The organism is Meiothermus ruber DSM 1279 (assembly GCF_000024425.1).
Lineage (GTDB): Bacteria > Deinococcota > Deinococci > Deinococcales > Thermaceae > Meiothermus > Meiothermus ruber.
Map to the genome: position 1 here is coordinate 658315 of NC_013946.1, position 221671 is coordinate 879985.

The 221671-nt window shown below is 64.0% G+C and carries 214 protein-coding genes, 6 tRNA genes, 4 pseudogenes and 1 riboswitch (2 of these 225 running past the window's edge); of the genes and pseudogenes, 102 read left to right on the top strand and 122 right to left on the bottom strand.

Annotation, left to right across the window (positions count from 1 at the left end):
- Both MRUB_RS03435 and MRUB_RS03440 read left to right on the top strand, forming a co-directional pair.
- Nucleotides 1-296: the 3' portion of a GNAT family N-acetyltransferase gene (locus MRUB_RS03435; RefSeq protein WP_013012964.1), read on the top strand. The gene continues 178 nt to the left of window position 1, outside the view; the window shows 296 of its 474 coding nt (coding positions 179-474); its start codon lies off the left edge, out of view; the stop codon is at nucleotides 294-296.
- 16 nt (nucleotides 297-312) lie between these two features.
- Nucleotides 313-1098: an SDR family oxidoreductase gene (locus MRUB_RS03440; RefSeq protein ID WP_036199196.1), complete on the top strand. Its 786-nt coding sequence runs from the start codon at nucleotides 313-315 to the stop codon at nucleotides 1096-1098.
- A 71-nt stretch (nucleotides 1099-1169) separates the two neighbouring features.
- Here MRUB_RS03440 and ccmA read toward each other — a convergent pair whose 3' ends face one another.
- A complete protein-coding gene (gene ccmA, locus MRUB_RS03445; RefSeq protein ID WP_015586408.1) occupies nucleotides 1170-1745 on the bottom strand; it encodes a heme ABC exporter ATP-binding protein CcmA in 576 nt (191 codons plus the stop codon).
- A 21-nt stretch (nucleotides 1746-1766) separates the two neighbouring features.
- A complete protein-coding gene (locus tag MRUB_RS03450; RefSeq protein WP_013012967.1) occupies nucleotides 1767-2456 on the bottom strand; it encodes a cytochrome c biogenesis CcdA family protein in 690 nt (229 codons plus the stop codon).
- A gap of 64 nt (nucleotides 2457-2520) precedes the next feature.
- On the opposite strand from MRUB_RS03450, the gene MRUB_RS03455 reads away from it, so the two are divergent.
- Nucleotides 2521-3534: an ABC transporter ATP-binding protein gene (locus MRUB_RS03455; RefSeq protein WP_013012968.1), complete on the top strand. Its 1014-nt coding sequence runs from the start codon at nucleotides 2521-2523 to the stop codon at nucleotides 3532-3534.
- Nucleotides 3535-3547: 13 nt separating this feature from the next.
- On the top strand, nucleotides 3548-4186 hold the full coding sequence (locus tag MRUB_RS03460) for a thiamine diphosphokinase (protein ID WP_013012969.1): 639 nt from the start codon (nucleotides 3548-3550) through the stop codon (nucleotides 4184-4186).
- Here MRUB_RS03460 and MRUB_RS03465 read toward each other — a convergent pair.
- Nucleotides 4162-4659 carry a hypothetical protein gene (locus tag MRUB_RS03465; protein WP_013012970.1) on the bottom strand — a complete coding sequence of 166 codons (498 nt, stop codon included), beginning with the start codon at nucleotides 4657-4659 and terminating at the stop codon, nucleotides 4162-4164. The genes MRUB_RS03460 and MRUB_RS03465 overlap by 25 nt on opposite strands.
- Nucleotides 4660-4773: 114 nt before the next feature.
- Between MRUB_RS03465 and MRUB_RS03470 the strand changes: the two genes are divergently transcribed.
- Both MRUB_RS03470 and MRUB_RS03475 read left to right on the top strand, forming a co-directional pair.
- On the top strand, nucleotides 4774-5004 hold the full coding sequence (locus MRUB_RS03470; protein ID WP_015586410.1) for a hypothetical protein: 231 nt from the start codon (nucleotides 4774-4776) through the stop codon (nucleotides 5002-5004).
- Nucleotides 5005-5051: 47 nt separating this feature from the next.
- Nucleotides 5052-6227 carry a M28 family metallopeptidase gene (locus MRUB_RS03475; protein WP_013012972.1) on the top strand — a complete coding sequence of 392 codons (1176 nt, stop codon included), beginning with the start codon at nucleotides 5052-5054 and terminating at the stop codon, nucleotides 6225-6227.
- Between the two features lie 6 nt (nucleotides 6228-6233).
- On the opposite strand, the gene MRUB_RS03480 is transcribed toward MRUB_RS03475, so the two are convergent.
- Nucleotides 6234-7148, bottom strand: a complete 915-nt coding sequence (locus MRUB_RS03480; RefSeq protein WP_013012973.1) for a threonine/serine dehydratase family protein — start codon at nucleotides 7146-7148, stop codon at nucleotides 6234-6236.
- A 94-nt stretch (nucleotides 7149-7242) separates the two neighbouring features.
- On the opposite strand from MRUB_RS03480, the gene MRUB_RS03485 reads away from it, so the two are divergent.
- Nucleotides 7243-7722 carry a hypothetical protein gene (locus MRUB_RS03485; protein ID WP_013012974.1) on the top strand — a complete coding sequence of 160 codons (480 nt, stop codon included), beginning with the start codon at nucleotides 7243-7245 and terminating at the stop codon, nucleotides 7720-7722.
- A gap of 41 nt (nucleotides 7723-7763) precedes the next feature.
- On the top strand, nucleotides 7764-9068 hold the full coding sequence (locus tag MRUB_RS03490) for a MiaB/RimO family radical SAM methylthiotransferase (protein WP_036198359.1): 1305 nt from the start codon (nucleotides 7764-7766) through the stop codon (nucleotides 9066-9068).
- A gap of 3 nt (nucleotides 9069-9071) precedes the next feature.
- Here MRUB_RS03490 and MRUB_RS03495 read toward each other — a convergent pair whose 3' ends face one another.
- Nucleotides 9072-9437, bottom strand: a complete 366-nt coding sequence (locus MRUB_RS03495) for a hypothetical protein (protein WP_013012976.1) — start codon at nucleotides 9435-9437, stop codon at nucleotides 9072-9074.
- Between the two features lie 60 nt (nucleotides 9438-9497).
- On the opposite strand from MRUB_RS03495, the gene MRUB_RS03500 reads away from it, so the two are divergent.
- Nucleotides 9498-9824, top strand: a complete 327-nt coding sequence (locus MRUB_RS03500) for an HIT domain-containing protein (protein WP_013012977.1) — start codon at nucleotides 9498-9500, stop codon at nucleotides 9822-9824.
- A 14-nt stretch (nucleotides 9825-9838) separates the two neighbouring features.
- On the opposite strand, the gene MRUB_RS03505 is transcribed toward MRUB_RS03500, so the two are convergent.
- Complete coding sequence (locus MRUB_RS03505) at nucleotides 9839-10606, bottom strand: metallophosphoesterase family protein (protein WP_013012978.1); 768 nt, start codon at nucleotides 10604-10606, stop codon at nucleotides 9839-9841.
- Nucleotides 10603-11034, bottom strand: coding sequence for a bifunctional nuclease family protein (locus tag MRUB_RS03510; protein WP_013012979.1), 432 nt, complete (start codon nucleotides 11032-11034; stop codon nucleotides 10603-10605). The genes MRUB_RS03505 and MRUB_RS03510 overlap by 4 nt, the downstream gene beginning before the upstream one ends.
- A gap of 85 nt (nucleotides 11035-11119) precedes the next feature.
- Here MRUB_RS03510 and MRUB_RS03515 point away from each other — a divergent pair, with 85 nt between their 5' ends.
- Nucleotides 11120-11662, top strand: a complete 543-nt coding sequence (locus tag MRUB_RS03515) for a phosphoribosyltransferase family protein (protein ID WP_013012980.1) — start codon at nucleotides 11120-11122, stop codon at nucleotides 11660-11662.
- A gap of 145 nt (nucleotides 11663-11807) precedes the next feature.
- A complete protein-coding gene (locus MRUB_RS03520; RefSeq protein ID WP_013012981.1) occupies nucleotides 11808-12344 on the top strand; it encodes a phosphoribosyltransferase family protein in 537 nt (178 codons plus the stop codon).
- A 67-nt stretch (nucleotides 12345-12411) separates the two neighbouring features.
- On the opposite strand, the gene MRUB_RS03525 is transcribed toward MRUB_RS03520, so the two are convergent.
- Genes MRUB_RS03525 through MRUB_RS03535 form a run of 3 tightly spaced genes read right to left on the bottom strand, consistent with a single transcriptional unit; the run spans nucleotide 12412 to nucleotide 15157 of the window.
- Complete coding sequence (locus MRUB_RS03525) at nucleotides 12412-13068, bottom strand: carboxylesterase family protein (RefSeq protein ID WP_013012982.1); 657 nt, start codon at nucleotides 13066-13068, stop codon at nucleotides 12412-12414.
- Nucleotides 13069-13091: 23 nt separating this feature from the next.
- Nucleotides 13092-13496 carry a PaaI family thioesterase gene (locus tag MRUB_RS03530; RefSeq protein WP_013012983.1) on the bottom strand — a complete coding sequence of 135 codons (405 nt, stop codon included), beginning with the start codon at nucleotides 13494-13496 and terminating at the stop codon, nucleotides 13092-13094.
- A gap of 5 nt (nucleotides 13497-13501) precedes the next feature.
- Complete coding sequence (locus MRUB_RS03535; protein WP_013012984.1) at nucleotides 13502-15157, bottom strand: acyl-CoA mutase large subunit family protein; 1656 nt, start codon at nucleotides 15155-15157, stop codon at nucleotides 13502-13504.
- A gap of 212 nt (nucleotides 15158-15369) precedes the next feature.
- On the opposite strand from MRUB_RS03535, the gene MRUB_RS03540 reads away from it, so the two are divergent.
- A complete protein-coding gene (locus tag MRUB_RS03540; protein WP_013012985.1) occupies nucleotides 15370-15933 on the top strand; it encodes a TQO small subunit DoxD in 564 nt (187 codons plus the stop codon).
- 43 nt (nucleotides 15934-15976) lie between these two features.
- On the opposite strand, the gene MRUB_RS03545 is transcribed toward MRUB_RS03540, so the two are convergent.
- Nucleotides 15977-17488, bottom strand: coding sequence for a SpoIID/LytB domain-containing protein (locus tag MRUB_RS03545; protein ID WP_013012986.1), 1512 nt, complete (start codon nucleotides 17486-17488; stop codon nucleotides 15977-15979).
- Nucleotides 17485-18189 carry a DNA repair protein RecO gene (recO, locus tag MRUB_RS03550; protein ID WP_013012987.1) on the bottom strand — a complete coding sequence of 235 codons (705 nt, stop codon included), beginning with the start codon at nucleotides 18187-18189 and terminating at the stop codon, nucleotides 17485-17487. The genes MRUB_RS03545 and recO overlap by 4 nt, the downstream gene beginning before the upstream one ends.
- Before the next feature lie 109 nt (nucleotides 18190-18298).
- Here recO and MRUB_RS03555 point away from each other — a divergent pair, with 109 nt between their 5' ends.
- On the top strand, nucleotides 18299-18535 hold the full coding sequence (locus tag MRUB_RS03555) for a hypothetical protein (RefSeq protein ID WP_013012988.1): 237 nt from the start codon (nucleotides 18299-18301) through the stop codon (nucleotides 18533-18535).
- Between the two features lie 201 nt (nucleotides 18536-18736).
- On the opposite strand, the gene xylB is transcribed toward MRUB_RS03555, so the two are convergent.
- From xylB to MRUB_RS03570, 3 genes are read right to left on the bottom strand one after another with little or no spacing between them, the layout of a single operon-like run.
- On the bottom strand, nucleotides 18737-20200 hold the full coding sequence (gene xylB, locus MRUB_RS03560) for a xylulokinase (RefSeq protein WP_013012989.1): 1464 nt from the start codon (nucleotides 20198-20200) through the stop codon (nucleotides 18737-18739).
- Entirely contained in the window at nucleotides 20197-21357 is a 1161-nt protein-coding gene (gene xylA / locus MRUB_RS03565; protein WP_013012990.1) for a xylose isomerase, read from the bottom strand. The genes xylB and xylA overlap by 4 nt, the downstream gene beginning before the upstream one ends.
- Nucleotides 21357-22481: an ROK family transcriptional regulator gene (locus MRUB_RS03570; RefSeq protein WP_013012991.1), complete on the bottom strand. Its 1125-nt coding sequence runs from the start codon at nucleotides 22479-22481 to the stop codon at nucleotides 21357-21359. Before MRUB_RS03570 ends, xylA begins: the two co-directional genes overlap by 1 nt.
- A gap of 150 nt (nucleotides 22482-22631) precedes the next feature.
- Here MRUB_RS03570 and MRUB_RS03575 point away from each other — a divergent pair, with 150 nt between their 5' ends.
- From MRUB_RS03575 to MRUB_RS15505, 6 genes and pseudogenes are all read left to right on the top strand, one after another.
- Nucleotides 22632-23243 (top strand): DUF305 domain-containing protein, encoded by a 612-nt coding sequence (locus MRUB_RS03575; protein ID WP_013012992.1) that lies wholly within the window; start codon nucleotides 22632-22634, stop codon nucleotides 23241-23243.
- Between the two features lie 144 nt (nucleotides 23244-23387).
- Nucleotides 23388-25238: pseudogene (locus tag MRUB_RS16070) on the top strand (heme o synthase).
- Nucleotides 25239-25347: 109 nt separating this feature from the next.
- Nucleotides 25348-26415 (top strand): cytochrome c oxidase subunit II, encoded by a 1068-nt coding sequence (gene coxB, locus MRUB_RS03590; protein ID WP_013012995.1) that lies wholly within the window; start codon nucleotides 25348-25350, stop codon nucleotides 26413-26415.
- A gap of 52 nt (nucleotides 26416-26467) precedes the next feature.
- Nucleotides 26468-28888, top strand: a complete 2421-nt coding sequence (locus tag MRUB_RS03595) for a cbb3-type cytochrome c oxidase subunit I (protein WP_013012996.1) — start codon at nucleotides 26468-26470, stop codon at nucleotides 28886-28888.
- A gap of 138 nt (nucleotides 28889-29026) precedes the next feature.
- A tRNA-Lys gene (locus MRUB_RS03600) sits at nucleotides 29027-29102 on the top strand.
- A 180-nt stretch (nucleotides 29103-29282) separates the two neighbouring features.
- Nucleotides 29283-29968: pseudogene (locus tag MRUB_RS15505) on the top strand (transposase).
- A gap of 40 nt (nucleotides 29969-30008) precedes the next feature.
- On the opposite strand, the gene MRUB_RS03610 reads toward MRUB_RS15505, so the two are convergent.
- The 4 genes from MRUB_RS03610 to MRUB_RS03625 all read right to left on the bottom strand — a co-directional run bounded on the left by MRUB_RS03610 (nucleotide 30009) and on the right by MRUB_RS03625 (nucleotide 32834).
- On the bottom strand, nucleotides 30009-30836 hold the full coding sequence (locus MRUB_RS03610) for an IS982 family transposase (RefSeq protein WP_013012997.1): 828 nt from the start codon (nucleotides 30834-30836) through the stop codon (nucleotides 30009-30011).
- A gap of 866 nt (nucleotides 30837-31702) precedes the next feature.
- Nucleotides 31703-32089, bottom strand: a complete 387-nt coding sequence (locus MRUB_RS03620; protein ID WP_013012999.1) for a hypothetical protein — start codon at nucleotides 32087-32089, stop codon at nucleotides 31703-31705.
- Nucleotides 32090-32126: 37 nt separating this feature from the next.
- Nucleotides 32127-32261, bottom strand: coding sequence for a hypothetical protein (locus tag MRUB_RS16175; RefSeq protein WP_013013000.1), 135 nt, complete (start codon nucleotides 32259-32261; stop codon nucleotides 32127-32129).
- A gap of 3 nt (nucleotides 32262-32264) precedes the next feature.
- Nucleotides 32265-32834: a hypothetical protein gene (locus tag MRUB_RS03625; RefSeq protein WP_015586418.1), complete on the bottom strand. Its 570-nt coding sequence runs from the start codon at nucleotides 32832-32834 to the stop codon at nucleotides 32265-32267.
- A gap of 142 nt (nucleotides 32835-32976) precedes the next feature.
- On the opposite strand from MRUB_RS03625, the gene MRUB_RS03630 reads away from it, so the two are divergent.
- From MRUB_RS03630 to MRUB_RS03675, 11 genes are all read left to right on the top strand, one after another.
- Nucleotides 32977-33225, top strand: a complete 249-nt coding sequence (locus MRUB_RS03630) for a hypothetical protein (RefSeq protein ID WP_013013002.1) — start codon at nucleotides 32977-32979, stop codon at nucleotides 33223-33225.
- A gap of 121 nt (nucleotides 33226-33346) precedes the next feature.
- Nucleotides 33347-33757, top strand: a complete 411-nt coding sequence (locus MRUB_RS03635; RefSeq protein WP_013013003.1) for a hypothetical protein — start codon at nucleotides 33347-33349, stop codon at nucleotides 33755-33757.
- Nucleotides 33754-33918, top strand: a complete 165-nt coding sequence (locus MRUB_RS15765) for a hypothetical protein (protein WP_013013004.1) — start codon at nucleotides 33754-33756, stop codon at nucleotides 33916-33918. Before MRUB_RS03635 ends, MRUB_RS15765 begins: the two co-directional genes overlap by 4 nt.
- 114 nt (nucleotides 33919-34032) lie before the next feature.
- Nucleotides 34033-34108: transfer RNA gene (locus tag MRUB_RS03640), tRNA-Glu, on the top strand.
- 3 nt (nucleotides 34109-34111) lie between these two features.
- Nucleotides 34112-34187 (top strand) — tRNA-Val (locus MRUB_RS03645).
- 176 nt (nucleotides 34188-34363) lie between these two features.
- Nucleotides 34364-35227: a DUF4384 domain-containing protein gene (locus MRUB_RS03650; protein ID WP_013013005.1), complete on the top strand. Its 864-nt coding sequence runs from the start codon at nucleotides 34364-34366 to the stop codon at nucleotides 35225-35227.
- Nucleotides 35228-35449: 222 nt separating this feature from the next.
- On the top strand, nucleotides 35450-36538 hold the full coding sequence (locus MRUB_RS03655; protein ID WP_013013006.1) for an aromatic ring-hydroxylating oxygenase subunit alpha: 1089 nt from the start codon (nucleotides 35450-35452) through the stop codon (nucleotides 36536-36538).
- A 43-nt stretch (nucleotides 36539-36581) separates the two neighbouring features.
- Nucleotides 36582-37097: a hypothetical protein gene (locus MRUB_RS03660; protein WP_013013007.1), complete on the top strand. Its 516-nt coding sequence runs from the start codon at nucleotides 36582-36584 to the stop codon at nucleotides 37095-37097.
- A 68-nt stretch (nucleotides 37098-37165) separates the two neighbouring features.
- Entirely contained in the window at nucleotides 37166-38692 is a 1527-nt protein-coding gene (locus MRUB_RS03665; RefSeq protein ID WP_013013008.1) for a carboxylesterase/lipase family protein, read from the top strand.
- A gap of 29 nt (nucleotides 38693-38721) precedes the next feature.
- On the top strand, nucleotides 38722-39366 hold the full coding sequence (locus tag MRUB_RS03670; protein WP_013013009.1) for a DUF5639 domain-containing protein: 645 nt from the start codon (nucleotides 38722-38724) through the stop codon (nucleotides 39364-39366).
- Nucleotides 39367-39372: 6 nt separating this feature from the next.
- Nucleotides 39373-40233, top strand: a complete 861-nt coding sequence (locus tag MRUB_RS03675) for an alpha/beta fold hydrolase (protein WP_013013010.1) — start codon at nucleotides 39373-39375, stop codon at nucleotides 40231-40233.
- Here the strand turns inward: MRUB_RS03675 and perR are convergent.
- The 8 genes from perR to MRUB_RS03715 all read right to left on the bottom strand — a co-directional run bounded on the left by perR (nucleotide 40220) and on the right by MRUB_RS03715 (nucleotide 46763).
- Nucleotides 40220-40618: a manganese-dependent transcriptional regulator PerR gene (gene perR, locus MRUB_RS03680; RefSeq protein ID WP_024049921.1), complete on the bottom strand. Its 399-nt coding sequence runs from the start codon at nucleotides 40616-40618 to the stop codon at nucleotides 40220-40222. The two genes, MRUB_RS03675 and perR, sit on opposite strands and share 14 nt — an antisense overlap.
- Before the next feature lie 103 nt (nucleotides 40619-40721).
- Nucleotides 40722-41621: a hydroxymethylbilane synthase gene (gene hemC / locus MRUB_RS03685; protein WP_013013012.1), complete on the bottom strand. Its 900-nt coding sequence runs from the start codon at nucleotides 41619-41621 to the stop codon at nucleotides 40722-40724.
- 53 nt (nucleotides 41622-41674) lie between these two features.
- Entirely contained in the window at nucleotides 41675-41917 is a 243-nt protein-coding gene (locus MRUB_RS03690; protein WP_013013013.1) for a hypothetical protein, read from the bottom strand.
- Between the two features lie 33 nt (nucleotides 41918-41950).
- Nucleotides 41951-42379: a hypothetical protein gene (locus tag MRUB_RS03695; RefSeq protein WP_013013014.1), complete on the bottom strand. Its 429-nt coding sequence runs from the start codon at nucleotides 42377-42379 to the stop codon at nucleotides 41951-41953.
- Nucleotides 42380-42424: 45 nt separating this feature from the next.
- Entirely contained in the window at nucleotides 42425-44245 is a 1821-nt protein-coding gene (locus tag MRUB_RS03700) for a menaquinone biosynthesis decarboxylase (protein WP_013013015.1), read from the bottom strand.
- A 10-nt stretch (nucleotides 44246-44255) separates the two neighbouring features.
- Complete coding sequence (locus MRUB_RS03705; protein ID WP_013013016.1) at nucleotides 44256-44633, bottom strand: hypothetical protein; 378 nt, start codon at nucleotides 44631-44633, stop codon at nucleotides 44256-44258.
- Nucleotides 44634-44817: 184 nt separating this feature from the next.
- Entirely contained in the window at nucleotides 44818-45144 is a 327-nt protein-coding gene (locus MRUB_RS03710) for a YraN family protein (protein ID WP_013013017.1), read from the bottom strand.
- The gene (locus tag MRUB_RS03715) at nucleotides 45141-46763 is read right to left on the bottom strand and encodes a PASTA domain-containing protein (RefSeq protein ID WP_024049923.1); all 1623 of its coding nucleotides are present in this window, start codon (nucleotides 46761-46763) and stop codon (nucleotides 45141-45143) included. The genes MRUB_RS03710 and MRUB_RS03715 overlap by 4 nt, the downstream gene beginning before the upstream one ends.
- A gap of 174 nt (nucleotides 46764-46937) precedes the next feature.
- On the opposite strand from MRUB_RS03715, the gene MRUB_RS03720 reads away from it, so the two are divergent.
- Nucleotides 46938-47732, top strand: a complete 795-nt coding sequence (locus MRUB_RS03720; RefSeq protein ID WP_013013019.1) for a class I SAM-dependent methyltransferase — start codon at nucleotides 46938-46940, stop codon at nucleotides 47730-47732.
- Nucleotides 47733-47778: 46 nt separating this feature from the next.
- Here MRUB_RS03720 and MRUB_RS03725 read toward each other — a convergent pair whose 3' ends face one another.
- Nucleotides 47779-48732 carry a carbohydrate kinase family protein gene (locus MRUB_RS03725; protein WP_013013020.1) on the bottom strand — a complete coding sequence of 318 codons (954 nt, stop codon included), beginning with the start codon at nucleotides 48730-48732 and terminating at the stop codon, nucleotides 47779-47781.
- Between the two features lie 73 nt (nucleotides 48733-48805).
- Here MRUB_RS03725 and MRUB_RS03730 point away from each other — a divergent pair.
- Nucleotides 48806-48882: transfer RNA gene (locus MRUB_RS03730), tRNA-Trp, on the top strand.
- Between the two features lie 253 nt (nucleotides 48883-49135).
- On the opposite strand, the gene MRUB_RS03735 is transcribed toward MRUB_RS03730, so the two are convergent.
- Nucleotides 49136-50395, bottom strand: coding sequence for a replication-associated recombination protein A (locus MRUB_RS03735; RefSeq protein ID WP_235438245.1), 1260 nt, complete (start codon nucleotides 50393-50395; stop codon nucleotides 49136-49138).
- A 98-nt stretch (nucleotides 50396-50493) separates the two neighbouring features.
- Between MRUB_RS03735 and MRUB_RS03740 the strand changes: the two genes are divergently transcribed.
- The gene (locus MRUB_RS03740; protein WP_015586423.1) at nucleotides 50494-51225 is read left to right on the top strand and encodes a nucleotidyl cyclase domain-containing protein; all 732 of its coding nucleotides are present in this window, start codon (nucleotides 50494-50496) and stop codon (nucleotides 51223-51225) included.
- Here MRUB_RS03740 and MRUB_RS03745 read toward each other — a convergent pair.
- Nucleotides 51222-52337, bottom strand: a complete 1116-nt coding sequence (locus MRUB_RS03745; protein WP_013013023.1) for a pyridoxal-phosphate-dependent aminotransferase family protein — start codon at nucleotides 52335-52337, stop codon at nucleotides 51222-51224. The two genes, MRUB_RS03740 and MRUB_RS03745, sit on opposite strands and share 4 nt — an antisense overlap.
- A 208-nt stretch (nucleotides 52338-52545) precedes the next feature.
- Between MRUB_RS03745 and MRUB_RS03750 the strand changes: the two genes are divergently transcribed.
- Both MRUB_RS03750 and MRUB_RS15510 read left to right on the top strand, forming a co-directional pair.
- Nucleotides 52546-53613, top strand: a complete 1068-nt coding sequence (locus tag MRUB_RS03750) for a J domain-containing protein (protein WP_013013024.1) — start codon at nucleotides 52546-52548, stop codon at nucleotides 53611-53613.
- Nucleotides 53614-53658: 45 nt separating this feature from the next.
- Complete coding sequence (locus tag MRUB_RS15510; RefSeq protein WP_081439942.1) at nucleotides 53659-54636, top strand: AlbA family DNA-binding domain-containing protein; 978 nt, start codon at nucleotides 53659-53661, stop codon at nucleotides 54634-54636.
- A gap of 31 nt (nucleotides 54637-54667) precedes the next feature.
- Here MRUB_RS15510 and MRUB_RS03760 read toward each other — a convergent pair whose 3' ends face one another.
- From MRUB_RS03760 to MRUB_RS03845, 18 genes are all read right to left on the bottom strand, one after another.
- The gene (locus MRUB_RS03760) at nucleotides 54668-56188 is read right to left on the bottom strand and encodes a CoA-acylating methylmalonate-semialdehyde dehydrogenase (RefSeq protein WP_013013026.1); all 1521 of its coding nucleotides are present in this window, start codon (nucleotides 56186-56188) and stop codon (nucleotides 54668-54670) included.
- A gap of 172 nt (nucleotides 56189-56360) precedes the next feature.
- Nucleotides 56361-56555: a type II toxin-antitoxin system HicA family toxin gene (locus MRUB_RS03765; protein WP_013013027.1), complete on the bottom strand. Its 195-nt coding sequence runs from the start codon at nucleotides 56553-56555 to the stop codon at nucleotides 56361-56363.
- A complete protein-coding gene (locus MRUB_RS03770) occupies nucleotides 56555-56773 on the bottom strand; it encodes a DUF1902 domain-containing protein (RefSeq protein ID WP_013013028.1) in 219 nt (72 codons plus the stop codon). Before MRUB_RS03770 ends, MRUB_RS03765 begins: the two co-directional genes overlap by 1 nt.
- A gap of 47 nt (nucleotides 56774-56820) precedes the next feature.
- Nucleotides 56821-58596: a ribonuclease Y gene (rny, locus tag MRUB_RS03775; protein ID WP_013013029.1), complete on the bottom strand. Its 1776-nt coding sequence runs from the start codon at nucleotides 58594-58596 to the stop codon at nucleotides 56821-56823.
- A gap of 336 nt (nucleotides 58597-58932) precedes the next feature.
- Entirely contained in the window at nucleotides 58933-59982 is a 1050-nt protein-coding gene (gene recA, locus MRUB_RS03780; protein WP_013013030.1) for a recombinase RecA, read from the bottom strand.
- A 25-nt stretch (nucleotides 59983-60007) separates the two neighbouring features.
- The gene (gene thpR / locus MRUB_RS03785) at nucleotides 60008-60520 is read right to left on the bottom strand and encodes an RNA 2',3'-cyclic phosphodiesterase (RefSeq protein ID WP_013013031.1); all 513 of its coding nucleotides are present in this window, start codon (nucleotides 60518-60520) and stop codon (nucleotides 60008-60010) included.
- The gene (locus tag MRUB_RS03790) at nucleotides 60517-61719 is read right to left on the bottom strand and encodes a CinA family nicotinamide mononucleotide deamidase-related protein (protein ID WP_013013032.1); all 1203 of its coding nucleotides are present in this window, start codon (nucleotides 61717-61719) and stop codon (nucleotides 60517-60519) included. The genes thpR and MRUB_RS03790 overlap by 4 nt, the downstream gene beginning before the upstream one ends.
- 89 nt (nucleotides 61720-61808) lie before the next feature.
- Entirely contained in the window at nucleotides 61809-62786 is a 978-nt protein-coding gene (gene ygfZ, locus MRUB_RS03795; RefSeq protein ID WP_013013033.1) for a CAF17-like 4Fe-4S cluster assembly/insertion protein YgfZ, read from the bottom strand.
- A gap of 130 nt (nucleotides 62787-62916) precedes the next feature.
- The gene (locus MRUB_RS03800; protein ID WP_013013034.1) at nucleotides 62917-66306 is read right to left on the bottom strand and encodes a DUF11 domain-containing protein; all 3390 of its coding nucleotides are present in this window, start codon (nucleotides 66304-66306) and stop codon (nucleotides 62917-62919) included.
- A complete protein-coding gene (locus MRUB_RS03805; RefSeq protein ID WP_013013035.1) occupies nucleotides 66303-71888 on the bottom strand; it encodes a VPLPA-CTERM sorting domain-containing protein in 5586 nt (1861 codons plus the stop codon). The genes MRUB_RS03800 and MRUB_RS03805 overlap by 4 nt, the downstream gene beginning before the upstream one ends.
- A complete protein-coding gene (locus MRUB_RS03810; RefSeq protein WP_024049928.1) occupies nucleotides 71888-74527 on the bottom strand; it encodes a DUF11 domain-containing protein in 2640 nt (879 codons plus the stop codon). Before MRUB_RS03810 ends, MRUB_RS03805 begins: the two co-directional genes overlap by 1 nt.
- A gap of 161 nt (nucleotides 74528-74688) precedes the next feature.
- Nucleotides 74689-77382 (bottom strand): beta strand repeat-containing protein, encoded by a 2694-nt coding sequence (locus MRUB_RS03815; RefSeq protein WP_013013037.1) that lies wholly within the window; start codon nucleotides 77380-77382, stop codon nucleotides 74689-74691.
- Nucleotides 77383-77398: 16 nt separating this feature from the next.
- Nucleotides 77399-77917, bottom strand: a complete 519-nt coding sequence (locus tag MRUB_RS15515) for a hypothetical protein (protein ID WP_013013038.1) — start codon at nucleotides 77915-77917, stop codon at nucleotides 77399-77401.
- Nucleotides 77918-78238: 321 nt separating this feature from the next.
- Nucleotides 78239-78721, bottom strand: coding sequence for a hypothetical protein (locus tag MRUB_RS03825; RefSeq protein WP_013013039.1), 483 nt, complete (start codon nucleotides 78719-78721; stop codon nucleotides 78239-78241).
- A 53-nt stretch (nucleotides 78722-78774) separates the two neighbouring features.
- Nucleotides 78775-80094 carry a dihydroorotase gene (locus MRUB_RS03830; protein ID WP_013013040.1) on the bottom strand — a complete coding sequence of 440 codons (1320 nt, stop codon included), beginning with the start codon at nucleotides 80092-80094 and terminating at the stop codon, nucleotides 78775-78777.
- Nucleotides 80095-80108: 14 nt separating this feature from the next.
- Nucleotides 80109-81059 (bottom strand): aspartate carbamoyltransferase catalytic subunit, encoded by a 951-nt coding sequence (locus MRUB_RS03835; protein ID WP_015586426.1) that lies wholly within the window; start codon nucleotides 81057-81059, stop codon nucleotides 80109-80111.
- A complete protein-coding gene (gene pyrR, locus MRUB_RS03840; RefSeq protein ID WP_013013042.1) occupies nucleotides 81038-81583 on the bottom strand; it encodes a bifunctional pyr operon transcriptional regulator/uracil phosphoribosyltransferase PyrR in 546 nt (181 codons plus the stop codon). The genes MRUB_RS03835 and pyrR overlap by 22 nt, the downstream gene beginning before the upstream one ends.
- Before the next feature lie 277 nt (nucleotides 81584-81860).
- Nucleotides 81861-82865: a tagatose 1,6-diphosphate aldolase gene (locus tag MRUB_RS03845; protein WP_013013043.1), complete on the bottom strand. Its 1005-nt coding sequence runs from the start codon at nucleotides 82863-82865 to the stop codon at nucleotides 81861-81863.
- Between the two features lie 102 nt (nucleotides 82866-82967).
- Between MRUB_RS03845 and MRUB_RS03850 the strand changes: the two genes are divergently transcribed.
- Nucleotides 82968-83888 carry a carbohydrate kinase family protein gene (locus tag MRUB_RS03850; RefSeq protein ID WP_013013044.1) on the top strand — a complete coding sequence of 307 codons (921 nt, stop codon included), beginning with the start codon at nucleotides 82968-82970 and terminating at the stop codon, nucleotides 83886-83888.
- Between the two features lie 8 nt (nucleotides 83889-83896).
- On the opposite strand, the gene MRUB_RS03855 is transcribed toward MRUB_RS03850, so the two are convergent.
- On the bottom strand, nucleotides 83897-84301 hold the full coding sequence (locus MRUB_RS03855) for a (R)-mandelonitrile lyase (RefSeq protein ID WP_013013045.1): 405 nt from the start codon (nucleotides 84299-84301) through the stop codon (nucleotides 83897-83899).
- A 28-nt stretch (nucleotides 84302-84329) separates the two neighbouring features.
- On the bottom strand, nucleotides 84330-85376 hold the full coding sequence (locus MRUB_RS03860; RefSeq protein WP_013013046.1) for an NADH:flavin oxidoreductase/NADH oxidase: 1047 nt from the start codon (nucleotides 85374-85376) through the stop codon (nucleotides 84330-84332).
- A 208-nt stretch (nucleotides 85377-85584) separates the two neighbouring features.
- Between MRUB_RS03860 and MRUB_RS03865 the strand changes: the two genes are divergently transcribed.
- The 4 genes from MRUB_RS03865 to MRUB_RS03880 all read left to right on the top strand — a co-directional run bounded on the left by MRUB_RS03865 (nucleotide 85585) and on the right by MRUB_RS03880 (nucleotide 89312).
- Complete coding sequence (locus tag MRUB_RS03865; RefSeq protein WP_013013047.1) at nucleotides 85585-86730, top strand: acyl-CoA dehydrogenase family protein; 1146 nt, start codon at nucleotides 85585-85587, stop codon at nucleotides 86728-86730.
- 80 nt (nucleotides 86731-86810) lie between these two features.
- Entirely contained in the window at nucleotides 86811-87557 is a 747-nt protein-coding gene (locus MRUB_RS03870) for an electron transfer flavoprotein subunit beta/FixA family protein (protein ID WP_013013048.1), read from the top strand.
- A gap of 22 nt (nucleotides 87558-87579) precedes the next feature.
- Nucleotides 87580-88521, top strand: a complete 942-nt coding sequence (locus MRUB_RS03875) for an electron transfer flavoprotein subunit alpha/FixB family protein (RefSeq protein ID WP_013013049.1) — start codon at nucleotides 87580-87582, stop codon at nucleotides 88519-88521.
- 200 nt (nucleotides 88522-88721) lie between these two features.
- Complete coding sequence (locus MRUB_RS03880; protein WP_036199152.1) at nucleotides 88722-89312, top strand: hypothetical protein; 591 nt, start codon at nucleotides 88722-88724, stop codon at nucleotides 89310-89312.
- A 5-nt stretch (nucleotides 89313-89317) separates the two neighbouring features.
- Here MRUB_RS03880 and hisD read toward each other — a convergent pair whose 3' ends face one another.
- Entirely contained in the window at nucleotides 89318-90565 is a 1248-nt protein-coding gene (gene hisD, locus MRUB_RS03885) for a histidinol dehydrogenase (RefSeq protein WP_013013051.1), read from the bottom strand.
- Nucleotides 90566-90671: 106 nt separating this feature from the next.
- The gene (locus MRUB_RS03890) at nucleotides 90672-91463 is read right to left on the bottom strand and encodes a DUF3108 domain-containing protein (protein WP_013013052.1); all 792 of its coding nucleotides are present in this window, start codon (nucleotides 91461-91463) and stop codon (nucleotides 90672-90674) included.
- A gap of 222 nt (nucleotides 91464-91685) precedes the next feature.
- Between MRUB_RS03890 and aceA the strand changes: the two genes are divergently transcribed.
- Nucleotides 91686-92981 carry an isocitrate lyase gene (gene aceA / locus MRUB_RS03895; protein WP_013013053.1) on the top strand — a complete coding sequence of 432 codons (1296 nt, stop codon included), beginning with the start codon at nucleotides 91686-91688 and terminating at the stop codon, nucleotides 92979-92981.
- A 110-nt stretch (nucleotides 92982-93091) separates the two neighbouring features.
- Here the strand turns inward: aceA and MRUB_RS03900 are convergent, their stop codons facing one another.
- The 9 genes from MRUB_RS03900 to MRUB_RS03940 form a co-directional block, all read right to left on the bottom strand.
- Nucleotides 93092-94816 carry a DUF294 nucleotidyltransferase-like domain-containing protein gene (locus MRUB_RS03900; protein ID WP_013013054.1) on the bottom strand — a complete coding sequence of 575 codons (1725 nt, stop codon included), beginning with the start codon at nucleotides 94814-94816 and terminating at the stop codon, nucleotides 93092-93094.
- 41 nt (nucleotides 94817-94857) lie between these two features.
- Nucleotides 94858-95553 (bottom strand): GMP synthase, encoded by a 696-nt coding sequence (locus MRUB_RS03905; RefSeq protein WP_013013055.1) that lies wholly within the window; start codon nucleotides 95551-95553, stop codon nucleotides 94858-94860.
- Nucleotides 95550-96938, bottom strand: a complete 1389-nt coding sequence (locus MRUB_RS03910; protein WP_013013056.1) for an aldehyde dehydrogenase family protein — start codon at nucleotides 96936-96938, stop codon at nucleotides 95550-95552. The genes MRUB_RS03905 and MRUB_RS03910 overlap by 4 nt, the downstream gene beginning before the upstream one ends.
- A 4-nt stretch (nucleotides 96939-96942) precedes the next feature.
- A complete protein-coding gene (locus tag MRUB_RS03915) occupies nucleotides 96943-97713 on the bottom strand; it encodes a glucose 1-dehydrogenase (RefSeq protein WP_013013057.1) in 771 nt (256 codons plus the stop codon).
- 12 nt (nucleotides 97714-97725) lie between these two features.
- The gene (locus MRUB_RS03920) at nucleotides 97726-99102 is read right to left on the bottom strand and encodes a glutamine synthetase family protein (protein WP_013013058.1); all 1377 of its coding nucleotides are present in this window, start codon (nucleotides 99100-99102) and stop codon (nucleotides 97726-97728) included.
- A gap of 101 nt (nucleotides 99103-99203) precedes the next feature.
- On the bottom strand, nucleotides 99204-100661 hold the full coding sequence (gene eat, locus MRUB_RS03925; RefSeq protein WP_013013059.1) for an ethanolamine permease: 1458 nt from the start codon (nucleotides 100659-100661) through the stop codon (nucleotides 99204-99206).
- Between the two features lie 28 nt (nucleotides 100662-100689).
- Nucleotides 100690-102144 (bottom strand): aminotransferase-like domain-containing protein, encoded by a 1455-nt coding sequence (locus tag MRUB_RS03930; RefSeq protein WP_013013060.1) that lies wholly within the window; start codon nucleotides 102142-102144, stop codon nucleotides 100690-100692.
- Between the two features lie 107 nt (nucleotides 102145-102251).
- Nucleotides 102252-104132 (bottom strand): ribosomal protection-like ABC-F family protein, encoded by a 1881-nt coding sequence (gene abc-f, locus MRUB_RS03935; RefSeq protein WP_013013061.1) that lies wholly within the window; start codon nucleotides 104130-104132, stop codon nucleotides 102252-102254.
- A gap of 91 nt (nucleotides 104133-104223) precedes the next feature.
- Nucleotides 104224-104793 carry a glycerol-3-phosphate acyltransferase gene (locus MRUB_RS03940; protein ID WP_013013062.1) on the bottom strand — a complete coding sequence of 190 codons (570 nt, stop codon included), beginning with the start codon at nucleotides 104791-104793 and terminating at the stop codon, nucleotides 104224-104226.
- Nucleotides 104794-104913: 120 nt separating this feature from the next.
- On the opposite strand from MRUB_RS03940, the gene MRUB_RS03945 reads away from it, so the two are divergent.
- Complete coding sequence (locus MRUB_RS03945; protein WP_013013063.1) at nucleotides 104914-105927, top strand: LacI family DNA-binding transcriptional regulator; 1014 nt, start codon at nucleotides 104914-104916, stop codon at nucleotides 105925-105927.
- Between the two features lie 78 nt (nucleotides 105928-106005).
- Here MRUB_RS03945 and MRUB_RS03950 read toward each other — a convergent pair whose 3' ends face one another.
- The 9 genes from MRUB_RS03950 to mqnE form a co-directional block, all read right to left on the bottom strand.
- Nucleotides 106006-106329, bottom strand: a complete 324-nt coding sequence (locus tag MRUB_RS03950; protein ID WP_015586427.1) for a hypothetical protein — start codon at nucleotides 106327-106329, stop codon at nucleotides 106006-106008.
- A 306-nt stretch (nucleotides 106330-106635) separates the two neighbouring features.
- Nucleotides 106636-106938, bottom strand: a complete 303-nt coding sequence (locus tag MRUB_RS03955; RefSeq protein ID WP_013013065.1) for a non-heme iron oxygenase ferredoxin subunit — start codon at nucleotides 106936-106938, stop codon at nucleotides 106636-106638.
- Nucleotides 106939-107010: 72 nt separating this feature from the next.
- Nucleotides 107011-108345, bottom strand: a complete 1335-nt coding sequence (gene sufD, locus MRUB_RS03960; protein ID WP_013013066.1) for a Fe-S cluster assembly protein SufD — start codon at nucleotides 108343-108345, stop codon at nucleotides 107011-107013.
- A gap of 57 nt (nucleotides 108346-108402) precedes the next feature.
- The gene (locus tag MRUB_RS03965; RefSeq protein ID WP_013013067.1) at nucleotides 108403-108660 is read right to left on the bottom strand and encodes a type II toxin-antitoxin system RelE family toxin; all 258 of its coding nucleotides are present in this window, start codon (nucleotides 108658-108660) and stop codon (nucleotides 108403-108405) included.
- A 3-nt stretch (nucleotides 108661-108663) separates the two neighbouring features.
- Nucleotides 108664-108852 (bottom strand): hypothetical protein, encoded by a 189-nt coding sequence (locus MRUB_RS03970; RefSeq protein ID WP_013013068.1) that lies wholly within the window; start codon nucleotides 108850-108852, stop codon nucleotides 108664-108666.
- 9 nt (nucleotides 108853-108861) lie between these two features.
- On the bottom strand, nucleotides 108862-110271 hold the full coding sequence (gene sufB / locus MRUB_RS03975) for a Fe-S cluster assembly protein SufB (RefSeq protein WP_013013069.1): 1410 nt from the start codon (nucleotides 110269-110271) through the stop codon (nucleotides 108862-108864).
- 38 nt (nucleotides 110272-110309) lie between these two features.
- Nucleotides 110310-111065 carry a Fe-S cluster assembly ATPase SufC gene (gene sufC / locus MRUB_RS03980; RefSeq protein ID WP_013013070.1) on the bottom strand — a complete coding sequence of 252 codons (756 nt, stop codon included), beginning with the start codon at nucleotides 111063-111065 and terminating at the stop codon, nucleotides 110310-110312.
- A 149-nt stretch (nucleotides 111066-111214) separates the two neighbouring features.
- Nucleotides 111215-112027 carry a menaquinone biosynthetic enzyme MqnA/MqnD family protein gene (locus MRUB_RS03985; protein ID WP_013013071.1) on the bottom strand — a complete coding sequence of 271 codons (813 nt, stop codon included), beginning with the start codon at nucleotides 112025-112027 and terminating at the stop codon, nucleotides 111215-111217.
- A 21-nt stretch (nucleotides 112028-112048) separates the two neighbouring features.
- The gene (gene mqnE / locus MRUB_RS03990; protein WP_013013072.1) at nucleotides 112049-113224 is read right to left on the bottom strand and encodes an aminofutalosine synthase MqnE; all 1176 of its coding nucleotides are present in this window, start codon (nucleotides 113222-113224) and stop codon (nucleotides 112049-112051) included.
- A 196-nt stretch (nucleotides 113225-113420) separates the two neighbouring features.
- Between mqnE and MRUB_RS03995 the strand changes: the two genes are divergently transcribed.
- The 5 genes and pseudogenes from MRUB_RS03995 (at nucleotide 113421) to MRUB_RS04015 (ending at nucleotide 121612) form a co-directional block, all read left to right on the top strand.
- The gene (locus MRUB_RS03995) at nucleotides 113421-113651 is read left to right on the top strand and encodes a hypothetical protein (RefSeq protein ID WP_235438156.1); all 231 of its coding nucleotides are present in this window, start codon (nucleotides 113421-113423) and stop codon (nucleotides 113649-113651) included.
- Nucleotides 113652-113810: 159 nt separating this feature from the next.
- Nucleotides 113811-115819: pseudogene (locus MRUB_RS16265) on the top strand (GGDEF domain-containing protein).
- Between the two features lie 84 nt (nucleotides 115820-115903).
- A complete protein-coding gene (locus tag MRUB_RS04005; RefSeq protein WP_013013074.1) occupies nucleotides 115904-118654 on the top strand; it encodes a CHAT domain-containing protein in 2751 nt (916 codons plus the stop codon).
- A gap of 186 nt (nucleotides 118655-118840) precedes the next feature.
- Entirely contained in the window at nucleotides 118841-120001 is a 1161-nt protein-coding gene (locus MRUB_RS04010) for an ABC transporter substrate-binding protein (protein WP_420912143.1), read from the top strand.
- Between the two features lie 327 nt (nucleotides 120002-120328).
- Nucleotides 120329-121612 carry an NAD(P)/FAD-dependent oxidoreductase gene (locus MRUB_RS04015; RefSeq protein WP_013013076.1) on the top strand — a complete coding sequence of 428 codons (1284 nt, stop codon included), beginning with the start codon at nucleotides 120329-120331 and terminating at the stop codon, nucleotides 121610-121612.
- 228 nt (nucleotides 121613-121840) lie between these two features.
- On the opposite strand, the gene MRUB_RS04020 is transcribed toward MRUB_RS04015, so the two are convergent.
- The 6 genes from MRUB_RS04020 to lysA all read right to left on the bottom strand — a co-directional run bounded on the left by MRUB_RS04020 (nucleotide 121841) and on the right by lysA (nucleotide 129924).
- A complete protein-coding gene (locus tag MRUB_RS04020; RefSeq protein ID WP_013013077.1) occupies nucleotides 121841-122608 on the bottom strand; it encodes a LamG-like jellyroll fold domain-containing protein in 768 nt (255 codons plus the stop codon).
- A 1-nt stretch (nucleotide 122609) separates the two neighbouring features.
- Nucleotides 122610-123725 carry a hypothetical protein gene (locus MRUB_RS04025; RefSeq protein WP_013013078.1) on the bottom strand — a complete coding sequence of 372 codons (1116 nt, stop codon included), beginning with the start codon at nucleotides 123723-123725 and terminating at the stop codon, nucleotides 122610-122612.
- A 143-nt stretch (nucleotides 123726-123868) separates the two neighbouring features.
- Nucleotides 123869-125185: a S8 family peptidase gene (locus MRUB_RS04030; protein WP_015586431.1), complete on the bottom strand. Its 1317-nt coding sequence runs from the start codon at nucleotides 125183-125185 to the stop codon at nucleotides 123869-123871.
- Between the two features lie 63 nt (nucleotides 125186-125248).
- The gene (locus MRUB_RS04035) at nucleotides 125249-126499 is read right to left on the bottom strand and encodes a hypothetical protein (protein WP_013013080.1); all 1251 of its coding nucleotides are present in this window, start codon (nucleotides 126497-126499) and stop codon (nucleotides 125249-125251) included.
- Nucleotides 126500-126633: 134 nt separating this feature from the next.
- Nucleotides 126634-128331, bottom strand: a complete 1698-nt coding sequence (locus MRUB_RS04040) for a tetratricopeptide repeat protein (protein WP_013013081.1) — start codon at nucleotides 128329-128331, stop codon at nucleotides 126634-126636.
- A 417-nt stretch (nucleotides 128332-128748) separates the two neighbouring features.
- Complete coding sequence (gene lysA, locus MRUB_RS04045) at nucleotides 128749-129924, bottom strand: diaminopimelate decarboxylase (protein WP_015586433.1); 1176 nt, start codon at nucleotides 129922-129924, stop codon at nucleotides 128749-128751.
- Here lysA and MRUB_RS04050 point away from each other — a divergent pair.
- Together MRUB_RS04050 and MRUB_RS04055 are read left to right on the top strand one after the other, a co-directional pair.
- Complete coding sequence (locus MRUB_RS04050; protein WP_013013083.1) at nucleotides 129923-130630, top strand: gamma-glutamyl-gamma-aminobutyrate hydrolase family protein; 708 nt, start codon at nucleotides 129923-129925, stop codon at nucleotides 130628-130630. The genes lysA and MRUB_RS04050 overlap by 2 nt on opposite strands.
- 179 nt (nucleotides 130631-130809) lie before the next feature.
- Complete coding sequence (locus MRUB_RS04055; RefSeq protein ID WP_013013084.1) at nucleotides 130810-133473, top strand: coiled-coil domain-containing protein; 2664 nt, start codon at nucleotides 130810-130812, stop codon at nucleotides 133471-133473.
- Between the two features lie 10 nt (nucleotides 133474-133483).
- On the opposite strand, the gene MRUB_RS04060 is transcribed toward MRUB_RS04055, so the two are convergent.
- From MRUB_RS04060 to MRUB_RS04085, 6 genes are all read right to left on the bottom strand, one after another.
- The gene (locus tag MRUB_RS04060; protein ID WP_013013085.1) at nucleotides 133484-135391 is read right to left on the bottom strand and encodes an ABC transporter ATP-binding protein; all 1908 of its coding nucleotides are present in this window, start codon (nucleotides 135389-135391) and stop codon (nucleotides 133484-133486) included.
- A gap of 152 nt (nucleotides 135392-135543) precedes the next feature.
- Nucleotides 135544-137262, bottom strand: coding sequence for an ABC transporter ATP-binding protein (locus MRUB_RS04065; protein WP_013013086.1), 1719 nt, complete (start codon nucleotides 137260-137262; stop codon nucleotides 135544-135546).
- 143 nt (nucleotides 137263-137405) lie between these two features.
- Entirely contained in the window at nucleotides 137406-138245 is an 840-nt protein-coding gene (locus tag MRUB_RS04070; protein ID WP_013013087.1) for a hypothetical protein, read from the bottom strand.
- A 24-nt stretch (nucleotides 138246-138269) separates the two neighbouring features.
- On the bottom strand, nucleotides 138270-138482 hold the full coding sequence (locus MRUB_RS04075; RefSeq protein ID WP_013013088.1) for a hypothetical protein: 213 nt from the start codon (nucleotides 138480-138482) through the stop codon (nucleotides 138270-138272).
- A gap of 44 nt (nucleotides 138483-138526) precedes the next feature.
- On the bottom strand, nucleotides 138527-139561 hold the full coding sequence (locus MRUB_RS04080; RefSeq protein WP_013013089.1) for a M20/M25/M40 family metallo-hydrolase: 1035 nt from the start codon (nucleotides 139559-139561) through the stop codon (nucleotides 138527-138529).
- Between the two features lie 28 nt (nucleotides 139562-139589).
- Entirely contained in the window at nucleotides 139590-140240 is a 651-nt protein-coding gene (locus tag MRUB_RS04085) for a response regulator (protein WP_013013090.1), read from the bottom strand.
- Between the two features lie 41 nt (nucleotides 140241-140281).
- Between MRUB_RS04085 and MRUB_RS04090 the strand changes: the two genes are divergently transcribed.
- Together MRUB_RS04090 and MRUB_RS04095 are read left to right on the top strand one after the other, a co-directional pair.
- Nucleotides 140282-140611, top strand: a complete 330-nt coding sequence (locus MRUB_RS04090; protein WP_013013091.1) for a DMT family transporter — start codon at nucleotides 140282-140284, stop codon at nucleotides 140609-140611.
- A gap of 52 nt (nucleotides 140612-140663) precedes the next feature.
- Entirely contained in the window at nucleotides 140664-141866 is a 1203-nt protein-coding gene (locus MRUB_RS04095) for an MgtC/SapB family protein (protein WP_013013092.1), read from the top strand.
- A gap of 6 nt (nucleotides 141867-141872) precedes the next feature.
- Here MRUB_RS04095 and MRUB_RS04100 read toward each other — a convergent pair whose 3' ends face one another.
- Entirely contained in the window at nucleotides 141873-142715 is an 843-nt protein-coding gene (locus tag MRUB_RS04100; protein ID WP_013013093.1) for an isoprenyl transferase, read from the bottom strand.
- 207 nt (nucleotides 142716-142922) lie between these two features.
- Here MRUB_RS04100 and MRUB_RS04105 point away from each other — a divergent pair, with 207 nt between their 5' ends.
- From MRUB_RS04105 to MRUB_RS04115, 4 genes are all read left to right on the top strand, one after another.
- Nucleotides 142923-143261: a hypothetical protein gene (locus tag MRUB_RS04105; RefSeq protein WP_013013094.1), complete on the top strand. Its 339-nt coding sequence runs from the start codon at nucleotides 142923-142925 to the stop codon at nucleotides 143259-143261.
- 12 nt (nucleotides 143262-143273) lie between these two features.
- A complete protein-coding gene (locus tag MRUB_RS15910; RefSeq protein WP_013013095.1) occupies nucleotides 143274-143438 on the top strand; it encodes an SH3 domain-containing protein in 165 nt (54 codons plus the stop codon).
- A gap of 79 nt (nucleotides 143439-143517) precedes the next feature.
- Nucleotides 143518-143718: a hypothetical protein gene (locus MRUB_RS04110; protein ID WP_013013096.1), complete on the top strand. Its 201-nt coding sequence runs from the start codon at nucleotides 143518-143520 to the stop codon at nucleotides 143716-143718.
- A gap of 110 nt (nucleotides 143719-143828) precedes the next feature.
- Nucleotides 143829-144404: a hypothetical protein gene (locus MRUB_RS04115; protein WP_013013097.1), complete on the top strand. Its 576-nt coding sequence runs from the start codon at nucleotides 143829-143831 to the stop codon at nucleotides 144402-144404.
- Between the two features lie 257 nt (nucleotides 144405-144661).
- Here the strand turns inward: MRUB_RS04115 and MRUB_RS04120 are convergent.
- Together MRUB_RS04120 and MRUB_RS04125 are read right to left on the bottom strand one after the other, a co-directional pair.
- A tRNA-Phe gene (locus tag MRUB_RS04120) sits at nucleotides 144662-144737 on the bottom strand.
- A 45-nt stretch (nucleotides 144738-144782) separates the two neighbouring features.
- Nucleotides 144783-144859: transfer RNA gene (locus MRUB_RS04125), tRNA-Asp, on the bottom strand.
- Nucleotides 144860-144933: 74 nt separating this feature from the next.
- On the opposite strand from MRUB_RS04125, the gene MRUB_RS16075 reads away from it, so the two are divergent.
- On the top strand, nucleotides 144934-145287 hold the full coding sequence (locus MRUB_RS16075) for an SRA domain-containing endonuclease (RefSeq protein WP_013013098.1): 354 nt from the start codon (nucleotides 144934-144936) through the stop codon (nucleotides 145285-145287).
- Here the strand turns inward: MRUB_RS16075 and MRUB_RS04130 are convergent.
- The gene (locus MRUB_RS04130) at nucleotides 145242-145868 is read right to left on the bottom strand and encodes a phosphoribosylanthranilate isomerase (RefSeq protein WP_013013099.1); all 627 of its coding nucleotides are present in this window, start codon (nucleotides 145866-145868) and stop codon (nucleotides 145242-145244) included. The two genes, MRUB_RS16075 and MRUB_RS04130, sit on opposite strands and share 46 nt — an antisense overlap.
- Nucleotides 145869-146005: 137 nt before the next feature.
- Between MRUB_RS04130 and MRUB_RS04135 the strand changes: the two genes are divergently transcribed.
- Nucleotides 146006-148171, top strand: a complete 2166-nt coding sequence (locus MRUB_RS04135) for a S8 family serine peptidase (protein ID WP_013013100.1) — start codon at nucleotides 146006-146008, stop codon at nucleotides 148169-148171.
- Nucleotides 148172-148215: 44 nt separating this feature from the next.
- Here the strand turns inward: MRUB_RS04135 and MRUB_RS04140 are convergent, their stop codons facing one another.
- A complete protein-coding gene (locus tag MRUB_RS04140) occupies nucleotides 148216-149610 on the bottom strand; it encodes a LutB/LldF family L-lactate oxidation iron-sulfur protein (RefSeq protein ID WP_013013101.1) in 1395 nt (464 codons plus the stop codon).
- On the bottom strand, nucleotides 149607-150332 hold the full coding sequence (locus MRUB_RS04145; RefSeq protein WP_013013102.1) for a (Fe-S)-binding protein: 726 nt from the start codon (nucleotides 150330-150332) through the stop codon (nucleotides 149607-149609). Before MRUB_RS04145 ends, MRUB_RS04140 begins: the two co-directional genes overlap by 4 nt.
- A gap of 33 nt (nucleotides 150333-150365) precedes the next feature.
- Between MRUB_RS04145 and MRUB_RS04150 the strand changes: the two genes are divergently transcribed.
- On the top strand, nucleotides 150366-150704 hold the full coding sequence (locus tag MRUB_RS04150; RefSeq protein WP_013013103.1) for a heavy metal-binding domain-containing protein: 339 nt from the start codon (nucleotides 150366-150368) through the stop codon (nucleotides 150702-150704).
- 12 nt (nucleotides 150705-150716) lie between these two features.
- Here the strand turns inward: MRUB_RS04150 and MRUB_RS04155 are convergent, their stop codons facing one another.
- Entirely contained in the window at nucleotides 150717-151814 is a 1098-nt protein-coding gene (locus MRUB_RS04155) for a DUF418 domain-containing protein (protein ID WP_013013104.1), read from the bottom strand.
- Nucleotides 151815-151850: 36 nt separating this feature from the next.
- Between MRUB_RS04155 and MRUB_RS04160 the strand changes: the two genes are divergently transcribed.
- From MRUB_RS04160 to MRUB_RS04190, 7 genes are all read left to right on the top strand, one after another.
- On the top strand, nucleotides 151851-152363 hold the full coding sequence (locus MRUB_RS04160) for a DinB family protein (protein WP_013013105.1): 513 nt from the start codon (nucleotides 151851-151853) through the stop codon (nucleotides 152361-152363).
- A gap of 85 nt (nucleotides 152364-152448) precedes the next feature.
- Nucleotides 152449-152790 (top strand): ArsR/SmtB family transcription factor, encoded by a 342-nt coding sequence (locus MRUB_RS04165; RefSeq protein WP_015586437.1) that lies wholly within the window; start codon nucleotides 152449-152451, stop codon nucleotides 152788-152790.
- Nucleotides 152791-152804: 14 nt separating this feature from the next.
- Nucleotides 152805-153272 carry a DUF6428 family protein gene (locus tag MRUB_RS04170; protein ID WP_013013107.1) on the top strand — a complete coding sequence of 156 codons (468 nt, stop codon included), beginning with the start codon at nucleotides 152805-152807 and terminating at the stop codon, nucleotides 153270-153272.
- 48 nt (nucleotides 153273-153320) lie between these two features.
- Complete coding sequence (gene arsN2 / locus MRUB_RS04175; RefSeq protein WP_013013108.1) at nucleotides 153321-153770, top strand: arsenic resistance N-acetyltransferase ArsN2; 450 nt, start codon at nucleotides 153321-153323, stop codon at nucleotides 153768-153770.
- A 66-nt stretch (nucleotides 153771-153836) separates the two neighbouring features.
- Nucleotides 153837-155084 carry an MFS transporter gene (locus MRUB_RS04180; RefSeq protein WP_013013109.1) on the top strand — a complete coding sequence of 416 codons (1248 nt, stop codon included), beginning with the start codon at nucleotides 153837-153839 and terminating at the stop codon, nucleotides 155082-155084.
- Between the two features lie 45 nt (nucleotides 155085-155129).
- Entirely contained in the window at nucleotides 155130-155594 is a 465-nt protein-coding gene (locus tag MRUB_RS04185; protein WP_013013110.1) for an arsenate reductase ArsC, read from the top strand.
- Nucleotides 155595-155605: 11 nt separating this feature from the next.
- Nucleotides 155606-156070: an arsenate reductase ArsC gene (locus MRUB_RS04190; RefSeq protein ID WP_013013111.1), complete on the top strand. Its 465-nt coding sequence runs from the start codon at nucleotides 155606-155608 to the stop codon at nucleotides 156068-156070.
- Here MRUB_RS04190 and MRUB_RS15525 read toward each other — a convergent pair.
- Nucleotides 156064-156288 (bottom strand): GDCCVxC domain-containing (seleno)protein, encoded by a 225-nt coding sequence (locus tag MRUB_RS15525; protein ID WP_015586438.1) that lies wholly within the window; start codon nucleotides 156286-156288, stop codon nucleotides 156064-156066. The two genes, MRUB_RS04190 and MRUB_RS15525, sit on opposite strands and share 7 nt — an antisense overlap.
- A gap of 52 nt (nucleotides 156289-156340) precedes the next feature.
- Between MRUB_RS15525 and MRUB_RS04195 the strand changes: the two genes are divergently transcribed.
- A complete protein-coding gene (locus MRUB_RS04195) occupies nucleotides 156341-157387 on the top strand; it encodes a C39 family peptidase (RefSeq protein ID WP_015586439.1) in 1047 nt (348 codons plus the stop codon).
- Between the two features lies 1 nt (nucleotide 157388).
- Here MRUB_RS04195 and guaB read toward each other — a convergent pair whose 3' ends face one another.
- On the bottom strand, nucleotides 157389-158903 hold the full coding sequence (gene guaB / locus MRUB_RS04200; protein ID WP_013013113.1) for an IMP dehydrogenase: 1515 nt from the start codon (nucleotides 158901-158903) through the stop codon (nucleotides 157389-157391).
- Nucleotides 158904-158987: 84 nt separating this feature from the next.
- Nucleotides 158988-160181: an acyl-CoA dehydrogenase family protein gene (locus MRUB_RS04205; RefSeq protein WP_013013114.1), complete on the bottom strand. Its 1194-nt coding sequence runs from the start codon at nucleotides 160179-160181 to the stop codon at nucleotides 158988-158990.
- 96 nt (nucleotides 160182-160277) lie between these two features.
- Here MRUB_RS04205 and MRUB_RS04210 point away from each other — a divergent pair, with 96 nt between their 5' ends.
- Entirely contained in the window at nucleotides 160278-161351 is a 1074-nt protein-coding gene (locus tag MRUB_RS04210; RefSeq protein WP_013013115.1) for a DNA adenine methylase, read from the top strand.
- Between the two features lie 230 nt (nucleotides 161352-161581).
- Here the strand turns inward: MRUB_RS04210 and MRUB_RS04215 are convergent, their stop codons facing one another.
- Nucleotides 161582-163240 (bottom strand): putative ABC transporter permease subunit, encoded by a 1659-nt coding sequence (locus MRUB_RS04215; protein ID WP_013013116.1) that lies wholly within the window; start codon nucleotides 163238-163240, stop codon nucleotides 161582-161584.
- A gap of 79 nt (nucleotides 163241-163319) precedes the next feature.
- Here MRUB_RS04215 and MRUB_RS04220 point away from each other — a divergent pair, with 79 nt between their 5' ends.
- The 12 genes from MRUB_RS04220 to MRUB_RS04270 all read left to right on the top strand — a co-directional run bounded on the left by MRUB_RS04220 (nucleotide 163320) and on the right by MRUB_RS04270 (nucleotide 172134).
- Complete coding sequence (locus MRUB_RS04220) at nucleotides 163320-163955, top strand: CBS and ACT domain-containing protein (protein WP_013013117.1); 636 nt, start codon at nucleotides 163320-163322, stop codon at nucleotides 163953-163955.
- On the top strand, nucleotides 163952-165088 hold the full coding sequence (locus MRUB_RS04225; RefSeq protein WP_013013118.1) for an acetoin utilization protein AcuC: 1137 nt from the start codon (nucleotides 163952-163954) through the stop codon (nucleotides 165086-165088). Before MRUB_RS04220 ends, MRUB_RS04225 begins: the two co-directional genes overlap by 4 nt.
- A 64-nt stretch (nucleotides 165089-165152) precedes the next feature.
- Nucleotides 165153-165380: a DUF1653 domain-containing protein gene (locus tag MRUB_RS04230; protein ID WP_013013119.1), complete on the top strand. Its 228-nt coding sequence runs from the start codon at nucleotides 165153-165155 to the stop codon at nucleotides 165378-165380.
- Between the two features lie 39 nt (nucleotides 165381-165419).
- Nucleotides 165420-166085, top strand: a complete 666-nt coding sequence (locus MRUB_RS04235; RefSeq protein ID WP_013013120.1) for a heme exporter protein CcmB — start codon at nucleotides 165420-165422, stop codon at nucleotides 166083-166085.
- A 170-nt stretch (nucleotides 166086-166255) separates the two neighbouring features.
- The gene (gene ccsA / locus MRUB_RS04240) at nucleotides 166256-166948 is read left to right on the top strand and encodes a cytochrome c biogenesis protein CcsA (RefSeq protein ID WP_013013121.1); all 693 of its coding nucleotides are present in this window, start codon (nucleotides 166256-166258) and stop codon (nucleotides 166946-166948) included.
- Between the two features lies 1 nt (nucleotide 166949).
- A complete protein-coding gene (locus tag MRUB_RS16180; RefSeq protein WP_013013122.1) occupies nucleotides 166950-167072 on the top strand; it encodes a hypothetical protein in 123 nt (40 codons plus the stop codon).
- A 19-nt stretch (nucleotides 167073-167091) separates the two neighbouring features.
- Nucleotides 167092-167523 (top strand): cytochrome c maturation protein CcmE, encoded by a 432-nt coding sequence (ccmE, locus tag MRUB_RS04245; protein WP_013013123.1) that lies wholly within the window; start codon nucleotides 167092-167094, stop codon nucleotides 167521-167523.
- Between the two features lie 16 nt (nucleotides 167524-167539).
- Nucleotides 167540-169531 (top strand): heme lyase CcmF/NrfE family subunit, encoded by a 1992-nt coding sequence (locus MRUB_RS04250; protein ID WP_013013124.1) that lies wholly within the window; start codon nucleotides 167540-167542, stop codon nucleotides 169529-169531.
- A gap of 81 nt (nucleotides 169532-169612) precedes the next feature.
- The gene (locus tag MRUB_RS04255; protein ID WP_043956618.1) at nucleotides 169613-170080 is read left to right on the top strand and encodes a TlpA family protein disulfide reductase; all 468 of its coding nucleotides are present in this window, start codon (nucleotides 169613-169615) and stop codon (nucleotides 170078-170080) included.
- Nucleotides 170077-170550 carry a cytochrome c-type biogenesis protein gene (locus tag MRUB_RS04260; protein ID WP_013013126.1) on the top strand — a complete coding sequence of 158 codons (474 nt, stop codon included), beginning with the start codon at nucleotides 170077-170079 and terminating at the stop codon, nucleotides 170548-170550. The genes MRUB_RS04255 and MRUB_RS04260 overlap by 4 nt, the downstream gene beginning before the upstream one ends.
- The gene (locus MRUB_RS04265; RefSeq protein WP_013013127.1) at nucleotides 170547-171539 is read left to right on the top strand and encodes a c-type cytochrome; all 993 of its coding nucleotides are present in this window, start codon (nucleotides 170547-170549) and stop codon (nucleotides 171537-171539) included. The genes MRUB_RS04260 and MRUB_RS04265 overlap by 4 nt, the downstream gene beginning before the upstream one ends.
- Before the next feature lie 7 nt (nucleotides 171540-171546).
- The gene (locus MRUB_RS04270; protein WP_013013128.1) at nucleotides 171547-172134 is read left to right on the top strand and encodes a Rieske 2Fe-2S domain-containing protein; all 588 of its coding nucleotides are present in this window, start codon (nucleotides 171547-171549) and stop codon (nucleotides 172132-172134) included.
- Here MRUB_RS04270 and tyrS read toward each other — a convergent pair.
- On the bottom strand, nucleotides 172131-173411 hold the full coding sequence (gene tyrS, locus MRUB_RS04275) for a tyrosine--tRNA ligase (protein ID WP_013013129.1): 1281 nt from the start codon (nucleotides 173409-173411) through the stop codon (nucleotides 172131-172133). The genes MRUB_RS04270 and tyrS overlap by 4 nt on opposite strands.
- A gap of 120 nt (nucleotides 173412-173531) precedes the next feature.
- Here tyrS and MRUB_RS04280 point away from each other — a divergent pair, with 120 nt between their 5' ends.
- The 3 genes from MRUB_RS04280 to MRUB_RS15530 all read left to right on the top strand — a co-directional run bounded on the left by MRUB_RS04280 (nucleotide 173532) and on the right by MRUB_RS15530 (nucleotide 174414).
- Entirely contained in the window at nucleotides 173532-173915 is a 384-nt protein-coding gene (locus MRUB_RS04280) for a hypothetical protein (protein WP_013013130.1), read from the top strand.
- A gap of 115 nt (nucleotides 173916-174030) precedes the next feature.
- Nucleotides 174031-174324 carry a 30S ribosomal protein S20 gene (gene rpsT / locus MRUB_RS04285; RefSeq protein ID WP_013013131.1) on the top strand — a complete coding sequence of 98 codons (294 nt, stop codon included), beginning with the start codon at nucleotides 174031-174033 and terminating at the stop codon, nucleotides 174322-174324.
- 9 nt (nucleotides 174325-174333) lie between these two features.
- Nucleotides 174334-174414 carry a 30S ribosomal protein THX gene (locus MRUB_RS15530; RefSeq protein WP_081439944.1) on the top strand — a complete coding sequence of 27 codons (81 nt, stop codon included), beginning with the start codon at nucleotides 174334-174336 and terminating at the stop codon, nucleotides 174412-174414.
- A 49-nt stretch (nucleotides 174415-174463) separates the two neighbouring features.
- Here the strand turns inward: MRUB_RS15530 and MRUB_RS04290 are convergent, their stop codons facing one another.
- Both MRUB_RS04290 and MRUB_RS04295 read right to left on the bottom strand, forming a co-directional pair.
- A complete protein-coding gene (locus MRUB_RS04290; protein WP_013013132.1) occupies nucleotides 174464-175171 on the bottom strand; it encodes a CHAD domain-containing protein in 708 nt (235 codons plus the stop codon).
- A gap of 28 nt (nucleotides 175172-175199) precedes the next feature.
- Nucleotides 175200-175754 (bottom strand): YceD family protein, encoded by a 555-nt coding sequence (locus MRUB_RS04295; RefSeq protein WP_013013133.1) that lies wholly within the window; start codon nucleotides 175752-175754, stop codon nucleotides 175200-175202.
- Nucleotides 175755-175840: 86 nt separating this feature from the next.
- Between MRUB_RS04295 and rocF the strand changes: the two genes are divergently transcribed.
- Both rocF and hisA read left to right on the top strand, forming a co-directional pair.
- Nucleotides 175841-176737 (top strand): arginase, encoded by an 897-nt coding sequence (rocF, locus tag MRUB_RS04300; protein WP_013013134.1) that lies wholly within the window; start codon nucleotides 175841-175843, stop codon nucleotides 176735-176737.
- 35 nt (nucleotides 176738-176772) lie between these two features.
- Nucleotides 176773-177477 carry a 1-(5-phosphoribosyl)-5-[(5-phosphoribosylamino)methylideneamino]imidazole-4-carboxamide isomerase gene (gene hisA, locus MRUB_RS04305; RefSeq protein WP_013013135.1) on the top strand — a complete coding sequence of 235 codons (705 nt, stop codon included), beginning with the start codon at nucleotides 176773-176775 and terminating at the stop codon, nucleotides 177475-177477.
- A 71-nt stretch (nucleotides 177478-177548) separates the two neighbouring features.
- On the opposite strand, the gene MRUB_RS04310 is transcribed toward hisA, so the two are convergent.
- From MRUB_RS04310 to cysC, 7 genes are all read right to left on the bottom strand, one after another.
- Nucleotides 177549-179249, bottom strand: coding sequence for an NADPH-dependent assimilatory sulfite reductase hemoprotein subunit (locus MRUB_RS04310; protein ID WP_013013136.1), 1701 nt, complete (start codon nucleotides 179247-179249; stop codon nucleotides 177549-177551).
- The gene (cobA, locus tag MRUB_RS04315; protein ID WP_013013137.1) at nucleotides 179233-179973 is read right to left on the bottom strand and encodes a uroporphyrinogen-III C-methyltransferase; all 741 of its coding nucleotides are present in this window, start codon (nucleotides 179971-179973) and stop codon (nucleotides 179233-179235) included. Before cobA ends, MRUB_RS04310 begins: the two co-directional genes overlap by 17 nt.
- Nucleotides 179970-180647 carry a precorrin-2 dehydrogenase/sirohydrochlorin ferrochelatase family protein gene (locus tag MRUB_RS04320; RefSeq protein ID WP_235438161.1) on the bottom strand — a complete coding sequence of 226 codons (678 nt, stop codon included), beginning with the start codon at nucleotides 180645-180647 and terminating at the stop codon, nucleotides 179970-179972. Before MRUB_RS04320 ends, cobA begins: the two co-directional genes overlap by 4 nt.
- A 3-nt stretch (nucleotides 180648-180650) precedes the next feature.
- Entirely contained in the window at nucleotides 180651-181400 is a 750-nt protein-coding gene (locus MRUB_RS04325) for a sulfite exporter TauE/SafE family protein (RefSeq protein WP_013013139.1), read from the bottom strand.
- Between the two features lie 63 nt (nucleotides 181401-181463).
- A complete protein-coding gene (gene sat, locus MRUB_RS04330; RefSeq protein ID WP_013013140.1) occupies nucleotides 181464-182633 on the bottom strand; it encodes a sulfate adenylyltransferase in 1170 nt (389 codons plus the stop codon).
- Nucleotides 182634-182643: 10 nt separating this feature from the next.
- Nucleotides 182644-183309: a phosphoadenylyl-sulfate reductase gene (locus MRUB_RS04335; protein ID WP_013013141.1), complete on the bottom strand. Its 666-nt coding sequence runs from the start codon at nucleotides 183307-183309 to the stop codon at nucleotides 182644-182646.
- On the bottom strand, nucleotides 183306-183947 hold the full coding sequence (cysC, locus tag MRUB_RS04340) for an adenylyl-sulfate kinase (protein WP_015586444.1): 642 nt from the start codon (nucleotides 183945-183947) through the stop codon (nucleotides 183306-183308). Before cysC ends, MRUB_RS04335 begins: the two co-directional genes overlap by 4 nt.
- 3 nt (nucleotides 183948-183950) lie before the next feature.
- Nucleotides 183951-184071: riboswitch (SAM riboswitch) on the bottom strand.
- A gap of 137 nt (nucleotides 184072-184208) precedes the next feature.
- Here cysC and MRUB_RS04345 point away from each other — a divergent pair.
- Nucleotides 184209-184520, top strand: coding sequence for a LapA family protein (locus MRUB_RS04345; RefSeq protein ID WP_013013143.1), 312 nt, complete (start codon nucleotides 184209-184211; stop codon nucleotides 184518-184520).
- Nucleotides 184521-184619: 99 nt separating this feature from the next.
- Nucleotides 184620-186554, top strand: coding sequence for a single-stranded-DNA-specific exonuclease RecJ (locus MRUB_RS04350; protein ID WP_013013144.1), 1935 nt, complete (start codon nucleotides 184620-184622; stop codon nucleotides 186552-186554).
- On the opposite strand, the gene MRUB_RS04355 is transcribed toward MRUB_RS04350, so the two are convergent.
- The 12 genes and pseudogenes from MRUB_RS04355 to MRUB_RS04405 form a co-directional block, all read right to left on the bottom strand.
- The gene (locus MRUB_RS04355; RefSeq protein ID WP_024049969.1) at nucleotides 186549-187187 is read right to left on the bottom strand and encodes an HD domain-containing protein; all 639 of its coding nucleotides are present in this window, start codon (nucleotides 187185-187187) and stop codon (nucleotides 186549-186551) included. The two genes, MRUB_RS04350 and MRUB_RS04355, sit on opposite strands and share 6 nt — an antisense overlap.
- A 171-nt stretch (nucleotides 187188-187358) precedes the next feature.
- Nucleotides 187359-187676, bottom strand: a pseudogene (locus MRUB_RS16330) (transposase); the annotation flags it as partial.
- 185 nt (nucleotides 187677-187861) lie between these two features.
- Entirely contained in the window at nucleotides 187862-188689 is an 828-nt protein-coding gene (locus tag MRUB_RS04360; protein WP_013013147.1) for an IS982 family transposase, read from the bottom strand.
- Nucleotides 188690-188740: 51 nt separating this feature from the next.
- Nucleotides 188741-189124, bottom strand: coding sequence for a monovalent cation/H(+) antiporter subunit G (mnhG, locus tag MRUB_RS04365; RefSeq protein WP_013013148.1), 384 nt, complete (start codon nucleotides 189122-189124; stop codon nucleotides 188741-188743).
- Between the two features lies 1 nt (nucleotide 189125).
- Nucleotides 189126-189392, bottom strand: a complete 267-nt coding sequence (locus MRUB_RS04370) for an MrpF/PhaF family protein (protein WP_013013149.1) — start codon at nucleotides 189390-189392, stop codon at nucleotides 189126-189128.
- Nucleotides 189389-189868, bottom strand: coding sequence for a Na+/H+ antiporter subunit E (locus tag MRUB_RS04375; protein ID WP_013013150.1), 480 nt, complete (start codon nucleotides 189866-189868; stop codon nucleotides 189389-189391). The genes MRUB_RS04370 and MRUB_RS04375 overlap by 4 nt, the downstream gene beginning before the upstream one ends.
- A complete protein-coding gene (locus MRUB_RS04380; RefSeq protein WP_013013151.1) occupies nucleotides 189865-191346 on the bottom strand; it encodes a Na+/H+ antiporter subunit D in 1482 nt (493 codons plus the stop codon). Before MRUB_RS04380 ends, MRUB_RS04375 begins: the two co-directional genes overlap by 4 nt.
- Nucleotides 191343-191738: a sodium:proton antiporter gene (locus MRUB_RS04385; protein WP_013013152.1), complete on the bottom strand. Its 396-nt coding sequence runs from the start codon at nucleotides 191736-191738 to the stop codon at nucleotides 191343-191345. The genes MRUB_RS04380 and MRUB_RS04385 overlap by 4 nt, the downstream gene beginning before the upstream one ends.
- Nucleotides 191738-192160, bottom strand: coding sequence for a Na+/H+ antiporter subunit B (locus MRUB_RS04390; protein ID WP_013013153.1), 423 nt, complete (start codon nucleotides 192158-192160; stop codon nucleotides 191738-191740). The genes MRUB_RS04385 and MRUB_RS04390 overlap by 1 nt, the downstream gene beginning before the upstream one ends.
- On the bottom strand, nucleotides 192141-194468 hold the full coding sequence (locus MRUB_RS04395; RefSeq protein ID WP_013013154.1) for a putative monovalent cation/H+ antiporter subunit A: 2328 nt from the start codon (nucleotides 194466-194468) through the stop codon (nucleotides 192141-192143). The genes MRUB_RS04390 and MRUB_RS04395 overlap by 20 nt, the downstream gene beginning before the upstream one ends.
- Before the next feature lie 215 nt (nucleotides 194469-194683).
- Complete coding sequence (locus tag MRUB_RS04400; protein ID WP_013013155.1) at nucleotides 194684-195901, bottom strand: aminotransferase-like domain-containing protein; 1218 nt, start codon at nucleotides 195899-195901, stop codon at nucleotides 194684-194686.
- 104 nt (nucleotides 195902-196005) lie between these two features.
- The gene (locus MRUB_RS04405) at nucleotides 196006-197157 is read right to left on the bottom strand and encodes a deoxyguanosinetriphosphate triphosphohydrolase (protein ID WP_013013156.1); all 1152 of its coding nucleotides are present in this window, start codon (nucleotides 197155-197157) and stop codon (nucleotides 196006-196008) included.
- A 239-nt stretch (nucleotides 197158-197396) separates the two neighbouring features.
- Here MRUB_RS04405 and MRUB_RS04410 point away from each other — a divergent pair, with 239 nt between their 5' ends.
- The 3 genes from MRUB_RS04410 to MRUB_RS04420 all read left to right on the top strand — a co-directional run bounded on the left by MRUB_RS04410 (nucleotide 197397) and on the right by MRUB_RS04420 (nucleotide 203097).
- Nucleotides 197397-198350, top strand: a complete 954-nt coding sequence (locus tag MRUB_RS04410) for a hypothetical protein (RefSeq protein WP_013013157.1) — start codon at nucleotides 197397-197399, stop codon at nucleotides 198348-198350.
- A 624-nt stretch (nucleotides 198351-198974) separates the two neighbouring features.
- A complete protein-coding gene (locus tag MRUB_RS04415; protein WP_013013158.1) occupies nucleotides 198975-200999 on the top strand; it encodes a carboxypeptidase-like regulatory domain-containing protein in 2025 nt (674 codons plus the stop codon).
- 4 nt (nucleotides 201000-201003) lie between these two features.
- Nucleotides 201004-203097: a S8 family serine peptidase gene (locus MRUB_RS04420; protein WP_013013159.1), complete on the top strand. Its 2094-nt coding sequence runs from the start codon at nucleotides 201004-201006 to the stop codon at nucleotides 203095-203097.
- Nucleotides 203098-203266: 169 nt separating this feature from the next.
- On the opposite strand, the gene MRUB_RS04425 is transcribed toward MRUB_RS04420, so the two are convergent.
- The 3 genes from MRUB_RS04425 to MRUB_RS04435 form a co-directional block, all read right to left on the bottom strand.
- Nucleotides 203267-204004: an esterase family protein gene (locus MRUB_RS04425; RefSeq protein ID WP_013013160.1), complete on the bottom strand. Its 738-nt coding sequence runs from the start codon at nucleotides 204002-204004 to the stop codon at nucleotides 203267-203269.
- A gap of 12 nt (nucleotides 204005-204016) precedes the next feature.
- Nucleotides 204017-205177, bottom strand: coding sequence for an ATP-grasp domain-containing protein (locus MRUB_RS04430; protein WP_013013161.1), 1161 nt, complete (start codon nucleotides 205175-205177; stop codon nucleotides 204017-204019).
- Nucleotides 205178-205572: 395 nt separating this feature from the next.
- Nucleotides 205573-206556, bottom strand: a complete 984-nt coding sequence (locus tag MRUB_RS04435) for an RluA family pseudouridine synthase (protein ID WP_013013162.1) — start codon at nucleotides 206554-206556, stop codon at nucleotides 205573-205575.
- Between the two features lie 57 nt (nucleotides 206557-206613).
- Here MRUB_RS04435 and MRUB_RS04440 point away from each other — a divergent pair, with 57 nt between their 5' ends.
- The 4 genes from MRUB_RS04440 (at nucleotide 206614) to MRUB_RS04455 (ending at nucleotide 210325) form a co-directional block, all read left to right on the top strand.
- Nucleotides 206614-207246 (top strand): hypothetical protein, encoded by a 633-nt coding sequence (locus tag MRUB_RS04440; protein ID WP_244403992.1) that lies wholly within the window; start codon nucleotides 206614-206616, stop codon nucleotides 207244-207246.
- Between the two features lie 6 nt (nucleotides 207247-207252).
- Nucleotides 207253-208188, top strand: a complete 936-nt coding sequence (locus MRUB_RS04445; RefSeq protein ID WP_013013164.1) for an HD-GYP domain-containing protein — start codon at nucleotides 207253-207255, stop codon at nucleotides 208186-208188.
- A 22-nt stretch (nucleotides 208189-208210) separates the two neighbouring features.
- A complete protein-coding gene (ruvB, locus tag MRUB_RS04450; RefSeq protein WP_235438246.1) occupies nucleotides 208211-209194 on the top strand; it encodes a Holliday junction branch migration DNA helicase RuvB in 984 nt (327 codons plus the stop codon).
- An 84-nt stretch (nucleotides 209195-209278) separates the two neighbouring features.
- A complete protein-coding gene (locus MRUB_RS04455) occupies nucleotides 209279-210325 on the top strand; it encodes a response regulator (protein ID WP_013013166.1) in 1047 nt (348 codons plus the stop codon).
- Here MRUB_RS04455 and bshC read toward each other — a convergent pair.
- The 3 genes from bshC to MRUB_RS04470 all read right to left on the bottom strand — a co-directional run bounded on the left by bshC (nucleotide 210322) and on the right by MRUB_RS04470 (nucleotide 213417).
- Entirely contained in the window at nucleotides 210322-211818 is a 1497-nt protein-coding gene (gene bshC, locus MRUB_RS04460) for a bacillithiol biosynthesis cysteine-adding enzyme BshC (protein WP_013013167.1), read from the bottom strand. The genes MRUB_RS04455 and bshC overlap by 4 nt on opposite strands.
- A 71-nt stretch (nucleotides 211819-211889) precedes the next feature.
- Nucleotides 211890-212534 (bottom strand): Crp/Fnr family transcriptional regulator, encoded by a 645-nt coding sequence (locus MRUB_RS04465; protein WP_013013168.1) that lies wholly within the window; start codon nucleotides 212532-212534, stop codon nucleotides 211890-211892.
- Nucleotides 212535-212598: 64 nt separating this feature from the next.
- A complete protein-coding gene (locus MRUB_RS04470; protein ID WP_013013169.1) occupies nucleotides 212599-213417 on the bottom strand; it encodes a menaquinone biosynthesis family protein in 819 nt (272 codons plus the stop codon).
- A gap of 82 nt (nucleotides 213418-213499) precedes the next feature.
- Here MRUB_RS04470 and MRUB_RS04475 point away from each other — a divergent pair, with 82 nt between their 5' ends.
- The 9 genes from MRUB_RS04475 to hepT all read left to right on the top strand — a co-directional run bounded on the left by MRUB_RS04475 (nucleotide 213500) and on the right by hepT (nucleotide 220814).
- On the top strand, nucleotides 213500-214279 hold the full coding sequence (locus MRUB_RS04475) for an ABC transporter permease (protein ID WP_013013170.1): 780 nt from the start codon (nucleotides 213500-213502) through the stop codon (nucleotides 214277-214279).
- Nucleotides 214280-214634: 355 nt separating this feature from the next.
- Nucleotides 214635-217199: an ATP-dependent chaperone ClpB gene (gene clpB, locus MRUB_RS04480; RefSeq protein ID WP_013013171.1), complete on the top strand. Its 2565-nt coding sequence runs from the start codon at nucleotides 214635-214637 to the stop codon at nucleotides 217197-217199.
- A 54-nt stretch (nucleotides 217200-217253) separates the two neighbouring features.
- On the top strand, nucleotides 217254-217679 hold the full coding sequence (trxA, locus tag MRUB_RS04485; protein WP_013013172.1) for a thioredoxin: 426 nt from the start codon (nucleotides 217254-217256) through the stop codon (nucleotides 217677-217679).
- 75 nt (nucleotides 217680-217754) lie between these two features.
- Complete coding sequence (locus MRUB_RS04490; RefSeq protein WP_013013173.1) at nucleotides 217755-218045, top strand: ribbon-helix-helix protein, CopG family; 291 nt, start codon at nucleotides 217755-217757, stop codon at nucleotides 218043-218045.
- The gene (locus MRUB_RS04495) at nucleotides 218042-218488 is read left to right on the top strand and encodes a type II toxin-antitoxin system VapC family toxin (protein ID WP_013013174.1); all 447 of its coding nucleotides are present in this window, start codon (nucleotides 218042-218044) and stop codon (nucleotides 218486-218488) included. The genes MRUB_RS04490 and MRUB_RS04495 overlap by 4 nt, the downstream gene beginning before the upstream one ends.
- A gap of 72 nt (nucleotides 218489-218560) precedes the next feature.
- Complete coding sequence (locus MRUB_RS04500; RefSeq protein ID WP_013013175.1) at nucleotides 218561-218974, top strand: Hsp20/alpha crystallin family protein; 414 nt, start codon at nucleotides 218561-218563, stop codon at nucleotides 218972-218974.
- A 67-nt stretch (nucleotides 218975-219041) separates the two neighbouring features.
- Entirely contained in the window at nucleotides 219042-219677 is a 636-nt protein-coding gene (locus tag MRUB_RS04505) for a rhomboid family intramembrane serine protease (RefSeq protein WP_013013176.1), read from the top strand.
- A 293-nt stretch (nucleotides 219678-219970) separates the two neighbouring features.
- A complete protein-coding gene (mntA, locus tag MRUB_RS04515; protein ID WP_013013177.1) occupies nucleotides 219971-220402 on the top strand; it encodes a type VII toxin-antitoxin system MntA family adenylyltransferase antitoxin in 432 nt (143 codons plus the stop codon).
- Entirely contained in the window at nucleotides 220395-220814 is a 420-nt protein-coding gene (gene hepT, locus MRUB_RS04520; RefSeq protein WP_013013178.1) for a type VII toxin-antitoxin system HepT family RNase toxin, read from the top strand. Before mntA ends, hepT begins: the two co-directional genes overlap by 8 nt.
- A 70-nt stretch (nucleotides 220815-220884) precedes the next feature.
- Here the strand turns inward: hepT and MRUB_RS04525 are convergent, their stop codons facing one another.
- A protein-coding gene (locus MRUB_RS04525) for an O-antigen ligase family protein (protein ID WP_244403993.1) crosses the window boundary here: on the bottom strand, nucleotides 220885-221671 show its 3' portion. Its footprint extends 716 nt past the window's final position; 787 of the gene's 1503 nt are visible here — the last part of the coding sequence; its start codon lies off the right edge, out of view; the stop codon is at nucleotides 220885-220887.

Below are 221671 nucleotides of genomic sequence, written 5' to 3' on the forward strand. Positions count from 1 at the left end.
TATTGCTGATGCAAGAGGGTCGCGCCGTGGGTTTTCTGGACTACAAGGTGGCCTACCCCGATCTGCACTCGGCCACCATCAGCCTGCTGCTCATCGAGGAAAGGCTTCAGGGCCAGGGCTTGGGCAAGGCCGCTGTGGAGCAGCTCGAGGCTCAGTTGCGCAGCCGGATGAATCGGTTGTACGCCGTGGTCTATGGTAACAACGAGCAGGCCAAATGCTTCTGGGAGCGGGTGGGCTTTGAGCATCTGCGTGATAGCGGCCCGACCCTGAGCTGGTATATGAAGTCTCTGCAGTAGTTTTGGGGGTATTTCCGTGGATCTGGGCATTGCGGGCAGGCTGGCCCTGGTAACAGGAGCGTCGCAAGGAATTGGGCGGGCTGTTGCGATCACTTTGGCGGAAGAGGGGGCTCGAGTGGTCGTGACAGCCCGAAACCAACAGAAACTCGAAGAACTGGTGCACGAAATTAGAGCGGCTGGGGGAGAGGCCCACGCCATTGCGGCCGACCTCACGCAAGACCGCGCGCTCGAGCACCTGATTGCCCAGACGCAAAAGCTGGGTACCGTGGAGCTTTTTCTGGGCAACACGGCGGGGCCTAAGCCCGGGGCGGCACGAGATTTGAAGGTGCAAGACATTCGTGTGGCTGCAGAGCAGCTTTGGTATCCGATGGTGGCTCTGGTTAATGCGCTGCTTCCCGGTATGCAGTCGAGGCAGTTTGGCCGCATTCTGTTCATCACCTCGCTGGCAGCGAAGGAGCCCATTGAGAACCTGGCCCTGTCCAACGCCCTGCGGGCCGGCCTGACCGGTTATGCCAAAACCCTGGCTAGGGAGGTGGCGCCCTTTGGTATCACGGTTAACACCCTGGGGCCAGGTTATACCCGCACGGAGCGGGTTGAGGAGGTATTTGCTTTCCGTGCCCAACAGCAGGGTATCAGCCTGGAAGCCGCGTATGCCCAGCAAACTGCCCAGATACCGGCTGGTCGGATGGCCTACCCGCAAGAAATTGCCGATGTGGCTGTTTTTCTGCTCTCGGCCAGGGCCGGCTACCTGACCGGCCAGGCCATCATGGTGGAGGGCGGGGCTATCCGGGGATTGCTTTAGAGGGGTTGGGCTGCTTGGCTGGGAAACGTTGGTTTGGCAGAACCGGCATAGACGAAGCCGCAGGTTTGGCGTCACGGGCCTTGTAGCTCAACTATCCGGTCTACCAGGGAAAGCCAGCTTTTGTCGTGTGTGGCAATCACCACACCACCCCTGGAGCGCGCCTGCTGTACCAGGTTTTCCAGCAAGCCCCGCCCTTGTGCGTCTAGGGCAGCTTCGGGCTCGTCCAGTAGCCAGATATCGGGATTTTGCAGGTGCAATCGGGCCATGGCCAGGCGCTTTTTCATGCCGCTGCTGTAGCTCAGGACAGGCTTGTCGTGTGGAAGCCCAAATTGGGTCAGCGCGGCCCGAATTTCACTGCGACCACCGGTTTTTCCATCGAGCCGAAGTGCGTAGTGCAGGTTTTCAGCTCCGGTAAAGTGCCGGTGGAAAGCCGGTGGATTAGCCAAGAAGCCCACCCTTCCGCTTAGCTTGACCGAACCCTGGGTGGGACGCACCAACCCAGCCAGCACCCGCAACAGGGTGGTTTTGCCCACGCCGTTGGGGCCTACCAGGGCGACGGCTTCGTGTTGAGCCAGTTGAAAATCCAGGTTGCGCAGCACCCAGTCCCGCCCGTAACGTTTGGAAACGGCTATGGCTTCGATAAGCATAGAACATACCATACACGCCGACTACTGGCCGATGAGAATTTTCTCGAGGTTTAGCAGCCGCTCGGGGGTGATTTTTATAAAGAAGCTGTTGAGCCGGGTGAAAGTGCCGGTGAACATCAGGATGCCCATTGCGACCAGGGCCACCCCTGCTACCGCCTCGGCCCAGCGGGAAAAGCGGGCCGCCTGGCGCAGCACAGGGCGGATGCGGTCGGTCAACAGGGCCACCAGCAAAAACGGAACCGCCAACCCCAGGATGTAAGCCAGTAGGGAATTGATCCCACCCCCGGCCGCGGTGAGGGTAAGAATGCCCCCCAGGATCGGGCCAATGCAGGGAGTCCAGCCCAGTCCCAGAACGGCGCCGAGCACAAAAGCCCCCCAGGGGCGGCTGGTGTCCCCTTGGTATCGTAAATTAACGCCCCATTGGGGTTTCAGGCCCAGCATGTACAGACCCAGCAGCACCAGGATTGCACCACCTGCTTGGCCCAGCAACTGCCGGTTTTCCGATAAAAAACTGCCCAGCAGGGTGAAGGGGAGCCCCAGTAGCAAGAACAGCAGCGAGAAACCACCCACAAAGAAAAGGGCGTTGAGCAGCGGTCGTCCCCGCTCTCCACCCAAGTACAGCAGGTATGTGGGCACCAGGGGTAGTACACAGGGGGAGAGGAAGGAAAGAATACCAGCTAGAAAAGCCGCTACCACACTCATGGCTGCCATCATAGACCTGAAGCCCCAGGACATTCGTAAGTTTTTATGATTCGGTTGGCGGTAGGCTAGGGGTATGTTGCGGGTGATAGGGCTCGGCAAAAGCTATCCGGGGTTCCGGCTGCAGGTCTCCCTCGAGGTCGGCGTGGGGCAAACCCTGGCCTTGCTGGGGCCTTCGGGCAGCGGTAAGAGCACGCTTTTGCGGCTGATAGCGGGTTTGGAGGCACCGGAGGTCGGTCAGGTCTGGCTGGAGCAGACCGAACTCACCCCCCTGGCGCCGGAAGCGCGCCGGGTGGGGTTTGTGTTTCAGGATTATGCCCTGTTTCCACACCTATCGGTCTGGGAAAACATTGCCTTTGGCCTGCGGGAGGCCCGCTGGGATGGCGCAAGCATACGGCGGCGTGTGGCCGAACTGCTGGATTTGACCCATTTAGGGCCCCACGCGCAAAAACGTCCCAACCAGCTTTCGGGCGGTGAGCGCCAGCGGGTGGCCCTGGCTCGAGCCCTGGCCAACCGGCCCCGCCTGCTGCTGCTGGATGAGCCGCTGGGTGCTCTGGATCTGAAGCTGCGGCACGAACTGCTGTGGGAGCTGCGGGCCATTTTGCGGCAGGCGGGGGTGCCGACCATTGTGGTGACCCACGACCAGTCCGAGGCTTTTGTAATCGCCCAGCAGATTGCCCTGCTGAGGGGAGGTGCGGTTGTGCAGGTGGGTTCGCCTGAGCAGCTTTTTCGCCATCCAAAAAACGCCTGGGTGGCCGGCTTTCTGGGCCACCGCAACCTGCTGTCGGCCGATCAGAGCCAGCAGATGGGGTTGCCGGCTCGCCCGCACCTGCTGCCGCCGGAGGCCATCACCCTGGGCCAAGGGGAAGAAGCGCGGGTAGAAGAGCGGGTTTTTAAGGGTTTTGTGGTGGGCCTCGAGCTGCTCTGGCGAGGCTGTAAGCTGTACCTGGAGGGCCCGGAGCTGGGGCTGTACCCCGGCGATACCACCCAGCTTGGGATCGATTGGTCTAGGGTGGTTGCGCTGGAGGAGGAGCCCTCGAGTACCCCGGGGGCTGCGCAACCCTCGCTGGAAGCTCCTCGAGCCCGCTAGGCGGTGCTGATCCATGCAACGCTTCACCATTCTGCTAGGCGGTCTGGTTACCCCGACCGAGCGGCTCAAGGCCCAGGTGGCCGGGAGTCGGGTTATTGCTGCGGATGGCGGTATGCGCCACGCCCAAGCCCTGGGGCTTCAGGCCGAGCTGTGGGTAGGCGATTTCGACTCGGCCCCGGCGGAACTCCAGCAGGCCTATGCCCAGGTGCCGCGCGAAACCTATCCGGTGGCCAAGGACTTCACCGACGGTGAGCTGGCCATCGAGGCTGCCCTGGCCCGGGGGGCGGCACAGCTTGTTCTGGTGGGGGCCATGGGGGGTCAGACCGACCAGACCCTGGCCCACCTGCTGCTGGGTATCCGGCTGGCTCAGCAGGGGGTGCCGACCCTGCTAACCTCGGGCAGCGAGGAGGCCCACCCTTTATTGCCTGGAGCCCTGCGGCTGGACTTACCCCTCCACAGCAAGCTGAGCTTGCTACCGCTGGGTGGTTTTTCCGGCCTGAGTCTGCGTGGGGTGCGCTGGCCGCTACAAAAAGCCAGCATACCGTTGGGAAGTACCCAGACCCTTTCCAACCTGGCTGTAGGCCCGGTGGAGATCGAACTCGAGGCTGGCTACGGGGTGGTGGTGGCCTACCCTGAGCCGGCAACCTTGTGAAATTCGTCCAGGAACAGCCCCAGGGCTTCCGCCAGGTGTTCTTGCTCGAGCATGGCCTGCTCAAATGCCGAGGGTTCATCCAGCAGGGCGGGCAGGCGCAGCCACCCCAGGTAGTAGCGCCCGGCCAGACCCGGTTCCTTGAGCCGAAGCCGCTCGGTGTGCGAGAGAAGGGTTTCGAAGGCCTCAGGGCTGTGCAGCACGGGGTATTGTTGCGGGGGTAAACGCTTCAGGAAAGCTTTGAGCAGGCCGGGGTTGGACCAGAAGCCAAAATTAATCTCGTCGGAGATTTGTTCGATGCGCGATAAAAGCGCAGGATCACCCTGACGGCCTACCAGCTTGCGCACCAGCTCACTGCGGCGAAGGCGCAAGGTGGCATACTCGCACAGCGAGTAGAGCTTGCCGGGGAAGAAGTCCAGGGCCTCGCGCAGGCGGTGCGCAATGACGTAGTCCTGGTATTCCCTGAAGGGATCCACGCCTCTATTGTGCGACAAGGTGGGGGTTTAATGAAAGAAGCCACCGCAGAGAAAATACCGCTTCTTTGGTGGGGGCTTCACCCATTCTGGGTTACCGACGCGGTATATTCAGGTATGGATACCCGGGGTTGGGTGCTCAAAGCCATCGAGACGCTGCGCTTTGCCAGCGAAAAGGACATTATGCGTTGGCTGGACGAGGAGGGTGAGACCCTGTCCAAAGACGAGCTTCGACGCACCCTCGAGCTGCTGCTGCAGGAAGACCAGCTCGAGCTCAAAAACGATCTCTTCCGCCTCAAGCGCAAAAGCGGCAGTCAATCGGCTTTCGATAGCCTGTTCAAGGACTGATGGCCCTGCCCCATCCAACTCATGGGCCGGATGGCACAATTTGGGGCATGGGCCGACAATTGTTTTTGCGTGGGGCCCTGGGGCTGGTGGCCATCGGGCTGCTGGCCCTGGCCCAGGCTTTTTCTACCGAGCGCATGCAGGCCGATCTGCAGGCCCTGCTGTCACAGGGGCCGCGGGTCGCGGGCCTGCCCGCCACCACTGCCGCTGGAGAATACCTGGCCGCCGAGCTGCGCAAGGTGGGCTACACGGTGGAATTCCAGCCCTTCACCTACAGCCGCACCCGCGACCAGGGCTCGAGCCTTTTGGTGGGGACGACCAGCTTTCCGGTGAGCAGCGTGGCGGGCAGCCCGGGCCGACGGGTGGAGGGGCCGCTGGCAGTGGTGCCCGGGGCGGGGCTGGCCGCCGACTTCGCCGACCTGAACCTGCAGGGCGCCATTGCGGTGGTGCGCCGGGGAGGGATTCCCGGCCTCGAGAAGGCCCGGCTGGCTGCCGAGCGGGGGGCTGTGGGCCTTATCCTGCTGACCGAGGAGCCCAGCGGTACCCGCTTCACCTTTGGCGGCAATAGCCCCATTCCGGGGGTGACCCTCTCGCAGAGTGATGGCGCTGGGCTCTTCAGCCAGGCGGGAACCCGCGCCGTGCTGGACGTGCGCATCGTGACCGAGGAGGTACAGGGGCGCAACGTGATCGCCAGGCGCAGCAGCCAGAATCCGCTGGTGATTGTGGGGGCCCACTACGACTCGGTTCCGGGCAGCCCAGGGGCCAACGACAACGCCTCGGGCACCGTCACGGTGCTCGAGCTGGCCCGCCAACTGGCCGACAGCCCCCTCGCAGCGCAGATCTGGTTCCTGTTTTTCGACGGGGAAGAGGACGGGTTGTGGGGCTCGCGCCGGTTTGTTGAACAGAACCCCGAAATTGTGCGGGGCCTGAAGGGCATGCTCAACCTGGACATGGTGGGCGTCAACGTGAATGGCACCCTGGGCATCGGCGGAAGCGGTGAATTGCGGGCGCTGGCCGACTGCAACGCCCTGCAGGTGGCCTGTGGCAGCGCGCCGGGTGGGGGCAGCGACCACGTGCCCTTTGCCCAGGCCGGGGTGCCGGTGCTCTTCTTCTTCCGCGGCCTCGACCCCAACTACCACCGCCCCACCGACACCTTGGCCGACCCCGTGCTGATGGCCCAGACCGGCCAGGTGGTGCGGGGGATTCTGGAAAGGCTGCTGCGCTAGTTCCCTTCAGGGCATCCAGTTCCCACCGCATACAATTACTGCTACCCGCTCGGGTAGGTCGTAGCTCATCAAGGCCGGCCCCAAAGCCAGCCCGGCGGTGGGCTCCACCACCTGTTTGAGCCGTTGCATCATCAGGCGCTGGGCTTCCAAGGTAACCTCGTCCGGCACCGTCACAATGCGATCCACATGGCGCTGCATGACCGGAAAGGTCTTCTCGCCAACCGCCAGGGTGCGCACCCCATCGGCCACGGTTCTGGGGGCCTGCACCAGCTTCACGCGCGCCCCCATCTGGAGGCTCTGCTGGGCATCGTTGGCGGTTTCGGGCTCCACCCCAATCACCTCACACGCGGGCCGCAGGCTCTTGATAACTGTGGCGATGCCCGAGATGAGCCCGCCCCCGCCCACCGCGACCAGGACGGCGTCCAGATCGGGCACCTGCTGCAAGAGTTCCAGGGCCTGGGTGCCCTGGCCTGCCATCACCCGCAAGTCGTCGAAAGGGTGGATGAGCGCATAGCCCGTCTCCTCGGCCAGTGCGCGCACCACCTGCTCGCGGTTCTCTACCGTCACCCCCTGGTCGTAGACCTCGGCGCCGTAGGCCCGGGTGGCCGCTTTTTTGGTGGGGGAGGCATCCTCCGGCATCACCACCAGGGCCGGCGCCCCGATCACCTGAGCCGCATAGGCCACCCCCTGGGCGTGGTTGCCCGACGAGACCGCAATCAGGCCCCGGGGGTTTTGTAGCTGAAGAGCCGCGTTCAGGGCACCCCGGGCTTTGAAGCTGCCGGTTTTTTGCAGGTGCTCGGCCTTGAAAAAGAACCGGCGGCCCAGAAGCTTATCCAGTCCCTGGCTGCTCAGCACTGGGGTGTGGTGGATGTAGGGGGCAATGCGTTGGGCGGCATGTTGGATATCTTGCAGGGTTAGCACAGCCCCATGCTAACAGGAGTCTGCGTAACGCCCGGGGCCTGCGTAACGCTCAGGGGGCGCCTGGGCCAAAGGGTGTCTGTTCTACAGTGGTTGTATGCGGATACTTGCCGAGGCGATCTACGAACTCGAGCCTGGCTTTGTGCTGGTTGGCCAGACCCCCGCCTTGCGTGAATTGCTCAAAATCTGGATTCACCGGCACCATATGGGCTTCGACCTATACGTAACCAGCATTGTAGAAGCCGAAGAGGAAACCTTTCCAGAACGGATGCGCAACACCATCGGGCGGGGTCTGGCCTCCAGCGCGGAGGTGCTGGAGGCCTTGCACTGCCTCGAGGATATATACCCGGTGGCCTTCCATGTGCTAAAAAACCTGCCCGTTGGTGTGCGCAAGGCCACGCCGGAGCTTTTGGCGCTGCTCGAGGAGCAGGTGGTTCGCGTGGCCCGGAGCACCACCACCGGCGAGTTTGGCCCCGACGATCCCCCCGCCCAGGTGGTAAAGCTCAAGGCGGTCTGCGCCCTGGACGACTACGCCTCCGACGACGATGTCTCGGGTCTGGTGCTCACCGACCCTTGACCGGAGACGGGCCGTGGCCCACAATGCCCCTGATGGAAGGGGTGCGGCTGGCGGTCAAAACCCTGGGATGCAAGGTTAATCAGGTCGAATCGGACGCCCTGGTGGGGCTCTTAAAGCCCTTGCAGCCGGTGGTGGTGCCCCTCGAGGCAGGGGCCGATCTGGTGGTCATCAACACCTGCGCGGTGACCACCAGCGCCGAGGCCGACGCCCGCAAGGAGGTGCGCCGGGCCCGCCGGGCCAACCCTGCGGCCTTCATCGTGGTGACCGGCTGTTACGCCGAGCTGGCCCCCGACCAACTGGCCGAGCTGGGGGCCGACGTGGTGCTGCCCAACAGCCGCAAAGCCGAGTTGCCCGGGGTGATCTTGCAGCGCTTTGGCCTGCCCGCTGACCCCATCACCACCCCGCCCAACGAGTTCTGGGGGGCCGGGGAGCGGGGCCTGCTGAACAACTATGTGCGGGCCTTCCTCAAGGTGCAGGACGGCTGCAATGCGGGGTGTGCCTACTGCATCATCCCCCGCCTGCGCGGGCGCGAACGCCACCGCGGGTACCGCGATGCGCTTTCGGAAGCCGGGGCCCTGCTGGAAGCGGGTGTGCAGGAAATCGTGCTGACCGGGGTGCGGCTGGGTTCCTACAAGGGCCACCCCCGCGGGATTGCCGGCCTGGTAGAGGAACTTGCTCTAATGGGGGCCAAGGTGCGCCTGTCCTCCATCGAACCCGAGGACACTGGGGACGAGCTCTTGAGGGTAATGCAGCGCTTTGCCCCCCAGGTGCGCCCCCACCTGCACCTGAGCCTGCAAACGGGTTCGGGGCGGCTGCTCGCCCTGATGGGCCGCCGCTACGATAAAAACTACTACCGCGAACTGGCGCAGAAAGCCTACGACTGGATACCCGGTTTCGCCCTCACCACCGATGTGATTGCGGGCCTCCCCACCGAGACCGAAGACGAACACCAGGAAACCCTGGCCTTCCTGGAGGAGGTGCGGCCCAGCCGCGTGCACGTCTTCACCTACACTCCACGCCCCAAGACCCGTGCGGCCTCGCTACCACAGGTACCCATCGAAATCCGCAAGCGCCGCAACAAAGAACTCCAGGCCCTGGCGGCCCGGCTGGCCGAGGCGCGGGTGCGGCCCAAGCTGGGCGGTGCGGTGGAGGTGCTGGTCGAAAGTTTTCGCGGGGGCAAGGCCTACGGGCATACCCCCGACTACTACGAGGTCGAGTTCACCGGACAGGCCCGCATCGGCCAGACCGCCTGGGTGCGCGTGGAGGCCATCGAGGGCTACACCCTGCGGGGTGCGCTCGAGGCCATCAAGCAAGAACCGGCCCGCTACCTGCTGCCCGTGGTATAGGCTCTAAGCCTTGCGGCGCCGCTCCACCAGCCAGCGGATGCTGAAACCCAGGCAGATGAACACCGTGGCAAACTGGGCCATGGCGGCCACGGGGCGCTCCACCGTGCCACCCCCCAGGAGGGTGATGAAGTCCGGGATGCCGCGCAGCGACCCCAGCAGGCCCAGCAGCGAGAGCCCCAGCGCGATGTTCATGGCCAGGTTTTTTTGGCTGGGGGTTTTGTCGGCCCAGATGCCCATCAAGGCAATCAAAAGGCCCAGAATTCCTGGAATCAGCGCGGTAGGGGTGAGTTTGGAGCCCATGACCGCCAGGGTAGAGACCAGTATTAGAAAAACGCCCGTCCAGAGGGCCCTTGCTGGTAGCGATCCCATAGACTTACCTCCCTACTATTTTGCCAGGCCCGGCTTTCGAAGCGTTATAGTCTAGGCGGTATGGAGAACCCCACGGTGTTTGGCAAAATCATCCGCCGTGAGCTGCCGGCGGACATCGTGTACGAAGACGACGAGTTCATCGCCTTTAAGGACATTCGCCCGCGCTCGAAGGTGCACATCCTGGTCTGCCCCAAAGAGTACATCCCCACCCTGGCCGACTACCCCGACACCCCCGAGGGCGCGCTCAAGCTGGGCAAGCTGATGTTGACGGCCAACCGCATCGCCAAGCAGATGGGCCTCGAGGGCTACTTCATCCGCATTCATGTAGGGGAGAAAGGCGGGCAGGAGGTCTTTCACGTCCACGTACACCTGCGCTCGGATGCCTAGCACCCGCGGCCTTGCTATTTCTTCAGCTCCACGCGGTCAATTACCTCGTTCCTCTCGTTGTAGGCCGTGATTAGCAGCCGCTCGATGCTGGCTTCCAGGATCAGGTAGTTGGGGCTTTTCAGCCGAACCTTACTTTGTGGCTGTACGACTCGAAAGTCGCGCAGCCAGGCCCCGCCCCCGCCGGCAACGATGTGCACGACGCCCCGGGCCTCGAGCCGCTCGTAGCTGTGCTCGTGCCCGGCCAGCACCAGCGGCACGCGGTACTGGATGAGTAGGGGCTCGATGGACTGCCGCAGGCTGCGGGCCCCCCCATGAAACCCCGAGGAGTAGAGGGGGCGGTGCAGGGCCACGATCTTCCAGGGGGCCTGGGAGGCTTTGAGGGCGGCTTCCAGCCAGCGGCGCTGGGCCTGGCTGAAATGCTCCGAGTAGACCACGAAGACCTCGAGGTTTTCCAGCCGGAAAGCGTAGTAGGGCCCTTCGACCCTGAACAGCTCGAGCTGCTTGGTCAGGGCGGGTACATCGTGGTTGCCAAATGCGGGATAAATGCGTACTGGGGGCAGCTCTTCCAGATAGCGGCGCACGGGCTGGCCTCGAGGGTAAAAGTTATCCCCCAGGGTGAGGAGGGCCTCAAAGGGCTGGACTTGGTGCTGCTGTTGCAGGGCCTGGGCCACCAGCGGGCGGTGCGGGGTCTCGGCCCCCCAGTCGCCCAGCACCGCCAGCCGCTGGGCCAGCCCCGGCAGGCCCAGGGCCAGCCCAAGGAAAAGAGCCAGCAGGCGCCTCATGCCTTGGGCGGCTCTCCCCGACGGTTTAGCTGCGATTCTTTAATGCCGGCCTGCTCGAGCACCTGCTCGGCAATCAGGATGGGGGCCCCGGCGCGGATGGCCAGGGCCATGCCGTCGGAAGGGCGGCAGTCGATCTCATACTCCAGGCCGCGCTGTTCCAGTATGAGACGGCCGTAGAAAGTACCTTCTTTCAGTTCGGCGATCTCAAGGCGCAGCACCTTTACCCCTAGCAGCTCGAGGGTGTTGTAGAACAGGTCGGGGCCCAGCGGGCGGGGGGGTTTCTCGCCCGAGAGGTGCACCATGATGTTCTGGGTTTCCAAGGCCCCGATCACCACCGGCAGGAGCAGATCGTTCTCGGCCCTGAGCATCACGATCAGGTTGCCATTTCCTGGATCTACCCCCATTCCTTCGATGCGTGCGGGTACCATGCTTTGAGTATACGTAACTGGCTCGAGGCGATGTGTGCTGCAGGTTATGCACGGTGCTTGTCAATCTTCCAGAACCCTATAAACTATGACCGTGAAAACCTATGCGGTGGAAGTAGCCGGGGTTCGTCGTGAGCTACCGGTGGTGCAGGTGGGCCCCGATGTGGCGGTGGCCCTGTTCAACATGCTGGGCGATACCGAGGTGGTGGAGGAGGCAGCTGCGGCCCTGGCCAAGCGGATGCCGGCCGAGATCGAAACCCTGGTGACGCCGGAGGTTAAGGCCGTGCCCCTGGCCCATGCCCTCTCGCGCCTGACCGGGAAGCCTTATGTGGTGGCCCGCAAAACCGAGAAACCCTACATGATTAACCCCGTGTCGCGCACGGTGATCTCCATCACCACCGGCAAGCCCCAGCTTCTGGTGCTGGATGGAACCGATGTGCCCCTCATCAAGGGCAAAAAGGTGGCCATCGTGGACGATGTGGTCTCGACGGGGAGCACGCTCAAGGGCCTTTCCGATCTCATCACCGATGTGGGCGGGCAGGTAGCGGCCGTGCTGGCCGTGTTTACCGAGGGTTCCCCCCGCGAAGACGTGATTGCCCTGGGGCATCTGCCGCTCTTCAAACCGGATTGAACGAAGGCCCGAACCGCGGGGTAAAAGGATCGCTGTCCCAACCCCGTGATTCCTGGAGCCAGACGACCTTCGTATACGGCTATTCACCCGTATACTCATGGTGTTCGAATAGGCTAAGTCCTTGGTGCAACGAGGGAGTGTAACTATGGAAACCTATCCCATCACAATAGGCAAAATCACCCGTCATGTACCGGTGGTTGAAACCCTGCCGGGCGTTCACATCCCCCTGGTTGAGATTATGGGCGATGTGGAGCTGGTGCAGGCCGCCGCCGAAGGGCTGGTCAAGCACCTGCCCCCCGAGACCGATGCCCTGCTGACCCTCGAGACCTCCCCCATCGTGCTGGCCCATACCATGAGCGCCCTCTGCGGCAAGCCCTATGTGGTGGTGCGCCGTAAGCGCCGCCCCTACATGCAAGACCCCATTATCCAGGAGGTGGAGTCGCTGACCCTGGGCGTAACCGAGACCCTCTGGCTGGACAGCCGCATGGCCGAAAAGCTGATGGGCCAGAATGTGGCCCTGGTCTTCGACGTGGTCTCCTCGGGGGGCACCATGAACGCGCTCGAGAAAGTGGCCAAGAAGGCCGGGGCCAACGTGGTGGCCCGCCTGGCTGCTTTCCACCAGGGCAACAGCAAGCTGCCCATCACCTTCCTCTCGGAGATCCCCATCCTGCAAACCGCTTAGCGCAAACCACCTGCCCCAGGCCGGCGGTTGCGGGTCTGGGGCTTGCTGTTGGTGGAGTAGCCGTTCTTCAACTACCGCCGCGCTTCTGCTGGGCAAACAGCCACTGGATGAACTCGAGCTCCCGGTACACCCGGTTCCAGACATCGTGCTTTTCGCTGGGGTACTCGGTGAAACGGGCCCGGGTGTTGCCGGCCTTGGCTAAAGCATCGGCCAGCGCCCTGGAGAAGCTCACCGGCACCACCTCGTCGGCGGCGCCGTGAAAGTTCCAGATGGGCACCTTGCCCAGCCGTTGCCAGACCATGAAGGGGTCGGCGGCCCCGCAGATGGGGGCGATGGCGGCAAAGCGCCGGGGGTACAGGCCGCCCAGGTTCCAGCTGCCATAACCCCCCATCGAGAGGCCGGTCAGGTAGACCCGCCGGGGGTTGGTTTGGTGCTCTTGCTCCACTTGGTGCAGCAATTCGTAGGCCTGCGCCAGGGGCTCCCCGGCCCACTGCTGTCCCTTGGGGCACTGGGGCATCAGCACCACGGCGGGCCAGCGCTGGGGGTTCTCTTGAATGGCCGGGCCAAGGCCCACCGTGCTCTGCTTCCGGCCGTCGCTACCCCGCTCCCCGGAGCCATGCAGGAACAGAATCAGGGGCCAGCCGCCTTTGGGGGGCTTTCCTGCGGGTAGGTAGAGGGCGTAGGGGAGCTGTGAACGGGGCTTGTGGTAGCTAAATGGATTCATGATCTGAGTCTAATAGGCGGGTTTTACCTATCCAGTACCGCCAAGGTTACTGTCGCTTTAGAAAAGAGCTTCTCGGCAAACACCACAGACTCCACCACGCACAAGGAGCGGCCCGGCTTCAGCACCTCGGCCCGGCAGCGTAGGAGCTCGCCCTGGGCAGGTCGTAGCAGGTTGATCTTGAACTCCACGGTGAGCACATACTGACCAGGCTTAATCAGCGTTGCGGCGGCGGTTCCGGCGCTGTGGTCGGCCATGGTGGCCTGTACGCCGGCGTGGATGAAGCCATCTTGCTGTTGGTGGTGTGCCTGGATGTCCACCGCCGTCTCGCACCAGCCCTCACCCACGTCAAGCAGCCTCAGGCCGATGTGCTGAACAAAGTGGGCCTGGGTGTAGAGGCGCTGGATCTCCTCGAGGTTGCTCGGATGCATGGGCGCTATACCAGCACCGGCTCTTCATAAACCCCGTACACCGCCCGGAGTTCGTCCATCATCTCACCCAGGGTGCAGTAGGCCAGGGCGCAGTCCACGAAGTAGGGCATGGTGTTGCGCCCCTCTTTGGCGGCCTGCCGCAGCGCTGCCAAAGCCTGCTGCACGGCCTGGGGGTCGCGCTGGCGCCGCACCTGGGCCAGCCGCTCGGCCTGCACGCGCTCCACCTCGGGGTCAATGAGCTGGATGGGCACCTGGAGGCCTTCGTCCTGGAAGGCATTCACCCCCACGATAATCCGCTCGCCCCGCTCCACTTCCTGCTGGAAGCGGTAGCTGGCGTCGGCGATCTCACGCAGGAAGTAGCCTTCCTCGATGGCCCGCACCACCCCGCCCATGCGCCGGATCTCCTCAATGATCTGCATGGCCTGGGCCTCCATCTGGTCGGTGAGCCACTCCACGTAGTAGCTGCCTCCCAGCGGGTCGGCGGTATGGGTCACGCCCGACTCGTAGGCGATAATCTGCTGGGTGCGCAGGGCGATCTTGGCCGATTCCTCGGTGGGGAGGGCCAGGGCCTCGTCGTAGGCGTCGGTGTGCAGGCTGTTGGTGCCGCCCAGCACGGCGGCCAGGGCCTGAATGGCTACCCGCGCGATGTTGATGAGGGGTTGCTGGGCGGTAAGCGAGACCCCGGCGGTCTGGGCGTGGGTGCGCAGCATCCAGCTCTGGGGGTTTTTGGCCCCATAGCGGTGTCGCATTTCTTTAGCCCAGATGCGCCGGGCAGCCCGAAACTTGCAAATTTCCTCGAAGAAGTCGTTGTGGGCGTTGAAGAAAAACGAGATGCGGGGAGCGAACTCGTCTATCTCCAGCCCGCGTTTGAGAGCCCACTCCACGTACTCGAAGCCGTCGGCCAGGGTGTAGGCCAGCTCCTGCACGGCGGTGGAGCCGGCCTCGCGGATGTGGTAGCCCGAGACCGAGATAAAGTTCCACTTGGGCACGTTGCGGGGCCCCCACTCGAAGGTATCAATGACCAGCTTGGTGGAGGGTTCGGGCGGGAAGATGAACTCTTTCTGGGCGATAAATTCCTTCAGGATGTCGTTCTGGATGGTGCCGCCCAGTTTGTTCCAGTCGTAGCCTTTTTTCTTGGCGGCGGCCAGGTACATGGCCCAGATGGCGTTGGCCGGCGAGTTGATGGTCATGGAGGTGGTAACCTCTTCCAGGTTGATCCCCTCGAAGAGAATCTCCATGTCGGCCAGGCTGCTCACCGCCACCCCGCACTTGCCCACCTCGCCCTTGGAAAGCGGATGGTCGGAGTCGTAGCCCATCAGGGTGGGCAGGTCGAAGGCGGTGGAAAGCCCGTTCTGCCCGGCGGCCAGCAGCTTCTTGAAACGCTCGTTGGTCTGCTCGGCGGTGCCAAACCCAGCAAACATCCGCATGGTCCAGAGACGGCTCCTGTACATCGAGCCGTAAACCCCCCGGGTGTAGGGGTACTCGCCGGGGTAGCCCAGCTTCTCGGCGTAGTCGAAGTCCTGCAGGTCTTCGGGGGTATAGAGCGGCTCGGGGGCGATGTCCGAGAGGGTTTTGTGGGCCACCTTGCGCTCGGGCATCTTAGCCAGGGATTTCTGGTAGGTCTCCCGCATCCAGGCGTGCTTGGGTCTGGGCTGTGCCATGCCCCGATTATATAACGGATTTGAGACGGCAGGAGGATAATCCGTCAGACAATTGGATTAAATGCGCTAAATGAGGGGAAGGTGGGCTCCAAGCCAAAAAGCCATCATAACCCCCTCGAGCGCAGCCGGATAGGGACATTTGCTTGGGTACAGATTCACCTACTGCTGCTTTGCTTTTGGTCGTACTTTGAATTTCGAAATAGGAGGTGGGTATGGCAGCGGTAAGAATCAACACCAACCTGCAGGTTCCCGAGCCCAGGATCACCAGGTTCCTCTTTGCGGACGTGCGGCTCTCGCCCATCTGGCTGGTGCTCAGGGTGTACCTGGGCTGGCAGTGGCTCGAGGCGGGCTGGGGCAAGCTCAACAACCCGGCCTGGGTGGGCGACAAGGCCGGCGTGGCGGTGGGCGGCTTCCTCGAGCGGGCCCTGACCAAGACCACCGGCGACCACCCCGACGTGACCGGCTGGTACGCCTGGTTCATCCAGAACGTGGCCCTGCCCAACAAGGTGCTCTTCAGCTACCTGGTAACCTTCGGCGAGATTCTGGTGGGACTGGCGCTCATCCTGGGCCTCTTTACCGGCCTGGCGGCCTTCTTCGCCGGCTTTATGAACGCGGCCTTCCTGCTGGCGGGTACGGTGAGCTCGAACCCCTGGATGTTCATCGTGGCTACCTGGCTGGTGCTGGCCTGGCGCACCGCTGGCTACATTGGCCTCGACTACTATGTGCTGCCCCGCCTGGGGGTGATCTTCCGGAGGAACACAGAGCCAGCCTCGTAGAACTTGGGCTGATGTAGAACCCCGCGCCGGTCGCGCGGGATTTTTAGCGTTTATTCTGGGTATTGAGCGTGGTGAGGGTGGTACCGGGGTAGAAGTGCTCGAGGATCGCCCGGTAGCCATACCCCCGCCGGGCCAGCCCCAGCGCGCCGTACTGGCTCATCCCCACCCCATGTCCGAAGCCCCCACCCCAGAAGGTAAGGCCCAGAAGATTTCCACGCTCGTCGCGTTCCTCTTGCAGGGCAAAGGCCGTGCTGGGCAGGTTGGGGAAGTTGAGGCGCGGCCCGCCCTGCCACAGCTCCAGCAGCACGTCGGCCCCCCCGGTAAAAGCCTTGTCGGGCCGCAGCAGGCTGCGGATGTTGGACTCCCGTCGCACCACGTAGCGTCCGGTGGAGGTCTGGATTTCCAGCGCGGTCACATAGCCGCCGGTGGTTCGCTTCAGCACGGCAATTTTTTGCAGGGTTCCCAGCTTGAAGCCCGGGGCCTCCGGCGAAAGCGGGCCTTCGGGGGTCTGGACGAACTGGGGGGCCAGCCGGGCCCTTTCCGGGAGGGTGCGGCTCAGGAGGGCCTCGAGCTCCTCCCGGCTCAGGTGCAGCTTCCAGCGCCAGAAAGGCGAGATGGCATCGTAAAAGCCCTCGGGGTTCCAGTTCTGAAAAAAGGCCAGCGCTTCGGCCTCGCTCTCGATCGAAACCTGGATGGGGTTGGTCTGGGGCCGGCCCTTCAGATAAGGCGCGGGGGGGCGATCCATCCAGACCTCCTCGATGCTGGCGGTGGCACCGGGGCTGGTGGAAAAGAAGAAGCTCTGGATGGGCTGGCCCTCAAAGGTCAGGATTTGATTCCGGGTGGCCTCCACCGCGGCGTCGGTGGCGGGGTGGCGGCGGGTTTGGTTGTAGACCTGCTCGCTCGAGGAGTCGTCCACGTCGGCCCCGAACTGTTTCCAGTAGGTATCGGCCTGCTGCCGGACGAGGGCATAGGTGCGGGCCGCCACCGCCTGGGCCTTGAGGGCCTCAGGGTGAAAGTGTGGGGGCATCTCGCTGGGCAGTACCCCTTTGAGGTAGTCCTGATAGTCCACTTGATTGACCACCAGCAAACCGCTGCTGCGCAGCTCGAGCCAGAGTTCACCGGGGTACTCGGGCGCCGGGCCGGGCCGGGCGGTGGAGGGCAGGCGGTATTGCACAGGGGCGCTGGGGTCGGCGGGCCTGAGCTGAACCACGCGGTCTAAAGCAAAGTTAAGCCCTTCAAAGGTGGCTGCCAAACGGTTGTTCTGCGGGGTGAAGGTCAGGGGCTTGTCGGCGAAAACCGTCACCACGGGCCGCAGGCTTTCGCGGTCGGGGCCGCTCGAGACCTGCACGCTGCCCCCCAGCGGAAGTAGGCGCAGGGTGGGGAAGAGGTATTTCTCCTCGAAGGACGTTGCGCCCGGCTCATATGAGAGCAGCACACGGATGCTCTGGCCGCTGGGTGCGGGGCGTGGAAGGTTTTGCTTTGGATTGAGGGTGCCGAACAACAGCGCCGCGCCCAGGGCAGGTACCATCAAAAAGGCCAGCTTCATCCGCGTCATTCTCTCCCTCTTACATGAGAAGCCGGGAGAAGCTGGGCCGAGCCAAGCTCCCCCACGGCATAGCGCACGTGGGCCAGCAGGGCTTGCTGCAGGCGATCCAGCGGCGCGCCTTCTGCCAGCAGCGCAATGGCCTCGCTGCCAGGTAGCCGCAGCACCGCTGCCAGGGCCTGCATCCCCTCTGGCCCCAGATAAACCCCGCCCTGCTCCACCCTTTCGCCATCCAGCAGATACAGGCCCGGGCCTCCCAGGTTGGGGGCCAGCCCCGCGGCCTTAAGGACTCGCCAGCCCGCCCACAGGTGGGCCATGCGGGGGTGGGGGTGTTTGGCGATACCTTTTAGCCCCGAGATGAGCAACGGCCAGATCTTGCCCGCCACCTCGGGCGATGCGATGCGAAAAGCCAGTTCGGCCAGGTAGCTGGCATAGGGGAAGCGCCCGGGGGCCTCGAGGCCCTCGAGCCGCCCCACCAGCTCCACCTGGGTCAGGGTGGGCAGGTCGTTGCCGGGCTTCTGATAGACCTGGTACCGGAGGTGGTGAAACAGCGAGAGCCGCCCGCTGCGCCCGGTGGGCCGCAGGGCTTTGCGGGCGATGGCCTGGGCCGCGCCTTCCGGCCCCACGAACGAGAGAATCACATCGCCGGCCGGGAGCGGTTTGCGGCCTACCACCAGTCCTTCGCTGAGCCGGTAACGTTCCACCGCCCCCATGGTACGCCAGCAGGGTGCTGATTGGGATAAGGCTGGGCTGTGTGCTTCGGCTCACCGATTCATCCAAAAGGGGGATGAAGCCAGCGGGCATTGTGCTATCCTGAGCCTTATGAACGAGCGGTCGTTGCAGGACATCCTCGAGTGGGTGGTGCTGGGCCTCCTGATTGCTGTAGCGGCACTGGTAGTACTGTGGGTGGGGGGGTGGCTTTTCACTTTCCTGGGCACCCTTCTCAAGGGGCTGGCTGGCGTTGTCTGGGCGCTGTTGCGGGTGCTGGTGCCGGTGCTGATTGTGGTCGCGGTGGTCTATTTTGTGATGCGCTTTATTCAAAAACCCAAAACGGCCTAGAGGACTTTCCAGAACAGCCCATCGGTAGCGTCGCCCTGACCCTACCGATTGCTATTGCGCCCGGAGCAGCATCTCCCACAGGAAGCTTCGACCGCGGAGGGCCTTCCGGCCGTATGTTTCATGGCTTGAACCCCTCACCTTGGCTTACACCCAAAGGTGAAGGGTTCGAGCGGAACCGGTAAAAAAGTAGCGGCAGGGCAATTAGTTTTTGTACAGCTCGAGCACCTTCTCCACCGCCTGGGCATACCCCTTGCGGAGGGGCTCGAGGCCCTCTAACGGGGGGGTGGCCGGTTGTTCGGCCGGGGCTGTGGCCTCCAGGGCCTCGCGGAGGCTGGGATACACCCCGGCCCCTACCAGGGCCAGAATTCCGGCACCCCGCGCCGCGCCCTCGTCCCCCACCACCCGGTGGATGGGAACCCCCAGGGCCCCTCCCGCCAGCGCCAGCCACAGATCGGAGGCCGAGCCGCCCCCGGTGGCCAGCAGCCGCTGGGCCCCGGCCAGGGGGCGCATCACCCGATAAACCTCGCCCAGGCTGAGCGCCACCCCTTCCAGCACGGCGCGCACCAGGTGGCCCCGGCGGTGGGCCAGGGAGAGGCCCAGGAAGGCCCCGCGCAGGTGGGGGGCCAGGTAGGGGCTGCGCTCCCCGGCCAGAAAGGGCAAGAAGTACAGGCCCTCGCAGCCCAGGGGGGCCTGCAGGGCCTCCTCGAGCAGGGTTTCCAGGCCTACCTCGGGGAAGAGGCCCCGCAGCCACTCCAGGCTGCCCGCCGCGCTGAGCGTCACCCCCAGCAGGTGGTAGCCCCCGTCGGCGTGGGCAAACAGGTGCACCCGGCCCTCGGGCTCGGGGGTGGGCTGTTCGGTGGGGATGAAAATCACCCCGCTGGTGCCCAGGGAGAGGCTGCCCACCCCTGCGCGGTGGCGCGAAACCCCCAGACCCAGGGCCGCCGCGGCGTTGTCACCGGCCCCGGCCACCACCGGGATGCCCGCCTGGAGGCCGGTGGCCTGGGCCCAGGCCGGGCTCAGATGACCCACCACCCGCTGGCTTTCGCCCACCTCGGGAAAGAGGTCGGGGGAGAGCGAGAGGGCCTGCAGAATATCGGTATCCCAGCGCTTTTCAGCCAGATTCAAGGCGCCTATCCCGGAGGCGTCGGAATACTCGGTGGAGAGTGCGCCGGTCAGCAGGAAGGCCAGGTAGTCCTTGGGTAGCAGCACCTTGTGGAGCCGCTGGAATAGCGCGGGGTGCTGGTTTCGGAGCCAGAGCAGCTTGGGGAGCTGGAAGCCGGTCACCGCCCCGTTGCCGGTGCGCCGGATGAGCTCGCTGCGCGGGATGGCCTGTTCGATCTGCTCGACCTCGAGGGCGGTGCGCTGGTCGTTCCAGAGCGGGGCTGGGCATAGGGGGTTCCCGGCTTTGTCTAGGAAGACCGCCCCGTGCATCTGGCCCGAGAGCCCGATGCCCACCACCTCGGCCCCGCCCAGTTGCTCACAGAGGGCGCGCAGGGCTTCCTGGGCGGCGCGGGCCCAGTCCAGGGGGTCTTGCTCGGTCCAGCCGGGGCGGGGGGTGTGGAGCGGGTAGCCCGCCCGGGCCTCGGCCACCTTCTGGCCCCTGGCGGAAAGCGCCACCGCCTTGAGGCCGCTGGTGCCCAGGTCGAGGCCCAGCACCAGGCTCATCCCCGTACCCCCAGCAGGTGCTCTACGGCGAGCTGGTCGAGCTGCTCCAGGGCATAACCGCGGCTGCGGCAGGCCTCGGGCAGCTCGAGCTGCTTGAGCCGCTGAGCTTTTTCCCGGCTGTAGGCCCCCAGCAGGGCCAAAGGCTCGGGGTCGGCCTGGTAGTAGGCCTCGAGCAAAGCCTTCACCTCGGGGTCGGCCCGGAAGGCCTGGGCTTTCTCCTTCAGAATCAGGTAGGTGCGCATACAGCCCCGGGCAAAAGCCCAGACCCCGGCCTCGTCCTCGGTGCGCAGGGCGTGGGCGTCGAAGTGGCGGGGGCCGTCGTAACCGCTGGCCTCGAGCAGATCCACTAGGAAGAACGCGGCCTTGAGGTTCTCCGAGCCAAAGCGCAGATCCTGGTCGAAGCGGCTCATGCGCTGGTCGTTCAGGTCGATGTGGAAGAGCTTGCCCATCTCCAGGGCCTGGGCCACCGCGTGCACGAAGTTGAGCCCGGCCATGGTCTCGTGGGCGAACTCGGGGTTGAGGCCAAAGCGGTGCGGGTGCTTCAGGGTGCCGATCAGGGCCAGCATGCTGCCCACGGTGGGCAGGTAGATGTCGCCTCGAGGCTCGTTGGGTTTGGGCTCCAGGGCAAAGCGGTAGTTGTAGCCCTGCTCCTCCGCATACTCGGCCATGAAGTCCAGGGCCTCGCGGAACCAGGCCCATACCCGCGGGGCCTTGCCGGTGGCGTCTACCTCGGCCCCCTCCCGCCCCGGCCAGACCACGTAAATCTGGGCCCCCAGCTCGGCGCCCAGGTCGAGGGTCTCGAGGCTCTTCTTCAGGGCGTAGGCCCGCACCCAGGGGTCGGGGCTGGTCAGGGCCCCGTCCTTAAAGGCCGGGTCGGAGAAGAGGTTGGCGGTGACCATGGGCACCTTGAGGCCGGTGTCCTGCAGGGCCTTCTTGAAGCGGCGCAGGATGGCCTCGCGCTCGGCCGGGGGCGTGCCACGGGGGATCAGGTCTTCGTCGTGCAGGTTGACCCCGTAGGCCCCCAGCTCGGCCAGCCTGTACACCACGTAGTCGGGCTCGAGCCGTTCCCGCACGGCCTCGCCAAAGGGGTCGCGCCCGATGTTGCCTACCGTCCAAAGGCCAAAGGTGAACTTATGCTCGGGTCTGGGCTGGTACATTATCCTACCTCCTCGTAGCTCATCTGCTCCATAAACACGTCGGCGGCCAGCGCCCCCACCCCCAGCAGGGCGGCCTCGCGGCCCAGGGGCGAGATGGTGATCTGGGCGGGGTCGTGCACCGCCAGGGCGTAGCGGGGGAGCCGGGTCTGCACCGCTTGCAGCAGGGCCTGACCGGTGGCCTCGACCAGGGGCCCGCCCAGCACGATGCGCTCGGGGTCGAGGGTGGCCAGCACCATGGCCGAGAGCTGGGCCAGCCGCTCGGCCATCTCGTTCAGGCGGGCTGGGCTGGGGTCTTCCTGCCAGCGGCGGTAGCTCAGGAAAACCTCGGCGCAGCCCCGCTTGCCGCAGCGGCAGGGGGGGCCTTCCGGGTCGAGGGGGATGTGCCCCACCTCACCGGCGTGAAAGCGCGCCCCGTGGTAGACCTTGCGTTCCACCACCACCCCACCCCCCACGCCCACCCCCAGGCTCAGGTAGACGCAGTGCTCGAGGGCCAGCCCCCCCAGGGCATAGAGCCCATAGGCGGCGGCGTTGGCCTCGTTCTCCACAACGGCGGGAATCCCCACCAGGCCCAGCGACTGAAGGGCCTCCTGGAAGCGCTCGAGCAGGGGCAGGTCGGCCCAGCCCAGGTTGGGGGCCAGGGTCAGGTGGCCCTGGACGGGCTCGAGCAGCCCCGGCAGCGCAAGGCCCGCCGAAAGCACCCGCACCCCCGGCAGCAGCGGGGCGGTGTGTTGCTGCAAAAGGGCCAGGGCCTCGTCCAGGCGCGGGGGGGCTGGGGGTAGCACCACCCGGGCCCGCACCTGGCCCTTGAGGTTCAGCAGGGCCACGGCCATCCGATCCACGTCGATTTCCCAGGCCAGCGCCAGGTGGCGCTTCGCTTCGACCTCGAGGGCCACCGAGGGGCGGCCCTGGCCGGTGGGGGGTAGGGGGCGCTCGGTCAGGAGGCCCTCGTTCAACAGCTCGGCCACCACCTCGGTCACCGCCGAGGGTGAGAGGCCCAGTTTGCGCGCCAGCCTGAGCCGGGAGATGCCGGCCTCGGCCCGGATGGCCTGCAGGATGCGCGCGCGGTGCCAGCGCCGTAACTGCCGTGTGCTGCCCAGGGGGGTGTGCTCGAGATACTTAGGCATCCTGCGTGCTCCGTAAGGCTTTTCGCTATTTATTTCCCGACTCAAAATAACAACTTTTCCACGGGGTGTCAATCAAGGCCGTGCTGGCTCGAGGCAATCGGTGTATTGCTTACCTTTGCCGTACAGGCTCGGCGAATAGAATCAAAATCCATGCAGGCGCACCGCTACACCCTGCCACAACCCAGATGGTTCAGATGGGGCCTGGTGGGGCTGGTGCTGGGGGGGCTGGGCTTGTTGCTGGCCCAGCCCCTCACGCCCGAGGGGCGCTTCGCCCTGTCCATGATTCCCCACCATGCCCAGGCGGTTGAACTGGCTAGGATTCTGGCGCCTCGAGCTGCCGACCAGAACCTGCGCTACTTCGCCCAGGATGTGGCCCGCACGCAGGCCGCCCAGATCGCCCAGATGCGGCGCTGGCTGCCGTGGTGGCGGCAGCTGACCATTGGTTTTGAGCGCCCCAGCCCCCAGGCCGCTGCGGCCATGGGCATGGCCTCGGAGCAGGAAATAGCCGAGCTGCTGGCCCTGCAGGGCCGCGAGGCTGAGATCCGGTTTTTGCAGCTCATGATCCGCCACCACCAGGGGGCGCTGCCCATGATTGAGCAGGGCCTGGCCGAGGTGCAGTCCCCGGGCCTCCCGCGTCGGCTTATCGAGGCCATGGGCCGGAGCCAGGCGGGTGAAATCCAGACGATGAAGCGCTGGCTTTTGGAGCGGGGAGGGGCGGTGCTTCCCTTTGATCCCACCGCCATGCCCACGCACAACCACTAAGCGCTGCGGCCAAACCCCCGCTGGCCGTTCTGTAGGATACGGCGGGTGGGCCTGGGCCCTTTATCCGGGACAATTGTCCTAATGGTGCATCCTGGGGCCTTCTGGCAGAATAAAGACACTACCCCCAGGGGGGGTCTTTTCCTTATGTCCAACCGACGGTTTACCTACTACGCTTGGGGGGTGGTGGTTTTTACCCTGGTGGTCATCTTGTGGGGCGATGTGGTGCAGGCCACCGGCTCCGGGGATGGCTGCGGTGCCCACTGGCCCACCTGCAACGGGGAAGTGCTGCCCATCTTCAGGGGCCTCGAGACCTTCATCGAGTTTTTCCACCGGGTTACCAGTGGTCTTTCGCTGCTCCTGACCATTGGGCTTCTGCTCTGGTCGCGCCGGGCTTTTCCTAAGGGTCACCTGGCCCGGCTGGGGGCCGGTCTTGCCATGTTCTTCATGATTACCGAGAGCCTGGTGGGGGCCGGGCTGGTGCTTTTCCGGCTGGTAGGGGAGGACGCCAGCGTGGCCCGGGCCATTGTGGCCCCCATTCACCTCATCAACACCCTTTTCCTGATTGGTTCGTTGACCCTCACCGCCTGGTGGTCGCGCCACCCCGAGCACCGCCCGGTCTTGAAAGGCCAGGGGCTGGTGGGCTGGGCCCTGGGCCTGGGCCTGGGAGGCATCCTGCTGGTTGCAGCGGCCGGGGCCCTGACCTCGCTGGGCGATGCTTTGTTTCCGGTGCGCAACACCGCCGAAGCGGTGGGGCGGGCCCTCACCCCCGGTGAGCATTTCTTGGTGCAGCTTCGCATCTATCACCCCTTTATCGCGGTGGTGGTGAGCGTGTATGTGGTTCTGGTAGCCAACCTGGTCGCGCTGCTGCGCCCCAGCCCCCACACCAAACTATTCGCCCGCATGGCCGGCCTTCTGTTTATCTTGCAGCTTGGGGTGGGATATCTTAACGTGCTGCAGGCAGCACCGCTGTACACCCAGCTTCCTCACCTGTTGCTTTCCGATCTGGTCTGGGTGACCTGGCTCTTGCTCACGGTCTCGGCCCTCAGCCTGGCCTACCCTGTGAGGCCATCCAGGGCCGAAGCGGCTAAAGCGAGGTAGACTGCTGTGGTGGTTTCTATTGCTAACACCGAGCGCGCCACATGGCGAGACTATTTTTGGCTAACCAAACCTCGAGTCATCAGCCTGCTGCTGTTCACCACCCTGGCGGCCATGTTCATTGCAGCGGGTGGGTGGCCGGGCCTGGGCTTGTTCCTGGTGGTTTTTGTGGGCGGCTATATGGCGGCTGGTTCGGCCAATGTTTTCAATATGGTCATTGACCGCGATATTGACGGTCGCATGAAACGTACGGCCCAGCGCCCTACGGTTACCCACAAGATTAGCAGCCGCGACGCCACCCTTTTCGCTACCGTCCTGATGCTGCTCTCCTTTGTATTACTCTGGTGGGGGGCCAACCTGACCACTGCGCTTTTGGCGATGGCCGGGCTGGGCTGGTACGTGCTGGTCTACACCCTCTACATGAAGCGCCGCTTCTGGAGCAACATCGTAATCGGTGGGGCTGCCGGGGCGTTCCCGCCCTTGGTTGGTTGGGCTGCTGTGACGGGGGAACTGAGCCTTTTTGCCTGGTATTTGTTCTTGATTATCTTTTTTTGGACGCCCGTGCATTTCTGGGCGCTTTCGCTCATGATCAAAGACGATTACGCCGCGGTGGGGGTTCCTATGCTCCCAGTGGTGCGCGGCGAGCGCGAGACGGCCTATCAGATAGGCCTCTATGCCATTCTGACCACTGTCATTACCCTTGTCCCGGTGCTGATGGGCGAGCTGCGCTGGGTGTATTTGCTGGCGGCGCTGCTGCTCAACGGCTGGCTTTTACTGTATAGCTGGCGCTTATACCAGACCCTGGAGCGAAACTGGACGCTTACGCTGTATAAGTACTCAATGTTATACCTGGCATTACTGTTTGTCGCGATGGCCATAGACCGGGCCCTGTGGATGTAGCTAAAATATCCTATCGGGATAGGATATCGGATGCTTGGAGCCGGGTATCCTAAAATGGTTCCAAATAAAATGCTATAGAATACCCCAAGACCAAGGGAGGATGCGAGGAATGCTGCAACGAAGTTTAGGTTTGATCGTCCTGCTGATGCTGGGTTTGGTGCTGGCTGCGGAGCCGGGCCAGGCCGGGGGGCATACCCTGAACATCCTGGATCGGGATGCCTCGGCTTTTAACCGAGAAGTCCGGGGGCTGCTGGTCTGGGTGATGGGCTTTGCGGCCCTGGTGTTTGTGGTGGTGACTGGAGCGCTGGTCTATGTAACCGTCAAGTTCCGGCGCACTGGCAAAGAGACCGGCGAACCCGAGCAGATGCACGGTAACGATCGCCTCGAGGTGGCCTGGACGGTAATCCCCACGGTAATTGTGCTCATCATCTTTGGCCTTACCGCCCAGAGCATGTTCAAGCTGGACCGCCCGACGCCGGGGGCCATGGTGGTGGAGGTGCGGGGCTGGCAGTTCTGGTGGGACTTCCACTACAAGGATTACGGGGTTCGCAACTCCAACGAGCTGATTCTGCCGGTTGGCAAGCCGGTGCGCTTCGAGATTACCGGGGGGGATGGCACCAACTACGACGTGATTCATTCCTTCCGCATCACCAGCATGGTGGGAGCCCGGGATGCCATTCCGGGTGTGGTCACGCACATCGAGGTAACCCCGGAGAAAATTGGCACCTACTACGGCCAGTGCGTGGAGCTGTGCGGGGCCTCCCACGCCAACATGCGCTTTAGGGTCAAGGTGGTGCCACAAGAGGAGTTTGACCGCTGGATAGAAGGGGCCAGAGCTTTCCAGGCTGCTACGCCCACCGATCCGACCTTGGTACGGGGACAAGAGCTCTACAAGCAGCAGTGTGCGGCCTGCCATGCCATTAAGGGGGTTTCCCAGGGGGCTCCCAACAACCCCGACCTGACCTTCTTTGGCAACCGCACCACGGTGGGGGCCGGGATGTGGCCCAACGTGCCGGAGTACCTCGAGCCCTGGATCAAAAACTCCCCCGGCATGAAGCCTGGTGTCAAGATGCCGGCCTTCCCCAACCTGTCCGACGAAGATGTCAAGGCCATTGCGGCTTACCTGATGAGCCACAAGGTGGAGGGCCTCGACTTTAGCAAGCTGGAAAAGTTCTAACGGGAGGATTGAACCAACTATGGCTGTTGCAACTCCACAAAGCACTTCCCGTATGGGATTCTGGGCCACGGTCTGGGATCTGCTGACCACCAGCGATCACAAGAAGGTCGGCATGATCTACCTGGTCACCTCCTTTGTGGCCTTCGGGCTTTCCGGCCTGATGGCGGTGGCCATCCGCTGGCAGCTGGCAGGCCCCGAGCGGCAGTTCCTGGTAGGGGACGCCTACAACCAGGTGCTCACCCTGCACGGTGCCACCATGCTCTTCTTCTTCATTATCCCGGCAGGGCTGTCGGGCTTTGGGAACTTCATCCTGCCCCTGATGCTAGGGGAGCGGGACGTGGCACTGCCGCGCATCAACGCCTTTGCGGCCTGGCTTTTTGTGTTCTCGGCGGTGCTCATCTACACCTCGCTGTTCTTTGGCGGTGCGCCGGATGTGGGCTGGACCTTCTACTACCCCTTCTCGCGCACCACCGGCCTGGGCACCGACTTCTTCATGATGGGCGTGTTGCTGGTAGGGTTGTCGAGCCTCTTGGGCGCGGCCAACTTTGCCGCCACGGTCTACAACCTGCGGGCCAAGGGGATGGGCCTGTGGAAGATGCCCATCTTCGTGTGGGCGATCTTCGCCACCTCCATGCTTTCTCTTTTCGCTCTGGCCGGCATCACCGCTGCCAGCCTGACCGTGCTGCTCTCGCGTAAGCTGGGCCTTACCCTTTTTGATCCAGCCATCGGGGGCGACCCGGTGCTCTTCCAGCAGTTCTTCTGGTTCTACTCCCACCCGGCGGTTTACATTATGCTGCTGCCCTACCTGGGCATTGCCGCGGAGGTGGCCTCGACCTTCTCGCGCAAGCCGGTCTTTGGTTACCGCTTTATGGTGTTTGCCCTGGTGGGCATTGCGGTGGTGGGCTTTTTGGTCTGGGCGCACCACATGTTCACGGTGGGCGAGAGCCTCCTGTTCCAGCTGGTCTTCGTGTTCTTCACCGTGCTGGTGGCGGTACCCACCGGTGTGAAGATCTTCAACCTGCTGGGTACCTTGTGGGGCGGCCAGCTCGATTTCAAGACCCCATTGCTCTTCGTGATGGGCTTCATGTTCAACTTCCTGCTGGGGGGGATTACCGGGGTCATGCTGGCGGTGGTGCCCTTCGACTACCAGGTGCAGGACAGCTACTTCGTGGTGGCCCACTTCCACAACGTCTTGATGGCTGGCTCGGGCTTCCTGGCCTTTGCCGGGCTTTACTACTGGTGGCCCAAGATCACCGGGCGCATGTACCCCGAGTTCTGGGGTAGGGTGCACTTCTGGCTCTTCTTGGTGGGCTATCTGATCACCTTTATGCCCCAGTACGTGCTGGGCTTCCTGGGGATGCCCCGCCGCTACTACACCTACCCCGATGGGCTGTACCTGTGGAACGAGCTCAACTTTGCCTCCACTGTTGGGGCGATAATCCTGGCCCTGGGCGGTATTGCCTGGCTGATTGCCATGGTTCAGAGCTTCCGCCAGAACGTAAAGGCCCCCGACAACCCCTGGGGGGGGTACACCCTCGAGTGGGCCACCTCCTCGCCGCCGCCTTCGTATAACTTTGCCGTGCAATTCCCCACCGTCTTCAAGTCCGAGCGGCCCCTCTACGACTGGGAAAAAGAGGGCCTCAAGCCGACCCCGGTAGACCCGGCCACCATCCACCTACCGGCCCCTACCGTCTGGCCCTTCATGACCGCTGTGGGTCTTTTGATTACCGGCATCGGAATCTCGCTGGCCCCCGACATGGGCAACGCCTCGGTGGGTGGGGTGCCGGGCTGGGGTGGCTGGCTGGCGGTGGGGCTGGTGCTCTTTATTTACAGCCTGTTCCAGTGGGCGCTGCGCAAAGAGTACGACCACCCGGTGGTGCACCACACCGTGACCGGTAAGTCCAACGCCTGGGTGGGGATGGCCTGGTTCATCGTCTCGGAAATTGCCCTCTTCGGCATTCTGATTGCCGGCTACCTGTACCTGCGCCTTACCGGTGCGGCAGTGCCGCCCGAGGATCACCGCCCGGCCTTGTGGCTGGCCTTGCTCAACACCTTCTTCCTGGTCGCCAGCTCGTTCACCGTTCACTACGCCCACCACGACCTGCGCACCAACAAGTTCTCGCCCTTCAAGCTGGGGATGTTGATCAGCATCCTGCTGGGGGTGGTCTTCTTCCTCTTCCAGATCTGGGAGTTTGCCATCGCCTCGGGGCACTACGTGGAGGCCCTGAACGCTGCCGGCCAGTCGGAGGCGGCCCGGAAGGCGGCCCTGTGGTTCACCGCTTTCTTCCTGATTGTGGGTTTGCACGGGGCGCACGTGCTGATTGGCGGTACGGGCCTCGCCCTGGCGTATGCCCAGGGTCTGGCAGGTAAGATTGACAACCACGAGCAGGGCACCCTCGAGGGTTCCTCGATGTACTGGCACCTGGTGGATGCGGTCTGGCTCTTTATCGTGACCATCTTCTACATCTGGTAATTTTGCTCGAACTCGAGGGCCGGCGCACCACCGGCCCTCGGCTTTTTTGCTGGTTGGGCGCGCTATAGACAACTTCGGGCCATTTGCCTATAATCTCTAAGGCTGCTGGGAGTTGTTTGCTCCGCAAGCCCAAAAAACGGACCGCTAGCTCAGTTGGTAGAGCAACCGACTTTTAATCGGTTGGTCACAGGTTCGAGTCCTGTGCGGTCCACCAGTCCAGGACGCAAAACCCGAGGGGGCAAATCCTCGGGTTTGTGTTTTGACCCCACGTTTTGACCCCAATAAAGTGTGAGGGGTTTATGAAAGACCGTCTTAATACCCTCCCTCATGCTACAGTCATGCATGGAACTCAAGCGATCTGACCGACCAGGAATGGGCCATCCTGGCACCCCTGATGCCGCCCCCCATCGCCCCCGGGAGCATCCCTGGCGGGAAATCCTGAACGGCCTCTTCTACATCACCCGCGCCGGTTGCGCCTGGCGCATGATGCCCTGCGACCTGCCCCTTCCGTTGGTGGCGCAAATCTGGTTTCCTGCAACAGATACACACCACCCTGCGCGAGAAAACCCGCCGCAAAGCAGGACGCCTGCCTGAACCCAGTGCGGGGATTCTGGACAGCCAGCGCGTGAAGACCTTGGGAAAAGGGGGGTCAGGGGTATGACGCGGGCAAGAAGGTAAAGGGGCGCAAACGGCATCTGCTGGTGGATACCCAGGGGCTGTCGAAGCGGTTATCGCGTCTGTTTGTGGATGGGGGCTACAAGCGCAGGTTCGAGGAATGGGTTCGGCGCACCTTGGGCTGGACGGTGGAGGTGGTGCGCAGGCCGGATGCCAACTTCAAGACCAGCCTCGGAAGAGGACGCGGGGGCATCGGGGGTTTGTGGTGATTCCCCGCAGATGGGTGGTGGAGCGCACCTTACGCAGACAAGCGTGCCTCCGCACACGGAGGCACGTCTGCTTGGCCCTGCCTGGCTCAGTTTCAGCCGCCGGCTGAACCGGGACTATGAGCTTCTACCCGAGAGCTCAGAGACCTTCATCTACACGGCAATGATCCGGCTTATGGTCAGAAGATTGGCCTCCTAGAAAGTATTAAGACAGTCTCTAAGATAACCCAAGTTGCCACCTACAAAATACTAGCCAGCCGCCTGAAGTTGTGGGCAAAGATGAAGCCCCACACCTTGAGCACAAAGCCCTGGAGGGTCGTGGCATGTATGCGCTTGGGGAATAGTTCCGTCAGGGCAGCACCCACCGACTCGATAATCTTCCTGCCCACGGTGGCTATGAACTGACCGGGTGGGTGGTAGCGCTTGGAGTTCCCCTTGCGGATGGCACGCAGCCGGATGCCCTCAGCCATGGCCAGGTCATCTTCGGCCTGATAGTCGGTGTACCCCCGATCCACGTACAGCTCGCTTCCCTGCGGCAAGTCCAGCGGCAGCCGATACAACCCCTCCACGTCCGCGGTAGCGCCAGGGGTGAGGAGAACTTCGCTGATCCACTGGTTATCCGTGCAGACCAGGTGGAGCTTGAGTCCGTGGAAGTAGCTGCGTTTGCTGGGAATGTAGCCCCGGTATACGCGGGCTGGGGCCAGGCGGCAACGGGGCGCGCGGATGTTTTCACAGACCGGCAGGGGTAAGGTGTCGAGGATGTAGTGCTCCACTGAGCTTAGCTGCTCCCATAAAGTCTTGCTCAGGGACAATAGCAGCGGTATCCAGTGGGCCAGGCTGTGCAGCCGTCGGCTGAAGCGGCTGGGGGAGGGGATGTAGCTGAAAAGACCCTGCTCTTTGGCATAGATCAGGGCGTGCTTGTGCTTTCCAGCGAAAGCCAGGGCGGCCAGAATCCAGAGGGTGAGGACGACGCTGGCGGGGGTCTTGCTCTGGGGGTCGTCCTTGTGTCCGAGGGTCTTGAGCAGATCGTCTATAATGCAGAAGGCCACTAGAACAGTCCAGTTCATAGTGGCCTTTATTTTCTGCGTAGTCAGGATAGGTGGCAACTTGAGTTAAGATATTGTCGTTGATCCGTTCGCGTGCCCAGACCGGCTCCAAGCCCCGCTCACTCGAAAGATAAACCCGGTCGATCTGCCAGGCCCGGTGCAGCTCCGGGTGGTCGTCCACCGTCCGCTCCTCCCGCACCAACACCATCGGCCCAGCGACGTAGATGGAGCGCTGGTTATCACTGGACGGCAGCAGCGCCATCACCTCCTCCATGCTGCGCGGCCGCAGGCCCTCGGAGAGCTGGGGATGGTTTTCTACAAAGCGCAGCATACCGGGCTGCTCCGAGTCGACCTGCAATCGCTCATTGGCCAGGACCACCTCCTGGCGGTCATGGTAGAGCTGGTAGGTCACGCTCTGCTGGCGCCGTACCAATTGTCCCTGTTCGACAAGAAGGGTGTCCTGGTCGGGGTACAGGGCCACCACCTCCAACCGTGACTGCTTCCAGATCGGGATGTCCCGACCAAAGACCGGCTCCAGCTCGTTGATCTCCAACGAGCGAAAAGCCCGGGGTCCCTCCGAACCAAATCCGGTGGGAACCTCCCACCACCACCGGTCGGGATCGCGGGGGCCGGGCTGCTCCTCCAGGCCGTCAAAAAACTGCTGGCTGCGGAGTATCTGCAGGTGCCGATTGTACGGCTCCCAACATACCTCGTCGCGCCACTCGTAGCAAACCTCCGCGCCTGGCACCTCCACGTAGTTAATGAGTTGGTACTCGCCGTAACCGTCCTTGTTGATATAACCCTTTAGGCGATAATATCCTGCAGCCGGATCGGTTCTTCCATGTGCGGAGGGTACTACAACCCCCCCTGCCGTGGGAAGAGGGGCGCTAGGCGCTGTGCGGCCCCTCCACCCGCCAGCGCTCCAGGCAGTACCGCCCGAACTCGGAGCGCTCGGCCATGGCCTCGAACATCACCAGGCGCCAGGTAAAAGAACCCACCCACATCATGCCCCAGTCGAAAGCCCTCCGCACTGCGAAGGTGAAGGAGCTGCGCCGGATTGGGAAGTCGGCCTTGTAGCGCTGGCAGAAGCGCTCCACCTCCGGGGCCAGGGCCGGCTCGTAAATGGGCACGCGCCAGTTGTACTCAAAGGGCATCCGGGGGTCTTCCGTGGCGGCCAGGATGGCATCGCTGTAGTGAAGATGCTTCAAGGCCTGGTAGACCGGCTCGCGTTGGTGGTAGACGAAATCAAAGACCGAGGCCAGGAGCCAGCCCACCAGGCGGGCCTCGGCCAGGGCGGTGGGCCGGTGCTCCTCACAGCGCTGCAGGTGGCGCTGGAGCTTTGGGGTGGTCGTCCCAGCCGGGGCCGGTGGGGACGGGGTCGGCCATGTCCAGCGTCCAGTACTCGCCAGTAATTGGATTTTGGAAGGTGTATCCCTGTCTGATCATACCTCACCTCGCGATGAAACGGCGGTTAAGCCGGTAGATCCAGAGCCCGCGGTGGAACTCGGGGATGGACTGTTCGGGCAGCAGCAGCTGCTCTTTGCCCACCCGGTGGCCCGGGCCCAGGTGGGTGATCAGGTGGATGGGGTCAAGGCCACAGGGGATCTCGACCAGGAAGGCCCCCTCCGGGCCTTCCACCTCGTAGAGGCGGCGCTCCAGCAGGAAGAAGGGGTCCACCGGCAGGCCCAGGCCCTCCTGCAGCTGCCGGCAGGTCTGCTCAAACTCGAACAGGCTTGCGTGGCTGGAAAGCTTCACCAACTCCCCGCCCACGAACTTAAAGAGGGCCATGAAGAGCCGGTCCTCGGCCTCGATCTCGGGGGATGCCTTCTCAAAGATCGTGAAGCAACCTGGGGGCGGGGTGGTGATGGGTCGAGCGGCGGTGCGGTAGAGCACACCGTCCTCCAGCCGCCAGCCCAGGTCCTCCACCAGCCCCCTGAGCTTGTTCCAGGGGTTGGTCTCGGGCCGGTGCAGCAGACGGATGGCCCGGACATTATAGGAGAGCCGGTGTCGCGGATCCATAGCTGTATTATATGAGACCCGGGCCGTTGCTTTTCTCATGAAGCCCGGGTTCTCATACACCCCCCTAAAGACGCTCAGCATCTGCGGCTTCCTATTTGTGGAAGCTCAAGGAGCGCCTGGGGAGCAGGGTCTATTGCGCCGTGTGCGCGCTGAGGTGGGGGATGAACCGGGTCGCTTCCAGGGTGTGCCAGCCCTGGCAGATAAGAGCTATCCTCCCCTGGCCAGCGCGGACTTCCCGGCCTATGTCCTGGGGGATCAGCTAAGGCAGGACGTGGGTCTCAAACAGGAAAGACCTCGCATGAAAGCCTGGTTTCAGGGGATGGTGCAACCCAAGCTGGAGGCTCGAAAGGTTACGGCAGCGGAAGTGCTACCCTTGATTCAAACGTACTAGGCCTGGGTGTGTACCCAGGCCCAGTCCTAAGCCTATTTTAGGCTATGAACCCACCGGGGTCAACGAGCCCTTGGACTTCCCGGGGGGTGCATCTCCAAAAATCCGTATGCCAGAATAGGGCATGAAAAACTGGAAAGCCAAAGCCCAACAAGCCTTTGAACGCTACCTGGAAGACCTGGAACAGAGCCTGGCACCTGGCGTGGGCCTGGCCGGAATCGAAGCGGCCATGCTGCGGCATAATCCGGAGCTGCTCAGGGCAGTGATGCAAGGCTTGGCCGAAGAGACCCAGGCGCTTTCCCCCCCTGGAGATACCGCCGGGGTGGCGGAAGGTGGGGTTCGGTGGGTCGAGGTGCAGAGCCCGTGGGGAAGGATCCAGACCAGCGTACAGCGGCTGCGGGACGAGACCGGACGGGAACATAGCCGCCGGCTGGATACAAGCCTGGACAGTAGCGGGTATACCCCCTGGGCGCTGGAAATCGAGCGCAGTGGGCGAGAGGCTGGCCGATTGGGTCAGGGCAGGTGGAGGGCATGAACAAGCACGTGATTGGCGCCTGCATGAAGCGTTCGGGGATGCAGTGGAGCCGTCCAGGGGCCTCTCGCACCGCTGCCCACCGGGCCCAGCTCTGTAGTTCCAGGCCGCTTGTGGCCTTCGATACCCTACGCTGGGAGGCTTTCCTGGTACGGAAACTCTGAGATGCACCCTTCCCGGGATCCCGGGGGTTTTATCTTTACGAACGAGCGGCCCTGTGTTACTCTGATGAACGGTCTTGTTGTTGGGTTCATTCCCACAACAGGAGCAACGCCAGCGGCCCCATCGTCTAGTGGCCTAGGACGCCGCCCTCTCACGGCGGTAACAGGGGTTCGAATCCCCTTGGGGTCACCATACGGGCGACTAACTCAGTTGGTAGAGTGCATCCCTTACAAGGATGAAGTCGGGGGTTCGAGTCCCTCGTCGCCCACCACGTACAGGACGAGAAACCCCCTTTATGCAAAGAGTGCATAAGGGGTTTTTTGCTGCCACCAGGGTGCCATTGATTGACTGGCTAAAGAATCGCTCAATGCCAAAGTTAAGTTTTGCTGATGCGGGCTTCATGGCTGAGGGCTGCTCCTTTCCTACCCTTGAACCAGGAGGAGTGAGATGAAGCGACTGATGGCAATGAGTCTGCTGGGGCTGGTGGCCTATGCCACGCCGGTACTGAACCCCCAGGGGATCATCGTCAACCCGGTGCCCACCGACCTCGAGGTGCAGACCTGGGTCGACCGCGACCCCGCGGGCCTGGGCAATGCGACCTACTTCTTTGGCGACAGAATCAGGATTTACACCCGCGTCAACCAGAACGCCTATGTCTACCTGTTCAACATCAACGCCGATGGGCAGATTGACCTGATCCTGCCCAATGCTTACAACCCCGGCAACTATTTGCGGGCGGGGGAGACCTATAGCTTCCCGGAACCTGGGGCGCGCTACGAGTTCACCATCAGCGGGCCCGCAGGAATAGATCAGGTTTTGGCAGTAGCCAGCCGCCAGCCGCTCTCGCTCGCGCAGATTGCCGATATTCGCAGCGGCCAGATGCGGGTGCAGGGGGCCAGCAACCTGGCCAGGGCGCTCTCGATTGTGGTCACCCCACTGCCCGACCGCGACTGGGTGAGCCATGCAGTGCGCTACAACGTGCAGCCCCGCCTGACGGTCAACCCGCAGCCCGTGGTGCCCAGGCCGCCCATCTACTTCATTTCTCCGGTGCCAGGGTACTGGGTGGCCTGGGAAGAGCGCGATGACACCGAGTACAGCGTGGCCTACCGCGGTGGCGATGTGGAGCAAATTTACAGCTACTACCACCGCGACCTGACCTCTAAAGGCTGGGTGAAGGTGCGCTTCAAGTCTAAAGGGGGCAAGAAGAACCTGGCTTACGAGGCGGAGTACCGCCGGGGTGGAGATAGGCTCGAGGTCAGGGTAGCCCCCCGTGGCGCCGAGATGATTGTCAGGCTGGAGTGGGGCAGGTAGCGCGCCCGGCCCCCACACCACAGGCCCCCGCTGGAGGCGCGGGGGCTTTGCTTTTATAATGACCCTATGCACCCCTGGCTGGATATTCCAACCAAACAATTGCGCTTTGCCAGGGCCATTATTGCCGCGGGTAAATAGAACCTCTTTTGCCCTCGTACAGTCGTGAGGCTGTACGGGTTTTGTCTTTTGAGCCCCCGATTCCAAACGCCATAAGGAGCAAGCATGAACAACTTTGAGGTTCACCCCGACATCGCCCAGGCCTCCACCCTTCCGGCCCGCTTCTACCAAGACCCCCAGGTATACGAAGCGGTCAAAGAAAAGGTGTTTGCCCGAAGCTGGCAGTGGGTGGGCGACACCGACGATCTGAAGGCCCCCGGCACGGTCAAGCCCTTTACCCTGCTGGAAGGCTGCCTGGACGAGCCGCTGGTGCTAACCCGCGACCACCAGGATCAACTGCACCTGCTCTCCAACGTCTGTACCCACCGGGGGATGCTGGTGGCTGAGACCGGCGACAACGCCCGCTACCTGCGCTGCCGCTACCACGGGCGGCGCTTTGGGCTGGACGGCTGCTTTCAGGCCATGCCGGAGTTCGAGGGGGTGGTGGGGTTCCCCAGCCCCAAGGACGACCTGCCCAGGGTGGCCTTCGAGACCTGGGGCCAGGGGAAGTTTTTGTTTGCCAGCCTGAACCCGCCGGTTTCGCTGCAAGAGGTGCTGCGCCCTGTGCAGGAGCGGGTGGGCTGGATGCCCTTTCGGGAGTTTTACTTCGAGCCTGCCCGCGCCCGTGACTACCTGGTGCGGGCCAACTGGGCGCTGTACTGCGACAACTACCTGGAAGGCTTCCACATCCCCTACATCCACGCCTCGCTCAATAGCGTGATTGACTACGGCAGCTACACCACCGAGGTCTACGACTGGTGCAACCTACAGCTCGGGGTGGCGGCCCCCGGCGAGCCTTGCTTCGACCTACCCAAAGACTCACCCGACCACGGCCAGCGCATCGCGGCTTACTACTACTGGGTTTTCCCCAACCTGATGCTGAACTTCTATCCCTGGGGCCTCTCGGTTAATGTGGTGCGCCCGCTGGGGCCCGAGCTCACCAAGGTCTCGTTTTTGCCCTATGTGTGGGATGCCAGCAAGCTGGAGGCCGGGGCTGGGGCCGCCCTCGACCGGGTGGAGCGCGAGGATGAGGTGGTGGTGGAGGCGGTGCAGAAGGGGGTCAAGTCGCGCTTCTACGACCGGGGGCGCTTTAGCGTCAAGCGGGAGCAGGGGGTGCACCATTTTCACCGGTTGCTGGCGCAGGCTTTAGGGTAGTCGGAGCTGTCCTGGTATGATGAAGCAGCGTTTGGAGGAACCTATGCAGCGACTGCTTGCTCTGCTCGTCTTGGTGATTGGTCTAGCCCTGGCCCAGGCCCCGGCCTACCCCGAGAACACCGTAGGGGTGGGTTTTGGGATTGGGCGTGGGCTGGTGGTACAGGGCAGCACGGGCCTGCCCTTCAGCCCGCTGGGAATCGACACGGGGCTGGATATGGAGGTCGTCGTACCCACCAGCTTTAATGCGCTGGAGGTCTGGGCGCTGTTCAAGGCCAACCTGCTGCCGGCCCTGACGGTGGCCGATCTTTCGCTCTCGGCGGGCCTGGGGCTGGATATGAGCTTTAACACGGTTGGGAGCATTTTTGGTGTCCATCTGGGGCCGGTGGCCAGCCTCGAGATTCCCGGTGGGGCCATCTCGGGCTATGTGGGGCTGGGTATTGAAGGAGGGTTTAACCTGGCCTATGGCCTGGCCGGGCGGCTGTACCTTGACCCGGTGGCCCTCGAGGTGGGCCTTTCCGACCGCTACCCCTTCAAAATTGCCCTGCTCTATCTGTGGTAACAGAGGCATAATCTACCCAGGGCTTTGAGGCCTTGAGCACACGGGGCAAGGTGGGCCGCAGTACACCCATGCGCTGGATTGGAGCTCTGGTGGTTTTGCTGGGCACGGCCTGGGGGCACTCGGTTTTTGTGCTCACCCCCCAGGGGCGCCTTCAGGGTGGCTACAACCAGCAGGCCCGGGTGGCCTACTTTCTGGGCATCCCCTATGCCAGGGCCGAGCGCTGGAAAGCCCCGCAGCCGGTGATGCGCCTCGAGGGGGTGTTCCAAGCCACCCAGCCGGGCCCGGCCTGCCCCCAGCGCGGGGTCTTCACCACCCGCCTGGGGGGCTACCTCCCGCCCCAGAGCGAAGACTGCCTGAACCTGGGGGTCTGGATGCCCATGGCCGCCCCCCCGCCCGAGGGCTACCCGGTGATGGTCTTTATTCACGGGGGCAGCTACACCGGCGGTAGCTGGGCCGAGCCCCTCTACGACGGCACCTCGCTGGCCTCGCAGGGGGTGGTGGTGGTGGGGTTCAACTACCGGCTGGGCTCGCTGGGCTGGCTGGCCCTGCCCGCGCTGCAACAGGAAGACCCCCACGGCTCCACCGGCAACTACGGGCTCTTGGACATGCTCGAGGCCCTGCGCTGGGTGCGGCGCAATATCGCCGCCTTCGGGGGCAACCCCGACAACGTAACCCTCTTCGGGCAGTCGGCGGGGGGGATGGCGGTCTGCACCCTGCTGGCCGCCCCGGCGGCCCGGGGCCTCTTCTACAAGGCCATTGTTCAGTCGGGGGGGTGCGAGTACGTGCGCACCCTGGAGCAGGGCCTGGCCTGGGGCGTCCGCTGGGCTGCTCAGATGGGGTGTGAGGCGGGCGATCTGGCCTGTTTGCGCCGGATTCCTTTAGAGCGCCTCTTTCCCCCCGAAGACCGCAGCATCGGGGCGCTCTTGCAAAGGGTCGAGGCCGGGGAGTTTGCCGAAGTGCCCTGGAAGCCCCATCTGGACGGGGTCTGGTTGCACAAAATACCCCTCCAGGCCTTGAGAGAGGGAGATGCGGCGGGCGTTCCTCTGGTGGTTGGGGCCACCGCCCAGGAGACCTGGGGGGAGCGTTTTGTGGGCCCTGCGGACTGGGCGGGGTTTGCCCGGCGCGTGGAGGAAAAGCTGCCGGGGCAGGGGGCTCGAGCCGAGCAGCTTTACCGGGCCCGCACCGCTTTCCCCGCCGAGGCCTGGGCCTACTTCCAGACCGACCGGATTCTGCTCTGCCCCACGCTGGCCGCTGGGGTTGCCCAGGCCCCTCACGCGCCCAGCTACAGCTACCTGGTGGACTGGGCCTCGCCGGTGCTCGAGGGGCTGGGCAGCTTCCACGGGATTGAGCTGCCCCTGCTGTTTGGCACTGAGGCGAGCTGGCCCGCGCTGGCGCTGTTCCTGACCCAGGAAGCCCTGGAAAGCTCCCGCCCCCTGGCCCGGGCCTTGCAGGCCCAGTGGATCAACTTTGCTCGCACTGGTGCGCCTTTTTTGCTGGGCTGGCCCGAGACCAGGGCCGGCTATGCGATGGGCTTTTCCGCCCAGCCGGGCCGCATCCCCGACCCCTACCCCGAACGCTGTGGGTTGTTCCGCTAGGCCCAAGCGAATAGCATAGAAGGGTGCCGGTGCTCCAGGTTTCCGCTGCTGATCAGTACCTTATTGCCAGCGGCGATACACCGTTGCTCGAGGTCTGGGCGGCCCTGCCCAAAGGGCTGTTTCCGCCCTTTCCCCCGGTGGAGCTGCCGGGGGGCCTGGACGGCCTGCTCAAGCGCGGCGGTTTTGCCCAGACTTTTTTTATGGGCAGCGAGGTGCTGGGACTCAGGTTTAAGTCGCCCAAGGGCCAGATTATACGAGCCGGTGGCCTCACTGTAAAAAACGTGCAGGGCTACGACCTGGTGCGCCCCTTTGTGGGCAGTTTTGGGGCGCTGGGGGATGTGCTCGAGGTCACCCTGCGCCTGCGCCCTGGGCGGGCCTCGGTGTTTCTGCGCCGAACGGGTGAGTTTTCCATCCCCACCATCCAGCCCCGTTTCTTATGGCAGGCGCTGGCCCACACCTACGCTTTTCACTTCGGGCATCCCCTTGAGGTTCAGCACTTCGCGGAAACCTTTGGCGGAGAGAGCGTACAGGGGCTGCTGGACTATACCGGGCTGTTCCCCGAGGGTATGGGGGTGGGGCCGGGCAGCCTGCGCGATCTGCGCTTTAGCTGGGCCAACGGTGGGGCCCGGCCCGAGCTGCCCGTGGCCTTCCGGCGCCTGGCGGAGGCGATTTAGAAACCCATGAGACCCAAATTTACTGTTCCCGATCATCTGAAGCCCTACCAGCGCCGGATGAGCGCCAACGGGGTGGGGCTGCACCTCTACGACTCGGGGCTGGCCCAGGCCCCAGACCCCACCTTTTTGCTGATCCATGGCCTGGGCGACGAGGCCGATAGCTGGCGCAAGGTGTTCCCGCTGCTGACCGGACAGGGCCGGGTGGTGGCCCCCGACCTGCCGGGGTTTGGCCGTTCGGAGCACCCCCGGCGGGCCTACACCCTCAACTTTTTTGCCGATACAATGGCCGCCCTGCTGGAGAACCTGAAGGTTTCGCAGGCCGTCCTGGTGGGCAGCTCGATGGGGGCCGCGGTGGCCCTGCGGCTGGCCCAGCGGCGCGCCGACCTGGTGTCGCGGCTGGTGCTGGTGGGGGGGCCGCCGGTGCGGGGTCGGCTCAACCGGGTGCAGCTCATGTTCTTGATACCGGGCCAGGGCGAAAAGCTATACAACAGCTTCCGCCGCTCACAGGAGGCCGCTTTTGAGAGCCTGCGGCCCTACTATGCCAGCCTGGAGGCGTTGCCGCCGGAAGACCGCCAGTTTTTGCGGGAGCGGGTCTGGGATCGGGTCTGGAGCGACGACCAGCGGCGGGCCTACTTCTCCACCTTCCGCTGGATGGCGCTGGAGAGCCTGCTGGGCCGGGCCCGCTTAGGCCAGGTAAAAACCCCTACGCTGCTGGTTTGGGGCGAGCAGGACGCGGTAATTCCCCTCGAGGCCGCCAAAACTCTGCAAAGCTGGATGCCGGGCTCGCAGCTTCAGGTGATCCCCGGCTGCGGCCACCTGCCCCAGCAGGAAAAACCCCTCGAGCTCACCCGGCTTATTTTGCAGTAGCAGCCTGGCAGGCCGGGCAGAGGCCTTGGTACTCGACCTGCACGTCTTCAATTACAAAGGCGGGGTACTTGGCCTTGACCTCGCTCAGCAGGTCGGGCAGCGGGTGCACGATGTCAAAGAAGCGGTTGCACTTGCGGCAGACCATGTGCAGGTGGCCGTCCAGGTTGGCCTCGTAGCGCAGGGCCTCCCCGGGTCGGGCCAGGGGCACCAGGTAGCCCTCCTCGGTGAGCGCGTCCAGGGTGCGGTACACCGTGCCCAGGCTGATGCTGGGTACCTGCTTGCGCACTTCAGCATAGACCCAAGCAGCATCGGGGTGGTGGCCCTTGGCACTGCGAACCACCTCGAGCACGGCTTTGCGCTGCTTGGTTAGGCGTTTCATTCTCATAGCGGTTCTTCAGGGATGGGTCGGGGCGTGTGCGAAATCCCGACTATTAAACTCAAGTTTACAACAAAACCCCTGGGGAAATTAAGCCGGCGCACAAAATGGCTCAGTGTTGCGGTGCAGGTACTGCGCTCAGCAGTTCCCGCCCCCCTTCGGCCAGCAAGTCCTGGGCCAGGTCGTGGCCCAGCTCGGCGGCTTCTTCGGCGTCGCCCTCGATCTCGGCCCGGATGAGTTCGTGGCCGTCGGGTGAGGCCACCACCCCTTGCAGCAGCAGGGTGTCGTCGCCCTCGAGGGTCGCCAGCGCGGCGGCAGCGCACCCGTCGCCCGCGCCCAGGGCCCTTAAGAAGGCCCGCTCGGCCGTTGTCCGGACGAAGGAGGCTCGGTGGTTGAGGCTGTAGGCCAGCTCCTCGGCCCAGTCGTCGCCCTGGCGCACCTCGAGGCCCAGGGCCCCCTGGCCGGGCGCGGGCAGCATGACCTCGGGGTCTATAAGCTGGTCGATGCGGTTTCTCAAGTCCAGCCGCAGCAGGCTGGCCGCTCCGATGATCATGGCGTCGTACTCACCGGTGCCGAGGGCGCTCAGCCGGTCGTCCACATCGCCCTCGAGGTCGCACACATTCAGGTCGGGGCGGTGGGCCAGCAACTGGGCCTTGCGCCGCAGGCTGTTGACCCCCACCACGGCCCCTTTGGGCAGATCCTCCAGGCGTTTGGCGCTGCGCCCGACCAGGGCCTCGCGGGGCTCCATGCGCTTGGGCACCGCCACCAGCCGGAGGCCGGGTGCTTCCTGGGTGGGTAGGTATTTGAGCGAATACACAGCAATATCCACTTCTCGCTTACCGAGGGCCTGTCGCAAGGCTTCAGCGGCGCTCTGCTCGGAGGCGCTTTTGGACTGTATGGTACGTATTTTGAACTCGGTTTCGGGCCAGTTCTCTTTGAGGCGTTCCACCACCCAGCGGGTCTGGGCTTGCGCCAGCAGGCTCGCCCGGGCCCCTATTACGATGACGCGCATAACGCCCAATATATTAGCCGGAAATTGCCCGCGGTGGTATGCGCAGCGGGCCTTTAGGGGCGGTATGGCGGGGGGATACAGTCCGCCTCGAGCTCGAAATCGCCCTCCACGGCCCTGGCTTTGCCCGCTTGGGCCAGCAAATGCAGGGTTTGGCTGACATACTGCTGCACCCGCCGCAGCGGGAGGGTCTCGACGGCCAGCTCGGGGCGGTGCAGCTTGAGGAAGGCCCGGTGGAAAGCGGGCAGCTCGTTCAGCGGGAGAGCAGCCTCGAGGGCGCTCCAGCGCACGGTGCTCATGAGGGCCAGCCTGTTCGCATAGCCAGCCCCGCCCTACCTGGCAACCCCGAAAGCAAAGACCAGCTCGTCGCCCTTGCGCACCACAAACAGAAGGGCGGCCCTGCCGGTCTCGTCCCGCAGGTTGTAGCGGGTGCGCACCTCACCTGCTACCTGGGTTTCCTGCTGATTTTCCACGAAGTAGCCAGCGGCGGCAAAGCCGGTCAGAATCTGCTGAACGAAGCCGGGTTGCAGCCGGGCCGCCACACCCCGGGCCGCGTAGACCTCCAGGTTGAACCGGCTGGCATCGGGGATGCGGGCCACAATGGCCTCACTGCCGCGCCCGGCCTTGAAGGAGCCCGAGGGAAAGCGCACGCTGGCATCCAGGCTGGAGGTGATGGCCGCCACCGCGGTCACCTCGACCAGGGTCTGGGCCAGGGCCGGAGCGCCCAGCAGGAGCAGCAAGCCAAGCAAAAGGGTCTTCATGCCTCGAGCATATCGGCGAGCAGCGGGGCTGCTGGGTTATTTGCCTCAGGACTGGCCGACCGGGGTATCCCTGGGCGGCAACGGGGGCAGCCCCAGGCGGTTCCAGCGCTCGTCTACCCGGCGCACGATCTCGGGCGCCATCACGATTTTGGGCGGCCAGCGGCGGGTAAAGCCCTCCTCGGCCAGCTTGCGGGTGCCGTCCAGCACCAGCACCGGGCCCTCCACCCCCGGCAACACCCAGGCGTCGCGCTCGGGGTCAATGTTGTTGAGCACTGCCCACATCACCTCGTCGAACTCGAGGTGGGTGTCGGCATCGGTCAGGAGCATCAGCCGAATGCCCGCACTCTGGGGGGCTATCAGCAGGCGCTCGGCAAGCTCTTTGGCCTGGTGGGGGCGGGTTTTCTCGAAGGTGACCATCCAGATGCCCGGCAGTTGCTTCTGCCGCACCCCCGGAATACCCGGCAGGCTGGGGTGGGCCCGGAGGGTAAAGGGCAGGGCGCCGCCTTCCTCCTCGAGCTTGGCCGTACCGTCCACAATCAGCTTGCCCCCGTAGCCCATGGCGCGGGAGGAATGGTCGAGCACGTCAATGGGGCCGCGCGAGATGAGGGTGTCGCGCCCCGGCACGGCGTGCTCGAGGGCTTTTTGCAGGGCCTCGGGCCCCTTCAAAGGAGCGCCCGCATCCAGCACCACGATCACCTTGGCAAACATCATCTGGCCCAGCCCAAACAGGCCGTTGGCCACCTTGTAGGCCTGGCCGGGGTAGCGCTTCTCGATGCTCACGTTCACCCAGTTGTGGGCCACCCCGGCGGGCGGCATGTGGTAGTCGTGGATCTCCGGCAGGATGAGCTGGGCCGCGGGCAGAAAGAGCCGTTCGGAGGCCTCGATCAGGTAGGCGTCCTCCATGGGCGGGCGGCCCACGATGGTGGCCGGGTAGACGGCGTTTTTGCGGTGGGTGATGGCGGTGAGGTGGAAGCGGGGGTAGAGGTCTTCCAGGGTGTAAAAGCCGGTGTGGTCGCCGAAAGGCCCCTCCACTACCAGGTCTTCGGCGGGGTCGATGTAGCCCTCGAGCACGAACTCGGCCTCGGCGGGCACCGGCAGGTCTACCGTGACACCGCGGGTCAGCTCGACCGGCTGGCCCCGCAAGAACCCCGCCAGGTTGAACTCGTTGACGCCCGGAATGGGGGGCACAGGGGCGGTGGCAGCGTAGGTCAGGATGGGGTCGCCGCCCAGGGCCACCGCCACTTCCAGCCGCTTCCCCAGTTTTTTGGCTTTGTCGTAGTGCCGCCGACCCACCTTGTGCAATTGCCAGTGCATGGCGGTGCTTCGCCTGTCCAGCACCTGCATCCGGTACATGCCCAGGTTAAGCTCGTCCGTTTCCGGGTCTTTGGAGATCACCAGCGGCAGGGTGATGTAGGGGCCGCCGTCCAGGGGCCAGCACTTGAGGATGGGAATTCGGAAGAGGTCTACCTGGTCGCCTTTCCAGACCACCTCCTGCACCGGCCCGCCGCGCACTTTTTTGGGGAAGAAGCCCTTGAGTTCCCGCAGCTTGGGCAGCATAGCGAGGGCCGCCTTGAGGCCGCCCTTGCCGGGGTTGAGGTTCATCAGGTTGGCCACCCGCACCGCCAGGTCGTCCAGGCTTTTCACGCCCATGGCCCGCGCGGTGCGCTCGGCGGTGCCAAAACCCCCGATGAAAACCGGGAAGTCGCGCCCCTCTACATTCTCAAACAGCAGGGCCGGGCCGCCCGACTTGACCATTCGGTCGGCAATCTCGGTGATTTCCAGTTCGCAGGAGACCGGTTCCTTGACGCGAACGAGCTCCTGGCGGCGCTCGAGTTCGTGAATGAAGGCCTGGAGGTTCTTATACATCCATTCCAGCTTACGGCCTGAAGCGCCCACCGACTGTGGGTTCGCCCAGGGGTTGGGCCCGGCCCTGCAGGGTTTTGGGCTGGGGTTTGAGTGGCACTGCCACCGCGGCCAGTTCGGGCTCGAAGACGAAGGGCTGCTCGTAGTACAGCAGCCCTTCGGTGGTGCGCGCGTAGGGGGCCAGTGCCTCGCCGTAGCCCAGGCGGGCGGCCAGCTCGAGGCCGTCGTATTGCAGGTGCAGGCCCCGGCCCGGGTGCAGGGGGCCGGGGTGGCAGAGGGCCAGGGTTTTGCGGTCCTTCAGGCGGATGTACCCAACTTCCAGCAGCGGTACGGTTTTTTGGCCCTGCCACTGCAAGAAAAGCTCGAGGGCCGCACGGGCCGAAAGGGGCACGGGCGGGGTGAGCCGGGGACGCGAAAGGCTGGCCTGTGGTTCAGGTACAGCCAGATGCGGTGGGCTTGCAGGGTTTGTTCGGGCGGTGGCGCGGGCAACGCAGGGCCCTGGTGAAGCGCCCGCAGTTTTTTGATTAGTTTGCCCAGCATAGAAGCCAGTATAGGGCGGGCTGGGTGGCCGTGCCTTAATCCAGGCGGAGGTGCTCGAGGCGGTGCTGCCGGGGCGTGCCGTAGACCAGGACGGCCTCGAGGCGCACCGGTAGGTCGTCCCGGCCCAACAGGTAAACCACCGACTGGTAGATGCGCCGGTACTTGGTAGGGGTGAGGGCCTCGAGGGGGGTGCCAAAGGCCCCGCTGCGGCGTTGCTTGACCTCGACCGCCACATAGGTGGGGCCGTCCTGCATCCAGAGGTCAATCTCGCCATAGGGGGTGCGCTTATTCTGCCCCAGCAACACATAGCCCTTGGCCTGTAGGTGCTGGCAGGCCAGGGCCTCGGCCCAGGCCCCATTCATAACGGGCTTTCCAGCACCTGCTGCCCGTTGACCACCACCCGCAGCACCGCGCTGCCGCGCACCACAATCTCCTGGTTAAAGCTCCAGGGCTGCTGCACCGGCCCCTCAAACACCGTGTTGACCAGTACCTCGTCCTGTACGGTGATGATCACTATCGCGTTGGGGATGTCTTCTGGCAGGGTGTAGCTGACGTTGACCCTTCGCTCTTGCGGCCCGGTGGGGGTGGTGTTTGAGGTGGGTGGGCTTACCCCAGGACTGGAGGGTTCGGGGGTGGGGGTGGGTGTTGGCTCGGGGGGTGGGGGTGGCTCCAGGCGTGGGGGGGCGAAGGGGGCGGCTTTGGGAAGGGTGGCCACCGGCTGGGCAGCGACCAGGACGCGCACCACTGCCTCGCGGGGCAGCACCACGCCGGGGCCGGGCTCCTGCCCCACCACCAGCCCGTCGGGCGCGCCCGAGGCCACCTGCACCACCTGGGCCTGGAGTTCGGCCACCGTCAGGATGTAGCGGGCCTCCTCTTCGGTTAGCCCGGTGAGGTCGGGCAGCAGGGTCTCGCGCACCGGTGGGCGGGTTCCGGTGGAGACCAAAAGCCGCACCCCCTCGCCGGGGCGCAGGGGCTGGCCCTCGCTGGGGATGCTGGCTAGAACGGTATCGGCGGTGTCACCCGAAGCGATGCGGGTAATGGTGGCAACGCGGTAACCGGCGGCCTCGAGGGCCTGTCGGGCATCCTCGAGGGAACGCCCACTTACGGTGGGTACGCTGCCAAGGCGGGGTTTGTTGACCACCAGCTCCAGCCTGCGCCCCGGCTTGACACGGGTGCCGGGGTCGGGGGTTTGCTCCAGAATCTGATCCTTGGGCAACGAAACATCGCTGCCCTCGGCAAACTCCACCTTCAGCCCGTACGCGTGCACGGCCTCCAGGGCCTGCCGGGGGGTTTTGCCCACCAGGTCGGGCAGCACATACTCCGGCGGGTTCAGGTAGCGGTTGGCGGCCTGCCAAAGGGCCAGACTGCCCAGGGCCAGCATCAGCAGGCCCGGAAGCCAGCCGGGCCAGCTTCCAAGATGGAGGCGCTGCGGGGCGCGGGCCTTGGTTTCGGGGTGGGCGTGGGGGGTGGGTTTGTGAGGCATCTCGATCCTGGGTGAGGGTTCTTGAGGCCGCACGGTGGAGGGGTCGATGGGAAGAGGCGGCGTTTGGGGGTTTTGCTCGCTGCGGCTTGAGCTGGTAGAGGCTGGGGCAAGCTGCGGGTATAGCCTCCCTACCAGGGGCCGCCCGCTCACTTCGGTGGCCTCGAGGTCGCTCTCTTGGTAACCAAAAGGCTCAAGAAGCTCCAGAATGGGCTTGAGCCGCCGGGGTTTGGGCGCGGCTTTGGGCTGCTCGGGCCAGAAGACATAGTAGCGCCCCGGATTGGCCGAGACCAGCACCCCTTGCGGTAAAAAGCCCTGGTTTTCTAGCCGGCGAATTGCGTTTTTGTAGCGGTGGAAGGCGGTGCGGGCCTCGGGGCTATGCACTTCGAACCAATACAGATGCCCTTTCAGGCCCTCGAGGGTCTGAACCTGATAGGTATGCAAAAAGCCCTGCGAAGGCTCCTCGCTAAGAATGGTGAACTTATCGTCCAGCAACGACACCACAAGCGATTATACAGACCCCCTCAAAGGCATTATGAGGGCCGGCTCAAGCCGGTGAACACAGGCGGCCAGGTTGCTTTACTGGATGGTCAAAGCCCAAAGGTCACACTCGAGCCGACCGCTTCGCGGTATGATTTGCAATTTTAACCTGCATTGCTATCATTAAAACCGAGCATGACTTCTCATTTTAGCCGGGTCGCCTTTACCTACGACCGAACGCGGTATCATCCTCCCGAGGTTTCCGGTCGTATCGCAACTGCGCTCACAGCACCCGTCGAGAAGCTATTCCGCGACCCTTTATTTCTGGAGATTGGGGCGGGTACTGGCCGGATTGCGGTGCCGATTATCGCCCGTGGATACCGCTATATTGCCCTGGATAACAACCCGGCCATGCTCGAGGTGCTGCGGCAAAAGGTGGCCGGGGTGGCCCGTAAAGCCCGCCTGGTTGAGGCCGATGCCCGCGAGCTACCCTTTGAACGGGCCAGCCTCCATGCGGTGATTGCGGTGCACTTCTGGCACCTGATAGAAGGCTGGCGGCAGGCCCTGCAGGAGAGTCTGCGGGTGCTGCGCCCGGGGGGTTTTTTGTTCGAGGGCTGGGATCAGTCCAACGGGGAAAGCGAAGACTGGCGCATCCAGCAGAAGTGGCAGGAAATCCTGGCTGGCCTGGGCTATCGGCTGGTGCGGGGCCGGCACCAGGCCCGCCTGGAGGAGGTGGAAAAGGAGCTGGTTCGCTATGGCCTCGAGCCCAGATCCAAGACCGTGGCCGAGTGGGTTGAGCTGCGCAGCCCCCGTACCAGCCTGGAGATGCTGCTGGAACGCATATACTCCTTTACCTGGGATGTCCCCGAGGAGGTGTTCAGACCCTCTGTGCTCGAGCTGACCCGCTGGGTTGAGGCCACCTATCCCGACCCCGATGTGGAGTACCCGATCCACTGGCAATTTGTGGTGCGCAGCAGCCGGGTTCCCTAGCATCCGAAGGATCGGCTGGCAGCCGCTTTCACCGAAAAGGTCGACATTACCTGTGGACAAAACCAAACTGCTGGAGGCGTCGCTTGATTTCAGCGTCCATGGGTGGGCGGGCCCCAAACCGCCCAATCACCCAGCCCGCTACCTGCACCGCGAGCTGCCCGGCCGCCAGGGCATCTTTAGAACGCAGGTAATGCCCCAGGAAGGCCCCCCCAAACGAATCCCCGGCCCCGGTGGCGTCTACTGGCTGGTCGCGGGTGGCCGGAAGTTCGATGAGCTGGCCCCGATCGAGAATCAGGGCTCCATCGGCGGCCAGCTTGAGCAGAATCATGGCCTCGGGGTAGAGCTTTTGCAGCACCTCGAGGATGTCCTTGGGGTCTTGGGCCCCGGTAAGGGCCTGGCCTTCGTCCAGGTTGGGAAAGACAAAATCCAAGGAGAGATCACGGGTCATGCGGCGGAACTCCTCGCGCCCAATTTCCCGGATCATCTGGAACGAGGCTGGGTCGAAGGAGACCGTCACACCGGCCTCGCGTGCGGCGTGCACGGCCTTGAGGGCGGCCTGGCGCGGCGGGTCGGTAAAGAGCGACCAGGCCGTCACATGCAGGTGTCCGGCTTGCCGAATCACCTCTACCGGTACTTCCTCCGGGCGTAGTTCGAAGTCGGCCCCCTGGGAGGTGAGCATGGAGCGCTGTCCGGCGGCGTCAATCAGCACCAAAATCACGCTGGTAGGAGTGTTGCTGTTCCAGATGATGTGGGGCTCTACACCCTCTTCGGCCAGCTCCTGTACCGCAAACTCGCCGAAGCGGTCGCGCCCAACCTCCCCGATAAATCCCGCTGGGTAGCCCACCCGGGCCGCCCACACCGCCACGTTGGCCGCACTACCGCCGCCCATCAGCAAAACCCGTCCGGTGGTATCGCCGCCGGGCAGGAGCAGGGTATTGGGTTTGGCCAGCACATCCCAGGTGAGGTCGCCCAGGGCAACGAGGGGTTTGAGGGTAGTCATCGGGCCGATTCTACCCTGGCCCGCCCCGGTTGTCGGTTCTCTGTCCCTGTGCTACAATCCGATGCGCCAGTGTGGGCCGTTAGCTCAGCCCGGTAGAGCACTCGTCTCCAAAACGAGGTGTCGGAGGTTCGAATCCTTCACGGCCCGCCAGCATCGCAAAAATTGAACTTGGCAGCATAAGCCCTCCTCACGATGTCTCCCAAACAGGAGGGCTTCATGCTTGAAGTAGAAACCCGGCCTCACCCCGAGAACGTCTACCCCCTCGAGCCTGCTCGAGGCCGAGGGGGGTCAAGAATACTTCGCAACTACGACCGTGCCCTGAGCTGGGTGCAGCACAGGACAGGGGCTTTATTCGACCCGGGGCGGAGGGTATCTGTTCGCGCTTTCCAGGCGATCCATCGCCTTAGCGGCTCGTTTTTCCCCCCAAGGCAAACCGCGCCCGCAGGGTTTTGAGCCGCTCACGCACCCGCTCTTCCCAGCCCTCACCGGTGGCCTGGTAGAGCTCGAGGCCCTCCAACGCTTCGGGCAGATACCGCTGGGCGAAGCTGCCCTCGGGGTCGTCGTGGTAGTAGGCGTAGCCCCGGCCATAGCCCATCTGTTGCATGAGCGTGGTGGGGGCGTTGCGGAGGTGCAGGGGAATGGGGGCGGTAGGGTGTTCGCGGGCGGCCTCCTGGGCCTTGTGCCAGGCCACATAGACGCTGTTGGACTTGGGGGCCAGGGCCAGGTAGACCACCAGCTCGGCCAGGGCCAGCTCGCCCTCGGGGCTCCCTAAAAAATCGTAGGCCTCCTTGGCGGCCATAGCCAGGCGCAGGGCGTTGGGGTCGGCCAGGCCCACGTCCTCCACAGCCATGCGGGCCAGCCGGCGGGCCAGGTAGAGGGGGTCGGCGCCGCCCTCGAGCATGCGGGCCAGGTAGTAAAGCGCTGCATCCACATGGTTACCGCGCACCGATTTGTGCAGGGCCGAGATCAGGTCGTAGAAGTGCTCGCCCCCTTTGTCGAAGCCCAGGGTGCCACGGCCCAGGGCTTCGCGGGCCGCTGCCACGCTGACCTGCCCCTCGCCCAGGCTGGCCGCGAGCTCCAGCGCCGACAGGGCCCGCCGGGCGTCGCCCATGGCAGCCTGGGCGATCAGGTGCAGGGCTTCCGGCTCGGCCTGGGCTGGCAGGCCCTGGGGGTGGTGAAGCGCTCGCTCCAGGAGCCTCTGGATGGCCTCCTGGCCCAGCGGCTCGAGCACGTAGACCCGGGCGCGGGAGCGCAGGGCCGGATTCACCTCGAAGGAGGGGTTCTCGGTGGTGGCCCCAATCAGGGTCAGGAGGCCCGACTCCACGTGGGGCAGGAGCGCGTCTTGCTGGGCCTTGTTGAAGCGGTGGATCTCGTCGAGGAAGAGCACCAGGCCGCCCTGTTCCTGGGCCTGGGCCACAACCTCCTTGATGTCCTTGAGGCCGGCGTTGACCGCTGAAAGCGCCACCATCGCCCGCCCCACACCCTGGGCCATCAAGCGGGCCAGGGTGGTCTTGCCGCTGCCGGGCGGCCCCCACAAAATGAAGGAGGAAAGCCTTTGGGTCTCCAGCATCCGTCGCAGGGGTTTCCCCGGCCCGGTGAGGTGTTCCTGGCCCACCACGTCGTCTAGGGTTGTGGGGCGTAGCCGTTCGGCGAGGGGCGCTATGCTCACAGCATAATCGTACCAGAGGAGGGGGCCTGCCACCCCTGGCCGCTGGTTATTCTTGGCACGGCCTGGTGGGTCGCAACCGTATGCTGTGGGCTATGTGGTTATCGCTACTGCCCTGGGGCTTTGTCCTGCTGGGCCTGCTGCCGCTGTGGTGGTTTCCCCGGCAGGCGAGCCTTTATCCCGGTCTGGTGTTCTTGCTGGCTGCCCTGGTGCTGGCTGCCGCGGCCAGCCTGTACGCCCGCGCGCCGCTGGGGCCGCTGGTGCGTTTTTTCTGGGTGCTGGGTCTGGGTCTGATGGGCAGCGTGATGGCGGTGATGGCCAGCCGCGACCTGGCCCAGGTTCCCGACGATCTGGCGGTGATGGCCTCGGTGGCGAGTTTGATGGGGGCTTGCGGGTTCTTGATGGGGCTGCTTTTCTTGCTCCGGCGGGAGACCCCCGGCCTGCCGCTGCCGACCCAGCTCGGCTTCCGTTCTGAGGGGGGGGTTCTGCCCCAGTCGGCGCTGCAGGCCCTGGCCCCCAGCCTCGAGACCCTCTCCGCGGTGCGGCCCGTAACGCTTTTGCTGCTACACACCCACACCGACCAGGTGGGGGCCGAGCTTGTGCAGTACCTGCGCCAGCCTGATATGGTCTTTCAGCTTGGGCCGGGCCAATTCCTGATTGTGTTGCAGGGTAGCAACCTCGAGGGGGCCCAGGCCGTCTTCCGTCGTATCCGCCAGAACCTGGCCATCCGGGCCTACGGGGTGCTGCCCTTGCAGGGCACCAGCGTTCAACAGGCGCTCACCCAGCTTGAGGGGGAGCTGCAGCACTACTACCTGACCCAGCACTAGAAGGCCACCAGGCCCAGCCGTTCCTCGAAGGCCCGCTCGAGGCCGCTCTTGCCCAGCACCTCGCCCAGGGCCTTGAAGAACACCCGGTAGTGCTCGGGCCGTGCGCTTTCGCCCATCAGCCCAAGCCGCAGCACCTTACCAGCGGTAGGGCCGATACCCCCGGCCACCGAGACCCCCCGCGCATACAGCCCCTTGCGGATCTCGGCCTCGTGCAGGCCCTGGGGTGGGCGCACCACCAGCACCGTCGGCAGGCGGGCTCCTTCGGCGGCATAGGCGCTGAAGCCCAGCTCTTCCAGGAGCGACAGCACCGTGGCATATAAGCTTTCGGCGCGCTTCTGGCGGTGCTCCAGGCCTTCCTCGAGAGCCAGCTTGAGGGCCTCCTCGAGGGCGTAGTGCAACAGCACCGGCGAGGTGCAAAAGTAGCCCTCCTGTTCCCAGTAGACCGCCACCCGCGACAGGTCGGAGTACCAGCCCCGCACCTGCCCCAGGCACTCGCGCCCCCGCTGAGAAAGGGCAAAGGGGGCCAGCCCGGGCGGGGCCGAGAGGCATTTCTGGCTGCCGGTGAAGGCGTAGTCCACGCCCAGCTTCTGCATCGAAAGCGGCATCATGCCGGCGGTGGTCACGGCGTCCAGCATGAACAGCGCCCCGTGGGCCTGCACCAGTGCGGCAATCTCTTCTACCGGGTTGAGCACGCCGGTGCTGGTCTCGCCGTGCACCAGGGCCACCAGCTTGTAGGGGCGGTGGTTCAGCTCCTCGGCCACAGCCTGGGGGTCGATGGGATGGCCCGGCTCGGAGCGCAACACCTTGTAGTTGAACTGATAGGCATGAGCAATCTCCACCATGCGCTCGCCAAAAGTGCCGCTCACCAGGAGTAGCACGGCGTCCCCTTCGTCGGCCAGGTTGGTGAGGCCGGCTTCCATCCCCAGGCTTCCCGAACCGGGCATGGCGGCCAGCAAGGCGCCGGGGCCGGGGTCGAAGAGCTTGTTGAGGTGCTCGCGAATGCGGCGGTTGGTGGCCAGCACCTCGGGGTCGAGATGGCCGCGCATCTCCTTGCCGAGGGCGGTCTGTACCCTGGGGTGGATGGGGGTGGGGCCGGGGGTCAAGAGAACCATGGGTTTCCTCCAAACAAAAAAGAGATTCCCCGCTGGGCAAACCCCTACGGCCTCTTCCGAAGAAGAGCGCCGTTAAAGGGTAGCTCGTGCGGAGAATCGCATCTGGTTTGAATATACAGGGGTATATTGGTTTTGTCAAAAACCGGGCCGCGCCGCCTCGTGTTTAAAACCACAAGAAAAATACCTAAGCCTGATAGACTAAACTTCGATGAACGACTACTACGCAACCCTGGGGGTAGATCGAAACGCGAGCGCCGAGGAGATCAAGAAGGCCTATCGCAAGCTGGCCCTCCAGTACCATCCCGATAAAAACCCCGGTAACAAGGAGGCCGAGGAGAAGTTTAAACAGATTAACGAAGCCTACGCGGTGCTTTCCGACCCCGAAAAAAGGGCCCACTACGACCGCTATGGCACGGCCACACCAGGTAGTGTGGGGGGCAATTTTGGCGACATCTTCGACCTGTTCGAGCAGGTTTTTGGTTTCCGCACGCCGGGGGGGGCGGGCCGCGCACCGCGGGGGGAGGATCTCGAGGCCGCGCTCGAGCTGGAGCTGGTGGAGGTATTGCACGGCGTGCAGAAGGAGCTCGAGTATGACCGCCTGGTGCTCTGCGAGACCTGTGGCGGGCAGGGGGGTAAGCGCCAGACCTGCCGTTCATGCGGGGGGCGGGGCACCCTCGAGCAGATCCAGCGCACCTTTTTTGGCAACATGGTGACCCAGGTGCCCTGCACGGCCTGCCGGGGCCGGGGCTACACCCTTTCCGAGACCTGCTCCACCTGCAAAGGCCAGGGCCGGGTGCGGCGCAGGGAAAGGATACAGATCAACATTCCAGCCGGCATTGATGAGAACCAGCTCCTGCGGGTCTCCGGGATGGGCAACCTGGGGCCGGGCGGGCCGGGCGACCTGTTCGTGCGCCCGCAGATCCACCCCCACCCCCAGCTCAAGCGCGAGGGCTCCAATCTGATTTACGAGCTACGGCTGGGGCTGGCCCAGGCTGCGCTGGGGGCCAGGGTGCTGATACCGGCGCTGGAGGGTGACCTCGAGCTCAGCATCCCCCCCGGCACCCACGATGGCGAGGTCTTCGAGCTCGAGGGCCAGGGCCTGCCCCACCCCGGTAGCCGCAGCCGGGGCAAGCTACAGGTGATCACCCAGATTGCCGTGCCGCAGAACCTTTCCAAGAAAGCCCGTGAGCTTCTGCGCCAGTACGCCCAGGAAGTGGGCGAAGAAGTTGCACCCGAGGGCTTCTGGGACAAGGTGAAGCGGGTGTTTAGGGGGTGAAAGTGAGCTTGCTGAGTACTAACTCTAAATGCTGCGCATAGGGGTGTGTTCAACTTGACTGACGCAGAAAAGCTTTTTAAGAAACTATTGGAGTACCGAAACTCTGAAAGCGATTTTGTGCGCTTCTGTAAAGATACCCTAGGCGGGGTTGAACGAACGCATTTTGACTTCAAGGAAAAGCAAGACGCGCGAGACGGAAAACTCGGAGACCGTGATAAGAAAAATCTTGCCAAGGCTGTCTCTGGTTTTGCTAATTCTGGTGGCGGAGTATTGATCTGGGGTTTCAGGGATGGGACTCTGGAAGAAAAACCCATCAACGAGATTCAAGAGTTCGTCAATAGTCTTTTGGACTTGGCTCCAAATACTACGGATCCATTTGTTCATGGTATTGACGGAGCCTGGATTTCCAACGACGGTAATACTGGTTATGCCTTGGTATACATTCCAGAGAGTACTTTACCACCACATAGAGTAGTGCTAAAGGGGGATATTCAGCAGCACTATTATGTTCGGACGGGAAGCTCTTTCGTGATTGCAACCCACACCATGCTCGAGGACATGTTTGGGCGGAGGCCCAAACCACAGATTGAAGTAATTGCGGATTTACTTCCAGTTACTGGAGTTGGAACATTATTTGTTATCAATATACTTATCAGTATCATCAACAAGGGACGAGGCGTGGCCAAAGGTCCTTACTTGGCTTTACATATACCGGAACCATACAAGAAAAGCAAATATGGAATAGACGGAAACGGTGGAAGGGGATTGCAACCACTTCCAAGCCCAAGAAACGATTTTGTATGCAGGTACGGCTCCCAAAATAGTATCTTGATCCACTCAGGTATAAAATGGCCTGTAGATACAATCGAAGGAGAATTCCAGAACACAACAGACTTTGCTATCCTGGGCGATGTGGAGATCCCATACACGCTGGCTGCTGAAGGGGTGAGGCCGCTCGAGGGTGTACTACGTATATCATCGGTGGAGATTGCACGCACCGTAGAAGAATACAGGGGTAAATAACCCCTGTACACGCAAAATGAGCTTTCGTGAGTTACCGCACCTGCGGGAAGCCCAGATCCACCTTGCTGGTGCTGGGGTCGGGCCAGCGGCTGGTGACCACCTTGGCGCGGGTGTAGAACTGCACTCCTTCGGGGCCGTACATGTGCAGGTCGCCGAACAGGCTGGCCTTCCAGCCACCAAAGCTGTAGTAGGCCACCGGTACCGGGATGGGTACATTGATGCCCACCATGCCGGCTTCCACGTCGAACTGGAACTGCCGGGCGGCCCCACCGTCGCGGGTGAAGATGGCCGTGCCGTTGCCGTAGGGATGCTCGTTGATGAGCTTCAGGGCCTCGTCGTAGGTCTTGACCCGCACCACGCTGAGCACCGGGCCAAAAATCTCGTCGTCGTAGCACTTCATGCCGGGCTTAACGTGGTCAATCAGGCTGGTGCCCAGGAAAAAGCCCTCGGACTGGGCGATGGGATCCTGCCGGCCGTCCACCACCACGGTGGCCCCTTCCTTGGGGGCGTTTTCGATGTAGGAGGCCACCTTGTCGCGGTGTTCGCGGGTAATCAGGGGGCCCATCTCCACGCCCTCCTCGAGGCCCGGCCCCACCTTGATTTTGGGCATCCGCTCCTTGATGGCAGCAATCAGGTTATCGGCGGTCTGGTCGCCCACCGCTACCACCACCGAGATGGCCATGCAGCGTTCGCCCGCTGAGCCATAGGCTGCGCTCACGGCGGCGTCGGCGGCCATGCCGATATCGGCGTCGGGCAGCACCACCATGTGGTTTTTGGCCCCGCCCAGGGCCTGCACCCGCTTGCCGTGTTTGGTGCCGGTCTCGTAGATGTACTTGGCGACCGGGGTAGAGCCCACAAAACTAACGGCCTTTATATCGGGGTGCTCGAGGATGCGATCCACCGCCACCTTGTCGCCCTGCACCACGTTGAACACCCCATCGGGGAGCCCGGCTTGCTGCAGGAGTTCGGCCAGGAAGAGGCTGGGGGAGGGGTCTTTTTCCGAAGGCTTCAGGATGAAGGTGTTGCCGCAGGCGATGGCATTGGCGAACATCCACATGGGCACCATGGCCGGAAAGTTGAAGGGGGTAATGCCCGCCACCACGCCCAGCGGCTGGCGAATCTGGTACACGTCCACCCCCCGGCTGGCCTGCTCGGAGAAGCCCCCCTTCAAGAGGTGGGGGATGCCGGTGGCGAACTCCACGTTTTCCAGGCCCCGCGCCACCTCGCCCAGGGCATCGGCCAGGGTCTTGCCGTGCTCGAGGGTAATCAGCTCGGCAATTTTGCGGCGGTTCTGGTCTACCAGATCGCGGAACTTGAACATGATCTCGGCCCGGCGCGAGAGGGGGGTCTGCCGCCAGGTTTTGTAGGCTTCCTTGGCTACCGCCACCGCCGCATCGAGTTCCTCCACCGAGGCGAAGTCTACGGTGGCCTGCGGCTGCCCGGTGGCAGGGTTCCAGACCACGCCGCTCCGCCCAGACCTGCCCTCGACCAGCTTGCCGCCGATCCAGTGCGAAACGCGCTTCAGGGTGACTTGGGGTTCCTTGACTGCCATCTGCTACCTCCGTATGGGCTGGGCAATGAAACAGGGTTGAGGCCCGATAGGTTCATGGTAGGAGCCCGGGCCCTATAAGGCAATGGACAGTCTGTCTAAAACGGTGGGCCGCGTGTTTGTGCAGCTCAAGGCCTTGGTGTTGCCTTGTACGAAAAGTTGCTGGCAACTGCTGTTAGAACTTTTTGGGCAGCCCGGCCTGCTTGAGTACCCCATTAGCGGTATGACGGGATTTGATGGCGCTATCTACCGGAAAATAACGGTTCGTAATGGGGCTGTACCAAATTTCATGGTCGCCCTTTCCTTGTCGGTGGAAGCGGCAGCCTGCCTCTGTCAGCAGTTGCTTGAGTTCGCGGGTGTAGTCGGCCATTAGCTAAAGGCCAGCTCGCGCTCGGCGGTTAGGGTAAAGGTGCCTTTGCCGCTGCTTTGGCCCAGGTTTAGCTCGGCTAACTCGGGAACCAACACGCTGAGTTTCTTAAGCAAGTCTTCTACTGTACCGGCCTCGGCCACCAGTCCGGGCAGGTCGTCGCTCTCGGCCACCCAGACCTGGGCTTCGTCATCCCAGCGCGCGTGCACATGAAACTGCATAGCCTAAGTGTAGCAGGACGAAGCACCTGCTGGGGGTAGATTGAGTTTCACTTCGCGTACTCCACGGCCCGGCTTTCCCGCACCACCGTGACCTGCACCTGACCGGGGTAGTTCATATCGCGCTCGATGCGCCCGGCAATCTCGCGGGCCAGCAGGGTGGCCTTGGCGTCGGAGATGCGGTCGGGTTTCACAATCACCCGCACCTCGCGCCCGGCCTGCACCGCGAAGGCGTTGTCCACGCCGGGGAACGACAGGGCGATGCGCTCGAGCTGCTCCAGGCGCTGGATGTACTCTTCCAGGCTCTCGCGGCGGGCGCCGGGACGGGCCGCGCTGATGGCATCGGCGGCGGCGGCCAGCACCGAGTAGAGGGTCTCGCCGTTTTCCGGGTCGTGGTGGTGGGCGATGGCGTCAATTACCTCTTTGGGCTCGCCGAAGCGGGTGGCCAGGGTAACGCCGATCTCCACGTGGGTGCCCTCGATCTCGCGATCCACCGACTTGCCCAGGTCGTGCAGCAGCCCGGCCCGGCGGCCCAGGGCGGCGTCCAGGCCCAGCTCGGCGGCCATGATGCCGGTCAGGTGGGCCACCTGCACCGAGTGCTTGAGCACGTTCTGGCCGTAGGAGGAGCGGAAGTGCAACCGGCCCAGCAACTGCACCAGGCCCGGCTTGAGGCCCACCACGCCCGCTTCCAGGGCGGCCTCCTCGCCGCGCTCGTAGATGAAGGTTTTCATCTCGTTTTTGGCCTTTTCCACCACCTCCTCGATGCGGCTGGGGTGGATGCGGCCGTCGGCCACGAGCTGCTCGAGGGCCATTCTGGCGATCTCGCGGCGCATGGGGTTGAAGCTGGAGAGCAGCACCGCCTCGGGGGTGTCGTCGATGATCAGATCCACCCCGGTAAGGGCCTCGAAGGTGCGGATATTGCGGCCCTCGCGCCCGATGATGCGGCCCTTCATGGCGTCGGAGGGGATGGGCACCACCGAGACGGCCAGGGCTGCGGCGGTCTCGGAAGCCTGGCGCTGGGCGGCCTGGGCCAACAGCTTCTGGGCCTCGCGCTTGACCTCGAGCCGGATGCGCTCGAGGTTGGCCTTGACCCGCAGGGCTTTTTCTTCCTCCAGTTCGGCGTCCAGGCGCGACAAAAGCAGGTTCTGGGCCTCCTCCCGGCTCATCCCGGCCACCTCCTGGAGCTTGAGGTCGATCTGCCGTTCGCGCTGGGCCAGCTCGGCCTGGCGGGCCTCGAGGGTCTTCTCCAGGGCGTCGAGCTTTTCCTCCTGCTCGTCGAGCTTGGCCGCGCGGGCGTCAAGCTGCTCGCCCCGCCTTGCCAGGCGCTCGGTCTCGCGCTTGAGCTCCTCCCGCTCAGCCCGGCTGGCCTGGAGGTCGGCCTGCAAGCGCTCACGTTCAGCCTGGATGGAGGCGCGCTCGCTCATCAGGGCCTCGCGTTCGGCCTGGAGGCTGGCCTGCAGGCGCTCGCGTTCCTCCCGGAGCTGCTGGCGCAGGCGCTCCTCACCTTGCTGACGGAGGCGCTCGAGCTCGACATGGGCGTTTTGCCGCAGGTTTTGTATCTCGGTCTGGGCGTTTTGCCGCAGGCTCTGGGCCTCCGCACGGGCGGCCTCGAGCAGGGCCTGGGCCTGATTCTGGGCCTGCTCGAGGGCGGTCTGGGCCTGGCGGCGGGCGGCTTCCAGGGTCTGCTGGGCCTCGCGGCGGGCGGCCTCGAGTTCGCTTTTGCTAACTTCGGTCTGGCGGTTGCTGCGCTGCAAAAGCACCACCACCACCACCGCCAGCACAACCACGATCAGGGTGAGTATCAAATCTAGGGGAGTAAAGGCCATCGGTACCTCCAAGGGTTGCATGGAGGTTCTCACAGTTTCTGATCGGCGTTTGGCTAAATACGTGTTCCAGTTTTCTTAGGCATACCCCTGTACTGAACGGCTCTTGAAAACAGCCCACGCACCAAGCGGGGTTGCTTTGAAAGACCCACCGCGCCCATCCCGCAGGGCCCAGCGGGGACCGTAATCAGACTGGCCCAAGTCCGACGCCAAACCAGAAGTAGACCATTACCAAGCTCTACAGCGCACCGCCCCCTGGCCCAAAGCGCCATCGGACGGATACTGAGCATCTGGGTTGCCTGGCCTTTCATACTGGGAGAACCCCACCTAGCAAGCAGTCTATACCTCGGCAGCCACAGCGGAAGACTCTTCGTCCTCTCCGGAGGGTGCCAATACCGATAGCTTACCAGCTTGGGCCAAAACTTTCTCGCGGATCTCCTGAACCAGCCGCGGCTCGCCCCTCAGGAACTCGGCGGCCTTCTCCTTGCCCTGGCCCAGCCGGGTGTCGCCATAGGAGAGCCAGGAACCCGATTTATCAATCACCTCGGTGGCGATGGCTACCGTCACCAGGTCGGCCAGGGGGTCAATGCCCTTGCCGAAGTACAGCTCGATCTCGTGCTCGCGGAAGGGCGGGGCCAGTTTGTTTTTGGTCACCTTGACCCGCACCCGGTTGCCCACCGCGTCGTTGCCCACCTTGATGGGCTGGCCCTGCTTGCGCACATCCAGCCGCACCGAGGCATAAAACTTGAGGGCCCGCCCGCCAGGGGTGGTCTCGGGGTTGCCGTACATCTGCCCCACCTTTTCCCGGATCTGGTTGATGAAGATGGCAGCGGTGTTGCTTTTGGAAAGCGCCGCCGTGAGCTTGCGCAGGGCCTGGCTCATCAGGCGGGCCTGGATGCCCACGAAGGCGTCGCCCATCTGCCCCTCGATCTCGGCCTGGGGCACCAGGGCCGCCACCGAGTCAATCACGATGACGTCTATCGCGCCGCTACGGGTGAGGAGCTCCACAATTTCCAGGGCCTGTTCGCCGGTGTCGGGCTGGGAGACCAGGAGGTCGTCGATGTTGACCCCCAGGCTTTTGGCGTAGATGGGGTCGAGGGCGTGCTCGGCGTCCACGAAAGCCGCCACCCCCCCGGCCTGCTGGGCCTGGGCGATGATGGAGAGGGCCAGGGTGGTTTTGCCGCCCGATTCGGGGCCGTAGATCTCGATGATCCGCCCTTTGGGAATTCCCCCGATGCCCAGGGCCATATCCAGGCCCAGGCTGCCGGTGGGAATGACGTCCACCTGCTGTCTGGGGGCCTCGCCCAGGCGCATGACAGCCCCTTTGCCGAACTGCTTCTCGATGGATTTCAGGGCTCCTTCCAGCGCTTTTTGCTTGTCTTTATCCATACACACTCCTACGACCAGAGGCTATTCAACGTAGTGGAAACTGCTCCAAAACACGGTACTGCGAACCTGAGCGCTCCAGCTTGGACTCTACCAAGCATACCGCTTGAACCGGGAAGCGGATATTCATCACCAGGGGCCCCACGCGGGGGGCTGGGCCTTTTTTGCGGGCCAGGGTCAGGTGGGGCTTGAAGGGGGCCGCCTCGATGTCCGGCAGGGCTTGCTGCAGTCCCTGGGCCAGGGCCTCGAGCCCCTCCCCGCTGGCCTTGACGAACCAGACCCGGGGCCCACCGGTGGGGGGAAAGTAGCCGGTTCCACCCAAGGTCACCTCAAAAGCTTTGACGCGGGAGGCCACCTCGCGCCCGATGCGGCGGAACTCCGGCAGGCGTTCCGGGGGCTGCTCCCCCAAAAAGAGCAGGGTGATGTGAAGCTGGTGGGGGGGGCTGGGCTTCCAGCCCCGGTAGCTGCGCACTCGAGCCTGGGCTTCGGCGAGGGTGGCCTGCACCTCGCGGGGGGGGAAGATGGCATAAAAAAGCCTCATCGTAGCTCACTCACCAGAAAAGCCAGGGCCGCGTGGGCTGCGCGCTGGCGTATCATTTCACGGCTGGCCCCCGGCAGCCGGAAGTGCCGGGAGCGAACCCCCTCGGGGCCGGCCAGGCCCACGAACAGGGTGCCCACCGGCTGGCCCTCCAGGGTTTCGGGGCCGGCCACGCCGGTGGTGGAGAGGCCGTAGGTGGCCCCCAGCAGGCCGCGGGCTGCCACGGCCATGGCCTCGGCAAAGGCCGCCGAGACCACCCCGTGCTGGGCTGCGACCTCGAGGGGGATGGGGAGCTGGGACTTGGCCTCCAGGCTATAGGAGACCAGCCCCCCCAGGTAGTTTCTGGAAGCGCCCGGTATCCCGGTCAGGAGCGCCCCCAGCACCCCCCCGGTCATGGACTCGAGGGTGGCCAGGGTGGCTTTTCGGCCTTCCAATAGCTGCAGGGCCAGCGCCGGGAGGGTATCGCCCTCCTGGCCCCAGACCGCCTCGCCCAGCAGGGGCCGGATCTGCGCGGCCAGCGCCTCGACCGGGCCGGGCTCCCCCCGCACCACCACCGCCACCCCGTCCATCTTGGCGTAGGTGCCCACCTCCACCGCCCCGTTGCGCTGGAACAGATCGCCCAGCAGCTCCACAATGCGCGACTCGCCCAGGCCAAAGGTTTTGAAGGCCACCTGCCGGTAGGGTTTTGCTGGCAGCCCCAGCCTGGGCAGCAGCTCGGCCCACATCGGGCGCCACTCGGCGGGCGGGCCGGGCAAGGAGACCAGGTCTTTACCTTCCCGGTGCACCCACCAGCCGGGCGCGGTGCCGCGGGGGTTGGCGATCCAGGTGGCCGAAGGAATCTTAAGGGCCTGCTTGCGGTTGGCCTGGGGCATCTTCCAGCCCCGATCCGCAAAAATGCCCTCCAGCCAGGCCAGCACCTGGGGGTCAATTTCCATGCGCTCGCCCAGGGCCGCTGCGATGGCCTCGCGGGTGATGTCGTCGGGGGTGGGGCCCAGCCCGCCCGAGAGCACCACCAGTCGGGCCTTCTGCCAGGCCTCGCGCACGGCCTCGGTCAGGGCCTCGAGGTGGTCGGCCACCCGCAGGGTGCGGCGGATCTCGAGGGCATAGGGCTGGAGGCTAACGGCAATTTCGGCGGTGTTGGTGTCCACCGTTTCGCCGTATAGCAGCTCATCCCCCACGCCGATTATTTCTGCTAAAAACATAATAACTCCTATACGTTACAACATCTTATTAAAAACGTCAAAGGCCCGCATCTTCATCATACGGGCTGGCCTCGAGGCCGCGAACGCTTTTACGGCATGGGCAGGCCTGAAACAGTGGCCGACCAACCCTCGACGTGTACCTGGTCGCCGGGGGCCAGCTCCTTGCGCAGCAGGGCCAGTGCGATGGCCCCAAGCCGGGGCGACTCCACGGCGGTGCCCACCCTGCCGACGCGCTTGCCCTCGCGGAAGATTTCGGCTCCACTGGGGAGTTCCTTCTGACCCAAAAGCCCCATGAGCTGGTAGCGGGTGTTGCCCCGGGCCTCGAGCCGGGCCATAATTTCCTGGCCCAGATAGCAGCCTTTCTTATAGCTCACCCGGCCCTCCAGCCCCGCTTCCTGGGGCAGCTCACCCAGGGCCTCGGGCAGGTCGGGGATGCCGCGCTCGACCCGCCAGATGTGCCAGGCCTGGTGTCCTACCGGACTGGCCCCGGCCTCTAGCAGCCGCTGGGCCAGTTGGTAGGCCTGGCTGGCGGGCACCAGGAACCACAGGCCGAATTCGTCGCGCGCCAGCACCAGGTGTGGGGTCTTGACGAGGCCCCAGCGCGGGGGGAGGGCGGTGAGCTGCTGGGCTACCGCCTCGGCACCCGGGCCGTGCAGGCGCAGCAATGACCAGGGCAGCGCTTCGATCTCGACCTGGTCGAACACAATAAACTTGCGAAAGCGCTCGGCCAGGGCCCTGGCGCTGGGGGAGCTAACCCAGAAGGAGTTGCCCAGGTTGAACACCAGGCCCAGGTGCTCGATCTGGCCTCGAGCGCTCAGAAAGAGGGTCTCGAGCCAGCTATCCGGCAACATTGCGCGGATATTGGAGGTGCACTGGTTGTGCAGGAACTCGGTTCCATCGGGCCCTCTAAGCTCCAACAGACCATGATTGGAGAAGTCCAGCAGGGCTGCGCCTTGCTGGAGGGCCTCGAGCTCGGCCTCCACATTACCGTAGTGCCACGGGATTTGAAATTCATCCTGGGTGCGCCAGGTAACCTTCAACGATTCGTGTAGGTCTTGTAACACCACGATACCAGTCTAAAACCAGACCCATCGGAGCCTTTGGAGTGAGGGTTAGGTTTCACCACGTACCCGGCCGATGATTTTCCCTCATCCTGGGCTAAAAGCACACGGTTTGCCATAAAGGGCCCGGGGGTGCTCAGTTCACCTGCACCCGGTACACGAAATACCCTCCCTGACCAGGCAGCAAGGCCGGGGCGCTACCCCCGCCGGGCTGGGGAGCGGTGGGAAGGGTGCAGAGTGCGGCCAGGTTCAGGCTGATGCTGTTGGTGTTGCCCAGGTCGGGCCGCACCACCGCGCCGTTTGGACAGACCAGCTCCACCTCGCCGGTGCCGCCGTAGGCGTTCTGCACCAGGGTGCTGAAGAAGGGGATGGGGTCGTAGAGCACCACGTTGAAGATGGGCTGGCTGCCGATGTTCTGATACTGGATGCGGTACTCCAGCACCTCGCCGGGGCGGCCCTGGGCGCTGGCCGCAAAAGCGGTGTTCTGGCTTACGTTGCGCACCTGCTTTTCCAGCCGCAGCTCGCCGCCGCGGATAACGGTGGTGGCATCGGTCAGGCCGCGGGTTTCCTGAACGGCCGGGTTGTTGCTCCAGGCCAGGCTGGCGCTGAGGCTGGCGATATCCACCTGGCCGGCGCTCACCCCTGCGGGCACCAGCACCTGCACCTCGAGGGCGCAGGCCGCCAGGCTGCCGTCCGGCTCCCGCGGCCAGCTAGAACCCACGCTAAAGCTCTGCGGTAGTCCCTGGAAACCCTCGCCGGCGTCGTCGAAGTCGCCGTCGCAGTTCACATCGCGGCGGAGCTGGTAGCCAAACTGCGGGGTGTTGACCAGGGCCAGGCTGACCGTGCCCAGGCTGCCGGGCTTGAACTGGTGCAGGTAGCGCACCACCCCGGGGCTGGTGGTCTGGCCCGACTGGTCGGGCCGGAAGAGCGAACTGCGCACCACCCCAAAGTTGCGGGTAAGGCTGGAGCCGGCCAGGCTGCTGGCCGAACCCAGGCTGACCACGGCACCAGCGGAGGTGGGGCCTGTGGCGTCGGCCCAGCTTCCCACCAGGGTGGCGGTGCTGCCGTTGTTCCAGCCGGTGGCCGGGCGCAGGGGGTGGGAGAGGCTGACGCTGCTCCAACTGGCGGGTACATACAGGTAGTAAAAGCCGTTGCCATCGGTGCTGGTCGTGCGACTAGAGGTACCGTCGCTGGCCGTGATCACCACACCGCCCACGCTGCGCTCCTGGCCATCCTGCAGGGCATTGTTGGCGGTGCCGCCGCTCTCGCCATCGTCGTAGAAGACCCGGCCCTCTACCCTGAACCCCCGGAAGAGGCCGAAGTCCTGGTTCAGAAGGTTGCTGGAGGTCATGGTGATGGCCCGGCTTCCAGTGGCAGGGTTGATCAAAAGCCAGCCAGTGGGGGCGGTGGGGGTGGTATCGGCGGTGCTGTTGTTGTTGTCCAGCACCAGGGTGTAGCTGCCGGGAACGACGCCGCTAAAGGTGTAGCTGCCGGTTCCGGGGTTCACGGTCTGGACGGCCACCACCGTGCTGCCCTGTACCAGCTTCACGTAGACTGTAACCCCGTCCGACCAGTCCTCGCCGTTCCTGGCCCCGTTGGGTTCGCGGTCGTGGTAAATCTGGCCGGAGATGTCGAGGCCCACCACGGTTAGCACCGCGCTGGCTGGGCTCTGGTTGCTGCCGTAATTGGTCTGGAGGGTGCCGGCGGCCAGGGTGTTGGTGTAGCTCCCTGGTGTGCTGGCGGTTACATTTACGCTAACGGTGCAGCTCCCGTTGGCCGGAATCTGGGCTCCGGCGGCCAGGGTTAGGCTGCCGCTGCCGGGCGTGGCGCTCAGGCTGCCGCTGGGGCAGGTGGTGCTGGCGTTGGTTGGGCTGGCTATCACCACCCCAGCGGGCAGGTTATCCACCAGGGCCGCGCTCAGGGTGGCGGTGGTGGGGTTGGGGTTGCTGAGGGTCAGGGTCAGGGTGCTGCTGCCGCCAGCCTGGATGCTGGCCGGGGCGAAGGCTTTACTCAGGGTGGGGGGATTGGAGACCTGGCTGTTGGCCGAGGTGCTGGCGCTCTGGCTGAAGCTGGTGCCCAGGGTCTGGCTGTTGTAGTTGATCTGGGCGGTGTTGGTGATGGTTTGCCCGCCGGCGCTGGGCAGCACCTGTACCCGGAAGCGCACGCTGGCACCCTGAGTCGGTAGGATGAGCCCGCCACTCGTGGCGTTGGCCCCGGTGCCCAGGCGGAAAACCACCCGGTTGTTGGCGCTATCAAACTCGGCGATGTCGTCGCCGGCGGCATCGGTAAAGGAGCCGGTGGGGGCACCGATGGCGTTGGTGAGTACCTGCAGGCTTCCCGGTACGTACTGGGTGCCAGCAGGGATGGGGTCGCGCACGACCACATTGGTGGCCCCATCCAGGCCGGTGTTGGAAAAACTCAGGGTGTACTCGAGGATATCGCCCACCACCAGGTTGCCCCCGTTGATGTCCTGTCCGGTTTTGCTGAAAGAACTGGTGAGATCGGGAAGGTAGACCTGGGTGGCAAAGGTCAGCACGGTGGGGAAGTAGACGTCTTGAGAGGAGGTGAACTGAATGGTTGCTGAAGTGGCTCCATTGGGAATGCGACCCGTGGCGTCCACCAGGTCTACGTCCACCGCCATCTGGTTGAGATAGTTGGGGTTTTTGGCGGTGAAACGGGTACCGAGCTGCGACACAGAGCTGTTGAAGAAGTTGTCGCTAGGGTTTTGTGCATCGCTAAGCGCTACCTCATTTAGCACCAATTGGTCACCTGTGATGCCCCCATCCCCCTCAAAAGCCACCGCTCCCAGATAGGCGGTAAAGGAGCCTGTGTAGGGGGTCAGGAAGCCGCTGGGGGTGATGGTGACGTTGTTGCCGTTGCTTACCGAGGCCAGACCATCGTAGATCGTGAGGTTGCGGAGGGGCTCGCTGGATAGCCGGTAGACCACCACCAGCGACCAGCCGGCGTAGAAGCCCAGACTATCGTTTCCGGTGGCGGCCAGGATACCCCCTACCCAGTAGGGGCCGCTGCCGCTGGTTTGAACGAGGCTGGTTACGTCGGCAAAGGCGGTGTAAGGGCGGGTGGTATCGGTGCCCTGGTTTGTGATGGTGCCAAGGAGGGTGCCGGTGAGGGATTGGTAGGCTGAAGCCCCAGGGGGCTTGATGGAAATCTGGTTGCGCCCCGAGGTGCTGGGGTCGACCCGCGCCCCCCAGTAGAGCCCGGCCCACAGCACCTGGGCCCCGGTGGGGAGGGAGAGGGTTGCGCTGCTGCTTCCCCCACGGCCCGAGGGCCAGGTAGGGTTGGCCGGGTCGGCGTTGATGAAGATCATGTTTTGGTTGTTGTTGGCATTGGGGTTGTTCATTTGGGTTGTGTTACAAGTACCCATGCTTACAGCGCACATCAGGGTGTTGCCCACCAGGGTGATATTGCCGTTGGTGGTGTTTTGGTAGCGGATGCTAAATGAGGTCACCACCTGGGCCTGGGCCAGACCCAGCAAGAGCAGCATGAAAAACAGCGCGCGTTTCATCGGCTACCTCCCAGGAAGTCGAGGCGCAGGTAGAAGCCGGGGGCGGTGTCGGGGGTGAGGCCGCTGAAGCCGCCGAAGGTGTAGCCCGCGTTGAGCCACAGGCCCTCTACGACCCGGAAGCTGGCCTCGAGCGAGAAGGCAGTGGCGCTGGTCTGGGTGCCCGGCTGGAACTGGTAGTAGGCAGCGGCCCCCAGGCCCAGCCAGTCGGTGAAGTAGTAGTTGCCGCCCAGGCCGAGCTGGTAGGTGTGGCCGGCGGGGTCGTCGAGCTTGAGGCGGTAGGCGGCGCTGGGGCGGAGCTGGAGGCTTGGGCTGGGGTGGTAGCTGGCGGCCAGGGCCCCCTCGAGGACAAGCTCACCCACGGTGCTCAGGCGGTGGTAGGTGAGCACAGAAGCCTCGCGCCCGCGCAGGGCGTAGGCCAGGGTGAAGCGGCCCTCGGCGGTGGGTACGATCTGGTAGTTGGCATCCAGCGAGAGGGTCTGCTGCTCGTCGAGCTGCCCGCTGGCCCCGGCCCGCAACACCACCTTGGGCTGGCCGGCGCTCCAGGCGGTCTCGGCCCCCAGGGTGGCGGTGAAGCCCTGGGCCTGGTAGCGCAGGGCCAGGCCAAAGGCACTCTGGTCGGCGCCGCTGGTGAGGCTGCGCTCGTAGCCGGCGCTGGCGTTCAGGCTCCAGTTTTCGGACAGGGGGAGCGGGGCCTCCAGGCCAAAGCGGGCCCGGTTGCCCTCGCCCGCCGCGCCCGGCAGTTGGTAGGCCAGCGAGAGGTTGGCCCCGGCCAGTTGTTGCTTGAGGCCCACCACGCCGCTAAAGCCCAGGCCCCAGGTCTGCACCAGGTCGGCCTCGGCGGTGAGGTTGGCATCGAAGGCGTAGCTGCTGCGGAGGCGGGTGGAGGCGCTCTGGCTCAGGCTGAAGGGCTGGGCGTGGGTCAGTTCGGTGCTGAGCGGGCCGCTCTTGAAGCCCAGCCGCCCCAGGCTGGCCCAGGCCGCTTCCTCCCAGGTGTAGCCCAGCCCGCCCCCCACCGAGAAGCTGGGGGAGAGGCGGCGGGTGTAGAGCAGGCCGGTGCGGTTGTTGCTGCCGGTCTGGTGCTCGAGGCTGAGCTGGTCGGCCTCGCTCAGGTTGTAGGCCACCTGGGCCTGGCCCTGCAGCTTGCCCTCGTAGAAGAGGTTGGCGCTCGACTCGAGGGGGCCCTGTTTACCGGAGACCTCGAGGCCGTAGCGCTCGGCGCTGCCCCGGCTGTAGCTCACCTTTACGCCAAAGCCGGGTAGCTGGTAAGCGGCCTCGGCCCCGTAATGCCAGCCCTGGGCGGGCAGGTAGGCTGCGCCCAGCCCAATGCTGAAATCGCCCAGCTTCCAGCGGGCCCCGGCCCCGTAGCCCAGCGCGCGGTGGCCGCCCTGGGGGGCGTAGGTGACCTCGAGCAGAACCGGCTGGAAGTCGGGGTCGCTGGGCCAGAGCGGACGGCTGAGGGTGAGGAGGCCGGTATCGGCGTCCAGCACGTAGTCTTTGAGGCGCTCGAGGCGGCTCTGGCTGGAACCCACCCAGAGCACCACCTGTTCGCTGCCGGGCTCGGCTGGGCCGCTTAGCCTATAAAAGCGGGTGCCGTCGGGCACGATGCGCTCGCTTCTGCTGCCGGCGGGTAGGTAGCCCACGAAGCCCTGCAGGGCCAGCTCGCCACCCGGTGCACTGGCGGAGCCCGTCCCGAGAGGGGATCGTCCGCGGGTTTCCAGGCGCAAAGCGGTGCCCTGGGGCAGCCCGTCCAGGCCAAACACCCCCAGCTTGTCAGCGTAGTAGCCCAGGCTGAAGGCCTCCTGGTCGTAGCGCAGAGCAAAAGGCTCATCCGAGCGCAGGGGCAGGGTGGCCTCTTGGCCGCTGCCGGTGAGAGGGAAGCGCCCGGTGGGGTCGGGCTGGTCGCGCAGGCCGGTTTGCAGCCGGGGCTGGCCCGCCTCAAAGCGCAGCGAGCCGTCCAGCGCGCCTTGCAGGAGGCCCGGGCCCAGGGGGCTTTCCAGGTAGCCCCGGCCCAGCCCAAATACCTGAAGGCTATCCCCAAGGCGCACCCCCAGGCTCCCCTGAAGCTGCCACAGGGTGCTCTGGCGGCCCAGTACGAAGAACTCGGCCTGTGTTTGCAGCTCCCCGGTCGCCAGCCGCAGGCGCAGGGGGGTGGGGGTGGCGGTGGGCTTCAGGTAGAGCCGGGCCACTCCATCCTTTAGCAGCACCTGATACCCCGAGAGCAGGGGGAAGGCGTCTTCCTCCAGGGGCTCCTGGGAGGCTTCTACGGTGAGGGGGCCGAAGCCCGAGGCCAGGCCCAGCGCATCCACCGCCCGCACCTCCAGCTCCAGCGGGGTGCGGCCATCGGCCAGCAGGCGCAGCGGACGTACCTCCAGCCGCACGGGGTTACCGGCCAGGAAGACCTCCACCCGATCCGAGCCCAGAGGGGTCTGCACCTCGATCAGGTTGCGGCCTGGCTGGAGCGGCAGGCCGTAGTACTCCAGGCGCTGGAGGCCGAGGGCGCTGTCGTAGGTGGCCTGGCCCAGGAACCTGGAGTCTATGGGGCTTCCGTTCACGCTCAGGCGGGTCTCGAGGCCGTTGGGGGTTTGCAGCACCACCCGGGCTTTATCGCTGCGGAACACGCTGCCGGGCAGGGGCTCCTGGATGAAGCCGTCGCGGGTATTAACCACGATGGGCTGGGCTTTTTCCAGGTCGGCCAGGCGCTGCTGGCCCTGCAGGTAGACCTCCCGGTCGCCTACCTGCGCGGTCAGGGTGGGTTCGGGTATGGGGCCCAGGGCCTCGCGGTGACGGAGCTGGTAGGTGAGCTGGCCCTGGCGCTGGTAAGGCAGCTCGAAGTAGAGGCGGCCCTTCTCGTCTTGGCGGGGGTCGGGGAGGGGGCGGCCATCCAGCCGGGCCGAACCGGGCTCATAAGCGCTCTGGGCAGGGGGCAGGTGGGTGAGTAGCAGGCGCTCGAAGGGGGCGCTGCCCTTTACCGCAAAGTCCAGGGTGACGGTGGAAAGCCGCCGGGGCTCGAGGATGGGCAGGGCCAGCAGGGTGGCCCTGGCCGGGAGGGAGGCTGGGGTGCTGCCCACAAAGGCCGTGACCTGGTTGTCGAGCGGGCCAACCCGTTCGGCCTGGGCCTCCAGCTTAAGCTCGCGCACCTCGCCGGGCTGTAGCCTGAATTCCAGGCTTTCCGGCAGGGTCATCCGTAGGCCCTCGGCGGGCGACTCCTGCAGGCGCAGGTTGAGCGGGTGATCGGTGGGGTTGCCAACCCGGACGGTAAAAAGGCCCGAACCGCCCACCAGCACCCGGCCCGGCTCGACGCTTTTCTCGAGCTGCACCAGCACCCGCTGGAGGGTGTCGGGCGCGCTGGGGTGGCCGCCGTTGGAGGTGAGCTGGGCCAGGAACGGGCCCTCGGCCGCCGGGCCGAAGCGCACCCGGGCGGTGTAGGAGTGGGTGGCGCTGGCCCCGGGGGCCAGTTCGCCGCTAAAGACTGGGGTCTGCGCCACCTCGAGCCACTCGGGGTAGCTGTCGCGCAGCTCGTAGCGCAGGGGGGCCTGGCCGGTGTTGCGCACCACCAGGCGCACCTCTACTTCCTCCCCCGGCACCACCCGGCGCTTGTCCAGCGTGCGCGAGAGCTCGGCCACCGGGCGCAGCACCCGCACCTCGGCCTGGGCTTCGCGGAGGGGTTGATTGCTTTCGCTGAGCAGGCGGGCGGTGTTGATCACCACCGCAGGGGCCTCGGCGGTTACGCGGGCCTGCACCTCGAGCACGCGTTTGGCTCCGGCCGGAAGCTCGAGCACCTCGTCGAGGGTGGGGCCCTGCAGTCCTTGGGTCAGGCTGTCCTGGAGGCGCACCCGGCCCGCCTCGTCGCCGGTGTTCTGCACCCGCAGGCGGTACACCACCGTACCGCCCACCGGGGCCGTGGGTGATAGGGCCTCCTTCTGCAAGGTGAAGGTGGCTGGTTGGATGATTCTCAGCTGGGCGCTGGTTTTCTGGCCCCAGGGGCTCAGGGTGGCCCCAACCTGGGGCTCGCCTCTGCACAGGGCCCTGGCCCGTACCTGCAACACGGCCTCGCGGCCCTGGGCGATGGGGGCCGCCAGGCGGGGGGTCTCGAGGGCTTCCAGGCAGGGGGGCAGTTCAAGCTCGAGGTCGGCGGGCAGCAGGCGCGGGAAGGCGGTGCGGGCCCGGGCGGTTAGAAGGGTTTCCTCCCCCACGCGTAGCGTAGTGGGAGCGGCTTCCAGGGTGAGCTGGACTTCTGGGTAGACCCTGAAGCGCACCGTCTGGTGCTGGCCGTTTGTTAGCGTGACGGCCTGGGGCCCCTCGATCCGGGCCCCGCCCAGTTGGGGCGCGAGGGAATGGGTGCCCGGCGCCAGGCTCAGGCGGGCCCGGCCCTGCTCCAGCACCACGGGCTGATCGTTTACCGTGAGGGGTAGGTCGAAGGGCTGTTCGCCTTCCGGCAGCACCAGCACCGCCTCGATTTCCAGGGTGGACGCGGGTGGGGCCGGCGCCGGTTTTTCCACCACATAGCGCACCAGGCCGCCTGCACAGCCGAAGCGGGCGGTCTGGGCATCCAGGGCCTCCCCGCCTTCCACCTCCATCCGCAACAGCCGGTAGCCCTCGGGCAGGGCCGGCAGCCGGAGGGTGCGGACTTTGTCGCCCTCCACGGCAGGGGTGATATCGAGCGGCTGGCCGCTGCTGTCCTGCACCAAGGCCTGCACCGGGCGCGGGGGTATCACCCGGAAGGCTGCCGGCTCCACCTCCATACAAGCATCCACCCGGAAGCCGATGGTGTTGGAGTACTGGGTGGCAGTCTTGGGCTGGCGGAAGCCGAAGGTGATCAGGCCGGGCTGTCGAATCTCGTAGTAGGCCCAGCTCCGGTCGCCGGAGACAGGGCGGCGCTCCTGGGTTCCGTCGGGCAGGCGCACCCGGCCCTCCATCTCCTTTGCGCCGTCCTCGTCGTAGAAGCCCACGCGCAAGGGCAGCACCTCGGGGCTCACGTTGAGCACGAAGGGCTCGAGCCAGTCCTGCCCCCGGATGGTGGCTACCGAGAGCGGGTTCACTGCCTGAAAAGGCCGCACATCGTAGAGCTGCAAGGTGGGGTCAATCAGCAGCTCAGCGGCCCCCGGCACGCTGGTCTGGATGCGGTAGCGGAAGGCGTTTTTGCCCAGCCCGACCAGTCGGCTCTTGAGCAGGTAGACCCCTGGCTCCACCTGTCCCCGGAAGAACAGCACCCAGCGGTGGGGCTCCACGCTAAAGTTCTCCTGGGCCAGCACCTTTCCGTCCCGGATCAGCACAAACTCGGCCAGCATCTGACCCCGCCCCTTGTCGTAGCGTTCGTCGCCCAGCTCCTCCTGGCCCTTGAGGGCCCGGCGGTAATCGGTGGGGTCGAAGCCGGGGGAGTAGATCTGCAGGTTCAGGATGGTGGGTTTGTGCACCACCACGCTTGAGCGCAGCTCCTGGATTTCCCAGCCCAGCGCATCCCCCGGCACGATGCCCTTGAGGTCGGTGCGGACCTGGCCCAGCGCTGCCGAAGAAAGCAAGAAGACAAGTGAGCAAAGCCCGCGCCAAGCCAGCGCCAGGGTGTGGGGGGTTCTTCCGAACATCACGGATACCTCCAGCGCACCTGTGGATCGGTCAGTTGAGGGGCCCGGGGGCTGTCCAGGTCGTAGGTCAGGGTCTGGCGGCCCTGGAACAGCGCAAACTGGAAGACCCGCTCACCGCCGCCGGGGAGGGGGTCGGTGAGGGTCAGGTCGGTGAGGGGCTCGGCGGATTCCAGTACCAGCACCACCCGGACTCCAGCGGGGAGCGGCAGCAGCTTTTTGTGCAGGGTGAGCGGCCCGAATTCCAGGGTGGTTTCGCGCTGGGCGTGGGCCAGACCCGCGGGGCGCTCGAGGGGGAAGTCGCTCACGGTCAGGCCCTCCACCCGCACCCGGTGGCGGTAACCCGCCCCCTGGGCCTCGGGGTGGGGGAGGGGCGGGAAGGGGGCCGAGGCCGGCTCGAGCATCACCTCCCACACCCCACCCGTCAGGTTGCGGAAGCTGTAGCGGCCTTCGGCATCGGTCAGGGCCTGCCAGCCGTTGCTGAGGATAACCCGGGCCCCCGGCAGCGGCACATCCAGGCCGGCGGTGTACAGGCCGTCGCGGTTGGTATCCAGGAAGACCCGGCCCATCAGCAGGTGGGGTGCGGCCAGCACGCCCTGCTCGACCTGTACCGCAGCCGAGGCCACCGCGCTGGCTACCGCGGTTCCGCTTGCGCTGTCCCCGGTGGCCTGCACGGTATTTTTCAGTTCGCTACCGGCTCCCGCCAGCACCCGCATACGGTAGCGGATCTCCATCCGCTCCCCTGGGGCCAGGGTGAGGTTTTCCCAGATGAGGCGGCTGTTTTGCAGAACGGGTTCGGCGGGGCTGGCGCTGCCGGCATGGTATTGCAGGTGGGGGTCGGGGGTGTCCTCGAGGCGCACCGTGAGGGGAACCTGCCCCACATTGGCCACGGTCAGGGTATAGGTGAGCAGGTCACCCACCCTGACCTTTCTGGGCTCCACCCGCTTTTCCAGAAGCAGGGCCGCCGCCTGCACCCGCAAGGTGACGCTATTGGAAACCAATGGGTTGCCAATCTCGGCAGAACGCAGGCTGAAGCGGTTCACGATGGTCACATTGTCGGGCGCAGCGGTGCTAACCCGCACCCGCAGGCGCAGGGTAAGGGTGCTCCGGGCTGCCAGCGTCAGGTTCCAGCGCACGGTGCGGGTTCCGGGGTCGAAGACCCCCCCGTCGGAGGCCGAGAGGAACTCGAGGTGGGCATCCAGGGTGTCTTCAATTTGCACGTTGGAGATGGTCAGGGGCAGCGGGTTCTCGACCTGCAGGGTGTATTCCACCCCCTGCCCAGGACTCGCGGTGGGCCCGCTCGAGCTGCTTTTGAACAGGACGATCTGAGAAAGATCCCAGACCTGCGCAACGCGGTCCACGGTGGGGTCGGCGTTGCCGGTGCTCCCCGAACGGGCCAGCAGGCTGAACTCAAAGGCGGGCGTACCGGGGGGCAGGGCCGATACACAGGCCTGGAAGTCCAGGCTGTGGCCCGCGGCCAGGGTGATGGGGGTGGGCAGGCTGCCTCCGCCCATGGTGCGGTAGGTCAGGTTCACACCGCTGGGCAGCCCAAGGGCCTCCAGGGTGTAGGTGTCGGGGGCGTTGCCGCTGTTGAGCAGGGTATGGCTAAAGCAGTAGGGCTGCCCGGCCAGCACCTCGGCCTCCTGCCGGTCGGCGGTGCCCGCGGCCTGCGGGTTGCCGATGGGCCCCAGGGCGTGGGCGTACTCGGCGGCAATTTGCAGGGAAGCCTGGGTCTGGGCGCTGCCCTCGCTTGAGCTGACCTGGGCCAGGTTAACCCGCTCGCCCGGCGCAGCATCGGCGGCCACCTGCATCCGGAAGCTAAAGATGGCCTCCTCCCCGACCTCGAGGCCGTCCAGCACCAGCCGGATACCCCGCACGAGGGTGGGCTCGAGGCTGCCCCAGTTGGCCCCATCGAAGTACTCCAGGCGGCCTTTGACCGTACTTGCAGAGCCGGCCAGATACGCCAGGCCATTCAGTCCGGGTATATCCAGACGATCTTCCACATAAACTGGGCCCATAGCGCGCGCGCTGCCCAGGTTCTGTACCCGCAGGGTGAAACCCACGGTCTGGTTTTGTCGAACTGGATTCGCATCCACCGACTTGACCAGGCTCAAAGCCGGCCCGCTGCCGATGCGAATAGAGCTAAAGTTATCCTCATCGCGCGTACCATCGGGGCAGGTAGCCACGGGGCTAATCAAAAGCTCGCCGCTGGCCGAGGGTGGGGTCTGTACGGCCAGAATCAGATGGGCTTCCTGGCCCATATCCAGGCTGAGGCTGCTGACCTCCGGCTCGCCGGGGTCGAGCTGGGCGTTGGCATTGGTGTCCAGATAAAAACGCACGGCGCTGGGTGTCCAGGAGGCCCCATTTTGCAACCAGCTCAGGTTGAACAGAAAACTTTGATTTCCACTGTTTTGCAGGCGATAGCTAAAATAGGCGGTTCCACCGGCTGGAGCAGTGGTGCGCTGGCCGGGGCTGGCAAGACTCCCATTGGGGGTCATGGCCGGAACGCACACCGCCTGTACCCGGGTTTCCACCTCGTTGGATAGATATATCTGGCCGTTTACAATGGCTGCAGCCTGGTTGCGAATTACCGTCCCGGCGGGTGCAGCCCAGGCCAGGTGAAGCCAAAACAAGGCCCACACCAGAACTGCCCAGAAGGCAGAACCCCGGTTCTTTTGCTTAAAGAACCTCTTAACCCTGGGGGCAGTTGGTGTGGGCGCTTGAGTTTGCATGGGCTCTCACTTGGTTTATTCCCTACGAGGGCTCAAAGGCCCTCGTAGGGATTGGGTGATCAATTCCTGGCTTACTGCACCTGCACACGGAAGCTGAGGGTGATGGTAGCCCCCGGTGGCAGGGTGTCGGCGCTGGTGATAGTGTTGTCGCCGTTGGTGTCCACGGCCACGTAGAGGGTCTGGCCCGAAGCCAGGGCGGTTGGGGCCGTGGTGCTCCAGGTGCTGCCATCGGTGGAGTAGAGCACAGTACCACTGAAGCCGCTGATGCTGGCGCTGGCGCTGACAAAGCTGGTGTAGCTGGGCAGCGGATCGCTCACCACCACCTGGGTCAGGTTGCCCGTACCAATGTTCTGGGCTACCACGGTGTAGAGGATCTGGTCGCCGGGCAGGGCCACCGCCGCGTTGGCATCCCGTACGGTGGTGCTGCTACCCACATAGCTCACCGCGCTCTTGGTCAGGCGCAGGTCGCCGCCCACCACGGTGGTGGTTTCCGAGGCCGTGGCGGTGACGCTTGCGCTGGCAATGGTGCAGCTTGCGGTCAGGGTATTGACGTCGGTGCGCCCGATGGGCTGGCCGGCCGGGGTCAGCACCCGCACATACACCACCTGGCTGCCGCCGTTGGCCGCCACCGTGATGCTGCTCAGGCTGGAGGCCCAGGTGCTGCCGTCCAGCGAGTACTGATAGGTCCAGCCGAAGCTCCCGCCGCTGCCGGAGATGCTGCAGGTCGCACCGCTGTTGGAGTTGTTGGTCAGGGTGTGGGTGTACTGGAGGGTGCCGGGGCTGGTGATGGTGCCGCTGCGGTTGGGCGTCAGGCTCACCTGGGCTACCAGGTTTACATCCACCGCGCCGGCAATGGTATCGCTTACACCGGCCAGGGTGGTGCTGGTAGCGGTGAACTGTACGTTGTCGTTGGTGCCTGCGGTGACATCCACCGGAGCAGCACCAGCGGGCACCTGTACGGCTGCGATGAAGCAAACAGTGGCACCAGCGTTGATCAGGCCAGTGCTGCTCACCGGGGCCGGGGTGGGGGTGTCCATCACGCCGTTGCAGTCGGTATCGGGGTAGAAAACCGCCGTCCAGCCCGAAGGCAGGTTGGAGGTGAGGGTGTAGCTATCGGGGTTGGCCCCAGTGTTGTGTACCTCGAAGGGGAAGTAGGCCACACCGCCGGGGTTGACCGCGGGGTTGTAGCCGGGGCGGGTGTCGTTGGCGGGGTCGGCGCCTTCGCCGCCAGCAGCCCCGTTGGTGTTGTGGGCGACATCCAGGCTGTAGCCCGAGACCACGTTGGTCACGGCCAGGGTGGTCGCATCCACCCCGTCCAGCAGGGTGCCCACGCTACCACTGGGGTTGTTCACCGAGGTTGCGGTCAGGGTGACGCTGCCGCCGGTGGTCTGGCTGGCCGGAATAGCGCAGCGCACCACCACGTTGTAGGTTGCACCAGCCGCCAGCGGGCCCACCGGGCCGGAAAGCGGGGTCACGCCGTCGGATTGCAGGATGGTGCAGGTGCCCAGGGTGCTGGTACCCAGGCTGAGGGTGAAGCTATCGGGGGCGTTGCCGGTGTTTTGCAGGGTGGAGTTGAAGGTCACTGTGCTGCCGGAAGTGGCGGTAGCAATGGTCTGGGTATCGGCCCCGTCTATAGCGCTGGCCCCGGTGCCGCCGATGGCCACGCTGTAGCGGCTGGCCGCGGTGTTGTTGGTGGTGTTGGAGGTGGTGGTCTGGTTGGCGGTTCCGTCGTTGTACTGGACGGTGGCGGTGTTGGGGTAAGCGGTGCCGGCCGGGGCGTTGGCAGGTACGGTGGCCTGGAAGCTGAAGGTGTACGAGGCGGTCTGGGGGAAGAAGGCCCCACTGCCGCTGATGAACATACCCACCCGGTTGGAGCCGTTGCCCACGAAGGGGAAGGTGGGGGCGGTGGTGCTCCAGGAGGTGCCGCCGTTGGTGCTGTAGACGATCTGGACGGTGCCAGCCCCAGCGCTGCCGGTGGGGGCAGCGGGCACGCTCAGGCCGGTGGGGATGGTGTCCGAGATCAGGATGCCGGTACCGGTGAGGCCGCTCACGCTCACGCCGCTGGCCGCGCTACCGCCGGTGTTGGAGCCGGAGATGGTGTAGGTGATGGTGCTGCCAGGGGTGACGGGGCCGGCCGGGCTGGCCGACTTGGTGGCGGTCAGAATGGCTGCGGTGGTGGCGGTGGCGCGGGCCCAGTTGTTGTTATCGGTGGTGCTGGGGCTGCCCGCCGAGGTGCCCACCAGGTTGAGGTTGCCAAACTGACCGCTGGTAGCCGAGGCGGGAATAGTACCGGCCACGATCACGCAGGCGCTGGCACCCGGAGTGCCCTGGCGGCTCAGGGTGACGCTGGTGATGGGGGAGGTTTCACCCGAGTCGAGCGTGCCGTTGCAGTTGGCGTCCAGGTAGCGGGCAGTCCCGCTCAGATCGAAGTTGTCGCCCGTGTCCTGCGCCAGGGTCAGGTTGATGGTATCTGTGCCGTTACCGGTATTGCTGACCGTGTAGCTGAAGTAGACCGGGGCGCCAGCCAGGGCTGTACGGGTCTGGCCCGGGGCGGTGGTGCTGCCGTCGGGGGTGATGCTAAAGCTGTAGACCTGCTGCACCACCGTAATGACCTGGTTGGAGGTGGTTGTTCGGGGCTGGCCGGCTGAGTCGATGTAGCTGGCCGAGGCCTGGTTGGAGATGTTGGTGCCGGCGGGCGTCTGCTGGGCCAAAGCCAGGCCCAACAGCAGTATCGCCGCAAGCAAGATGGGATGGGTTCTCTTCATGTACACTCCTATCGATTTATCGCACGATTACGCGAAGTGTGAGGGTAAGGGTCTGTTGAGGCTCCATTTGCGGAATAATCCAGCGGGCATGGGTGTATTCTTCAGGCTTGACTTCTACTTCCTTTTCTACCTCCTTGCCGTTTTCCACAACTTTGAGTTTTCGCTTGAGGGGGGGATGGCCGTAGCTTTTCCCTCCATCGAAGCTAAACTCGGGAACAACCAGGGTATCTCCCAGGCGCAAAGGCAGCGCGCTTTGGGCCTGGTAGGCGGTGGTGGGGGGTATGGGTATCACCAGGGCTACCCGACGGAGTGGGCTGGTGAGGGTGTTCAGGGCGGTGAGTTGATACTGGATAACCTGACCTGGCTTCGCATCCAGGGCGGGCTCGAGCCGCTCGACGGTACGGTTTTGCTCCTGTACGCTCACGACCCGGAAGGCCTTGAGATCAAGCCGTATGTCACTGCTGGCCTGAGCCAGGGCCAGACCAATCAGGCACAGTAGACCTGTTGCAAACCGCCACCCAAAGTGTTTCATCATCCTTGCACTCCTCAAAAAAAGCAACGACCGACTCAAAAAAAGAGCCGGTCGCGCCACTGGCTACCTCCATCCCCATGGCGCCCGTGTGGGGGACTGGAGGTCATCACCTCTCAAAGGGGCAGTTTAGTGGAGATTTTTGTAACGTTTGTGCGCAATAACCATAAACTTTTGGATGGGCTATAAGATGCCGTTCTGGGCGCGCTTTTCTACCCAACGGATTCGCATACCATAGGTGGGTATACTATCTGATGCGCAATCCAGAACCTGTAACCAACAGAAAACAGCCTGGTCTGGAGCCGGCAGGCCCTGTCCTGGGAGGTGTTACGGAACGAGGGCCACCCGTGCGATCATGTTGCGAAACTGCATGGTGCCGCTGGTGAACAGGCCGCTATCCAGCCGCACCCCTATCCAAAGATTGCCGCTGTTGATGCCGCTGGTTAGTTGATTGCCGATCAGCTTCAGGGGCTGGGTAGAGCCGGACTGGAAGTCGGCCGTGCCGATTTGTTCAAATTTCGAGCTGGGGTCGCATAGATAGTATGCACCGCTCCGGGTGTTGCAGGGCTCGGTGTCGCTGGCAAAGAAGCTAAAGGTGAACCCGGTTTGGTAGGTCAGGCTGCCCTCGAGCTCGACCCTGCTCAGGCTCACTGGGGGTCGGTCGAAGCTTTGCTTCACAAACACGATTTTGTTGCTTTGAACAGCGGCCACATCCACATCAAAATCGCGCAAAGCCACGCTCAGGGGTGCGTTGCTACAGCCGAACAAAAGACCACTAAGAACAAGAAGCAGCAGCGGAAACGAACGCATAGCACCTCGAGTTTAAGTCAGTTTCTGAGTGAAGCATTTATACCGGGGCCGGGTTACCCGACCCCTGCACCCTCCATGGCCCCAAACACCATCCGTCCTTCTACCCAGGTGCACACCGGCCAGCCCTGTAATGCCCAGCCAGCCCAGGGGCTGAACCTGGCCTTGGAAGCAAAGGTCTGGGGCTCCACCGGACGCTGGGTATTCGGATCCCACAGCACCAGGCTGGCCTCGGCCCCTTCCTCCAGGTGCAGCGGGGGAAGGCCCAGGATGCGCCGGGGGCCGTCGGTGAAGCGGGCTACCAGCACCTCCAAAGGAAAGCCCCGCTTCTCTACCAGCTCGGTGTACAGAAGCGGCCAGCAGACCTCGAGGCTGGGGATGCCAAAGGGGGCTCGCAACAGGTCGAGTTCCTTTTCATCCTGGGTGTGGGGCGCGTGGTCGGTGCCGATGCAGTCGATGCTGCCGTCCAGTAGTCCTTCGATAAGGGCTTCCACATCGCGCTGGGTGCGCAGCGGCGGGGCTACTTTGTAGATGGGATTCAGCCCGTTCAGGGCCTCGTCGGTCAGGGTTAGGTGGTGGGGCCCAACCTCGGTGGTGACGGGCAGCCCCTCTTGCTTGGCCTGGCGGATGAGCTCGAGGCCCCGTTTTGTGCTGAGGTGCTGGATGTGCAGCAGGCTTTGCGCTGATACGTCGTTAGCCAGCCGATCCCGCACATAGCGCACGACTTCTAAGTCTCTGGCGATGCGCGCGCTCTCGGCGTAGCTGGTGTTGCCGGGCAGGCCCAGGCGGAACGAGACCTCCCCTTCGTTCATCACCCCGTTCCGCCGCAGCCCCGCGTCTTCGGCATGCACCGAGACCACCAGGCCCCAGGAAGCCGCATACAGCAGACCCTGAGCCAGCACACCGGCGTCTTCGTTGGTTCTGCCGTCGTCGGTGAGCATGACGGCCCCGGCTGCCTGTAGCAGATGGGCCTCGCTCAGGACTTTGCCCTCCTGGCCCTGGGTGAGGGCCGCGGCGGGGTGTAACCGGGCCTGCCTGATCTGGGCCGCTTTTTTCTTCAAGGCCGCTACGATCTCGGCGTTATCCACCACCGGGGTGGTGTTGGGCATGGAGACTATATCGGTATACCCGCCTCGAGCCGCCGCGGTCAGGCCGCTTTGCAGGTCTTCTTTGACTTCCTGACCGGGCTCGCGCAAGTGGGCGTGGGGATCAAAAAACCCCGGCGACAAAATCATCCCGGTCGCATCCATTTCCGTTTGGGCCTCACCCCCGGAGAGCGAAAGAATGCGCCCCTCGCCAATCAGCACATCGGCGCGGCCGTGTAGGCCACGTCCATCGACCAGCTTTACATTTTTGATTAGAATCTCGCCCTTCATGTGGCTCCTTGCAATCAACTTTTGCCCACCAGCACGTGGTACAGCACGGCCATCCGCACGGCCTGCCCGTTGGCTACCTGGCGCTCGACCAGGCTCTGGGGGGAGTCGGCCAGGGTGCCTTCCAGTTCCACATCGCGGTTCATGGGGCCGGGGTGGAGGAGGGGGGCCCCAGGCTTGGCCCAGCCCAGGCGTTCCCGGTTAATCTGATAGGCGGCGATGTACTCTGGCAGTGAGGGCAGCAAACCCTTTTCCATCCGCTCTTTTTGCAAGCGCAAGACCATCACCGCGTCGGCTTCGTGCAGGGCTTCCCGCAGGTGGGTGGTGAGGGTGGCGCCGGGCAGGCTGCCCGGAAGGAGGGTGGCCGGGCCGCAGGCCACCACGGTAGCGCCCAGCATGGGCAGCAATTCGGCGTTGGAGCGGGCCACCCGGGAGTGCAGAATATCCCCCACAATGGCGATTTTCTTGCCCTCGAGGCTTCCCAGCTTTTCCCTCAGGGTAAAGGCATCCAGCAGGGCCTGGGTGGGGTGGGCCCGCCAGCCGTCCCCCGCGTTGATGACCGGCTTGTGCAGCCAGCGATGGGCCTGGTGGGGCACCCCAGCGGCATCGGTGCGAAGGATGTAGGCGTCGATGCCCATCTGATCCAGCGTCCGCAAGGTATCCCGGTAGGTTTCACCCTTGGTGGTGGAGCTGGTGGCACCCGAAAAGCTCACCACGTCGGCTGACATGCGCCGGGCGGCCAGCTCAAAGGAGATGCGGGTGCGGGTGGAGGGCTCAAAGAAGACCGTAGCCACCGTAAAGCCGGTCAAGGCGGGTACTTTTTTGACTGGGCGGGCCAGCACTTCCTGCATCATCTGGGCGGTCTCGAGCAGGCTCTCTACCTGGCGGCGGTTCCAGTCCCGAAAATCAAGCAGGTGTTTAGGGAAGTTTGGGGTCGCCGTCTCGCTCACGATGCCTCCACCTCCCATAGCTCCACCGCATCCTCGCCGTCGTCTTCCAGGGTCTTGACCTTTACCACTTCGCTTTTAGAGGTGGGTAGGTTTTTGCCAACGAAGTCGGCCCGGATGGGCAGCTCGCGGTGCCCCCGATCTACCAGCACGGCCAGGTAAATCCGACTGGGGCGGCCCTGGTCGATCAGGGCATCCAGCGCAGCCCGTGCGGTGCGCCCGGTGTAGAGCACGTCGTCCACCAGCACCACAGCTTTACCGCCCAGGTCGAAGGGAATGCGGGTCTCGCGCACCTTGGGCTGCAGGCCGATCTCGCTTAGGTCGTCGCGGTAGAGGGTGATGTCCAGAATGCCCATCGGAACCCGTTTCCCCTCAAACTTTTCGACTAGATCGACCAGCCTTTTGGCCAGGCTGATGCCGCGGGTGTGAATGCCCACGAAGCAGAGGCGATCAACGCCCTTGTTCTTTTCGATCACCTCGTGGGCGATGCGGGTAAGGGCCCGGCGCACTTCATCTTCGTTGAGGAGCTTAGACTTGAAGATCATGGCTGTTCCTCCTGGTGCACGAGCGTGAGCGACCCACGGTCGCCCTTACCCAGGCTAACCCGTCTATGGGGTAAAGAAAAAATGCGCCCTGAACAGGCGCACACCTCCGGTTTGTAGGCTTTGATATGCTTCACTCGTTCTCCTTTCCGACCTCGCGGGATCGGGTTAAAGGTGCGGGGTAAACCCCGCCGGCTATGCTACGCCCTGGGGATGGGGTGGGTCAAGGGTAAAAAATATGGCTCCCGGGTTCGGGAGCCACCCACTATCGATTGATTGACTAGCCCCGGGCAGCCTCCAGGCTCCCGTAGAGCGTCCACCAGGGTTTGGCACCTTTAGCCAGCACCTGGTTGAGCAACTGGATGTTCTTCACGCCCTGATCCGATAGCCAGGCCTCGAGGGCCTCCAGGCCCTGTTTGGCATAGACCGGAATCCCGTCCTGCCAGGTGGCCCGCCCACACAGCACCCCGCTGAAGGGCACCCCGGCCTCGGCGGCCATCTCCAGCGACTCGCGGAAGACCGCATCGCTGACCCCCGCCGAGAGGTAGATGAAGGGCTTGCCGGCAGCGCTGGCGGTGTCTTTGAGGAACTGAAGGGCCTGGGCGCGGGTGTAGGCTTCCTCGCCCTTAAAGCCCAGGGTGCCGCTGGTATAGGCGATGTTGAAGGGCAGCTCCACCTTGAGCACGTCCACCCCGTAGCGGTCTTTGGAGAACTCCTCCATGTACTTGGCTACGTAGCGGGGCTTGACCTTGGCGAACTCAAGGCCCTCGCCCAGCTGGTCGTTGTAGGCGATGGGCTCCAGGAAGAAGGGCACCTCCAGTGCGGCGCACTCGGCCCCGACCCGCTCGATAAAGGCGTGCTTGATATTGTTGATCTTGGGGTCGTCCTCGGGGTTGTAGTAAAGCAGAATTTTGACCGCATCCCCCCCAAGCTCCACAATCCGCCGCACGCTGAGGTCGGGCAGCAGGTCGGGCAGGCGGCCCGGGGTGCTGGTGTCGTACCCCGATTTCTCGTAGGCCAGCAGCACACCGGTGCCAGGGGCTTTGTGCTTGAGCGCCGGCAGCCCGTACTCGGTGTCCATCAGGATGGCCGAGGCGTAGGGGGTGAGGATCTTGACCACCGCGGTTTTGAACTCGGTCAGCTCGGCGTCGCTCACCTCGGCGCCGCGGGCCTTGGCAATGGCTTTGCGCAAGGAGCCCCGCTGATCCATAGCAGCGGCTGCAATCACACCCCGGTCGTCGGCACAGGCCTGTATCCGTTCAAACTTTCCTTTGCTGAGTCCCATAGTTTTCTCCACCCACAAGTCTACCCTACCGGTGGGCTTTTGCTGGAGGCGTGGAGGGCGTGGGCCTGTTAGACTCTTCATTAAGTTTTGGCGGGAGGAAGCATGCTGATTGTTGCTGGTGAAGCGCTGATCGATATGACCCCCGTAGCACACAACGGCGGTACCGCCTATGTGCCGCACCCCGGGGGTTCCCCTTACAACGTAGCCATGGGCGCGGGCCGTCTGGGTACGCCCACCGCGTTTCTGGGATGTATCTCGCAGGATGCCTTTGGGCAGCGCCTGCGAAGCCACCTGGCCGCCAGCGGGGTCAGCCTGGAGTACGTAAAAGAAAGCGAGCACCTGACCACCCTGGCCCTGGTGACCCCTTCCGAGTCGGGTGAGTTTTTCTCGTTTTACTGCGAAAATACCGCCGACCGTTTGCTCTACCCCGAAGACCTGCCAGCGGCGCTACCGGCCAATGCAGCCCTGCACTTTGGCTCGTATTCGCTGGTGCTGGAGCCCGGGGCCTCGAGCCTCGAGCTCCTCATGCGGCGCGAGGCCCGCCGCCGGCTGATCTCGCTCGACCCCAACGTGCGGCCCTTTTTGATCCCCAACCGCGAGGCCTACCTCGAGCGCCTCCTGGCCTGGCTCGAGCAGGTCGACCTGGTCAAGGTGAGCCAGGCCGACCTCGAGTGGCTCTACCCCGGGGCCGACCTGGAAAGCATCGCCCAGGAGTGGAAACAGCTAGGCCCGGCCCTGGTGGTCGTAACCCAGGGCGGTCGGGGGGCTTTGGCTGTGACCGGGCAGGCCGTCCTGCGCGTGCAGGCCCCCCAGGTGGATGTGGTGGACACGGTGGGGGCTGGCGATGCCTTCATGTCGGGCGTTTTGAGCTGGCTGTGGCAGCACGGCGCCTGGTCGCGAGCAGCGCTGGAGTCGCTAACGGGTGAGCAGGTTACAGACCTGCTGAACTTCGCGGCTAAAGTTGCGGCCATCACCTGCACCCGGGCCGGGGCCAACCCGCCCTGGCGGGCCGAGCTGGCCTAGACGGTATTTCACAGGCGATACTGCTCGTCCGAGACTGGCTCGAGCCAGTCGGTGCTCACCCCCTCCACCGCGGCCTGCATAGCCAGGTGAACCATGGCGTGGGTGGGGCTGGCCCCGTGCCAGTGCTTTTCGCCGGGGGCAAAGTAGATGGTGTCGCCGGCTTTCATCTCACGCACCGGCTCACCCCAGCGCTGGAACCAGCCAATCCCCGCCTCCACGTGCAAAACCTGCCCTTGGGGGTGGGTGTGCCAGGCGGTGCGGGCCCCCGGCGCAAACATCACCCGCAGCAGGTGCAGGTGCATGGGGGCGGGCGTGACCACCAGCTCGCTCAGGTACACCGTGCCGGTAAACCACCCGGGCTTGCCCAGGCGGGTAGGGGCCTGGGGTACGAAGGTTTTCCACGGGTTTTCCATGGCTTTAAGTTTACGGCCTCGAGGCCGCCTAGAAAGCCCGCTCATACTGCACCGGCCAGACCCTGGTGCCCAGGGCCTGGGCGGCCCGGTAGGGCCAGTACGGCTCCCGTAGCAAGACCCGGCCCAGAAGAACCAGGTCGGCCTGGTTTTCCTGAAGAACAGCCTCGGCTTGTAAGGGCTCGGTAATGAGACCCACCGCCCCTGTGGACAAGCCTGTGGATAAGCGCACCTGAGCGGCAAAGGGCACCTGGTAGCCGGGGCCAACCGGAATCTTCACCCCCGCTACAGCCCCGCCCGAGGAGCAGTCCAGCAAATCTACGCCGCGCTGCCGCAATTCCCCGGCAAAAACCACCGTGTCGGTGATGTCCCAGCCCCCTTCCACCCAGTCGCTGGCCGAGACCCGCACCAAAAGCGGCAGCTCGGCGGGCCAGACCTCCCGCACCGCCTCTGCGACCTCGAGCGGGAAGCGCATGCGGTTTTCACGACTGCCCCCGTAGCGGTCGGTGCGCTGGTTGGTGAGGGGCGACAAAAACGAGTGCAGCAGGTAGCCGTGGGCCATGTGAATCTCCAACACTTCAAACCCTGCCGCCAGGGCCCGCCGGGCCGCTTGCCGAAAGGCCTGGCGTACCTCGTCCAGGCCTGCTTCGTCGAGGGCTTGGGGTATGGGCCAGCCCTCTTGAAAGGGCAGGGGGCTGGGGGCTACCGGTGTCCAGCGGTGAAGGGGCTTCCCCCCCTGCCACGGACTGGCCGTACCTGCCTTGCGCCCGGCATGGGCAATCTGGATGCCCGGCACCGCCCCGGCGTAGCGGATGCGCCGGGTAAGCTCTTTTAGCCCGACGACGTGCTCGTCCGACCAGAGGCCCAGGTCGTCCGGGCTGATCACCCCCCGGGCCTCCACCGCGGTGGCCTCCACGATCACCAGCCCCACCCCCCCGATGGCCCGGGTGGGGTAGTGCAGCAGATGCCAGTCGGTCACGTGCCCATCCTGGGCCGAGTACTGGCACATGGGTGACATGGCGATACGGTTTTTGAGAGAGACAGAACGCAGTTGCAGGGGGCTAAAGAGCAGGCTCATAGCGCGGATTCTACGCCCTGGGCGGGCCGGGTTTGTGGACTTCAATACATAACGCTTTTTCTTCACCGGGCGAGTGATACGATAGACGAGAGTGGAAGAAAAAAGTTATACTAAGTACAAGAAGTTTTGTAAGGAGGTGAAGCAAAAGCCGAATGCCAAAAGCCAGATGCCAAAAACTGTAGCGGCTTTGGGCCTTCTGCTTTCAGCCATGCCCATAGATTTCACCCTGACCGACGAGCAAAAAGAGCTGCAAAAGCTGGCCCGGCGCTTCGCCAGGGAGCAGATCGCGCCGGTGGCGGCCGAGTACGACCGTAAGGAGGAGGTGCCCTGGGGCCTGGTGGAAAAGCTCCACGCGGTGGGCCTGCTGAACGCCATCATCCCCGAGGCCTATGGCGGTTTGGGTTTGGGGATGCTCGAGGAAGTTATCATCGGCGAGGAGCTGGCCTGGGGCTGCATGGGCATCTACACCATCCCCATGGCCTCCGATCTGGGCATCACCCCCATTCTGCTGGCCGGAACCCACGAGCAGAAGCAGCGCTTCTTCAAGAAGCTCACCGAAAAACCGGCCCTGGCGGCTTTCGCCCTCTCCGAACCCGGCAACGGCTCCGACGCCGCGGCCCTGCGCACGCGGGCGGTGCGGGATGGCGACCACTACGTGCTCAACGGCACCAAGACCTGGATCTCCAACGGCGGCGAGGCCGAGACGGTGGTGGTGTTTGCCACCGTGGCCCCGGAGCTGCGCCACAAGGGCGTGGTGGCGCTGGTGGTGGAGAAGGGCACCCCCGGCTTCAAGGCCAACAAGCTGCACGGCAAGATGGGCCAGCGGGCCAGCGGCACCTACGAGCTGGTCTTCGAGGACTGCCGGGTGCCGATCGAAAACCGGCTGGGCCAGGAGGGCGACGGCTTCAAGATTGCCATGCAGACCCTGGACAAGACCCGCATCCCGGTGGCGGCGGGCAGCCTGGGGGTGGCCCGGCGGGCCCTCGAGGAGGCCACCAAGTACGCCAAGGAACGCGAGGCTTTTGGCAAACCCATCGCCGAGTTCCAGGCCATCCAGTTCAAGCTGGCCGAGATGCTGATGGGCCTCGAGACCGCCCGTACCTACACCTACTACGCGGCCTGGCTGGTGGACACCCACCAGCCCCACGCCCACGCCGCGGCCATCGCCAAGGCTTACGCCTCGGAGATGGCCTTCGAGGCGGCCAACCAGGCCATTCAGATTCACGGTGGCTATGGCTACATGCACGAGTACCCGGTAGAAAAGCTTCTGCGCGATGTAAAGCTAAACCAGATCTACGAAGGCACCAACGAGATACAGCGCCTCATCATCGCGCGGCATATCCTGAAAGGGTAGCTTGTAGGGGCAGCCCTGGTGGCTGTTTGCTCGCAGCCAGGGTGCAGAAGCTAAGAGTTTTTGCACGATATGGAGGAGAGATGAAGTTCATTGCGGTTATTCGACAGGTTCCAGACGGTGAGTCCCGCCTCAAGATCGAGGGGGGTAAGGTAGACCTGGGCGGGGTCACCATGATCCTCGATCAGATGGACGAGTGGGCGGTGGAGGAGGTCATCCGGCTACAGGAGAAGCACGGGGGCGAGAGCGTGGTGGTGGCCCTGGGCCCCGAGCGCTTTGAGGAGGCCATCCGCACCGCACTGGCCATGGGCATTGACCGGGCCATCCACCTGGTGGCCGAGGGCTACCTTGATCCCATCTCGCAGGCCGAGGCCCTGGCCGAGGTCATCCGGGCCGAGGCCCCCACCCTGGTCTTTACCGGCGGGCAGCAGGCCGACTGGGACTCGCAGGCCCTGGGGCCGGCCCTGGCCGAGGCCCTCTCGTGGCCGGTGGTGAGCTGGACGACCCAGATCGAGCTGGAAGGCGAGACCCAGGCCAGAGCCAGGCACGACCTTGACGAGGGCGCCGAGGTGGTGCGGGTGGCCTTGCCGGCGGTATTTACCAGCCAGCAGGGTCTGAACGAGCCGCGCTACCCCACCCTGCCCGGCATCATGAAGGCCAAACGCAAGGAGCTGAAAAAGGTTCCGGTGAGCGCTGGCAGCAAGGTGGAGATTCTGGAGCAGGCCATCCAGGAGAAAAGCCGCCTGAACAGGATGATCGACGGCAAAGACCCGGTGGCCGCTGCCCACGAGCTGGTGCGGCTTTTGCACGAAGAGGCCAAGGTTATTTAAATCGAGCCAATTGGAGGAGCGCATGATTCTAGTTGTCCTGGAACACGACGGCCAGCGCCTGCGCAAAGGCGCTCTGGAAGCCATCAGCCGGGCCCGGCAGCTCAGCGCTTTGGGCCCCGCCGCAGGGGTGGTGATCGGCGAGAACACCCAGGCGGTGGCCCAGGAGGCCGCCCAGTACCTGCCCACGGTGTATGCCGCCGAGGTAGGCCCCTACACGCCCGAGAAATGGGCCGAGGCGGCCTACGCCGCCGCCCAGAAAAGCGGGGCCAAGGTGGTGGTGGCCAGCGGAGGCCGCCAAAGCCGCACCTGGACAGCCCGCCTGGCCTACAAGATGAAGGCCGGCCTGCTGGAAGACACCCTCGAGACCAGCGCCGACGGCCAGCACATCATCGGCGTGCGCTACAGCTTTTTGAACCGCGTCACCGAGAAGCAAAAAGCGGCGCTGCCGGTGGTCTTCACCGCCAAGGCCAACACTACCCCCCTGGCCGAGCCGGCCGGCAGCAGCGGGGTGGTGGAGGCCCTCGAGGTCAGCCTGCCCCCTACGGTAGAGGTGCTCGAGCGCCTGACCGAACAGAAGAAGGGTGTCTCGCTCAGCGAGGCCACCGTGGTGGTGACCGGCGGGCGCGGGTTGGGCAGCCCCGAGGCTTTTGCGGGGGTGGAGGAGTTGGCAAGCACCCTCGGCGCCGCCGTGGGCGCGACCCGCGCGGTGGTGGACGCGGGCTGGCGGCCCTACAGCGAGCAGGTGGGCCAGACCGGCAAAACCGTCCAGCCCAACCTCTACATCGCCCTGGCGGTTTCCGGTGCGGTGCAGCACCAGGCCGGCATGAACAAGAGCAAATACATCGTGGCGGTCAACAAAGACGCCGAGGCTCCCATCTTCAAAATTGCCGACTACGGCATTGTGGGCGACGTGCACCAGGTGCTACCCGCGCTGATTGATGCGGCCAAGAAGCTGAAGGACTGAAGCAAAGTGCAACCCTAGGGCAGGCGCAGGCCTGCCCTTTTTCGTGGTCACCGACCAAAGCGCCTCGAGGTGCAAATCACCCAGGAAAGGCCTGGGGCCTGGAGTACACTGGCAGCGTACAACCAACCCCACGCGGCCGCACGTGCTGGCGTGAGCCCAGGAGTCCTATGGTCGCCACACCAACAGAAGAATCCAACAAGATGCGGGAAGTAACCGCCCTTTTAGAAGAGGGCCGGCGCTTGCAAGGCCGCCTGGCCGATCTGGGGGCCGCTTTGCGGCAGGCTGCTGCTGAGCTGGACAGGGGCCATCCACCCTCCCCAGAGCTTGCTGCCGGCTTGGTTGAGGCTTCGCAGGCCTTCGATGGGCTGCACGAACGGGCGCAGCGCTTGCTGGGGGGCGTGCCGATCGAACCGCTCTTACCTCAGGTACTGGAAGCCCTCGAGGTCTATCGCAAGGCGCTGGAAGCAGCCGCCTTGCGCCAAAAAGCTCTGAACGTGCTGGAGCAGGTGAGCAGCCTGATCTACCGGGGCGGTGAGGAGTTTCTGCCGCTGTCTGCGGTGCAGTTCGATGCCCTGGGACTGATGCGCCAGCAAAAGGAAAACACGGAACTCAACGCGACGGTGCTGGCCTTGGCCAACGGCAGCCACGCCTACAACCTGCTGCTCAAGCTGGTAACCGATAAAGGCATGAGCAACGACGAATGGGTCAGGGTGTACCAACAAGTAGCCCAGGAGATTGGCCAGGATCTCGCCGTGGCGGCTGCCCGCGGCCAGATCTACCTGCCCGAGTAAGCCATCTACCCCTTGGCCCTGCGATCCAGGGCCCGGGCGTGGGCCTCCAGGCCCTCTTCGCGGGCCATGCGGGCCCCGAGCGCGGCCAGCTTGCCGGCTGCCGCCTGGTTGAGACCCACCACCGGGATGACCTTGAGAAAGTCCCGCAGGGCCAGCCCACCGCCAAAGCGGGCGGTGCCGGCTGTGGGCATGACGTGGCTGGGGCCGGCGATATAGTCGCCCAGGGCCTCGCAGGAATGTTCACCCAGAAAAATTCCTCCCGCGTTGCGCACCTGCCCCAGCACGGCCAGCGGGTCGTTCACGGAAAGGCACAGGTGTTCGGGGGCGTAGAGGTTGGCGAGCTCGAGGGCCTGTTCGATGCTTTCTACCTGCACCAGACCGCTTCGCTGCAGGGCCTGGCGGGCGATGCTGGCCCGTGGCAGGTCGGCTAGCTGGCGCTGGAGCTCTTCCTCCACACGTTCCAGCAGCTCCCGGTAGGACGAAAGCAGCCAGGCTTCGGAGTCTGGGCCGTGTTCGGCCTGGGCCAGCAGGTCGGCGGCCAGCAGCTTGGGATCGGCGGAGGCATCGGCGATGATCAGGGTTTCGGTCGGCCCCGGCAGGCCTTCCATGCCCACCGACCCGTATACCTCGCGTTTAGCCAGCACCACATAGCGGTTGCCCGGGCCCACGATCTTGTCGACCCGGGGTATGGTCTCGGTGCCGTAGGCCAGCGCTGCGATGGCCTGGGCGCCCCCCATGGCAAACAGCCGGTCGGCCCCGGCCACCCAGGCTGCGGCCAGAATGCCTGGATGAACTCGAGGGGGGGAGGCCAGCACGATCTCGCCCACCCCGGCGACCTTGGCTGGCACCGCGGTCATCAAAACCGTGGAAAGCAGCGGGGCCGACCCCCCCGGCACATACACCCCCACCCGATCCAGCGGGCGCACCAACTGGCCCAGCACCCCATCGGTGCCGGCCTCCAGGAAGCCGCCCATGGGCTCCCGCCGGTAGAAGGCCTCGATGCGTTCTTTGGCGGTCTCGAGGGCGTCCCGTAGGTCGGCATCCAGGTTTTCGTAGGCCTCGCGCCAGACCCGCTTGGGAATTTCTTCCACGGGATGCCCGTCTATCTCCTGGCTGATGCGTTGCAAGGCCGTGTCGCCCTCGTGCTCGACCTGGTGCAAAATCGACCGCACCGTCTCCAGCGCATCGCCATACTCTACGGTCAAGCGGCGGTTTTTGAAGTGTTCGTGGATCTGCTCAGGGGTTTTGATCATAAAGGCCCTTCTGTTCAGCGCACATAGCGGGGTAAAACACCTCTACCCTAGCGTTGTAGGGTTTGTCCGATTGGCGTTGACTATTGACCTCATGGCTAGCTCTGCCTCAGGTATACCGCCGGCGGCGCCGGCGCCGCCGGGCGGGGGCCCCGTTCTCCCGTTCTTTTGGAGGCTCACCAGACACCACCCGGGCTTTGGGGGGGTCGCTCGAGCCCCCTTTAGGCCGGCCCTGCTCGCGCTGGCCTTTGGGGCGCGGAGCGGCCTCGGGGTCTTGCTCCAGCGGCTGCGAGCGTCTGCCCGCCTCGAGCTGTTGAATCTGCACCAGGTCGGCTTCAAAAACGTGCTCCCCCACCTTCTGCGTAAGGCGCACGGGGTAGCCCTCCCGATTGAAGTACAGCAGGCTAAGCCCTGGACGCAAGCGGTAGACCCGCACGCTTTGCGCTTCGGCCCCACCCGTCTCCAGGGCTTGGTCGGGCAGGCGCTCCACATAGGCCCGCCCCCCCACCAGGGTAAACCGCTCTACCTGGCCTACCGCGATATTGAGCCCGCCCACAGCCAGGATCAGCGAGAGGGGGTCGTGCATTGGGGTGAGGTAGGGGATGGCGAAGTCGTCCTTGCCCTGGCTGACCGTGACCAGGCCGTCCTCTGTCGAGAATTCCACCTCCATGACCCGGGCTCCGTTGCCCTCGACCCGTTCGCGGTAGCGGCGGGGTAGCCCTTCGGGGTTTAGCTCGCTCTCCCAGCGCTGGCGGGTTTTGGGTAGGGGCAGTTCTACATTGGCCTCGAGCACCACCCGCAGACCATCCCGGCGGGGCTCGATGGTAAGGCGTTGCTCGCCGGCCGGGTGCCCGGCATAGCGCAAGGTGTATCGCAGCGCAGTTGGAACCGCCCAGTCCATGCCTTACATCCTACCAGGCTCAGTTTAAACCCAGCTTCCAGCCCTCACCGCCTGGAGTACCCAGGAAGCCACCACACCAAGACCGGGCTAGCTACACTTGTGTGTAAAATATTCGTCGTGTAGACAATCAAATAGTACACATTTTTGTAAGTGTTTCTCTTTTTGATATACACAGTTGGATTTTGAGGTGTGCAGGTCATACTCAAAGCAGGAGGAAGGGCCATGTCCAAACTGACCCCCGAGATGAAACTGGAAGCCGAAAAACTCCGCCGTGAGTGGGAGACCAATCCCCGCTGGAAGGGCATCAAGCGCGACTACACCGCCGAGGATGTGGTGCGCCTGCGCCCCAGCCTGCTGCCCGAGCAGACCTTAGCCAAAGCAGGGGCTGAACGGCTGTGGGAGCTTTTGCACACCCGCCCCTACGTGAACACCTTTGGGGCCTACACCGGGGCCCAGGCGGTGCAGATGGTTAAGGCCGGCCTCGAGGCCATCTACCTCTCGGGCTGGCAGGTGGCCGCCGACGCCAACCTGGCCTGGCAGACCTACCCCGACCAGTCGCTCTACCCGGCCAACTCGGTGCCGCAGGTGGTGCGCCGCATTAACAACGCCCTGCAACGGGCCGACCAGATCGAGCGCGCCGAGGGTAAAACCGACCGCTACTGGTACGCCCCCATCGTGGCCGATGCCGAGGCCGGGTTTGGTGGGCCCCTGAACGCTTTCGAGTTGATGAAGGCCATGATCGAAGCGGGCGCGGCCGGGGTGCACTGGGAAGACCAGCTCAGCAGCGAGAAGAAGTGCGGACACCTGGGCGGCAAGGTGCTGATTCCCACCTCGCAGCACATCCGCACCCTGAACGCCGCCCGGCTGGCCGCCGACGTGATGAACGTGCCCAGCATCATCATCTGCCGCACCGATGCCGAGGCCGCGACCCTGCTCACCAGCGACATTGACGAGCGCGACAAGCCCTTTGTGAAGGAAGGCGAGCGCACCCCCGAGGGCTTCTACCGGATTCGCAACGGCCTCGAGGCCTGCATTACCCGCTCGCTGGCCTACGCCCCCTACGCCGATTTGTTGTGGATGGAGACCAGCACCCCCGACCTGGAGGTAGCCCGCAAGTTTGCCGAGGCCATCCATGCGGTCTACCCCGGTAAGATGCTGGCCTACAACTGCTCTCCCAGCTTCAACTGGAAAAAGAACCTCGACGACGAGACCATCGCCAAGTTCCAGCGCGAGCTGGGGGCCATGGGCTACAAGTTCCAGTTCATCACCCTGGCCGGCTGGCACAACCTCAACTACCGCACCTTCGAGCTGGCCCGGAACTACAAAGAGCGCGGCATGAGCGCCTTCGTGGAGCTGCAGCAGCTCGAGTTCGCCGCCGAAAAGGACGGCTTTACCGCGGTCAAGCACCAGCGCGAGGTGGGTGCGGGCTACTTCGACGAGGTGCTCATGGCTATTACCGCCGGACAGGCCTCTACGGCGGCCCTGGTGGGCTCGACCGAGGAAGCCCAGTTCCATTGATTTGAGTCAGGAGCCAGCAGGCCGATAGCGGGCAACCGCTATCGGTTTTTTTGCTGCGGCCTGCTTCGGAACGGCATCAGCGACAAAGCCCAACCATCGTGGCCTTCATTCTAAAGCACCTGCAACCTGAAGCGCGCCGCCAGGGTCTGCTGGGCCTGGCGAATCCGCAAAAAAACCTGGCGCAGCATCTGCAGTTCGCGGGGGGTGAGGGCAGCCTGGGCCACCCGGTTGGTGGGGGGCTGGCCCTGGGACAGGGCCTGGAGCTGGTGGCGCAGGCGCAGGTGGGACAGGAACAAAAAGGCCTCGCTGAGGTCTTCCGCTTCTTCTTTGGAGATTACCCTGGCCAGCGCGGCGGCCCGCAGGCGCTCGAGGGTGGGGCGGGTCAGGCTCTGGGCCTCGAGGCCATACACCCGCGCCAGCGCCACAATAGCGGCCAGGCCCCCTTTCTTGAGGTTGATGGTGCCCTCCTCGAAGCGGAGGCGGCCCAGCAAGCCCAGAGGCGGGGTGAAGACCAGGGCCGAGCGGGCCAGCGCGGTAAGGAAGGGCCGGTTTTGCGAGGCCCGGCGCAGGCGGTCTGTGAGGGGCTCGAGGGAAAGCCCCCCGGCTATGCTGCGAAAGTCGAGGAAGATCTGGGCTTCCAGCAGGTTCTCGCCTTCGGGGTTGGTCAGCCAATGGTCGAAGCGGGCTTCCCACTCGGCCAGGGGAAAACCCCAGCGGTCGGCCATAAAACCCCCGGGGCAGGGGGGGAGCCCCGCTTGCAACAGCCCGTCCAGCACCTGCCGGGCCAGGGCCTGAAAGTAGCCAGCGGCGCTTTGCTCCTGGTAGGCCAGGGCGTTGTCCTGGTCGGTGAGCAGGGCCTGCTCGGCGCGGCCCTCGGAGCCCAGGGCCAGCCAGGCGTAGGGGCAGGGCGGGGGGCCCAGGGCTTGCTCGGCCCGGCGGAGGAGGCTGCGGGTGAGGGCGTCGGTGAGGAGGCTCACCTGCCGGGTGATGGCCTGTACCGCGAACCCTGCCGCCAACATCTGCTGCACGATGGCCTCGAGCTGCGGGCGGTAATCCGAAAGCGCGTGGGGGTCGTCGGCTTGCGAAAGCCGGCGCAGCAGGGCCAAAGGGGTCTGGAGCCAGCGCCGCAGGAAGGCCCGGTCGGTCAGCAGGCCCACCACCTGCTGGCCCTGGGTGAGCGGCAGGTGGTGGATGCCCTGTTGCTCCATGTAGGCCAGGGCTTCGTAGAGGGGGGTGCTGGCAGGCAGGGTTTTGGCCGGGGCGCTGGCTACGCGGGCCGCGGGGGTGCTGTAGGCGAGTTCCTCGGCCAGCACCCGGTTGCGCAGATCGCGGTCGGTAAGGATAGAGAGCCCCTGGGGCTGCTGGAGGAGCAACGCGCTCACCCCCCGCTCGCGCATGAGCCGGGCGGCCTGGGCGACGGTGGCGCCGGCCTCGAGCCAGACCGGGGCTTCGGCGGCCTCGCCGGCCGGCTGCCCCAGGTCGGGCAGGTGGAGGGCCACCGGCTGCAACAGCCGCAGCCGCTCGGCCAGCCGGGCGCTAAAGAACAGGGCAAAGCCGGGTTTTTGCAGCAGTTGGCGGAAGGCCCCTTTGCTCAGGCGCAAACAGGTGGCCTCGCCTTCGGCCCGCACCGTCAGGCTGGGGGGTTGCTGGCCCAGCAGGGAGGGGTAGCCAAAGGCCTCGCCGGGCTCGAGCCAGGCCACGGCCTGCCCGTCCTGCTCCAGCCGCACCGTGCCCTGGTAAACCACGTACAGGCCCTCGGCCTCCTTCCCGGTGGGCTCGAGGATCACTGCCCCTGGGGTAAAGCGATGGAGGGTAAGGGCCCCCTCGAGCCCCACCCAGTCGGCCTCGGTGAGCTGATCGAAGGGGGGATACTGCCTTAAGAAGGCCCGGTAGCGAGAAAATTCCGAATCCAGCCGGCCACCTCCTTGGCGCTGGGCTCCAGGGCCAAGCTGGCCCTGGCCTCGGCGTAGCGTTCCTCCCCTACCAGGTGACGCCGCTGCTCCAGGAGGGCCTCGGCGAAGGCTTTGGGGAACTCCGGGTGGGGCTGCATACCCAGCACGTTGGGGCCTATCTGGATCAGGGCATGGGGGCTGAACGCGCTCCCGCCCAGCACCACCGCCCCTGGCGGCAGCTCGGTAATCTGATCCTGGCAGGAGAGGATGAGCCGAAACTCCTCCAGGAATGGTTCCATCCAGGGGGCCCGCCGGTAGACCGAAAAACGGTGGATTCCCACCCCCCAGCCCAGGGGCCAGCGCTCCACCCGCCCGCCCAGGGCCTGCCCAATCATCTGATGGCCGAAGCAGATCCCCACCAGCTTGCTGGGCGAGGCGGCCACGGCCCGCACGAAATCTTCCAGCGGGGGGATCCAGGGCAGGGGGTCGTAGACTGAGGCCCGCGAGCCTGTAATCAGATAGCCCTGAAAATCCTCTACCTGGGCCGGGTACTGCCCCGCCCGCACGTCGAAGGGGGTGAGGGCCTGGCCCAGCAGCCGCTCGAACATGGCGGGGTAATCGCCGGCAATCCCGCTCAAGCCCGGCGGGGGTTCGTCGCAGACCAGTACGGCGAGTTTCATGGTTTGCGCAGGTGGTACGACTTGGGCCGGGTGAGCTGCTCGTAGCCCAGCACCGAGAGCGAGCAGCCCCGCCCGGACTCCTTGACCCCAGTCCAGGCCAGCGCCGGATCGAGGTAGTCGCAGCGGTTGAGGAAGACCGTGCCGGTCTCGAGGCCTGCCCCGAGTCGCAGGGCTGCGTCCTCGTCCTGGCTCCAGATGGAGGCGGTGAGGCCGTAGGGGGAGTCGTTCATCAGCAACAGGGCTTCTTCGTCGTTTTTGACCGGCATAATGCCCACCACCGGGCCAAAGCTCTCCTCCACCATCACCCGCATCCGGTGGTTCACGTTGACCAGCACCTGGGGGGCCAGGTAGGGCGTGCCGGGGGCGTCGGCGGGGAAGTCCTTGGGGTTGATGAGGGCCTGGGCTCCCTGGGCGATGGCCTCGGCAATCTGGGCCCGCACGAACTCGGCGGCCTCGGTGCGCACCATGGGGCCCAGGGTGGTCTCGGGCTCGAGGGGGTTGCCCAGCCGAAGCCGCAGGGTCTCGGCCACGAAGGCCTCCACGAAAGGCTGGTAGATGGACTCGTGCACGTAGATGCGCTCCACCCCGCAGCACGACTGGCCCGAGTTGAACATGGCCCCATCCACCAGGTTGACCGCGCTGTACTCGAGGTCGGCGTCGGGCCGCACATAGGCCGGGTCTTTGCCGCCAAGCTCGAGGGCCACCCCCTTGAAATGCCCCGCGGCGGCCCGCTCCACCGCCCGCCCCCCCGCCACCGAGCCGGTAAAGGCCACGAAGGCCACCCGCGGGTCGGCGATGGCCTGGGCGGTGAGGTCGTGGTCCATGTGCAGGTACTGGAAGACCCCCTCCGGCAGCCCGGCCTCCTGGAAGGCCCAGGCGTAGCGCTCGGCCACCAGGGGGGTCTGGGCGGAGTGCTTGAGCAGCACCGCATTCCCGGCCAGGATGGCCGGTACGATGGTGTTGACCGAGGTCAGGTAGGGGTAGTTCCAGGGGGCCAGCACCAGCACCACCCCCAAAGGCTCCCGCCGGATGAAGCGGGTGAAGCCCGGCAGGGCCTCGGCGGGGATATCCTGCAGGGCGGCCGGGGCGATGCGGGCCATGTAGCGGGCCCGCTCGGCAAAGCCCCCCTGAATCTCCTTGGGGCTGTAGCGGATGGGCCGGCCCATCTGCCAGGTCAGTTCCTCGGCTATTGCCTCTGTGGCCCCCAGCATGACCTCCACCATGCGGTTCACCACGGCCAGCCGCCCGTCCAGCGGGGTCTGGGCCCAGGCTTTCTGGGCCCGGGCGGCCAGGGCCAGGGCGTGCTCGAGCTCCGCTGGCCCGGCCAGGGTTCGCTCGACGTACACGCGCCCGTCTACGGGGCTGATGGTTTTTTGAATCTGCATGGCCTCACTCCGGGGTGACGTAGGCGGCGGTGATACCCCCATCCACCAGCAAAGCCGCCCCGGTCATGAACGAAGAGGCCGGGCTCGCCAGGTACAAAGCGGCCTGGGCAATCTCGGCGGCCTGGCCGAAGCGGCCCATGGGGATGTGCACCAGCCGGCGCTGGCGCTTCTCGGGGGTGTCCAGGTATTTCATCAAGAGCTCGGTCTGCAAGGGGCCCGGGCAGAGCGCATTCACCCGGATGCCCTGCCGGGCGTGGATGACCGCCAGCTCGCGGGTCATGGAGAGCACCGCCCCCTTGCTGGCGGTGTAGGCCAGTTGGGGGGTGGCGGCCCCCATAAAGGCCACAAAGGAAGCGGTGTTGATGATGCTGCCGCCCCCGGCCCGCTGCAAAGCCGGGATGCCGTACTTGCAGCCCAGGAAGACCCCCTTGACGTTGACCGCGAAGGTCAGATCCCAGACCGCCTCGCTGGTGTGGATGGCGTCGTCGTCCTCGGCGTGGGAGATGCCCGCGTTGTTAAAGAGGATCTCCAGCCGCCCAAAGACCCGTTCGGCCTCCGACACCATCCGCTGGGCATCCTCGGCCTTCGAGACATCGGCCTGCACGAAGTGGGCCTGGCCCCCCGCGCTTCGAATGGCCTCCACGGTCTCGAGGCCTTTTTCCGAGAGATCCACCGCCACCACCCTGGCCCCCTCGCGGGCAAAAAGCAGCGCGGCCTCGCGGCCAATCCCGCTGGCGGCTCCGGTAATCAGGGCTACTTTGTCGGCTAGTTGCATGCAAGACCTCCCTCAAATCCGCTCATAATACCGCTTGCGCTCCCAGTCGGTGACGGCCCGGTTGAAGGCCTGCCACTCGCTCTTGAAAAAGTGAGTGTAGTGCTCGTGGGCCGCTTCGCCCAGGGTGGCTTTGGCAAAGGTACTCCGGGCAAACCCCTCGGCGGCCTCGCCCAGGGTGTAGGGTACTCGCGGCAGGTGGCGGGCCTGGTAGATGTCGCCCTGGAAGATGGGGGGCGGGGTGAGGCCCTGCTCCAGCCCATCGAGCCCCGAGGCCAGCGCGGCGGCCAGGGCCAGGTAGGGGTTCAGGTCGGCCCCCCCAATCCGGCACTCGATGCGCAGCGAGGCCCCCCGCCCCACCACGCGGAACCCGGCGGTGCGGTTGTCGTAGCTCCAGGCCAGCCGGGTGGGGGCCCAGGAGCCGTCCTCGTAGCGTTTGTAGCTGTTGACGGTGGGGGCGTAGAAGGGCATGAAGTCGGGGATGTGGGCAATCCAGCCAGCCAGAAACTGCCCGAAGACCTTCGAGCCCTGCACCGGTCCAAAGGCCTCCTCGCCGGCGAAGGCGTTCTGGCCGTCCTTCCAGAGCGAGAGGTGGATGTGGCAGGAAGAACCGGCCTGGCCGTGGTGGGGCTTGGCCATAAAGGTCACGGAAAGGCCCATGGACTCGGCCACCTCTTTCAGACACTGCTTGAAGAGGACGTGCCGGTCGGCCATCTCCAGGGCCTCGGCGTAGCGCAGGTTCACCTCGTGCTGGCCCAGGCCCCACTCCCCTTTGGAGTTCTCCACCGGGATGCCGGAAGCCTTCAGGTGCTGGCGCACCGCGCGGGTAAAGGGTTCCTCGCGGGTGCCTTGGAGCAGGTGGTAGTCCTCGAGGTAGTACCCGGCGGGCTCGAGCCCGGCGTACCCCTGCTGGTGGGCCTGGCGGTAGGAGACCCGGTAAAGGTAGTACTCCAGCTCCGAGGCCGCCATCACGGTGTAGCCCATGGCCCTGGCCCGCTCGAGCTGTTGTTTTAGAAGGGTGCGGGGGGCCACCCCAACCAGGCGGTGGGTGCGCTCGTCCTCGAGGTCGCACAGCACGATGGCGCTCTTCTCGAGCCAGGTCGCAGGCCGCAGGGTGGCAAGGTCGGGCACTAAGTGAAAGTCGCCGTAGCCCAGCTCCCAGTTGGCAAAGCGGTAGCCCTGCACTGGCTCCATCTCCATGTCGGTGGTGAGCAGGTAGTCGCAGCCGTGGGTGCCGCGCTCTGCCACCTCTTCCAGAAAGTACTCAGCCTCGAAGCGCTTGCCCATCAGCCGCCCGTAGTGGTCGGGGAAGCCCACCAAAACTGTGTCAATCTCGCCGGTGCCAACCTTGGCGGCCAGCCAACTGAGATTTCTTGCGGCGTTTTCCGTCATCTATTACCACCTCTGCGCCTGGAGGGCGCACATTTGCTGCGCTCGAGGGTCTCTTCCCACACCTTTTGGGTCATACGACAGACCCGGCATCGGGCCGGGCCTTAGCGAATCTCCCGCTGGGCCTCGGCAATCAGGGCGGCTTCCTCCTCGGGGGCCTGGGCCACCAGGCGGAAGCGGCTATAGAACCAGTAGTAGGCCATCATCAGCACCACAAACACCGCCGTGCCCACCACCCCCGGCCGGTAGCTTTCCACCGCGAAGGTGGCGGCCAGGCAGACCAGGGCCAGAATGGCCCCCACCCAGGCCCCCGGCACGCCCAGCGGGCTTTTGTAGGGGCGGGGCAGGTCGGGGCGGGTGCGGGCCAGGCGGATGTAGGCAAACATCACCATGGCGTAGGAGATCACCGCGCCGAAGACCGCCATGTTGAGCAGGGCCGCGCCCACGCTGTCCGAGAAGGTGCTGATCAGCACGCACATCAAAAAGCCCACCACCGCACCCAGAATCAGGGCGAAGTGCGGGGTGTGGTAGCGGCTCACGATGGAAAGCCCGGTCGGCAGGTAGCCGGCCCGCGAGAGGGCGAAGATGAGCCGCCCGTAGGCGTAGATGATGGCGTGGAAGCTGGCCACCAGGCCGGTAATGGCAATCAGGGTCAGGAAGGTGCTGGTAGCGGCGTCGCCGAAGACCGCCTTGAAGCCCAGTTCCAGCGGCGCGCCCGACTCACCCACCTCCTTGGCCCCGGCCACCCCGGTGTTGAGGATGAGGGTCAGCACCGAGAGCACCAGCAGGGTGATAATGCCCAGGATGAGGGCCCGCGGCATGTCCCGCACCACGTCGTGGGACTCCTCGGCGGCCAGGGGGAGCTGCTCGATGGCCAGATAAAACCAGATGGCAAACGGCAGCGCCGCAAAGACCCCATACCAGCCAAAGGGGAGGAAGCTCGAGCCCCCTTCCTGCGGGGCGATGTTGAAGACCTTATCCCAGCTAAAGGCACCGGAGAACCCTGCCGCTACGTAAAAGACCACCAGCACCGCCAGCGCCAGCAGGGTTACGATCAGCGAGACCCGCAGGGTAAGGGCCGTACCCCGGATGTTGATGCCCACAAAGAGGGCGTAGAAGGCCGCCCACCAGATCCAGGCCGGCACGCCGGGGATCAGCGCGTTCATATATCCGGCGATGCCCACCACGATTACTGCCGGGGTAATCACGTACTCGATCAGGTCGGTGACCCCGTTCAGGAAGGCCCAGTTGGGACCAAAGGCGCTGCGGGTAAACGAATAAAAGCCCCCCGCGTGGGGCAGTGCGGTGGAAAGCTCGGCGATGGAGAGCACCATGGTGACGTATAACACGGCCACCACCAGCGTGGCTAGCAGTAACCCGCCAAAACCCCCGGCGGCCAGTCCGAAGTTCCAGCCGAAGAAGTCGCCCGAGATGACCGCGCCGACCCCCAGGCCCCACAAAAGCACCCAGCCCGCGCTCTTGCGCAAGCGCCGCTTCTCCAGATAGGTGTTGTCCACATCTATGTAGTGCGCCCCGCGCACCGCTTTGGGTTTGTTTTCCATAACAGAGCTACCTCCTAGTTCGCTTGTGTCAAGCCGGCTCTTGTGCAACCCGTGCCCGGATCAGTTTGGCCAGTTCTTTCACCCCCTCCTCCAGGCCCTCGGCGCTCTGAGCCCCAAAGCACAGCCGGAAGTGCATGGTCTCGTCGGTCTGCACTAAAAAAGCCTCGCCGGGGGTGATGGCCACCCCCTGGGCCAGGGCCTGATGGTGCAGCTCCAGATTGGAGAAAAGTCGGGGCAGGCTCACCCAGCAGGAGAAGCCCCCCTCTGGATGGCTCCACTCCACCCCTTTGGGCATGTAGCGGCGCAGGGATTGCAAGAGGGTATCCCGCCGCTTCTGATACAGGGGCAGTACCTGCTTGAGGTGCTGTTTCAGGCCGCCCTGGCGGATGAACCGGGCGGTGGCCCGCTGCAGGAGGGGGGGCGGGCCGGTGATGTCGGAGACGTTGTGCAGGGGAAGAAAGCGCTCGAGCAAAGCCGGCGCGGCGACCAGATAACCGATGCGCAGGCCCGGCATCAGCACCTTGGAGAGGCTGGCCAGGTGCACCACCTGGGCCTCCAGGCCCATCCGCTGGGCCAGGGCCAGGAGCGGGGTGGGCGGGGTTTTCTCGTAGGACAAGAGGCCCAGGGTGTCGTCTTCGACCAGGGTGAAGCCGTAGGTGCGGGCCAGCTCGAGCAAACCCTGTAGCCGCCCCTCCTGGAAGCGCAGCCCGGTGGGGTTGTGGTAGCTGGGGATGGTGTAGTAAAAGCGCGGGCGGTGGCGCTTGAGCAGGGCCTCGAGCACCTCGAGCCGGGGGCCTTCGGGGTTCAGGGGCACCGGCAGGGGCTTGAGGCGAAACTGCTTGAGGATGCCCAGCAGGCCCAGGTAGGTGGGCTCTTCCAGCAGCACCTCCTCGCCCGGTTCGGCCAGGGCCCGGCAGACCAGGGCCAGTCCCTGCAGACCCCCTACTGTGACCAGCACCTCCTTGGGGTCGGCCCCGATGCCCCGCTGCTCCAGCAGCTCGCTAATAGCCACCCGGAGTTCGGGCTCGCCCATCAGGGAGCCGTAGCCAAAAACCTCCTGGGCCAGGGGTTTCAGGCTATCCAGGCAGGCCCAGAACGCCGCATACGGGAACAAAGCAGGGTCGGCGGTGGCTAAGGCCAGGTTGTGCAACACCCGGGCGTGTTGCAGGCGGTGCAGGTCGGAGAGCACCGAGTCGGGCTCCAGCCGCTCGCCGAAGCTGAGCGGGACGGCAGGCCGGGCTTGCGGGCTCACAAAGGTGCCCCGCCCCACCACCGACTCGATCAGCCCGTCGGACTGTAGCTCGCGGTAGGCGTTGTGCACGGTAAGGCGGGTGGTGCCTACCTCACGGGCCAGGGCCCGCACCGTGGGCAGCCGGGTGCCGGGGGGTAGCTCGCCCTTGGCGATGCGGGTGCGGAACTCCTCGGCAATATGGCGGTACAAAGCCATATGTTTGTCATGCCGCAGCTTGACCCGCACCCCCATGCAACCTCCTTGGTGATGGAGGGCATTATATGCACAGGGCTCCAGCCGGGAAAAGGTACAAGTTGCCGGATTGTGCTAGGACAATCGGGTGGGGGGTGACGGCGCCCTTACAGGGCTTCCAGTCGCTCTGAGAGCTCGGCCCAGCGGGCGAAGGCCTGCTCGAGCAGGGCTTGCAGCCGGTGCTGTTCCTCGGCAATCCGGGCGTACTCGAGGTGGTGCAGGCCGGGCTGGTTGGCCTGGGCCAGCACGGCTTGAAGCTGGGCCTCGAGCCCGGCTATCTCGGCTTCCAGCCGTTCTTTCTCGCGCTCGAGGTGCCAGCGGCCCTTAACCCTGCCAGGCCTGGCGGTGGGGTTCTGGGGCTTGGGGTCGGGGCTTTTCTCGGGCGCTATGCGCACATTCCGGCGTTCCAGATACTCGCCGGGCGGGGCCGGGTAGTCGGCGAACTGCCCGTTATGGACGTGCCAGGTGCGGGTAGCCAGTCGGTCGAGGAAGGCCAGGTCGTGCGAGACCAGCAGCAGCGTGCCGGGGTAGTCCAGCAGGGCCTGCTCGAGGGCCTCCACGGTCTCGAGGTCGAGGTGGTTGGTGGGCTCGTCCAGAACCAGCAGACTGGCCTGCTGCAACGAAAGCGAGAGCAGGGCCAGCCGGGCCCGCTCCCCACCCGAAAGGTGCTTGACCTGCTTGAACTGGGCCTCGTAGGGAAACATCCAGGCCCCCAGCGCGGCATGGGCCTTCTCGCCCAGCATCCGGTAAAGGGTCTCGAACAGGGTGAGCTCGGGGTCGAAGCCGGAGAGCTTCTGGTCGTAGTAGCCCACCCGCACCCCCGGCCCGGTTCTGACCCGCCCCGCCGGATGATCGGAGGGCAGCAGGCCCAGCAGCACCTTGAGCAGGGTGGTCTTGCCGGCCCCGTTGGGGCCGATCAGGGCGATGCGCTCGCCCTTGCGCACCAGCAGGTGGGGTATGTAAAACAGCGGGCGGCCCCCCAGGGTTTTCTGAAGCTCCCAGCCCTCCAGCACCCGCTCGGCGGTGGCTTCCTTCTCCAGGGGGAAGCGAATCCGCAGGCTGGGGTCGCCGGCCTCGGGGGCCTGTACCGCCTCTTCCATGAACTGGGCCATGCGGGCTTCCAGGCTGTGCAGGCGCCGGGCGTGCTTGGCGCTGCTGTGGGCCCAGCGCTGGGCCTGCTCCAGAATGCCCTCGCGCCGCTCCTTCTCCTTGAGCCAGTTGGCGTATTCGCGGGCTTCCTGCTCCTCCTGGAGGGCTCGCTCACGGCGAAAAGCCGAGTAGTTGCCCTCGTAGAGCCGAATCTGTCCCCGGCGCAGCCAGGCCACCCGCTGGGTTACCTGGTCGAGGAAGCGCCGGTCGTGCGAGACGGTCAGAATGGCACCGCCGTAGGATTGCAAGAAACCCACCAGCCAGGCCGTCATCTCGAGGTCGAGGTGGTTGGTCGGCTCGTCCAGCAAAAGCGCATCCGCCCCCGAGAGCAGCAGGGCCCCCAGGGCCAGGCGCCGGGCCTCACCCCCCGAGAGCACGCTGGCCTTCTCCTGCTCGCGCCCCGCGAAGCGCAAACCCTTGAGCACCGCCTCGTAACGGGCCCGCTGCTGGTAGCCGCCAATGGCCTGATAACGTTCGTGCAGCGCTTCCCAGCGCTGGTAGACCTCGAGGTCGGCCAGGTGGGCCTCGAGCCGGGCCAGCTCGGCCTCCATGGCCCTGACCCTGGCAAACCCCCGTTTGAGCACCGATTCCACGGTGTCGTTGGGGTCGTACAGGGGGTCTTGGGCCAGAAGCTCCAGGTGCACCCCTTCGCTTCGGTGAATCCGGCCCGCGGTGGGCTCCAGCGCCCCCACCAGCAGGCGCATCAGGGTGGTCTTGCCCGAGCCGTTGGCCCCCACCAGGGCCAGCCGGTCGCCGTGGCGCAATTCCAGGTTTACCCCCGCCAGCAGGTCGCGGGCCCCCAGGGTGTACTCGAGGTTCTCAGCCAGTACAATCCGCACAAAGGCCAGTTTAGCAAGCGAGCCATCTTCGGGCGGCAGTTTTTTTGATCAAAGGGTGTGCGCCATGCAGCCGATGCGCATGCGTGTGCGTTCACGGCCTGCTTGTAGCCAGGCGCAGGCCCCGCAAGGCCACCGTGAGACTAACCAACAAAAGAGCCCAGAACCCCATCCCGGTGGGCCAGAATGCGATAAGCGCATATGTGTAGCCCACCACAGCCCCTACCGGAATGGGGTACCAGCTCTGCCGGTGGCTTTTCCAGTACAACTGCCAGTAAAGGCCTGCCACCGCCAGGCCAATAACCACCGCTGTCAGGGTGATGCCGGGGTACAGGTAAACGAAAAACCCCAGGGTAGGGGCGATGCCGCCCCCCCCGCGAAAGCCAAAGAAAAGCGGCCAGTTATGCCCGGAGACCACCGCCACCCCCATTAAGGGCAGAGCCCAGGAAGTCTGGAGAAGCCCGCTCAAGTAAGCGGCCAGGCACCCTTTGGCGATATCAGCCAGGGCCACCAGCACCCCCCAACCCGGCCCAAACTGCCGCCAGGTGCCGCTGGCACCGGGGGTATCGCGCTCGGCCAGGTTGACACCCTGGATGGCCCCCACAATGCGTCCAAAGCTCAGCGAACCCAGCAGATAGGCCAGCGCCACCCATAGCAGATCCATAGCTGCTTATATGGTATCCCGGCGGGCTTTGAGCAAGCCTGCTTTCGGGGTTCTGGTACAGATTGTCTGATAGACTATATTTGGCTTATAAAAGGCTTCCATGCAGAAGAGGAAACTTACGTGGCCAAACGCAAACCCACCATTCACGAAGTCGCGCACCTAGCCAAAGTTGGAATCGGAACAGTCAGTCGAGTACTCAACAACCATCCCTCGGTTCGCTCGGAGACCCGCGAGCGGGTGCTGGCGGCTATGTCCAGCCTGGGTTACAGCCCCAACCCGCACGCCCGGCGGGTGGCCGGTGGACGCAGCTACACTGTCTCGCTCATCCTGCCGGTGATCTCCACCGAGTTTTACAACCGGCTGCTCGAGGGCATCGAGCAGGTGCTGAGCGAGGAGCGCTACGAGATTGCGCTTTTCCCCATTTTCTCACCCCAGCGTTTGCAGCGTTACCTGGAAAGCCGCTCGCTGGCGTATCAAACCGATGGGCTGCTGGTGGCTTCGCAAGGCCTGGCGCATCTCCTACCCGACCAGAAATTCCCCACCGAGCGCCCTGTGGTGCTGGTGGACGCGCACAGCACCCGCTACGACTCGGCCTATGTGGACAACTACCTGGGCGGGCGCATGGCCGCGGCCCACCTGGCCCAGTTCCCCGGTGCGTATTTTGCCATCCAGATGGAAGAAGAGCTGGATGAGGTTATGCGCAATACCGTAGGGCAGGAGCGGGTGGCCGGGTTCCGGGATGGGCTCGAGCAGGCTGGGCGCAGGCTGCCCAGGGCCCACGTCTTCAAATCGCGCTTCTCTGCCGAAGGCGGGCGGCTGGCCTTGCAACACTTCATGCGGCAGTCCAAACCGCCCTACAACATCTTCGCCGGGGCTGACCTACTGGCTTTGGGGGTGCTGGAAGAGGCCGAGCGGCAGGGGCTCGAGGTCGGTGAGGAGGTGCTCTTGCTAGGCTTTGATGGGCACCCCTGGACTGAAGCCCGGGGCCTCTCGACCCTTGCCCAGCCCATTGAGGCCATGGGGGCCGAGGCGGCCCGCCTGTTGCTCGATCGCATCCGGGGCTACAAAGGCAGTCCTCGAGCCCGGCGCTTTGAGCCCACCCTCATCGTCCGACGCTCGACCCAGGCCTCTTGAAAGGGGGGTTGGGTTGTACGCCAGCACACCGCCTGGAACCGAGAATCGAAGTTCTATAAATACCCGGCGGCCGGGCCGCTACACATCCAGCCCAGGCACCCAGAAGGTCTCGTTTTCCAGTGTGAGTTCAAGCTCGAGCCCGCCCTTGCCTGGGATCTGTATCCGGAAGTTTCCGTATTCATTAATTGGGCTGCTGCGGCTATAGCCGGGCGCGTGCAGGGTGACGCGCCACGCCGCTGGTTTTTGCGCCGCACTGATCACCTGCCCTACCAGGAAGGCTCCGCTTTCGTTGCGCTTGAGCGACAGATCGAGGTAGAGGCTGCCCATTTTGTAGAGCCTGTTCCACACCGTCAGAAGGCCCTGATGCTGCTGCGGGGCGCCAATCGCATGGCGCGAATCCATGATCAGGATTCCATCTTTGCGTGTTACAGGCGGACTTGAAAGCATTTTATGGACTCCTGTCTGGTGCTTGGGGGGTTACCTCCCCAGCATTCAGCAGACTTAAGGATAGCGCCCCTTTCCCAGGAGAAGTTCAAATTTGACCGTTAAGTCAGGCCGGATCATCTCAAGCTGCCAGACCCAGCCCAACGCAGCGTTAACTCCAGCACATGCGCACCTTTTCCCCGGGCGGATCTGGTCGTTGCATCGCTTGGGTGGCCTAATGCAAACACCCCCTCGAGGCCGAGGGGGCGTCGCCCTACCTGCGGGTCAGACCTCGAGCCAGACCTGCCCGTTCTCCAGCCGGGCCTTGTAGGCCTTGACCGGGCGGGGTGCGGGCAGGGTGGCCTTGCCGGTGCGCAGGTTGAATTTGGCCCCGTGGCGGGTGCAGCGGATGGTCTCGCCTTCTACCGGGCCATCGGAGAGGGGGTTTTTGTCGTGGGTGCAGATGTCCGAGATGGCGAAAATTTCCTCGCCGGTGTGGATGAGCAGCACCGGGGTTTTCTCGCCCTCCACCCGCACCACCAGGCGGCCATTCTGGAACTCCTCGAGCTTGGCGACGGGAATCCACATAAGCTTATTGAGGTCTAAAGACAGCTTCTATCACGGGTTTTCCCCACCCTGGGGCTCCCACGGGAAGCGCACTCAGACCCGCACCTTCTCCTCGATGATGCTCTCGATGTACTGCCGCAAGGGCTCGATGGGGATGCGGGTGAGCACATCGGTCATGTGGCCCTTGACCAGAATCTGCTGGGCCATGTGGCGCGGCAGGCCCCGGCTCATCAGGTAGAACAGCTCCTCGGGGGCCACCGGCGCGGTGGAGGAGCCGTGGGAGCACTTCACGTCGTTGGCCCCGATCTCGAGCTGCGGCACGCTGTCGCTGCGGGCGTCCTCCGACAGGAGCAGGTTGCGGTTGGTCTGGTAGGCGTCGGTTTTCTGGGCTCCCTGCTCCACCTTGATCAGTCCTGCGTATACCGTGCGGCTCTGGTCTTTGGCCGCACCCTTGTAGAGCACATCGGAGTAGGCGTGGTCGGCCACGTGGTGCTGTAGGGTGTAGTGATCCACGTGCTCCTGGCCGGTGGTGAAGTACAGGCCCAGCATCTCCGAGGACGAGCCCGGCCCCAGCATCTCCGACTGCACCTCGGCCCGGCTGATGGAGGCCCCCATGTTCACCACCAGGTCGTTGAGGGCGGCGTCGCGCTGGAGGTGGGCCCGCTGGCGGTGGAAGTGGTAGAAGCCCTGGCCCAGAAGCTGGATGTGGGCGTGGCGCACCTTGGCCCCGGGGCCCACGATAATCTCGGTGGAGGAGGTGTTCACCGAAGGGGCCACCCTGGCCGGCGAGATGTACTCCTCGATGTAGACGGCCTGGCTGTTTACATCGCCCACAATCAGGGTGCGGGAGCCGGAAAGCCTGCCGCCTTCCAGGTACTTAAACACGCCGATGGGCTTGCTGAACTCCACGTTCTTGGGGATGTACAGGAACACCCCGTGGGTGAAGAGGGCCGCGTTGAGGGCGGGAATTTTGGAGTTCTCGGGGCGGTTCTTCTGGGTGCCCACCAGGTCGTGCCAGTTGACGGCCTTGAAGAGGTTGGCCTCCACCAGCTCGGGGTGCTGGGCGATGGCCTGGTGCAGGCTGGTGAAGATAACGCCCTGCTGCCGGTACTCCTCCGGTAGCTCCACGTGTACCAGGTCGGCCCCCACGAACACCGCATAGCCCGAGAGCTGGGCCTGGGCCAGGCGGTCTTGGACGGCCTGGGGAATCTCGCTCGCGCCACCTTTGGGTAGCTCGAGCGGCAGCTCCTCGAAGGGCACCTCGGTGATGTCGGTGTACTTCCATTCCTCGGTGCGGGTGGTGGGGTAGGGCAGCTTGACGAAGGTCTCCCAGGCCTCCAGCCGCTTGGTCTGGAGCCACTGGGGCTCGTTGAGTTTTTTGGAGACCTCTAAAACGAGGTCGCGGGAAAGGCTCGAGGTGAGTTCCACTGGTCTTCCTCCTGTTACATTGCGGATTAGGCGCAACCAGAACACCCTATTTATGCGCTATCGCTTGTAAATGTCTTTGCGATCACCCACAGCCAGCACGGTGATGGTCTGGGTCTTGGTATCCACGTCGAAGACGATTCTGTAATCGCCCACCCGAACCCGATACGAGGCCTCGCCCTTGAGTTTGATGGTGCCGGGTGCGAAGGGCTCATTGGCCAGCTCCTTCAACTTTTCGATGATGCGTTCCCTGGCCTCTTTGGGCAAACCGGCCATATCTTTGCCTACGCGCTTGGAAATTGCGAGGGTATAGGCCACGGTTCAACGCTCGAGTTCCCTTTGCAGATCCTCGAGGCTGTAGGTCTCGTCCCCCCGGCGCTCGGCGATAACCTGACGGTGCCAGGCCTCCTCGAGCAGTGCCTCGTACTCCTCGAGGGTCAGCACGATGTGGGTTCTGCGGCCCTCGGCATCGGTTAGATAGAGGTGGTTATCGGGTGTCTGGGCGGCCATAGTCTTCTTTTATCCTACGCTGCCTTCCATCTCGAGCTCGATCAGCCGGTTCAGCTCGACGGCGTACTCGAGGGGCAGCTCCTTCGCCACCGGCTCGATGAACCCACGCACAATCAGGGCGGCGGCCTCGTCCTCGGGCAGGCCCCGGCTTTGCAGGTAGAAGATCTGCTCGTCGTTGAGGCGGCTCACGGTGGCCTCGTGGCCCACGGTGGCGGTGTCGTCCTCGATCTCCATGTAGGGGTAGGTGTCGGTGCGCGACTCCTCGTTAATCAAGAGCGCGTCGCACTCCACGTTCACCTTAACGTGCTTGGCCCCCTCGTACACCTTGATCAGACCCCGGTAGCTGCTGCGCCCCGAGCCTTTGGAGATGCTCTTGGAGACGATGGAGCCGCCGGTGTGGGAGGCCGCGAAAATCAGCTTGCCGCCGGCGTCTTGGTGCTGGCCGGTGTTGGCAAAGGCGATGGAGAGGATGTCCGAGCGGGCCCCTTCCTCCACCAGGTAGCTGCTGGGGTATTTCATGGTCACCTTGGAGCCCAGGTTGCCATCCAGCCACATGTGGTAGGCGTCCTTCTTCACCAAAGCCCGCTGGGTGACTAGGTTGTACATGTTGTGCGACCAGTTCTGGATGGTGGTGTAGCGGCTCTTGGCCCCCTGGTTCACCACAATCTCAATCACACCAGAGTGGAAGGAGTCGGTGGTGTAGGTGGGGGCGGTGCAGCCCTCGATGTAGTGCACTTCGGCCCCTTCGTCCACCACGATGATGGTGCGCTCGAACTGGCCCAGCTCGGCGGTGTTGACCCGGAAGTAGGCCTGCAAGGGCAGCTCCACCTTGACCCCCTTGGGCACATACACAAAGCTCCCACCCGACCAGACCGCCGAGTTGAGGGCGGCGTACTTGTTGTCTTCGGGTGGAATGACCGTGGCGAAGTACTCCCGGAAGAGGTCTTCGTGGTGCTTGAGCCCCTCCTCGATGGAGACGAAGATCACGCCCAGGCGCTGGAGCTCCTCTTTGACCTGGTGGTAGACCATCTCTGAGTCGTACTGCGCGCCCACCCCGGCCAGCACCTTGCGCTCGGCCTCGGGGATGCCCAGCCTTTCGTAGGTGCGGCGGATCTCCTCAGGCACCTCGTCCCAGCTCCGCGCGTCGCGCTTCTCGGTGGGCTTGGCGTAGAAGTAGATCTCGTCCATGTTGAGGCCCGAGAGGTCGGCGCCCCAGGTGGGAACGGGCTTGGACTGGTAGATTTCCAGGGCCCTGAGGCGGAACTCGAGCATCCAGGCCGGCTCGTCCTTGTGGTAGCTGATGGCCTCCACCACCCGCCGGTTGAGGCCTTTTTCGGCTTTCCAGACCGGCTTTACCTCGTCTACAAAGCCGTACTTGTATTCATTCCCAATGTCTTCGATCAGGATGTTATCGGACATCTTGGCTCCTTCTTGGTTCTGTCGGGCCAGCGGCGTGCTTAGTTGGACACGGCCAGCTCTTTGACCCATTCGTAGCCTTGCTCCTCGAGCTTCATGGCCAGTTCGGGGCCGCCCGAGGTTACGATGCGGCCATCGATCATCACGTGCACCATATCCGGCACGATGTAGTTGAGCAGGCGCTGGTAGTGGGTGATCAGGAGCGCGCCAAAGTTGGGGCCGCGCATGGCGTTGACCCCCTTGGCCACCACCTTCAAAGCGTCGATGTCCAGGCCGGAGTCGGTCTCGTCCATGATGGCGTAGGTGGGTTCCAGCACCATCATGTGCATGATCTCGTTGCGCTTCTTCTCGCCCCCGGAGAAGCCGTCGTTGAGGTAGCGGGTCAGGATGCTCTCGTCCCACTCGAGGGTTTCCAGGGCTTTTTGCAGCTTGCTGTAGAACTCCGTCAAGTTAACTTCGCCGCCCTTTTTGGCCTGCAGGGCCAGGCGCAAAAAGTTGGCGTTGGAAACCCCCGGAACCTCCACCGGATACTGGAAGGCCAGGAACAGCCCCTTGCGGGCGCGCTCGTCGGCTTCCATCTCCAGGATGCTCTCCCCGTCCATCAGGATGTCGCCTTTGGTGATCTCGTAGCTGGGGTCGCCGGCGATGATCTTGCCCAGGGTGCTTTTGCCGGCCCCGTTGGGCCCCATGATGGCGTGCACCTGGCCCTTGGGTAGCACCAGGTTAACCCCGTTCAGAATGGTCTCGCCGTCTACGATTCTGGCATGCAGGTTGCGGATTTCCAGTTGGTTCACCATGTTATTCCCCTTGTGTTGGCTTGCTCGAGTGGGCTCTTACTGCGAATCACTCGCAATAAGAGTATAGGCGCTATGGCCCAGAATGTATAGTGGTTTAGTCGGGATTCTGCCACCCAGGTTACAAAGTCCAGCGTCCGGGGTGGCGGACTCTACACATCCCAGTAGTCGTCGGGGTAGGGCAGGCCCACGGCCTTGGCGAAAGTTGCGAGCCCCAACCGGTCGGGGGCCTCGAGGTGGTAGCGGAAGTTCCACAGGTAGTGCTGCATCAGCCGCTCGGGCACGCCCAGGCGCTGGGCCTCGGTGCCGGCCACAGCGGCCAGGTTGCCCAGGCCCAGCGAACGAGCGGCCCGCAGCCGGCGGACAATTTCAGGGGGAGGCGGGGCGTTGTGGCGGGTGGCCCAGACCCCGAACACAAAGGGCAGCCGGGTTCGCTCGAACCATTTCATTGACAGATCGGTGATGCGGATGCCTTCGATCTGGTTGGGAACCTGGTGCACCGACTCGGGGATGATGGAAAGCAGGCCGTAGTAGGTGGTGATGGCCCGATCGCCAATCAGAAGCACGGCGTCGAAGCGCTCGAGGAGCTCCAGCCCCCCCTGCGCCGGGGTGTACTGGGCCTGAATTCCGTCGGCCTCGAGCAGGTACTGCAAAAGCCGCACCGAGGTGGCGCTTTCGGTGGTCAGGGCGATGTTTTTTAGCTTGTGCCAGGGGGCGTGGTGGAACAGATTGACCGAGTAGACCGGGCCCAGGTCGGCCACACTAAAGTCGGGTAGGGGGCGCAGTTGGTCTGCGTGCTCGAGGTAAAAGTACGACGAGACCAGGCTCAGGTCTACCGTACCCTCCAGAAGCCAGCGGTTGAGCTCGGTGGGTACGCCGTAGCGAAAAGCCACCCCATCCCCTTCGTCTAGAAAGTGATAGAGCGGCGCGGTGTTGGCGTAACGGGGAACACCCAGGATGTACATAGCGTCGTTGGGGGTGAAGGCCTAGTTGGTGGCGCGGCTTCCGCTGCCAATGGGCGCCTCGAAGACGCGCAGCTCGTTGTACAGCGCATCCCGTTCTACCGGTATCCGCCCGGCGGCCTGGATGAGCTGCACCATCTTCTGGCGGGAGAGGCCCAGGGGCGAGGTGGCCCCGGCAGCATGGGCGATGTGTTCTTCGATGATGGTGCCGTCGATGTCCGAGACCCCCCAGTCCAGCGAGACCTGCACCAGGTCGGAGGAGATCATCACCCAGTAGCCCTTGATGTGATCGAAGTTGTCCAGGTAAAGCCGGGCCACCGCCAGGTTGCGCAGGTCGTCGAGGCCGGTGGTGAACTCGGTCTTGCCCAGGTTGAAGGCCAGGGCGTTGGCATCGGGCTGAAAGGCCAGGGGGATGAAGCTATAAAAACCGCCGGTCTCGTCCTGCAGTTGGCGCAACCTGTCCATATGGTCGAGGCGCTCTTCCAGGGTCTCGATGTGCCCGTAGAGCATGGTGGCGTTGGTGCGCAGGCCCAGGCTGTGGGCTTCCCGGTGGATTTGTAGCCACTTTTCGGCCTTGACCTTGTTTTTGGCGATCTGCTTGCGCACCCGCTCGGCGAAGATCTCCGCCCCGCCCCCCGGTAGCGCTACCAGGCCGGCCTCCTTGAGTTCGCGCAGCACCTCGAGGGTGGGCTTCTTGCTGATTTTCGAGAGGTGCTCGATCTCGGCCGCGGTGAAGGCCTTGACCTGAATGCCGGGGAAGTTTTCGTTCAGGGCCCGCACCATCTGGGGGTAGTAGCTCCAGGGGCGGTTGGGATGGTGGCCGCTGGACATGTGCAGCTCGGTCAGACCGGGCTCCCACTTCTCCCGTACCTTGTCTACGACTTCCTCTACGCTGTAGTCCCAGGCCCGGGCCTCGCCCTTTCTGGCTGCAAAGGCGCAGAAGGTACAGCCCACATAGCAGATGTTGGTGAACTCGAGCCGCAGCGAGTGCACAAAGTAGGTTTTGGAGCCGTGCTTACGCTCGCGCACCCGGTTGGCCAGGCGCATCAGGGTGTTGTAGTCCGGGGTGTGGTAGAGCGTCAGACCCTCTTCGAAGGTGAGGCGCTCGCCGGCCTCCACTTTTTCCACAATCGGAAGTAGCTTAGGGTCGCGCACAGGGGCGTATTGCCAGGCCCCGACGAAGGAAGGCGCCGCGTTCATCGAGAACAATCCTAACACCGCCGGCCCAGAAGACCCTGTTGCTTAGCTGACGATTGGCCCGCCGCGCCGGTGCTCGAGGCCCACCCATCCCAAACCAGGTGCCCTGGGCCTCGAGGGCTGGTACGTAACGGTTATGCACACCACCCTACCCAGGGAGGGTTTTTTTATTCTGATTCTGAAAACCACCAGAGGTGTTATGGAAGCACAGAGTAAAACCCCTGCCCACCGCGAAGCCGCTCTGATTGCGGACGGGGGTGGTCTGCCCTTGGCGCTTTACGGCCATAGGGTTGGGGGGGTGGGGGGGAAGGCTCGTAACAGCCATCTTACTGGGTGTTACAGCTCGGATGCCGGTCGGGAGGTGGTGTATCAGCTCGAGCGGGCGTGGGATGCAGGCGCCTTTGTGGTGCGTTTAGCAGATGTGAGCTGATATTGCCTCAATTCCCTCTATTTGTTCCATTTACCAGGAGGTTTGGTATGCTTTTGACCGATGTTTTTGGCTGGATTGGGGTGTGTTTTAGCGAAATTGGTACATCGTGCTGCCCCTGTCAGGCCGCGTGCTCGTCCCGGCATTTGAAAGGGTGTCACCATGTCTGAAGGACGCCCTCCCCGCCGCTTGCGCCTGTCTCGAGCCCCCTCGCAGGCGAAAGCCCAGCGAACACCCCCGGTGGTGCCGGCCTCCCTGATCGAGCGTTTGTTGAAGGGGGATCTATCCTCTGCCCTCGAGCTGACCCTGAACGAGCTGCAGGATGAGCTGCCGGGGGTGGTGCAGGGCCTGTTTTGGGTGCGCACCGGCCCCAACCACTTTAATCTGGGGGCGGCTCGAGGGGTTCCTGAAGCTGTGCTCGAGGGGCGGGAGGAGGTGCTGGAGTCGGCGCTCAGGTCGGCCTACCTGGGCCCGCTCGAGGGCTGGCTGGGCGGGGTGGCCCAGGTTGACCACCGGCCCCATCCCCTGACCCGGCTGCTTGGGGTACAGCCTGCCGAGGCTCAGGAAGCCCCGGCCAACCTGATCCTGCCCCTGGCTGTAGACCGGCAGGTGTGGGCGGTGCTGCATCTCCATGCAACGGCCCAGCAGCTAGACCCGGCCGCGGTGGGCTGGGTGGGGCGGTTTGTCTCGAGCATTGCGCCCATCCTGTACGAGGTGTACTTGCGTGAACGGGCTGAGCGCCAGTCGCTGTGGTTATCGGCCATCAACACCCTGCTGCAGGCCTCCAGCGAGCAGCCGCTGGAGGTGGTTCTGCGGGACGCCCTCGAGGAAGCCTCCCGGCTTTCTGGAGCCGAGGGGGCCCGGCTGATCGCCTTTGAAGGGCACGCCATCCGCACCATTGCCCAGGCTGGCTGGGGTGCTGGGTTGGCGGTAGAGGCGGCCATCACCCGTCAACTGGGCCAGCGCGTGCGCAGCGGCCAGCAGGTGGGTATCCCGCGCTACGACCTATACCCAGGCCGGCGCCCCGAGCTGGTCGAGGCTGGGTTGCGCAGCCTGTTTATCTTCCCGATACAGCGCCATAGCAACGAAGCCAGCGCGCTGCTGCTGTTCAGCACCCAGCGGCACTGGCTGCCCAACACCCAGATCCAGGAACTCCTGGGCGATATGGCCGCGGCCATTGGGGTGGTGCGGGTTGAGCGGGCCTTGCGGCGTGAGCTGGCCTGGGCGGCTTACACCGACCCCCTGACCGGGTTGGGCAACCGCCGGGCCTTTGAGCGGGATCTAGAACAACTAACCGCCCGAATTAACGGCCGGACGGTGGTGCTGATGCTGCTCGACCTGGACGAGTTCAAAGCCATCAACGATAACTACGGTCATGTGCATGCCGACCACCTGCTGGTGCGGCTGGGGGGGTGCTGCGGGCCCGGGCCCGGGCCGGTGACCGGGCCTACCGCCTGGGCGGGGATGAGTTCGCGCTGATTATCGAGGGCTCGAGCACCCTGAATCCACAGCGCGTGGCCGAGCGCTACCGGGCTTTACTGGAAGATATTCGGGTCTCCGATAGCACCCACCTGAGGGTGAGCCTTGGCTATGCCACCTACCCGAGCGAGGCCGCCGATGCCCAGAGCCTGTGGCGGCTGGCCGACGACCAGATGTACCGGGACAAAGCGCGGCGCAAAGGCCGTACCCCGCTGTTCGCGCCCTCGGACGACCCGACCCAGTGGAGGTTGCAGCTCGAGACCCCCTTGTTTCGGCTGGCGGCCCGGCTGGCCCAGATTTTACAGATGGCCCCAGAGGAACAGCAAGTGTTGCAGGCCAGTTGCTACCTGCTCGAGCTGGCCCTGGGTCGTATTAAGCCCTCGCAGGATGTGCCAATCCCCGACAACCTTTTGTACGAAGCCGCGCGGGTGCTGATGCGCCTGCCAACCCTCTGGGAAGAAGCCCGGCAATCCCAGAATTGGTTGCGCGAACCCGCTCCCCGGGTGGTGCATGTGTTACAGGTGGCCCAGCACTACACCTCCGCTATCCAGGCGGTGGAAGGCCGGGCTGCTTGCAGCGTAGAAGAAGCTTTAGAGGAAATCGCGGCCCTGGCCCACCAGCGCTTTGATCCTGCAGTGGTAGAGGCTTTATACTCTTTGCGGGTGTGGCTAAATAGCGAGTCGGCGGCCTGATCGCAGGCTCTGAATTGCAACGAATATACGATCCGGCGTGGCCGGTGCTGTTTGTGCAATCCAAACCCATTCTTCCGTAGATTCATGAACCGTAACGAGCTGCTCCGCTGCCTGATGGACGAGTCCGCCCCAGTCCGCAGGCGAGCGGCCCATGAGGCCGAAGCAAACGGCCTGATTGAGCGCCTAAAAGCGGAAGTGGGTGCGGACGCCGCCGGGGAGCGGGCGCTGGAAGCGGCGGCCTATGCGCTGGGGCTGACGGCGCGCGGCCGCTGCGCCGAGGCCCTGCCCTTCTATGAGGAAGCCCGTCGGGGTCTGGAGGGTTTGGGCTGCACGGAGGGGGCGGTGCGTGTGGGTATGCAGCAAATACAAGCCCTGGCTACAACCGGCGAGATGGCGCGGGCCTGGGCCTTGGCCGAGCAGACCCGCGCGCTGTGTGTGGGGTTGGGTTTGTGGCGCGAGGCGGCGCTGGTTAATATCCACATCGGCGCCATCCACCAGCGATGGGGGCGCGTGCACGAGGCCGAGGTGGTGCTTGGGTCTGCATTGGAGCAGCTCGAGCGCCTGGGGGATAGGGTGGGCCAGGGCAGGGCCCATGGGAACCTGGCCCTGGTTTACGAAGCCCAGGATCGCTACCACGAAGCCATGCGCCACTGCCAGCGGGCCCTGCAAATTTTCAGGGCCCACAACCAGCTCGAAGACTTTATCGGCTGCGGCGTTAACCTTGCCCTGCTCCACCGCAAGCAGGGCCGCCTGGGCCGGGCCCTCGAGCTGTTGAGCCGGGTTCGAGGGATATATGACAGGCTCGAGGACAGCCCCAATCCGGCCCTGGCCCGGCTCGAGGAAGCCCGCCTTTACCTCGACCTCAACCTTTTGCCCGAGGCCATCCAGCTTTCCCAGGAGCTGGTGGAGGTTTTTGCCGAGCGGGGTATGCAGATGGAGCTGGCTGAAGCCCTGACCACCCTGGGCAGCGCCCTGGCTAAGCAGGGCCGGCTCGAGGAGGCCCATCAGACCCTCGAGCGTGCGCGGTCGGGCTGGTTGGCGCAGCACAACGCTGTCCAGGCCGCACGGGTGGAGGTTTTGCTGGCCTCTTTGTATGTGCAGTCGGGGCGTAACGGGCAGGCGGTTGTGCGGGTGGAGCAGGCCCTCGAGGTACTAAGCGGGCTGCCCTCGGCCAGAGCCCTGGGCCTCAGCGTGATGGCCGAGGCTTTGTTGTACCAGGGCCACCATTCCAAAGCCAGGCGGCTTCTGGAAGAAGCGGCTTCGTTGGCGCTGGGGCTGGGGAGGCCCGACCTCATCGTTCGCATTGAGCGCCTGCGGGGCCAGACGGCCCTGCTGGAAAACCGTACACATGCTGCTGAACTACACTTTAAGCGGGCCATCGAGCGCCTCGAGAAGGTGTGGGTTCACCTCGGGGTTGACGAGTTTAAGCTGGCCTACCTGGGGGATAAGCTCGAGGTTTACCGCGACTTGGTCGACTTGCTGCTGGATAAGCAACGGCTGCACGAGGCCTTTGAGTACGCCGAGCGGGCCAGGTCGCGGGCCCTGGTAGACCGGCTGGCCCAGCGGGGCGGGCCGCCTCAAGGCCGCACCGACCCTGAAGTGGGGCGCTTACGGCAGGAGCTGGCCGGGGTGCGCCGCGAGCTGAACCAACACCTGGTGGCCCTGGAGATGCAGGGACAGGGAACCCGCGGCCACCACCGGGAGCAATTGGCAGCCCTCGAGCAGCGGGTCACGCGGCTCGTCCGCGAGATTGAGCGCCTGCAGCCCGATACAGCCATCATCGAACAGGCCCAGAACCGGCGCCTCTCCGATGTGCAACAGGCCCTCCAACCCGGCGCGGTTCTGCTGGAGTACTACCACACGCGCCGTGGGCTTGTGGCTTTTTTGATAGAAGGAACCCGCGTGGAAGTGGTGCGCAACCTGGGCTCTTTGGAGCAGGTTCAGCGGCATATCGAGCAGCTCGAGTTCTTCCTGAGCCGTGTGGCTCAGGGTGGCATCATGCTCAAAATTTACGGTGAGGAGACCCTCAAGCGCCTGGTGGATGAGCAGCTCCAGGCCCTGTATCGTCTGCTCATCGAACCCTTGCCGCTACGCTTCTCCGGCCAACCCCTCGTTGTTGTTCCCCATGGGGTGCTGCACGCCGTGCCGTTCGCGGCTTTGTTTGATGGTGAGCGCTACCTGCTGGATCGTGCGGAAGTCTCCTTTACGCCCAGTGCGGCTGTGTACGCTTTGTGCCGTAAGCGCAAGCGCCTCGAGGCCGCTCCGCTGGTGGCTTTTGGCGTTTCCCTCGAGCACATTCCCCAGACCCTTGAAGAGGTCGAACAGATCGGCCGAATCTTCCAGAACGCCCACACCTTTATGGGAGAAAGGGCCACCCTGGAGAATTTCTTTATGGCTGCACCCCAGGCCGGGGTTCTCCACATCGCGACCCACGGGGCTTTCCGCCCCGATAACCCCATGTTCTCGGGCCTGCGCCTGGCCGATGGCTGGCTGGCGGCCCGCGACCTGCACGATATGCGCCTGAAGGCCGAACTGGTGGTGCTTTCGGCTTGCGAGACGGGGCTGGCGAAACAGGTCGGTGGTGACGAGCTGGTGGGCCTGGCACGGGGCTTTTTATGCGCCGGTGCTACCAGCTTAATTACCAGCCTGTGGCCGGTGCGCGACGATGCCACAGCCCAGTTCATGGTCACCCTCTACACCCATCTACGGGCCGGTAAACCCATTGCCACAGCGCTGCGCGAGGCCCAGCTCGCCACACGCAGGGCTTTCCCCAACCCCTATTTCTGGTCGGCCTTTGCCGTTACGGGCGACCCGCACCGCACCCTTCGCTTGTAGGCAGGCCAATTTGCGGCGGAAGCTGGGAACCTGCCTGGGCATTGCGGCCGGTTGCTGTCAGCCAAGCCATCCGCTTTATTGCGCCCTCGAGCTGCCTTGACAATCTGGCTACGAGCATAGAATAGGGTGAAACCTTAGGAGGAAGACGTGAAGCAATGGCTGGCTTCGTTGATCTTGCTGGTTGGAATGGCCTCGGCTCAGACGGAGATCTCGTTTTGGCACAGCATGGACGGCCCCGCCGAGCGGGTGATCGCCCAGTTTGCCAGCGCGTTTAATGCTTCGCAGCGCAACTACCGGGTCACCCCCCGCCTGATTGGCGATTACCGCGAAGGGGAGACCCGCCTGCTGGCGGCGCTGCGGGCCGGTGGTGCGCCGGTGCTGTTCCAGGCTGAGATTCTGCTCTTCCCGCGCCTGGTGGCCGAGGGGGTGGTGCTGCCGCTGGATGAGCTGACCAATACCCTGCCCAAGGCCTTTACCGACGATTTATTCGAGGCGGCCTGGGATTACGGCCTGATTAACAACCGGCGCTACGGGCTGCCTTTCAATACCTCCACCCCGGTGCTTTTCTTCAACGAAAACCAACTGCGGGCCAAAGGGCTCAAGGTGCCCACCAACTGGCGGGAGTTTGAACAGGCGGCCAAGGGCCTGACCAGCCGCACCTCCAAGGGTTTTATCGCCCTTTCGGAGTCCTGGACCTTCGAGGCTCAGGTGACCAGCCGGGGCGGCAACCTGGTCACGGCCGACGGGCGGCCCAATTTTACCTCCCGTGAGGTGGTGGAGGCGCTCGAGTTCCTGCAGCGCCTGGGGCGCGAGGGCAGTACCAGCGTGCGCAACCTCTCGGAGAGCTTTTTTGCCCAGACCGACTTCATCCGCACCAAGGGCATGATGGTGATGGCCTCGATTGCCAACTGGCCGGCTGCCGAGAACGCCTCTTTTGCCTTCAAGCTGGGGGTGGCCCCCATTCCACGCGAATCCAACGGAAAAGTGCCGCTGGGTGGGGCGCAACTGGTGGTGCTGCGTGGGGCCAGCGCCGAACAGCAGCGTGGGGCCTTTGAGTTCTGGCGCTTCCTGATGGAGCCGCAAAACATCAAGACCTGGGTGGAGGCCAGCTACTACGTGCCGCTGCGCAAATCGGCCACGCCGCTGCTGGAAGCTTTCTACCGCGAAAACCCTTACCGCAAGGTGGCTTTCGAGCAGGTTGCGGTGGCCCAACCGCGCCCTCGAGTGCCACAGTTTGCCATCTGGCGCAACTTCCTGGAAGAAGCCCTGGAAAAAGCCCTCAAGGGCAACGTACCGGCTCGCCAGGCCCTGGAAGAGGCCCAGCGCAAAGCCGAAGCGGCGCGCTAAGCTTTGACTGTAATTGCCTTGGTAGGGCGGGTTATCTGCCCAATGGTGGTGCTTTATGCCCATTCTGGTATGGTTCGCTCTGGAAAGCGATACTGCCGCAGAGGTAAGGGTTCAAGCCGACCGAAGGGAGTAGAAAAGCATTTCGGTAGTATCGTTTAGGCTTGTCAAAGCGAGCGATGCTACCGAAATGCGTATTATTTCTGCCAGAATAGCCCCTGACGCTAGAAGGTGAGGTAAGCCCCTGAACTTCTTGTGAAAAGAAGTACAATCAAACAAGGGGACAAAAGTCCTCAGCGGGTTGAGGCGGAGTTCCCAGGGAGGCATTGGATGGCGAATAAACACGTGGTGGTGCTGGGGGCTGGCTTTGCTGGCTTACACGCGGTGCGCGAGCTTTCCCGCGAACCAGGGGTGCGGGTCACGCTGGTAGACCGTAATAACTATCATCTGTTCCAGCCGCTCTTGTACCAGGTAGCCACCGCTGGCCTCGAGGCCCCCCAGATAGCTTTTCCCATACGAGCCTTCCTCCGCAAACACAAGAACGCCCGCTTTTTACTGGGCTCGGCCGAGGGTGTAGATCCCCGGGCCAGGGTCTTGTGGGTGGAAGGCCGGCCCATCACCTACGACTATCTGATTGTGGGCACCGGCGCCCGCACCAACGACTTTGGCCTGCCGGGCGTGGCCCGGTATGGCTACGGCCTTAAAAACCTCGACGACGCCATGAAGATCCGTGATCGGATTCTCTCGGCCTGCGAGGAGGCGGTGCGCACCCCCGACCCCGCACGGCGCAAGGCGCTACTGACCTTTGTGGTGGTGGGGGGTGGGCCCACCGGGGTGGAGCTGGCGGGGGCGCTGGGGGAACTGCGCCGCCACGTGGCCTCGAGGGACTACCCCGACCTCGACCTGTCGGAGTTTCGGGTTGTGCTGATCGAGGCCGGCCCCCGCCTGCTGGAGGCTTTTGCGCCTTCGTCGGCCCAGTACGCGCAGCGCTTCCTGGAAAAGCTGGGGGTGGAGCTGATGCTGGGCGAGCAGGTGGTGGAAGTGACCCCCAATGCCGTCCGGCTGCGAAGCGGCCTTAACCTGCCCTGCTTTACCGTGGTCTGGAGCGCTGGGGTGACGGGGCAGGTGCTGCCTGGGCTAACCCCGGCTCGAGGAAACCGCATAGCCACCACCCCGGAGCTTTATGTGCCCGATTACCCCTCGATTTATGTGGTGGGAGACTTGAATTATCTGGAATACCGCGATGGCCGCCCCCATCCCCAGGTGGCTCCTGCGGCCATGCAGCAAGGGGCGCTGGCTGCTCGCAATATCCTGCGTGAGTTGCATGGTCAGGAGAAACGACCTTTCAAATACAAGGAAAAAGGCAGCATGGCTACCCTGGGGCGCAGCCACGCCATCGCCGAGATCGGCAACCTGAAGATGCGCGGCTTCCCGGCCTGGGGGGCCTGGCTGGCGGTGCACCTTTACTACCTGATCGGTTTCCGTAACCGCATGATGGTGCTTTCCAACTGGGCTTATAGCTACTTCACCTACGACTATGCGGTGCGGATTATGCACAACCGCCACAGCTTTGCAGAGCAAGGTGAGCCGGTGGGGGATTCGGTGCGGCTATAAATATAGACTGGCACGGTTGTATTAGGGTTAGGATGGTGCCTGCAACAACCCCTTAGCCCTGGCCCTTTACTTGAGGAGCGAGGTCGGCCAGTTCGAATATGATCTTGCTTCAATAAGCTCAGCGACGTGCTACGAGGTTGTTTACAAACCGATATTGAGAAACAACAAGAAAGGCCCACTGGCTGAGGGTGGGCCTTTTGCTGAGATTTGCAGGCTGTTGGTGCTGCGTTACTGTCCGCTGAATCCGGCGGGGATCTCGCTCAGGCGCACCTCGTCCAGAGCGATCTCGCAATGGAACAGCCCGCTTGGAGCCTGGTGCATAGCCCCCATCCAGAGGGCGATGGCGTTGGTCAGGCCGGTGGGGGCGGTAAAGGTGCCCGCGGGCGTTCCGTTTACGAAGAAGGCCCCCAGGCTGCCGTCCACCCTGACCTTTAGCTCCGTCCAGGTGCCGGTGTTATTGTTGGGGTCATAGTTGGCGGGGAAGGGTGTTGTTCCGGTGAAGGTCATGCCATTCAAACGCACCACCGGGCGCACCTGGCCTAGGCCCACGCCCTCTAGGTAAAGGGCGTAGCCCGTCCCCGTGTTTGGATCCCACTTGTCCACCACCGGGTAGTAGGCCCCCACCCCGCACTGCACCGGGGCTACCCAGGCTTCCATAACGAATCGGGCCGGGGTGAGGTCAGGGGTGCTGGGCACCTCCACATAGCTATCCCCGTTCCCTGGGAAGTACAGCGCGCCACCGGAATGCCCAGGCACCCTCCAGGGGCCGCCTGGGTTGAAGGGGTTTTGCACAGCCCCGGGTTTGGGGAGGCCTGTGTTGTAGATGGGGTTCTGCACGGCGTCGGCCACGCTTGTAGCCCCTGGGAGCTCATCCAGGGGCCAATGGGCCACGGGGCAGGTAGGGCCAGTGCAGACCTGGGAGGGGCCGGTGCAGGCCACCAGAGCAGCGAGCAAGAGCAAGGCTCCGTGAACTTTGATCCAGGTGTGGATGAACATACTACCTCCGGATATCCTTTTTCTCAATGCCCCTAAGAGCTAACCCGCGAAAGGTGAGCCCCAGCATGGCATCGCCGTCCACTCGGTCTTCGATGATGAAGGAGACGGGAAGGGTTCCGCACGGGGGGCACTCGATGCTACTGGGTTCGCCCACCCGGTGGCGGGCTATTGTCTCTCCGGTTGTAAGATTCTGGAGCACCAAGTAGTACTCGGGCTCTTCCCGCACTAGCTTTGCTTCAGCAAGCAAGGAGGTATTCCCTTCTTCCCGCCAGTAGAGGATTCCTAAGGGTTGGCCCAGGTAGTCCTCGAGGGAGGAACTGCTCGGGACATTCGTGTAGGGAACCAGAGCTACTTGAATATCCCGGCGGAACAGGAGGGCCATTTCGCCGTTATTGATAAGGCCCTTCTTGGGGCCGACTTCAATAAGGGCCTTCAGACGATCCTTGAAGTTATCCAACGCAGGTAGGTTCAGGTTCATCGGTTGGAGGGGCAGGTCGCTGGGCAGCTCGCCTTCAACATGGGCAATGACCCGCGCGGGGTTGAAGTACTGGCACCCATCGAAGACATAGGTGTTGCCCCACTTTCTCCAGCTCACCAGAGGCCCGGTGAAACAAGGGTGGATTTGGGGCCCAGCCGTGGGCACTCCCGCGGTCAGGCCGAGGGGTAGGGTTTGCACGGCCCGACCCCCTTGGCCTTGGGCACCGTACCAGTTCATTACCCGTTGGCCGTTCGTGCTCGAGGGTTTGCCGATTGCCGAGCCCGGGCTGCTGCACTTACCGGTGCTTGAACACTTGATGGTGATGGTTACGATACCTCCCAGACCGTAGCCGTTGGCGTCCGAGTCGTTGGGCCCCAGGTGTGCTAAGACCTGAGTTTCCTCGCTATCGGAAACCACGGTGGCGACGGTGGAGTAGTTCGAGGCTTGGGGGTGGAGGCTGACAGGTACCACATCCGAGAACGCGGTAAGCGCCTGCCCGACGAGGGTTCCGGCCTCCTCTAAAGTTGCTTGGGCATTACGTTGGACATCCTCAATAGAGCTTGAGCCGGCGGGGTTTGAGCAGCCTCCCAGGACGAGGGCCGCGGGTAACGCGAGGGCTATAGCTATTTTTCTAAGCATTCAGGACTCCTTTCTGAAGCTTTTCAAGCCTCGAGCCCGAATGTAGCAACCCCCCTCTTAACCAGGTCTGAACCGGTCATGAACTCCCTTCGGCAAAAAAGCATCCCGGGGGCTGCGTAGCCCCCGGGGCAGAAGGGCTCTGTTCAGGGTTTTTGGGAAAGATCCACCATCCCCTTGCCCACCTCCTGGGGTGGGTAGGGCAGGGATCTGGCGTGCTGCTCGAGGTTCTGCTGAAGCTGGGCGGGGGAGAGGTTTGGGTCGGTGGAGAGCCACAGGGCCATGGCCCCGGCCACGATGGGGGTGGCGAAAGAGGTGCCGGTACAGCTTCCCAGCCCCCCGCCCGGGGTCACACACTCGAGGGCCGTGCCCGGCGCCGCCAGATCCACGTAGGCCCCACGGGTGCTGTAGGGGGCGGGCTTCAAACCCCCCTGGGTGGGGTTTTGCTCCAGCGCTCCCACCGCTACCAGCCCCGGTAGGTCGAAGGCCGCCGGGTAGTGGGCGGGGCTGCCCTGGTTGCCCTGGTTGCCCGCGGCGGCCGCCACCGGAATCCCCTGGCCCAAAGCGGCCTGCAGGGCGAGCTTGAGGGCTTCCACCGGGGTGTCGCCCCCCAGGCTCAGGTTCAGCACGGTGGGGCCCTGGCGGTTCTGCACCACCCAGCACACCCCCCGCACCACCCGGCTGGCCCGGCAGATCCCATTCTGATCGCAGACCCGCACCGGTATAATCTCCGCTCCAGGGGCGATCTCCCGCACCAGCCCGGCTGCACCCGTGCCATGACCACCGGGGAAGGCATCCTGTGGCGTGGTATCGCCCTCTACAAAGTCGTAACCGGGGAGCTGGGGGATGGCCCCGTCCACCCCGGTGTCCAGCACCGCTACCCGCACCCCACGGCCCTGCACCCCCCGGCTATGGGCCAGCGGGGCTCCTACGGCCTCGCCACCCCAACTGCTCAGGCTCCACAGGCTTTCGGGATCGGCTTTGTAACTGGGATCCTGGGCTTCCAGCTCCTCCAGGGCCTTGCCCAAAGTATCGCCGCTGTAGCCCAGTTCAGCCAGGGCAAAGCCGCAGTCCTGAAGATCGTCCCTTTGAAGCAGCGTAAAGCCCGTGGGCAGGCGGGGGGTCTGGCCTAAAGGCAGCCGCAGCAGCACCCGATCAGGGGCCACCTGGCCCAGCACCCCCAGGGTGGCGCGGGCCTCCTGCGCCCCCCGCACCACCCGCACCTCCTGAGGGCCGCCGGGAAGGTTGGCAGGCACCTGGAAGCGCAGGGTAGTAGCCTCACGAAGGGTGACCGCGGCCTCGGTCTCGCCCACAAACACCCGCGCCCCCTCCGCACTCATCCCCTCCAGCCGGGCCTCTACCTCCTCCCCCAGCGCGGCCCGGCTGGGGGAGAGGCTCAGGCTGGGTGGTGTGGGTGTGCAGGCTGGAACCAGCAGCACCAGAAGGTAGAGCCATTGACGCATGAAACACCCCATCGCTGTATAAAATGCTGCACCCGCTCAGATCCAGGATCCAGGTGGGCATGGCTAGGGCAGGTTGATGTTACCGCCACCCACAGTGTAGCTGCTGGTAAAGGCCCGGGCCGACCGCAGATAATCCCCGGCTGCAAAGGAGAGCAGGGCACTTTCATCTGCCACCAGAATAGGTTTGCTGCTCAGCAGGGCCGTTACCTCAAAAGTACCGCTGCCCGAGGACGGTGCGGTGTAGCCCAGCAGGCCGGAGGCCGAAAGGTCGGGCAGGCTGTAGTTTGTTGTATTTCCCAGCCAACCATTGCTTAGTGTGGCAGTGTAGTAAATCTGGGCTGGTATTTGAAGACCGATCTGGTAGGCCCGCAGGTCATTACCGGGATAGGAGAGGCCGCTGATGCTGGGGTGGGCGGTCTGGTTCACGGCGAGGCTACCGACGGACCATGGCGCGGGGAAGGCCAGGCTGGGTGTGCCGGTGAAAAATTGGAAGCTTTGCAGCTCGCCGTTGGTCGCTGCAGCTGTAAGAAGGGCCGTGTAGCGATCCCCACCGCCAGATCCGCTCACGGGCCGGTAGCTGGTAGGAGAGGCGTTCACACCACCCCCGCCCGTGTTGCTGGCGCTTGCATAAAAGATCAGGGCAGCGGGGAAGCTGCTGTAGCCCGAAGGTGGGGTGGGCAGGGTAAAGCTGACGGGGTTCTGCTGGTCGGCAGATGCCAGGTCGACGTTGGTGCTGCCGCCCGCACTCACGTTCACGCCCTTGACCACCTTGGCTACCTTGACCATATTGCTACTATCGGCCAGGACAATCAAAAGATCCCGGGTGCCAGCCTCGAGGTTGAGGGGGATGGAAACAGTATTGCTTGCGCTCTGGCAATTAGTGCTGTTCACGCACACATTGTCCCCGCTCGCCAAGAGACTTGCATCGATGCTCACGTTTACGGTAAAGGCGACGGTGGAAGGGGTACTACTGCTACTGCTGCATTCCAGCTTGGGGTTGGGAAGTTCGCTCGCTGTGGCCTGGATGACCTTAACCACCAGGCTGCTGCAGCGCACTGCCACCCCGTACTTGCTCTGCCCGTTCAGGCTGAAGGTGGCGGTTTTGGTGGTGGTGCCCGTCATGCTGAGGGCCTGCCAGCTCCCCGAGCCCACCTGGTAGGCGGCGGTGTTGAAGTTGCCCAGGGGGTCTTCCACAGTGAGGGTGATGCTGCTGGGCGGTGGGGTGGAGCTAGAACCACCGCCGCCGCCGCAAGCGGCCAGCAGGGTAACCAGAAGACCTAGAGAGAAAAGGCCTATCACTCTTGAGGTGTGCATCGATATACCTCCTTTCTTTAGTACGTGCCCACGACAAGACCAGGCAATGGACTGTGGAATACAGGGTCGTGCTATGGTTTGGGCCTGGCCAGGCCTGGCCTGCCGTGGGCAGCGGTAGGTTAGCAAAGGAGGTCTTAACTAGGTCTGAATTCCGCCAGCCGGTTCCGGTAACGCTCGGCCAGCACGGTGTAGCGGGCTTCCTCCAGCAGGGTGATGGCCTCCTCCAGGCTGGCCCGCTCACCGGTGAGTTCGGCCAGGTTGGCCAGCACCGCTGCGGTCAGCACCCACTCCTGGCCCGCCCGGGCCAGCCGCAGGGCCTCCTGATAGGCAGTTTTGGCCTCGGCGGCTTTACCCTGGCGGTGGTAGAGCGCTCCCAGGTTGTTCCAGGCCCGTCCCATGGCCTCGAGGTTGCCCTGGGCCAGGGCCAGCGACTCGCGGTAGAGCTGTTCGGCCTCCTCGAGCCGCCCCTGGCGCTCCCGCACCACCCCCAGGTTGAGGTAGACCCTAGCCCGCAAGCCCTCCCGCGCTCCAATGGCTGCCAGAACCTCGGCAAAGGCCTCCTCTCCCTGGCCCAGCTCGGCCAGCGCCACCGCCCGGTTGCTCAGGGCCCCCAGGTGGCGCACCTCCTCCCCAGCCATCAAAAAGCGCACCGCCGCCCGGCTAAAGGCTTCAGCGGCCTCCTGGAAGCGGCCCTGGCCCAGGAGCATCATCCCCTGCAGGTTGAGCCCCTCGGCCTGGGCGAACAGGCTGCCTTCCGCGGTGGCCTCGGCCTCGGTGCGGGCCTCGGCTAGGTGTCCTAGCCGTAGCAACACGCTCCCGCGCAGGGCGCTGCGATCGGGGCTGGGTGGCAGTTCGTCCAGAAGTTCCAGGGCTTCGCGGTAGCGCCCCAGCCGCTCCAGGGCTCGAGCCCGCAAGAAAAGCAGCTCCGCATCGGCGGCTAGATCGGCCAGCAAAGCCAGCGCCTCCTGGGGCCGCTCATCCACCAGGTTGCGGGCCAGGCGCAAAAGCGCCAGGCGGCCCCTGGCGCGGTCGGCTTCTTCCCAGTGTGCACGGGATGCTTTATATAAAGGTGCGGCCTCGCCCAAAGGAAGCTGGCGGGCCAGCTCGAGGGCCACCTTGCGGGCCTGCAGATTGGGGGGGGCTGTTACCAAAGGCCGCCCCTGGGCATCCAAAAGCCCCTGGTTGATTAGAAAATCCAGCGCTTCCACCGGTATACTCAGGAGTTCTATGGCCTTGCTCAGGCCCACCCACTGCACCGCGAAAAAGGCCCGCTGAACTTCGGGCGGGAATGCCCTTAGCTGGGGCTTCTCATCCACCACCTCGAGCACACCGGGCAGCTCGAGGGCGCTTTGTAGCAAAGCCTCCCCCTCCTCCGACCAGCCCAGACCAGCCAGCGCCTCAGCCTGTCGCTGGTGCGCCTGCCAGAGGGCCAGGGCCAGGGCCTCGCGCTTGCTCCAGACCCACTCCTCGAGCTCAGGGGAAAGCCCCTCGTCTGCGCCTTCCAGGAAACGGCCTCCATAAAGCTGGCGGGCCTCATCCAGCTTCCCCTGGGCCAGGGCTTTTTGCAGCTCCAGCGCATCGCAAGGTACCGCGGTGCTGAGTATCTCCTCGCCGGTTACCGGCAGGCCGGCCGAGCGCAGCCGGCTCAATGCAACCGATAGGCTGTTCAGACCATCGCTGGCCCCCGGCCAGAATAGCTCGGCCAGGTGGCGGCGCGACCGGGGCCCCTCCAGGCATAGATAAGCCAGCAGCAGCAGGGGTTTCTTTTGAAAAGGATTGCGGTGGTTGGGCGGGTTGTGCTCGAGCGCTAACTTCCCCAGGGTGCGCAACATGGCCTCTCCAAACCATTAAAAACTAAAAACGCCAGCCAGGGGTTCGCACCAGCCAGCGAAAATCCACCCAGACACCCCACCATCCTGCGCCTGAATCCCCGCTGCCAACCCTACCTTGACTCAAAGCAACCACCTCCTTGGGTTTGGTCGGTACTTTAACGCATTTATTACCATATGCTTTTTGATCCCTCTGCGCTGTTCGTATGCACCATACCTTGGCGGGTCGAACTGCCCCGGCTCGAGCTTTACCCCGACTTTGCCGCAGCCCGATGGGGGTGATGGGAACCCACCTTTTCAGCCAGTTCAGCGGGGCTGGAGCTTCCCGGTGCTCCTTTCTTTGCGGGCGCGCTGGCAGTTGGCGTTGGCCTACCGGGTGCTAAGGCGAACCACCGGTTGAAGGGCCTCCTGCCCGACAGGCTACAGTTCGTCTTCCAGCAGGGCTTCCCAGCTTTGCCGCCGGCGGATTACCTCCCAGCCCTGGCCCGTCCACAAGAGCTCGAGGGGGCGGGGGGTGTCGAGGTAGTTGCTACTCATGCTACCGGCATAGGCTCCGGCTTGCAGTATAGCCAGCAGATCGCCCTCCCTGGGTTCGGGCAGGGTGATGTCGCGGGCCAGCACATCGCCCGACTCGCAGGCGGGGCCGGCCAGGTCGTAGGTGGCTTGGCGGGGGTTGTGGTACAGCGGCTCCACCGGGTGTATTGCACCATAAAGCATAGGCCGGATCAGCTGGCTCATACCGGCGTCTATCAGCAGGTAGTTGCGCCGGGTGCGCTTGGTGCCCCAGCAGCGCGTGACCAGCACCCCGGCCTCTGCGACCAGGTAGCGGCCCGGCTCGATCCACAGCTCTGCGCCGTGTTTGTGGGCCAGGGCGGCCGCCTGTGCCCCCAACGCACCCAGGTCGAGGCCCAGCCCAAAGCCCCCGCCCAGGTTCATGACCTCAAAGGGGCCATGGGTGCGGTAAAGCCCGTCCATCACCCGGTAGCCCGCCTGGTAGTCTTCGGGGTGCTCCAGGGCCGAACCCAGGTGGATGTGCAGGCCCAGCACCTCGAGGCGGCTCCGGCGGGCCAGTTCCAGGGCCGGCCCCACTTCCTCGGGCAGGATGCCAAACTTGCTCTCGCCACGCCCAGTGGCCAGGTGGTCGTGGGTGACGATGGGCAGGTCGGGGTTGACCCGTAAGAGGACGCGGGCCCTGGGCAGTAGCCTCGAGGCTCGCTCGAGGTCGGCCAGGGAGTCGAGGCCCAGCATCGGAAGGCCAATGCGGTTCAGCGCTTCTAGCATGGCCGGTGTTTTGACCGGCCCATTCAGCAAGACCTCGTTGCGGCGAAAGCCGGCCTGGTAGGCCCGCAACACCTCCCCCAAGCTGACCGCTTCCACAAAGACGCCCCGCTCCAGGAAGCGCTTGAGGAGGCCCAGGCGGGGGTTGGCCTTGATGGCATAAAAAATTTCGGTTTGTGGAAAGGCTTTTTGCAGGCGCTCGAGGCGCTCTTGGATGGTGGGCCAGTCGTAGGCGTAAAAAGGCGTCTCAAACTGAGAGGCGGCTTCTAGCAGGGCCTCTTTAAACTCGGGCCGCAGGGCGGTGTAGGATTGGGACATGCTCATCGGTGTAACCCCTCAGTCGCGCAACACAGAAGGTCTTTTTCGCACCAGAATCTGGGGCCTGCTCGAGCCCTATGTGCGGGCCCTGGAAAGCCAGGGTGCCAGCATTGTAATCCTACCGCCCCAGGCCGATGACAGGCTGCCCGCTCTGCTACGCCAACTGGATGGCGTGCTGCTGCCGGGCGGCGTGGATGTGGATCCGGCCCAGTTTGGCGAAGAACCCATCCCCGAGCTGGGAGAGGTGAGCCTCGAGCGCGACGCCATCGAGCTGTTTGTGGCCCGTTATACCGCCCAGCACGGCATCCCCACCCTGGGGATCTGCCGCGGCATCCAGGTGATGAACGTGGCCCTAGGCGGTAGCCTGTACCAGGATCTGTCTGCGCAAGGCTTTCGCACCGTGCAGCACAGCCAGAAAGCCGAGCCACCGGTGCTGGGGCATAGCCTCGAGCTGGTTGGGCCCAGCCCCCTGGATAAGCTGTTTGAGGGCCGTTTCCGGGTCAACTCCTACCACCATCAGGCCCTCAGGGATCTGGCCCCCGGTCTGCGGGCGGTGGCCGCTGCGCCGGATGGCATCGTGGAGGCGGTGCTGCTCGAAGGCCATCCGTTCTACCTGGGGGTGCAGTGGCACCCTGAGCTGCTGCCTGCGCAATGGGGTGTTTTCCGCCTGCTGGTCGAGGCAGCCGCCAGCCAGCGGGCTCGCTGAGCAAGAGACGGCGGCCCCGCAATACCCACAGGGAATTGCGCCGGGCGTGTGCTTGCTGCTGCAGAATGGTGATGGGATGTTTGGGTTTGGTGTAAACCCGCTGCACAGACTGGCCGGGTGGTGTTTTGAACCATCTGGCAACACGATTCACGGTACACTGGGCGGAGAACGGGTATTGTATGGTTTTGACGGGAGGTCAGGGCTTGTCGCTGTATCAGACTCTCAGTAAATCCCTCGAGCCGGTGCTGGGGGATCGGGCCCGGGTGGTGCTGGAAGAGGGGGTTCGTCGGCTGGGCACCAGCCCGGATAAGCTCGACGCATCCGAGGCCGAGACCATTCTCAAGCGCCTGGTGTATCGCGAACTTCAGGCCAAAATGAGCCCCAGTGCGGCCCGCAGCCATATCGAGGAGCTGCTTAAAACGCTGGGGCTGAGTGGGGAGAAAACCGCCAAAGCCGCCACCGGCGGATTGTCGGCGCATGCCCAGGGGGTGCTGGCGGAGCTCGAGGCCGGCCTGAAGCGCTTTAGCCTGTACCTGGACTGGCCCGAGGTTGGACGCCTGCGCGGTCTGGTCAACGCGATTAGGCAAGACCCTGAGGCTGCCGCGGCGCGCACTTTGTTGCGTGAGGGGCAGGAGGTGCTGGCCCAGCTCGAGGAGAAGCTCCAGGCGGCTTTGCTGCGCCAGACCCGGGATATTGCCGAGCTGGAGATGAGCTTGTCACGAGTGCAGAGCGTGGGTGGGGCCAAGGTGCGCCGCCTGGAAAACCTGATCCGGATTATCCAGGAGGCCCACGCCCAGGAAACCCTGGCCACCGCCGAGGTGGAGCGAGCCCGTGCCCTGGCGGCGGATATGCGCAAGCTGGTGGAGTCCTCGGTGGTGCAAAACCCCACCGGCGAGGCCGCTATTACCCTGGACACCATCGAGGAAATCGTACCGACCGAGCCGCAGGTGGTGCTCAAAGACCCCACCATCGAGGCGCCGGTGGTGCTGGAGGAGGCCAGCGACGGCTTCGACGATGAAGCCCTGGTGATCGACCTCGACTTTGAGGCCCTGACCTCCGAGCAGTTGTCGCGCATCCGCGAGATTGACGTGGCCGAGGACGCCCGCCGGCTGGAGTCGCTCAAAGAGCGCTATATGGCTGTGCTGAACCAGCCCAGTGTGGCCGATGAGCTGGCCGAACTGGAAGCCGAGCTAGCGGCCGGCAATCCTTTGGGCGAGCGTCTGGATGCTTTTGCTGAGCTGCTCAAGGCCGCGCAGCAGGAGGCTTTAACCGAAGCCCGGGTGCGCTACGAGTGGCTGGCCGACCGCCTGGGCCGCCTCGAGCTGCCCTCCGAGCGAACCGCCCCCCTGCAGGCGCGCTTGATGGTCGCCCTGGAAACCTTGCAGGCTGGCGGGATTCCCCAGGAGCTGGCCGAACTGGAGCGCAACCTGGAGAGCCTCGAGGCCGAAGAGAAGGCCAACCGCGAAAACCAGGCCCGCCGGGCCCGCCTCGAGGCCGCGCTGGCTACTTTGCGCACCGAGGCCGAACATGCCCTGTCGCCCTTCCGTGGGCGGGCCCAGGTGGAGTCTTTCCTGACGGCCCTGGCCGCTCCGGATATCTCCGAGGCGGCCTTGAGCACCCTGCGCCAGGAGCTTTCCGACCTGCTCTCCCAGCTGGCCCGGGAGCGCGAGGAGGAAAGCCTCAAACGCATGGGTCTGCGGGCGAGCGTGCAGGCTTTGCCCAGCCTCGAGCCCCTCGAAGCCGATAAAAAGCACCTGTTGCAGCAGCTCGAGCAGGGGTTGGGTAGCCTGGCCGAGCTTGAGGCGGCGGTGCAGGCCCTGGTGGAGCGCGCCCGGGGGCTGGTGCTAAGCCGGCTGGAGGCCCTCGAGGCCCGTATCCAGCACCTCGAGCGCGTCCTCAAAGAATCCCTGATCGAACTCAAAAAACCCTTGCAGGCCAACCGCGAGGCCCTGGCCCAGGGGCGTATTGCCGACCCCAGCCCGCTGGAGCAGGCCCTCGACGATCTGGTAGCGGCCCGGCGGGCTTCCATCGCCGAGGAACTCTCGCGCTACGAGGCCGTGGCCCGCAGCATGAAGGGCCTGGGGGGTGAGGAGCTCGAGGCTAAAGTGGCCCAAGCCCGAACCCACCTCCAGGCCGGCGAACTGCCCGACCTGAGCGAGATTCACATGCTTCTGGGCCGTCTGCGCCGGGCCCAGGAGACGCTGCGGGCCGACCTGGGCGCGCGCATTGGAGCCTTGCTCGAGGCCTACGCTGTGCACAAAGGGGTGGGGGGCGAAACCGCCCTGCGCCTCAAGCCCTTGTGCGACTTCCTGCAGTCGGCGGCTGAGCGCCTACCCCGCCTGGGGGTCAGCGGCTTGCTCGAGGTGCGACGGGCTTTGGAGGAAGCCGAGCGCCTCGAGGCGCAGCTAGCCCAAGAGTACGAGGCGGCCCAGAGCGTGCTGCAAGAACTCAAAGGGGCCGACCTCGAGTCCTTGCTGGACGTGTTCGAGGCCCCCAGCCCACCGCCCTCGCCCCAGCCCGCTACCCTCCCCGAGCCCGAGGCGCTGAGGCAGTTCCGGATACGCGGTGTGGAGGCCGTGGCCCTGGTTGAAGGGGGGCAGGTGGTGGCCGGTGGCCTGCCTTTTGCCCCCAGGAGCGCCCAGGTGGTCTTCGACGACCTGATCAACCTGGCCAACGAACTCTCGGGACAACCGGCCCGCCTGTCGGTGATATCCCTCCCCCAGTGGGTGCTGGTGCTGGTGCCCTTGAAGCAAAAAGGCCTGGTGATCTTGGCAGAAAAAGCCCTTCTATCGCGCCTGCTGGCCCTCATCGAGCGCCAGCGCGATGCGCTGGAGGCGTTGTAGCCCCGCCCAATCAATCAGCGCCGCCGTGCACATACTGAAGCTCGTAGAGCTTGGCGTAGTAGCCGCCCTGTCTCAGCAGTTCGTCGTGGCTGCCCTCTTCCAGCAGCTTGCCCTTGCGGAAGACCAGAATCCGATCCACGTGGCGAATGGTCGAGAGCCGGTGGGCGATCACAATCGAGGTGCGGCCCTGCATGACCCGCTCGAGCACGGCCTGGATTTTCTGCTCGGTCTCGGAGTCCACGTTGGCGGTGGCCTCGTCCAGGATCAGCAGGATGTCGGGGTTGTGCAGGATGGCCCGGGCCAGGGCCAGCAACTGCTTCTGCCCGGTGGAAAGCCCCCCGCCGCGCTCGTGTAGAACGGTCTGGTAGCCCTGCGGCAGCCGCTGTATAAACTCGTCGGCCCCCACAAAGGCACACACTTCCTGGATGCGCTCCGGGGTAATCCGCTCGTCGCCCAGCCGCAGGTTCGACTCGATGGTGCCGCTGAACAAAAAGGGGTCTTGCAGCACGATGCCAATAGCCCGGCGCAGGTCGCGCTGCCGATAGTCCCGCACATCCAGGCCATCGATCTTGACCGCACCCTGCTGCACGTCGTAGAAGCGGGCGATCAGGCTGATTACGCTGGTCTTGCCCGCGCCGGTAGCCCCTACCAGGGCCACCTTCTCGCCGGGCCGCACGCGGAAGCTCACCCCCCGCAGCACCCAGTCCCACTCACCCTCTTCAGGGGTGGTGGGCTCGAGCACCTCGAGGCTCGAGGCCGAGGGGGGCGTGTCGGCCGCACCCTGCTCTGCTGACTCGCTGGCTTGGGGCTTGCGCTCCCCCCGCCGGCCATAGGCAAACCAGACGTCCTCAAAGTCAATCTGGCCCCTGAAGCGCTCGACCGGTAGCGCCCCCGGCTTGTCGGCCACCTCTTCTTTGGTATCCAGCAGGCCAAAAATGCGCTCTGCCGAGGCCATGGCGGCCTGGAAGATGTTGAACTTTTCGGAAAGGTCTTGCAAGGGCTGGAAGAGCTGGCGCACATAATCGGTGAAAGCCACCAACAAGCCCAGGGTAATGGCCTGCTGTATGACCTGCCCGCCCCCGTACCACAGCACCAGGGCCACCGTGAACTCGCCCATAAGGCCCACCAAAGGGAAAAACAGGGCAAACCACTTGATGATCTCCACCCAGGCCCTGCGCAAATCGCTGGAGAGCAGGTTGAACTGCGCTTCGTTCTTGGGCTCCCGGTTGAAAAGCTGGGTGGTCTGGACGCCGGCCAGGTTTTCCTGCAGCGAAGCATTAACCTTGGACAGCCGCAGCCGCATGGCCCGGTAGGCCTCGCGCATCCCACCCCGGATCCAGGTGGTCACGGCCAGGAAGATGGGCATGATGGCAAAAGCCACCAGGGCCAGGCGCCAGTCCAGCACCAGCATGAAGACCATCAGGCCGATAATCAGGGCGAAGTCGGCAATCAGCCCCACCAGCCCGCCGGTGATGAACTGGTTGATGGCGTCCACATCGGAGGTGATGCGGGTCATCAGGCGGCCCACGGGGTTGCGGTCGAAGTATCCCAGGTGCATGCGCTGGAGCTTGGCGAAAATCTCCGAACGCAGGTCAAAGAGGATGTGTTGCCCCACCCAGCTAATCAGGTAGGTTTGCGCGTAGTTGGCGATAAAGTCCACCACCCGCACCGCCAGAAAAACAGCGCAGACCAGCAACAGGGTCTCGTAGCGCTGGGCCAGGGGGAGCGCCTCGCGCGGCACGATGGCGTTGTCAATGGCATACTTGAGGAAAAGTGGGGTCGAGGCAGCGGTAAGGGTGCTCACCACCAGCGCCAGCAGGGCCAGCCCCACCTGCTTCCAGTAGGGCCGTACGTATTTCAGGATGCGCCGGGCCAGCTTGGCATCAAAACTCTTCTTAAAGGCTTCTTCTTCGTGCATAAGGCTCCGCTGATAGTTGAGTACAGATGGCCGATTGCAGCTTTGCTAAGTGCTCTACCGCTAATTTTCCCTCATCCTGGGGCCTCCACGGGAAGTGCAAGTACGCTGTTTGCTGCCGATGAGTCAGGGGGCTGAAGCTTTCCCATGGGGGTTTAGTCCACCTCCGCTTGCAGGCGCTGGATGCGGTCGAGTTCGGCGTAGATGCCGCCTGCGGCCAGCAGCATCTCGTGGGTGCCTTCCTCTACGATTCTGCCGTGATCCAGCACCACAATCCAGTCGGCGTACTGCAAGGTGGAGGTGCGGTGGCCGATCAGGAGGGTGGTTTGCTGGCCCAGCACGCTTTTGAGCCCGGAGAGGATGCGCGACTCGGTCTCGGTGTCCACCGCGCTCATGGCGTCATCGAGGATTAGAATTTTCGGCCTGCGGGCCAGGGCCCGGGCCAGGGCTACCCGCTGGCGCTGCCCGCCCGAAAGGGTGACGCCGCGCTCGCCCAGCGAGGTTTCGTAGCCCTTAGGAAACCCCACGATGTCGTCGTGCACCCCGGCCAGCTTGGCGGCCCAGACGGCCCGCTCGAGGTCTACCGCCGGCAGCCCGAAGCAGATGTTCTCGGCCAGAGTTTCGGAGAACAGAAAGGGCTCCTGCGGCACCATGCCGATGGCCGTGCGCAGGGTGGTGAGCGGCAGCTCCTTTACATCGTAGCCTCCCACCAACACCCGGCCCGAGGTGGGATCCAGGATACGCGGAACCAGGCTCGCCAGCAGGCTTTTGCCGCTTCCGGTACGCCCGGTGATGCCCAGGGTGGTGCCCTCGGGGATGGTCAGGGTGATGCCGTCCAGCACCTTGCGCCCCCCTAGCTCGAGGCTGACCCCCTCAAACTTGATCTCCCCCGCCAGTTCCGAACCCTCCGCCACCCCGATCCCTTTAGATGGGGGAGCGGGCTCGGTAATCCGGGCCGGTTCACGCCAGAACTCCTCCAGCCGCTTGTAGCTGGTCGAGCCCCGCTGGAAGATGGTGAGGGTATAACCCAGGCCGATGATGGGCCAGCCCAGCATCATCAGGTAGGCGTTGAACTGCACGAATTGCCCGGCGGTCATCTCACCCCGGATGACCATGCCGCCCCCCATCCACAGCACAATGAGCGCGGCAAAGCCCATCATCAGGCCCATCAGGGCCCGCACCGGCCCGTCCACGCGGGTCAGGGCCAGGCTTTTGGCGATATAGTCCTTGTTGAGGGCCTGGAAGGCCTCGAGCTCGCGGTCTTCCAGGGCAAACCCCTTTACCACCCGGATGCCGGAGAAGTTTTCCTGTGCGCGGGTGGAAATCCGGTCGAAGGATTCCTGGCTTTCGCGGTAGCGTTGGTCAATCAGGCGCAGCACGTAGTACATCACCGCAAAAATGATGGGGAAGACCAGCGAGAGGGCCAGGGCCAGCGGCACGTTCACCAGGTACATGGCCGCAATGGCGAAGACCACAAACATCAGCAAGCGGCTGCCCATGTTGATACCGCCGCCCAGCATCTCACGCACCGCGCCCAGGTCGGTGGTGAACTTGTTCATCAGGTCGCCGATGCGGTTTCTGCTGTAAAAATAGCTGTCCAGCGAGAGGGCCTTTTTGAACAGATCCATGCGCAGGTCGTGCTCGATGTAGCGGCTGGCCACCACCAAAAGCTGCCGGTTGGCCCAGGAGAAAAAGGCCGAGGCCACCGCCGCGCCCAGAATGGCCCAGACCCAGACCAGGTAGGCCTCCCCAGCCCGGATGGCATCAATGGCGTGGCGCAAAAAGTAGGGCGACAACGACGAAGCCCCCACCGAGGCGATGCCGGCCAGCATGCCCCACAGGTACTGGGGGCCGTAGCGCCGCAGGTAGGGCATCAGGGCAATCAGCGGGCCGAAAACTGACCGGTCAGTTCTGGAGGATGTCTTAGAATGATCGGATGAGGGCATCTTTACCACTTTATTCCTCCCCAATAACCTGACTGTAGTTTATTCGACCAAAGGGCTGGATGGTGTTTTTTTCAGGGCTGGAGGCGCTGGGCCAGTTCGGCGGCCACCTGGGGCCAGGGGGCCTCGAGGCCCACCAGGCGCCAGGGCTTGGGGGGTTCGGATTTTTTCAACAGTTTGCGCAGGGGGTTGGGCAAGGGCAGGTACTCGGGGTCGTGCACATACAACAGCCCCTTGACCTTGCCCAGCCTCGAGAGGTAGCGGTGCATACCGGCGGCCTCGAGGTCGGTGGGCAGCTCGAGGCCCAGCTCGAGGTGGGCCCCTTCCTGGCGCAGCTCCGCGGGGGCTTTGTCGGCCAGGAAGAGGCTCAACCCCTGCTCAGCCAACGCGGCCCGCAGGGCGGCCAGCCACCCGGGGTCATCCAGCAGCATGGGCTGGGCCACCAGGCCAATCAGGTGGGTTCCAGACTGTTTGGGAGGGGTAAAGGTGAAGCCTAGTTGATGTTTGGTGCGTTCCAGAGCCCGCCGGGCCAGCATGGGGTTCTGGGTCAGAAGCTGCCCAATTTTGGCGGCCAGGCCGGCCACCTCCGGTGAACGCTCGGCAGGAACCACCAGGGCGGGGGGCAGGCCCGGTACCAGCCGTTCCAGGGTGGCCTGCAAATCGACCAGCCAGGGTGAAGGGCTGCCCCTGTGGGGTTCAACGCCAAGCTGCACGTCCGGTAGCAACAGATAGTCGACCCCTTGGGTCTTGAGGCTAAAGACCTGACCCAGCACCCGGCGGATGGGCGCGGGAACCGGCAAATTGACCGAGGCCTCCTCAGGCTGGACAACCTCAACCTCCAATGCTTGCAAGTAGGACTCCCAGAAGGGCAGGTAGCGACTGGACAGCCAGCTATTCAAAACACCCACACGCACCCGACTATCCTATCGCACTCTTGGCTATCGCGGGTTGTTTTCTCCGACTGCCCCCCGCACGGCCTCCTTTGTTTCGCTGACCGCTGGTGCGAACTCCATAGCCTGGGACAGGAAATGGGCCAGCGCCTCGAGGCTCTCGAACTGGTAAAGCAGCCCACAGGCTTCGTCCTTGAGCACCGCCCAGGTGCCTCCCTGGTCTTGCCAGAGCTGCAGCAGGAAAGATCGGTTTTTGTACATAACCCCCCAGGCTGGAGGGTAGCAGGATTCACGTTACGAGGCCGTTATGTCTGGAGGAGCTGCCGCACAAAGCTGCGCAGCGCGCGCGCTCCCAAGCGCAGGGAGTCGGGCTCCACCCATTCTTCGGGGGTGTGGGCCCCACCCCCCTGATAAACGCTCAGGGTAATGGCAGGGAGGCCTACCTCCACCCCAGCCGAGGCATCGGTGGAGCCGGCGGTGAACTGGGCCTCGAGGCCGATTTCCATCAGGGCCTGGCGGGCGGCCTCCAGCATGGCGTGGGTGGCGGTCATGCCTGCTGGGCGCTCGCCGAGCACCTCGATCTCCATCCGCAGGTTGAACTTACGGGCCGCTTCCATCAGAATTTCGCGCACCTGGGCCACCATCTGGGCTAGTTCTGCTGCGTCCAGGGCCCGCAGGTCAAGCTCGAAGCCCACTTCCTGAGGAATGGCGTTGATGGCCTCACCCCCCCACAGCCGCCCCACATTCAGGCTGGTGTGGTTGGTGCGCTCGAGGGCGTACATCTGGGCCAGGGCCTGACCCAGGGCCGGCACCGGCGATGGAGCCCCCCGGTCGCCCCAGGCGTGGCCGCCGGGGCCAATAAAGCGGGCCCGCAGCCGGTGGGAACCCGCCGAGCGGCTCACGATACCGGGTAAATACCCATCGACCGCCACCACCTGCTGCGGCTGTAGTTGCTTAACCAGGCGCCGGGCCCCCCGCAGGTTGCCCAACCCTTCCTCGCCCACGCTGAAGGCCACCGTACAGCCCAGGTTCACCAGCTCAGGGGCCAGGGCCAGCAAGACCGCGACCCCCGACGAGTTGTCGCCAACCGCCGGGCCATACCAGCGGTTTTGCTCACGCCGCAAGGGGGTAGGGGGCAGCACGGTGTCGATGTGGGCTATTAGCAAGGTGGGGCCATGGCCGGCCCAGACATTGCCCAGTTCATCGGTCTGGGGACGCAACCCCTGGGCTTGTAATTGCTGGGCGACCCAGGCTGCCCGGGCGGCATCACCGCTAATTTCGGCGATTTCCGCCAGCAGCAGGACGGGGTCGCGGGTGGTTTCGGTGGCAAAGTCGCTCATTCAAACCTGATCATACCGGCCCGGGGCCCTACTCGTCGCTCTTTTCTGCCAGCCCCTCGCGCAGGGCGTAGAGGGCCGCCTGGGTGCGGTTGTTGAGGTGGAGTTTCTGGAAGATGTCCGAAAGCCGGTTGCGCACGGTTTTTTCCGAGAGCGATAGCTCAGCGGCGATCTCGAGGTTGGTGTAGCCCTGGGCCACCAGGCGTAAAATCTGCACCTCGCGTTCGGAAAGCTCGGCGTGGGCCTTGGGGGTGGTTTCCTGCTTGGCCTTGAAGTCCTGGATGATCTGCTCGGCCATCTCGGCATCCAGCAAGACCTCGCCCTGGTACACCCGGCGGATGGCTTCTAGCAGCTCCTTGGCGTCGGCGTCCTTGAGCATGTAGCCCCGCGCCCCGGCCTTCACCGCCTCGAAGACATAGCCGTCCTGGCAGTACATGGTGAGCATGATCACCTTGGCCTGGGGCCATTCTTTCAGGATTTCCTGGGTGGCCTGCACGCCGTCGAGGTTGGGCATCTGGATATCCATCAGGATGATATCGGGGTGGGCCTCGAGGGCGTGACGCAGGGCCTCGCGCCCGTCCTTGGCCTCGCCCATAACCTTAAAGTCGGGCTCGGCTTCCAGCAGGCTTTTGAGCCCCTGGCGAAAAAGGGCGTGATCGTCGGCGAGCAAGATGCGAATCATTACCAGGTATTGTACATGGCGGCGCGGTGTAGTCTGGAGAAATGAACGGATGGCTTTTACTCATGATTGCGATTGTCTCTGAGGTGATTGGCTCCACCGCGCTCAAGGCTTCCCAGGGCTTTAGCAAACTGCTGCCTTCGCTGGTGGTGGTGCTGGGTTATGGCCTGGCCTTTTATTTTCTGAGCCTCTCCCTCAAAACCATCCCGCTCAATATCGCCTATGCGGTCTGGTCAGGGCTGGGTACGGCCCTGATTGCGCTGCTGGGCTGGTGGGTGCTTAAGGAGCCTATGAACGGTGCTATTGCCCTGGGCATCCTTCTTATTATTGCAGGGGTGGTGGTGTTGAACCTGGCCTCGAGGTTGCACCTCTGAGATGACTCTGGGTGCCGAAGGATTTTGTTGGCAGAAGTAGTAGCGTAGAGGAATGCAGGAGTCTTTGTGGCATTTGCTGGCCGCCACCCTGATTGGTTTTGCGGTGGGCCTCGAGCGCGAGCGCGCTAAAGTTGAGCGCCAGGGGTCGACCGTTGGGGGGGTGCGCACCTTTACCCTGCTGGGTCTGCTGGGTGGGGTGGGTGCCCTGGGGCCAGAGCCATGGCTGTCGGTGGCAGGGCTGCTGGGAGTAGCCGGCCTGGCGGTGTACACACTGAAAAACAGCCGCGATGCCACCAGCCAGGTGGCGGCCCTGCTGGTGTATGTGCTGGGGGTGCTTTGTGGCTTGGGGATCGTGCTGCCCGCACTGTTTGCCGGGGCTTTGCTATTGGGCTTTCTGGCCTTTCACGACGAGCTGCACGCCTTCGCGGGTGGAATAGAGCGAAGCGAGGTGGAAGCGGCGGTGTTGCTGGCCCTGCTCCTGGGGGTGGTCTATCCTTTGCTGCCCGACGTCAACTATGGCCCCTATGGGGTATGGAACCCCCGCGAAATCTGGCAGGTGGTCTTGCTGGTGGCGGGGGTTAACTTTGTGGGGTATCTGGCTCTGCGCTTGCTGGGCTCGAAGGGCTTGTGGGCAGCGGCCATACTGGGGGGGCTGGTTTCATCCACCGCCGTCACCCTCTCGATGGTGACCCAAAGCCGGGCCAACCCCAGCAAAAACCTGCTCTGGGCCAGTGGGGCGGTGCTGGCCTCCCAGATGATGCTGGGGCGGTTGCTGGTTTGGAGCGCTACAGCCCCGGCTCTTTTGCAGTTGCTTTGGCTCCCGGTGCTTGTGTGGCTGCTGTGGGGGGTGCTGGTGGCGGCCTGGCTGGCCCGGCGCGATTCCGGTACCTCCGAAAATGTGCCGGTACAAAATCCATTGCAGCTCCAGAGCGCGCTGATGTTTGCTGGTGTGTATGCCCTGGTCAAACTGCTGGCCAGGGCGGGCCTCGAGGTCTTTGGCAGCGCCGGGGTGTTTGTGGTGAGCGCTTTTTCGGGGGTGGCCGATGTGGACGCCATCTCGCTCTCGCTGGCCCGGCTGGCCGCCAATGAACAATTGCTGCTGCCGGTTGCTTCCGTTGCAATCCTGATCGCCGCTTTGAGCAATACCGTCTTCAAAACCGCCCTGGCTTTTGGCGCCAAGGGACTGGGCTTTTATGTGGCCCTTGGCCTGGTACCGGGGGGTGTGCTGGCCTTGCTTGTTTTGCTGATGTTTTGACCCGGGCTACCTTCCGAACCTGCGCTCCCGCTTCTGGTAGTCGCGCACCGCCCGCAGAAAGTCCACCTTGCGGAAGGCGGGCCAGAAGGCATCGAAGAAGTAGTACTCGCTGTAGGCGGCCTGCCACAGCAAAAAGCCCGAAAGCCGTATCTCGCCCGAGGTGCGGATGATAAAGTCGGGGTCGGGCACGCCGGCGGTGTAGAGCCGCTCGGAGATGTGCTTCAAGTCCAGCTCGGCGGCTAGTTCTTCCGGCGACTTGCCGGTCTGGGCGGCTTCCAACAGCAGGCTCTTGACGGCATCTACGATTTCTTCCCGTCCGCCATAGCCCATGGCGATGTTCAGGAGCATGCCGTTGTGGTGCTCGGTGGCTTTTTCCAGCTCTTCCAGGGCCTCGAGCACCTTGGGGGGGAAGCGGTCGTGCCGCCCGATGACCTTGACCCGCACCTCGTTGGCGTGGATGCGGGGGTCGTGGGCCATGCGCTTGGCTTCCTGCACAAAGAGCTGCATGAGGGTCTCGACCTCGGTCTGGCTGCGGTTGAAATTGTCGGTGGAGAAGACCCAGATGGTCACGGTGGGAATCCTGAGCTCGAGGCACCACTCGAGCACCTCATAGGCTTTCTGCACTCCAAACTCGTGACCCTGGTGACTGTCTAGGCCCAGCTCCCTGGCGAAGCGGCGGTTGCCGTCCAGAATCAGACCCAGGTGCTTGGGGGTGTGGCCTTTTTTTACCTCGGCCTCGATGCGCTTTTCGTACCACCAGTACAGCGGCTTGAGCGCAGCGCTGAATAGCTCGAGCAATTGTTTTCGCAAAGGACGTTTCGGAATGCGCACAGGAGAAGTCAGGGCCATGAACCACCTCAACTCGTCTATCTTAGCTAGAAGACTCGCTTGTTCGATGTGCAAATGATTGCAACATCCTAAACCACGGTTCGCCAGAGGTCGGTTGGGAAAGGTTGGGGCTGTTTCCGCGCAGCAGAAGGGATTTTGTTGCCAAACGGCCCTACCATGGGTGTAGGCCTTTGCAAGAGCTAAGCCCAGAGCCGGAAAGGAGTTTTTGTGAAAAAGAGCCCACCTGAGTTTGTATACCGCGACTGGTGCATCCACGACCCTGTAAGCTGGCCCCTTTCTCGCCTGCGCAAGCTGGGCCTAGACCCCGCCGACGACCCCGAGCTCTACTACTGGAACGGCTGGCTGTGGGTGCGGGCGTACCCCTCGGGCCAGTTCCGCGCCCTGACCCCGGTGGACGAGAGCGAGTTGGACAAGGACGTGCGGGAGCGGCTCCAGCGCTGGCGTGAGTACGGGATGCTGCCCCTCGACGAGAATGACCCTGAGCAGGTGGAGTGGGCCAAGGCCGAGTGGAGAAAGCGGGTATGGGCGGCCCCCAACCCCTGGTGATGAGGTGAAACCATGGCTGGATTTCGACCGATTCGATACGCCCCCGACGGGACGCCCCTGGCTGAAATCCAGTGGCGAGACAAAGGTGACTACACGGTTATCTCTGGCGATCTGGACGAGGATGGGAGGTACGACGCCGCCTCTACCCCCTGCCCGCCTTTGTGGATGGCTATGTGAATGTGATGAACGCCTACAACGGGGGGCCCTATTGGGGCTGGCCGGAGGGATATTGAGTCTTTGTACATAGGAGGTAGCGATGGCAAAGAAGCGCGAATGGATTGAGGACGGTGTTGATTTTACCCGCCTGGCTAAGGTGCCCGAGGGGGAGGGCCGCGAGATGGTCACCAGCGAGGGCTATGAGAGCCTCGAGCTCTACGCCAGCATGTTCATGCTGGACGATGAGGAAGTGGAAACCCTCAAGGCGGTTATCAAGGCCAAGCGGAAGGGAGAGCTGTAACGGAGACAGGCGGAATATAAGGAACCGCCAGCAGTCTGGAGCCTGAGAAACCAGCAGCGATACTTGATACCTTCCCCACAGCGGAAAAAAGCCCCCCTACCATCTGAAGTATGAGAGACGAGATTGGCTCCATCGAATTCCCCTTTTCGGCTTTTAGCATCAACCGCCGCATCGCCACGATGGGGTTGCACCCTTACGAGGGCCGCCACCCGGACGTGACTGAGCGAACCTTGAGTGTCGGAGACCTGCCCCCCGACAGGTACACCTTCGAGGCACCCTTCCGCGTCCCCGACCCCAGCCCCAGGGCGGGGGGCGGCTGGGTGGCGGTGATGGCGACCGAGACCCACGGCTCGCCCTTCGGCGGCCCGGCGGCCAACATGGGCATCGGCCCCCTGCAAATCCTCTGGGTAAGCGGCAGGGGTGAGTGGGGCTTCTCGGCGCACTGGACTGGCGACTCCAAGACGAGCCTCTACGCTATGTATTCGAGCCTGGCGAAGCTGCGGGCGCACATCCGCCCGGTGCGGGACATCCCCGGCTTTCGGATGCCCAAAGAGCCCCTGTTTAGCAACCTGCTAAAGGCCAACGAAGAGGAGGGCTGGCCCCTGGCCCGTGGGGAGGTAGAGGTGCGCAACGACGCCATGCAGTTCTGGACGGAAGAGGGAGGTGCCCCTGCCCTGGTGATATAGTTATCCAGCCCCCCGACTGCTCGCCTGAGGCTTGTGGACGGGGGGTTTTCTTCTCAAACTGTGCATCTCCGGCCCGATGGAGGGCTATCCCGACTACAACTTTCCCGCATTCATGGAGGCGGAGGCCAGGCCGAAAACTCGAGCCGATACATGAACCTTGCTTCTTGAGTCGCTGAATCGAGAATTTTGTTTGGGTCAAAACGTGGGGTCAAACGCAAACCCGAGGGTGCAAGCCCTCGGGTTTTTGCGTCCTGAACTGGTGCCAAGGGGCGGAATCGAACCGCCGACACTGCGATTTTCAGTCGCATGCTCTACCGACTGAGCTACCTTGGCGTGGTTTACGCCGAGCACAGGTTTTGCTTGCGCTCGGCGTAAATTTGGCGCTCCGGACGGGACTTGAACCCGCGATCTCCCACGTGACAGGCGGGTATGTTAACCAACTACACCACCGGAGCAGGTTGTGGCACTGCGTCGGAGTCGTCCGAACAGGCACATAGGATAATAGCGGTTGGCCTGTTGGGTGTCAAGCATGCTGACCTGGAAAGAAGTACTCGCCAAGCACCAAACCCGGCGGGGGATAGGTTCACGCAGCCTCCTGGTGGATCGGGGCGAGTCCGGCTACAAAAACCGCTTCCTGCCCGACGGCTCCATCCTGTACCCAGGCGAGGGGCTCTCGGGAAACCAGCAGCCAACAGGGGGGAACCGGACTCTGCTTCGGGCCCTGGCTGCCCAGTCTCCTATGCGGGTGTACCTTCGTGAGCGAACCAACTGCTGGCGTGATTGTGGCTGGTTTCTTGTAGAAAGCGTGGAGTATCGGTGGGAAGAGTCCGAGCGCCGCTATGTGTACTGGTTCCGGTTGGTTCCGTTGACGGCTGCGACCTGAGCCAGAAAAGCCCGGAGCTTGTGGGGGTCTTTGAGCCGGGGGGCGGCCTCCACCCCGCTGCTCACGTCCACAGCGTAGGGGGCTAACTCCAGGGCCGCGGGCAGATTCTCGGGCGTTAGGCCTCCGGCGATAATCAGCCGGGGGTGTTGCTGAAGGGGCGCGATCCAGTCCAGCGGGTAGCCCTGTCCGCTGCCGGGGCGTGCCCCGTCCACCATGAGGGCATCGGCGGGGTAGCTGAGCCAGTCGGGTTGGGCCGGGCCTTTCAGCTTAAAGGCCTTGATGACCGGGTAGAACTGGCGGATGTGCTCGGCCCACTCGGGCGGTTCGTGGCCGTGGAGCTGGGCCACCTGGAGCTGGGCCGTCTCCATCTGCTCTAACACCTCTTCGGGAGGTGTGTCCACAAAGACCCCGACCCGAACGATAAAAGGCCCCAGGGCCCTGCTGATGGGCCGAATTTGCGCGGGCTCGAGGTAGCGCGGGGTTCCGGGGGCCAGAATAAAGCCCAGGGCCCAGGCCCCAAGCTGTTCGGCCAGCAGAGCGTCCTCTAGCCGGGTAATCCCACAAATCTTGGCACGCACCATGGGTTTTAGTGTCTCATACTTTACCTTTGTCTCAATCACATGAGGGGCTCAATGTAACGGTGAAGTAACGGTAGATGTGCAATAAAGCTGTTGTGCAATGTAACTGTTGGGTATAGCCGCGCTCAGGAGGAGGGCCGATGAGGGTATCGCGTGTGTGGATGCTGCTGGTGGTTGCTCTGTTGGTGGCTTGTGGGGATGGGGGCCCTGCCTCCGGTAGCATCTCGGGCCTGGTGGGCTTTATTTCGGGGGGTGGTCAGACCGGGGCCATCCAGGTCTCGCAAAGGCCCTTTGCCCAAACCAGTGAAACCGATTTTGTGCCCGGAGAGGTGATTGTCAAGTTTCGGCCGGGGGTGAGCCTGCAAACGGTTGGGCGCCTCCAGGTGGCCGGGGTGGAGCTACAGCGGGTAGAAGACCTGGACACCCAGGGCATGGCGCTCTTCCGGGGTGTTGCCGGCAAACCTCAGACCCTCGAGGTCGTCCAGGCCCTGTCCCGCCGCGCCGATGTGCTCTACGCCCAGCCCAACTACATCCGCCAGGCTTTCAAAACCCCCAACGATTCTTTTTATAACCTTCAGTGGCATTATCCGGCCATCAACCTGCCTGCCGCCTGGGATATCGAAGATGGGGTTGATCCTACCGTGGTGGTAGCGGTCATAGACTCGGGCATCGTGGGAGCCCACCCCGATATCCCCAAACCCATCCTGGGGTACGACTTCATCTCCAACCCGCAAATTGCCAACGATGGCGATGGGCGGGACAACAACCCCGAGGATACCGGCAACGTAGCACGCGATGTACCTGAAGAGGCCCTGACCGGCTATCACGGCACCCACGTGGCCGGAACGGTTGCGGCGGCCACCAACAATAATCTGGGTGTGGCGGGGGTTAGTTGGGGGGCCCGCCTGCTGCACATCCGTGCCCTGGGCGTGGGTGGGGGCAGCGATGCCGACATTATCGCGGCCCTTCGCTGGGCAGTGGGGCTCTCGGTTTCGGGCGTGCCTGCCAACCCCAATCCGGCGGCGGTGGTCAATATGAGCCTGGGGGGCCGGGGTACTTGTACACCGGCCTGGCAGGATACCATCAACCAGGCCGCCGCCCAGCCCCAGCGGCCCATCATTGTGGTGGCGGCTGGCAACAGCGCCGAAAATGCCTCCGGTTTCACCCCGGCCAGCTGCAGCGGGGTCGTTACCGTGGGGGCTACCGAGACCCGGGGTTTTCGCTCCTACTACTCCAACTATGGCCCACGCATAGACGTTATGGCGCCGGGTGGGGATACATCCACTGACCGTAACGCAGACGGCTACGTAGATGGGGTGCTAAGCCCGCTCAAGGACGATACGAAAACAGGGGACAACCAATTCGTCTATGGTTTCTACCAGGGTACCTCCATGGCCAGTCCGCATGTGGCGGGCCTGGTAGCCCTGATGAAAGCGCGCCGCCCCGACCTGACCTATTCGGAGGCGCTGGACATTCTCAAGAGCACGGCGGTGCCGCTGAGCGGGGCCAGTTGCACGGGCCGCCCATCGGATCAGATCGCCCCCAGCTTCCCCACCCTGACCAGCAGCGACTGTGGTGCGGGCCTGGTTAATGCGCAAGCCGCCGTCAATGCTGTAGGCAACGTGACGCCGAGCTTCACCCTGGTGCTGAGCCCCACCTCGGCCACCCTGAGCCCCACCTCGGGCAGCAGCGTGGATATAAGCGTCAGCATCGCACGCATTGCGGGTTTCACCAATGCCGTCAGCCTGACCCTGAGCGGCGCTCCGAGTGGGGTGAGCGGGCAATTCACCCCCAGCAGTGTCACCGGCAACAGCAGCACCCTGCGTCTACAGGTGAGCGGTAGCCCGACCCCTGGAACCTACAACCTTACCATCAACGGCAGTGGCGGCAGCATCAACCGCTCGGTGGGGCTTGCCCTGAGGGTAGGCACGGCTGCGCCCCCGCCCACCGTGCAGGGTACGGCGGTCTTTGCCCTGTATATTGCAGGCAACGACATTGACCTCGAGAAATCGGCGATTGTGAGTATCAGCCAGACAGGCCTGAGTGCACCCTATCAGTTCAACAACCTGGCGGGTGGCGATTATGTTGTGATTGCCTGGAAAGACCTGGATGGTGACGACGACATTACGCCGGGGGATTACCTTGGAGGCTATACCAATGCCGATGGCGATCTGCTCCTGGTACGCCCCACCGCCAACAACATCAACGTACCCCTGTCGGTGGTGCAGGGTACGCAGAACCTACGGCTGCCCGGCCTGGAGGGGGTTTCCCTGCTGCCCAGTCTGCGACAGCTTTACCGGCGCTAGGGCCAAAACCACGCTTCGCCTCCCCCGATGGGGGAGGTTTTGGTTCAAACCTCTCCGGCCTCCCACATCTGCTGAAAGCTTTTCGGGCTGGGTTTGAGACCGGCCCGGCCTTCGGTCCAGGCCTTTATCACCGGCAGGATGCTGTTGTCCAGGGCTTTTTCGGGTAGCAGGCGCAGGGCCTTGCTGGCCAAGCGGTACATCCATGGCTGGGTCATGGCCAGGGCAAAGCCTTTGATGGCGGCGGCCTCGAGCCTCGGTGTCAGACCCTCTGCCACCGCGCGGTTGCGCCAGGTGAGCAGCAGCTTGGGGATGGGGATGCGCACCGGGCAGGCCTGAAAGCAGGCCCCGCACAGCGAGGAGGCGTAGGGGAGGGGTTTGGTTTCCTCCAGGCCTACGAGCCCCGGCGACAGAATGGCCCCGATGGGGCCGCTGTACACGTAGCCGTAGGCGTGCCCGCCGGTCTGGCGGTAGACCGGGCAGGCGTTCAGGCAGGCCGCGCAGCGCACGCAGCGCAGGGTTTCCCAGGCCTCGAGGTCGGCCAGCACGCTGCTGCGCCCATTGTCCACAAACACCACGTGCACCTCTTCGGGGCCGTCGGGCTCATCGGGTTGGCGTGGCCCCTGGATGAGCGAGACGAAGGTTCCCAGCCGTTGCCCGGTGGCGGCGCGGGCGGTGAGCTGCAAGAAAATCGCAAGGTCGGAGAAGCGGGGCAGGAGTTTCTCGAGGCCCACCAAAGCCACGTGGATGCGCGGGGCCGAGGTGGAAAGCCTTATGTTGCCCTCGTTTTCGATCAGGGCCAGGGTGCCGGTCTCGGCCACCACAAAGTTGGCCCCGGAGATGCCCATATCGGCTTTTAGAAAGCCCTCGCGCAGCAGGCTGCGGGCCACGGCGGCCAGTTGCTCGGGGCTGGCCTCGGGAGGGGTCTGGAAGCGCTGATGGAAGAGCTGGCGAATCTGGGCGAGGTTCAGGTGGATGGCCGGCCCCACGATGTGCGAGGGCGGCTGGTTGAGGAGCTGGATGATGTACTCGCCGAGGTCGGTCTCGAGCACCTCGAGGCCCATCCCTTCCAGCATGGGGTTGATGCCCAGCTCCTCCGAGACCATGGTCTTGGCCTTGACCACCTTGCGCACCCCACCCTTGTGGGCGATCTCGGCCACGATGCGCCGGGCGTCGTCGGCGTCCTCGGCCCAGTGCACCTGCACCCCGTTTTGCGTGAGCCGGGCCTCGGCCTGGAGCAGGTATCTGTCCAGGTGCATCAGCAGGTGGTTCTTGACCCCTTCGGCCCAGTGCCGCCAGGCTTCGGCCTCCACCTCGGCGTAGGCCTGCCGCCGCTTGCTGTCGAAGTTGAGGGTGGCCCCCGTCACCGACTCGCGCACCTGGGGCTCTTCGCGCAGGACTCGAGCCGCTTCCTGGGGGTACCGGTTGGCGGCTAGCTTCATCCCACCGCCTCCCACAAGACCGAGGCCAGCGGGCGCACGGGCAGGTTAAGGTTCTGGTTCTGCACGCGCCCCATCAGGTGCAGCATACAGCCGGCATCGGTGCTGGTGAGCATATCCACCTGTCCGTTGGGCAGGGTGGAGAGCTTGCGGTCGGCCATGCCTAAGGCCACCTCGGGCAGCTTGACCGAGAACAGCCCGCCAAAGCCGCAGCACTCCTCGGCGGCGGCCCAGTCCACGATCTCGGCCCCGGCGTTGCGCAAAAGCGTCAGGGGCTCTTGTTTGAGGCCCAGCTCGCGCAGGGCGTGGCAGCCGTGGTGGTAGGCAATGCGTCTGCCCGTCAGGCCCGAGCCCAGGCGGCTAATGCCCAGCACCTTGACGATGAACTCGGAGAGCTCAAAGGTCTTCTGGCTCAAAGCCAGGGCCCGGGCGAACCTTTTGGGCTGGTCGCGGTAGAGCTCGGGGTAGAAGGTTCGCAGCATGGTGGTGCAGGAGCCGGAAGGCAGCACCACGTACTCGGCGCCCTCGAGCACCTCCAGCGTATGATCGGCCACCTGGCGGGCCTCGGCCCAGTAGCCCGCGTTGTAGGCGGGCTGGCCGCAGCAGGTCTGGCCCTGGGGGAAGTGAACCGTGCAGCCCAGGTGGCGCAAAAGCCGCACCGCCGCCACCCCTGCCTCGGCGAAAAACTGGTCGGTCAGACAGGTGACGAAAAGGGCCACTTGCATGATGCTGTAGATTATAGCCGGGGGAGGAGAGCTATGCGACGCAAGATCACCCTAACCACCTCGAGCCAGCTCGAGGGCTACCAGATTACCGAGTACCTGGACGTGGTGTTTGGCGAGGCCATTGTGGGGGCCAACATCTTCCGCGACCTCCTGGCCTCGGTGCGGGACATCGTGGGGGGCCGCAGCGGGGCCTACGAGGCCGAGCTGCGCAAGGCCCGCGAGATTGCTCTGGAGGAGCTCGAGCAGGCCGCCATCGCCCGCGGGGCCGACGCGGTGATTGGCATAGACGTAGACTACGAGACCGTCGGCCAGGGCAACATGCTGATGGTCACGGCCTCCGGAACCGCGGTAAAAGCCAGCCGCAAGTACTGAGCAGCGGTGTTTTCATGGCCGGTCTGGGTGGCTCGAGCCAGCCGGGCCGTAGGTGAACCTGCGCCACAACCATTCCAGCGGCCCCTGTCCGAAGCGCTCGAGCCACCACCGGCTCAGGGCCACCTGCAACATCACAAAACCCACCGCGATGAGCGGGAACCAGATGGGGCTCACCTGCCCGTAGAGCCCCAGCCCGTAGCCGTAGAACAGCAGGCTCATGGCGAGCGATTGCAGCAGGTAGTTGCTGAGGGGCATCCGGCCTGCGTAGCGCAGGGGGTGTAGCAGGCCGAGCCGGGGCCAGAACAGGCGAAACAGGGCCATATAAACCAGTGCAAAGGCCAGCCCGCCTAGCCCGCGCAGGGGCTGAAGATCGGGGTGCTGGGCGTTGTACCAGTTAACCGGAATGCCCACCAGCAGCCCCAGCGCCACCACCCGCCAGAGGGTGGCCGGCCCGATGCGCTGCCAGCACGGGGCCAGGTAGCTGCCCAGTAAAAACAAGCCCACCAGCTCGGCCCCGAACAGGAGCGAGCCCAGCACCGTGCTACCCAGCCAGGTCTCAAGCCGGGCCATACTGACCGCCCAGAAGCTTCCGCTGGCAAATACCTCGGCGCTGCCCGGAACGGGCGCCATATCGCGCAAAAAGAACACGAAGAGGCCATACAGGACATACCCCGCCAGCAAGAACTTGGTGATGTCCAGAAGCCGGTGTGCCTGGCCCAGGTAGCGCAGGCTGAAAAGACCCAGGAGGGCATAGGTGCCCAGGATGTCGCCCTCGAACAGCAAGAGGCCGTGCAGGGCCCCCACCCCCAGGAGCCACCCCAGGCGGCGACGCAGCAGCGCACGGGCCTCCAGGCCTGCCGAGACGAAACGCCGGTACTGCAAGGCCAGGCCCAGCCCAAACAAAATGGCAAAGATGGTATAGAACTTGCCGCTGAAGAAAAAGGCCAGAATCTCACGGCCCAGGGTGTAGTGCGCTGGGTTTCCATGCTGAGCGGCATACAGGCCAACCCCGGCGAAGTGCTCGAGGTTGACCGCCAGGATGCCCACCAGGGCCAGCCCGCGCAGGGCGTCCAGGAAAACATCCCGCTGGTTTGGGGCAAGGGGTTGCATGGGGGGATTCTACGGGAAGGCGTACAATTGGGGTGTATGCAAACACCTCCACAGTTGGCCCCCTTTTTGCGCGGCGAGATAGAAGGTGTGCACTGGCTGGTATCGGTCTGGCTGCGAAACCTGGAAGAAGTTGAGGAGACCATCCAAAAATGGGCCACGGGCCTCACCCCGGAGGGCTTCTGGTGGGTACCGGCCCCCCAGGCCAACCCCATTGGGGGCCTGGTGCGCCACATCGGTGGATCGTCTTACCGCCTGCTACTACGGGGCACGGGCCAGGAGATCCCTGAGGCCCTGCGCATCCGGCCTGCCGAGGAGATGGCCCCCAGCGGGCGGGCCCCGGAGGAGGTGCTGGCCGAGTTCGCTCAGAACTTTAAGCAAGTGCGGGAAGGTTTGCAGGCCCTGCGGGACGAAGACCTCATGCGCACCGTTCAGGTGGGCCCTCATCCGGTCAAAGCGGTGTACGTGCTCGACCACATTGCGGCCCATGCCCAGCACCACGCCGGCCAGGTAATTACCACCCGCAAGCTGTGGGAGGCTAAAAACCGGTAGGCAGGGCTGGGGCTGGGTTCGCCCAAGCGGATAGTTCTTGCTACATACATTGACAGATTTAGATTTATCAATGTATAGTGAACCCATGACCCCGGTTTCCCTGCACCCCGAGACGGATTCACGCGAAGCCCAGCTAGAGGCTGCTGCCGAGGTCTTCAAGGCCCTCTCCGACCCGGCCCGGCTCAGGATTCTGGCCCACCTGGCCAAGAATCCCCAGGGCGCATGCTGTGGCCCCGAGCCGGGGGTGTGCGCCTGCGACCTCGAGGCCGTCACTGGGCTTTCCCAGCCCACCGTCTCGCACCACATGAAGTGCCTGGTCGCGGCCCGGCTGGTCAGGGGCCAGAAGCGGGGCAGGTGGATGTACTACCAGATCGACCCCCAGGGCTTCGCCTTGGTGAAGGAATTTTTGCCCGCCATCGGCGGCTAGAAAAGGAGAAACCCATGACCACACAGGAACTGTTGAACGCCCTGGCTATGCACCCGGACAGGCCCCTGGTCTTCGAGGCCGACGGCCAGAGGTTAGCCCCCGGCTACCACGTCACCGAGGTGATGAACGTGACCTACGAGAGCATGGACTGCGGCGGGCGGGCCAGCTTCTGGCGCGAGACGGTGGTGCAGCTCATGGGGCCGGGCCCTGTCGACCCCCCCGAGTTCATGACCGTGCAGAAGTTCCTCGGCATCTACCGCCGGGTGGCGGCCTCGGTGCCGGTGCGGGGCGAGGCCGAGATCCGCTTCGAGTACGGCGATGCTGTGCAGCCTGCCGTGCGCTACCACGTGGGAAAGGTGGGCTTGCAGGGCGAGTATCTGGTGGTGCGCCTGACCCCGCCCGGCGTGACCTGCAAGGCCTGCGACCGGGCTTCGGACTGTTGCGGGCCAAAGGCGCTCGAGCTGGAGGCGGCCCAAAAGTAGTGCGCGGCTTTTTGTGATGCGCTATCTGGGCAATACCCTGGAGGAACCATGATTACTTACTGCACCGCGACCTCGAGTGACCTACCCGAAGTGCGGGCCCTGCTGGCCGCTGCTGGCCTGCCGCAAGCCGGCCTGGAAGATCACATCCTGAACTTTATGCTGGCCCTCGAGGGCGACAAGGTGGTGGGCTGCGCGGGCCTCGAGGCCCACCAGGGCAGCGGCCTTTTGCGCTCGCTGGTGGTGGCCGAGGAATACCGCGGGATGGGAATTGGGGCCAAGCTCACCGAGGGTATGCTGGATCTGGCCCGCTACAAAAACCTCACCTCGCTCTCGCTCCTCACCGAGACCGCCGCGGATTTTTTCAGCCGCTTCGGTTTTGCCGTGGTTCCACGCGCCGAGCTACCCGCTGCCTTGCTGGCTTCCCAGGAACTCCAGGGGGCCTGCCCCGATACCGCCATCGCCATGACCCTCTCGCTGACACCCCCATCCGAAGACTAGGGCCCGCGCTTAAGTTTCATGCCGACGGTCAAACTGTAGCCTTTGGTGGTGCGGTAGGCGCAACGCATGGCCCGTTTCTTACCGTCTCCCAACGGTTTTTATGGCTGGCGCATCGCCTGGGCCCTGGCCCTGACCCAGACCATTGGTTTTGGGGTGCTGCACTACGCCTTTGGGGTGTTCGTAAAGCCCATGGAGGCCGAGCTGGGCTGGAGCCGGGCCGAGACCTCGGCGGCCTTTTCGCTGGCTTTGCTGGTCTCGGGGCTGGCCGCCTTTCCGGTAGGGCGCTGGTTCGACCGGCACGGGGCTCGAGGCCTCATGACCGCGGGCTCCATCTGGGGCGCTTTGCTGGTCTGGGGCTGGGCCCAGGTGCAAAACCTCACGGTGTTTTACCTGCTCTGGGCGGGCCTGGGCCTGGCCATGGCCATGGTGCTCTACGAGGTGGCTTTCGCGGTGCTGGCGGTCTGGTTCCGCCGCTACCGCCCCCGGGCCATGCTGGTCGTCACCCTGATGGCCGGGCTGGCCAGCACCATCTTCGTGCCGCTTAGCACCTGGCTGGCGCAGGCCGTGGGCTGGCGCGGGGCGCTGGAGGTACTGGCCCTCATCTTTGCCCTGGGCACCATCCCCCTGCACGCCCTGGTTCTGCGACGCCGCCCGGAGGACATTGGGCAGCGACCTGACGGTGAGCTTTTTGCGGGCAGCTCGAGCCGCCCCTTGCCAGAACCCAGCGTGAGCGTTAAGGAGGCCCTGCGCGGGTCTACGTTCTGGTGGCTCTCGCTGGGATTTTCCCTTTCCCGAGCCACCAGCATCGCCCTCACCGCCCACATGGTGCCCCTGCTCCTCGAGAAGGGCTACAGCCCGGCCCTGGCCGCCACCGCCGCCGGGATGGTCGGGGTGATGCAGTTGGCCGGTCGGATCGCCTATACCCCTTTTAGCCAAAAGGTCTCGCCCTTTTACCTCAGTGCGGCTTTTATGGGCTGCTACACCCTGGGCCTGCTGGGCTTGCTGGGATTGTCTGGGGGTACTGGGCTCTGGGCCTTTGTGCTTTTTTTTGGGCTGGCCAACGGTTCGATATCCCTGGCCAAACCGGCCCTGATTGCCGAGACCTACGGAGCCCAACACTACGGCAGCATCAACGGCAGCATGACCTCCATCATCGCAGTTGCCCAGACCATCGCCCCCTTTGCAGCCGGCGCGCTGCACCAACTCACCGGCGGCTACAACGCCGTGCTATGGGTGTTTGCAATGCTGGCCGCGGCCTCGGCCCTGGCCATCGCGCTGGCCCAGCCCAAAACCACCCAGGGCCTGACTGGATGACGGCTGGCTGACACAGCCCTGACTTTGAGACAATAGTGTTCAACTGTGCGTATTCTGGTGCTCTGTACCCACAACTCGGCCCGCAGCCAGATGGCCGAAGGGTGGCTGCGCTACTGGGCCAGCCGCCTGGGCTTCCCCGGCGAGGTCTGGTCGGCGGGCACCGAGCAGACCTTTGTGAAGCCCGAGGCCATCGCGGTAATGCAGGAGGTGGGCATCGACCTGGGCGGGCATACCTCCAAAACCCTCTTCGATCTGCCCGACCCCTGGAACTTTGACCTGGTGCTTACCGTCTGCGATGCGGCTGCCGAAAACTGCCCGGCCTACCCGGCCAAAACCCACCGGCTGCACGTGTCCTTCCCCGACCCTTCGGGTAAAGGTTTGGAGGAATGGCGCAGGGTGCGCGATGCCCTGGGCCGGATGTCCGAGCACCTGATCCGAAGCCTCCAGCAAGGCCAAATCCCCACCGAGGCCGACTTGCTCGAGGCCGCCGGGCTTACGCGGGCAACCTGAAGGAGGTAGAGATGAAACGCAAGCCCTCGGTGCTGTTTTTGTGCAGCCACAACTCGGCCCGCAGCCAGATGGCTGAGGCCCTGCTGCGCCACTATGCGGGGGCGCATCTGGACGTGTATAGCGCCGGGTTGCACCCCAGCGAGATCCACCCCTTCACCCGCCAGGTGCTCGCGGAGATGGGCCTGGATATGGAAGGCCAGTACGCCAAAAGCCTGATGGAGTACTGGGGTGGTAAGTACAACTTCACCTACCTGATTGTGGTTTGCGACCGGGCCGAACAGGAATGCCCGCTCTTCCCCTTCAGCACCTACCGGCTCTACTGGCCCTTCGAAGACCCCAGCGCCGCCCAGGGGCCCGACGAAATTAGGCTCGAGCGCTTCCGCGCCGTGCGCGATCAGATCGCCGCTAAAATTCGCGGCTGGTTGCGGGAACTCGAGCAGCAGAATATCCTGCCCCGCACCACCTCCACTCACTGACCCCTCTTATCTTTTGAGCGTGAACGGGCCGCCCTCTGCTTGGGCGGGCAGGGCACGTCCCCGTAGCTGCAAAACACACAGCAGTCCCCCGGCTTGGGTCGCATCCAGTGGCCGCACTGCTCGCACTGGTAAAAGCGCTGGCAGGCCTCTTCCGGCATGGTGAGCAGCGCAGCGTGGCCGCAGGAGGGGCAGCGGAGGGTGGCGCTCAGAATCGGCACATGTGTATTGTAGATCGCCGCTGCTATAGGCTGGGTCTGCCATAATACATGGGTGCTTCTACCTCGAGCAGCCCTCACCCTGGCCGCTTTCATGAGCCTGGCCCTGGCCCAGCCGGGTTCGGTTTTTTTATCGGGCGCAAGGCACGAGTACCAACGCTACAACAACTGCGGCCCGGCCACGCTGGGCATGGCCCTGAGCTACTGGGGGGGGTCGCTTACACAGTACCAGATTGCCCCGGTGCTCAAGCCCAATAAGAACGACAAAAACGTAAGCCCCGAGGAGATGGTCGCCTTCGCCCGCAAGCAGGGGTTTGGCGTGCACGCGGGGGTAGCCGGCGATCTGGGCCTGCTTAAACGCCTCCTGGCCGGGGGCTTTCCGGTGATTATCGAGACCTGGTTTGTGACCCCCGACCACGGCGGGATGGGCCACTACCGCCTGCTGGTGGGCTACAACGACCGCCTGGGCCACTTCAACGCCTTCGATAGCTACTACGGCCCCAAGGTAACGCTGCGCTATGGCGAGATGGACGCTTTGTGGCAGGTGTTCAACCGCACCTATCTGGTGGTCTATCCCCCCAGCCGCAAGGCGCAGCTTGCCACCTTGCTGGGGAGCCGGATGAACGGGCCGACCGAACTGCGGCTGGCCCTCGAGCTGGCCCGGCGCGAAACCCAGGCCAGCCCCCACAACGCCTTCGCCTGGTTCAACCTGGGCAGCACCCTGCTACGGCTTGGCAATGCCGAGGAGGCGGCCAGGGCCTACGACCGCTCGCGGCAGATTGCGCCGAACCGCACCCTCGACCCCCGCCGCCCGGCCAACGCGGTGAGCCACTGGCCCTGGCGGATGCTCTGGTACCAGTTTGGCCCCTACGAGGCCTACTTCAAAACCGGGCGCTACCAGGAGGTGATCACCCTGGCCAACGACGTGCTGGGCCGTATTAACGACCACGAGGAGAGCTATTACTGGCGCGGTCTGGCCCGCAAAGCCCTGGGCAACCTGGAAGGGGCCAGGGCCGATTTTCAGGCCGCGCTGCGCTACAAACCCGGCTACCTCGAGGCCGCAACGGCTTTGCAGAACCTGCGGGCACAAGGCAACCGCTAGGCTACCTCGAGTAGTTCGGTGCTTCCTTGGTAATAATCACCCCGTGCGGGTGGCTTTCGATCAGGCCGGCGTTGGAGATGCGGGTAAAACGGGTCTGGGTGCGGAAGGTCTCGAGGTCGGGCGCGCCGCAGTAGCCCATCGAGGCCCGCAGGCCCCCCACCACCTGGTAGAGCACGTCGCCCACCGGCCCCTTGTAGGGCACCATGCCCTCGATGCCCTCGGGTACGAGTTTTTTGGCCTCGAGCTGCTTGGCGCTGCTGCCGGACTCCTGGAAGTAGCGGTCGGCGGAGCCCTGGCGCATGGCCCCCAGGCTGCCCATGCCCCGGTAGAGCTTGTAGCGGCGGCCATCCTTGAGCACCTCTTCGCCGGGGGCCTCCTGGGTGCCGGCCAGCATGGAGCCGAGCATCACGCTGTGGGCCCCGGCGGCCAGGGCCTTGGCTACGTCGCCGGAGTATTTGATGCCGCCGTCGGCAATCACCGGCACGTCCAGGCCCTCGAGGCCCGCCACCGCTTCCATAATGGCGGTAATCTGCGGCACCCCCACGCCCGTGACCACCCGCGTGGTGCAGATGGAGCCCGGCCCAATCCCCACCTTGACCGCGTCGGCCCCAGCCTCGGCCAGGGCGCGTGCGCCCTCGGCGGTGGCTACGTTACCGGCGATAATCTGCACGGCCTCGCCAAAAGTATGTTTGAGCTGCTTAAGGGCCTCCAGAATACCCCGGCTGTGGCCGTGGGCGCTGTCCAGCACCAGCACATCCACGCCGGCTTCCACCAGGGCTCGAGCCCTGGCTTCCAGATCCTTCGAGACCCCCACCGCCGCCCCCACCAGCAGGCGGCCCTGGGCATCCTTGGCCGCGAAGGGGAACTTCTGGCGCTTGGTCAGGTCTTTGAGGGTCAGGAGGCCCCTGAGCCGCCCTTCGTGATCCACCAGGGGTAGTTTTTCGATCTTGTGCTGACGCAATAGCTGCTCGGCCTCCTCCAGGATGGTGCCGGGCGGCGCGGTCACCAGGCGTTCCACCGGGGTCATCACCTCGGCAACCAGCCGCCCCATGTCCCGCTCGAAGCGCAGGTCGCGGTTGGTGACCAGGCCCAGCAGCTTGCCGTAAAAATCCACCACCGGCAGCCCCCCGATCTTGAACTCGCGCATCAGGCGCTCGGCGTCTTCCAGGGTGGCGTTGGGGGCCAGGGTGACCGGGTCTTGAATCATGCCGGCCTCGCTGCGCTTGACCTTGCGCACCATGGCGGCCTGCTCGTCGGGGCTCAGGTTTTTGTGAATGATCCCCAGGCCGCCCTCGCGGGCCATGGCGATGGCCATCTCGGCCTCGGTGACGGTGTCCATGGCAGCCGAGATGATGGGGATGTTGAGCCAGAGCTTGCGGGTCAGGCGGGTGCGGGTGTCCACATCGCGGGGCAGCACCTCCGAGTAAGCCGGGATGAGCAGCACGTCGTCGAAGGTGAGGCCTTCTTGTTGGATTTTTTCGGTTCTGGGGCGGGGTTTGCTAGGGGTCTCGAGCATATTCCTAGCAGTATAGCAGCCCTGGATAAAACCAAAAATACACCCCGTGAGCAGGGCTGATCCCTGCTCGGTGCGGGGGGACGGTTACCTCGAGCCCACCACTTCCTTCCTGGGGCTCTCGCCCAGGGCGTTCTCGCCGGTCAGTTCGCGGCCCAGAATCAGGGTGTGGATGTCGTGGGTGCCCTCGTAGGTGTCCACGGTCTCGAGGTTCAGCATGTGACGGATGCTGTGGTACTCCAGGGTAATCCCGCTGCCACCCAGAATTTCACGGGCTGCCCTGGCGCCGTTGAGCGCGGCCCGCACGTTGTCGCGCTTGCCCAGGCTCACCTGCGCGGGCTTGAGGGTTCCGGCGTCCTTGAGCTGGGCCAGGCGCCAGGCCAGCAAAAGGCCCTTGGTGTGGTCGGCGGCCATGCGCACCAGCTTTTCCTGCACCAGCTGGCGGCTGGCGATGGGGGCCCCAAAGGTGCTGCGGCTCCTGGCGAACTCGAGCGCCTCGGTGTACACCGCCTCCAGCGCCCCCAGCGCCCCCCAGGCAATGCCGAAGCGGGCCTGCGTAAGGCAGGAAAGCGGCCCCTTGAGGCCCTTCACCCCCGGCAGCATGGCGCTGGCCGGCACGCGCACGTCCTCCAGCACCAGCTCGCTGGTAACCGAGGCCCTTAGCGAGGCTTTGTGTTGAATCTTGTTGGCCCTGAAGCCCTTGGTATCGGTGGGCACGATAAAGCCGCGCACCACGCCCTCGTCGTCCTTGGCCCAGATGATGGCGATGTGGGCCAGGTTGCCGTTGGTAATCCACATCTTGGAGCCGTTCAGCACGTAATCGCCGCCGTCGCGCCGGGCACGGGTTTTCATGTTGGCGTCGGGGTCGCTGCCGCCGTCGGCTTCGGTCAGGCCAAAGCAGCCCACGTACTCGCCGGTGGCCAGCTTGGGCAGGTATTCGCGCTTCTGCTCCTCGGAGCCATAGGCCCAGATGGGGTACATCACCAGGCTGCTCTGCACGCTGCAAAAGCTGCGCAGGCCGGAGTCGATGCGCTCGAGCTCGTAGCCGATCACCCCATAGGCGGCGCTGCTGGCCCCCATCCCGCCGTACTCGGTGGGGATGGTAGTGCCCAGAAAGCCCATCTCGCCGAACTTTCGGATCAGGTGCACCGGAAACTCGGCGCTCTCCCACCACTCGGCAATGTGGGGCAACGCCTCGGCCTCGAGGAACTTTCGGGCGGCTTTTTGAATCTCGCGCTCTTCGGGGGTGAGCAGCTCGGCTACCTGGTAAAAGTCGAACATATGGAGACCTCGAGGGCCAATTCTACCGCAACCATAGCGTGGTATTGTGGGGTGTCTTGATGAAATCCCCAGATTCGCCTGCATCGAGGGAATTGCATGATCAAGTACATCGGCTCAAAACGGGCTTTGCTTCCCTGGATTACCGGAACCATCCAGTCCATTCACCACCAAGTGCCCATCCGTACGGTGGTGGATCTGTTTTCGGGTAGTGCTCGAGTGGGGCACGCGCTCAAAGCCAAAGGGTTTTATGTCATCAGCAACGATCTCATGACCTATGCGTACATTCTGGCCCAGGCGCTGGTCGAGGCCGACGCGCGCACCTACAGCCAGGAGCGCGTTCAGCCCATCCTGGACAGGCTGCAATCCCTGCCCCCCCGCCAGGGCTGGTTTACCCAGGACTACTGCGAGAAGGCCCGCTATTTTCAGCCCAAAAACGGCGCGCGCATCGAGGCCATCCGCGAGGGGCTCGAGACCGAGGCCGGGGGCGACCCCCTGCTGCGGGCCATCCTGCTCACCAGCCTGATGCTGGCCGCCGACCGGGTAGACTCCACCACCGGCATACAGATGGCCTACCTGAAGCGATGGGCCCCCCGCGCCCACAACGACCTGCACCTGGACTACCCCCCCTTGCTAAACGGCCCCGGCCAGGCCCTGCAGGGTGATGCGCTCGAGGTGGCCGCCCACCTGGAAGCCGACCTCTTCTACCTCGACCCCCCCTACAACCAGCACTCCTACCTGGGCAACTACCACGTGTGGGAGACCCTGGTGCGCTGGGACAAACCCCAGACCTACGGCGTAGCCAACAAGCGCAAAGACGTACAGGAACGCAAAAGCCCCTTCAATTCCAAGCGCGAGGCCAGGGAAGCCATGCAAACCCTGCTGGGGCGCATCCAGGCCCAGCATCTGGTGGTCTCGTTCAACAACGAGGGGTTCTTTGCCGCCGAGGAAATTGAGGAGATGCTCCGCCACTGGGGCTTTGTGCGCCGCCTCACCCGCCCTCACGCCCGCTATGTGGGGGCCCGCATCGGTATCTACAACCCCCGGGGCGAAAAGGTGGGTCGGGTCTCGCACACCGAAAACCACGAGTACCTGTTTGTGGCGACCCACAGCCGGAGGGTGTACAACGCCCTATCCGACCACACCGAGGCCCTTCAGCTATCGCTTTTCTGAAGGGTGCTGCTTATTTGGGCCCCCTCGATCTTGTCATACGCATTTCGGTGGTATCGTTTACTTTGACAAGCCTAAACGATACTACCGAAATGCTTTTCTACTTCCTTCGGTCGGCTTGAATCCTTCGCCTCTGACTACGCAGGGCGGTGAAGGATTCAAGCCAAAGCGGTATCATTGGTTTACAGCAAAAAACAGTTCGTTTGAGGCCTGTCGGTTGTCCGAGCGCCGTTTCACCTTTCGCCCATTCGACGGTAGCCGAACCATAGCGCCAGCACCAGGGGAACCAGGGTCGCGGCTGCCACAATCAACAACCACAGGGGGCCCTCCCCACTGGCTAGGTAGTTGGTCTGGCGCTGGGTGATGGCCAGGTAGACCGGGCGGCTGGCCAGCAGCACCAGAAACCCGGCGTGCAGGAGCATGAAGCCCATGTACAAAAACCCCCCCATCCCGATGGGCACCTCGGCGGGGTTGGCGGCGTCGAACTTGGGGAAAGCAGCCCCCAGCCCCACCCCCAAGGCCGCCGCCGTCAGGGCCGAGGCCAGGCCCAGCACCACCGATACCTGGGTGAGGTTGTCGTCCAGGCCAATCACCCGCGGCGAGAAGTAGCCCAGGGCCAGGCCCAGCGGCAGCAGGAAGAAGAGGGCCAGCCCAAAGCGGGTGAGCAGGATGGTGTGTTTGGCGACCGGGCCGGTTTGCAGCATCCAGTAGCCGGGGCCCTCGAGGCTCAGGAGCGGGTAGGCCAGCCGCACCCCTACCCCGCCAATCACAAAACCCTGGAAGGCCAGGTGCAGAAAACCGGCCACTAGCTGAAAGCGGGTGTCCCCCAGGGGCAGGTACTGCAGGCTGGTGGTATAGAGGAGCACCAGCACCCCCACCAGGATGAGCTGGGCGGCCTGGTTGGCATCGCGGAAGAAGAGCCGCAGATCACGGGCCCACAGCGCGCCCACCCGGCTGTTCATCGTCCAGCGATCCAGCAGGCCGGGGCGCACCAGACCGCGCTCGCGCACCGTGCCCTCCAGGGCCCGTACCCAGCCTTGCTGGTAGGCATAGCCCGCAACCAGCCCCGCCAGGAGCAGCAGCCCCCCCGATAGGGCCAGCAGCAGCCAGAACTGCGCTTCAATCTCGCCCCGCACCAGCCCCTTGAGGGCCTGCTGGGCCAAAGCCGAGGGCAGGAAGGGGGCGGTGGGGTCGCGGAAGGTCTGGAGGAAGCGGTCGAGTTCCTCGGGGTTGGCGAAGTTGGTCTGCAGCAACACCTCGGGGCGCAGAGCCCGCAACAGGAAGATGAGCAGCCCGCCCAGCACCGCACCCAGCGCCGCAGCCCACTCCCGCGCCCGGCCTGCCGGGGCGAAGCGCACCAGCGGTAGGGCCAGCCCCACCCCCAGCACCACCGGAAAGGCGAACAGGGCCAGCATCAGCAGCACGGCCCCCAGAAAGAAGAGGGGCGGTGCGCCGTAGTGTGCGCCATAGGCGAAGAGCACCGGCAGCACCAGCAGCATGGGCAAGAGGGCGGTGGTCACGAACACCTCGCCCACCTTGAACAAAAACACCCGGCTGGCTTTTTGCGGCAGGGTGAGGTGCAGGGGCAGGTCTTCCGAGGTGTAGAGGACGGCCACCGCGTTGGGCAGGGCCGAGAGCACCACCGCGCTCGAGAGCACTAGAAGCAGGCTGCCCAGGATGCGATCCACCAGTACGTCGCGGGTGAAGGCTGCGGCCAGCCGGTTTACAAAGGCATTGCTGCCAAAGAGCTCGTTGGAGATGAAGTTCAGAAACCAGCTTGTGGCGGCCCAGGCCCCGTAGGCCAGCACCGCCCCCAGCAACAACCCCACCAGGGCCGAGGCCGGGGCCTGGCGAAACCCGTTCCACAGGAGTTGCAAGCGCAGGCGTAACATCCGTCCACAGTCTAGACCAGCCAGGCGGGGTGCTTGGTGCGTTCAACCGGGCCTGGTTTTTGCGTTAGACTTTAGGCAAATGCTGGTCAAAGACGTAATGAATAGCCCGGTGCTGACCGTGGACGTTGCGGTGACCCTCGAGGCGGCCTACCACCTGATGCTGCAGCGCAATATCCGGCACATCCCCGTAACCCAGGAGGGCCGCCTGGTGGGGATGATCACCGACCGCGATATCCGGCTGGCTACCAGCCCTTTTGCCACCGGGGGCGCCCAGCCCACCGACACCCCGGTCGGGCAGGTGATGGCCCAGCCGGTGATAACGGGCGACCCCCTCGACCCGGTCGAGGAGGCCGCGCGGGTCATGCGCCAGCGCAAGATTGGGGCCCTGCCCATCCTGGAGGGCGAGGCGCTGGTGGGTATCGTGACCGGAATTGACCTGCTGGATGCGCTCCTGCGGCTGACCGGGGTGGAAAAACCCAGCGGGCGGCTCGAGGTCTGCCTCGACGACCGGCCCGGCGAACTGGCCCGCCTGAGCGGCGAGCTGGCCCAGCAGCACATCAACATCCACTCCCTGCTGACCTACCCCAGCGGCGAGGGCACCGTGATCACCGTGGTGCGGGTGGATACCCTGGACGCGCGCAAAATTGCCCGGAGCCTGCGCCAGAAAGGGTTTGAGGTGCAGTGGCCCCCTGAGATTCCCGGCAAGAGCTTATGAGCGTTCCGGTCGTCTATAGCCCCCAGTACCAGCTTTACAACTTTGGGCCCCAGCACCCCTTCAGCCCGCTGCGCCTGGAGATGCTACTGGACTTGCTGGAACACCTGGGCCCCCCGCTTCAGTTTGTCGAGCCTGCGCAGGCCACCCGCGAGGAGGTGCGCAGCGTGCACCTGGAGTCGTTTGTACGCCGGGTTGAGGCTGCTGGAAGGGGTGAGCCCTTACCCGACTTCGACCACTACGGCCTTGGAACCGCCGATACGCCCATCTTTCCTGGCATGGACGAGGCAGCCCGCTGGCTGGTGGGGGGCACGCTCAGCGCGGCCCGGATGGTCTCGAGCGGGGCTGCCAGGGAAGTTTTGCAGCTTGGGGGCGGGCTGCACCATGCACAAAAAGACCTGGCCTCGGGTTTCTGCGTCTACAACGACCTTTCGATAGCAATTCGCCACCTGACCGAGCAGGGGCTGCGGGTGGCCTACATTGACATAGACGTACACCACGGCGATGGGGTGCAGTGGATTCACTACGACGAGCCCAATGTGCTCACCTTCTCGATTCACGAGTCGGGGCGCTACCTTTACCCCGGCACCGGCCATACCCACGAGATCGGCAAGGCCCAGGGCACCGGGCGCAAGCTGAACATACCCCTGGAGCCCTTTACCGAGGACGATTCTTACCTCGAGGTCTTGCAGATGGGCCTCGAGCCCGCCCTGCGCTGGTTCCGCCCGGACGTGCTGGTGGTGCAGTGCGGCGCCGATGCGCATTTTCAGGATCCGCTGGCCGAGATTCTGCTGACCACCCAGGCCTACGCCAAAATTTTCCCCCTGCTGCGGCAGTACGCTGCGGCCTTTGCGGGGGGACGGGCGGTCTACACCCTGGGAGGTGGTTACAGCCTGGATGCCACCAGCCGCATCTGGGCCCTGCTCTACCTCACGTTGCAAGGCCTGCCCCTGCCCGACCACCTCCCCGAACCCTGGCTCAGGCGCTGGGGAACCCAGCTCGGGCACTTCCTGACCCATACCCTCTTCGACCCCGAAGGCGCCTACCCCGAGATTCCCCGCAAAGCCGAGATCGAGCGCCGCAACCGCCAGGTGACCGAGCGGATGCTGGAGGCGGTGCGGCCCTACTGGAGCTAAGGGCGGCCTGGGGGATGCTGCACGCTAATATATAAAGAGCAATTCCAGCCATCGAGGTGGGCGCGTGCATTTACAACCAGGTCTATACCAGCACTACAAGGGCCGGTACTACTGGGTACACGGCCTGGCCCGCCACTCCGAGACCGAGGAGTGGTTTGTGGTCTACGAGACCCGCTACGGTGTGGAGCCCGAGACCCTGTGGGTGCGTCCGCTGGCCATGTTTTTGGAAGATGTGGAGGTGGATGGTAGGCGGGTACCCCGCTTCCGCTATGTGGGGGGAAGTGAACCCTGACCCTTTACGTGCGGCAGCCAAACCGATACCCTTACCCCTGTGCAGCGCATTTTCTGGCTGGCCTGGCGCGACCTGGTGCTGGAGTTTCGGGGGCGTACGGGCCTCCTTTCGGCGGTATTTTTTCTGGCGGTGATGCTTTTTATTTTAGCCATGGCCTTTGGCCCCAACCCTCAGGATCTGCGAAAAGCGGCCCCCGGGGTGCTGTGGGTGGCCCTGGCCTTTGCCGGCAGCCTGCTAGCCGGACGGGCCTTTGGCCTCGAGGTCGAGGACGGCACCCTGGACGACCTGCTCCTGACCCCCGGTAGCCGGGAGTGGATTTATTTTGGCAAGCTGCTGTTTCAGTTTGCTCTAATGCTCCTGGTCGGGGTGGTGCTTTTGTCCCTGGCGGCAGGGTTATTCTATCTGCCGCTGCGGCACTGGGGCTGGTACCTGGTGGTGCTGCTGCTGGGTTCGCTGGGTTATGCGGCCATCTCCACCTTCTATGCTGGCATGCTGGCCCGCCTGCGGGGGCGTGAGGTGCTTCTGCCGCTGCTGCTTTTTCCCCTGGTGATCCCGGTGGTGCTGGCTGCGGTGCGCTTTACCCAGGGCTTGGCCGAGGGCGTTCCGGTGGCCGAGCTTCTGGACTGGCTTCGCTTATTATTGGTCTTTGACGTGATCTATGTGACGGTGTGCGCGATGGTTTTCCCGTACATGCTCGAGGGATAGGTTATGGGCGTTATTACTGCGAGTAAATTACCCGCTTACCCTACCGGGGTAATCTGAATGTGCTGGACGGTATGTTCAAATATCCCGGCTCGCCGATGATGTAACGTGGTTTACGGCGCTTAATCTATTTCAGTACAGAATACATATAGAAGATAAAGGAGAGGACTGGAATGCAGCTTGCTCGCTCCAATCAAACCAACCGCTTGGATGGCCTGACCCTGGGCCTTTTGGGCCTGGGCGTGGTGGGTGCGGTGGTGGGGTTTTTCCTGGCCATGGGCTCCCCCCCCGACCAGAGCCAGGGCTTTGTGGCCCGCATCTTCCATATGCACGTCCCAACGGCCTGGATGGCCTACCTGGCTAGCTTCGGGGCGCTGGCCTACTCGGTGGCCTACCTGGTGCGGCGCAGAGCCCACCACGACCGGGTGGCCGCCGCCGTGGTGGAGGTGGGCCTCATCTTTATGGCCCTGGCGCTGCTAACGGGCATGCTCTGGGCCCGGCCCACCTGGGGGGTGTACTGGGACTGGGAGCCCCGGCTCACCACCACCGCCATCCTGTTTGCCATCTATGTGGGGTATGTGGTGGTGCGGGGTGCCATCGAAGACCCCGAGCTCAGGGCCAAGGCGGCGGCGGGGGTGGCTATTCTGGGTTCGATTAATGTGCCCATCAGCTATATGTCGGTCAAGTGGTGGCGCAGCCTGCACCAGACCCAGTCCATTGACCTTACCACCGGCAAGATCAACGTGGATGCGGCCATCCTGATCCCCATGCTGGTCAACCTGGCGGCGTTTACCCTGCTGTTCATTGGGCTGGTGCGGCTCCGCAGCATTATTGCCGCCCGCGAGGCGGCCCGGGAGGAGGCCTGAGATGCCCGACAACCCCCTGTGGAACCCGGCCAACCCCTTTGTGATCTGGACGTACCTAGCGGTGTACGTTTTGGTGTTTGGCTATCTGGGCTACCTCATCTGGCGGTACCAGAAGAACCGCTGAGGAGGCCCTCGAGGTGCGCATGAAACCGAAGTATGTTGTGGGACTGCTGGTGGTGGTGGGTGCCCTGGCCTACCTGATCTTTGGAGGCCTGGGCCAGAACCTGGTCTACTTCATCACCCCCAGTGAATACTTTCAGCAGGTAGACCGTTACCAGAACCGCCCGGTGCGGCTGGGCGGGCTGGTCAAGCCGGGTACGCTCGACTACAACCCCCAGACCCTCGAGCTGCGCTTTGTGGTTACCGATGGGGTCAAGGAGATTCCCATCCGCTCCTCGGGTACCACCCCGCCGGCCCTGTTTGGCGAGAACCGGGGGGTGGTGGTGGAGGGCCGCTTTGAGGGCGAGACCTTTGTGAGCCAGAACCTGCTGGTCAAGCACTCCGAAACCTACCAGGCCCCCAAGGAGGGCTGGACACCTGAGCAGGTGCGCAAGCTGATCGAGGAGACCCAGTGATGAAGAGGAGGTTCGCTTGACGCCAGGTCTTTTGGGGGGCGTGTCCTTGGTGGCTGCCCTGATTCTTTCGGTGCTGGGCCTGGCGCTGGCAGTGCTGGCCCACACCCTGCGGGACGGGCGCTACCTCGAGGCCGCCAAGCGCCTTTCGCTGCTCACCCTGCTGGCTGCTGCGCTCAGCTTTGGGGCGCTCGAGTGGGCCATCCTCACCGACGACTTTAGCGTTTCCTACGTGGCCAACCACAGCTCGGCCAGCAACCCCCTATGGGTCAAGCTGGTCACGCCCTGGGCGGCGCTGGAAGGCTCCATTCTGCTGTGGGCCCTGCTCCAGACCGCCTACACCTGGCTGGTGGGCCTGCGGGCCGGCCAGAGCCTGGATGTCTGGCGGGCCCCGGTGGCCCTGGGCACGCTCTTTGCTGTGCAGGTGTTCTTCTTCGCGGTGATGGTCTTTGTGGCCCACCCCTTCGATGCGGTGCCCAACCCGCCCCCGGATGGCCTGGGCACCAACCCCCTTCTGCAAAACCACTGGATGATGGCGGTGCACCCGGTCTTGATGTACCTGGGTTTTGTGGGGCTCTCGGTGCCGTTTGCCTATGCGGTGGCGGCCATGGTGGCCCGGCGCTACCAGAGCTGGATTTTCGAGACCCGCTGGTGGACGCTGGTGGCCTGGGGCTTCCTGACCGCGGCCATCTTCACCGGCAAGTGGTGGAGCTACGAGATTCTGGGCTGGGGCGGCTACTGGGCCTGGGATCCGGTCGAGAACGCCTCCATCATCCCCTGGCTGCTGGCCACGGCTTTTTTACACACCGCGCAGGTGCAGGAGCGCAAAGGGCTCTTCAAGGGCTGGAACTTTGCCTTCATCACCCTGGCCTTTGCGGCTACGGTCTTTGGTACCTTCCTGACCCGCTCGGGGGTGATTCAGTCGGTGCATGCTTTTGCCAGCGGGCCGGTGGGGGCCTGGTTTTTGGTGTTTTTGCTGGGCGTGCTGGCGGTGGGGCTGGGGCTTCTGGCCCGGGTTTCCTCCGAGATTCGCGAGGCCGGCGAGGTGCGCTGGAGAAGCCGCGAGGGGGCTCTGCTGGCCGGGGCGCTGTTCTTCGGCACCTTTGCTTTTGTGGTGGTACTGGGTACCCTGTGGCCGTTGGTGGTGGAGGTGGTGAGCGGGGCCAAGGTCTCGGTGGGGGCCCCCTTCTTCAACCAGGTTTCGGTGCCCCTGGGCATCTTCATGCTGCTTCTGATGGGCATCGGGCCGGTTTTACCCTGGCGCAACACCAACGCCCAGGTGGTGCGCAACCTGGCGGCCATGCTGGTGGCGCTGGGGGTGGGCACCCTGCTGGGACTGGCGCTGGGCCTGAGCCTGGGGGTCTCGCTGGCGATCGGGCTTTTTGCCTACAACCTGACCGCCATCTGGCTGATGGTGGCCCAGGGGGTGCGGGAGCGCTCGAGGTCGCTGGGTATCCCGGCGGGGCAGGCCCTGTGGGAACTGGCTTCCAGCCACAAGCGCCGTTTTGGCTCGCACATTGTGCACTTCGGGGTGGCGCTGGCGGCCCTGACCATCGCCTTCAGCCAGACCTACCGGGTGACCGAGCAGAAGACCCTCCAGGTAGGGGAGACCTGGCAGACCCGCGGCCTGGAGATTCGCCTGCTCTCCATCGGTGCCCGGGAGGAGTCCAACCGCTTTGCGGCCATCGCCCCCATCGAGGTGCGCTCCACCAGCCGCGAAGGTTGGGGGGCCGATGGGCGCTACGAGACCCGGCTCAACTTCTACCCGCAGATGAGCTCGCCGCTGGCCACCCCGGTGGTCAGGTACTCCCTGTACAACGACTACTACTTCGTCCTGATGCAATTTGACCAGGAAAAAGGCCAGTGGGCGACCATCAAACTGATCGTTACCCCCATGGTGTTGTGGCTATGGGTGGCCGGTTTAATCATCGTGCTGGGTACGCTCTATATCCTCTGGCCGGCTGGGGCCAGGGTAACCAGCCGGCAGGTATCCCCGATGGCAGGGGACTGATCTCGCAGTGCATAGAGGAGGGCTGTGCTTCGATTCTGGCCAATTTTGGTTCTGCTGCTGGGGGGGCTTTTTTACTGGGGTATGCAGCGCCCCAACCCCAACGAGCTGAAGTCGGTGCTGGTGGGGAAGCCCGCACCCAGCTTTAGCCTGCCGCTCCTGGAGCCTTACCAGGCCCAGTACGGGCCCGAGATGGGGGTTCGGGCGGGCCTTGGCAAGCCGGTTTTGCTCAACATCTGGGCCAGTTGGTGCATCCCCTGCCGCACCGAGGCCCCGCTTCTAGAGCGCTTTCACCAACAGTACAGAGACCAGGTGCTCATTCTGGGGGTTAATGTGCAGGACAGCGAAGCCGAGGCCCTGAAGTTCATCCAGCAGTATGGCCTGACCTTCCCCAGCGTGTACGACGGGCGTGGGCGCATTGGCATCGAGTACGGGTACTATGGCGTGCCCGAGACCTTCGTCATAGATCGTAATGGTACGGTGCTGGCCCGGCATGCCGGCGAGCTGAGCGAGGCGCAGTTACGGGGCTATATCGAGCAGGTGTTGCGATGAGACGAAGGAAAGCAGGGTGGGTGGGTTGGCTGCTGCTGCTGGCCTTGGCCCTGGCCCAGCCCAGCCCCAACACCCCACCCCCGGATTTTTCACCCGAGGTGTTTGAAATTGCCCGCGAGCTGCGCTGCCCGGTCTGTCAGGGGGAGTCGGCGGCGGAGTCCAACGCCGGCATTGCTGTGGAGATGCGCCGCATTATCGCCGAGCAGCTCGCCCAGGGTAAGAGCCGGGCCGAGATCCGAGAGTTTTTTGTACAGCGCTACGGCGACTGGATTCTCTACGAGCCGCCCGCCCGCGGCCTTACCCTGTGGGTCTGGCTCTCGCCCCTGGTGGGGCTGGGCCTGCTGGGCTTTGGCCTGTGGCGCTACCTGGCGGGGGTCAGGGCTCGAGCCCAGCTAACCGCCTCGGACGTCTCGGAGGAAGAAATTGCCCGCCTCGAGGCCGAGCTGCAACCCCGTGAGCGACAACCATGATCATGGCTTATCTTTTACTGGCTCTGTTGTTTGGGCTGGCCCTGGCCTATGCCCTGCGGCCTTTCTTCCGTACCCCGGCCCAGCCCTTTCCCGAGAGCCCCCGGCCCGAGGAGCTGCGGGCCGAGCTCGAGCTGCTCAAATCGCTGGCCCGGGAGGCCGAAGGGGAGGAGCGCAAGCGCCTCCTGGCCCAGGCGGTGCACCTCGAGCGCCAACTGGCCGAGCTGGGCCAGGAAAACCCCACCCCGCGCCGCCTGAGCCCGCTCACGCTGGGGGCCGTGACCCTGGGTCTGGTGGCCCTGGGGGTGGGCCTGTGGGCCTACACGGTGCCGCGCCTGCCGGGCGAGACCATCATCACCAGCCGCAACGAGGCCCGCGAACTGGGCAACCTGCAACGCCGGGCCGAGCAAAGCGGCCAGGCCGCCGACTGGCTGGCCTACGCCAACAAAGCCTACGAGCTGCAGGACTTCGAGCGGGCTGTGCAGGGCTACCTGAAGGTGATCGAGCTCGAGCCCCGCAACGCCAACGCCGTGCGCCGGATTGGCATCCTGCTCTTCATGAGCGGTCGGCCCGAGGAGGGAGCCCAGGCCCTCGAGCTGGCGGTGCGGGCCGAGCCCGGTGAGCCGGAGGGCTGGTTGTTTCTGGGCAACGCCTACTTCCAACTGGGCCGCCCGGCCCAGGCCATCGCGGCCTGGGAGTCCTATCTGAAGGCCGGCGGTGAGGCCCGGGCGCAGGTGCAGAACCTGATCCAAACCGCCAAAAACCAGCTCAACGCTACCTCCCAGGGCCAGCAGGTCTACCTGGCCCGCTGCGCGGCCTGCCACGGGGCCCAGGCCCAGGGGGGTACGGGCCCACGCTTGCAGGGCAATCCCATTAACAAGGTGCCGGAGGCGGTGCGGGAGATTGTCCTCAAGGGCCGGGGCCAGATGCCGGCGGTGGCCCTGAACGAGGAGGAGATGCAGGCTCTGCTGCAGTACCTGGGGGGATTGTAGAGGATCTATGGACAAGCCCAACCCGCAAAACCTGCGCCCCATCAACCGGCGGGATTTGCTCTGGATTGTTCCCAGCGCCATCACCACTGGCTTTTTTGGCTGGCTGGCCTGGCGCACCTACGTCATCCACTTCACCAAAACCGGCGTGAGCGAACCTGTCTGGCGCGAGGGCCCCCGGCGGCCCGCGGCGACCCTGGACGAACTGGCCGCGCACTGGCACTTCAAGTACTTCGATTACGAGTACAGCGGCAGCCCCCTCAAGGCGGTGGTGTTGCGGCTCTCGCAGCCGGTGCTGGGGGGGCTCACGGTAGGGGAGGCCCACTTTCTGGCCCTTTCGCGCATCTGCACCCACCAGGGCTGTGTGGTCAACTACGTGGACAACCCCGAGCTGGGCTCCATTGCCTACAACTACCGCACCGATCACCCCTTCCTGGGCTGCCCCTGCCACTTTGGGGCCTACGAGCCTTTGCAAGGGGGCAAGGCGGTCTATGGCCCGCCGCGCTTCCCGTTGCCGCGCCTGCGCCTGGAAGAGGAAAACGGGGTGCTCTATGCCACCGGCTACGAGACCCCGTTCCGCCCCCTGGAGCAGGGCTAGTCCAGCACCACCCGTACGAACTTGTCCTTGCCGCGTTGCAGCACCACGGGCTGGCTGAGCACCACCTCCAGCTTGGGGTCGGTGAGTACCTGGCCATCCAGCCGCAGACCTTTTTGCTCGATCAGCCGCCGGGCTTCGCCGTTGGAGGCGGTCAGGCCGGCCAGGGTAAATAGCTTTAAGACGGCAATTCTGCCCTCGAGCAGCTCGCTGGCCTGTAGCCTGACCTCGGGCATCTGCTCGGGGATGCCCCCGTGGGCGATCTCGTAGTAACGGGCCTCGGCCTGTCGAACCACCGGCGCACCGCCCTGGTCGTGCCCGTGGGCCTCCCAGCTATACCCCAGCGACTCGTACCAGGCTTTGTCCAGCCGGGCGGGGATCAGCGGCTGGGCATAGGCCCCGGTGAGCAGCCGGGCCAGCACCCGGTGGGCGCCCACCGGCCCGCCCTGTTCCAGCACCTCTTTAATTTCTTCCGGCGCCAGATCGGTGCAGAGCTCAAAATAGGTCTGCAGATACGGGTCTTCCACCTTCATCAGCTTGCGGAAGATCTCGCTGGGCTCCTCGGTGATGCCGATGTAGTTGTCGTAGCTTTTGGACATCTTCTGCCCATCGCCCCCTACCAGAAGCGGCATCAGGAAGGCCACCTGTTTTTCCAGGCCGTAGGCCGCCTGTACCTCGCGCCCGACCAGCAGGTTGAACTTTTGATCGGTGCCGCCCATCTCCACATCGCAGGCGATGGGCACCGAGTCGTACCCCTGGGCGAAGGGATAGAGGAACTCGTGAATGGAGATGGGAACCCCCTCGGTGTAGCGCTTTTTGAAGTCTTCGCGCTCGAGCATCTGGGCTACGGTTAGAAGCGAGGTGAGCCGGATGACCTCTTTGAAGCCCAGGTTTTCCAGCCACTCCGAGTTGTAGCGCAGCTCGAAGCGCGCGGGGTCGGTGGTAATCAGGATTTTGCCCACCTGCTCCACGTAGCTTTTGGCGTTGGCGCGGGTTTCTTCTAAGGTGAGGGGCGGGCGGGTTTTGCTGCGGCCCGAGGGGTCGCCGATCATGGCGGTAAAGTCGCCGATAATCAGAACCACCTTGTGGCCCAGCTCCTGGAACTGCCGCATCTTGCGCAGTACCACCGCATGGCCGATGTGAATATCGGGTCGGGTGGGGTCGAGGCCCAGCTTAACCGTGAGCTTTTTCCCCGAGTGTAGCTTTTTGAGTAAGTCTTCCTGGGGGATGATCTCCACCGCCCCCGTTCGTAGCAGGCTGAATGCTTCCTCCACCGTCATGCCCTCAAGTATACCGATTTGAACAGGGTTGACAGCCTTTGGGGATGCCCCGGTGCGCGCTGCCTTTGAGGAGGAGAACGGTGTGCTCGAGCCAATCCGGGCTTGGCTTATACTTGAACCGTGCGAACGCTTCTTATTCTGGCGCTCATCGCTGGTGGGGTGTACTTTTACGCGGAGCGCTTTGGTCTTGCGGTGGGCTATGCGCCCTTTACCCCGGTTTTTTACTGGAACTACAGCGGCGAGGTGCGCAATCAGATACGGGCCACGGGCATCCGGGCTTTTGTCAAGGTTACGGTGAGCGGCGAGCTGCGGCAGGGGAGCTTCGAGGTGGAGATTCGCCGCGCAGGCCAGAACAACCCGGGCCTGGTCAAGCGCTACCAGGGCCGCTTCTCCGAGGAGATACGCTATCCGGCTGAGGCCAATTTGTACGATGTCATCTTTCGCATCAAGGATGCGCGGGGCCAGGTGCGCATGGACTGGGTGGCGGCCCGCAACGAGTTTTAGGGTCTAGGCACGGAAGCGGGCCTTATGCTAGACTTGTGAGCGGTTTGCCTCGAGGCTGCTCTTTCGCCATTGGTGCGAAGGCGGTAGCCCCCCAATTGGGCAATATTGGAGAACTATGGCACAGAAAAAAACTGCACGCAACCCCTCGGCCATGAAGCGCCACCGCCAGTCGCTCAAGCGTCGGGCCCGCAACAAGTCCAAGATGTCGGCCATCAAGACCGTCAGCAAGAAAGCGGTGGCTTTGGCCAAAGAAGGCAACGCCAGCGAAGCGGTGCGGGTCATGCGCTATGCCGAAAGCCTGATTGACAAGGCCGCCAAGGGTTCGACCCTGCACAAGAACGCGGCCAGCCGGCGCAAGTCCCGCCTGATGAGCAAAGTGCACCAGCTTCTTAGCGGAGCTAAAGCCTAGGAGTACAGCATGGGCAAAGGTGACCGTCGTACCCGTCGCGGCAAGATTTTCCGTGGAACTTACGGCAAATACCGTCCACGCAAGAAATAGTATCTGTCGCGGTGCTTTGCCGGAGGGAATCCCTCCGGTTTTTTGGTGGTTACCCCAGGTTGGCCTGATGGGTCTGCCAGGCTTCCCGGGCCGCCTCGAGGGCCCCCTGTAGCTGGGCCTCGAGCTGCCTTTTATAGGCCGCGGCCCCCCGGCCCCCCGCGGCCTCATAGGCGGCCAGGTACCGCAGGGTGAAGCTCAGATCGCCCACCCGACCGAATACCTCCTGCAACTGCTTGATGCGCTGGCTGTCCTGCCCGAGCCACTCCCTGGCGTAGCGCAGCCGCCGCAGGGCCCGGCGCAGGGCGTGCAGGCGCTCGAGGCCTCCTTCCTGCTGCCATTCTTCGGCCTTGCGCTCAACCTGGCGTACGAAGCGCTTGAGCCGGGTCTGGGCCGGTGCTTCATCCAGCGGGGGCAGGTTGGCGAGGGCCTGCAACAGGCCGGCCAGCCGGGGGCTGTCCAGAAGCGGTACGAAGGCGGCGCGCGCCTCTTTGAGCCTGGACGCGGCCCATCTGCGGAAAGCTTCGGGTAGGTGGTTATTCAGAAGCAACACCTCGAGGTCGCGCACCTCCCCAGCTGACCGCACCAGCCAGGCCAGGTCGTCCTCCAGCACCCGCAGCCCGGCCAGCCGCAGCCACACCCGCAGCCGCCGTACCGCCACCCGCACCTGGTGCACGCCCTCGGGGTCGCGACCCTCCTTGGCGATGGGCAGATGCTCCCGCAGGTGTTGGAGCCAGCGATCTAGGTCAATGGTCGACATGCCATCAGCCTAGCACCTGGGGGTTTACTCAGTCCTTCAGACCGTCCAGTAGCTTTGATAGTTCGGCTTCCAGCCTGCTGTGGGTCTTGGCCTGGTGGCCGCAGTCTACCTCGTTGAGGTTGGCTCCGCAGACCGGGCACAGGCCTTTGCAGTCTTCTTTACACAGCACGGTGTAGGGCAGCTCGAGGGCAAAAGCCTCGCTCAACAGGGGCTCTAAGTCCAGATCGGGATGGCCAAAAAGAAGGATTTCCTCCTCGTTTTCTTCGATGGCCTCGAGGTGCGCCAGGCCCGATTGATAGCGAAGCAGATACTGAAAATGGGCCCGCACCGCTGCGGGGGTTGGTGTAAGGCAGCGGCGGCACTCCATCAGGGCGTTGCCAGCAATTTCGCCTGAAAGCCAGAAATCCACCCCTCCCTCCCCCTCCATCTTGGTAACGCTGACCCTCCAAACCGCCGGGCCTACCAGGGGGATGCGCTCGTTGGGCAGGGCGATGTAATCCCAGATTTCATCTTTTGCACTGGTGCTGCCGCCCTCGCGAATCAGCCTCGCGAGGTTGATGCTTGGTATTGGACGCTGCTTCATCTTCACCCAATGCTCGCGCCTTAAGCGTAGCTCTTCATATTAGCCTCGAGGAGGCTTGGGGTCAATGGGCGGTAGACTGTGTGGGTATGAAGGATATTGGCATCTTGGGCGTTCCGATGGACTTGGGTCAAGGGCGGCGTGGGGTGGATATGGGGCCCAGCGCCATGCGCTATGGGCGTTTGCAGGAGGTGCTCGAGGGCCTGGGCCACCGGGTGCACGACTACGGCGATGTGCGGGTACCGGTGGTCGAGAGCCTGCGCCATGCCCAGCAGGAACCGGGGGGGATGGGCTACCTCGAGGCCATTCGCACGGTCTGCCTGGATACCATAGCCGCCATCGATCAGATGCCGGCCGAGGTGTTTCCAATTGTGCTGGGAGGCGACCACTCCATCGCGATGGGCTCGGTTACGGGGGCCAGCCGGGGCGAACGGATAGGGGTGATCTGGGTGGATGCCCACGCCGACTTCAACACCCCCGAGACCAGCCCCAGCGGCAACATCCACGGGATGCCCCTGGCCCACCTGTGCGGCCTGGGCGACCCGCGTCTGGTGCACCTGGGCCGCCCTGGGGCTAAGGTACGGCCCGAGGACGTGGTGCTGATTGGCATTCGTAGCCTGGATCCAGGTGAGGTTCGACTGTTACGCGAGCGTGGGGTTATGGTCTATACCATGAAGGAGGTGGATATACAGGGAATTCCAGCCATCGCCCAGCAGGTTGCCGCCAAGTTCAAGGGTTTTTCCAGGGTGCACGTCTCGCTGGATGCCGATGTGCTCGACCCGGAGATAGCCCCGGGGGTTGGAACCCCGGTGCCCGGCGGGCTGACCTACCGCGAAGCACACCTTCTGATGGAACTGCTGGCCGATGCCAGAATTGTCACCAGCCTCGACATGGTCGAGGTGAACCCCATTCTGGATATCGCCAACCGCACCGCCAAGATAATGGTGGAACTGGCTAGCAGCCTGTTAGGGAAGAAAATCTACTGATGACCCGCTGCGGGCTGGCTTGATACAATCCTCGGGTGTTGGTTATTCCTGCGGTGGATATTCAGTCTGGGCGGGCCGTTCGGCTCTACGAGGGCGACCCCAGCCGAGAAACCGTCTACTACGACAGTCCGGTGGAGGCCGCCCTGCACTGGCAGAAGCAAGGGGCCCGGATGCTGCACCTGGTTGACCTGGACGCAGCGACGGGTCGGGGGAACAACCGCGGGGTGCTGCGGGAGGTGGCAGCGGCTGTCGATATCCCGTTCGAGGTGGGCGGTGGCATCCGCAGCCTGGGGGCGGCCCGGGAAATTCTGGCCCTGGGGGCCAGCCGGGTGGTGGTGGGTACCATAGCGGTAAAGGCCCCGGAGGTGCTGGGCCAGATGCTCCATGAGTTCGGCCCCGAGCGGGTGGTGGTGAGCCTGGATGCCCGGGGGCTGGAGGTGGTGGTCTCGGGCTGGGCCGAGGGCACCCGCCTGATGGTGCAGGAACTGGGCCCGCGGATATGGGAGATGGGTGTTCGTACCCTGATCTACACCGATGTGCGACGGGATGGCACCCTGGCCGGACTGGATCTCGAGGTGGTGCGGGTGGTGCGGGCGGCCTGGCCTGGCTTCCTGATTGCCGGGGGTGGGATTGCTTCCGATGCCGATTTACAGGGATTGCAAGCCCTGGGGGTGGAGGGGGCCATTACCGGCAAGGCCCTTTACGAAGGGCGGATTAACCTGTCGTCCTGGATCAAGTAAAAGATTGCGCCAGGTGCGCGGGTGCTGTTCTGACCATCCCGCAAACCCGCCCTGGCGCAACTCGGCAGGCCTCAACCTGCGGCGGACGGTTGATCCTCTACCGATGCGCCGATCTGCTCTCGTATAAACTCGATCCCTACCCGATGGCAAAACTCACCGAAGCTCTCATTCTCCCGTCGCTGTTGCCGGTAGGCCATCAGGGCGGGCTCGAGCCGGGCTGCTATGTCTTCGCGCTTGACATTGTCCAGGTACACCTCGCCGAGCCGATCCCCCAGGGGGCTGCCGCCCAGGTAGATGGTGTACGAGTTGAGGCTCCGGCCCACCAGGCCAATTTCGGCAGTATAGGGGCGGGCGCAGCCGTTGGGGCAGCCGGTCATGCGCACATGGGGGATGGGGCCGGTTTGCAGATCCAGCCTGGAGAGCAGGGTGTCAATTTCGCGAATCACCTGGGGCATCACCCGCTCGCTTTCGGTAATGGCCAGGCCGCAGGTGGGTAAGGCCGGGCAGGCCATAGCTTGCTGCACCACCAGGGGAATGCGCCCGGGTAGTTCTACACCGTGTTCACGCAGGATGGCCTCGAGGGTCGCTTGATCGCCTGGCTGGATGTTGGTGAACAGAATGTTTTGCTGGGGGGTAAGGCGTATTTCTGGGTTGAGGCGCTTGACCACCTCGCGGATGGCCACGCGAAGGTGGTCTTTAACCCGCCCGTTTTCCACAAAAAGTCCGAAGAAGAGCTGCCCATTGCCCTGCTCGTGCCAGCCCAGGTGGTCGTCGGCGCACTGCCAGGTAAGGGGTTGGGCCTCGGGTAGGCTGTAGCCCACATAGTGTTCAACCTCGGTTTTAAAGCGTTCCAGGCCCCAGGCCTCCACCAGGTATTTCATTCGGGCCAGTTTGCGCTCATCGCGCCGGCCATGATCGCGCTGAACCCGGACAATGGCCTCCACCACCTCAAATAGCTGCTCGGGTTTGATGGTGGTGAGGGGTTTTGCCAGTACCGGATGTGTATCCTTGGCTCCGTGGCTCTGTCCCAGCCCGCCGCCCACTAGGAGGGTAAACCCTTTTAGCTCATCCTTTTCCAGCCAGGGCACTATGCCGATATCCTGGGTATAGACGTCCACGCAATTGTCGCCAGGGAAAGCAAAAGCAATCTTAAACTTGCGCGGGAGATAGGCCTGGCCGTACAGGGGTTCGACTTCTTCTAAGCTGGCGGCTTTTTCGCCATCCAGCCAGATTTCGTAGTAGGCGCGGCTCCTGGGCTTGAGTCGGTCGGACAGGGCTTTGGCATACTGCGATATCTCGGCTCTTTGACGATCGGAAAAGGGAGCGGGGCAGGCCACCACATTGCGCACCACATCCCCACAGGCCGATAGGCTGGTCAGGAGATGCTGATTAAGCACTTGAATCAGGGGTTTCAGCCCCCCTTTGCGCACCCCGTGAAACTGAATGGCCTGGCGGGTGGTGATGCGTAAAGTGGCGTTTCCGAGCTGGTCTGCCAGACGGTCTAGGGCTAGATACTGCTCGGGTTGCAGCACACCGCCGGGGATGGCTACCCGGATCATAAAAGAGTAATCGGGCCCCAGACCCTGGGCTTTGCGGGCCTTGCGCACATCGCGGTCGTCTTGCTGATAGATGCCATGAAACTTGAGAATCTGGTAGCCTTCTTCGCTGAAATGGTCGCTGGGGTTGTTGAGCTCGAGATCCACCGGCCCGCGCAGGTTGCGACTGGCCAGCTTGATGCTTTCTACCTTGGAGACTTTAGACTGCGACGACATACTCCTCCTTTGTTTTGCGCAGCTTTTGCTGAACCCCTACCACGGATCCCTGTATCCAGACCGCAGGGGCCTGCACTTCCACGCGTCCCTGGGCGATGGCCTGCAGATCTGTGAGCAAAAGGCGTTCGCTGGGGGTGGTTCCGTTTTCGATGAACGCAGCCGGTTCTCGAGGTGGTCGTCCAGCCTGGAGGAGGGCTCGAGCCAGCTCTACGCGCCGCTCGACGCCCATGAGGATGACCAGGGTATCTACCTGCGCGTAAGCGGCCAGGTTGGGCACGGCCCCTTCTTGCATCTGCCCGGAGATGACCGCAAAGCCGCTGGCCAGGCCCCGCATGGTAAGGGGGATGCCCCATAGCCCCGGCAAAGCCACCGCAGAACTGAGGCCGGGCACCAGCTCGACCGGAAGGCCTGCCTGGGCTAGATGGAGCCATTCTTCGGCCCCACGCCCAAAAACCATGGGATCCCCCCCTTTGAGCCGCACGACCTTGCGTCCGGCCCGCGCGTGGGACAGGAGCAGGTGCAAAATCTGTTGTTGCTTATCCTGCTCACCCTTGGTTTTGCCCACATAGATGCGCTGGGCCCGGGGGTTGACCAAGGCCAGCACCTCCGGGCTTACCAGGCGGTCGTAGAGAACCACCTCCGCTTCCTGCAACACCCGTGCGGCGCGCAGGGTCAGGAGATCGGCGCTGCCGGGCCCTGCCCCCACCAGATAAACCGGGCTCATACCACCTCCTGCCAGGGGGCGGCGTGCCCATCTGGGGAGGGGGAGGTTGGACTGTACAGCGATTGTAAGAGAACCGCTCGAGCCCGCTCCCGCTCGCCCAGGAAAACCAAATCCAGTGCCTCACTGTCAATCATGCGATACCAGGCGGCTTTACGGGCCTCAAAACTATGGGGGTAGGCCTCTTTGACCAGGGGGCGGAAAGAGCGCAGCAGCTCTAAGTACTCGGCATACTCGGGGCCATACTCGGCGGCCAGGCGCTCCCTGATGCGCACAGCCAGTGCGGGTGCAACGCCGCTGGTAGAGACGGCCAGCACCAGATCGCCCTGGCGGTGTACCGAGGGCAGGATGAAGTCGCAGTGGGCGGGGTCGTCGACCGCGTTGAGCCAGACGCCGCGCTCCCTTGCCTCCTGGGCGATGATTGAATTGAGGCTGGGGTCTACCGGATGGGAAAAGCACAGCGTGAAGCCGGCCAGATCCCCGTAGGTGTAGCTGCGCTGCTGCCACTCGAGCAGCCCTTGATGGAGGGCCTGGGCTAGCTCGGGGTGGTACAGGGGAGAGACCAGCCGAACCCAGGCCCCCTGTTCCAGGAGTTTTTGCACCTTGCTGGCAGTCTCCAGGCCACCCCCGATGAAGAGCACTTTTTTGCCTTGCAGATTGAGCATTACTGGATACACATCTCACCTCGCCAGGGCGGGTATGCCTCGTAGAATCAGGTGTGAACCGATCAGCATAAGCCAGAGCAAAAGCCCTATGCGGAAAGGCCGCTGGTTGACCCGCTGGCCCAGCCAGGCCCCCAGCAAGGAGCCGATCCAACCGCCGCAGGCCAGCTTGGTTAGCAGTAGCCAGTCGGTCTGACCCAGCGCTGCGTGCAGCCCACCGGCCAAAGCAGATAGCCCAAGGCCAAACCAGAGATCTGTACCCACTATTTCCCTGGGGGCCAGGCGGGTTCCGCTCATCAGCAGTAAAGTGCCCAGAGCCCCGGCCCCTGCCGAGGAAAAACCCACCTCCAGACCAATGAAGGCGGCGACGACCACAATCCACTGGGGGGCTAGGGGTCGGGGAGATAGCTTTCTAAGGGTGATCGCCAGGTTGATGACCGCTACCGACAAAATAATCAGACCTATGCCGGCCAGCACCGCCTCTTTATGCACCTTGAAGGAGTGTAGCAGCAGGCTGCCGGCTACAGCGGCCGGAATACCGCCAGCTAACAACAGGCGCAGGGCTTGCCAATTAACCCCTTGCTTTTGCCAGTAAACCCACCCAGCGGGAATCTTTGCCAGCATAGAGAAAAGCAGGGCTGTGCCAACAGCGACTTCGGGTGGAACCCCCAGCGCCAGGATCAGCAGCGGGGTGGTGAGGGTGCCCCCGCCGACCCCAGTCAGGCCGATGCACAGGGCGATGATGAAGCCTATGACAACCTCGAGCATCCAACTTACCTCCAGCCTGGTAGCTGCCCGGATACCTGAGAAGCCGGGTGTCTCCTCAGAGCCCTAGCGACGTTCTAAGGCCTCGGCCTGATAGGCGGAACGCAACACCGCGGCCACCTCAGGTCGGGTGAACTCGGCGGGTAAAGGCGCCCCTGCGCGTAGCAGCTCGCGCACGCGGGTGCCGGAGAGCACCAGGTGGTGTTTGCTGTCGTGGGGGCAGGTGCGGGGCGTGACGATGGCGTGGCAGGCCTGGCAGTAGAAAGAATGCTCAAACTTGACTATTTGTATGCCGATTTCCTCGGGCTCGAAGGCCGAGAAAATTTCCTGGGCTTCATACGGGCCGTAGTACTGGCCGACGCCCGCATGGTCGCGGCCCACAATGAAATGGGTACAGCCGTAGTTTTTCCGGCTGATGGCGTGTAAAACGGCTTCACGGGGCCCCGCGTAACGCATGGCGGCAGGATAGACCCCCAGCAGAACCCGCTCTTTGGGGTAGTAATGTTCCAGGAGCACCTTATAAGCCTGCATGCGCACAGAAGCCGGGATGTCGTCGGACTTGGTGGCGCCGACCAGGGGGTTGAGGAACAGCCCGTCGAGCTGCTCCAGGGCTACTTTGTGCAGGTATTCGTGGGCCCGGTGGATGGGGTTGCGGGTTTGAAAAGCGACCACCGTTTTCCAGCCCCGTTGCGCAAAAATTTGCCGGGTCTCCCGGGGGGTGTGGTGGTGCTCGGGAAACGGCCCCCGATCCAGGTGTAACAAATACACGCCCCCGGCCAGGTACACCTCGCCTCGAGCCAGCAGGGCGGCCACCCCGGGGTGGGCGGGGTCGGCGGTGCGGTAGATCGCCAGGGCCTCCTGTCTTTTGTCGGGTTGATACCGCTCTTCTACCTCGAGCAAGCCTACCGTTCTCCCATGCCAGACCAGGCGCACACGCTGGCGGTACAGGGCGGCTTGCGAGCGCGAGACTGCCAGGGTGATGGGAATGCTCCAGGGCAGGCCGTTGGACAGCCGCATTTCCTCCAGCACGCGTTGGTAATCGGCCTCCCCCATGAACCCTTGCAGGGGCGAGTAGACCCCGGTGGCGATCAGCTCGAGGTCAGCGTAGCCCTGTGCGTCCAGCTCGAGGGCTGGGAGGTGCTCGTATTCTCGAGGGTCGGCCTGCAGTATGCGCTCAACCAGCGTTCCGCCGTGTGGTGATGGTAAGTTTACAACATTTGTAAGTTTTTCAGCCATAAAAAAACTCCTACAAGGCTTGTTCACCCTGCCACAGGCCGCACTCGGTTTTGCCCCGGCCTGACCAGCGACCAGCCCGGGCCTCCTCACCGGGGCGCACGGCGCGGGTGCAGGGCCAGCAGCCGATGCTGAGAAACCCCGACCAGTACAGAGGGTTAACGAAAAGTTGGTGCTTTTGAGCAAAGGCCTCGAGCTGGGCGCGATGCCAGTAGGCCAGCGGATTGATGCGCAACCGCTGGCCGGGCTCGAGAAAATCCAGCCCTTGGCGGGTGGAGGCCTGATCCCGGCTGCGGGCGTTTAGCAGCGCCGAAGGATTCTTTTGTGAGAGATAGGCGCGTAGGGGGGCTACTTTGCGCGCGTTGCAGCAGCCGTCGGGGTCGCTGCGGAAGCGCTCCTGTCCCCAGGGGTCGGGCGGGAGCCCAGCGCTGAGGGTTACAAAGCGCATCTGCGTATAACGGGCCGACAGACGGTCGCGGGTCTCGAGGGTCTCCGGGAAATGATAGCCGGTGTCTACAAACACCACCTCACCGGTATAGCCGGCCTGTGCGGCCAGCTCGAGCAGCACCACCCCATTGAGGTTGAAGGCGCTGGTGATGATAAGGTCGGGGTAATGCTCCAGGGCCCACTGGATGACCTCGAGGGGCGGGGTTTGGGGGTTCCAGTGTTCAGGGATCACCGTTTGGGTACCTCCTCAACGCCAAAAGGGGCCAGGGCCGCCAGCAGGCGGCTGAGGCACTCCTGCAGGCTCATCTGATCGGTGCGCAGGTGCAGGTCGGGGTTCAAAGGGGGCTCGTACGGGTCTGAAATTCCGGTAAAGTGCGGTATTTCACCGCGCAGGGCCCGGGCGTACAGGCCCTTCACGTCCCTTTGAATCAGCACCTTCAGGGGGGCGTCCACGTAGACCTCGAGCTTTCTGGGGGCTTCGGCCAGCACGGCTTCACGGGTGGAACGGTAGGGGCTGATGGCGCTTACCAGCACCAGAACCCCATGTTTAGCCAGCAGGTTGGCCACATAGCCGATGCGGCGGATGTTGGTGTCGCGGTCTTCCCGGCTAAAACCCAGGCCTTTCGATAAGTGCTCCCGCACCGCATCGCCATCGAGATGCTCCACCGGGTATCCGGCTTCGTACAGGAGCACCTCGAGGGCCCGGGCCAGGGTGGTTTTACCGGCGCCGGAAAGACCGGTGAACCAGATTACAACCCCTGGCGAAAGGGATGGTTGGCGGCGCTGCCCTTTGGATATCTTGCTGCTGGCTGGAGCGGAATAACCTGTGTGGATTGAGGAGATGGTGCTCGACTTTTCCAAGATATTCAAACCCCCTTATCTTTCCCGGCGCAGAGGCCGGGCCGGAATTGGCACCTTGCCTTTGGCAGGTTGCCGCAGCTTCATCGGGCCGTTCCCGTCGGGCAGTTGCCCTGTCCGCTGCTCTGGATAAGGCCTAGAGCCTTGATACCAGGCACGGCCGCCTGGTGAAGGGTAGGCTAGCATAAGTTACAACTTTTGTAAACTAACCGAGCGATGGTCTGCGCAAGCCTGGGCGCTTTTCTCACTCAGAACTGCGGTAGACTTCTAAGTATGAAAGTTCTGAGTGCGCTGGCCTTCGCGGTGGTGCTGGGGGTAGCCGCGGTGGCCTGGGTTCTGTATGCGCTGCAGCCTGGGTTGATGATCGGCACGCCCTGGGGCCTGGTTCACCTGAGCCTGTTGTGGGTGGGGGCTTTTGGGCTGGGTCTGGTGGTGATGGGCCTATACGTCTTGACCGGCTGGATAAGGGCCCAGGCCGTCTTGCGCCAGCGCAACCTGGAATTGCGCCAGGCCAGGGGTGAGCTCGAGGCCCTCAAAAAACAACACCCCGAAGAAACCCCGGTCATCCCGGATCGGACAGCTTGAGTAGAAGCAGCCAGCAAGCCCCCCCGATGGGAAGAGACAGAGGCCCATCCTGCCTGTAACCTGGGGGCGCCGGGTGGATCGGGTGTGGTGGAGATCTGGATGAAGTGGAGACTCCGTGAATGGCCCCATGTGGCCGAACTTCGACCATTAATTGAGCAACTGGGTATACCCCCGCTGGCGGCGGCGGTCTTCTGGAACCGGGGGTTTCGGCGAAAAGAAGACCTCGAGCCCCCCCTGGTATGCCTTCCCATCGATGGCCTCAAGCAGGCGGCTTTGCGCATCATTGAAGCTTTGGAAAAACGCGAGCGCATCCGGGTTCACGGCGATTACGACGCCGACGGCTTGACCGGCACGGCGCTGCTGCTGAACGGTTTGGAGAGGCTGGGCGCCGAGATCCATGCCTTTATCCCCCACCGCCTGGAGGAGGGCTACGGGGTGCTGATGGATCGGGTGCCGGAGCACCTCGAGGCCTGCGACCTGTTCATCACGGTAGACTGCGGTATCACCAACCATGCCGAGCTGCGCGCGCTGGTCGAGAATGGGGTCTCGGTGCTGGTCACCGATCACCATTCGCCGGGCGCTGCGCCGCCGCCGGGCCTGGTGGTGCACCCGGCCCTCTCGCCCGGGCTGCAAGGCCAGGCGCACCCCACCGGTTCGGGGGTGGCCTTCTTGCTGCTGTGGCAGGTGTACGAACTGCTGGGCCGGGATCCACCCTTAGAGTACGCCGACCTGGCCGCAATTGGTACGGTGGCCGACGTGGCCCCTTTGCAGGGCTTTAATCGGGCCCTGGTTCAGGAGGGGTTGCGCCGCCTGCGCGACTCCGCCAACCTGGGCCTCAAAGTACTGGCAGCGGAACACTGCCAGGAATTCAGCGCCAGCGAGATTGCCTTTCGCATCGCGCCCCGCATTAATGCGGCCTCGAGGCTGGGGCAGGCCGGGATCGCCCTGGAACTCCTCACCACTCAGGATGTTTTGCAAGCCGGTGTCCTGGCGGAGCGCCTAACCCAGCTCAATGTGCAGCGGCAGCGCATCGAAGAGGCCATGCTGGAACGCATCTGGCCCACCCTTGACCCCACCCATCCGGCGTTGGTCATCCACGATGCCGAAGGGCACCCTGGGGTGATGGGCATTGTGGCCAGCCGGGTGCTCGAGCGCTACTACAAGCCGGTGTTTATCATCGCCGAGGGCAAGGGGTCGGTGCGCTCCACACCCGGTATCAGCGCGGTGGGGGCTTTGCAGTCCGCCAGGGCCTACCTCGAGCGCTTTGGGGGCCACGCCCAAGCGGCGGGGTTTGCCATTCGAGAAAGCCAGATCCCGGCCTTTACCGAGGCCATCCACCGCTATGCAGCGCAGTTCCCGGTGCCAGAACCCGAGATTGTGCTGGACGGATGGCTGGATGGGGAAGACTTAGACGAGCTGCACCGAGCCTTACAATTGCTAGAACCCCTGGGTGAGGGCAACCCCGAACCGTTGTTTTATACCCAAGGCAGGCCGGAATATGTGCGCACCATGGGCGAGGGCAAGCACCTATCGTTCCGTTTGAACGGGGTTCGGGTTGTAAAGTGGCGCGACAACGGCGAGCGCCTGCCCGAGGCCCTCGAGCTGGCCGCGGGGCTGGCGCTGAACCGCTGGAACGGCGAACAGAGCATCGAGCTGAGGGCCCAGGCCTACCGGCCACTAACGGCCGCCCCGCCATCGGGGTGGGCTATTCCACTGCCATTGGCCGAGGCGGTGCGCCAGGCCATTGCCCAGGCCGCCAGGGTGTATGTGCACCCCGAGGGGGCCGGCTGGTTTATCGAGCGGGGGGCCTTAGTGGTGAAGCCCGAAGAGGCCGAGTACTGGTTCAGCCTGCCGACCCAGCCGGCCCACCCCCGGCGGGTTTACATCGCCCTTTCGGAGAAGGCCCTGCGGGCTCTGGAGGCCGCGCCCGATCCGCTGGTGCAGGCGCTGGGCCGCCGGGTGGCTACAGCCTACCGCCTGGGGCTGGCGGCGCAGTTGGCGGAGAGCCTCGAGCGTTACTGGCAGGCTTTATGAGGGCCGAACCAGCGCTGCCAGCTCACCTTGCAGGTTGTTGCGGGCGGGCTGCTCCAGCCCGGCAAACCCCGCGGTCTGATAGATGCGCTCACGCGAGAGAAACTGGCGAATCACCATAGCCCGCCGCTCTTTGAACAGGGCCTCTGGCAGCCAGGCGTACTCCAGCCGAATGGCTCGAGCATAGGCCCGATAGGTTCGGGCCTCGGCCCCCAGGATGGCAAGATCTGCATCCAAAAAAAGCGCGGTCTCGAGGTCGTCTGAGCGGTGGTGCTGTGTGGCAAGAATAAGGCCCACCACCCGCTGGATGAGCGCTGGGGCCACCCCCAGGCGCTGGAGGCTTTGTTCGGCCAGGCGGGCGCTTTGCGGCTCGTTATCGGTGCGGGTGGGGTCGTAGACCGCGTCGTGGAACCAGACCGCAAGCTCGAGGTGCGGCTGGGCTGGCAGGAGTGCTAGCAGGGCGTCGAGGTGGGCCAGGTTGTGGTAGTACCGCTGGGGCTCGGTATACCGGATGAGCAGGTCGTCCAGTACGGAAAAATGCTGGTCGGGATCAAGCCCAAGCGAGCTGCACAGGGCATTCCAGCGACCTATCAGCCGCTGGCGGCCCCCGTTCGATAGCTGAAATTCACGCCTCATGCTGTCTTCCGACGAGCCAACAAAATGCAGCATAGCACGAATGAACGGCCTGGAATCCTTTACCGCCAGGCCCGGTCAGAGGTGAAGGATTCAAGCCGATCGAAATGCCTATAAGCGGGAGGCCCGTCAGTCGGGGTGGGTGGATTTATTCCTGCGTGTGCTACCTGATACTCACACCTCCACCCCTGCCATCCTGAGCAGCAGATGACTCCGAATGAGGTTGTGCACCAGCAGAATCAGGCTCACCTGCGCCAGGAAACCCGCAAACGACCGGGCCTCTATACGGTGAAGCCGCACCATTCTATCCGCTTCCGCACTCTACCCATCCATTCCCCCCCGCAAACGATAGGGCGGCGTCTTCACCCCCGGCACCCCCGATTCCCTAGCAGGGCCAGGCTGTGGATGCGGTGACCCTGGGCCAGGGGGATGGGTTTTAGATCCGCCCACGAGCCTCAGGGCGAGATAGGTGAGGAGGGTCTGAGCGTTTTGTCCCTTCTGGGCGGGTACCCTGAGCTTGCAGGGCTTTGAGCTCGTCATCTACCCGCCACCGGGAGGGTTTCTGCGTCAAGATAAGGGGGTGCTCGCGGTGGGGTTCCATAGCACCCCCTCTTTTTTCACATCCCCCAGGGGTGAGTCAAGTAGCACACGAAGGTATTTTTAACCCAAGTTGCCACCTACAAAATACTAGCCAGCCGCCTGAAGTTGTGGGCAAAGATGAAGCCCCACACCTTGAGCACAAAGCCCTGGAGGGTCGTGGCATGTATGCGCTTGGGGAATAGTTCCGTCAGGGCAGCACCCACCGACTCGATAATCTTCCTGCCCACGGTGGCTATGAACTGACCGGGTGGGTGGTAGCGCTTGGAGTTCCCCTTGCGGATGGTGCGCAGCCGGATGCCCTCAGCCATGGCCAGGTCATCTTCGGCCTGATAGTCGGTGTACCCCCGATCCACGTACAGCTCGCTTCCCTGCGGCAAGTCCAGCGGCAGCCGATACAACCCCTCCACGTCCGCGGTAGCGCCAGGGGTGAGGAGAACTTCGCTGATCCACTGGTTATCCGTGCAGACCAGGTGGAGCTTGAGTCCGTGGAAGTAGCTGCGTTTGCTGGGAATGTAGCCCCGGTATACGCGGGCTGGGGCCAGGCAGCAACGGGGCGCGCGGATGTTTTCACAGACCGGCAGGGGTAAGGTGTCGAGGATGTAGTGCTCCACTGAGCTTAGCTGCTCCCATAAAGTCTTGCTCAGGGACAATAGCAGCGGTATCCAGTGGGCCAGGCTGTGCAGCCGTCGGCTGAAGCGGCTGGGGGAGGGGATGTAGCTGAAAAGACCCTGCTCTTTGGCATAGATCAGGGCGTGCTTGTGCTTTCCAGCGAAAGCCAGGGCGGCCAGAATCCAGAGGGTGAGGACGACGCTGGCGGGGGTCTTGCTCTGGGGGTCGTCCTTGTGTCCGAGGGTCTTGAGCAGATCGTCTATAATGCAGAAGGCCACTAGAACAGTCCAGTTCATAGTGGCCTTTATTTTCTGCGTAGTCAGGATAGGTGGCAACTTGAGTTATTTTTACTGCTTGAACCTTCTTTGCTTAGCCTCGGTCTCCACCGACTCGAGCCTGTGGTTGGCCTGGTAGTGCCCGGCCAGCTCGTCTATGTAGGTGTCCTGGCTGGGCTTGACCCCCGAGAGGTAGGCCGCGCGGCCCAGGGCATGGGCGGCTACCGGTGCGGTTAGAACAATAAAAGCCAGGGTCGAGAGCGCGCGGGCCGCCACCGAGAGTTCCTGATAAAACACTGCCACCGCCACCAGGATCAGGCCCACCCCCAGGGTGCCGGCTTTGGAGGTGGCGTGCATGCGGTTGTATAGATCGGGCATCCGCACCACCCCGATGGCCGCAATAAACAGAAAGAACACCCCGCCCAGCACCAGGATATACACCAGCCATTCAAGCATCTCAGTCCCCCTTGTGGCCCCGGTACTCGATGTAACGGGCCAGCCCCAGCGTGGCTAAAAAGGCAAACAGAGCCAGTGCGATGGCCACATCCAAAAAAGCGGTCTGGCCGCTTACCAGGGCGTACAGGGCGGCCAGCGCCACCGAGAGCGTGGTGATCAGATCGAGGCCCACCACCCGGTCGGGTAGGGTCGGCCCCTTCACCAGGCGGTACAGCGCGAAGGGCAGGGTCAGCATCAAAGCCAGCAGCATGACCTCCAGAAAACTCATCGGGTTACCTCCAGGACGGCTTTTTCCAGGCTTTCGTGGGTGGACTCGATCACCTTTTGCGGGTCGTCCACAAACATCCCGTGCACATAGAGCACCTTGCGGTCGGAGGAGACGTCCAGGCTCAGGGTGCCCGGCGTGAGGGTGATCAGGTTGGCCAGCAGGGTGATCTCGAGGTCGCTCTTGACCTCCAGCGGGTAGGCGATGATGCCGGGCTTGATGGGCAGCCGGGGCGAGAGCACCGCCTGGGCCACCCGCAGGCTCGAGAGCACGATCTCCCACAGCATCAGAAGTACAAAGCGGGGCAGCTTCCAGGCCAGGGTGAAGTAGCGCCTCGAGGGGGCATCGAAGAGTGGGCGGGCCAGCAGCAGAATCAGGAAGCTGATGGCAAAACCCACCAAAAAGTTCTCGAGGGTAAAGGCTTCGGTCACGGCCATCCAGAAGATGGTCAGCACCACGTTGTACACAAAAGCCCTCATCGGCTCACCCCCAGCACCGCCTGGATGTACCCGGATGGCTCGAGCAGCTCCCGCGCGGCGGTCTGCGAGAGGCTCAGAAGCGGCTCGGCCCAGAGCCCAATCCCCAGCGTCAGAACTGCCAGCAGGCCCACCGGCAGCACCAGGCCAGCCAGGCCCCCCGGGGCCGACCTGGCCCCCTCTGGGGCCTTCTTCCAGAACACCTCGGCGAAGACCAGCCCCATCGAGAGCAGGGTTAGCAGGCCCACCAGCAAAGCCACCACCACAATCCCGTACTGCCCGGCCTGCAACCCGGCTGCCACCAGTGTGTATTTGGCCCAGAAGCCCGAGAAGGGCGGCAGCCCGGCCAGCGAGAAGGCCGGCAACAGGAACAAGACCGCCAGCCAGGGATAGGGCCTGTACAGCCCGCCCATCCGCACCAGTACCGTGGTGCCCTGCAGGCGCTGCAAGAGGCCGGCCAGCAAAAAGAGCGCGGCAATCACAATCATGTGGTTGAGCGCGTAAAACACCGAGCCGGCCAGGGCCAGCGGGGTCAGGATGCCCAGGCCCATCAGCATATAGCCGATGTGACTCACCAGCTGGAACGACAACAGCCGCCTGAGCTCCCCCTGGGCCAGCACCATCAGCACCCCCAGGAGTAAGGTAAAACCGGCAACCCAGAGGATCAGGCTATGGGTAAACCCGGTGTCGTGGGTAAAGAGCAGGGTGAAGACCCGGATCAGGGCGTACACCCCCACCTTGGTCAGAAGCCCGGCAAAAAGGGCCGAGATCATGGCGGGAGGGGCCGGGTAGGAGGCTGGCAGCCAGAAGAAGAAAGGAAAAACAGCGGCCTTCAGCCCAAACGCCACCAGAAACAGCATGGACAAAGCCGAGAGCAGCCCCGGATGAACCCTGTCCACCCGGAGGGCCAGGTCGGCCATGTTCAGGGCCCCGGTTGCCCCGTACAGCAGGCCCACTGCCACCAGGAAGAAGATCGAGGACAGAAGCGAGACCGCGAAGTACTTGACCCCGCCGGCCAGTTGGGCCCGGTTGCCTCCCAGAACCATCAGCACAAACGAGGAAAGCAGCAGCACCTCGAACCAGACATACAGGTTGAACAGGTCGCCGGTCAGGAAGGCCCCGTTCACCCCAAACAGCAACAGGTGGCCCAGGGCGTAGTAGCCCAGGCCCTCGCGGGACTGATCGCCTTCAGCCAGGGCAAAAAGCGCCACCGCCACCGCCACCACCCCGGTGATCAGCACCATCAGGGCCGAGAGGTGGTCGGCCACAAAGGTGATACCGAAGGGAGCCGGCCAGTTGCCAATTTGCACGGCCTGGATGCCCTGGCGCTGAACCTGGGTTAACAGGGCCAGGCCTGCGGCCAGCAGGCCCAGGGCCCCCGCCAGGCCCAGTACCCGTTGGGCGGTGCGGCCCGACAGCACCAGGCACAGGATGCCGGTGGTGAGGGGAACCAGCAAGGGGAGCACCAGCAGCCAGCTCATCGGGCCCCCTCCTCCCGCACCTCGTCCACCGGTGAGGGGGCCGGGGCCGGTTCAGAAGCCTCGAGGATGGTCTCGGCGTTCAGGGTGCCCAGGGCTTGCTGGGCCCGGTAGAAGAGCACGATGCCGAAAGCCGCCAGACCAAAACCAATCACGATTGCGGTGAGGATCAGGGCCTGGGGCAGGGGGTTGGCGTAGGGCTCTGGCACCGTACCGTCGGGCAGCACCAGGGGCGGGAACTGGCTGCCCAGCCGGCCTGCGGTAAAGATTAGCAGGTTGGCGGCGTTGCCCAGCACCAGAAAGCCAATCAGAAACTGAATCAGATGGGGCCGGAGCATCAGATAGACCCCCACCGCCATCAGAGCACCCACCAGGAACGAGAGCAGGATTTCCATCAGGCGCCCTCCGAAGGATGGTGTGCGGCCTCCTCGAGCCCAAAAATAGCCGAGAGCAGCGCCCCGAACACGGTCAGGTAGACCCCGATGTCGAAGATGACCGGGGTGCCCATCTTCACGCCCAGCAGGCTGAACCACTGCCCGGTCATGAGGGGCTGGCCCAGCAGCAAGGCCGGCAGGGCGCTCAGAAGGGCTACCAGCAGGCCCCACCCCACCAGGCGCAAAGGGGGAAGGGGCAGGAGTTTGCGGGCCGCGGAAAGCCCGTGCGCCAGGGCAAACAGCGCATAGGCCCCCACCGCCACCAGGGCCCCGATAAAGCCCCCGCCCGGCTCGTTGTGGCCGCGCAGGAGCAAAAAGACCGAGAGTAGAAGCAGAAGGGTGAAGAGGAACCTCGAGGTGGTCTTAAGAATCAGGGTGTTCATGGTCGCTCCTCCCGTTGCTGTTTCCATTGGGGGATGGTTCTCCGCTGGCGCGACCGTTCGCCAAAAGAACCCAGACCCCCAGCCCGGCCAGCCCCACCACGGTGATCTCGCCGAAGGTGTCCAGGCCGCGGAAATCCACCAGAATCACGTTCACGATGTTGCGCCCGAAGCCTTCGGGTAGGCTTTTCTGGGCAAAAAACTGGCTCAGGTGTAGCTCGAGGGGCTGCGCCAGCACCCCCAGCATCAAGAGGGTCACCAGCCCGCCAAAGCCCAGGGCCACCACCTTATCCAGCCAGCGCCCACGGGGCACCGGCCCGATGTTGCGAATCTGTAGCAGCACCAGGGCGATCAGGATGGCGGTGAGGGTCTCCACCAGAAACTGGGTAATCGAGAGGTCGGGGGCGTTTTGCAACAAAAAGACCAGGGCTACCCCCGCCCCCACCACGCCCAGCACCACCACCATCGCCAGGTGCGAGCGCAGCCGCAGTGCCCCGATGGCCCCCAGGAGCATCAGGGCTAGCAGCAGCACCTGCTCGGGCGTGGGGCTCGAGGCCCCCGCCGGCCAGAGCAGCACGCCGCTGCGGAAGAGGGCCAGCCCCACCAGCCCCACCAGCCCCCCAAACGTCCAGACCAGGTAAGCCCGCAGCGAACCGCTCTGCAGCAGGCGCTCCACCCCCGCCGCCAGCCGCATCAGCCCACGCAGGAGGGCCACATAGGCGTTTTCTGGCCCAGGGATGGGTTCCTGGGCCATCCAGGCCCGCAGACGGGGATAGAGGAAGTAAAACCCCACCCCCAGCAGTACCGTTAAGAGACTCAGGAGAAAGGCCGGGTTGAAGCCGGGCCAGAGCTTCAGGTGGTAGGCCACAGCCTGCCCCTTCACCGCGCTGGCGACTGCATCGGCCAGGGGGTTGTAGAGCCCCGGAAAGAAGCCCAGCAACAAGCCCAAGCCCGCCAGCACCAGGGGCCCCAGCCACAGGCTGGGCGGCCCCTCGTGTACCTTTTGAGGCGGCTGACCCCGGAAGAAAGGCACCACCAGCAGCAGCGCCAGCATGGCCCCCACCGCAAAGCCCAGCACCGCCAGCCCCACCATCCAGGCCGGGGCCGCCTGCAGCGCGGCCACATACAGCACTTCCTTACCGATAAAGCCCAGCACCGGCGGCAACCCGGCCAGCGAGAGCGCGGCCAGCACCACCGCCACCCCGGTGAGGGGCATCACCCGGAAAAGGCCCCCGAGCTGGGTGATGTCGCGGGTGCCGGCCTCGTGGTCCACTGCACCCGCGGCCATGAAGAGCCCGCCTTTGTAGAGCGAGTGAGCCAGCAGAAAGGTGGCAAAGGCCATGGCCGCGTAGTAGCTGGTGAGCGGCACCAGCCCGATTAAGAAGACCAGCGCCCCCAGCGCAGCCACCGTGGAGTAGGCCAGCAGGCGCTTGAGGTCGGTGTGGCGGAAGGTGAGGGCAGCCCCGGTGAGCAGGGTGGCCAGCCCGAAGACCATCAGGGCGCTGCTCCAGACCTCGCTGCCCCCAAGGGCCGGCTGGAGCCGGGCCAGCAGGTAGACCCCAGCCTTGACCATGGTGGCCGAGTGCAGGTAGGCCGAGACCGGGGTGGGGGCTTCCATGGCGTTGGGCAGCCAGAAGTGGAAGGGAAACTGCGCCGACTTGGTAAAGGCCCCCAGAAGCACCAGGATGAGGGTGGGCAGGTAGAGCGGATGCTCGCGCAGTACCTGGCCCTGGCCCAGCAGCTCGGAGATCTCCAGCGAGCCGCCCATGAGGGCCAAAAGAATCAGCCCGGCCAGCAGAGCCAGTCCTCCACCTGCCGTCACCAGCAAAGCCTGGGTGGCGGCCCGGCGTGACCTGAACTCGCTATGGTTGAAGCCGATCAGCAGGTACGAGGTGAGGCTGGTCAGCTCCCACATCACGAACAGGGTCACGACGTTGTCGGCCAGTACCAGCCCCAGCATGGAGGCCATGAAGAGCAGAATGACCAGGTAGAACCGGCCCAGGTCGGGGTGGCCCTTCAGGTAGCCGCCCGAGTAGATCACAATAAAGGTGCCGATGCCGGTGATAAGCAGGGCGAACAGAAGCGAAAGCCCGTCCAGGTAGAAGGAAAAGTTGACCCCCAGGCTGGGCACCCAGACCAGGCTGTGCCGGAGGGTCTGGCCCCCCACCACGTCCGGCAGCAGGCTGGCAAAGTAGACCGCAAGGCCCAGCGGCAACAGGGCCAGCCCCCAGCCCGCCGCGTTGCCCAGCCAGCGGAAAACCCAGGGCGCCGCCAGCGCTCCTAAAAAAGCAACCAGTATCGCAACCACCATAGCGCACTCCGATACAAAAACCCCTCACACCATAACAAACGGCAGAGACCTTTGACAGCCTCCACCATAAAATGCCGCCCACAGGCAGCTTTGGTTTTTCAGGGCGCATTATACCGAATCGGGCGGGAGCCTCGATGCGCTAACAGCACGCCGGAGGCCCTTGTGGTCGGCGTGTTCTTTCGAGGTTTAGGCCATCGGAGGTCGGGCTGCCAGGGTTAGGCCACCGGCGCCCGCCCCAGCATCCGGTGGATGGCCCGGCCCAGGCGCTGGAGGCCATCCTCGATCTGTTCGTGCGAGGCGCTCGAGTACGAAAGCCGCAGGGTGTTCTTGCCGCTGCCATCGGCAAAGAAGGGCTGCCCCGGTACGAAGGCCGTCTTCTCCTCCACGGCCTTTTTGAGGAGCTCGAGGCTGTCCAGCCCCGCGGGGGCGGTGAGCCAGAAGAACATTCCCCCTTTCGGCACAATCCAACCCATGTCCTCGGGCATGTATTTTTGCAGGGCCTGCAGCATCCAGTGGCAACGGGTCTGGTAGGTCTGGCGGATTTTGTCGATCTGTTCGCCGTACCAGGCCCCATCCCGCACCAGTTCGTAGACCAGCATCTGGTTCAGGGTGGGGGTGTGCAGGTCGGCGCCCTGCTTGGCAAAGGTGATTTTTTGAATCAGCGGCCGGGGCCCCACCACCCAGGCCACCCGCAGGCCGGGGGCCAGGGTCTTGGAGGTGGTGCTGAGATAGATCACGTTGCCGCCGCCCAGCGCGTGGTCGAGGGCGTAGAGGGTGGGCAGGGGCTTCCCGTCGAAGTACAGCTCGGCGTAGGCGTCGTCTTCCAGGATGGGGGTTCGGTATTTGCGGGCCAGCTCGACGATGGCCCTGCGCCGCTCCAGGCCCATCAGCCGGCCTGAGGGGTTCTGGAAGGTGGGCAGCACGTACATAAACTTGACGGGACGGGCCTGGAGGGCGGCCTCGAGCGCCTCCAGCTCCAGCCCCTCGTCGTCCATGGGAACCGAGACATACTCGGGCTCGTAGGGGTTGAAAGCGCTCAGCGCCCCCAGGTAGGTGGGGGCCTCCACCAGCACCCTCGAGCCGGGGTCGATCAGCACCTTGCCGATGAGGTCGAGGCCCTGCTGCGAGCCCGAGACTATCTGCACGTTCTCGGGGGTGGCACCGGGTACGCGGCTGGCAATCCACTCCCGCAGGGGCAGGTGGCCCTCGGTGGTGCTGTACTGCAAGGCCTGAACCCCCTGCTCACGCAGGATGCGCTGGGTGGCCTCGCCGATGCGCTCTATGGGGAAGAGATCGGCCGCCGGCAGCCCCCCCGCAAAGCTGATGTAGCCCGGCTGGCTGGTGAGCTTGAGGATTTCGCGGATGGTCGAGGCCTGGATGCGCTTTGTTCGGGCGGCAAAGCGGGGTTCAAAGTTGGCTTCTAGGTTTTCCACCCTTCCAGTCTACCCCGCATATATGACGTTTTGTATAGTTTGTGCCGCAAAGGCGTTAGGAAAAGCCAATGCTGGCTCAATGCAGCATGGGAAGCGCCGTTCCATCAGCGGTGAAACTCCGGTTCAAACAGCCGGGCGTACTCGTCTAAAGCAAAGCGGTCGGTCATGCCGGCGATATAGTCGCAGGCGGCGCGGTGGATGCCCTCGGTCTCGGCGGCTTTCTGCACCTGGGGGGGCAGGAGGCGGGGGTCCTGGGTGTAGGCCTCAAAGAGCTTTTCCAGCACGAAGCGCGACTTGCCCACCTGCCGCACCACGTAGTAGTGGTGGTACAGGTTGGCGTACAGAAAGTCGCGCAGCTCGTCCAGTTGCCGGGTGAGGGTCTCGGAATAAACCGCCAGGGGGGCCGGGTGCCGACGGACGGCCTCGAGGCTATCTATCCGGTGCTGCTCGAGCAGGGCATGGGTGGCGGTGATGGTGTCGGTGATGATCAGGCCCAGCAGCTCACGGATGAAAATCCGGCGGCTCATCTCGTCGAAGCGGTCGGGGTGCATACCCAGCTCCCTCAGCAACTCCCGCAGAAGCTCGACCTCCCCAAGCTGGCCGGGCACCAAAAGCCCCGAGCGCAGGCCGTCGTCGAGGTCGTGGGCGTTGTAGGCGATCTCGTCGGCCAGGTTCACGATCTGGGCCTCGAGGCTGGGGCGTAGGTGGGGCTCGTAGCCCTCGGCGTCGGGCAGGTCGTAGCGGGTCTCGTGCTTGACGATGCCCTCGCGGGTCTCCCAGCACAGGTTCAGGCCGCGAAAGCCGGGGTAGCGCTGCTCGAGGTAGGTCACGATGCGCATGGATTGCTTGTTGTGGTCGAAGCCGCCGTGCCCCTGCATCAGCCCGTCCAGCACCGCCTCGCCCGAGTGCCCAAAGGGCGGATGCCCGAGGTCGTGGGCAAAGGCGATGGTCTCGGTGAGCTCGGGGTTCAGCCCCAGGGCGCGGGCGATGGAGCGGGCCACCTGGGCCACCTCGAGGGTGTGGGTCAGGCGGGTGCGGTAGTAGTCCCCCTCGAAGTTCACAAACACCTGGGTTTTGTACTGCAAGCGCCGGAAGGCGGTGGTGTGGTTGACGCGGTCGCGGTCTTTCTGGAAGGGGGTGCGGTAGCGCGACTCGGGCTCGGGGTGTTCGCGGCCCCGGCTCTGGCCCGACTTAACGGCGTAAGGGGCGAGGTACTGGGCCTCGAGGGCCTCGAGGCGGCTGCGTTCGAACAACATGGGCTCAGTCTACGCTTGCCCCCGTGCCCCTGACAAACCGGCGGTAGCTAACAGCCCTACACTCTTCGAAACCATCCAGCTCGACAACTGCGAACGGCCTTTCAAATGCCCACCTCTTCCACGCCTGCAAAGCTGTGAGCCCGGCTCTGCGGAGCGCAATTTACACCTGCTCGGCAAAACCACGTTGGTTCATAAATCACCCTATCTGGAGTGGTATGCAGCAATAATCACTATCTGGCATGAACCACGACAGGATCGAAGCTTTGCTTGAACGGATTGCCCTTGCGCTGGAACAAATGGTTGCGCAGGCCAATCAACATCGCACCCCTAACGTTGCTTACTCCCAAAGTCACAGTGATACAGAAAAAACCAGCCTGGAGCCATCGAGCCGCAACTCCAACGCTTCCTCCCTTTCAATCCTGGAGCCTTTCCTTAAGGCTCGAGGAATCCAGATCAAAGTTCGCCCTGCCGAAGATGCGGCCGACCAGGTCATTGATAGCTTGTCGTTGTTTCTGGGAGAGCGCTACGACGCCCTTGCGGGTCTTCTTAGCAAGATCAAGCGGGCCATGCAGACTGGGGCGCAGATCACCGAAAGCCTCAAAGATCGCCCGCAACAGGACATCAGCTCCGCTTGCCAATTCTGCACACGGCTTTACGAGGTGGCCTTTCTCGAGCAATATCAATACTTTCGATCGCCCACATACTTAATCAAGGCAAAGACCACCACCTTGCCAAAGGCCCAGCGCTTTTTCGGTGGGCAGTGGCTTGAACGCTTTATTCTCCAGAAAGTCAAAGCTGTTTATGCCCAGGCTAGTTCAGAGGTCAGTGAGCAATTGGCCTTCGAGTATCTTATCAACCCCCAGATCATCCTACCCAACGGCGACGATTTCGAACTCGACATCCTGGCCGCTATGGGATCGTCTATCTACTGGATTGAGGCCAAGTCCGGCGACTACCAGCAGCACGTGGCCAAGTATTCCAAGTTTGCACGCCTTCTGGGGCTCGATCCCGATCATTCCTTCATGGTGCTAGCAGATGTGCCGGAGGATCGCTGCGAGGCACTCTCAGCGCTGTTTTCCATGACCGTTTGTACCCTGCGATCATTCGAGGAAAAGCTGCTAACAGTCGTGCGAAGCGACACAGCACAGCAAAGCGCTGCGGCAGATGGGTTTTCATCTACGGCTGGGCGCTAAATAGTAGAAGCCTCGAGGTACATCGCTTTATTTGTGGCTGAAATCCCGCGGCCTCAAGCAGTTGTTGTAGCTCAAGCCGAAAAACCTCGAGCTTGCTGGAGATGAGCCGACGCTGCCCCTTGTTTCCAGCCCAGGATGGCAGGGGTGGGAGCCTGGTTGTCAAGTAGCACTACTGTATGTAGCAAACGATTAACCAATCACAGAGCCTTGACAAAAAAGACAAAGTGATGGTAGAAATCGGCCGGCGAATACGCCAAACAGAGAGGCTCAGTAATGGCCGAGAGCTATGCTAGCCCGAGTTGTTGCCTAGAAGGCGCCCTTCGGCAGGAGCATCAGGTTGTGGGACAGAGCAAAAAGGCGGATCCCCAGGGTCACCGCGTGGATCTGCCGGGAGGATCGGGTGTGGGTTCTGCTTCCTACCGTCCCCCCATATCCTTGCCCCACGATGGGCCTAGGCCTGATTCCGTGTCGTCCACCAAGGGGTGGAGCCTCGAGCCTTGGAAGGAGGCCTGTCGGCTGTCCAGGGCGCAATGCTGAACCTGGGTAAGGTTCTTTCAAAGGCGAGAGAGATAGGGAGAGGAGCGATAACTTGGGTAATCCTAGTTTGTTTGGGGAGGTTTTCTTGTGAGAGATCTGTTTTTTCCCCTTCTGATGGGGTTGGCCTTGTTACTTGCGGCGTGCTCAGGTTCGGGGAATGCCCCTAGCTTCACCCTCAGCCTGGAGTCCACCACCCTAGCGGTGGCGCAGGGGGATAGCGGCACCTTCCAAATCACTACTACTGCACAGAACGGGTTTACGGGGACGGTTGCTCTCTCTCTGGAGGGTGCCCCCGCGGGGGTCAGCCTTTCCCCCACCAGCGTTCAGGTGACGGGGACGGCCCCGGCAACCCACACCCTGACCATCGCTGTGGATGGCACGGTGGAGTCGGGGGACTACCCCATCACCCTGAAGGGGGCTTCTGGTGCCATCACCAAGCTGGCGGACTTTACGCTAAAAGTGCTTCCTGCGGGGTCTCACACCTTGAGCGGGGCGATTCTGAGCGAGGGGGCTGGGGCCCCGGTGCAGGGGGCTTCCTTGCGCCTTTACTTCCAGGGCACCCTTTTGCGCACCGCCACCTCCGATGGGGAGGGTCGCTTTACCTTCGACCGGCTTCCTGAGGGGGGCTACCGCCTCGAGGTGCAGAAGTCCGGTATGGCGGGAAGCGTGGTGGAGGGCATTCCCGTTCCGGCCATGTCCAGCGTGACGGTGATCCAGAAGCCAGCCTTTGATGCCAGCGCCACCACCACGCCTCCTACGCTGAAAATCACCCAAAACGGCACCAATTCCCTGGAAGGCCAGACCTTCACCAACACCATTCCCTTCCGGGTGCAGGTGGATACCTCCAAGGACTACGTCAAGCCCATGCGCTACATCTACGTAGCCTTGGGGCGTACCCCCGGTTCGGCTTTTCTAAGCCAAACGGCCACCTCCAGCCGGAGCTTCTTTGCGAGCACAGAGGATACCGGTAGCCAGACCCTTGCTGGCTCCCAAGTGGCAGGCCTGGGGGATACCGATGGAGAGCGGGTGTACCTGGAAGTGGTGGCCTACGACTTCAACAACAACCGGAGCCACTACATTCTCCCCATCACCTTCATCAACACCGCTTCCACCCAGACCAGCACGGTGAGCGCCCCCACCCAGGTGGCCGCCACGGCCATCACCCTGACCCAGGCCGTGGGCTTCTACAGCGTTAAGGCCCCCCTCTCCCTCACCGTGCCCCTGGGCAAAGGCCAGATAGGGGAGATGCCCCTGGCCGCACCCGAGGGGAGCAACCTCTACGTGGAGGTGCGCTGGTGCTACACAGCTTCTGCTGTGCCCTTCGCCTTTGACATAGAGCGCTCCCAAGACGGCCAGAACTGGACCCGGGTGGGCACGGTGGGCGGGGCCCGGAGCGCCAGCTGCCCCACCAGCGCTTTTAACCGTCCCTTCTTCTTCCGGGACGCTTCCTCGGACCTTACCCCCGGCCAGACCTACTACTACCGGGTGGTGGCCCGGGGGGCCAACCGGGCGGAGAGCACCCCCAGCTCTACTACTCCCTTGCCGCCTTTCTTCGCCCCCCTCCAGGCCCCTGCGGACGAGATCAAGAACGTCTCCAAGAAGCCGAACTTTGTCATCGGACATCCACAGTTGAACCTCGGTGCAGATGGTGCAGCCTACAACCTCGTTCTTTGGGACACCCTTACGGGGGATAATGTGACCTGGCAGACCCTAGGTGGCGGGTTGCTCCTCGTGGAGTTTGGTACCGGAGATGAGGGGAACGGGATTCCCCAGGGCGAGGCGCTGGTGTACGGTTTGCCGGGGGGCAACCTGGCCGTCTATACCGACACCGCGGGGCTTCTGGATTCCAGCCGCCCCAACGTGGTGCCTGTGGACGTGTTCCAGGGCACCGTGACCCTGCCCTACAACTTTGACGGCTACGCTTCTCTACCGGAGCTTCAGGCCCTCAGAACCTATGCCTGGCAGCTCTACGTCAGCTACGCCTACAAGTACAACCCCGACGAAGGCTACCGGATTTCCGCTTACAGCGTGCAGACCTGGCCCAGCTCCACCTCTTTTATCCGTTTGAGCCGCCCCGGAACCCAGGTCTTTGAGTTCACCACGGGAGAGTGAGACGATGAGGAAGGTAAATCTTCGCCCTAACGGGTGGATTTGGCTTCTAGCCCTTGGCCTAGCGATCCTTCTTGCGGCCTGCACCCAGCCTGCGGCTCGGGTGGCTCAGGGGCCGGCCCAGGCCCCAGAGCTGGCTTCCCATAAAGGGGTTACCTACGTGAAAGGCCAGGTGGTGGTGGCCTACCACGAGGAGGGGGCCCTTCAAGAGGCCATTCGCAGGCTGGGAGCCAAGGAGGTGGCCCGGATCCCTGAGCTCAGGGCGGCCCTGCTCCAGGTTCCCGGGGATGCCCTGAAGGCCAGCCAGGCCCTTAAGGGTCTTCCTGGTCTGCGCTATGCCGAGCCCCACTTTGCGATGGTTCAGGCTCCTAAAGACGACCCGGTAGAACGGCTTGGGGGAGGGCTGGCATCCTTGGGTAACCCCGCTGATCAGATCCTGGATGAGCTGCCCCAGTACGCCCTGGATCCGCGGCACCTGGACGCCAAAGGGGCCTGGGACCGGGGGTTTATGGGGGAGGGGGTAACCGTAGCCATCATCGATGACCCCGCGGACGTCACCCACCCCGACCTGGCGGCCAACTGGGCGGGGAAGGCCTACGACCCCGTCACCGACACCACCTATACCTCGGCCCAAGATTGGCTGACCTTCATCCAGGGCCTGGGGGCCCTAGCAGACACCTCTCACGGCACCTTTGTGGCTTCCACCGTGAGCGCGCCCAAGGACGGCCGGGGGATTGCCGGTCTAGCTCCCAAGAGCAAGTTCCTCCCCGTGGCCATCTTCCAGCCGGGCTACGTGGGGGACTTCTACGTGGCCCGGGGGGTGGTCTGGGCGGTGAACCGGGGGGCCCAGGTGCTCAACAACTCCTGGGGTGGTCTGGGGTACGGCAACCTGGTGAAGGAGGCCTTTGATTACGCCCTAGCCAACGGCGTGGTGGTGGTGGCCAGCGCCGGGAACTCCTACAAGGACGAGATAAGCACCCCCGCCGGCTACCCGGGTGTCATCGCCTCCGCCGCCGCGGACGGCAACCGCAACAAGACGGACTTCTCCACCTACGGCCGCCACATCTCCAGCGCTGCCCCCGGCCTGGATGTCCTCCTCGCTAACCCCACCTGGCTGGGGGGCGGGTACGGCCTGATCTCCGGTACCTCCTTCTCCGGCCCCTACACCGCTGCGGCCGCGGCCCTGGTCAAGGCCGCCTGCCCCGGGGCCACCCCCTACCAGGTTCGCCGGGCCCTGGAGACCACCACCTGGGAGGGGAGCTTCACCCGGGAGAAGGGCTGGGGCCACCTGAACGCCCGCAACCTGGCCGGGCTCCTGGCCCAGGGGTGTAGCGCCCTGCCCCAGAAGGGCTCGGTGGTGCGGGTGAAGGTGGAGTACCAGAACGAGCGCGGCACCTTCCCGGGCCTCTTTGCCGACGTCATCCTCCGGGGCCAGGGCCTCCGCCCCGGGGATCCCACGGACGCCACCCCCATGTACTGGGCCAAGACGGACGCGGGCGGGGAGGCCTGGTTCTACGAGATCGCCCCTGGAACCTACGATATCTATGTGGCCGGAGCTGACCTGGCCCTCACCGGGGGCTTGCCCGAGGAGCGGGGGACTTTTGTGGGGGTACTGGTGGCCAATCCGAGTTCCAGCGCGGCCCAGCCGGATTACAAGCTGGTGCGCCTCCTAGCCACAGAGGTGAACCTCAACCCCACGGACCCCTACGAGCCCAACGATACCCCGGCCCAGGCCACGCCCATCGTCTACGGCCAGACCACCCAGGTGGCCTACATCTTCGGCCAGCCCCAGGATCGCGATTTCTTCACCTTCACCGGCAGCGCGGGCGACCAGATCCGGGCCCGGGTGTATGCCCGGTCTGGCCTGGGAGGAACCCTGGACTCCTACCTCTACCTCCTGGATGGAAGCGGCAACGTGCTGGCCGAGAACGACGACCTGGTGAGCGGGCAGATCACGGATTCCGAGATCGCCTACACCCTGCCCGCGAACGGGACGTACTACCTGGTGGTGACGAGCTACACCATCGCCGAAGGCGGGCAGGACAACAACCCCTTCAACAAGTACCGCCTCGAGCTTCAAAGAAGCTCCTCCACACCCTAGGTTCTAAACCTGAACGGCCCCGGGGGGCACCCCCGGGGCTCTTGCCTTCACTATCCGACCGGCGCTGCTCTCATCCAGGCGGAAGAGGGCGGGACAATCCGGTATTTCGAGTTGATGAGACGTCTCCAAATATGGAGGTTTTTGAATACCGCATGGGAAGGATTGGGTATCAAACCCCTAAGCGCTCGAGCTCGTACGGCAGCATCTTCTGCCACCAGGGCCAGTCGTGGTCTACGTCGTGGCCCCAGTAGTCGAAGGTGGCGTATACGCCCTTCTGGTGGAGCAGTTCCTGCATCTCGCGGGTGTCACGGATGCACTCTTCCTCCCAGCGCCCCTGGCCCACCGCGAACACAATCTTGTTGCGCCGGTAGGCGTTTAGTTTGGCCTCGTCGGTCAGGTTACGCAGGTACCACAACGGCGAGTTGAAGTAGGCATCCATACCGCCCTCGTTCCCCACGAAGCCCCCCACCTGGTACAGCCCCGACAGGGCAATCAGGCCATCGAAGACCTCGGGGTATTTGAAGAAGAAGTTGGCCGCGTGGAAGGCCCCCATGCTGCACCCCGTGACCCATAGGGTGGGCAGGCCGGTGTTTTTCTGCACAAAGGGCACCACCTCCTGCATGATGTAGGCGTCGTAGTCGTTGTGGCGGCGGGCCCGCGCGGCAGGGGGGATGCTCTGGTTGGTCCAGCTCTGCCAGTCAATGCCGTCCACGCAAAAAAACTTGACCCGCCCCGCCTCGATCATGGGGGCCAGGGCCTGGGCCATGCCGGCGTGGCCTTCCCAGTCGTACCAGCGCCCGTTCTGGGCCGGAAATACCATCACTGGCTGGCCGTAGTGGCCGTACAGCTTAAGCTCCATCTCCTGCCCCAGGGCCGGGCTATACCATTTGTGATACTCGGTGTACACGCAGCACCCCCTCTAGGCCCGTTCCTGGATGGCCTGGGCGGCCTGAAGCAGGGTTGGCAGGTCGGGATGGCGCAGGATGTAGCCGTAATTCCCGATGGCCCCGGCAAAAATGCCGCTTATGCGCTCGTGGTGGGCGATGAGGGGGCCAAACTCGGCCAGCACCTGCTCGTGCGAACGCTTGTAGTGGATGTGATCCTTGCGGCCCACATAGGTGCAGAAGTAGGGGTGCTGGGCCTGCTGGCTCACCCGGCCGTGGGTGAGCACGTTGACCCACTCTTTGAATATGTCCATGTCGTTGGCGTAGTTGAACATATCGATCGAGAGACCCCCCGGTGGTCGCATGTTCACCTCGAGCGCCACCAGACCGCCGTCTTCCAGGCGGAAGAACTCGAAGTGGAAGAAGCGCTCGCGCACGTTGAAGGCCTGCACCACCCGGCGCCCGGCTTCCCGCAGGTCTTCGGGGATTTCCCGCACCATGTAGTAATAGATATCGGTGTCCTGGTTGACCACCTCCATTACGCCTTTGGAGTACTCGAGCGAACTATCGAAGACCACGTTGCCCTGGATATCGGTCAGGCCGTCGTAGGTGATGATTTTGCCGGGGATGAACTCCTCCATGATGTAGTCCACCGGGGGCTTGGTGGCGATGTAGTCCATGAGCTCGGCGTCGTTGGTGATTTTGTAGGTTTTGGCCGCCCCCACCCCGATATCGGGTTTGGCCACCACCGGGTAGCCCACCTCTTCTACGAAATCCTGGGCCTCCACCGCGCTGCGGCAGATCCGGCCCCGCGCCACCCTGAGCCCGGCCTGCTGAAAATACCGCTTCATGACCGACTTGCGCTTTACCCGATCCATGTCCTGGGGGCGCAGGCCGAAGATGTTAAAGTCTTCGCGCAGCCGGGCCTCGGTCTCGAGCCAGTACTCGCTCATGGAGTCGAGCCGGTCGATCTTGCCGTAGCGGTGGGTGAAGTAGCCCAGCGCCCGCAACAGCTCGTCGTAGTTGTGCATATCGGAAACTCTGTAATACTCCGTCAGAGCCTGCTTTAGCTCTGGCCGTAGCGCGTCGTATTCGGCATCGGCCAGCCCCAGCACATTGTGCCCAGCTTCGCGCAAACGCACGCAAAATGGCCAGAAGTTGGGGGGGAAATGGGGGGAAAGAAAAACTACATTCATCGCATACCTCCTGGGCTTTGGGCTGACCCCAGTATTCCCAACCAGTGCCCACAAATCAAGCATTTGAGGCCGGTTCCACTTGAACTCAATACATTTGGGTGTAATAAAAGATGAGTGGTTCAAGCCGACCGAAGGAAGTAGGAGTGCATTCCGGCAGTTTAGCCCTGCCAAAGCGAACGATACTGCCGGGATGCGTATGTAGCCGCCTGCCCGAAAACAGGAGAGTTTTACAATGAGCAACCCCCAAGAGGCTGTTTTCTTGAAACCTGCATTCGTTGCCGACAATATCCCATAGGGTCGGCTTCGACAGCCTCAGCCAGCCCCCACGCTGGATAAGGCCAGAAAGCCTTCAGCGCACACCCTTTGCCATACTCGGTGGGTGAATAAGCGCTTTCTTAGCAATAAGGCCCTACAGCCTCGGCCCTGGGGTTCTCGGTTTGCAGGTCTTCTGGCCAGGCCCCGCCCAGACTTACCCAGGCCCACACCATATCGGCGGGGATGGGGGCCACAAAGTGCAGGTACTTGCCGGTGCGGGGGTGTTGCAGGCGCAGTTCGTAGGCGTGCAGGGCCTGACGCGCTATCAGCTCGGAGGGCTTGCCGTAGACCTCGTCGCCCAGGATGGGGGCGTGTAAGTGCTTGAGGTGCACGCGAATCTGGTGGGTGCGCCCGGTGTGCAGAATGGCCGAGACCAGGGCGTGCGGTTCGGCTACCGCCAGCACCTCGAACTCGGTCTGGGCGTGCCGGGCCGCTACCCCCCCCACGTGCATGCGAGTGCGGTCGACCGGGTGGCGGCCGATGGGGGCCGAGAGCAGGCCCTCGCGCGGGATGCCCACTGTTAGGGCAATATAGCGCTTGTACACGCTGCGTCCGGCGAAGGCCTCGGCAAGCCGGCGGTGGGCGGCCTCGTGGCGGGCTACCACAATTACTCCGCTGGTGCCCTTATCGAGGCGGTGCACGATGCCGGGGCGTATCAGCTCGGGCTTCTGGGCTTGCAAAAGCAGCCCGCCCTCCTCCTCGGACTCGCCCAGTGAGAGATCCAGCCCGAACCGCCCCAAAATGGCGTTCACCAGCGTTCCGGAATACACCCCGGGGGCCGGGTGGGTGATCATGCCCGCCGGCTTGTTGATTACGATCAGGTCGGGATCTTCGTACAGGATGTGCAGCGGGATATCCTCGGCGGCCACGCTGGCCGGCTGGGGGGGTGGGGGCTCTACCTCCACGGTTTCGCCCCGCAGCTTGTAGGAAGGCTTGGTCACCACCTTACCCCCCACCGTCACCAGACCGGCCTCGATCCATTCCTGGGCCTTGGCCCGGGAGGTATTGGCCTCGAAGGCCAGGGCCTGGTCGAGGCGAACCCCACTGGCAGAAAAGCGCACCATCAGGGTTATTGTACGTTACGTCAAAATGACCCGGCCCCCTTTGGTTGAGGTGCTAAGGTGGGCCTAGCGATGGATGGCCGCAAGCGCCTATTTATGCGGTTTTTGCGCCGCTCGGTCTGGGCTTATTTTTGGGGCTCGCTGGCGGTTTTAGTCAATGCCCTGATTGTTCACGGGCTGTACTTCGGCTGGCCGGCCTGGGTTTGGGGATATGCCGTTGCAATTGGCGCGTTGGTGGCCCCCCTGGTTGCGCTGCTGGATCTGTGGTGGGCCCGCCGGCAGCTCAACCCGACGCAAAGGGTCTTTCTGGACGGTGCCGACAGCCTCGAGGCAGCCCGACAAGCTTACCGCAACCTGGTGCACTGGCCGGTGCTCTCGGTGGGTCGGGTGATGGGGCCGCACCTGCTCGGTACCATGGGCGGCTTTTTACTAGCCATCGACTGGGCGCACCGGTGGGGCGGCTTTCCCACCGGGCCCCTGGAGATGCTGTACCTGCTGCCGTGGTATCCGCTTAACGCGGCCCTGCACGCCATCATCGAGTATCTGGTGGGGGCCAGCCAGTCCCAGCGTCTGATGGCCTATCTGAGGGAACGCTTCGGCGATGAGGTGGTGGTTTCTTCCCGCTTGCGCATCCCTTTTGTCTTCAAGGTGCTGGGGGTGCTGGTGGCTTTGGGGCTGCTACCGCTCTTGTAGGTGGCGGTGCTGGTTTACTTCCGGCTTGAATCAACCCATCTGCCGGGGCTGGTGGCCTGGGGGTTGTTTTCGGGGCTGGTGCTGATGGTGGCCGGGGGCGTTCTCCTCTCCCGTGAAGTGGCCCGGCCCGTGCAGGCTGTGCTCGAGGGCATGCAGGCTATGCAGGAAGGAAAAGGGCCGGTGCGGGTGAGCGCGGTGGCCTGGGACGAGCTGGCCGACCTGGCCCTGGGCTTCAACAACCTGGCCCGGGCCCTCGAGGCCGAACGGCAGCGCAACCTCGAGCTGTACCGCGACACCGTGCAAACCCTGGCGGCCGCCATCGACGCTCGAGACCCCTACACCCGGGGCCACTCCCAGCGGGTGGGGGCCTACGCACAGCTCATAGCCCGCAAGCTGGGCTGGGACGCACAAAAAGCCTACCAGCTCTACATCACCGGGCTGTTGCACGACATTGGCAAAATCGGCGTGCCCGAGGCCATCCTGCAGAAAACCGATAAGCTCAGCCCCCAGGAGCGCCAGCTCATCGAGAGCCACCCGCTTATCGGCTACGAGATCGTTCGCCAGTCCCGCGCGCTTGCCGCCCACCTGCCGGGCATTCGACACCACCATGAGCGGCTGGATGGCTGTGGCTACCCCGACGGGTTGAAGGGGGAGGCCATTCCCATCGAGGCCCGAATCCTGGGTGTGGCGGATGTCTGGGATGCCCTTACCAGCCACCGACCCTACCGCCCAGCCTTAAAACCTTCAGAGGTCTACCCGCGTCTCTTGTGTGAAGCCCTTGATCCCCAAGCAGTGCGAGCCCTGGGTGAACTGTGGCAGGAAGGGGCGCTGGACGCCTTGCTCGAGGAAGCTCAGCGAGAAACGGGTCGGCCAGACCTTTCCACGCCGAAAAGTGATACGGAATCAATCCAGTGGCCCCGGCCTCTGTCAAAAACAGAATAGAACGCGCCCGCTTGCTATGATGATGGGCGTGGAAGCGGATTTGACCCTGCGGCCCAAGCGGTTAGACGATTACGTGGGCCAGGCCAAGCTCAAAAAGAAACTGCGGGTCTACCTCGAGGCCGCTAAAAACCGGGGGGAGGCCCTCGATCACCTGCTGCTCTTTGGCCCGCCGGGGCTGGGCAAGACCACCCTGGCCCACGTGGTGGCCTACGAACTGGGGGTGAATATCCGCGTGACCAGCGGCCCGGCCATCGAGAAGCCGGGCGACCTGGCGGCCATCCTGACCAACAGCCTCGAGGAAGGCGACATCCTCTTCATCGACGAGATTCACCGCCTGTCCAAAGCCGCTGAGGAGCACCTCTACCCGGCGCTGGAAGACTTCAAGATCGACATCGTGATTGGCGCAGGCCCGGCGGCCCGTACCCTGCGGCTCGACCTGCCCCGCTTTACCCTGATTGGAGCCACCACCCGCCCGGGGCTCATCTCCGGGCCTTTGCGCAGCCGCTTTGGCATTATCGAACACCTGGAGTTCTACACCGAGACCGAGCTGGCCCAGGGGGTGACGCGTGATGCCCAGCTCATGGGCCTGGCCATCGAACCCGAGGCGGCGCTAGAAATTGGCCGTCGCAGCCGGGGCACCATGCGCATTGCCAAGCGCCTGTTCCGGCGGGTACGCGACTTTGCCGAGGTGGCGGGCGAGCAGGTGGTGGGCCTCGAGCGCGCCCGGCAGGCCCTGGATGCCCTGGGCCTGGACGCCCTGGGGCTGGATGCGCGCGACCGCCAGATTATCCAGACCGTGATCGAGCGCTTTGCCGGGGGGCCGGTGGGCCTCGAGACCCTAGCCACCGCCCTTTCCGAAGACCCCGAGACCCTCGAGGAGGTTCACGAACCCTTCCTGATTCAACTGGGCCTGCTCAAACGCACCCCCCGGGGCCGCCAGGCCACCGAGCGGGCCTACGCCCACCTGGGCTACCCGCTGCCCGAGCAGAGTCGCCTGCTGGAATAAACCCTCAACCCAATCCGAGCACTGCAGGCGGAGCACAGGGCCCAATCCCTTGTGCCATACTGGGGTCGGCGAGGCAACCGCACCATGATCCGGGCCAGACTGGGTGAAATTGAACTGGGAGATCTGTTGCGCACCCTCGAGGGGGGGCGTAAGAACGCGGTCATCAATATCACCTGTCCCAAACTCAAGGGCCGGATTCACATCCGCGAGGGCAAAATCGCCTATATCCAGACCCAGCCCGGCCCCCACCTGGGCGAGTACCTGGTGCGCTTCGACTACCTGACCCTGGAGCAGGTGCAGGCGCTGGTCAAGTACCAGCAGCAGGAGAACCCCGGAACCCCCCTGGGCTTGCTGGCTTTGCAACAGAGCCTGGTTACCAACGATGAACTCAACGAGGTCTTGCACGCACAGATCCTGGAGGGCCTGGCCACCCTGCTGGCCCAGCAGGAGGGCGAACTGGTGGCCGAACCCCCGCCCGTAGAGGCCTCCCAGGTGCTGCTGCCGGGCCTTTCCGATGCCAGCACCATGCTGATGGAAGCCCTGCGCCGCCTCGACGAGTGGATGCGCGGCAAGGTAGAGCCCGAGACCGTGCTGCAACTGGCCGGTGACCCCACCCGCCACGCCCTTTCCCCCGATGCCTGGACGGTGCTGGAGGCCATCGACGGGGTCAAGCGGGCCCGCTCGGTGGCCCTGGCCTGCGATCTGCCCGAGGAGCAGGTGTATCACCTGCTGTACGAACTGAAAAGCCGGGGGATTCTGGCCGAGGCCGAGGTGCGCCCGCAAGACCCTTTGCTGCTGGTTCTGGCCGACTCCGACCTCATCCGCCGGCTTTTGCTGGTGACGCTGGAGCGCCAGCGCTACCGGGTCATGCTGCCCCCCGACCTCGAGGCCGCCAGGCGCATCCTCGAGCACAACCGGGTGCAGGGGGTTTTGCTGGAGGGAACCGATCTCGCGGTAAAGGTGCGCCAGCTTCGGGCCCTGCCCAATGGGCGCTACCTGCCCATCTGGCTCATCACCGAGCAGCCCCCCCGGGGTTTTTGGGTGAAGAACGCCCGGGTGGCCTATATTCCCAAACCTTTTGGAGAGGAAGAGCTGCTGGCGGCCCTGGCGGTGATCAAGCGGCCGGTCTAGCTTAGGCGCAGGGTGTGCAGGCCGGTGGCCGGAAGTTCGGCCAGCCGCTCGAGCACCACCTCGCCGTGTTTGAGCAGGTACATCAGAAACGGATACACCCGCTCCTGGGGGCCGGCAGGGGCCAGGTGCCGCTGTAGACGGGCAAACTGGGCGCCGGTGGTGTTTTCCTGCCGCAGGGCGCTGTCCAGGATTTTGCGCTCGAGGCGCTTTAGCTCGTGCTGGATGCGTACCTGGGCCCGGTGACGGGGGCGCTGCAGGGTGGGCTCATCGAGCAGGCGCTGAATCTGCTCGAACTCGGCATTGATGCGCGCCAGGTGGCCTCGCATGGCCTGCACTTTTGCATCCTGCCGGGCCAGGGCGGCTTTGAAGGCCCCTTCGGGGTCGGCCTGGAAGGCCCAGGCCTCGAGGCCGTATTTTCCCAGGAGGCGCTCGATGGGCGGCTCCAGCACCGTAACCCCCATCCGTCGAATCACCGCGGGCGGTTTGAGCCCGTGCAGCTCGTACACACCGCCCAGTTCGGCCACGTATTTAAGCTCACCCGGCCCCACCACAAAGCCGGCGGTCGGTAACACGCTGTCCTGCAATACCGGCCTGAGCCCGGCTGCGGGGGTAATGCGGGCGGGATCCTGCTTCAGAATGGCCCGCAGGTCGGCTTCGCTGTACCGCCGTTCGCCGTCCTCAAAATGCCCTTCCCGGAAGCGTAACAGCCGACGAACGCCGTCGGGGCCTTCTAAAAACAGGTTGGTGGCCCCTTCGCCGCGGCCCAGGGCGGGCTCGAGGCCGGCCTGCTTCATCGCCAGGGCGCTGCGGTTGATGGCCTCGGAGGAGGCCAGGGGGTTGGCAATTTCACGCTCGAGGGCAGGTACAAACAGGGGGGCCAGCTCCGGGGCCATGGGGTCGAAGACCACCAGCCCGCGGGGGCCCAGGAACTCCAGCAGCAGCCGGGCGAACACCTCGCTGTAACTCCAGGGCCCCACCAGGGCTTTACAGATGCGATCGCGCACCTCAGGGTATCCGCCGAACTGCCGCAGCAGCTCACAGACCTGGGCAAAATAGGGCGAAAAGCCAATTCGGCCTGCCGGGTGGGCTGGCGGTAGGTCTAGCCTGAGGTGGTGCACCCGCTCCTCGAAGTCCAGCAGCTCAACCGCGCGAATTTCGTCGGTGTCGTGATCCTGCGAGGCCACCCAGAACACCGGAACCACCGGTGCGCCGCCGCTATGGGCCTGCGCCAGTTTGAGGGCTGCGTGGGCCTTGTAGAAAGTGTAGGCCGGGCCGGTGAGCAGGCCGGCTTGCTGACCGCTCACGATGGCCCGGCTATCGGGATGGGCCAGTTGCCGGGCGGCCTCGAGGCTGGCCGAAGGCGCGCCGAGCCGCTTCAGATAGGCCACCAGCCCCGCGCTGAGCGCCTCGCGTGGGGCTGCTCGAGGCGTGCGCAACAAAACGGGTAGATCCTCGAGACCGTAGGGCAGGAACTGGCGCAAAGGGTCGGCCATGACCAGGGGATTCTATCTGTGGATGAGCCACCACAGCGTAACTTGCTTTACCTGTTTCGCGCACAACGCCATCATCGCGCGGCCACCTGCCTCAGCGCGTCGGGTTTGAGAATCAGAATGCGCCGGTAGCCCAGTTCGATGGTGTCGTCCATAGCCAGCTCCCCCAGCACCTTGGTGATGGTTTCGCGGGTGGAGCCGGCCAGGTGGGCCAGATCCTGGTGCGATAGGGTCACCTCCAAACCCTCCTTGCCCCTGCGCATGGCCGAGAGCAAAGCCTTGGCCAGCCGGGGAAGCACCTCCTTGAAGCGCAGGTCGCGCAGGCGCTCCTCAGTTTGGCGCAGCCGGCGCGAGAGCAGCAAGACAAAGGCCGCCTGCGCTTCGGGGAAGCGGCTGTTCAGGCGCAGCAGGTCTTCCCTCGAGGCCGAGAGCAATTCGCAGTCCACCAGGGGTTCGGCGAACATACCATACTGCCCGTCCGGCAGCAGGGCGCCCTCGCCAAAAATATCACCAGCCCCCACCACCGTTAGGGTGATCTCCTCCTCCTGTGGGCCAAGCTGGAACAGGCGCACCCAGCCCTCGAGCACGTAGTACAGGGTTCTGGCCTCGTCCTCTGGGTAGCATATATAGCTGCTCCGCCGAGCGGTGAAACTGTGGAATACCCGTTCGGCCTCGGCCCGGGCTTCGGGGGGCAGGGTGGCGATAAACTCCGGCGTCATGCCAATCAATTTAGCGGTTCTACCCGCAAGAGATTCCTGGTCGAAGATACAAATTGTGAGTCGGTTACTTATCGGTAGAGAACAACGGTTGGCTGGATGCGGGTAGCAGCCCGGCCGCCTCGCCGCGCCGGAACAGCTCGGCCACCGCCGCCTCGCCCTCGGGGCCCACGTCCAGCGAAAAGCTGTTCACATAGGTGTGGATGTGGGCCCAGATGACCTCGTCCTGCAACTCCTGGGCGTGCTGCTTGATGTAGGCCACCGTTTCTTCGGGGTGGGCGTAGGCGTACTCGAGGCTCGCGCGCACCGCCCGGTCGATGGCCCGGATGGTGTCCGGGCCCAGGTCGCGCCGGGCCAGGATGGCCCCCAGCGGCAGGGGCAGGCCGGTCAGGCTTTCCCACCACTCACCCAGATCCAGCAACTTCTGCAGCCCGTGCAGGTGATAGGTAAACCGCGACTCGTGGATGATCAGGCCGGCATCCACCGCGCCCTGGGCCACGGCGGGCATAATCTGATCGTAGCGCATCTCTACCGGTTCAAAATCCTGGCTGTACAGGGAAAGCAGCAAAAACGCGGTGGTGTGGCGGCCCGGAATGGCGATTTTTTTACCGCGCAGGTCTCCTAGCGGGCCTTTGGCAACCAGCAGCGGCCCCACCCCCCGCCCCAGGGCCCCACCCGACCGCAGCGCCACATACCGCTCGCGCAGATGGCCGTAGGCCGCGTAGCTGATCTTGGTTAGCGGGAGCCGCCCTTCCAGGGCCCAGCGGTTCAGGGTTTCCACGTCCTCGAGCCGCTCGGTGATGGGAAATGGGGTTGCAACCTTGCCGTGGGCCAGGGCATAGAAGATAAAGGTATCGTTGGGGCAGAAGGAGTAGCCTAGTTGCATGCTGCCTATGTTATCGGCTGGCTCCAAGCGGCAAAGTGAGTGCGATTGCGAGGCGCTATGGGTCGGCTGGTAAACTGGGTTTGTGCGCTACCTGCGGGTGTTGGTTCGCTTTTGGGGAACGGCGCTGGCCGCCGAGCTCGAGTACCGGGGCAATTTTGTGCTGGCAGCCCTGTCCTCGCTGGGGGGGGCTGTGGGGAGCCTGTTTGGAATCTCCCTGCTTTACCAGGGGGGCTACCAGCCGGGTGGCTGGCGCTTCGAGGAGGCTTTACTGGTACTGTCAGCTTTTCTGATGCTGGATGGCTTGGCTTTTACCCTGCTTTCACCCAACCTCAACCGGGTGGTGGAGCAGGTGCAGAAGGGCACGCTTGATTTTGTGCTGCTCAAGCCGCTGGACAGCCAGTTCTGGCTCTCCTTTCGCACCCTTTCTCCCTGGGGCCTCACCGATGGCCTGATCGGGCTGGGGCTCTGGTTCTATGCTGGGGGCCGCCTACAGTTTGGTTGGGCCGACCACCTGATGGGCTTTGGGCTGCTGGGGGTGGCCTTTGTGATGCTGTACAGCCTATGGTTCATCATCGGCAGCAGCAGCATCTGGTTTGTGAAGGTGGCCAACGCCACCGAGGTGTTGCGGGCGGTGCTCGAGGCCGGGCGCTTTCCCGTACAGGCTTTTCCAGCCGCCTACCGCTTCGTCTTTACTTTTGTGGTGCCGGTGGCCTTCCTCACCACGGTGCCCGCCGAGGCCGCTTTAGGCCGGCTATCCCTTTCAAACCTGGGCCTGGCCGTTCTGATAGCCCTGGGTCTGCTGTTGTTTTCGCGAGCCTTCTGGCGCTTCGCCCTCCGCAGCTACACCTCGGCCTCGAGCTGAGCTTTAGGCAGTGTTGAAACCTTTGATAAAGCAGGGCTCGTGTTAAACCGACACCTCCTCGTTCGAGCCAGCCCTAACCGTTTACGATTCGCACGTATGCACCGTGCTGTCCAATCCAAAACCACAGGTAGCCTTCGGGGATTTCTACCGCAAGGGCGCGGATGTTCTGCGTTACGCGAACCGACCAAAATCGCCCCACCTTTTTGCAGTGGAGCGAGGGGTGCAGCGGGTTGGCCTTTGTCGGCCAGCCTGTCGAGCTTACCTATATGAAGTTGACCAAGGCTACACGTGTAAAGCATACGTGAAACTCATTAGACTTGACAATATTACACTCAACTTTCATAATAAAAGTGATATGAATCTGGAGCGCTATACCGAACAAGCCCGCCAAGCCATTGCCCAAAGCCAGGTGCTGGCCCGGGAGTCGGCCCATTCGCAGATCGACCTGCCGCACCTGGCCGCGGTGATGCTGCGGGACGCTGCGGGTCTGCCGGCCAAGATTGTGCAAAAAGCCGGGCAGAACCCCCAGAATATCTACCAGGCCGCCCAGAGCGAACTGGGTCGGCTGCCCAAGGTTTCGGGCACCGAGGGGGGGCAGTACCTCTCGTCCCGCCTGGCCTCGGCGCTGGGGCGGGCTGAAAAGCTGGCCGATGAGCTGAAAGATCGCTTTGTGGCCCTGGACACGCTGCTTCTGGCCCTGGCCGAGACCGGGTATGGGGGGTTGCAGGCCAGCGCGGTTCGGCAAGCCCTACAGGAGATCAGAGGAGGAAGAACCGTGAACAGCGAACACGCCGAAGGAACCTACAACGCCCTCGAGCAGTACGGCCTCGACCTGACCCGCCAGGCCGAGGAGGGCAAGCTCGACCCCGTGATCGGGCGCGACGAAGAGATCCGGCGGGTAATTCAAATTCTGCTGCGCCGCACCAAGAACAACCCGGTGCTGATTGGTGAGCCGGGGGTGGGTAAGACCGCCGTGGTGGAAGGGCTGGCCCAGCGCATCGTGAAGGGCGACGTGCCCGAGGGGCTCAAGGGCAAGCGCATCGTGAGCCTGCAGATGGGCTCGCTGCTGGCCGGGGCCAAGTACCGCGGCGAGTTTGAAGAGCGGCTCAAGGCCGTCATCCAGGAGACCGTGCAGAGCGCGGGCCAGATTATTCTATTCATCGACGAGATTCACACCGTGGTGGGGGCCGGCAAGGCCGAGGGCGCGGTGGACGCAGGCAACATGCTCAAGCCGGCCCTGGCCCGGGGCGAGCTACACCTGATCGGGGCCACCACCCTCGACGAGTACCGCGAGATCGAGAAAGACCCGGCCCTGGAGCGCCGCTTCCAGCCGGTGTTTGTGGACGAGCCCAGCCTCGAGGAGACCGTCAGCATCCTGCGCGGTATCAAGGAGAAGTACGAGGTGCACCACGGGGTGCGCATCTCCGACCCGGCGCTCATCGCGGCGGCCCAGCTCTCGCACCGCTACATCGCCGACCGCAAGCTGCCCGATAAGGCCATCGACCTGGTGGACGAGGCGGCGGCCCGGCTGCGCATGGCCCTCGAGAGCAGCCCCGAGAGCATTGATGCCCTGAACCGCCGGAAGCTCCAGCTCGAGATCGAGCGCGAGGCCCTGAAAAAGGAGACCGACGCCGAGAGCAAGTTCAGGCTGGGCGAGCTGGAAAAGGAAATCGCCGAGCTCGAGGCCGAGATCAAGAAGCAGCAGGCCGAGTGGGAGGCCGAGCGCGAGATTATGCAGAAGCTCCGCGCGGCCCAGCAGCGCCTGGATGAGGTGCGCACCCAGATCGAGCAGGCCGAGCGGGCCTACGACCTGAACAAAGCCGCCCAGCTCCGCTACGGTGAGCTGCCAAAGCTCGAGCAGGAGGTCAACGAACTGGCCGACCGCATGGCCGGGGCCCAGTTTGTGCGGCCCATGGTGACCGAGGAGGACATCGCCGCCATTGTCTCGCGCTGGACTGGCATCCCAGTGGCTAAGCTGATGGAGGGTGAGCGCGAGAAGCTCCTGCGCCTCGAGGACGAACTGCACAAGCGGGTGGTGGGCCAGGACGAGGCCATCGTGGCGGTGGCCGACGCCATCCGGCGGGCCCGCGCCGGCCTCAAAGACCCCAACCGACCCATCGGCTCCTTCCTCTTCCTGGGCCCCACCGGCGTGGGTAAGACCGAGCTGGCTAAAACCCTGGCCGCCAGCCTCTTCGACACCGAAGAGAACATGGTGCGCATTGACATGTCGGAGTACCAGGAGAAGCACACCGTGGCCCGCCTGATTGGGGCCCCTCCCGGCTATGTGGGCTACGAGGAGGGCGGCCAGCTCACCGAGGCGGTGCGCCGCCGGCCCTACTCGGTGATCCTCTTCGACGAGATCGAGAAGGCCCACCCCGACGTGTTCAACGTCCTGTTGCAGGTGCTCGACGACGGCCGCCTGACCGACGGCCAGGGCCGCACGGTGGACTTCCGCAACACCGTGATTATCCTCACCTCCAACATCGGCTCGCCCCTTATCTTCGAGGGCATCCAGTCGGGCCAGAGTTACGAGACCATCCGCGAGCGGGTGTTTGGGGTGCTGCAGCAGCACTTCCGCCCCGAGTTCCTCAACCGCCTCGACGAGATTGTGGTCTTCCGTCCGCTGGCCAGGGAGCAGATCGCGGCCATCGTGCAGATCCAGCTCGAGGCGGTGCGCAAGCGCCTGGCCGAACGCCGGATTACCCTCGAGCTCTCACAAGAGGCCCTCGACTTCCTGGCCCAGCGCGGCTACGACCCGGTCTTTGGGGCTAGGCCCTTGAAGCGGGTGATCCAGCGGGAACTCGAGACCCCCCTCTCGCGCAAGATTCTGGCGGGCGAGGTGGCCGATGGCGCCCATCTGTACGTGGGCAGCGGCCCCCTGGGCCTCACCTTCGAGGTGCGTCAGGCCGCGGTGGCCTAAGGAAATACCGTCTGGGGTCGCCAAGGCCCCAGACGCCTGTTGATGGGAGTAACCATGGCTGTATCCGACAACATCACCACCTGTATCCATTGCGGCGCTAAAAACCGTCTGGGTAACCCCCCCGCGGGCCAGGTTCCGGTCTGCGGGGCCTGCAAAAAGCCCCTGCCCTGGCTGGTGAACGCCACCCAGGGCCTCACCCCCGAGCTTCAGGCCAGCGTGCCGGTGCTGGTGGATTTCTGGGCCGAGTGGTGCGGGCCCTGCAAGATGATTGCCCCGGTGCTCGAGGAGATCGCCCGCGAATACGCAGGCCGGCTCAAGGTGGTCAAGCTGAACGTGGATCATCACCCCCTGGCCCAGAGCGCCTACCACGTGCAGGGCATCCCCACCCTGATTCTGTTCAAAAACGGCCAGCCGGTCGAGCGCATTGTGGGGGCCGCGCCCAAGCATATGCTCCTGCAAAAACTCCAGCCCCACCTCTAGCAAGCGGCTCCTCCAGTGGAGCACAGGCCATCCCTCCCCAGCGCTGAGGGGTGGCCTGATGTATATTTATGATGTATGCTCCGCAAGCAAGTTTACCTGACACCAGAAGAAGACGCCAAGCTCAAGCGTCTGGCGCAAGCGACCGGGCGTACCGAGGCCGAAATCATTCGCCTGAGCCTCGACCTTCTCCCGGAGGAAGAAGCCCCCGTGTTGCTCAACCTGGCGCAGGAGGGCTTGCTGGAGTTTCCGGAGCGCCCCTGCACACCGGCTAAAGCCCAGGAAGTTTTTCAGCTTTATCTGGCACGCTTAGGGAAGCGCAGACTGGGGCTGTCCCAGGCGGTTATCGAGGGACGGGAGGGTCGGTGATCCCTCCGTACCTGGATACCTCGGCCCTCATCAAGCGCTACGATCCCCAGGAGCCCGGGGCCGGGGCTGTGGTGGCCCGGCTGGAAGAGACGAGGGTGATACTCACAAGCGCCTTAACCCCAGTAGAGGCGGTTTCCGCCTTCCGCATGAAGCAACGAAGCGGGGTTTTCAGTGCGGAGGAGGTGCGCCTGGCCGTGGAGGTGTTGGAGGCTCACACCGCGCTGCAGTACCGCCTGGTATCGCCCAAACCCCCGGTGTACCGTGAGGCCAAACGCCTCCTTTTGCGCTATAAGCTGCGGGCCTACGATGCCCTACAACTGGCCACGGCCCTGGTGGTGGTTCGGGTAAGCGGCCTCGAGGTTGGGGCGCTGGAGTTTTGGACAGCAGACCGTGACCAGGCCGGGGCGGCGCAGGCCGAAGGGCTATCCGTCAGGCTGGTCTAATCTATAAACTACTAAAACTACTTGACAATAGTACACTCAAGTTTTATACTTTTCTACGTAAAGGAGGTTGCTATGATTCGATACAACCCTTTCCGCGAGATTGAACAACTGCAAAACGCACTGCTGCGCAACTTTTTCACCCCCACCGCTGAAAGCGCCCATACCCCCTTGGTGGACGCGCTCGAGGACGCCCAGGGCGTGCACCTGGCCGTTTACCTGCCGGGTGTGGAGCCCTCGCAGGTCGAGGTAACCGCTGAGAACAACACCCTCACCATCCGGGCCGAGCGCCCCTTCAACAAGCCGGAAAATGCCAACCAGTGGCGGCTCGAGGGGGCCTACGGCAAGTTCGAGCGCAGCTTCGTGATTCCCAACACCTACGACCTGGGCAAAATTGAGGCCAGCTTCAAAAACGGCATCCTCTACCTCGATATCCCCAAGGCCGAAGCCGCCCAGCCCCGCCGGATTGAGGTACGGGTCAACTCGTAAGGCACGAACGCAATACCAGCCCCCGCTTGGCGGGGGTTTTTTGCTGTTCTTGCTGTAACCTGGGAGCATGTTCCCGCTGCACGACATCAACCGGGCCCACCGCCGCCCGTATATGGTCTATCTGCTGGTGGTGCTGAACCTTGTGGGCTTTGTGTACACCTTTGGCCTCACCGACCCTGCCGTGGTGATCGGGGCCTATGGCTTTGTGCCGGCCCGCTTTGTGGCCGACCCTTTCGGCGAGTGGATCACGCTCTTCAGCAGCATGTTTTTGCACGGCAGCCTTTTGCACATTCTGGGCAATATGTGGTTTTTGTGGGTCTTCGGCGACAACATCGAAGACCGCCTGGGCCACGGGCGCTTTCTGCTGTTTTACCTGCTGGGTGGGGTTGCCGCTGCCCTGATTCAGGGCCTGGTGAGCGGTTTTTCCAGCGACGTGCCCATGATTGGGGCCTCAGGGGCCATCTCGGCGCTGCTGGGGGCCTACATTGTGCTCTACCCCCGCGCCCTGATTCTCTCGCTTATCGGCTGGATTCCTGTGCCTGTTCCCGCTGTTATTTACCTGGGCTACTGGCTCCTGATTCAGTTTGTGGGCGATTTTATGGGCGAGGAGGGCATTGCCTTCTGGGCGCATATTGGAGGCTTTTTGGCGGGGGTGGTGCTGATAAGGTGGTTTGAGGGCGGACAGACTGTGAGACGATACTAGGTAGTAAATGCTACTTATGACAGTAGGTATAATCCGGGTGTGACCGAGCAAGACCAAAGCCAGAAGGTGAGCGTCAGTCTGAGCGCCGAGTGACTCCGGTTTGCCGAGGAATACCAGAAGACACACGGGCTTTCCAGCCGCAGTGAGGTGATCCAACTGGCGTTGAAAAAGCTCCGCGAGTGGGAGCTTGCCGAGGGCTACCGGCAGATGGCGAGGGACTACGCCGAACACCCCGACCCGCTGCTGGATTCAACGAAACTATAGAGCAAATTGACCGGGGTTAGAATAGCTTTGTGGCTGCCCTATCCAGCGATACCCTGGAATCCATTATCGCCCTCATTCAGCAGCGCTTGTCGCCCCTGGCTATTTATCTGTATGGTTCCCAGGCCAGAGGACAGGCCCAGCCCGATAGCGACCTGGACATCGCGGTTTTGGGTGCCGCGCCCTACGACCCCTGGGATTTGTTCACGTTAGCCCAGGAGTTGGTAGCGCTCCAGGAAACCTTCCAGAACCACCCACCCACCGAGGTTGACCTGGTTGACCTGGCCGCTGCCTCGCCGCTGCTGCGGGCTATTGTGGTGTCACAGGGCCGGCGCGCGTTCTGCGCGGATCGGCTCCGCTGTGATTTATTTGAAATCCGGGCCTTAAAAGAGTATGCCAACCTACAAGAAGAGCGGCGGCCCATTATAGAAGACATCCGTCGCCGGGGGCGGGTTTATGGATGAGGTTCTTCTGGGAAAGATTGCAACCATTGAACGGTGCTTGAAGCGCATTCGGGAGGAATACCAAGGCCACGAAGCAGAGCTGTTTGAGAACTACACCCGGCAAGATGCCATCGTGCTCAATCTGTTACGGGCTTGCGAAGCCTCCATAGACCTGGCGATGTACATGGTGCGTCTGCGCTGTTTGGGGCTTCCCCAAAGCTCACGCGATGCCTTTAGGCTCCTACAGGAAGCGGGTCTGATTGGCCCGGAGTTGGCCCGCCGGATGCAGCAGATGGTGGGCTTTCGCAACATAGCGGTACACGATTATCAAGCGCTTTCCCTGCCGATTCTCAAGGCCATCCTGGAACAGCGCCTGGGTGATTTTGTGGAGTTCACCTCTGTGCTCTTGCGCCAGGGTAATCCAGAGGGCTGAGGCTGGCAAGGCGTTTCGATGAGCCAGCAAAGAAGTGCTCGAAGCCCGTTTTCCCATGCGCTAAATAGCGCTATTTCAAGCGCTCGAGCAATTCAGGTGCTTTGGTGCGCCAGGTTTCGTAAGAAGGTGTGAGCGCGCCAAAAAAATTGCCAGACTGATAACCTTTGAAATCGGGGGGGAACCGGCTTAAACCCAACTCCAATACCTGTATTGCTTTACTTGGCTGATTGAGGTCTGTGGCTAGCTCAGCAAGCTGCAAATAATATATCGGGTTGGCTAGAGGGAAAACCTCGATAATCTGCTGTAGAAGCTGCATCTTTTCCTCTGGGGCTCGAGCGCGTTCAAGCCGGATTCGGTAGACCCAAAGGCTCTTGGGATTAAGTCTTTCAGCCTCGCTCAACAGCTTGTTTTGCTGGGCTTCGGGAATCCGCTCGAGCTCGTTCAGCACGGCTGGGCGATACCCTAAATAACGACTAACCGCACAGTTATGTTTGCAAGGCCAGTACCACCAAGCAGCCAGACCGATAGTGGCGATTAGCCCCGCAACCGATACCATCCAACCAAACCTGATACTTCTTGAACCTGCTGAAACCAGAGGGATTTTGATTTGACTGTGCACCGCCCCCAAACTGGCAAAGGCTAGCATCATTACAGAGGGATACATTCCCGTAACATCAAAGGCCAGGGTTGTCCACAGCCCAGCAGCGCCCAAAGCCCAAGGCCAGGCAGGGGAGTTCCAGCCATGCCAGAGTGCCCAAACCAGTATCACTAGCAGAAGCAGTAAACGAAGCCAGCCTCCGGTGGCAGCGGTCTCGAGGTAGTAGTTGTGGGCGTTGCTGAAAAGGATGCCTGGATAC

What these genes read in the sequence shown, in the direction of transcription:
- sufC (WP_013013070.1), bottom strand. Translation starts at nt 111,065, where the DNA reads ATGGTGAACCAACTGGAAATCCGCAACCTGCATGCCAGAATCGTAGAC.
- MRUB_RS03855 (WP_013013045.1), bottom strand. Translation starts at nt 84,301, where the DNA reads ATGGAAAACCCGTGGAAAACCTTCGTACCCCAGGCCCCTACCCGCCTG.
- coxB (WP_013012995.1), top strand. Translation starts at nt 25,348, where the DNA reads ATGCTGCAACGAAGTTTAGGTTTGATCGTCCTGCTGATGCTGGGTTTG.
- MRUB_RS03995 (WP_235438156.1), top strand. Translation starts at nt 113,421, where the DNA reads ATGGAAGCACAGAGTAAAACCCCTGCCCACCGCGAAGCCGCTCTGATT.
- MRUB_RS03495 (WP_013012976.1), bottom strand. Translation starts at nt 9,437, where the DNA reads ATGGGATCGCTACCAGCAAGGGCCCTCTGGACGGGCGTTTTTCTAATA.
- MRUB_RS04025 (WP_013013078.1), bottom strand. Translation starts at nt 123,725, where the DNA reads ATGCTTAGAAAAATAGCTATAGCCCTCGCGTTACCCGCGGCCCTCGTC.
- MRUB_RS15530 (WP_081439944.1), top strand. Translation starts at nt 174,334, where the DNA reads ATGGGCAAAGGTGACCGTCGTACCCGTCGCGGCAAGATTTTCCGTGGA.
- MRUB_RS03610 (WP_013012997.1), bottom strand. Translation starts at nt 30,836, where the DNA reads ATGAACTGGACTGTTCTAGTGGCCTTCTGCATTATAGACGATCTGCTC.
- MRUB_RS04130 (WP_013013099.1), bottom strand. Translation starts at nt 145,868, where the DNA reads ATGGTGCGTGCCAAGATTTGTGGGATTACCCGGCTAGAGGACGCTCTG.
- MRUB_RS03635 (WP_013013003.1), top strand. Translation starts at nt 33,347, where the DNA reads ATGAAAAACTGGAAAGCCAAAGCCCAACAAGCCTTTGAACGCTACCTG.
- MRUB_RS04140 (WP_013013101.1), bottom strand. Translation starts at nt 149,610, where the DNA reads ATGAAGCTAGCCGCCAACCGGTACCCCCAGGAAGCGGCTCGAGTCCTG.
- ccsA (WP_013013121.1), top strand. Translation starts at nt 166,256, where the DNA reads ATGCAGCTTGCTCGCTCCAATCAAACCAACCGCTTGGATGGCCTGACC.
- MRUB_RS03515 (WP_013012980.1), top strand. Translation starts at nt 11,120, where the DNA reads ATGACCGTGAAAACCTATGCGGTGGAAGTAGCCGGGGTTCGTCGTGAG.
- MRUB_RS04210 (WP_013013115.1), top strand. Translation starts at nt 160,278, where the DNA reads ATGATCAAGTACATCGGCTCAAAACGGGCTTTGCTTCCCTGGATTACC.
- MRUB_RS04205 (WP_013013114.1), bottom strand. Translation starts at nt 160,181, where the DNA reads ATGTTCGACTTTTACCAGGTAGCCGAGCTGCTCACCCCCGAAGAGCGC.
- MRUB_RS03500 (WP_013012977.1), top strand. Translation starts at nt 9,498, where the DNA reads ATGGAGAACCCCACGGTGTTTGGCAAAATCATCCGCCGTGAGCTGCCG.
- sat (WP_013013140.1), bottom strand. Translation starts at nt 182,633, where the DNA reads ATGGCTGAAAAACTTACAAATGTTGTAAACTTACCATCACCACACGGC.
- MRUB_RS04375 (WP_013013150.1), bottom strand. Translation starts at nt 189,868, where the DNA reads ATGAGGGCTTTTGTGTACAACGTGGTGCTGACCATCTTCTGGATGGCC.
- MRUB_RS03740 (WP_015586423.1), top strand. Translation starts at nt 50,494, where the DNA reads ATGTGGTTATCGCTACTGCCCTGGGGCTTTGTCCTGCTGGGCCTGCTG.
- MRUB_RS04035 (WP_013013080.1), bottom strand. Translation starts at nt 126,499, where the DNA reads ATGCACACCTCAAGAGTGATAGGCCTTTTCTCTCTAGGTCTTCTGGTT.
- MRUB_RS03950 (WP_015586427.1), bottom strand. Translation starts at nt 106,329, where the DNA reads ATGGATTCGCGCCATGCGATTGGCGCCCCGCAGCAGCATCAGGGCCTT.
- MRUB_RS03865 (WP_013013047.1), top strand. Translation starts at nt 85,585, where the DNA reads ATGCCCATAGATTTCACCCTGACCGACGAGCAAAAAGAGCTGCAAAAG.
- guaB (WP_013013113.1), bottom strand. Translation starts at nt 158,903, where the DNA reads ATGCTCGAGACCCCTAGCAAACCCCGCCCCAGAACCGAAAAAATCCAA.
- MRUB_RS04325 (WP_013013139.1), bottom strand. Translation starts at nt 181,400, where the DNA reads ATGCTCGAGGTTGTCATAGGCTTCATCATCGCCCTGTGCATCGGCCTG.
- MRUB_RS04260 (WP_013013126.1), top strand. Translation starts at nt 170,077, where the DNA reads ATGAGACGAAGGAAAGCAGGGTGGGTGGGTTGGCTGCTGCTGCTGGCC.
- MRUB_RS03790 (WP_013013032.1), bottom strand. Translation starts at nt 61,719, where the DNA reads ATGTTTTTAGCAGAAATAATCGGCGTGGGGGATGAGCTGCTATACGGC.
- MRUB_RS04110 (WP_013013096.1), top strand. Translation starts at nt 143,518, where the DNA reads ATGGCAAAGAAGCGCGAATGGATTGAGGACGGTGTTGATTTTACCCGC.
- MRUB_RS03880 (WP_036199152.1), top strand. Translation starts at nt 88,722, where the DNA reads ATGCGGGAAGTAACCGCCCTTTTAGAAGAGGGCCGGCGCTTGCAAGGC.
- MRUB_RS04180 (WP_013013109.1), top strand. Translation starts at nt 153,837, where the DNA reads ATGGCCCGTTTCTTACCGTCTCCCAACGGTTTTTATGGCTGGCGCATC.
- MRUB_RS03505 (WP_013012978.1), bottom strand. Translation starts at nt 10,606, where the DNA reads ATGAGGCGCCTGCTGGCTCTTTTCCTTGGGCTGGCCCTGGGCCTGCCG.
- MRUB_RS04060 (WP_013013085.1), bottom strand. Translation starts at nt 135,391, where the DNA reads ATGCACGAAGAAGAAGCCTTTAAGAAGAGTTTTGATGCCAAGCTGGCC.
- MRUB_RS04390 (WP_013013153.1), bottom strand. Translation starts at nt 192,160, where the DNA reads ATGAACACCCTGATTCTTAAGACCACCTCGAGGTTCCTCTTCACCCTT.
- MRUB_RS03450 (WP_013012967.1), bottom strand. Translation starts at nt 2,456, where the DNA reads ATGGCAGCCATGAGTGTGGTAGCGGCTTTTCTAGCTGGTATTCTTTCC.
- MRUB_RS03595 (WP_013012996.1), top strand. Translation starts at nt 26,468, where the DNA reads ATGGGATTCTGGGCCACGGTCTGGGATCTGCTGACCACCAGCGATCAC.
- clpB (WP_013013171.1), top strand. Translation starts at nt 214,635, where the DNA reads ATGAATCTGGAGCGCTATACCGAACAAGCCCGCCAAGCCATTGCCCAA.
- MRUB_RS04290 (WP_013013132.1), bottom strand. Translation starts at nt 175,171, where the DNA reads ATGTCGACCATTGACCTAGATCGCTGGCTCCAACACCTGCGGGAGCAT.
- bshC (WP_013013167.1), bottom strand. Translation starts at nt 211,818, where the DNA reads ATGGCCGACCCTTTGCGCCAGTTCCTGCCCTACGGTCTCGAGGATCTA.
- MRUB_RS04075 (WP_013013088.1), bottom strand. Translation starts at nt 138,482, where the DNA reads ATGTACAAAAACCGATCTTTCCTGCTGCAGCTCTGGCAAGACCAGGGA.
- tyrS (WP_013013129.1), bottom strand. Translation starts at nt 173,411, where the DNA reads ATGACGGTGGAGGAAGCATTCAGCCTGCTACGAACGGGGGCGGTGGAG.
- lysA (WP_015586433.1), bottom strand. Translation starts at nt 129,924, where the DNA reads ATGTCCCAATCCTACACCGCCCTGCGGCCCGAGTTTAAAGAGGCCCTG.
- MRUB_RS04190 (WP_013013111.1), top strand. Translation starts at nt 155,606, where the DNA reads ATGAAACGCAAGCCCTCGGTGCTGTTTTTGTGCAGCCACAACTCGGCC.
- MRUB_RS03815 (WP_013013037.1), bottom strand. Translation starts at nt 77,382, where the DNA reads ATGAAGAGAACCCATCCCATCTTGCTTGCGGCGATACTGCTGTTGGGC.
- MRUB_RS04100 (WP_013013093.1), bottom strand. Translation starts at nt 142,715, where the DNA reads ATGGCCCTGACTTCTCCTGTGCGCATTCCGAAACGTCCTTTGCGAAAA.
- MRUB_RS04265 (WP_013013127.1), top strand. Translation starts at nt 170,547, where the DNA reads ATGATCATGGCTTATCTTTTACTGGCTCTGTTGTTTGGGCTGGCCCTG.
- MRUB_RS04255 (WP_043956618.1), top strand. Translation starts at nt 169,613, where the DNA reads ATGCAGCGCCCCAACCCCAACGAGCTGAAGTCGGTGCTGGTGGGGAAG.
- MRUB_RS16175 (WP_013013000.1), bottom strand. Translation starts at nt 32,261, where the DNA reads ATGATCAGACAGGGATACACCTTCCAAAATCCAATTACTGGCGAGTAC.
- xylA (WP_013012990.1), bottom strand. Translation starts at nt 21,357, where the DNA reads ATGTACCAGCCCAGACCCGAGCATAAGTTCACCTTTGGCCTTTGGACG.
- MRUB_RS03860 (WP_013013046.1), bottom strand. Translation starts at nt 85,376, where the DNA reads ATGAGCCTGCTCTTTAGCCCCCTGCAACTGCGTTCTGTCTCTCTCAAA.
- MRUB_RS03765 (WP_013013027.1), bottom strand. Translation starts at nt 56,555, where the DNA reads ATGGCCGACTACACCCGCGAACTCAAGCAACTGCTGACAGAGGCAGGC.
- rny (WP_013013029.1), bottom strand. Translation starts at nt 58,596, where the DNA reads ATGGCCTTTACTCCCCTAGATTTGATACTCACCCTGATCGTGGTTGTG.
- MRUB_RS04150 (WP_013013103.1), top strand. Translation starts at nt 150,366, where the DNA reads ATGCGACGCAAGATCACCCTAACCACCTCGAGCCAGCTCGAGGGCTAC.
- MRUB_RS04010 (WP_420912143.1), top strand. Translation starts at nt 118,841, where the DNA reads ATGGCCTCGGCTCAGACGGAGATCTCGTTTTGGCACAGCATGGACGGC.
- MRUB_RS15515 (WP_013013038.1), bottom strand. Translation starts at nt 77,917, where the DNA reads ATGATGAAACACTTTGGGTGGCGGTTTGCAACAGGTCTACTGTGCCTG.
- MRUB_RS04345 (WP_013013143.1), top strand. Translation starts at nt 184,209, where the DNA reads ATGAAAGTTCTGAGTGCGCTGGCCTTCGCGGTGGTGCTGGGGGTAGCC.
- MRUB_RS04370 (WP_013013149.1), bottom strand. Translation starts at nt 189,392, where the DNA reads ATGAGTTTTCTGGAGGTCATGCTGCTGGCTTTGATGCTGACCCTGCCC.
- perR (WP_024049921.1), bottom strand. Translation starts at nt 40,618, where the DNA reads ATGAGAATGAAACGCCTAACCAAGCAGCGCAAAGCCGTGCTCGAGGTG.
- aceA (WP_013013053.1), top strand. Translation starts at nt 91,686, where the DNA reads ATGTCCAAACTGACCCCCGAGATGAAACTGGAAGCCGAAAAACTCCGC.
- MRUB_RS03725 (WP_013013020.1), bottom strand. Translation starts at nt 48,732, where the DNA reads ATGACTACCCTCAAACCCCTCGTTGCCCTGGGCGACCTCACCTGGGAT.
- recO (WP_013012987.1), bottom strand. Translation starts at nt 18,189, where the DNA reads ATGGGGGCGGTGGAACGTTACCGGCTCAGCGAAGGACTGGTGGTAGGC.
- MRUB_RS03665 (WP_013013008.1), top strand. Translation starts at nt 37,166, where the DNA reads ATGCGCTGGATTGGAGCTCTGGTGGTTTTGCTGGGCACGGCCTGGGGG.
- MRUB_RS03750 (WP_013013024.1), top strand. Translation starts at nt 52,546, where the DNA reads ATGAACGACTACTACGCAACCCTGGGGGTAGATCGAAACGCGAGCGCC.
- MRUB_RS04085 (WP_013013090.1), bottom strand. Translation starts at nt 140,240, where the DNA reads ATGATTCGCATCTTGCTCGCCGACGATCACGCCCTTTTTCGCCAGGGG.
- MRUB_RS03955 (WP_013013065.1), bottom strand. Translation starts at nt 106,938, where the DNA reads ATGTGGATTCCCGTCGCCAAGCTCGAGGAGTTCCAGAATGGCCGCCTG.
- ccmA (WP_015586408.1), bottom strand. Translation starts at nt 1,745, where the DNA reads ATGCTTATCGAAGCCATAGCCGTTTCCAAACGTTACGGGCGGGACTGG.
- MRUB_RS04405 (WP_013013156.1), bottom strand. Translation starts at nt 197,157, where the DNA reads ATGTTGTTCGAACGCAGCCGCCTCGAGGCCCTCGAGGCCCAGTACCTC.
- MRUB_RS03675 (WP_013013010.1), top strand. Translation starts at nt 39,373, where the DNA reads ATGAGACCCAAATTTACTGTTCCCGATCATCTGAAGCCCTACCAGCGC.
- MRUB_RS16180 (WP_013013122.1), top strand. Translation starts at nt 166,950, where the DNA reads ATGCCCGACAACCCCCTGTGGAACCCGGCCAACCCCTTTGTGATCTGG.
- MRUB_RS03530 (WP_013012983.1), bottom strand. Translation starts at nt 13,496, where the DNA reads ATGCATCCGAGCAACCTCGAGGAGATCCAGCGCCTCTACACCCAGGCC.
- MRUB_RS03890 (WP_013013052.1), bottom strand. Translation starts at nt 91,463, where the DNA reads ATGGACTGGGCGGTTCCAACTGCGCTGCGATACACCTTGCGCTATGCC.
- MRUB_RS03510 (WP_013012979.1), bottom strand. Translation starts at nt 11,034, where the DNA reads ATGGTACCCGCACGCATCGAAGGAATGGGGGTAGATCCAGGAAATGGC.
- pyrR (WP_013013042.1), bottom strand. Translation starts at nt 81,583, where the DNA reads ATGATCTTCAAGTCTAAGCTCCTCAACGAAGATGAAGTGCGCCGGGCC.
- MRUB_RS03535 (WP_013012984.1), bottom strand. Translation starts at nt 15,157, where the DNA reads ATGGCACAGCCCAGACCCAAGCACGCCTGGATGCGGGAGACCTACCAG.
- MRUB_RS03525 (WP_013012982.1), bottom strand. Translation starts at nt 13,068, where the DNA reads ATGAATCCATTTAGCTACCACAAGCCCCGTTCACAGCTCCCCTACGCC.
- xylB (WP_013012989.1), bottom strand. Translation starts at nt 20,200, where the DNA reads ATGAGCCTGGTGCTGGGCCTCGACCTGGGCACCAGCGGCCTCAAGGCG.
- sufB (WP_013013069.1), bottom strand. Translation starts at nt 110,271, where the DNA reads ATGTCCGATAACATCCTGATCGAAGACATTGGGAATGAATACAAGTAC.
- MRUB_RS04055 (WP_013013084.1), top strand. Translation starts at nt 130,810, where the DNA reads ATGGTTTTGACGGGAGGTCAGGGCTTGTCGCTGTATCAGACTCTCAGT.
- MRUB_RS03695 (WP_013013014.1), bottom strand. Translation starts at nt 42,379, where the DNA reads ATGAAGACCCTTTTGCTTGGCTTGCTGCTCCTGCTGGGCGCTCCGGCC.
- MRUB_RS03540 (WP_013012985.1), top strand. Translation starts at nt 15,370, where the DNA reads ATGGCAGCGGTAAGAATCAACACCAACCTGCAGGTTCCCGAGCCCAGG.
- MRUB_RS04115 (WP_013013097.1), top strand. Translation starts at nt 143,829, where the DNA reads ATGAGAGACGAGATTGGCTCCATCGAATTCCCCTTTTCGGCTTTTAGC.
- MRUB_RS04030 (WP_015586431.1), bottom strand. Translation starts at nt 125,185, where the DNA reads ATGCGTCAATGGCTCTACCTTCTGGTGCTGCTGGTTCCAGCCTGCACA.
- MRUB_RS03575 (WP_013012992.1), top strand. Translation starts at nt 22,632, where the DNA reads ATGCAGGCGCACCGCTACACCCTGCCACAACCCAGATGGTTCAGATGG.
- MRUB_RS04410 (WP_013013157.1), top strand. Translation starts at nt 197,397, where the DNA reads ATGAACCACGACAGGATCGAAGCTTTGCTTGAACGGATTGCCCTTGCG.
- MRUB_RS03660 (WP_013013007.1), top strand. Translation starts at nt 36,582, where the DNA reads ATGCAGCGACTGCTTGCTCTGCTCGTCTTGGTGATTGGTCTAGCCCTG.
- ccmE (WP_013013123.1), top strand. Translation starts at nt 167,092, where the DNA reads ATGAAACCGAAGTATGTTGTGGGACTGCTGGTGGTGGTGGGTGCCCTG.
- MRUB_RS04135 (WP_013013100.1), top strand. Translation starts at nt 146,006, where the DNA reads ATGAGGGTATCGCGTGTGTGGATGCTGCTGGTGGTTGCTCTGTTGGTG.
- MRUB_RS03770 (WP_013013028.1), bottom strand. Translation starts at nt 56,773, where the DNA reads ATGCAGTTTCATGTGCACGCGCGCTGGGATGACGAAGCCCAGGTCTGG.
- MRUB_RS04435 (WP_013013162.1), bottom strand. Translation starts at nt 206,556, where the DNA reads ATGGTGCGCTTTTCTGCCAGTGGGGTTCGCCTCGACCAGGCCCTGGCC.
- MRUB_RS03570 (WP_013012991.1), bottom strand. Translation starts at nt 22,481, where the DNA reads ATGCCTAAGTATCTCGAGCACACCCCCCTGGGCAGCACACGGCAGTTA.
- MRUB_RS03905 (WP_013013055.1), bottom strand. Translation starts at nt 95,553, where the DNA reads ATGAAACTCGCCGTACTGGTCTGCGACGAACCCCCGCCGGGCTTGAGC.
- MRUB_RS04270 (WP_013013128.1), top strand. Translation starts at nt 171,547, where the DNA reads ATGGACAAGCCCAACCCGCAAAACCTGCGCCCCATCAACCGGCGGGAT.
- MRUB_RS03985 (WP_013013071.1), bottom strand. Translation starts at nt 112,027, where the DNA reads ATGTACATCCTGGGTGTTCCCCGTTACGCCAACACCGCGCCGCTCTAT.
- MRUB_RS04050 (WP_013013083.1), top strand. Translation starts at nt 129,923, where the DNA reads ATGCTCATCGGTGTAACCCCTCAGTCGCGCAACACAGAAGGTCTTTTT.
- MRUB_RS03520 (WP_013012981.1), top strand. Translation starts at nt 11,808, where the DNA reads ATGGAAACCTATCCCATCACAATAGGCAAAATCACCCGTCATGTACCG.
- hisD (WP_013013051.1), bottom strand. Translation starts at nt 90,565, where the DNA reads ATGATCAAAACCCCTGAGCAGATCCACGAACACTTCAAAAACCGCCGC.
- MRUB_RS16075 (WP_013013098.1), top strand. Translation starts at nt 144,934, where the DNA reads ATGCTGACCTGGAAAGAAGTACTCGCCAAGCACCAAACCCGGCGGGGG.
- MRUB_RS03690 (WP_013013013.1), bottom strand. Translation starts at nt 41,917, where the DNA reads ATGAGCACCGTGCGCTGGAGCGCCCTCGAGGCTGCTCTCCCGCTGAAC.
- MRUB_RS03850 (WP_013013044.1), top strand. Translation starts at nt 82,968, where the DNA reads ATGCTGATTGTTGCTGGTGAAGCGCTGATCGATATGACCCCCGTAGCA.
- MRUB_RS04170 (WP_013013107.1), top strand. Translation starts at nt 152,805, where the DNA reads ATGACCACACAGGAACTGTTGAACGCCCTGGCTATGCACCCGGACAGG.
- MRUB_RS04430 (WP_013013161.1), bottom strand. Translation starts at nt 205,177, where the DNA reads ATGAATGTAGTTTTTCTTTCCCCCCATTTCCCCCCCAACTTCTGGCCA.
- MRUB_RS04385 (WP_013013152.1), bottom strand. Translation starts at nt 191,738, where the DNA reads ATGGAAATCCTGCTCTCGTTCCTGGTGGGTGCTCTGATGGCGGTGGGG.
- MRUB_RS04420 (WP_013013159.1), top strand. Translation starts at nt 201,004, where the DNA reads ATGAGGAAGGTAAATCTTCGCCCTAACGGGTGGATTTGGCTTCTAGCC.
- MRUB_RS03870 (WP_013013048.1), top strand. Translation starts at nt 86,811, where the DNA reads ATGAAGTTCATTGCGGTTATTCGACAGGTTCCAGACGGTGAGTCCCGC.
- MRUB_RS03835 (WP_015586426.1), bottom strand. Translation starts at nt 81,059, where the DNA reads ATGGGAGGTGGAGGCATCGTGAGCGAGACGGCGACCCCAAACTTCCCT.
- MRUB_RS03830 (WP_013013040.1), bottom strand. Translation starts at nt 80,094, where the DNA reads ATGAAGGGCGAGATTCTAATCAAAAATGTAAAGCTGGTCGATGGACGT.
- MRUB_RS15910 (WP_013013095.1), top strand. Translation starts at nt 143,274, where the DNA reads ATGGCTGGATTTCGACCGATTCGATACGCCCCCGACGGGACGCCCCTG.
- MRUB_RS04470 (WP_013013169.1), bottom strand. Translation starts at nt 213,417, where the DNA reads ATGCAACTAGGCTACTCCTTCTGCCCCAACGATACCTTTATCTTCTAT.
- MRUB_RS03720 (WP_013013019.1), top strand. Translation starts at nt 46,938, where the DNA reads ATGACTTCTCATTTTAGCCGGGTCGCCTTTACCTACGACCGAACGCGG.
- MRUB_RS04505 (WP_013013176.1), top strand. Translation starts at nt 219,042, where the DNA reads ATGTTCCCGCTGCACGACATCAACCGGGCCCACCGCCGCCCGTATATG.
- MRUB_RS04040 (WP_013013081.1), bottom strand. Translation starts at nt 128,331, where the DNA reads ATGTTGCGCACCCTGGGGAAGTTAGCGCTCGAGCACAACCCGCCCAAC.
- MRUB_RS04065 (WP_013013086.1), bottom strand. Translation starts at nt 137,262, where the DNA reads ATGCCCTACCTGCGGCGCTACGGCCCCCAGTACCTGTGGGGCATGCTG.
- MRUB_RS04090 (WP_013013091.1), top strand. Translation starts at nt 140,282, where the DNA reads ATGAACGGATGGCTTTTACTCATGATTGCGATTGTCTCTGAGGTGATT.
- recA (WP_013013030.1), bottom strand. Translation starts at nt 59,982, where the DNA reads ATGGATAAAGACAAGCAAAAAGCGCTGGAAGGAGCCCTGAAATCCATC.
- MRUB_RS03555 (WP_013012988.1), top strand. Translation starts at nt 18,299, where the DNA reads ATGAACGAGCGGTCGTTGCAGGACATCCTCGAGTGGGTGGTGCTGGGC.
- MRUB_RS03625 (WP_015586418.1), bottom strand. Translation starts at nt 32,834, where the DNA reads ATGGATCCGCGACACCGGCTCTCCTATAATGTCCGGGCCATCCGTCTG.
- ruvB (WP_235438246.1), top strand. Translation starts at nt 208,211, where the DNA reads ATGGGCGTGGAAGCGGATTTGACCCTGCGGCCCAAGCGGTTAGACGAT.
- MRUB_RS03915 (WP_013013057.1), bottom strand. Translation starts at nt 97,713, where the DNA reads ATGCAACTAGCCGACAAAGTAGCCCTGATTACCGGAGCCGCCAGCGGG.
- MRUB_RS04455 (WP_013013166.1), top strand. Translation starts at nt 209,279, where the DNA reads ATGATCCGGGCCAGACTGGGTGAAATTGAACTGGGAGATCTGTTGCGC.
- MRUB_RS03650 (WP_013013005.1), top strand. Translation starts at nt 34,364, where the DNA reads ATGAAGCGACTGATGGCAATGAGTCTGCTGGGGCTGGTGGCCTATGCC.
- MRUB_RS03970 (WP_013013068.1), bottom strand. Translation starts at nt 108,852, where the DNA reads ATGGCCGCCCAGACACCCGATAACCACCTCTATCTAACCGATGCCGAG.
- MRUB_RS04145 (WP_013013102.1), bottom strand. Translation starts at nt 150,332, where the DNA reads ATGCAAGTGGCCCTTTTCGTCACCTGTCTGACCGACCAGTTTTTCGCC.
- hepT (WP_013013178.1), top strand. Translation starts at nt 220,395, where the DNA reads ATGGATGAGGTTCTTCTGGGAAAGATTGCAACCATTGAACGGTGCTTG.
- MRUB_RS04160 (WP_013013105.1), top strand. Translation starts at nt 151,851, where the DNA reads ATGCAAACACCTCCACAGTTGGCCCCCTTTTTGCGCGGCGAGATAGAA.
- MRUB_RS03875 (WP_013013049.1), top strand. Translation starts at nt 87,580, where the DNA reads ATGATTCTAGTTGTCCTGGAACACGACGGCCAGCGCCTGCGCAAAGGC.
- MRUB_RS03940 (WP_013013062.1), bottom strand. Translation starts at nt 104,793, where the DNA reads ATGGATCTGCTATGGGTGGCGCTGGCCTATCTGCTGGGTTCGCTGAGC.
- MRUB_RS04465 (WP_013013168.1), bottom strand. Translation starts at nt 212,534, where the DNA reads ATGACGCCGGAGTTTATCGCCACCCTGCCCCCCGAAGCCCGGGCCGAG.
- eat (WP_013013059.1), bottom strand. Translation starts at nt 100,661, where the DNA reads ATGGAAAACAAACCCAAAGCGGTGCGCGGGGCGCACTACATAGATGTG.
- MRUB_RS03920 (WP_013013058.1), bottom strand. Translation starts at nt 99,102, where the DNA reads ATGACGGAAAACGCCGCAAGAAATCTCAGTTGGCTGGCCGCCAAGGTT.
- MRUB_RS03470 (WP_015586410.1), top strand. Translation starts at nt 4,774, where the DNA reads ATGGATACCCGGGGTTGGGTGCTCAAAGCCATCGAGACGCTGCGCTTT.
- MRUB_RS04015 (WP_013013076.1), top strand. Translation starts at nt 120,329, where the DNA reads ATGGCGAATAAACACGTGGTGGTGCTGGGGGCTGGCTTTGCTGGCTTA.
- MRUB_RS03700 (WP_013013015.1), bottom strand. Translation starts at nt 44,245, where the DNA reads ATGTATAAGAACCTCCAGGCCTTCATTCACGAACTCGAGCGCCGCCAG.
- MRUB_RS04220 (WP_013013117.1), top strand. Translation starts at nt 163,320, where the DNA reads ATGCTGGTCAAAGACGTAATGAATAGCCCGGTGCTGACCGTGGACGTT.
- MRUB_RS04155 (WP_013013104.1), bottom strand. Translation starts at nt 151,814, where the DNA reads ATGCAACCCCTTGCCCCAAACCAGCGGGATGTTTTCCTGGACGCCCTG.
- MRUB_RS03710 (WP_013013017.1), bottom strand. Translation starts at nt 45,144, where the DNA reads ATGAATGGGGCCTGGGCCGAGGCCCTGGCCTGCCAGCACCTACAGGCC.
- cobA (WP_013013137.1), bottom strand. Translation starts at nt 179,973, where the DNA reads ATGAGCCCGGTTTATCTGGTGGGGGCAGGGCCCGGCAGCGCCGATCTC.
- MRUB_RS04020 (WP_013013077.1), bottom strand. Translation starts at nt 122,608, where the DNA reads ATGTTCATCCACACCTGGATCAAAGTTCACGGAGCCTTGCTCTTGCTC.
- MRUB_RS04310 (WP_013013136.1), bottom strand. Translation starts at nt 179,249, where the DNA reads ATGTCGTCGCAGTCTAAAGTCTCCAAGGTAGAAAGCATCAAGCTGGCC.
- rocF (WP_013013134.1), top strand. Translation starts at nt 175,841, where the DNA reads ATGAAGGATATTGGCATCTTGGGCGTTCCGATGGACTTGGGTCAAGGG.
- MRUB_RS03460 (WP_013012969.1), top strand. Translation starts at nt 3,548, where the DNA reads ATGCAACGCTTCACCATTCTGCTAGGCGGTCTGGTTACCCCGACCGAG.
- arsN2 (WP_013013108.1), top strand. Translation starts at nt 153,321, where the DNA reads ATGATTACTTACTGCACCGCGACCTCGAGTGACCTACCCGAAGTGCGG.
- MRUB_RS04355 (WP_024049969.1), bottom strand. Translation starts at nt 187,187, where the DNA reads ATGAGGCGTGAATTTCAGCTATCGAACGGGGGCCGCCAGCGGCTGATA.
- MRUB_RS03760 (WP_013013026.1), bottom strand. Translation starts at nt 56,188, where the DNA reads ATGGCAGTCAAGGAACCCCAAGTCACCCTGAAGCGCGTTTCGCACTGG.
- MRUB_RS04225 (WP_013013118.1), top strand. Translation starts at nt 163,952, where the DNA reads ATGAGCGTTCCGGTCGTCTATAGCCCCCAGTACCAGCTTTACAACTTT.
- trxA (WP_013013172.1), top strand. Translation starts at nt 217,254, where the DNA reads ATGGCTGTATCCGACAACATCACCACCTGTATCCATTGCGGCGCTAAA.
- MRUB_RS03805 (WP_013013035.1), bottom strand. Translation starts at nt 71,888, where the DNA reads ATGTTCGGAAGAACCCCCCACACCCTGGCGCTGGCTTGGCGCGGGCTT.
- MRUB_RS04215 (WP_013013116.1), bottom strand. Translation starts at nt 163,240, where the DNA reads ATGTTACGCCTGCGCTTGCAACTCCTGTGGAACGGGTTTCGCCAGGCC.
- MRUB_RS03475 (WP_013012972.1), top strand. Translation starts at nt 5,052, where the DNA reads ATGGGCCGACAATTGTTTTTGCGTGGGGCCCTGGGGCTGGTGGCCATC.
- MRUB_RS03930 (WP_013013060.1), bottom strand. Translation starts at nt 102,144, where the DNA reads ATGGGGGTGCGGGTCAAGCTGCGGCATGACAAACATATGGCTTTGTAC.
- mnhG (WP_013013148.1), bottom strand. Translation starts at nt 189,124, where the DNA reads ATGCTTGAATGGCTGGTGTATATCCTGGTGCTGGGCGGGGTGTTCTTT.
- MRUB_RS03910 (WP_013013056.1), bottom strand. Translation starts at nt 96,938, where the DNA reads ATGCAGATTCAAAAAACCATCAGCCCCGTAGACGGGCGCGTGTACGTC.
- MRUB_RS03845 (WP_013013043.1), bottom strand. Translation starts at nt 82,865, where the DNA reads ATGGGACTCAGCAAAGGAAAGTTTGAACGGATACAGGCCTGTGCCGAC.
- MRUB_RS04500 (WP_013013175.1), top strand. Translation starts at nt 218,561, where the DNA reads ATGATTCGATACAACCCTTTCCGCGAGATTGAACAACTGCAAAACGCA.
- MRUB_RS03745 (WP_013013023.1), bottom strand. Translation starts at nt 52,337, where the DNA reads ATGGTTCTCTTGACCCCCGGCCCCACCCCCATCCACCCCAGGGTACAG.
- MRUB_RS03825 (WP_013013039.1), bottom strand. Translation starts at nt 78,721, where the DNA reads ATGCGTTCGTTTCCGCTGCTGCTTCTTGTTCTTAGTGGTCTTTTGTTC.
- MRUB_RS04005 (WP_013013074.1), top strand. Translation starts at nt 115,904, where the DNA reads ATGAACCGTAACGAGCTGCTCCGCTGCCTGATGGACGAGTCCGCCCCA.
- MRUB_RS04165 (WP_015586437.1), top strand. Translation starts at nt 152,449, where the DNA reads ATGACCCCGGTTTCCCTGCACCCCGAGACGGATTCACGCGAAGCCCAG.
- rpsT (WP_013013131.1), top strand. Translation starts at nt 174,031, where the DNA reads ATGGCACAGAAAAAAACTGCACGCAACCCCTCGGCCATGAAGCGCCAC.
- MRUB_RS04095 (WP_013013092.1), top strand. Translation starts at nt 140,664, where the DNA reads ATGCAGGAGTCTTTGTGGCATTTGCTGGCCGCCACCCTGATTGGTTTT.
- thpR (WP_013013031.1), bottom strand. Translation starts at nt 60,520, where the DNA reads ATGAGGCTTTTTTATGCCATCTTCCCCCCCCGCGAGGTGCAGGCCACC.
- MRUB_RS03545 (WP_013012986.1), bottom strand. Translation starts at nt 17,488, where the DNA reads ATGACGCGGATGAAGCTGGCCTTTTTGATGGTACCTGCCCTGGGCGCG.
- MRUB_RS04350 (WP_013013144.1), top strand. Translation starts at nt 184,620, where the DNA reads ATGAAGTGGAGACTCCGTGAATGGCCCCATGTGGCCGAACTTCGACCA.
- MRUB_RS15765 (WP_013013004.1), top strand. Translation starts at nt 33,754, where the DNA reads ATGAACAAGCACGTGATTGGCGCCTGCATGAAGCGTTCGGGGATGCAG.
- MRUB_RS04380 (WP_013013151.1), bottom strand. Translation starts at nt 191,346, where the DNA reads ATGAGCTGGCTGCTGGTGCTCCCCTTGCTGGTTCCCCTCACCACCGGC.
- MRUB_RS04395 (WP_013013154.1), bottom strand. Translation starts at nt 194,468, where the DNA reads ATGGTGGTTGCGATACTGGTTGCTTTTTTAGGAGCGCTGGCGGCGCCC.
- MRUB_RS04490 (WP_013013173.1), top strand. Translation starts at nt 217,755, where the DNA reads ATGCTCCGCAAGCAAGTTTACCTGACACCAGAAGAAGACGCCAAGCTC.
- mqnE (WP_013013072.1), bottom strand. Translation starts at nt 113,224, where the DNA reads ATGAACGCGGCGCCTTCCTTCGTCGGGGCCTGGCAATACGCCCCTGTG.
- MRUB_RS04295 (WP_013013133.1), bottom strand. Translation starts at nt 175,754, where the DNA reads ATGAAGCAGCGTCCAATACCAAGCATCAACCTCGCGAGGCTGATTCGC.
- MRUB_RS04080 (WP_013013089.1), bottom strand. Translation starts at nt 139,561, where the DNA reads ATGAGCGACTTTGCCACCGAAACCACCCGCGACCCCGTCCTGCTGCTG.
- MRUB_RS03455 (WP_013012968.1), top strand. Translation starts at nt 2,521, where the DNA reads ATGTTGCGGGTGATAGGGCTCGGCAAAAGCTATCCGGGGTTCCGGCTG.
- MRUB_RS03485 (WP_013012974.1), top strand. Translation starts at nt 7,243, where the DNA reads ATGCGGATACTTGCCGAGGCGATCTACGAACTCGAGCCTGGCTTTGTG.
- MRUB_RS03800 (WP_013013034.1), bottom strand. Translation starts at nt 66,306, where the DNA reads ATGAAACGCGCGCTGTTTTTCATGCTGCTCTTGCTGGGTCTGGCCCAG.
- hemC (WP_013013012.1), bottom strand. Translation starts at nt 41,621, where the DNA reads ATGCGCGTCATCGTAATAGGGGCCCGGGCGAGCCTGCTGGCGCAAGCC.
- MRUB_RS04360 (WP_013013147.1), bottom strand. Translation starts at nt 188,689, where the DNA reads ATGAACTGGACTGTTCTAGTGGCCTTCTGCATTATAGACGATCTGCTC.
- MRUB_RS03655 (WP_013013006.1), top strand. Translation starts at nt 35,450, where the DNA reads ATGAACAACTTTGAGGTTCACCCCGACATCGCCCAGGCCTCCACCCTT.